Consider the following 228484-nt stretch of genomic DNA (forward strand, 5'->3'; position numbering starts at 1 on the left):
TTCTACCAGGCATCGTTCTGCTCGATCCAGCGTGACCCCACCTCGCGGACCTACTACGACCGGAAGCGGGCCGAAGGCAAACGGCACCACCAGGCTCTCATCGCTCTGGCTCGACGCAAGGCCAACGTCCTCTACGCCATGCTCCGCGACCGACAGCCCTTCCAGCACCGGCCACCCCTGCGTCTCATCGCTTGACAGAAGCATTAGGCAGCCACCTCCGCGCCGTGCAGCAGCCCCGCCGCGATGAGCAGCACCGTGCTGACCCGGTGCACCACGAACCCCTGCCTGCGGGCCCGCATGATGTCGCCCTCCCCGCGGAAGCCCGTCACGTACTGGCGGGCCCGCAGCGCGGTCACCGGCAGCATCAGCACCACGAACCACCAGGGCGCGACGCCCGTCGCGCTCGCGGCCGCGCCGAGCAGGAACTCGGCGGCGGACAGCGCGCCGATGAAGGCGGCGTTGCCCCGCGGGCCCACCAGGCACGCGACGGTGGGGCGGCCCACCGCACGGTCGCCGGGGATGTCGTTGGTGTTGGAGTAGACGCCGAACAGCAGCGGCCCCGCCCCGAACAGCACGCCCGCGACGAGCACGAACCCGGAGAAGTGCCCCGCCACCAGCCCGTAGGGGGCCAGCACCAGAGCGACGCCCAGACCGACCAGGAAGACCTCCTGGAAACCGTGGTAGCTGATCTTGAGCCCGTAGGAGTACTGGAGCGAGACCACGAACAGCACGGGCACGAGCACCAGCGTCCAGCCGGGGCGGTGCGGGGCGAGTGCCACGGTCCCCGTCCACAGCGCGGCGCCCACCGCGGCGGTGGCCCACGCGAAGCCCAGCGCCTCGCGCTGGCTCAGCGTCCCGGCGATCAGCGGCTTGCGCAGCTTCCTGCGCAGGGGGTCGTTCGGCCCGTAGTTGGCCGCGTCGCTGCCGTCCCGGTAGCCGGTCACGTCGTCCAGCGCGACCATCGACATGACGACGAAGACCTCGCCGAGCAGGAACAGCGCCATCGTCCAGCCGGCCGCCGCCTCGAACCGGGCCCAAGGCAGCGCCACCGCGGCCAGGGCCACCAGGATGCTGGGGTAGTAGTCGTAGACGTCGAGTTTGCCGAGCCGCACGAAGCTGCGCGCCTTGGGCTCCACGCGCGGTCCGGTGGCGGTGAGCGGCCCGGAAGGGGCGTGAGTGGTCATGTGCTGGACTTCTCCTCGGTCTCCCGGCTGGGCCGGGTCGGGCGTCCCGGACGGCCGGACGGATCTCCGGGCCTGGGCCGGGGCAGGGGCGTTGGCTGGGCCGGGTCAGGTCACCGGCGGGCCGGGTCGGGTCTCCCGGTCGGGTTGCGCCGGGTCAGGCGCGGCGGCGGTCGGGTCGGGTCAGTGGTGGTGTTCGGGCCTGGCCGGGTCAGCGGGGGTGGTGGCGGTCGGCCGTGGTGCCGCGCCGGACGAAGTCGCACACCGCGTCGGCGACGTACTCGACCTGCGCGTCCGTCAGATGGGGGTATACGGGCAGCGCCAGGATCCGCCTGCTCGCCAGCTCGGCGTGCGGCCAGCGCTCGCCCGGCGAGGCGAAGGGGGCGAACGCCGACTGCCTCGGCAGCGGCAGCGGGTAGTACACGTGGGAGTCGACGCCGCGCTCCGTCAGGTGGGCGCGCAGCGCGTCACGCCGCTCGGCCAGCAGCGAGTAGACGTAGTAGCAGCGGCCCTCCCGCCCCCGCGGGGGCGGGACCACGCCCCTCTCGGCGAGCGGTTCGAACCGTTCGGTGTAGTAGTCGGCGATGGCCGCGCGCCGCTCCAGCCGTCCGGGCAGCCCCGGCAGTCGGCGCAGCTGGAAGGCGGCCTGGATCTCGTCGAACCGGCTGTTGTGTCCGATCATGTGGTGCACGAACCGGTGCGCCCCGTCCTGGCCGTGGTTGCGCAGCATCCGCACGCGCTGCCCGAGGGCCGCGTCGCGGGTGACCACCACGCCGCCTTCGCCCGGCATGCCGAACGACTTGACCTGCACGAAGGAGAAGACACCCGCCTCGCCCCACAGCCCGGCAGGCGTGGAGCGCAGCACCGCGCCCTGTGCGACGGCGGAGTCCTCCAGCAGCCGCACCCCGTACTCCCGCGCCAGCGCCGCGAAGACGGGCATGTCGGCCATCACGGAGAACATGTGTGCGGGCATCAGCGCCTTGGTGCGGGGGGTGATGCGCCGCCGCACGTCGGCCGGATCGGCGACCATCGTCCACGGGTCGATGTCGGCGAAGACGGGCCTGGCGCCCAGCTGCACCACGGAGGCGGCCAGCGGGGCGCAGCCGAACGCCGGCACCACCACTTCGTCCCCCGCGCCCACGTCCATCGCCGTCAGCGCCAGCCCCAGCGCGGAGGTGCCGCTGCCGCAGGCGACGACGTCGGCGGCGCCCAGCGAGCTGGCCAGCGCCTGTTCGAGGGCGCGGGTGTGCTCGCCGAGGATGAACCGCTGCTCGGGCGCGGTGCCGACCTGGCGGATGATGTCGAGCATGGCGGTGCGGTCGTCGTCGAAGACGTCGGGCTGGAAGAAGGAGATGGCACTGGTGCGCTGGGCGGTCACGTCGGTATCCCGGTCGGTCACGTGGGCTTCCCCGTGTAGAACTCACGGATGGTCTCGCTGACCCGGTCGATCTGCTCCACGTCCAGGTCCGGGTAGAGGGGCAGGGCGAGCGCGCGGGCGCTGGCGGCCTCGGCGCGGGGGAAGTCGCCCCGCGAGTGGCCGAGGTGGGCGAAGCACGGCTGGAGGTGCAGCGGCGTCGGGTAGTAGATCTCCGTGCCCACCCCGTGGCGGGCCAGGTGCTCAGCGAGCCGGTCGCGGTCGTCGGCCTCGATCAGGTAGACGTAGTAGACGGGCCGCGACTCCCCGCCGTCCCGCGGGCGTTCGGTGTTGCGCGCGGGGCGCTCGACGACGTGGGGGAGCCGGGTGATGCCGGGGATGTCGCGTAACCGCTCGTGGTAGGCGGCCGCGAGTTCGTCTCGGCGGGCGATGTCGTTGTCCAGGCAGGTGAGTTTCGCGGAGAGGACGGCCGCCTGGATGTCGTCCATCTTGCTGTTGTAGCCGGGCACGTCGGTCTCGGTGGAGATGGTGGCGAAGTCCCCGAGGGTCGGCCCGAGCCGCCCGTGATGGCGCAACGCGCGCACCATCTCGGCGACTTCCGGATCGTCGGTCAACACGGCCCCCGCGTCGCCGAGCGCGCCCAGGGTCTTGCTCGGGAAGAAGGACAGGACACCGCCCTTGCCGTGCAGGCCCGCGTGGCGCCCGTACTGGCGCATCCCGATGCCCTCGGCGCTGTCCTCGACCAGCGTGAGCCCGCAGCGCGAGGCGACGGCGCCCAGAGCCGCCATGTCGGCCATCTGGTGGAACAGGTGCGCGGGCATCACGAAGCGGCTCGCGGGGGTGACGGCGGACTCCAGGGCGGCCGCGTCCATCGCGTAGGTGACCGGGTCGATGTCGACGAACTCCGGGCGGCCGCCGGCCAGGACGACCGACGAGGCCGTGGCGACGAACGAGTACGCCGGCACCAGCACCCCCTCGGAGCGCCTCAGGCCGCACGCGCGCAACAACAGGACGAGGGCGTCCGTGCCGCTGTTCACCCCGACGGCGAAACCGGCTCCCGTGTAGGCGGCGAGCTCCCGCTCCCACTCCGCGACATGCCGGCCGTGTGAAAACTTCCCTGTCGCGAATACTTCGTTGACCCTCTCCTCCACGAGAGGCCACAGCACACCGAAAGTCGTTGCCTGGGAGAAGAACGGAACCTCGTCGGTTCCGGCCCGGGGCCCGGAACGTCGCTCCACCCCTCCGGAGATTCCTCCGAAAGACACTGCCACCTCAATTACTTGACGCGAACGGCGGATTGTCAGCGACCCGAGGCATACCCCCGACCCCTGGGACCAATCGCACGCCCCCGCACGTTCACCCGTGCCGGTACGAGTTCCCGGGTTCTGCTTGACCGCTCTTCATACCGGGGGTCACAGTCGGTCGCTGAACTGACAGAGCCGTCACACTTGCAAGGACACCATGCTGCGACCGCTGATCGTCGGGTTAGGCCGCTCCGGAGCCGGCCTCCACCTGGCCGCCCTGAGGAAACTCCACACGCCCTCCGGCGCGGCCCGCGACGCCGAAGAGGACCCGCTGTTCCACTGGCCGCCGCTGGCCTGGGACCCCCGCCCCACCGCCGCGTCCGGCCTCGACGACGTCACCGTCCTGGGGACCCTGGCAGAGGCCGCCCGCCGCACGCCGCCGGAGGAGACCGTCGTCCACCTGTGCACCCCGCCCGCCGCGCGGGCCGGAGTGCTGGGCCGGCTCGCCGGGCTCGGCTACACCCGCGTCCTGGTGGAGAAACCGCTGGCCTGCGAGCCCGGCCAGCTCCAGAGCGTCACCAGGCTCCGCGACGAGTACCGGCTCGATGTGACCGTCGTCGCCCACTGGCTGGCCGCCGGGCTCACACAGCGGCTCCGCGACCTGATCGCCGACCGTGGCCTCGGCCGGCTGCTGAGCGTCGAGGTGGCCCAGCACAAGCCCCGCTTCGACCGCACCCTGGCCACACACGGCCACCCGACCGCCTTCGACGTGGAGATACCCCACTCGCTCGGCGTCGTCCTCGACCTGGCCGGAGCCGCCGAACTGGAGACGGCCCACTGCACCGACATGCGCCGCGGCACCACCGTCGTCCCGCACATGGGCAGCGCGGCGCTCACCCTGAGGCACGCGGGCGGTGTGCGCACCGACATCGTCTCCGACCTGACGTCACCGGTGCAGCAGCGCAGCTTCACCCTCCGTTTCTCCGACGGCACGGCGACCGCGCACTATCCGATCAGCGAGCGCGACGACCACGCCCAGCTGATGGTCTCCGGCGCCGTACGCGCCCACCACGCCTTCCGCGACGAGGCGCTGAGCCCCTTCCTGCGCCGCACCTACCAGCGCTACGCCCGGGGGCTGACCGACGACTTCGCCCTGCACCAGGCCGTCGCGCGGCTGCTCTGCCAGGCCAAAGCACACTGCGGCGCGGTTGGGGAGTCCACCCCCGACTCCCTGCCCACCCGAGCCGATCCGCTCACCGCTGAAGAGGATGCCCGTGCCCGCTGAACGAGATCACACGCAGGGCCTGTTCGCCGACCGGTGCGCCGGCATCGGCGACGAGGCCGCGCCCGACCTCGCAGGACAGATCGAAGCGGTACGCGCGCTGGGCTGGAGCCGCATCGAACTGCGCACCGTCGAGCGGACCGCACTGGCCGACCTCCCGCCCGAAGCGGTGCGCGACCTCGCGCACCGGCTGCGCGACGCGGACCTCGCGGTGGTGTGCCTCGCCTCCCGGATCGGCAACTGGGCGCGGCCCGTCACCACGCCCTTCGAGACCGACCTGGCCGAACTGGAGACGCTGCTCGACCAGTGCGCCGTACTGGGCTGCCGGTTCGTCCGCGTCATGTCGTACCCGAACGACGGGCTGGGAGCGCGCGAGTGGGCGAGTCAGGCCATCGACCGGCTGGGCCGTCTCGCCCACCGCGCCCGGACAGCCGGCGTCACCCTCTTGCACGAGAACTGCGCCGGGTGGGCGGGTCAGAGCGCCACCCGCATGCTGCGCCTGCTGCGGGAGACCGACAGCCCGGCGCTGCGCCTGCTCTTCGACACCGGCAACGGCGTCCCCCACGGCTACGACGCGGCGGCTCTGCTGCGGCAGATCTTGCCCTACGTGGCACACGTCCACATCAAGGACGCCCGCAGAACCCCGCAGGGCACCACCGAGTACGTACTCCCCGGCGACGGCGACGCACAGGTGGCCGACTGCCTGCGGACCCTGCTGGAGTCCGGATACCGCGGCGCCTTCTCCCTCGAACCCCACCTGTCGGCGCGGCCGCACGCCGGGGTGGACGCCGGCACGGACGCGGCGCGCCCCTTCGTGGCGGCGGGACGACGGCTCGAACAGCTCCTCGCGCCGCACCACGACACCGCCGCCCGTGCAGCGGGAACGCCGTGAAGCGCGGCGGTGACGCGGTGAGGCCCGGCAGCAACGCCGCGAGGCCCGGCAGCGGAGGACCGCCCGCCGCCTTGCTGACCCCAGCCGACCACGCACTGCTCCTCGCCTTGCTGCGCACCCCCACCGTCAGCCCGATGGAGACGGGCGGGCCGGACACGGGGGAGCGGCTGTGGCAGGCCCAGCGCGCGTATGCCGAGGCGGCCGGGGAGGCGGGTCTGGGCGTCGTGCGGCACGCGGCACCCGGTGCGGCCACCCTGTACCGCGACGACGTGCCCGCCGCGGTGCGGGCCGCCGCCCGCAACCCGGCCTTCCTCGCCGGACAACCCAGCCTGGTGCTGCGCCTGGGGCCCGCGCGACCGCGCCGGGAGACCGTCATGTTCAACGTGCACCTCGACACCGTCGCCGGGGGCGAACCGGCCACCTTCGACGGGGAGCGCTTCACCGGCCGCGGCGCCGTCGACGCCAAGGGCCCCGCCGTCGCGCTGCTGGCCGGAGTGCGCGCGGCGGCCGCCGCCGAACCGGCCCTCGGCCGTGAGGTGTCCGTGCTCGTGCAGGCGGTGTGCGGCGAAGAGGGCGGCGCCATGGGCACGTTCGGTACCCGGCCGCTCGTCGAGGCCGGGTACGTCGGCAGGCTGAACGTCTTCTGCGAGCCGACCGGGCTGCGTCACCTGCCCAGGGCGACGGCGTCCATGACGGCACGCCTTCGGGTGGCCGGCGAGGACGCCGTCGACGACCGCCCGGAGGCGGGCCACAACGCGAGCGTGCTCCTGGGCTTCCTCGCCCAGTACCTGGCCGCCGAGTTCGGGTCCCACCCGGCCCGTGCCGGCGCCGCCGGCGCGGCGTGCGTCGCCGGACTGCACACCGGGCACGCGCACAACCGCGTTTACGGCACGGGCAGCCTGCTGGTCAACGTCGCCTACGCCGACGCCGCCGAGGGCGCGGCCGCCGAGCGGGCGCTCAGCGACACCGTCGCCGACGGCCTGCGCGCGTTCACCGCCCGCTTCGCCGGGACCCGGGACTTCGCGCGCACCGCCGCCGAGGCCGCCGCGCTCACCCGGCTGGAGTGGGACAAGCGGGGCCTGCCCGCGCTGCGCGCCGACCTCCTCGGCGACCTGTGGGCCGAGGAGGTGCTGGCTGCCGCCGGGGTGCCCCGGCAGCCCGCCGCCGAGCCCGCCTTCACCTGCGACGCCATCTGGATGCACGGCATCCCGGATACCTACACCACCGTCCTCGGGCCCGGCCGTCTGGACACCAACAACGCACACGCGGCGGGCGAGTTCGTCGCCCTCGCCGATCTGGAGGCGTTCGCCGCGCAGGTGCGGGCGCTTCTTCTCTCCTTCACCGACCGGCTGCGGGCCTGTGCCCGTACGCCACACAGCGAGCCCGGCGAGCACGCCGAGTCCAGTGAGCCCGGCACGTTCGACGAGCCCGGCAAGCCCGGCCAGTCCAGCAAAGGAAACCTCGCATGACACCGCCAGACCAGCGCACCGCGCCCCGGCCCCCCGCCCCCGCCTACAGCGGTGCCGGTACCGTGATCGTCGACCACCGCGAACTGCTGGCGGCCGCGCATGAGGCGTTCACCGCGCGCGGCGTGCCCGAGACCAAGGCGGCCACCGCGGCGGACGCCCTGTGCTACGGCGACCTGGCCGGACTCGGCTCACACGGGCTGTTCAACCTCGCCCGCCTCTACCTCCCGCTGCTGGAGTCGGGGCGCGCCGAGCCCGCCGCCGAGCCCCGCACGGTGACGGACCTGGGCGCCTGCGTCCTGATCGACTCCGAGCGCTCCCTCGGGCTGTGGAGCGCAGCGCAGGCCATGGACCTGGCCGCGGAACGCGCCGGGCGGCACGGGGTCGGCCTGGTGTCCGTACGGAACGCCACGCACTTCGGCTGTGCCGGCTACCACACGGCGCGCGCGGCCCGGCAGGGGATGATCGGTGTCCTGGCGGGCAACTGCGGCGGCCAGCGCATCGCCCGTCCGCCCCACGGGGCGCTCGCCATGCTCGGCACCAACCCGCTCAGCGTCGCCGCGCCCGCCCTGGACGACGACCACCCGTTCGTGCTGGACATGAGCACAACGGCCGTCCCTACAGGCCGGATCCGCACCGCGGCCCGCCGAGAAGAGCCGATCCCCGCCGGCTGGCTGGAGGACGCGGCCGGCGCCCCGGTGACCGACCCGGCCGCCTTCGACCGCGGCGAGGCGTATCTGCGGTGGCTGGGGGGCGAGGTGGAGACCGGCGCGTACAAGGGCTACGGGCTGGGGCTGGCCGTCGAGACGCTGGCGGCGCTGCTGCCCGGCGCCGGCGTCGGGCCCGCCCCCGACGCGCTGGACGGCGACGGGCGTCCGCACGGCCGAGACGACGACATCGGCTTCCTGGCCCTGGCCGTGGCGCCCGGCGCGCTCCGTGCCGAGGAGGACTTCCTCGCCGGGGCCCGCGCCCTCTTCGCCACGCTGACCCAGTGCCCGCCGGCCGACGGGCACACCGGTGTGCGCTACCCGGGCTGGTGGGAGGCCGAACGCGTCCGCGTCCGCCGTGCCGAGGGCGTCCCGCTGCCCGCGCACCTGTACGACGAACTCGTCGGGCTCGGCCTCCTTCCGCGCTCCGCGCGTTCCGGCGTGGGCGCGCGGGGCGGTGTCCGGTGAGTCCCCGCCGTATCGGGATCATCGGCCTCGGCGCCATCTCGCGGTACTACCTCGCCGCGATCGACGCCGCGCCGGGATGGGAACTGGCCGCGCTGTGCGACGTACGGACCCCTGCCCTGCGGCCGCACCACGGGCGCGTGCCCCGCTTCACCGACCACCGCAGGATGCTGGCGGAGTGCGGCCTCGACGCCGTCGTCGTCGCCGTCCCCAACCACGCGCACGCGTCCGTGTGCGGTGACGCGCTGCGCGCCGGCGTGGCTGTGTGCGTGGAGAAGCCGCTCGCCCTGACCGTCGCCGAGGGGCGGGCGCTGGTCGCGCTCGCGGCGGAGACGGACACCCCGCTGTTCACCGCCTTCCACCGCCGCTACAACGACGCCGTGGCCCGCCTGCGCGGGCAGCTGTCCGCGGGTGGCGGGATCGCCTCCGTGCGCGTGCGCTACCTGGAGCGCATCGAGGAGCACATCCAGGGCGACACCTGGTATCTCGACCCGGAGCGCTGCGGCGGCGGCTGCGTCGCCGACAACGGCCCCAACGCCTTCGACCTCGTGCGCCTGTTGATCGGCGAGGTCGCCGTCGAGCGTGCCACCGTCGCACGGGACGCGCACGGAGCCGACCGCCAGGCCGTCGTCGACCTGCGTGGTGCGGGGGGCAGGACGGCACGCGTGGAACTGGACTGGAGCCGGCCGGGCGAGACGAAGGACCTCCAGGTTCGGAGGGCGGACGGCACCGTCCTGCACGCCGACATGCTCGCGCTGCATCCCGGGTTCAAGGCGTCGCTGTGGCACGAGTACGCCGGCATCCTCGACGACTTCGCGCACGCGGTGCACACGGGGACCCGGGCGGACGGCGGACTCGCCGCGCTGCAACTGGTGGCGGACACCTACGACTGCGAGGAGCCGCCTGCCCGCGCGGCGGAAGAGGAGCAGACCCGATGACGGCACGGACACCGGCAGCGACGACAGCAGCGAAGACGGCAGCGAAGACGGCAGCGGCGACCGTGGCACCGGCACCGGAGCGGACACCCGGCCCCCCGCGGGAGAACGGGGCGAAGCGCTCCGTGCACGGCGCGCTCGTCAAAGTGCTGCTGCACCGCAGGAGCGAACGCGGCATGAGCCTGGAACCGTACGCCAGCCGCTGCGTACGCCGCGGCGAGGTGCACGAACTGGTCACCACCGACCACCGGGAGACCGCTCCGGGCACCCGCATCGACCGGGTGGGCTTCCTCGGCTTCGTCGAGCTGTCGTGCGCGGGCGTCCTGGACCGCGGCGACGACGTGTGGATCGGCGGCGTACACGTCGGGGCGGTGCTCGGTTTCGACGCCTGCCACCACCCCAACCACTACAACATCCTGATCGACGCCGGCCGGCTGCTCACGGGCGGGGACCTGAAGTTGTGCCCCGAGCTGTCCGTCTCCTTCACCCAGGCCGTGTGAACCGCGGCCGCGCACCCGGCGGCTGCGGCTGCCCCGGGGGCCGCCTCTCACCCGGCGGCGACAGCGCGAAGGCCGGTGGCCCCGCTCAGCGGGGCCACCGGCTTGCCGTGCGCCGTAGCCGGTCTCAGCCCAGCAGCTCGACGTCGAGCCGGCCGAAGTGGTACTCGCGGACCGCGGCGAGCAGCTCCTCGAGCGAGAGCTGCCCGTCACCGTTGGTGTCCACCTGCTGGAAGGCTTCCTTCGCCTCGGCGCGGTTGACACCGACACCCGCCAGCCACGCCTGGAACTCCTCGGCGTTGATCTGCCCGTCGGCGTCCTTGTCGCAGATGCCGATGATGCCCTTGACCACCGGGCCCAGGACGCGGTTGAAGCTGGCCTCGCCGGCCCGGAAGATCAGGTCCCCGGTCACCTGGAGGAACTGCTCCCTGGTGACGGCTCCGGTGGCGCCGACCCCCGCCTCCCGGGCGAGGTAGTCGAAGAGCCCGTCGAATGCGTCCTTGAGGGCCTCCACCTCCCGGGAGTCCTGGGACTTGCCGAAACCGTGCGCGATCTTGGCGGCCTCCTCGTGGAAGTCCTCCCTCTCCAGGACGCCGTTGGCGTCGGCGTCCCACTTGTCGAAGCGCTTCTGCAGACGGTCGTTCGCGATGGCAGTGGTCATGCCGGTTTCCTTTCGGGTTGTGCGGTGGCAAGACGGCGCCTGGGCGTGCGTGCCCGCGCCGCCCTCGCGTGCTTCTCCCCTGGGGGCACGCAAGTTCGTGGAGGGCCGGGCCCGTGCGGGCCCCGGCCGGGGGAGGGGAGCGGGGGTGTCACAGACGGGTGACGCGTACCCCCGCGGTTCTGCCGCGCGTGTCCAGCACGGTGCACCGCGCCCGTGCCAGCAGCGTCGGGTCGTAGCAGGAGTGGTCCTGCAACAGGAGCGCGAGGTCGCTGCCGGCCAGCGCCTCCGGCAGGTCGGTTCTCCGGCTCAGCGGCGTGCCCTCGCACTCGAAGGAGGGCACGTACGGGTCGTGGTAGGAGACGTGGGCGCCCCTGGCGCGCAACAGCGCGGCCACGGCGAAGGCGGGGGACTCGCGCGTGTCGGCGATGTCCGGTTTGTAGGTGACCCCGAGCAGCAGCACCCGGGCTCCGCGCAACGGTCTGCCCTGCGCCTCCAGCAGCCCCGCCACCCGCTGGACGACGTGCCGGGGCATACGTCCCAGCACATCTCTGGCCGCCGAGAGCATGTGGAAGGAGAAACCCTCGGACTCGGCCTTCACCGCCAGATAGCGCGGATCGACCGGAATGCAGTGCCCGCCGACGCCGGCGCCGGGGCTGAACGCGGTGAAACCGAAGGGTTTTGTGGCGGCGCAGTGGAGCACGTCCCAGATGTCGATGCCCATCTTGTCGCAGAAGAGCGCGACTTCGTCGACCAGCGCGATATTGACGTACCGGTAGGTGTTCTCCAGCAGCTTCGCCATCTCGGCTTCCCGTGTGCCGCGGGCGACCACCACGGTGTCCACCAGCCGACCGTAGAAGGCGACGGCGTGTTTGGCGCACAAAGGAGTGCAGCCGCTCACCACGCGGGGGGTGTTGCTCATCGTGAACGAGGAATTCCCCGGGTCGATGCGTTCCGGTGAATACGCCAGGTGGAAGTCCTCACCCACCGTCAGGCCGCTGCCCCGCTCCAGCAGGGGCCGCACGATCTCCTCGGTGGTGCCCGGGTGGCTGGTGGACTCCACGACCACCAAAGTGCCGGGGCGCAGCTGCGCGGCCACGTCACCGATCGCCGCCCTGAGGGAGTCCAGGTCGGGATCGCCGGCCGGGCTCAGCCCGGTGGGCACGCAGACGACGATCGTGCCGGCTCCCGCGAGCACCGACGGATCGGTGGTGGCGCGGAAGCCCGCGGCCCCCATGGCGGCCACGTCCCCGTCGCTGACGTCGTCGACGTGTGAGCTTCCCGCTTGAAGCCCCTCGACCACCGGCGCACAGACGTCGTAGCCGACCGTGGACAGCCCCACCGCGCAGGCCCGTTGGGCCAGTGGTAATCCGATGTACCCCAGGCCGACGACGGCCAGGTCACATGTCATGCGCACCTCTCTGCCCGTATGCCGTTCCCCCTGCGGATTCCGCAGGCGGGGATGGAGCGGTCTCAGGCGGAGAAGCTGCCGCTGCCCGGGGCGACGTGCGAGCCGTACCCGGGCTGCACCGTCAGGCTGGGCGTCATGCAGAACGGATCGCCGTAGATCTTCACCGGCTTGTCCGTGGTGTTGGTGAGCACATGCGCGCCGAGAGGCAGCTTGTGGCAGCCCTCGGGGTTCTCGTAGCGGGTGAGCGGCTGGAATTCCGTCTCGAACACGGTCACGTCACCGGTCGCCGCGCTGGCGGTTCCACTGCCCAGTGCGAGAGCCGTAAGAGCGGTTGCCGCGGCGACGAGCACAGGACGGAACTTGCGCATTTGAGCTGCCTTTCTCCCTGACAAGGTGGTCACTCACAGCATGTCCCGTCATGGGCCGGTTGAATGACGCAGCTGCCGCATTCCGCCGAAAGGGTGACTGTCTTCCGCAGGGGTGGCGCAACGGTGCCGCGGAGTGCTTTTCCGCCACCCCGCGAGGGCCCCGGGACCGTGCGGGGTACCGCCGCCTGAGCACCCCCGCATCGCCTCGGACCGCTCGGGAGGACAGGTGGACCTGGACGCCGTCACCGACGAGCTGTACGGGCTGCCGCCCGACGACTTCACCGCCACCCGCGAGCAGCGGGCCCAGCAGGCACGGCAGGAGGGGGCGCGGGAGCTGGCCGGGGAGATCCACCGGCTGCGGCGCCCCACTCTGGCGGCCTGGTCGGCCAACCTGCTGGCCCGCGAGCAGCCCGAGCAGGCCCGGCTGCTCCTGGAGCTGGGCGAGGCGCTGCGGCAGGCGCACCGCGACCTGGACGGCGGGCGGCTGCGGGAGCTGTCGGCCCGCCAGCACCAGGCGACCGCCCGGCTCGCGGGCGAGGCTGCCCGTCTTGCCGACCAGCACGGACACCGCATCAGTGAGGCCGTCCGCAGCGAGGTGGCGGGCACGCTGCACGCGGCGCTGGCCGACCCGCAGGCCGGGCGCGACTGGGCTGCGGGCCGCCTTGAGCGCCCCCTCGCCGCGCCGGTCGGCTTCACCCCGGGCGAAGCCGGGACCTCCATCCCCGGTGGGGGTGCCGGAGCGGGCGGCGCGGCTGCCCCGGCGGACGCACGATCCCGGCGCCGTGCGACGAAGAGCGACCGCGGCTCGTCCCAGAGCGACCGGGGCCGTGACCGCGGCCGGGGCCAGGCCCGCGGCCAGGGCCGTGACGCCGGGCCCCAGACCGGGCAGGAGAGGGCCCGCCACCGAAAGCAGCTCGCCCGCGCCCGTGAGCAGGACTGCGAGGCCAGGCGCGCGCTGGAGGCGCGCGAGGGCGAGCACCGCGCCGCGCGCGAAGCGGCTGAGCAGGCCGCGGAGCGGCAGGACGAGGCGGAGCAGCGCGTCACCGCGCTCAGGGAGCAACTGCGCGAGGCGGAGGACGATCACCGGCGGGCCCGCTCCGAGGCCCGCACCGCGCAGGACCGGCTGCGCGGTGCCGAGCGGGAGGAGGCGAAAGCACGCCGCAAGGCCGACGAGGCGACCGCCCGCGCAGACCGGCTCGCCGACGGGTCGTGAGCAGCACGGAGGCCGCGCCGACGGCGCACCGAGGGGACGTCGGACGGCGGAGAGGGGCGTCAGGTGGGAGAGAGGGGGCTGAGCCCGACCGGGCCCGGGGCGGCTGACGCTCCGGCCTGAGGCGGTCGGACGTGGGGCGCGGACCCGGGGCTCCAAGCGGGTGGGCGGCGGTCCGCGCCCCCTCAGCGCCTGCCGGACTCCTCGTCGCGTTCGCCCTCCGCCTGCGAGGGCGTGGTGCGCGGGCAGTCCGGGTGCTGTGTTGCCTTGCGGCGTTCGGCGGGCGCCCCGGAGCGGACCTCCTGGACGTCGTCGTCGCGCTCGCCCTCGGCCTGCGAAGGAGTCTGGTCACTCATCGTGATCTCCCCTCGGAGACGACCTTGCCACGCCTCACGGGTACCCCGTGCCGGGCCCGGTCTCCCGCTCCGCGCGAAGGTTTCCGCTGACGGCGTGGGGGACACGGCCCTGGTGGGCGAGCGGACCGCTCACGCGGTGGCGACCAGCCCGGGAACCGACGCCAGCAGCGACGGCAGCCGCGTGGCGGTCACGCCGCCGCCCTGGGCCAGCCGTGCGGTTCCGCCGCCCCGGCCCTGGAGCAGCTGTGCGACCAGGTGCGCGGCGCTGTGTCCTTGCTCCTCGGCGGCGGCGTTGACGGCGGTCACCAGCGTCGCGGTGCCGTTGGTCACCTGTCCGACGGCGACGACGCCGGGCCGGCGCGCCGGGAGCCGGTCCCGTACGGCGGTGGCGAGCGCGCGGGCTTCACCGGTCTCGTCCGTGGCGGTCGCGACGGCCACCAGGACGCCGCCCGCGTCCACGGCCCCGTCCGCGATCTCGGCGGCCCGCGCGGCGGTGGCCCGCTGCCGCAGCCGCTTGTTCTCCCGCTCGGCGGTCTTGAGGCGGTCGAGCAGGGCGCCGACGCGGTCGGGGATCTCGGCACGCGGCGCCTGGAGCTGCTCGGCGAGGCGGGAGACCAGGTCGCGCTCGCGGGCGAGGTAGCCGAACCCCTCGATGCCGACCGCCGCCTCCAGGCGGCGCAGCCCGGCGCCGACCGACGTCTCCGCGGTGAGCGCGAGGGTGCCGATCTGCGCGGCGTGCTCGACGTGGGTGCCGCCGCACAGCTCGCGGGACCAGGCCCCGCCGATCTCGACGACGCGTACGCGTTCCCCGTACGTCTCGTCGAACAGGGCGAGGGCGCCGAGCTGTTCGGCCTCCGGGAGCGTCATCCACCGTGCGGTCACCGGCAGGTCGCGGCGCAGCGCCCGGTTGGCGGTCTCCTCGATCTCGCTGCGCCGCGCGGGCGAGAGGCCGCCGCGCAGGGGGAAGTCGAGGCGCAGGTAGCCGGGCCGGTTGTAGGAGCCGGATTGCAGGGCTGTGGGCCCGAGGACCTCGCGAAGCGCCGCGTGCAGGACGTGGGTGCCCGAGTGGGCCTGGCGGGCCCCGAGCCGCCACTCAGGGTCGACGGCCGCCTGCACGACGCGGTCGGGGGCGAGTTCGCCCGCGGTGACGCGGACCTGGTGGGTGACCAGCCCCGGCAGCGGGCGCTGCACGTCGACGACCTCGGCCGCCATCGAGGGACCCGTCAGGTGCCCGGCGTCGCTCTCCTGGCCGCCGGACCGGGCGTAGAAGGGGGTGCGGTCGAGGACGACCGTCACGAGGTCTCCCTCGTGCGCCACCGGGAGGGGGCCGCCGGGGCCGAGGAGGGCCAGGACGCGGGAGGTGGTCTGAAGGGTCTCCCAGGCCAGCCACTCGGTCGGACCGTGTGCCTCCAGCACGGGCCGCAGCCCGGAGCTGCCGTGTGTGGTGCCGGATTTCCTGGCGCGTGCGTCCTCGCGGGCGCGTTCGCGCTGGTCGCGCATGAGGGCGGCGAAACCGTCGCGGTCGACCTCGACGCCCTGCTCGGCGGCCATCTCCAGGGTCAGGTCGATGGGGAAGCCGTAGGTGTCGTGCAGCCGGAACGCCTGGGCGCCCGCCAGGGTGCGGCCGCCGTGTGCCTTGAGGTCGGCGACGGCGGTGTCGAGGACGGTGGTCCCCTGTCTGAGGGTGGCCCGGAACGCCTCCTCCTCGCCGTGTGCCTGGTCGGCGATCCGGTCGTAGGTGAGGGCCCGCGCGAGTTCCGGATAGCCGTCGGCCATGCGGTCCCTGGCCACCGGCAGCAGTGCGGGCAGCGCCGGTTCCGCGTACCCGAGCTGCCGCATCGCGCGCACGGCGCGGCGCAGGATACGGCGCAGCACGTAGCCGCGTCCCTCGTTGCCGGGGGTGGTGCCGTCCGCCAGCAGCATCAGCGCGGTCCGTACGTGGTCGGCGACGACGCGCAGCGAGACGTCGGCCTCGCGGTCGGCGCCGTAGCGGACGCCCGCGAGGGCGGCGGCGCGGTCCAGAATCGGCCGCAATTCGTCGGTCTCGTACAGGTTGTCGACGCCCTGGAGGAGGGTCGCCATGCGTTCCAGACCCATGCCGGTGTCGATGTTGGGCCGTGGCAGCTCGCCCAAGATCGGATATCCGGACTTGCCCCCGCCCTCCCCGCGTTCGTGACTCATGAAGACGAGGTTCCAGAACTCCATGTACCGGTCCTCGTCGACCGCGGGGCCGCCGGCGCGGCCCAGGTGCGGGCCGCGGTCGTAGTACAGCTCCGAGCACGGGCCGCACGGCCCCGGCACACCCATGGACCAGAAGTTGTCCTCGTCGCCGCGTGCCACGATCCGCTCGTCGGGCAGCCCCGCGGTCCGCCGCCACAGCTCGCGCGTCTCGGCGTCCGTGCGGTGCACGGTCACCCAGATCCGGTCGGGGTCCAGGCCGAGGCCGCCGTCGGCGACGGGGCTGGTCGCGAGCTCCCAGGCGAGGGCGACGGCTTCCGGCTTGAAGTAGTCGCCGAAGGAGAAGTTGCCGCTCATCTGGAAGAAGGAGCCGTGCCGGGTGGTGCGGCCGACCTCCTCGATGTCCAGTGTGCGCACGCACTTCTGCACGCTCGTCGCCCGCGGCCAGGGCGGGGCGCTTTCGCCGGTCAGGTAGGGCTTGAAGGGCACCATGCCCGCGTTGACGAACAGCAGGGTCGGGTCGGGCGTCGGCAGCGGGGCGCTGGGGACGACGGTGTGGCCGCGCTCGGCGAAGAAGTCGAGGAAGCGGCTGCGGATCTCGGCGGTACGCAAGGGGGGCTCCGAAGTGGTGACGCGGGCCGGGCGCGGCCGGCCGGGCCGGTGGTGGCGCGGGCCGGGCGGATCGGCCGGCCGGGCAGTCGGTCAGGGGGCGAGGGCGGTGCCGGTGACGGGCTGGAGGGCGGCACGCTCCAGCGGCGCGGAGGGATCGATGGCCAGCGTCGGCGGCGCGGGCTCAGCCCCTGCCCGTACGAGCAGATCCCCGACGGCGGCGATCATGGCGCCGTTGTCGGTGCACAGCCCCAGCGGCGGTACGCGCAGCGTGATGCCCGCCGCCGCGCACCGCTCCTCGGCCAGGGCGCGGACCCGGGAGTTGGCGGCGACGCCCCCCACGACCACCAGGGTGCCCACCTGGTGGTCCGCGCAGGCCGCCACGGCTTTGCGGGTCAGCACGTCGGCGACGGCTTCCTGGAGCGCGGCGGCACCGTCGGCCACCGGCAGCGGCGTTGAGGGGGTGTGGCGCCCGGCCCAGCGCGCCGCGGCGGTCTTCAGCCCGGAGAAGGAGAAGGCGTACGGATCGTTCCCCGGCCCGGTCAGCGGCCGGGGGAAGGCGACGGCGTGCGGGTCGCCCTCGCGTGCCGCCCGGTCGATGGCGGGGCCGCCCGGGTAGGGCAGGCCGAAGACGCGTGCGACCTTGTCGAAGCACTCGCCCGCCGCGTCGTCCAGGGTGTCCCCGAGGTGGGCGATCGGCTCGGTGGCCAGGTCCCGCACCAGAACCAGCGAGGTGTGTCCGCCCGAGACGATCAGCACCATGCAGGGGTCGGGTAGCGGCCCGTGCTCCAGGGTGTCGGCGGCGACGTGCCCGGCCAGGTGGTGCACGCCGTGCAGCGGCACGTCCAGCGCGTGGGCGAGGGCCTTGGCGCCGGCCACCCCGAGGTGGAGCGCGCCGGAGAGTCCTGGCCCTGCCGTCACCGCGACGGCTCCGACGTCGGACAGGCGCAGTCCGGCGTCCGCCAGGGCTTGCGCGATCACCGGTTGGAGGGCGTGGAGGTGGGCGCGGGCGGCGATCTCGGGTACGACTCCGCCGTAGCGGGCGTGCTCGGCCATGCTCGACGCGACCGCGTGGCCCAGCAGCCGGCCGTCGCGCACCAGTCCCGCGCCGGTCTCGTCGCAGGACGTCTCGATCCCCAGGACGGTCGGAGAGCTCACCACACACCTTCTTGCGTCACATCTGCTATTGCAACCACTACGCAATAAGCCTACGCCGGGTCTGCGGGCGCGGTCGCGCACCGGCCGCGGAGGGGGAGACGTGGACGACGCGCCCCGAAGGGGCGCGGGGAACCGCGCGACGAGCCACCACCCACCCGCGGCCCCGCACACCGCGAACAGCGGCACCCCCTCGCCGGAACAAGCCCCGCGGAAAAAGCCCTACCGGAGGGTGACGGTGAGGCTGCGCCCGTAGGCGTGGCGGGTGCGGAAGCGTACGAGCGTGCCGCCCCGCGCGTGGCTGACGTGCACGCCCTCACCGGCCTCGGCCGGGCGCAGCCGGCGGCCGCGCAGCAGCAGACTCACCTCGTCCCGGCGCATGGTGGGGTCGGAGGCGGCGACGGTCACCCCGCGCCCCTCGTGCCGCACCAGCACCGAGGCGGGTCCGTCGAGGCGGACACCCGCGACGGTCTGACGGCCCCGCGCGAAGGAGTTGACCGCGAGCAGGCCGAGCCCCCAGTGGTGGACCGCCTGGAGGCGGGTGGTGTTGGCGAGCACCCGCAGAGCACGGCGGTGACCGTGGCGCTCGGCGTACGCGCCCAGCTCCCGCTCCGTGGCGTGCGGGACGAGCGCGTAGGCAAAGGAGCGCGGCTCGGCGCCCGCCTCCTGGCGGAACGCGGCGCTGAAGACCCGGCGCGTGACGGGCGTGTCGGAGTTCGCCGTACGGACCGCGCGGCGGCTGCGGGTCACCGTCTCCAGGCCCACGGTCAGCGGGCGTGGCCGCTCGTCCAGGAAGAGGTAGCCCACCGCGCCGCCGCGGGTCTCGTTGGCGTACCGCAGCCAGCGCAGCCGTGCCGTGCCCTCGCCGGACCAGGTACCGCCCCCGGCCCGCCGGCCGGTGACGACGAGGTTGTCGTCCGGGTCCGCGACACGGGCGTCCACCGTGGTCCGCACCGGGCGGCCGCCACGGTCCCCGACACCGGCCGCGAGGACCACGATCTCCTCGTCCAGCAGAAACCACGACTTGGTCGCCGTCGCGTTCCGGTAGACGGTGAAGTCGTCCGGGAGCCGGTCGTGTTCCGCGTAGGCGACATCGTCCGACTGCACCATGCCCGCCGCCCCGTAGGCGCCGAGCACCGCTCCGCCCGAGTGCCGGTTGGTGCCGCGCGGAAAGTACACGTACGTGTTCTGCGACTCGGAGGAGGGGGTGAAGTGCAGCGGGTGGCCGGGGTTGTCGTAGTACGGCTTCCCGTACAGCTCGGGCACCGTCTCGCGCCGCTCCTCGGGCGCCGTCACCCCCGCGAGTCCGTACGGGGAGACGGCGGTGTAGTAGTCGACGCCGAACGAGCGCGCCTGGTCCTGGCCCGCGAGGTACAGATAGTGGGCGCCGTCGCCCTGGAACCAGGGCGTCAAATTCTCCCCGCTCATGTACTCGTACTTGCTGACGCGGTCCGAACTGCGCGAGAGCGCGAAGGCGAAGCCGGGGCGGCGGTGCACCGTCTTGTCCATGGCGTTGAACGCGGTGCTGCGCGCGGCCGGGTTGAGGTCCTTCGCCGGCACCGACGCGTCGCGCAGGATCTCCGCGTACCGCACCACCGTCAGCGGCGAGGCGAAGCGGGCCGGATCGGGAGCGTCGGCCGAGGAGCCGGCCACGTGTTTGACGTAGCTCTTGAGCGCGGCGGAGCGCTCGCCGTCCGCGTACGCCGACAGCGCGGTGACGGCCTCCACGACGGCGGCGCTGTCCGCGTACCCGCCGCCGGTGCGCGAGACGGCGCGCCCCTTGACGATCTCCATCATCCAGCCCTCGAAGACGAGCGGCGCGAAGCCGTCGGCGACCCAGCGGTGCACGACCGGGACCAGCGCCGCGGTGTCCGCGCAGCCGGTACGGTCGAGGAGCCCCAGCGCCTGCACCGCCCGCGTCAGCAGCCCCTTTCCGTACGACCCGGTGTAGGCGACCGAACCGTGCTGGATGAACGAGCCGTCGGCGTAGTGCCCGTCGGTCACGCCGTGCCGCACGTGGTAGGGGTCGACGGTCGCGTAGACGGTGAGCTGGTCCTCCAGCGCCTTGCGGACGCGTTTCCCGTCGCCGAGGAGGGCGCCTTGCAGGAGGCGGTTGGTGGTGATGTCGGCGAGGTTCGCGCCGGTGTGGAACCGGGAGTCCAGGTCGACGTCGCCGTCCTCGCCGTTGCGCAGGTAGGCGTCCATCGAGGCGATGTAGGTGCGCGTCAGGTCGGGACGCCGCTCGGCGATCTCGTCCGCGAGCAGGACGAGCGTCGCCGTCACGCTGGTGGAGATGCCGATCTCCCAGGTGAACCAGTTGCCGTAGTAGCCGCGCGACTGGTCGCCGTAGTAGTCCTCGTGGAGCCGGACCAGTCCTTCCACGACACGGCGGCGTGCCGCGGCGCCACCGGTACCGACCCCGGGCGCACACGACGCCAGCGCGATCTCGTACAGCATCCGGAAGGACGCGTCCAGATGCGCGTCGCTCGTGCCCAGCGGCAGCCCCTCGAACAGCTCGCCCTCGCCTGCCGCGTCCAGCTTGGCGAGGTGCGCGGTGGCCGTCTCGGCGAGCGCCGCCAGCTTGGCGGACGTCTCCGGGCGTGCGTTGGACTCCCGCGTCCCCGCGAAGAGGGCGACGGCGTTCGCCAGCAGCCGCTCGGTGCCGGCCCCGGCGGCCGCCCCGGCGCCCGTGGCGCCGGAACCCGACGGTGCCGCGGCGGCGTCGGCCGCGGGGATCACCGCCGCCAGCCCGGCGGCGGACAGGAGGGACAGGACATGTCTGCGCGCGATCTCCATGGGTCTCCCCCCGGAAGCCGGACTGACGTGGCGCAGTCAAGCAGCGGGGGAGAGCGGCGACAAGCGGGCGCGCGCACCCGATCGCCGGCCGCCGCGTACCTGCGCACGTCACGCGCGTGCGGCTGCTGCCGGACGTCGATCCTCCGCGCCCGCTTACGCGGCGGGCGAAAGCCGCGACACGGACACGAAGGAGCGGCGAGCATGAGGCCATGCTGGAGCGTGTGGCGGTCCTGTCCGACATCCACGGGGTACTCCCCGCACTGGAAGCGGTCCTCGCCGAGCCCGACGTGCGAACGGCGGACCGCATCGTGCTGACCGGCGACCTCGCGTCCGGGCCGCAGCCCGTCGAGGTCCTCGACCTGCTCACCGGGCTCGGCGACCGTGCCGTCCGGCTCAAGGGGCAACGCCGACCGCGAACTGCTGGAGTACCGCCGCGAGGGGCGCCGTCAGATGCCCGACGCCGTCTCACCGTGGGCCGCCGAACAGCTGCGCCCCGACCACCTGGACCTGTTGGGAAGCCTCCCGCTCACCCGCGAACTGGACGTCGCCGGGGTGGGCCGGGTGCTGTTCTGCCACGCCGTCCCGTCAGACGACGAGGAAGTCGTCCTGGTCGACTCTACCCTCGACCACTGGCAGCAGGCGCTCGGCGGCGTGGCCGACGAGATCCGCACCGTGGTCTGCGGCCACACCCACATGCCGTTCGTCCGCCTCGCCCACGGGCGCCTGGTGGTCAACCCGGGCAGTGTCGGCATGCCCTACGGCATGCCCGGCGCCCACTGGGCGCTCCTCGGACCCGGCGTCACCCTCCGGCGCACGGAGTTCGACATCGAAGCGGCGATTGCGCGGATCGCCGAGAACTCGGCCTTCGACGGGGCCGCCGCCTGGGCCGGCTATTTCCTGCGCGCCCGCGCCACGGACGCGGAGGCACTGGCCGTCTTCGGACACCAGGGGCCGAACCGGTAGGCGCACTGTCGCCCAACCGGCAACCCCGGCTGACTCGTTCCGGTCTCCTTCGCCACCACCCTGTCGCATAGTGTCCGAACACGTGAACGCTCATGTGCCGGTGCGGCGGCGCGCCGGCACGCCGTCGGGGAGGAAACGCGAGTGAAGCCAGCCCGGGAGAGAAGCGGACGCAAGACCGGCCCCGTCGAGAAGGAGACCGGACGGTGCCCGGTGCGGCACGACGCCGACGGGACGTGGCGCACGGCCACCTACGACACCGCAAGGGCCGCACTGCGCGCCGGCGGAACGGTACAGGCGGGGCTCGGCATCGAGACCGTCGAGAAACTGCCCGCCTCCGTACGGCGCCCCGTCCTCTACCGCGACGGACCCGAACACCGAGAACACCGCCGCCAGACCGCCCGGTACTTCACTCCACGCCGCGTCTCAGAGCACTACCGCGACCTGATGATCCGCGTCACCGACCAGCAGCTCACCCGGCTGCGGCAGGCGGGCAGCGCTCACCTGTCCGACCTCTCCTTCGTCCTCGCGGCCGAGGTGACCGCCGGCGTCATCGGCCTGACCGAGAGCAGGCCCGGTCTGCTGCGCCGGCTGGAGCGCTTCTTTCCGGACACGTTCGAAGAGCCCGGCTACACCAGCCTGCGCGGGCTCCGCTTCATGCTGAGGCGCAACAGGGCGTGGCTGGGGCTCTACTTCGGCGACGTCCGTCCCGCCGTACGCGCCCGCCGTCACGCCCGGCGCGACGATCTCCTCTCCCACCTGCTGGACGAGGGCTGCACGACGGGGGAGATCCTCGGCGAGTGCGTCACCTTCGCCGCGGCCGGCATGATCACCACCCGCGAGTTCGTGAACGTCGCCGCCTGGCACCTCTTCGGCGACGACGCGCTCCGCGAGGAGTACCTGACCGCCGACGAGGCGGGACGGCACGCCGTCCTGCACGAGATCCTCCGCCTGGAGCCCGTCGTCTCCGCCCTGCACCGCAGGACGACCGCGCCGCTCGACCTGCCCGACGGTGACGGCGCCACTGTCACCGTTCCCGCGGGCTCACTGGTCGAGATACGGGTCGACTACGCCAACCTCGACACCGACGCGTTCGGAGCCGCGCCCGAACGCGTGTGTCCCGCCCGCGGTGCCGATGGCCACCTCCCCGGTCCCGGCCTCTCCTTCGGTGACGGTCCCCACAAGTGCCCAGGCGCGGCCATCGCCATCCAGGAGACCGATATCTTCCTCACCCGCCTCTTCGCCCTGCCGGGCCTGCGGATGCGCGACGAGCCCACCGTGCGTATCAAGGAGAGCCTCGGCAGCTACGAGGTACGCGGCCTCGTCGTCACCGTGAACCCGGACCAGGGCCCGGGCCCGGACCGGGGCCAGGCCGAGGTCTGAGTCCGGCCTGTGCCGGCTCGGTCGGCACAGGCTTCGGACCGGCGTCACCGCCCCGGTGCGTGCGTGCACCCGCCGGGAGCGGTGCCGGTTCGCCGTACGGCTCACCGGTACATGCTGATCCTTCTGTACCTACTGGTATGTACACTGCTGGCATTGAGTACTTCCGCATGAGCACTGGGGAAAGGTCTTCCATGCGTGTTGCCCGGACACCGCAGCCAACCGCCGTCGCACCATCCGAGTTGGTTCACGGCGCTGCATGGCTCGACGAGATCGCCGGGCCCGAGGGACCGTCACGCTTCCCGGTGAACAGTGTGCACTTCGCGCCGGGCGCCCGTACCGCTTGGCATCGCCATCCCTTCGGCCAGGTCCTGCACGTCACTGAGGGGGCGGGGTTCGTCCAGTGCCGGGACGAGGAGATGCACACCCTCCGCGCCGGCGACAGCGTGCGATCGCGCCGGAGGAGTGGCATTGGCACGGCGCCTCTCCCACCACCTTCATGACACATCTGGCCGTCCAGGAAGTCGCCGAGGACGGTACCGAAGCCGAACGCGGCCCCCACGTCACCGAGGCCGAATACCTCGCCGGCCCGTCGGCTCACTGACCAGTCACAGAGAGAGGCGGCGTCGTTCGTGTATGCCAAGCAGTACGAGATCACCCTGCCCGCCGACTACGACATGGAGACCATCCGCAAGCGGGTGTCCGAGAGCGGTCACCTCCTCGACGACCGGGCCGGACTGGGACTGAAGGCGTACGTCATCCACCATTGGCAGCTGCTGCGGTTCGTGCTGTGGGCGGACTCCTCCGTACCGGACGAGGAAGCGACCGAGCGCTACGAAGTGCTGCACCTGTCCGCTCCCGGACTGGGCGACCTGCCCGAGGGGCGGGACTGGTAACACCTCTGCGCCCGTGCCCGTCACGGCGCGCTGCGCCGTCGAAGTTTCCGCCCTTCGGCGGCCTGCCTGTGATGAGTGCAGGACCGAGAAGAAATGCTCAGCACTCTCACCTCGGACAACTGCTGTCGCGAGCGCGGTGGAAAGGAGGCGGGCGTGAGCTGATCATTTCCCGTAACCGCTCAGACAGGTGACGGTGGCGGCAGTGAGCGGTTGCCACCGGGTACGGGGGCCTCACGTCCGCTAGAGGGCGACCCGAGTCAGCGGTCGTCGGCCTGCTCGTCGTGTACGTGTGAGAGGAAGGCCGTCCACGCTCGATTGCCGAAGAGGAGCACGGGACCGTGGGGGTCTTTGGAGTCCCGGACGGGAAGGCGCGCGCCGGTGTGCCCGTCGGCGACCTCCAGGCAGTTACCGCCGTTGTTGGCGCTATAGCTGCTCTTGCGCCACGTTCGGTTGGCGGGACTGGCTGCGCTCGTCATCGAGATATTCCTTTGCCGTTGCCGCAATCAGGTTGAGAGAGGCCTTGGGAGAGAGGGCGTCGGCCATCAACAGATCATAAGCACGCCGCGCTGCTTTGACATCCGCGAGATCAGCGAACACGTGGCCGCGTACGACTCCGTCGACGTAGACGACATCTGGCCCCTCGTGCATGGTCAGGCCGGCGAAAGCCCCCGGTAGGCCCGCGTGCGCACCGGTGTCGAACGGGAGCACCTGGAGGACGATGCGCGGGTTGTCGGCGCATGCGAGCAGGTGCTCAAGTTGGCGACCCATGACGCCAGGTCCGCCGATGGCCCGTCGCAGGACGCTTTCGTCCAGTACCGCCCAGATCTCCGGCGGGGTTTCCTGTTCCAGAAGGCTCTGACGTGTCATTCGTGCGGCCACGAGCTCGTGGGCGTTCGGCAGGCGTCCGCCACCGAACACCGCCTGCACGTACTCCTCCGTCTGCAACAACCCCGGCACCACCTGGTTCTCGAAGTCCCAGATGCAGGTGGCGTCCTTCTCCAGGTCCACGAAGGGGCGGAACCAGTCCGGGTAGGCGTGCTCGATCACGACGGGCCACAGGCGGGCGAACAGCCCGCCTGTGCACAGCGCGTCGTCACAGCGTTGGGCGAACTCCTCGCTGGGCACGCGGCTTCCGGACTCGATCCGTGACACGTACGAGTGGGTGCAGAAGGTGCGCCGTCCCAGCGTGGTCTGGCTCAGGCCGGCTTCCTCTCTGCGGATGCGTAGCTCGGTGCCGAAGTAGGCGAGGGTCGACACCTTGGGGTCGGCCTTGGGGTTGCCGTCGACATGCTGTTCTGCCGTCATCTCGTTCTCCGCGTCTTGACAAGCGCAGGTGCACAGCTCGTGCTCTCCCAGAATTATGTCCGCAGCGCCACGCTGGGATCACGGAAAGTGAGAATCCCGGAAGAGAGGCGCTGGTGATGCTGGAAGGCAACCGTGGGACGGACGTCGCACTGGTCAGGCTCCGCGAGGCGGAGGAGACGTACGAGCGGCTGCGCCGGGCGCTCGCGGAGGCGGGCGTCGTGCTGCCCTCGCTCCGGGTGGATCTGGCCTCGTGTGCCGACCGGGTGCTGCGGGGGCCGCTGCTGGAGCTGGGCGGCTGCAACCTGGCCACCGCCGAGCGGTTGGCCGGGGCGCTGGCGGGTCAGCCGCGTTGAGCGAGGCGGGGTGGCGGCCGGGTGAGGTCGTCACCGACCTCGCCCGGCGTACGGCGGGGGTCGTGCACTCGGTCGCGGAGGACGGCACCGTGCGGCTCGTACGGCCGGGTGGCCCGGCGTGGTGGGCGGAGTCCGGTGACCTCAGGGCGGCGACGCGTGCGGAGGTCATATCGGTGAAGGTGGCGACGGCCAACCACCGTTGGGGGCGGTAGGAAAGGCCCCTGGCGCGCGCCGCGCGGGGTTCACAGCCGGTCGACGACGCTCGGTGGGGCGAACAGGTGGCGTGCGCGGTGTTCGAGGAGGAAGCGTTCGGGGAGCTGGAACATCTCCGGTGACGTGCACTTGGCGCACGTCGGATCCTCTTCGGGGAGCTGTTCGGGGTGCCGGACGGCGAGGTGTTCGGCGAGCCGGATCTGGGTGGTGACGACCGTGTCGAAGGGGTCGCAGTCCACGGAGGGGCCCAGCTCCTCCAGCGCGGCGCCGAACACCTCGCCGGCCCGTTTCATCGCCCCGTACAGGTCCGCGCACGTCTCGCACCCCCACATCCACGCAGGGGGCAGTGGCCACGTGTCCGCCGGGTCGGTGTCCCAGTCATCGTCCATGCGGCTCACGGTAGTCAGCCGGGAGACGGACCGTCAGCGAGACGGGAGAAATGTGCCCGGCGGGGGACCCACCGGGCCGCGGGCCCGCGGCCCGGTGGCCCGTGCCGCGGCTCAGTCGTGCTTGCGGCCGGGCAGGTTCTCGTACATGTCGGTGAGCTTCTGCCGGAAGCCGCGGGCGGCGATGCCCGTGCGTTCGGGGTCGCGGATGCCCGCCTTGACGGCCTTCTTGGCCTGTTCCTTCATGATGTGCGGCGGGATGGGGGCGATCTCGTTGTCGACGACGAACTCCAGGACGACGGGGCGGTCGCTGGCGAGGGCCTCCTCCCAGGCGGAGGTGACCTTCTCCGGGTCGTCGCAGCGGATGCCCTTGAGGCCGGCGAGTTCCGCGTACTCGGCGTAGGGGAAGTCGGGCAGGTACTGCGATCCCTCGTACTTGGGGTCGCCTCCCATGGCGCGCTGTTCCCAGGTGACCTGGTTGAGGTCCTGGTTGTTGAAGACGCAGAAGATCAGCGGCGGGGACCCGGCCATGCGGTCGGTGTACCGCTTGACGGTGATCATCTCGTTCATGCCGTTCATCTGGAACGCGCCGTCACCGACGAAGGCGATCACCGGGCGGTCGGGGTGGGCGAAGCGTGCGGCGATGGCGTACGGGACGCCGGGGCCCATGGTGGCCAGGGTGCCGGAGAGGCTGGCCTGCATGCCCTTGCGGAGCTTGATGTGGCGGGCCCACCAGTTGGTGGCGGAGCCGGAGTCGGCGGTCAGGAGGGCGTTGTCCGGCAGCAGCGGGGAGACCTCGTGGGCGACGGCCTGCGGGTTGATCTTGCCCTCGAAGGTCTGTCCTGCCCGCTTCTCCAGGACGTCGTCCCAGGTGCGGACGTTCTCCTCGATCTTCTCGCGCCAGGAGCGGTCCTCCTTGCGGTTGAGCAGGGGGAGCAGCTCCTTGAGTGTCTCCTTGGCGTCACCGACGAGGTGGGCGTCCATCGGGTAGCGAATGCCGATCATGCGGCCGTCGATGTCGATCTCGACGCCCTTGCAACTGCCCTCGTCGGGCAGCCACTCGGCGTAGGGGAAGCTGGTGCCGACCATGAGCAACGTGTCGCAGTTCATGATCATCTCGTCGCTGGCCTTGGAGCCGAGCAGCCCGATCGGGCCCGTGACGAACGGCAGGTCGTCCGAGACGACCTGGCGGCCCAGCAGCGCCTTGGCGATGCCGGCGCCGAGCACCTCGGCGGTCTCGACGACCTCCGCCTCGGCGTTCGCCGCGCCCTGTCCGATGAGCATGGCGACCTTCTTGCCCTCGTTGAGGACGTCGGCCGCCTTGCGCAGCTCGTCCTCGTTGGGCAGCACCCGCGGCCGGCTCCAGCCGACGCTGGAGTAGACGGACCCGTGCGACTTGGGCGGCGAGGGTACGGCTTCGGACTCCTGGACGTCCTCGGGGACGATGATGGTGGCGACACCGCGCATCGTCAGTGCCGTCTTGAACGCCCGGTCGATCACGTGCCGCATCTGGCCCGGGTCCATGACGATCTGACAGAACTCCGAGACATCGGCGAAGAGGTGTTCGAGGGCGACTTCCTGCTGGTAATGGGTGCCCTGCGCGAGCCGCTTCTGCTGCCCGACGAGCGCCACGACCGGCTGGTGGTCCAGCTTCGCGTCGTACAGGCCGTTGAGCAGGTGGATGGCGCCGGGACCCGACGTGGCGGCGCAGACACCGACCTCGCCGGTGAACTTGGCGTGTCCGCACGCCATGAACGCCGCCATCTCCTCGTGCCGGCTCTGGATGAACTCCGGATCACCCTTGGCACGGTCGAAGGCGCCGAGCATGCCGTTGATGCCGTCGCCCGGGTAGCCGTAGACCCGGTGGACCCCCCACTCGCGAAAGCGTGCCAGAACGTAGTCGGCTACTTGCTGCGCCATTGGTGCTCCCATTCACGTGGCTGACGCGACGGTCCGGGGCCGGGTCCCACGCCGTGGACGCCCGCAAACCGGTGGCCGCCCCGCCGACGCCTCGGGCCGAGCCGCGTCCGCCCGCCCGGGCCGAGCCGCCGGCCGTGCCGTGTCCGCCCGTGCCGCGGCCACGTGGGTCCCGTCGCCACCGGGCGGGGCGCGTCCGCCCGTACCAGCGCCCGTTTCGCCGCCTCCCCGCGAGGTACCCATGACCGGTCGGCGAAGCGAGACGGTGGCCCCTGTGCGGGCCGCGGTGCGGCCACCGGGCGGTGAGAGGAGACGGCGCGGGGTGACCACGAGGGGCGCGTCGCGGCAGACGCATGAAGCGGATCCCGGGCGGGTGACGGGTCCCACCGGGCCGGTGGGCGGCGCGGACGGGGTGCGCGTCGAGGGCGTGCGGGTCCACGCCTTCTCCGTGCCGACCGACGGCCCCGACGGCGCCGAGGAGGACGGCACACTGCGCTGGGAGGCGACGACCGCCATCGTCGTCGAGGTGCAGGGCGGCGGCCGCACCGGTGTGGGCTACACCTACGGTGACGTCTCGACCGCCGGTTTCGTCGCCTCGCAGCTCGCTCCGCTGGTGACCGGCGGCGACGCGCTGGCGCCCGCCGCCCTGTGGCACCGGATGCGCGCCGCCGTCCGCAACGCGGGACGGCCCGGGGTGGGCGCCATGGCGCTCTCGGCCGTCGACATCGCCCTGTGGGACCTCAAGGCCAGGCTGCTCGGCCTGCCCCTCCACCGCCTGCTGCCCGCTGTGCACGACCAGGTGCCCGTCTACGGCAGCGGCGGTTTCACCAACTACGCGCACGGACTGCTGGCCGACCAGCTCGCCGGCTGGGTCGAGCAGGGCATTCCCCGAGTGAAGATCAAGACGTCCCGGCGCCCCGGGCAGGACGCCGCGCGGCTGTCGGCGGCCCGCGAGGCCATCGGGCCCGACACCGAGCTGTTCGCCGACGCCAACGGTGCCCTGAGCCGCAAGGAGGCGCTCTACTGGGCGCGGCGGATGGCCGGGGAGTGGGACGTGCGGTGGCTGGAGGAGCCGGTCTCCTCGGACGACACCGCGGGGCTCCGGCTGCTGCGCGATCAGGGCCCCGGGCGGCTGGAGATCGCCGCGGGGGAGTACGGCTTCGTCCTGGGAGACTTCGCAGCCCTGCTCCAGGCGGGTGCGGTGGACTGCCTCCAGGCCGACGTGACGCGCTGCGGCGGGATCACCGGGCTGCTCCAGGTCGCCGGGCTGGCGGCGGCACACCGCGTGGACCTGTCGGCGCACTGCGCGCCCGCTGCCTCCGCGCACGCCTTCTGCGCCGTGGAGCGGCTGCGCCATCTGGAGTACTTCCACGATCACGTACGAGTCGAAGAACTCCTGTTCGATGGGGTGCTGCGTCCGGTCGGCGGAGCGCTGCGGCCCGCGCACGACCGCCCCGGGCTTGGCATCCGGGTGCGGTGGGCGGACGCCGAGCCCTACCGGGTCCACGGCCACCGCCCCGGCTGACGGCACCGCCGCGGCCCGTCGCGCCGCAGCGGTGCACCGGGCACACCCCCGTAGCAGTACCGACGAGTTCACGATTGAAGGCGACCCCACATGGCCAAGACCTCCCCAGCCCGCGGCGAGCAGATCCCCGCCAAGACCTCCCCCACGGTCCCGGGGCCGCCGCGTGCCCGGCAGGTGATCGCCGTCGGCAGGCTGGCCAAGGCGCTCAAGGACGCCGTCGAGGGCGAGGTGCGCTTCGACACCGCCTCCAAGGCGCTCTACTCCCACGACGCCTCCAACTTCCGGCAGGTGCCCATCGCAGTCGTCGTGCCCAGGACCCTGGACGACGTGGTCGCCGTCCACCGGATCTGCCACGAGTACGGGGCGCCCGTCCTCAACCGCGGCGGCGGCACCAGCCTGTCAGGGGAGACCGTCAACCACGCCGTCGTCATCGACCACTCCAAGTACCTCACCCACATCGGCGAGGTCGACGGCGACAACCGCCGCGTCACCGTGCAGACCGGCGTCATCAACGAAGAGCTCAACCGCCGCACCGGCGCCTCGCACAACCTCGTCTTCGGCCCCGACCCCTCCACGCACTCCCGCTGCGCCATCGGCGGCAACCTGGGCAACAACTCCTGCGGCACCCACTCCGTGCAGGCCCAGCTGTACGGGCCGGGGCCGCGCACCTCCGACAACGTGCACGCGCTGGAGATCGTCACCAGCGAAGGCCACCGCTTCTGGGTCGGCGTCGACGAGGAGAAGGACCTGGAGTCGATCATCGCCGAGGGCGGCCCGAAGGCAGAGATCTACGCGCGCCTGCGCGACCTGCGCGACCGCTGGGCCGACGCCATCAGGGCCTCCTACCCCTCGGTCACCGAGATGCCGCGCCGCGTGTCCGGCTACAACCTGGACGAACTGCTGCCCGAGAACGGCTTCAACGTCGCCCGCGCCCTCGTGGGCACCGAGTCCACCTGCGCGACCGTCCTCCAGGCACAGGTGCTGCTCACCCCCGCGCTGCTGGAGCGCACACTGGTCGTCGTCGAGTACGACCACCTGGCCGACGCTGCCAGGGACGCCGACATCTGCTGCCGCCAGTTCCGCCCCATCGGCCTGGAGGCCCTGGACGAACAGCTCATCCAGGACCAGAAGCTCCAGCACATGAACCTCGCCTCCATCGAGCAGCTGCCCCGGCAGGGCGGCGCCGCGTGGCTGCTCGTCCAGTTCGGCGCCGACACCAAGGAGGAGGCCAGGGACCAGTCCGAGCGCTTCGCGCAGTGGCTGACCGAGGAACGCGGCTACTCCGGGGACCGCATCACCACCAGCGACCAGGACGCCGAGACGGCGAAGGAACTGTGGACCGTCCGCGAAGGCGGCCTGGGCGCCACCGCCTTCCCGCCCGACGGCGACCACTGGCCCGGCTGGGAGGACTCCGCCGTACCCCCCGACAAGCTGGCCGACTACCTGCCCGCGCTGCGCGAGCTGCTGGACGCACACGGGCTGCGCGGCGCCATGTACGGGCACTTCGCGCAGGGCTGCGTCCACTCGCGCATCAGCTTCGACCTGCGTACCGCCGACGGGCTGGCCACCTACCGCGCCTTCCTGGAGGACGCCGCCGACCTGGTCAGCTCCTTCGGCGGCTGCCTCTCCGGAGAGCACGGCGACGGCCAGCAGCGCGGCGAGCTGCTGGAGCGCCAGTACGGCAGCGAGCTCGTCCAGGCCATGCGCGAGTTCAAACAGATCTGGGACCCCGAGGCCCGCATGAACCCCGGCAAGGTCGTCGACCCCTACCGGCTGGACGAGGACCTGAAACTCGGCGCCGACTTCAACCCGCCCCGCCCCGAGGTCAAGTTCGCCTACGCCGAGGACAACGGCGACTTCGTCCACGCCAGCATGCGCTGCGTGGGCATCGGGGCCTGCCGCGTGCCCGAGCCGGCCCAGACGATGTGCCCCAGCTACCAGGTCACCCGCGAGGAGAAGCACACCACACGCGGCCGCGCGCGGCTGCTGCACGAGATGCTGCGCGGCGAGACCGTCAAGGACGGCTGGCAGTCCAAGGAGGTCGCCGACGCGCTCGACCTCTGCCTGGCCTGCAAGGGCTGCACCAACGACTGCCCCGTCAACGTGGACATGCCCACCTACAAGGCCGAGTTCCTCCACCACCACTACAAGTCGGTCCGCAGGTGGCGCCCCCGCAGCGCGTACGCCTTCGGGTTCATCGACCAGGCGGCCCGCCTCGCCTCCCGCATGCCGGAACTGGCCAACCTCGTCACCCGGACACCGGGACTCGCGCACCTCGCCAAGTTCGCCGCGGGCATCGACCGGCGCAGGCCGCTGCCCGCCTTCGCGCCGATGACGCTCCAGCAGTGGTTCCGCGAGCGCGGCGGCACCGCCAACCCCGGCGGCCGTCCCGTCGTCCTCTTCCCCGACACCTTCAACAACTACTTCGACACCGACGTAGGCGTCGCCTGCGTGGAGGCCATAGAGGCCGCAGGCTGGGCCGTCGTCCTGCCCGAAGCGCACGTGTGCTGCGGGCGGCCGCTCTACGACTTCGGCTTCCTGGACACCGCCGAGCGCTACCTGCGCACCGTACTGGACGTCCTGCGGCCCCACGTGCGCGCCGGCACCCCCGTCGTCGGCATGGAACCCAGCTGCCTGGCCGTCTTCAAGGACGAGCTGACCAAGCTCCTCCCGCACGACGACGACGCCCGGCGCCTGAGGCGCAACGTGCACCACTTCGCCGAGTTCTTCGACACCTACGACATCACCCCGCCCCGGTTGGACGGCGCCGGCGACGCACTGCTGTGGGGCCACTGCCACCAGCGCGCCACCGGCGGCACCGAAGCCGACCAGAAGCTGCTGGAAAAGCTCGGCGTGAGCGCCGAGAACCTGACCGGAGGCTGCTGCGGCCTGGCCGGCTCCTGGGGCTTCGAACAGGGCAGGTACGACATCTCCATGGACTGCGGCGAACAGGCACTGCTGCCCGCCGTCCGCGACGCCGCCCCCGCGACCGACGTCGTCGCCAACGGCTTCTCCTGCAAAACCCAGCTGGAGCACGCGGGCACCGGCAAACGCTCCGTCCACCTGGCCGAACTGGTCCGCCGCGCGTACCGGCACCAGGGCACCGCCGGCGCGGACGGGGACCTCACGCGCAAGCCCGTACCGGCGTGGCACCGGCGCGCCGCACGGCTGGCCGCACCGGCCGCAGCGATCGGTGCAGTGGCCGCCGCGGCCGCGCCGGCGGCACGGCGTGCGGCACGGGCGAACAGGCGCACAGGATTTATGAGCCGCCTGCGGCGCGCAAGCGGCCTCGGACGCTGAGGAAGGGACGACATGGTGCTGCGCTGGCTGACGACCACCGACCACAAAGTGATCGGCAACCTCTACCTCGTCACGTCGTTCTGCTTCTTCCTCGCGGCCGGAGCCCTGGCCATGGTGATGCGGGCCGAACTGGCACACCCCGGGATGCAACTCGTCTCCGAAGAGCAGTACAACCAGCTGTTCACCGTGCACGGCACCATCATGATGCTGCTGTTCGCCACCCCGCTGTTCGCCGGATTCGCCAACGCGATCATGCCGCTGCAGATCGGCGCGCCCGACGTGGCCTTCCCCCGGCTGAACGCCTTCACCTACTGGGTCTACCTGCTGGGCGGACTCATGGTCGTCAGCGGATTCCTCACCCCCGGCGGGGCCGCCGACTTCGGCTGGTTCGCCTACGCGCCGCTCAACGGTCCTGAGCACAGCCCCGGCATGGGCGGCGACCTGTGGACCATGGGACTGTCGGTGGCCGGTCTGAGCACCATCCTCGGCAGCGTCAACTTCATCACCACCATCATCTGCCTGCGTGCCCCGGGCATGACGATGTTCCGGATGCCGCTGTTCACCTGGAACGTGCTGTTCACCTCGATCCTGGCCCTGTTCGCCTTCCCCGTGCTGTCCGCGGCGCTGCTGGCCCTGGAAGCCGACCGCAAGTTCGGGGCGCACGTCTTCGACGCGGCCAACGGCGGAGCCGTCCTGTGGCAGCACCTGTTCTGGTTCTTCGGGCACCCGGAGGTCTACATCGTCGCGCTGCCGTTCTTCGGCATCGTCAGCGAGATCTTCCCCGTCTTCAGCCGCAAACCGCTGTTCGGCTACATCGGACTGGTGGGCGCGACGGCCGCCATCACCATGCTCTCCGCCGTGGTGTGGGCACACCACATGTTCGCCACCGGGGCCGTCCTGCTGCCCTTCTTCTCCCTCATGTCGTTCCTGATCGCGGTACCGACAGGCGTGAAGTTCTTCAACTGGATCGGCACCCTGTGGCGCGGCTCGCTCAGCTTCGAGACACCGATGCTGTGGTCCGTCGGCTTCCTCGTCACCTTCCTCCTCGGCGGCCTCAGCGGCGTCCTGATCGCCTCACCGCCACTGGACTTCCACGTGACGGACAGCTACTTCATCGTCGCCCACCTGCACTACGTCCTCTTCGGCACCGTCGTCTTCGCCATGTTCGGCGGCTTCTACTTCTGGTGGCCCAAGTTCACCGGACGGATGCTGAACGAGGGCCTGGGCAAGGTGCACTTCTGGACGACCCTCGTCGGCTTCCAGACCACCTTCCTGGTGCAGCACTGGCTGGGCGCCGAAGGCATGCCCCGCCGGTACGCCGACTACCTTCCGGCCGACGGCTTCACCGTCCTCAACGGCATCTCCTCGCTCGGCGCCTTCCTCCTCGGCGTCTCCACCCTCGTCTTCGTCTACAACGTGTGGTGGACGACCACGCACGCCCCGAAGACCGACGAGGACGACCCCTGGGGCTTCGGCCGCTCCCTGGAATGGGCGACCTCCAGCCCGCCGCCCCGCCACAACTTCGTCGCCCTGCCGACCATCCGCTCCGACTCGCCCGCCTTCTGGCTCCACCACCCCGAAGCCGCGGAAGGGGCGGCCGTCGTCGAGCCGGGCGCCCCCGAGAGCCCGGGCGTGGTGCCTGTCGGACCAGGGGAGCCGCCCAGCCCCGAGACCCCCGCCATACAGGACCCCGCCTCCCAGCAGCCGCCCACGAAGGGGATGCCCTCGTGAAACTCGAAGCCCTCCTCTTCGCGGGCGTCGCCGGCTTCTTCGCCTGCGTCACCGTGCCCTACGCGATCTGGTCAAGGGACCCCGCGGGAACCGCCGCCGTCCTGATCGCCTGCCTGATGGCGTCGCTGGTCTCGTTCTTCCTGACGGTGCAGTACAAGCGCCGCGGCGAACGCCCCGAGGACCGCAGGGACGGGCAGATCAGCGAACGGGGCGGGCCGCTGGACTTCTTTCCCGCGCGCAGCCCGTGGCCCGCCATGACCGCGCTCGGCGTCGCCCTGCTGGGCGCCGGCACGGTCATCGGGCTGTGGCTCTTCCTGATCGGGGTGGGCGTCACCGGCGCCGCGGTGTGCGGATTCGTTTTCCAGTACGCCCGGACCGACCACTGAGCGCCCGCCGCGCCGCGCCCTGCTGACGGGAGCCGCGGGGCGAGGACTCGTTCCGCCGGGTGCCGCGCGGCTCGGACACGTCCTGGCGGGAGCCGCGCCCGGCGCCCGACACCGCGGCGTGCGCGCGTTCCCTCTGGTGGCCGATGGTCCGCCAGGCAGGGGAGATCGCGTCGCGGTAGTACCAGTGGCTGAGCGCCGCCCGCAACCTGCGCGGCCCGCCCGCCCCCTCGGGCGCTTCTAGAGGCCCCGGGAAACGCTGGGCCACCAGGCGGTAGCGCTCGCTGGGCGAGAGCTGCTCGTGGTCCGCGCTGAAGGTGCCCTCCACCGACTGGCGCACCCAACTGGTCTCGTCGCCGTGCGAGACCCGCTGCGCGTCCCGCTCCTGGAGCGAGAGGCACAGCCGCCTCGTCAGCAGGTAGGCGGCCGGTGGACCCAGCACCAACGCGACCCGGAACGCCCAGGTCAGGCCGTTGAGGGAGACGGTGAAGGTGTCCGCGATGACGTCGTTGCCGCCGGCCAGCAGCAGGACGCCGTAGAAGGTGATCCCGGCGGCACCGAGCGCGGTGCGGACCGGGCGGTTCCGCGGACGGTCGCACACGTGCGGCGTCTCGTCCCCACCGGTGATCCACCGTTCGAAGAACGGATACGCGTACAGCAGGGAGAACATCAGCCCCGGCAGGATCACGGCCGGCACCAGCACGTTCCACATCAGCGTGTGCCCGAACAGCGTCGTCTCGAAGGGCGGCATCAGCCGCAGCGAGCCCTCCAGGAAGCCCACGTACCAGTCGGGCTGGGCCGCCGTGGAGACCTTGCCGGGGTCGTAGGGTCCGTAATCCCACACCGGGTTGATCTGCGCCACCGCGGCGAGGAGACCGATCACCCCGGCCACCATGAAGAACAGCCCCGTCGAACGCGCGGCGAACTGGGGCACCATCGCGTGCCCGACGACGTTCTTGTTGGTACGGCCGGGGCCGCTGAAGTGGGTGTGCTGGAGGTAGACCACCAGGATCAGATGGACGACGACCAGGGCGATCAGCAGGCCGGGGAGCAGCAGGATGTGCAGGGGGTACAGCCGTTCGATGATCTCGTGTCCCGGGAACTGCCCGCCGAAGACGAACAGCGCGAGATACGTCCCCACCACGGGGATCGACAGCATGACGCCCTCGGCGATCCGCAGCCCGGTGCCGGAGAGCAGGTCGTCGGGGAGGGAGTAGCCGGAGAAGCCCTCGGCGAGCGCGACGACGAACAGGGTCATCCCGACCAGCCAGTTGACGTCACGCGGCTTGCGGAAGGCCCCCGTGAAGAAGATCCGCAGCATGTGCAGGCCGATGGATCCCGCGAACAGGAGAGCCGCCCAGTGGTGGATCTGACGGATCAGCAGGCCGCCCCGCACCTCGAAACTGATCTCCAGCGTGGAGGCGTACGCCGTCGACATCAGCTGGCCGCGCAGCGGCTCGTACGGCCCGTGGTAGCGGACCTGTGTCATCTCCGCGTCGAAGAAGAGGGTGAGGTAGACGCCCGTCAGCAGCAGCACGACGAAGCTGTACAGCGCCAACTCGCCCAGCAGGAAAGACCAGTGTTCGGGGAAGGCCTTGCGCAGCAGGGCTCTGCCGCCCGACGCGGCGGGCAGCCTCTCGTCGGCGGCTTCGAAGCCTCGCTGGGCCGCCTTGCGCAGTGCGGCCCGCCGGGCGGCCCTGACCCGGGAGTGTTTCATGCGGTCGCCCTCCCTGTACCAGACCGCATTCCCCAGTGCCCGCGTGCCACGTTCCCAAACGGTTCACGGCGGCGAGTGACCCGAACGCCGGTGCACGGTCCCCGAAACGGCGGGCACCGTGGGGGCCGGTGTCTCGGACCGGGCGCCTCCAGCACCTTCTTGCGGACTGGCGGGTGGGTCCGTGCCGGGTTGCCGACGCGGTGGACGCCGAAACGAGGTGCCCGCCAGAGCTGACGGAGTGGTGCGGGCCCGGGGCCGTTTGTGCCCGGGCAGGCGTGGCAACCGGAGCCGTATGTCGTCTGATGCGCCCTCGTCCGAAGCCGAGAGCTACGAGACTCTCGAACGCCCCCGCGCCGTCCGGGCCGCCGAGCACGGACTGGCGAAGCTGCCGCTCGCCGGGCCGCTCGACAGGCTCGGCACACTGCGCGCCCTCGATACGGCGGTCAGCCCGTTGCAGAACGCGGTGCAGAAGCTCCCCCTCGGGGGTCTGCGCGACGTGCTGCACGGCCGGTGGCTCGGCCACCCCCTCCACCCGGCACTCGTGCAGCTGCCCCTCGGGGCCTGGATGTCCGCCGGCGTGCTGGACATGCTGCCCGGCACCCGGCGGGCCAGCAGGGTGCTGATCGGCACCGGCATCCTGGCCTCGATCCCGGCCGCCGTCAGCGGGTCGGTCGACTGGGCCGAGCTGCACAAGCCGCAGCTGCGCACCGGCCTCGTCCACGGCGCCGCCAACACCGTGGCGCTGGGCCTGTACGCGGCCTCGCTGGCCGCCCGCGCGCGGAGGCGGGAGTACCGGGGGCGGATGCTCGGATTCGCGGGGCTGACGGTCGCCGGGGCCGGCGCGATGATCGGCGGCCACCTGGCCTACCGTCAGGCCGTGGGGCCGAACAAGGCGGAGCCGGTCCAGCACCTGGTCGGCAAGGGCTGGCACCCGGTGGGCAAGGCCGACAGCTTCCCGGTGGGACAGGCCTCCAGCGCGGCGCTGGGCGAGGTGGCGCTGCTGGTCTACCGCGAACCGTCCGGGCAGACGCGGGTGCTGGCCGACCGGTGCAGCCACCAGTCCGGGCCGCTGTCCCAGGGCTCGGTCGCCGACGGGTGCGTGACGTGCCCGTGGCACGGCAGCACCTTCCGGCTGACGGACGGCTGGAACGTCGGCGGTCCGGCGACCGCGCCCCAGCCCTGCTTCGAGTCGCGGGTGCGGGAGGGCTTCTTGGAGGTCCGCCTTCCTGACGCGGCGCCCGACGAGGACTGAGGTCCCCGACGCCGAGGGGCGCGCCCCGCCCGTTCCGGGCCGTTGTCATGAGGCATCAGCGGTTACTTCGCGTACCTCCCGTTTGGGCAAAAGATCCTCCGGTTACCCCTGCGGTGGCCCGTCCACTCGCTCCAGGAGGTCCCCATGCCCGGCCCGACGCACGACGACCAGCACGACGGGGGGCCCTTCATCCCCGGCCGCCCCGGGCCGAAGCCGCCCCCTGTGGAGGAGCCCACCGAGCCGCGTGAGCCGCTGCCGCCCAAGAAGGACCAGTCGGGCCCCGAGGTCTACACCGCCACCGGCGAACACCTGGACGCCGACCCCACGGTGCGGGCGCAGAAGGGCAGCAGGCTCACCAACGCGCAGGGCACCCGGCTCTACGACACCGACCACTCACTCAAGGCGGGGGAGCGGGGCCCCGTCCTGCTCCAGGACCACCACCTGCGGGAGAAGATCACCCACTTCGACCACGAGCGCATCCCCGAACGCGTCGTGCACGCGCGGGGTGCCGCGGCCCACGGTGTCTTCCGCGGCTACGGCACCGCCTCGTCCCTCTCCAAGGCGGCCTTCCTCGGCAAGGACGTCGAGACCCCCGTCTTCGTGCGCTTCTCCACGGTCCTGGGGAACCGGGGCTCGGCCGACACCGTGCGCGACACCCGGGGCTTCGCCACCAAGTTCTACACGTCAGAGGGCGTCTTCGACCTCGTCGGCAACAACATCCCGGTCTTCTTCATCCAGGACGCCATCAAGTTCCCCGACGTCATCCACGCGGGCAAGCCGCACCCCGACCGGGAGATCCCGCAGGCGCAGAGCGCCCACGACACCTTCTGGGACTTCGTCTCCCTGCACACGGAGGCCACCCACCACACCCTGTGGAACATGTCCGATCGGGGCATTCCGCGCTCCTACCGGACGATGGAGGGCTTCGGCATCCACACCTTCCGGCTGGTCGACGCCGAGGGCGGCACCACGCTGGTGAAGTTCCACTGGAAGCCCAAGCTCGGCGTCCACTCGATGATGTGGGAGGAAGCCCAGATCACAAGCGGCGTCGACCCCGACTTCCACCGTCGTGATCTGGCCGACGCCATCGAGGCGGGGGCCTTTCCCGAGTGGGAGCTGGGCATCCAGACCTTCCCCGACACCCCCGAACAGACCTTCGAGGGCATCGACCTGCTCGACCCGACCAAGATCGTGCCGGAAGAGTGGGCGCCGGTGCAGCCGATCGGGCTGATGGCGCTGACCGCCAACCCGTCCAACTACTTCGCGGAGACCGAGCAGGTCGCCTTCCACGTGGGCCACCTCGTGCCGGGGATCGACATCACCGACGATCCGCTGCTGGCCGGGCGGCTCTTCTCCTACATCGACACCCAGATCACCCGGCTGGGCGGCCCCAACTTCGCGCAGCTCCCCATCAACCGGACCCACGCGCCGGTCAACGACATGCTGCGCGACGGCATGCACCAGACCGGCGTGCACAGCGGAGTGGCCCCGTACCAGCCCAATTCCCTCGACGGCGGCTGCCCGTTCTTCGCGGGCGCCGGTGAGGGGGCGTACGTGGAGGCGCCGGTCACGGTGCCCCAGGCATCCAAGGTCAGGGCGGCTCCCGCCTCCTTCGCCGACCACACCAGCCACCCGCGGCGCTTCTACCTCAGCCTCAGCGCGGTGGAACGCGAACACGTCATCGCCGCGTACACGTTCGAGCTGAGCAAGTGCTACGAGGACGCCATCAAGCAACGCAATCTGCGGGTACTGGCCGACATCGACCCCGGGCTGTGCGCCGGCGTCGCCGCCGGGCTCGGCCTTCCCGCGCCCGAGCCCTCGGCACCCCTGGCCGATGTCGAGCCCAGCCCGGCGCTCTCCCAGCTCGGCCACACCTGGCCGACGGACGGCCGGGTCATCGGCATCATCGCCGACGAGAACAGCGACCTGGCGGCCCTGAGCAGCCTCCGCTCCACCGTGCACGACAGCGGCATGGTGCCGCTGGTCATCGCCCCGCACGGCGGTGAACTGACGGGCAACGGCGGCCCGGTCCTCGCGCAGCGGACCTTCGCCAACGCCCGCTCCGTCGAGTTCGACGCGGTGCTGATCGCCGGGGCACCCGGCATGGGCGACGACGCCTACGGCGCGCGGGACGTGAAGGCCGCACAGAGCGCGGGCGGCGGCAACGTCGACCCCCGCGTGCTGCTGCTGGTCTCGGAGGTCTACCGGCACGCCAAGGCGCTCGGCGCCTGGGGCGGCGGCGCGGACGTGCTGGCCGCCGCCGGGTGTCCGCAGGGCGGAGCGGGCATCGTGGTGTCCGACGACCCGCAGGCCGTACTCGCGCAGGTCACCGAGCTGCTGGGGGCGCACCGCGTCTGGGACCGCTTCCCGCCTGGCGAGACCGTGGCCTCCTGACCCGGGGCCCCTCCGGGCCGTCACCGGTCTGGCCGGTGACGGCCCGGCAACGGTCACGCCACCGCCCGCCGCGTGCCGTCACCCACCTGCCGCATCTGGAGGAACACCATGAGCCCCGAGTCCACCGGCAACGAACCGACCGGCGGGCACCCCGCCGACAAGCACCCCAAGCCGGAGTACCCACAGCAGGACCAGCGGCATCCGGGTGACACGGAGGAGATGGAGCCCCGCCCCGACCACGGCGAGCGCACCTACCGGGGCAGCGGACGGCTGGCCGGCCGCTGCGCCCTGATCACCGGTGGCGATTCCGGCATCGGGCGCGCCGTCGCGCTCGCGTTCGCCCGCGAGGGCGCCGACGTGGCCTTCAGCCACCTGCCCGAAGAGGAGAACGAGGCGCGGGAGACCACACGTCTCGTGGAGGACGCGGGCCGCCGCGCGGTCGCCGTCGCCTGCGACATCCGGGAGGAGGCCGAGTGCCGCCGCCTCGTGGAGCGGGCGGCGGCCGGCCTCGGCCGGATCGACGTGCTCGTCAACAACGCGGCCTACCAGATGGCGCAGTCCGACGGCATCGACGGCATCACCACCGAGCAGTTCGACCGGGTGGTGCGCACCAACCTCTACGGGATGTTCTTCGTCACGAAGCCGGCGCTCGCGCACATCCCGCAGGGCGGGTGCATCATCAACACCACCTCGGTCCAGGCCTACCAGCCCAAGCCGCACCTGCTCGACTACGCCATGACCAAGGGCGCCATCGTCACCTTCACCCAGGGCCTGGCCCAGAACCTCGCCGAGCGCGGTATCCGCGTCAACGCCGTCGCGCCAGGGCCCGTATGGACGCCGCTGATCCCCTCGACGCTCCCCGACACCAGCCAGTTCGGCGCCAAGAGCCTGTTCCAGCGGCCCGCCCAGCCGGCCGAGATGGCGCCTGCCTACGTCTACCTCGCCTCCGAGGACGCCACCTACGTGACCGCCGAGATCCTCAACGCCACCGGCGGCACCCCGTTGCCCTGAACCGGCGAGGACCGCGCCGGGCCCGAACCGGGTGGGCTCAGCCTTCCGGTGAGCGACGCCGTCCAGCCGCTTCGCAGTCGGCGGAGGCGTCCGCGTCCGCCGGCGTCCTCTCCGGCCCGGGGCGGGAGCGGCGGCGGTGGCTGGTGTCGCACCAGGGGTAGGTGCGGCTGCGGCGGCAGGTGCACAGCGCCACCATGAAGCGGTCGGAGGTGACCGTGCGCCCGTCGTCGAGGCGTACCTCGAGCGGGCCCTCGACCAGGACGGGGCCGCCGCGTTCGAGGGTCACGCGTCGTACGGGCCGCGCCTCACGGCTGTCGGGAGGCGGACCGCTCTTCGCGCTCGGGGCGTTCTCGTGCGGGGACGAGGTCGGCACGGATGACCACCAGTTCCTCGTGTCGCTGTCCGGGGGAGATCAGTTGCTGCTGTTCCAGCCACCGCGCGCGGGCGCGCAGTACCGGGCCGAAGGGTTGGACGCGGCGCGCGGTCACCGCCGCGTCGAGACCGGAGCCGCGCAGCATCTCCAGCGTCCGGTCGGGGCCGCACAGTCGCGAGTGGACCATCAGCAGGACGCCGTCGTTCGCGAGGAGCCGCGGCGCCGCCTCGCAGAGGCGGTCCACGAACCTGCGTCCGTCGCGCCCCGCGTTCCAGGCGCGCGCACGTCGTCCGGAGTCCTGGCCAGGCCCCGCGTACGGCACGTAGGGCGGGTTCGCCGTCACGATGTCGAAGCGGCCGGTGGCGCGCTCCAGGAAGTCACCGCGGTGCGCGCGGACGGGCAGCCCTCGCAGCCGGGCGTTCCAGGCGGCGGCCAGGGCGGCCCGCGCCGAGATGTCCACGGCGTGCACCTCGCGGGCGCCCAGCCGGGCGCCCGCGAGAGCGACCACGCCTGTGCCTGTGCACACGTCCAGCATCCGCGCGCCCGGGGGGAAGGTCGTCCCCGCGAGGGCTTCGAGCAACAGTTCGGAATCGCCCTGCGGGGCGTACACCCCAGGCGGTCTCAGGAGCCACACGCATCACGAAGTACCAGGAAGAATCCTCTTCAAACGTCGGCCGCCCCCGACGAACCCGCCGCGCCACACCCGTGCCAACAGAGCGCGCAAATCTGACAAAACGGTGCAAATATGGACGCCGGTGTGCGCGGACGCGCACCGATGCGGCGACCGGGAGGCACGGCAGTGGACGGTCCGGCTCGGGCGGAGCCCGGCACGCGGTCGGCGGAAGCGGAGTTCGCGCAGGTCCGCGCGGTCGCGGACGCCATCTGTTACGAGGGCTACCTGCTCTACCCCTACCGCCGCTCCTCGCCCAAGAACCGGGTGCGCTGGCAGTTCGGCATCCTCGCGCCGCGCCCCTGGGTGGAAGCCGACGGACCCGTGCCGCCGAGCGTCGCCGGAGCCGCCGAGTCCTGGCGGCAGCACACCGCGTGCCTGGTGGAGGCCGCCTCCGACGCCCTGCTGCGCGTCCGGGTGCGGTACCTCCAGGTGCAGGGAAAGCGCGTCGAGCGCCGCGTCCCGACGCGGGACGGGGAGGGAATCTGGGAGCCCGTCGAGTCCGCCGACCTCGGCGGCGAGCTCCACCTGTCCTTCGACGAGGCGGTGGAGCACGAGACCGACATCGAGGTGGAACTGGCCGACCTGCTCGCGGGAGAGCGGACCTTCCCCGCCGGCGTCCCCGGCGGCGAGGAGACCACCGCCCTGGCAGGAGCGGACGGTGAAGCACTCCGCGTCGTCAGGTACCGCCGCCCGCTGGCGGCCCGCACCACGCTGTCCGCGCACCCGCTGGCCGACCGCCCCGGCGCGCACCGCCTGAGCGTCCGCACGGAGAACACCGACGACACCGTCCCGCCCGGCACGCCCCGCGACGAGGCGCTGCGGCACGCCCTGATCGCGACCCACACCCTGCTGGGCGGAGAGGGCGTCGAGTTCGTCTCCCTCATCGACCCGCCCGCCTGGGCGGCGCCTCACGCGGACACGTGCCGCAATCTGCACACCTTCCCCGTGCTGGCGGGGGAGGAGGGCACGCGGCGGATGATGCTCTCCTCGCCGATCCTCCTGTCCGACCACCCGCAGGTCGCGCCGGAAAGCCCCGGCGACCTGCACGACGCGGCCGAGATCGACGAGATCCTCTCCCTGCGCACCTTCCTGCTGACCGACGAGGAGAAGCGGGAGGCCAGGGCCACCGACCCGCGCGCGGCCGCGATCCTCGACCAGGTCGAGAACATGCCGCGGGAGGTCTTCGCGCGTCTGCACGGCGCGATCCGCTCGCTGGAGCCCGAGGGGAACTCCGCCGCACGGACGTCGACATCGACGCCGGTGCCGGCCGCCGCCGAGCCCCCGCCCGACGGCGACGACCCGGCGCCGGCGCGCGCGACCACGCCCTGGTGGCAAGAGGGCGGCGACGAGGGGATCTCACCGTCGACGGACAGCGTGCTGGTCGCGGGCGTACCGGTGCGGCGCGGGCACCGGGTGGTGCTGCGGCCGCGGGCCCGGGGCGCGGACGCGCACGACATCTTCCTCGCCGGCCGCACGGCGCAGATCGCGGGCGTCTTCCACGACGTGGACGGCAGCGTGCACCTGGCCGTCACCCTCGACGACGACCCGGCGGCCGAGGTGAACGCCTGGTACGGCCGCTACTTCTACTTCCGCACCGACGAAGTCCACCCCCTGGAAGCAGAAGCAGAAGCAGACGCCGATGCCGACGCAGACACCGGCGCCTCCGCGCCACTCGTCCGCGAACCGTCCCAGCACGCCAAGCAGACCGCCCCCACCAGGCCGCATCCCGGCGCCCCCGACCACCAGCCACCGGGGCTGGCGACGGCGGCTCCGGTCACGGCCGTCCACGACCGACTGCGTGACCGGCTGCAAGGGAGGCCGAAAACATGACGATCGAGAGCGGCACAGCCCGCAAGAGCGAGCACCCGAGCGGGGCCGACCAGCGGCAGGGCATCGAGGAGATCGACATTCTGTGGATCTCCGAGGGCATGAGCTGCGACGGGGACACCGTCTCGATGACGGCCTCGGGGCAGCCCGCCATCGAGGACGTCGTACTCGGCCTCGTCCCCGGCCTGCCGAAGGTGAATCTGTACAACAAGGTGCTCTCGCCCACCGTCGGCGGCGAGGACTTCCTCGCTCCGTTCCGGGCGGCGGCCAAGGGCGAGCAGCCGCACCCGTTCATCCTCGTCATCGAGGGCTCGATCCCCAACCAGAACATCATCGAGGGCGACGGCTACTGGACCTCCTTCGGCAACGATCAGGAGACCGGCGAGCCCCTCACCCTCAACTGGTGGCTCGACCGGCTCGCGCCGCGGGCCTGGGCGGTGGTCGCGGCGGGCACGTGCGCCACGTACGGCGGCATCCACGCGATGGCGGGCAACCCGACCGGATGCATGGGGCTCGCGGACTACCTGGGATGGGACTTCAGGTCAGCGGGTGCGCTGCCGATCGTGCACTTGCCCGGCTGCCCGATCCAGCCGGAGAACTTCATGGAGACCCTCACCTGGGTGCTCCACCACGCGGCCGGTTCGGCGCCGCCCCCGCCGCTGGACCACATGCTGCGGCCGCAGTGGCTGTTCGGGAAGACCGTGCACGAGGGCTGTGACCGCGCCGCTTACTACGAGCAGGGCGACTTCTCCAAGGACTACAACTCGCCCAAGTGCCAGGTGAAGATCGGCTGCTGGGGCCCGGTCGTCAACTGCGACGTGCCCAAGCGCGGCTGGATGTCGGGGGTGGGCGGCTGCCCGAACGTAGGCGGCATCTGCATCGGGTGCACCATGCCGGGCTTCCCCGACGCGTTCATGCCGTTCATGGACGAGCCGACCGGCGGCAGCCTCTCCTCGACCCTCATCAAGCCGTACGGGGCCTTCATCCGCCGGATGCGCGGCCTGACCAACATCGCCGTCAACCGGGAGCCCAAGTGGCACCACAACGGCCCGGAACTGACCAGCGGCTACGACCCGCACTGGCGCGCCTGAGCGACCACCACCGCGTACCCACACCACGAACGACGAGGTAAGGACTGACATGACGGCAACCGCGGCCCGGCCCCAGGCGGAGCGCAAGACACCGCAAGTGGTGGACATGTCCTGGGACCCGATCACCCGGATCATCGGCAATCTCGGGATCTACACGAAGATCGATTTTGCCAACCGGGAGGTGACCGAGTGCCGCAGCACCTCGTCGCTGTTCCGGGGCTACTCGGTCTTCATGAAGGGGAAGGATCCGCGGGACGCCGGCTTCATCACCAGCCGCATCTGCGGCATCTGCGGCGACAACCACACCACCTGCTCCAACTACGCGCAGCAGATGGCGTACGGGGTCAAGCCGCCGCCGCTGGCCGAGCACATCACCAACCTCGGCGAAGCGGCCGAGTACATGTTCGACCACACCATCTTTCAGGACAACATGGTGTTCGTCGACTTCTGCGAGGCGATGGTCAAGATCACCAACCCTGGTGTGCTGGCCAAGGCGGAGCAGACCGCCTCCCCCCGCGGGCACATCCACGGCTACCGCACCATCGCGGACATCATGCGGGCCTTCAACCCCTTCGAGGGCGCCGTCTACAAGGAGGCGCTGCAAGTCAGCCGCGTCACCCGGGAGATGTTCTGCACGATGGAGGGCCGCCACGTCCACCCCTCCACGCTGTATCCGGGCGGTGTGGGCACCATGCCGGAGCCGACGACCTTCACCGACTACCTCTCCCGGCTGATGAAGGTCCTCGACTTCGTCAAGAAGTCCGTCTCCATGAACGACGACGTCTTCGACTTCTTCTACGAGGCGCTGCCCGGCTACGAGGAGGTGGGCAGGCGCCGCACCATGCTCGGGTGCTGGGGCGCCTGGCAGAACTACGAGGCGTGCGACTACCGGTACGAGAACATGAACACCTGGGGCAAGGCGATGTACGTCACCCCGGGCATCATCGTCGACGGCGAACTGGTCACCAACAACCTCGTCGACATCAACCTCGGCATGCGCATCCTGCTCGGCTCCTCGTACTACGAGGACTGGGTCAACGAGGAGCCGTTCGTCACCCACGACCCCCTCGGCAACCCCGTCGACATGCGCCACCCCTGGAACCAGACGACGGTCCCCGCGCCGCAGAAACGCGACTTCGACGACAAGTACAGCTGGGTGATGAGCCCCCGCTGGTTCGACAAGAAGAGCGGCGAGCACCTCGCGCTGGACACCGGCGGCGGCCCACTGGCCAGGCTGTGGTCCACCGCGCTCAACGGCCTGGTGGACACCACCTACGTCAAGGCGACGGGACACAGCGTGAAGATCACGCTGCCCAAGAGCAGCCAACTGCCGGAGATGACGCTGGAGTGGAAGATCCCCAAGTGGTCCAACACGATCGAACGTGACCGGGCCCGCCCCTACTTCGTCGCCTACTCGGCCGCCATGGCCTTCGAGTTCCTCGAGCGGGCCATGGAACTGGTCAGGGGCGGCGACACGAAGATCTTCAACGACTTCGAGCTGCCCGAGGAAGGCATCGGCTGCGGCTTCCACGAGGCGGTCCGCGGTGTGCTCTCCCACCACCTGGTGATCAAGGACAAGAAGATCGCCAACTACCACCCGTACCCGCCCACCCCCTGGAACGCCAGCCCGCGGGACCACTACGGCACACCGGGCCCCTACGAGGACGCCGTCACCGGGCAGCCGATCTTCGAGGAGAACGGCCAGGACGACTTCAAGGGCATCGACATCATGCGCACCGTCCGCAGCTTCGACCCCTGCCTGCCGTGCGGCGTGCACATGTACCTGGGCAAGGGCAAGGAACTGCGGCAGATCCACTCACCGACCTTCGGGGCAGCGGCCACCGGAGCCGGCCATGGCTGAGGACCAGGAGCCGGCCACCGCCGAGGACCGGGCGGCCGTCTCGGCCCACCGGCTGGCGGACGCGGACGTCGAAGCGCGCCTGGCCCGCCTCGACGAGCTGCTCGAACGGGTCGAGGGCGTGGCGGGCCCCACCGCCGAGGCCGCGCTGGAGGCCGTACGGGGACTGACGCAGGTCTACGGCGAGGCCCTGGCCCGCGTCCGCGACCTGGCAGGCCCCCAGCTGACCGGAGCGCTCACCGGCGACCGGCTGCTGCACCACCTGCTGGTGCTGCACCAACTGCACCCGCACCCGGTGGAGCGGCGCGTCGCCGACGCCGTCGAGGGCGTGCGGGCCGTGCTCGCGCAGCGCGGTGCCGACGTCGAACTCGTGGGCGTCGAGGCGGGTGTGGCCTCGGTACGGGTGACGGCCAAGGGGTGCGGATCCTCCGCGTCCGCCGTCGAGGAGGCCGTACGCGAGACGCTGCTGGCCGCCGCCCCGGAACTGACCGCCGTCCAGCGCGTGGCGAGCGCACCGGCACCCGCGTTCGTCCCGCTGACGGACATGCTGCCCACCGCCGCACCGGCCGCGGGGGCGACGTGACCTCCGGCGCGCTCGCCCGCGTGATCCGCACCGCGGCGGAGCGCGGTGGCCCGGCGCCCGACACCGAACGCTGCGACCTGTGCGGCGCCCCGGTCCCGGCCGACCACAGACACCTGCTCGACACCGGGACGGACGGCGGTACGCAGGACCCTCCGGCCGGTGGGCCCGGCGCCGGGGCGCGCACGGGCGGGGTCACGGGTGGGGGCACGGGCGAGGCGGGGCCCGCGGGCGGGCACATGCTGTGCGCCTGCCGCCCGTGCTCGGTGCTGTTCGCCCGGGAGGCGGCCAGTGAGGGCCACTACCGGCTGATCCCGCAGCGGCGCACGCGTCTGGAACCCGTCCCGACGGCCCCGCTGGGTGTTCCGGTCGGCCTCGCCTTCTTCGTCCCGCACGCCGACGGCGGCGTCCACGCCCACTACCCGAGCCCGGCGGGGCCGACGCAGTGGGAGCTGGACCCCGAGGCGTGGCAGGGCGCCGTACGGGAGTGCCCTGCGCTGGCGACACTCGCCGCCGACGTCGAAGCTCTGCTCGTCAACACCGTGCAGGGCCGGCGGCAGCACTGGATCGTCCCGGTCGACGACTGCTTCCGCATGGTCGCCGTCGTCCGCAGGGAGTGGCGCGGACTCACCGGCGGCAGCCGCGTGTGGCCGGAGATCGACAGGTTCTTCGCCGAGTTGACCGAACAGTCGGGGTGAAGCGCACCGACAGCCGGGGCGAGCCGGCGAGGCACGAGGAGACAGACCAGCCAAGGAGGACCCCATGGGCCGGATCAGGGTCGGAAAGCCCCACGTGAAGCCGGACGCCTCGACGCACGTCTTCGGCATCCACCAGGGCAACAAGGGACCGAACAGCCGTCAGACCGGCCACCACGAGGACGGTACGGCGGACGCCCGGCGCTCGACGGGCATCCACTGGAAGAAGCACAACGCCATCATGAAGATCATGCCGAACATCTCGCCCGGCTGAGGAGCAGCACCATGCAGCGACGACCTACGCGAGCTACGCGACCGGCGGACACCGCGGCCACCGCGGCGCCACACCACACGCCCTGCTGGGCACGACGCGTCCTGATCGCCCAGGTCGCGGTGGTCGGGATGCTCGCCGCGGGCATTCTCGTGCGGGAACTGCCCGGGGCGGTACGGGAGGTGCGGATCTGGCGGATGGTCGGATTCCGCGCCGGATCCCGGCACCCGGGCTGACCGGCCCGGCGCCAGTCGCTCGAACCGGCGGAGGACCCGGACGGCGGCGAACCGAATGGGCAAGTGCCGCACGCTCTCCCTCCGTGGCTCACGGCGAGTTCAGCGCGGGTCTTGGAGAGGTCCGTCCTCGGGCGGCCCGCCGTCCTCGGGCGGGTCGTCGGACGGCGGGTCGCCGGGTGGCGGGCGCTGGTCGAACTCGACGGTGACGGTCTCGAAGTCCTTGAAGGTCTCCGTGGTCGCGTACGAGGTGTACGCCCTGCGGTCGGCCCAGTTCAGCCACACCCGGTCCGTGAACGGAGTCAGCAGACTGCGCGGCCACAGCCGGTGCGTGCGCACCACGCTCACCTCCGCCGCCAGGACGAAGATGAGAGCCCCCAGATAGATCCAGCCCAGCAGGCCCAGCACGATCCCGAACATGCCGTACGTCGCGCTGGCCCCCCGCAGCACACTGGTGGCGTAGTAGCCGCCTCCCCACTGGAGCGCCTGCCAGGCGCAGGCCGCCCCCAGGGACTCGGCCCACAGCCGCCGCAGCGGCACCTGATGGTGGGTGAGGAAAATGTAGGTGGCCAGCAGCAACGCCGTATTCACGGCGACGGCCACCGCGGTGATCGCCGTCCGCAGCCCCGTCCCCAGCTCCGTGCCGAACGTCTGCGACTTCGAGGCCGCCACCGACAACAGCAGCGTCACGCACAGTCCGGCCGCGACCGTGGCCAGAAAGAACACGCCCTTCAGCCGCGACCGGAACGGGTTGTGCCGCAGGTGCCGGGGCACCGCCCATATCTTGTTCAGGCTGTACTGCGCTGCCTGCGCCGCGCCCAGGCTGCCGTACAGGCTCCCCATCACACCGATCGCCAGGGCGATCCCGTTGCTGCGGAACGGGTGGATACGCCCCCGCAGCTGGTCCCCGAGCACCGGGAACTCGCCGAGGACCGAGTCGATCAGCCTCCGCTGGAGGTCCGGGTTGTCCTCCAGGAAGGCCCCCAGGCCCGAGACGAACAGCAGCAGCACGGGAAAGATGGACAGGAAGGTGTAGTACGTCAGCAGCGCGACCAGGTAGAGGGCCTGGTCGTCGAAGACCTTGTAGACGACGGCGAGGGGCCCTCCGACCCAGCGGTGCCGCTGCTGGAAGGCGTCGATCCGCTGCGCCGTACCGCTGCCCATGGGGCGTCAGCCGCCTCCTCCCTGACCGTCCGCGGTATCCGGGCTCCACCGCCGACGTCGCTCACTCCAGCCAAGCCCACCCGGCCCGGCCGCGCACGCGCTGCGGCGCCATCCGGCGGTGGGCCGCGAGGGCCTGCGGCGTACGCGACGGGCGGAGCGGTGGGGTACCGCTCCGCCCGTTACGGGTTGCTCAGGGTGGCCGTCACCCCTTCCGTTTCTTTCCCATCGCCAGGCCCATGACCGCGAGGCCGCACAGTGCCGCGACACCACCCGCGATCACGTTGTTCACCACGATCGACGTCGTGTCCGGCGCACCGTTGATCACCCACTGCGAGATGATCACCCAGACTCCGAGCAGCGGCGCCGTCCACCCCAGCAGGTGCGTCCGCTCGTAGGCGGATCCGAAACCGAAGGCGAGCACCGCGAACGCCAAGCCGACGACGAGGTTGCTCACCGCCAGGCTCGTCGAGGTGTTGAATCCGACGACCCACGGTGAGATCGCCATGTAGAGGCCCGCGAGGAAGCTCAGGCCCTCCACGAGCTGTGCGGTCGGAGTGGATCCGGCCTTCTCGTACCGCGCACGCATCTCCACCAGATCCGGGTGGTGCTCGATGCTGCTGCCGGTCGTAGGCACTGCCATGGTTGTCCTCCTCCTTCCGGAGAGTGCCTGTGGTGGGCGAGCGGGACTCACCCACCGGTCACCGGGTGAACAGTGGAGGGGCGACTTTCACGGCCATGCATCCGAATTTATGTGATTTAGGTCACACGGCCGAGTGGTCTCACGGCCGCTCGCACCCTGCCGCTCCGCGCCCGCCCCGCGTCCCTCCGTGCTCCTCAGGACTCCACTCCGCAAGGTGAGGGCACGCGTGCACCATGTGGCTGCCGTGACACCGGTTGGCGTAGGCTCGCTCCCCTCCGTCACCACAGGGCCGCCACGCGTACGGCCGTCATCAGCGGCGGCGCGTCCACGGCGCGGCTGCCCAACAGCGTTGTCATTCAGGGGGAGGGGCGACAGGGGGAATGGAAGCGCTACGTCAGGACGACCCACGACGGCTCGGGCCCTACACCCTCGTCGGCCGGCTCGACGCGGACACGAGTGAGATACGCGCCGCCTCGCGCCGCTTCGTGGGCGTCGCGCCCGGCGGAGAGCGGACCGTCCTCATCAGCACGGTGCCGCTGGAGGCCGTGGAAGACCCCGGCCACGCCCGCCGCTTCCACACGGAAGCCCTGGCAGCACAGCGGGCCGGCCAGGACGGGACGCCGCGCGGCCCCTGGCTGCTGCCGGTCGGCGAAGTCAGCGGCCCCGCCGGTGGGCCCGTCTGGTACGCCTCCCCGTACCGCCCCGCGCTGCCGCTCCCGGCCGCAGTGGAAGCGCACGGTCCCCTGCGGACCCGCACCCTGCTCGCCGTCGGCACGGCGCTCGGCGAGGCCCTCGCCCGCCTCCACGCCGACGGCACCGCGCACGCCGGTGTCCGGGCCGACGCCGTCCTCCTCACCGGCGAAGGGCCCCGGCTGACCGGCTACGGAGCCGCCCGCGTCACCGCCCCGGACGGTACGCCCCGCCCACCCCACCCCTTCCTCGCCCCGGAGCAGATCGCGGGCGGACGCCCCCGCCCCCTCGGCGACATCTACGGCCTCGGAGCCGTCCTCGCCTACGCGGCGACCGGACAGCCCCAAAGCGCCGCCCCCCACCCGGCGGAGCGAGCCGCCCCGACCGGACCGCTCGAAGGGCAGCTCGGCGAACTGCTCGCCTCCTGCCTGGCCGAGGACCCCTCGGCCCGCCCGACGGCGGCGGACTTCCTGGCGGCACTGGAGACCTGCGGCCCGCCTCTGCCTGGGTACGTGCCCTCTGCCCCGCGCGTTCCCCCACCGCCGCCCCGCGCACAGTCGCCGGCGTCCATATCGGCGTCCATACCGTCACCTCCGAAGACATCGCCGGCGGTGCCCCCCACCGGACCGCCCACGACGCCTCCGACCGCACCTCCGGCGACACCACCCACGACGCCTCCGGCGGCATCCGCGACCGTGCCGCCGCCGACGCCGCCCTCGGGGCCGCTGCCGCCCTCGGAGCCGCTGCCGCCCTCTGGGCCGCCGTCGATCGGTCCTGTTGCCACGCTGTGGGACGGTGGGCCGGCGGCCCCGTCGGGCCCTTCCGATCCCCAGGGTGGCGCCATGACGGGTGGCACTGTGCTGGACGGTGCGGGGGGCGGCCGGGCCGCGAGCATGATCGTCCCGGGCTGGCTCCCGCGGCGCGTCAGTGCCTCCCTCGCGGCGCAGGCCGCCGCGGTCCTGGCGGCGGAGGCCGACGAGGAGGCGGCGCCGGCGGCGGAACCGGCCCCGGAGCCGACGGCCCTCGACGGTGCCGCCGCACCGGTGTCCGGCCCGGCGCCCTCCGCGCCCCTGCCCGCCCCTTCCGCCCGCGCCCGGGGCCGCCGCCTCCCCACCCCCTCGCGGCGCTCGCTCCTCACGGCCGTCGGGACCGGCGTCGCCGGGGCCGCCGTGGGCGGTTCCGTGGCCTGGGCCGTGACGTCCGACTCCGCACCGGAGCCCACCCCGGCCGAGAAGCTGGCCGCGCGACGCAAGACCCGCAAACGTCTCAAGGGCGCCCCGCCGACCCCGGCATGGCGCTACGACCTCGCCGATCCGGTGCGGGACTTCGCCCCTCTCCTGTACAAGGACGAGGTCGCCGTCCTCGCGGACGGAAAGGCAGCGGTCGGCGTCGCCGTACGCACCGGCGACGAACTCTGGCGCCGTGCGGAAGCCGAACCCTCGGGCCGCGCATGGCCGTTGAGCAACGGCCTGGTCCTGCTCGCCGGCTCCGACCTGCTCGCACTCGGCGCCCGGGACGGGAAGACCCGATGGCACTCCGAGCGCTACCGCAAAGGGGGCCGCCGGCCGTACACGGCAGTGCTTGCCGCCCACGGCCACGTCGTCTGGCTCGTCGTGGAGAGCGCCCGCTCGTCCTCCACGTCCCGCACCGTCGTCGCGTACGACATCACCGACGACCGCGAACTGTGGAGCAACCCCCTGCCCGCCGGCTACCGGGAAAGTCACCTGCTCGCCGACACCCTCGTGGTGGTCACGGCGAAGAAGGGCGAGCCCCCGCGCCTGACGGCCTACGACCGCGAAACGGGCAGGGAGCGGTGGACACGCACCTACGAGCCGGCCGCGTCGGCCCACCTGACCACGGTCGCCGACCCGGCGACCCTGGTGGCGGCCAAGGGGGCGTCCCTGCGGGCGTACGGGCTGGGGGAGAAGGGCAAGGAGAGGTGGAAGGTCACGGCTGAGGACAAGAACGAGCAGAAACCGGATTTCCTCGGCGTCCCCGTCTCACACAAGCACTCGGTCTACGTGAGCGACAGCACTTATGCGACCCACTGTGTCGACGCGCGGACAGGTAACCTCGCCTGGCGCACCGAGGCCACATTCGACCTGGAGCCGACCACGCGGAATGCCACTCCGGACACTGCCGTCACTCCGGACGGGCGAGTGCTGCTCTCCGCCAACGACGTCGAGGTGGACGCTTTCGAGACCCGCACTGGCTCACTTCTGTGGCGCTTCACCGATCGGCCGTCGGCGTCGGGAACGGTGCTGCGACGGCGCAAAGTCGCGCTGAATGACGAGTACGCCCTGGTCGTCAGTGGGCGCGGTGTCTACGCCCTGCCGCTGGGCTGACCGAAACGAGAAGACATGCCGATACCGAGTGAGCCCGTGCCGGCTACCGAAGAACACCAGGCCACGGCACCTGCCCGAGGGGAGGAAGGCGGCCTGGATGGATATCGCCGCGTCGAGCGGCTCGACACGTCCGCAGACGGTGTGGGGTGGTGGCTCGCGGCCGGTCCCGACGGCGATCGTTGCGTGCTGATGGCGCCCGAAGGCGCGCGTGCCGACGACGCGAGCTACCGCCTGCGCTTCTGGTCGGAGGCCAACAACTCCCGCCGACTCGGTCACCGGTCTGTCGCCAGGGTCAAGAGCACCTCGGCAGCCGGCGCTCGGATTCCGTGGGTGGCTTACGACTGCTTCCCCGCTCTGCCACTGGGAGTCGCTCTGACGGCGCATGGCGAGCCGTTTCCCGGGCAGGTGGTGCGGGGTTGGGGAGTGGCGCTGGCCGAGGCGTTGTGGCATGCGCACAGCCAGGGTCTGGTCCACGCCGGGATATCCTCGCGGTCGGTGCTGCTCACGCCGCACGGTCCACTGCTTACCGGGTACGGGCTCGTGAGGGCTGCTTCGGTGGAGGGCACCGAGCGCCACGCGGTCCCCGGTGTCGCTGAGGTGAGCCTGCCGCCCGAGCAGCGAGCGGGGGGCCGACCTCAGCCGCCGGGAGACGTCTATGCACTGGCCGCTGTCCTCGCCTTCGCCGGAGGGGCGGAAGACGAGCAGGACGGGCCGTCGCACCAATGGGAAGAGGTGGTGGCCCGTTGCCTGTCGGCCGATCCGGCTGATCGGCCGCGGGCCGAGGAGCTGTTGCGCGTCTTGCAGAACTCGACGCCGGTTCCCGACGGCCAACTTCCCGAGCGCCTCGTCGCTGCGATGGACTCGCAGGCCGCACAAACTCCCGAGTCCTTCGAGGGCGCTCCCACATCGCCACCGCCGGTCAATGGGACGGCCGAGGTGGAGACTGCTTCCCCAGCGGGCCCCCCGGCTGCCGCCGCCCCGTCCTCATCTCCGTCCCGCCGTTCCGTACTCACCGCGGTCGCACCGGCTGCGGCCGGCTTGGCGCTCGGCACCGCCGGCGTCACGGCTTGGAGAGTCTTCGGCCCCGAGAAGACCGGCCCCCACGCCCAGCAGATCCGGGGGGCCGCGCCCGCACCGCTGTGGCACTTCGGGCTCCCGGACAGGTCTACGGAGGACTCCTCATTGCTGGCCGAGCGGAGATACCTGCTCATGGGCCACAAGGGGGGCATCGTGGCGTTCGACATCGTCAAGGGGAAGAAGGAGTGGTCCCGCGACGACGTGCTGCCCTCGCAGATTCTGGATGCGGGGCATGGTGATGTCCTGGTCGCATCCGGAGGATCCCAAGGGGAGTTCCTTCTTCTCTCCGCGCGCTCGGGAAAGGTCAAATGGCGCGAGAGGGCGTACATGCAGCCTCCCTCAATGGCTCTCCTCCTGGCGGCCGAGGCCGGGGTGCTGTGGTTCCTCGCTGAGGATTTCAGCGGGGGGGACGAGCTGGAGCAGGCTGTCATCGCGTACAGCCTTCGGCGGCGCAAGAAGCTGTGGCGTGCGCCCATACCCGCCGGGTTCGTCGAGACCTTGACGCCACCCGGCCCCGGGGTGATCGGTCCTGCGCTGCTGAAGTCAGAAATCCTCGTGGCCGGCACGGGGCTGGAGTTTTCGCAGGACAACTTCGCCTTCGTCGCTCTCGACCGACGTGATGGCAGGCGTAAGTGGAAGAAGGAGTACGACGACATCTCCAGCACGTCCGACGGTCTCGTCCTCCCGCTGGAAGGTGACCTGTTGATTGCCGACACCGTCGAGGGGCTGCGCGGGATGAGCCTGAGCAGGGGCAAGGAACGCTGGACTGTCGCGGTCAAAGGGGGAGTGAACGCGCACAGAGCAGTACGGAGGGGAACTGTGTACATCGCCGACAGCGATGTGACGACCTATGCGATTGATTACCGGAGCGGGAGGGTCAAGTGGAAAAGAAAGCACGCCAACCCGCACGAGCAGGGTTACAACCTCTCGTCCATGTCACTCAGTGCGTCGGGACGTGTGCTTCTCCGGGCGGGTATGGCCGAGATCGACGCCCTTGACACTCGCGATGGCTCCCTCGTGTGGCGGCTCGCCATGGCCGGATCCGGAGAGTTCTCGGGGAATCCCGGAACGGTGGTGGCAAGCCGCCCAGGTGTGGTCATCGTTGATGACCGTCGCAACATCTACGCAGTGCCGGTGGACTGATTGCCGTGGCCTTTCCTCTCACGCACGACGATCCCGTACGTCTCGGTGACTACCGGCTCATCGCCAGGCTCGGCAGTGGTGGCATGGGGACCGTCTATCTCGGACGGGCCCCGCGCGGGCGTACCGTCGCGCTGAAGACGATGCACGCGGAGTTCGCCGCGCAGCAGGAATTCCGGACCCGGTTCCAGCTGGAAGTCGACGCGGCCCGGGTGATCGGTGGGCGCCACGGAGCCGAAGTGGTGGACGCGGACGTCCTGGGGGAGACCCCCTGGCTGGCGACCGAATACGTTCTCGGACCTCCGCTGGACGATGCAGTGGCCCTGAGTGGACCGCTGCCCGAGGATGCCACCCGAGCTCTTGGAGCGCGGCTGTGCGACGCCCTCGCACAACTCCATGCTTCCGATGTCGTGCACCGTGACCTGAAGCCTTCCAACATCCTCTTGTCTGCGGCCGGTCCCAAGGTCATCGACTTCGGTATCGCGAGGGCCGCCGGAGATGACCGGCTTACCCGGACGGGCGCCGCGGCGGGCACCCCTGCTTTCATGTCGCCGGAGCAGGCCACCGGCGCAGAGCACACCCCTGCGGGTGACGTCTTCGCCCTGGCCGGGGTGCTGGTCTTCGCGTGCACCGGCAGTGCTCCTTTCGGAGTCGGCCAGGCAGCGGACCTCCTGTACCGAGTTCGATACGGAGAGCCGGACCTCTCCCGGGTGCCGCCCGGGTTGGTGGAAGTTTTCGAACGGTGTCTGTCCAAGGATCCGTCCCAGCGGCCGACGACTCGCGAGCTTGCCGAACAGCTGGGAGGCGGAGTCGAATTCGCTGACCTGCTGCCCGATGGCGTGCACGCGGAGATCCTGCGGCGGTGCCAGGCCGTCTGGGATGCGGTTCCTCCTCGCCTGGCCGCGCCGACGGATGGCCAGGCGGAGAGGACGACCTGTTCGGGCGTCACCGGTTCGACTCGACGACGGGTATTGCTCTGGGGCGGTGCCGGGCTCGTGGCTGCTGCGGCGGGGGCCGGCGCCTGGGCCACGACGCGGCCCGACGGCACCGAGAAGCCGGCAGTGTCACCACCTTCCGACACCGCGGCCGCGGGCGGCCCCGATCCCTCGTGGCAGTCTCCGTTCGACGAAGGGGACCTTCAAGCGGTGATGGCGGGCGATTACGTGGCCGTCGCCTCGGACGTACGCCTCACCGTATTCGACATGGAAGGGAAGCGGAAAGGCACGAACAAGTACATTCAGGGGAACAAGCCCCCTCACGTCGACGGTGACCATCTCTACCAGGTCAGTCACAAGCTCGACTTCTACCGGGTGGATCCGAAGACCGCCGAGTTCGCAGACCGTGTGGCGGACCTGCACAAGGTGGGTCTGCGGGACGGGAACGGCGCGGACGTGCTCGGTGTGCATGAAGGGTTCGTCGTCATCCAGGACGCTTTCGACGGGGAGTTCGAAGAGCCGCAGCGGCGATACGTGGGTCTGGACGCTCGCACGGGGAAGGTGCGTTGGCGTAAGACGAGGAAAACGGCTGGGGTGACGGTCATCGCCGCGTCGGACGGCATGATGGTCATGGTCGATATCGATCAGGTCTTCGCCGTCGACGTCGTTACAGGAAAAACGGTGTGGTCGAGAGAGTTCGACGCAGCGGTGAACAGTGAGCTGTCCACAGCCGGTACGGATCAGGGTGGCCACATCTACTTGGGCCTCGACGAAGTAGTGGCGCTTCGTGTGAAGGACGGCAAGACGGCGTGGCGCTTCGGTAAGGGAAGAAAGCCTCCCGAGCCGAAAAAAGGCGAAAAAGACGGGTATTACGGTACGCCTCTCTATCATGACGGCACTGTCTACGCCTCCGTGCCCGGAAGCGGTGTGGTGGCCCTGGACGCGAAAACCGGAAAGCTCCAATGGGACATGGAAGCGCCATGGGCGACAGAGATCCCGCCCCACGCCGTGCCTGCCGCCGGTGATCGGTATCTGTACTTCGCCTCAAAAGGTGCGCGCCTGATAACCGCAGTCGACCGCGACAAACGCGAGACCAAGTGGGTTGTCCCTGGCAAGGGGGAAGAGGAAGCGTCGTTGATGCCCCATCACGGCTCACGCCAACTCGTCGTCGCCACCGACAAGCGAGTCTTCGGCCTGCCCTTGAAATGATCCGCCGAAGCGGCCCGCCTCCGCCGCACCAGCAGCGCCCGCCCTGCCCCGTTGTCGGAAACCGTCGGAAACCTCGTCGGAAACGTTGTCGGACACCACCTCCAGGAGCCACTTCCCATGAAACCTCTCGGCGTCGGCGACCCGCTGCGACTGGGTCCGTACCGGCTGGTTGGTGTGCTGGGGGCCGGCGGGATGGGGAAGGTGTATCTGGGGCGGGACGGGCGGGGGAGAGCTGCCGCGTTGAAGGTGCTGCGGCCCGAGTTGGCGTACGACCCGGAGATGGCGCGGCGCTTCGTACGGGAGGCCGAGGCCGCCGGCGCGGTGCGCGGCACAGGGGTCGCGCGGGTGCTCGGGGCGCAGACCGAGGGCGGTCGGCCGTGGATCGCCAGCGAGTTTTTGGCGGGCCCCACGTTGCAGGAGGCCGTCGAGCGGCACGGCCGGTTCCAGGACGCGGCGGTGCGCGCGCTCGCCGCGGCGCTGGGCCGAACCCTTGCCGAGATCCACTCCGCGGGCCTCGTGCACCGGGACCTCAAGCCCGCGAACATCGTGCTGACCTCACGGGGCCCGCGCGTCATCGACTTCGGTATCGCCAGGCCCGAGCACGGGCTGACGCTCACCACCACGGGGCAGGTACCCGTCACACCCGGATACGGGCCGCCCGAGCAGGTGCTGGGGGAGCGGGTCGGCCCGGCGGCGGACGTGTTCGCGCTCGGCGCTGTCCTCACGTTCGCGGCGACGGGCGCGCGGGCCTTCACCGGGGAGCACGTGGCGGCGGTGAGCTACGAGGTGGTGCACGGGCAGCCGCGCCTGGAGGGGCTCTCACCCGAACTGCTCCCACTCGTCGCGCCCTGCCTGGACAAGGACGCGGCGCGGCGCCCCACGCCCCAGGACGTGGCGCGGGCCTTCGCGCCGCCCAAGGGCGCCGACCTGGCGTGGCGGCGCGGCCCCCTCGCCGGGGAGATAGCCGAGCGCGAGCAGACCGCCGAGCGGATGACCACACTGCCCGCCGCGGGCGACACCGACGGTGCCGTGCGCCCGTCCCGGCGGCGTCTCCTCGCCGGTCTGGCCGGCGGCGGTGTCGTCGTGGCCGTCGGCGGTGGCGCCGGAGCCTGGTACCTGCTGGGCCGGGACGAGGACGCCCCCCGTGACTGGGACGCCGAACCGCTGGCGAAGCACGAGGCAGGAAAGCCTCCCGCGCCCCTGTGGGGCCCCTTCGAGGTGACCCGCGAAGGGGCCCCGGCGCCGGTACCGCTGCGCGACGTCGTGGTCGTCGCGGCGCAGGGCGGCGGCCTGCACGCGTTCGACGTGCGCAACGGCGGGCGGCGGTGGAAGGCCCGCCTGTCCGTCGGGAGCGGGCCGCTGCTCGTCACCGGCGCCGAGGAACCCGTGCTGCTCGCCGCCGACCGGTCCGGGGAGGTCCTCGGCCTCGGCGCGGACGGCAAGCGCCGCTGGTCCGCGCCCGCCGACGCCGCCGTCCTGCTCGCGGCCGACGCCGAGACGGTGTACCTGGCGACGAAGAGCAACAAGCTGCGCGCCGTCGACCTCACCACGCACAAGCCGCGGTGGACCGCGAAACTGCCCGTCGAGTCCTCGGCCGAACACCCCGCACGGGCGGTGGTGACGAACGGCCGGCTGGTCGTCCACGGGGCCGATGGGAAGGCGGCGTGCGTGGACACCGGGAGCGGCCGGGCCGTCTGGGGCCCCAGGAAGCAGAGCGCCGAGGGCATCGCGCTCACCCCCGCCGCGGGGCGCGGCGCGGACGGCCTGGTCTACCTGGGAGGCCGCCGCCTGACGGCCCTGTCCCTGGCCGACGGCTCGCAGAAGTGGGCGCAACCGGCCGCCGAGGACAGCGGCTGGGGCGCGCCCGCCGTACGCGGAAAGGTGCTGTACGCCGCGAACGCCGCCGACGTGGAGGCGCGCCGCACCGCGGACGGTACGGGCACGTGGACGGTCACACTCCGGACGACCACGCTGCCCCTCGACGCGCCGACGCTCCAGCGGAACACCGCGTGGGTCGCCATGTACGACGACGGCTCGCAGGGTGTGACCGCCGTGGACACCCGCAAGGGCGCCCAGGCGTGGACGTACATCCAGGGTGCGTCGGGGCCCTGGCGCCTCGGCGCCGACGGGAACCGCGTCTTCCTCTGCCAGGGCAACGTGCTGACAGCCATGCCCGTCATCTGAGCCGCCCCTGCTCGCCCGGCGGCGCCGCCCGCTGACTAGGGTTTGAAGCCCAGGCCCGCCCACACGCCGGCCTCGGCCGGGGTGACCATGCCGGGGAGTTGCGGTACGTCGTCGGTGTCGAGGTCGAGTCGCCAGTCGCAGGTGGCCGTCAGGCCCGGCTCGACCAGTTCCAGGCCGTCGAAGAACCCGGCGACCTCCTTGTGGCTGCGCAGCCGCACGCGCATGTTCGCCTGCCGGTACCTGTCGGCGATCAGCCGCATGCCTTCGGGATCGAAGTCCTCGGTGGCGTGCGAGAGGGCGAGTGCGCTGCCCGAGGGGAACTCTTCCAGCAGCCGGCGGACGAGAGCCTGCGGCTCGTGGGTGTCCTCGATGAAGTGGAAGAGGGCGATCACGGTCAGCGCGACCGGCTCGGAGAAGTCCAGGGTCTCGCGGGCGCGTTCCAGGATGGCCTCGGGACTGCGGACGTCCGCCTCCACGTACTCGGTGACCCCCTCGGGGGTGCTGGTCATCAAGGCGCGCGCGTGGGCGAGCACGATCGGGTCGTTGTCGGAGTAGACGACCCGTGCGGTGGGCTGCTCCTGCTGCGCCACCTGGTGCAGGTTGGGGGCCGTGGGGATGCCGGTGCCGATGTCGAGGAACTGCCGGACGCCGCGTTCCCGCGCCAGGTGGCGTACCACGCGGTGCATGAAGGCCCGGTTCTGGCGGGCGGCGATCATCGCGTTGGGGAAGAGCTTCAGTCCTTCGACGGCCACTTCCCGGTCCGGGCTGTAGTTGGTCTTGCCTCCCAGGTAGAAGTCGTACAGCCGCGCGGTGTGCGGCCGTGTCGCGGTGCCCGGGGGGATCTGCTGGCTCATGCGTCACTCCTGTGAAACCTCACGTGGTCAACCACTGTGCCGCACGCCGTTGTTGAGCACCAGATCACCGTCCTGCCCGGCTCGCGCGGCGGGCGGTGACGGTGCTGTGGACGCGCTGTGACACGAACGGTGCCCGGGCCGAGGTGATGTGCGTTACCGTCAAAAAGACGTGTCATAACCGGATAACGGGGAGGGTTCCCGATGGGAATGAACGGTGCCGACCTGGCGCGGCTGCGTGAACTGGCGGGAAAGTTCGACGGTGACGCGAACCAGCTTCAGGGGCTCATCACCAGCCTCCAGAACGCGTGCGACGAGAGCGGGGGCTACTGGACCGGCGGCAAGGCGCAGCAGTTCCGCTCCGAGTGGCAGAGCCTCAAGCCGACCTTCGACCGCTTCGTCGAGACGCTGCGGGACGCCGGCCGGGCCGCGCGGACCAACGCGGACAACATCGACCACGCCACCAACTGACCTACGGCCGCGGCGGGTTACCGGCCAGGGCCCCGGGCCCTGGCCGCCGCCCCGGCTCCGACGGGCCGCAGCCGCCCCGGCTGCGGCCCGCTGTGGTGCCGGGGCGCGCCGTTGTGCGGCGCCCCGCTGTTCTGTGGTGCCTCGCCGCCGGACGGGGCCAGGTGCCTGGTGGAGGCCGGACGTCGTGCGGGGCCGGGCGCCCGACGGAGGTTTTGCCGCCATGGAGGCCGGCCCGCAGTCGTGCGGAGGCCGGGCGCCGCGTCGCCGCGCGGAGGCGCGCGGAGGCGCGCGGGCAAGCGCAGCCCCGACAGCGGCGCGGGGCCAGACGCCTGGTGGGCCGCACTTGCGGTGGAGGCCCGCCGTCCGGCGGCGGTAGTAGCCCCGCCGTCGGGCGGGACGAGACCCCCGGTGGGGACCGTATCGCCAGGCGGAGGTCCGCCGGGCGCCCGAGGCGAGCCCCGTCGCAGAGGGCTCTCGCGACGCCGCCCCGGGAGCGGGACCCCGCGCACGGGCCCGCTCAGGCGTCCGTGACCGCCTGGACCGGCATCATGTCGCCGCTGAGGATCAGCAGCCCGCGGCCCGCCACGCCGGAGGCCGCGGCACGGGGCAGCCGGATGTTGAACAGTTCGCCCTCCGCGATGTTCTGCGGCGACAGCAGCAGCCCGCTGCGCGCCCGCCGTGCCTCCTTGACGAAGCCCCGGTACTGCGAGGTCAGCGAGTCCGTCGTGCCGGCCGCCACGAGCCCGTGCCCGCCGTCGACGCCGCCGCGCACGACCGTCTCCAGGACGGAGTCCACCGGCGTGTCGAACACCAGCTCGGCGTCGTCCACGATCACGGCGTACCGTCCGCGCTCGTGGGCCTGTACCAGCAGCTCCTGCAACCGCGCCGACTCCGCCGTCTCCCGCACCCCGCCGAGCACGCCGGGTTCGCCCTCCAGTTCGCGCAGCGGGGAGCGTTTCGGGGTGACGAGGACGAGGGGCGTCCCGGCGCGCAGCAGCGAGCGGGCCGCCGCGCACACCGACGTGGAGCGCCCCGACTTGGGCGGACCGGCGATGACGAAGCCGGGGCCGTGCTGCGCGAGGTCGGCGCCGACCGGAGCGAGTTCGTCCCCGCCCACGCCCACCAGGGCCCACAGCCCGCCCGGCAGTCCGGACTCCGCCGCCAGCGCCAGCGCCTCGGCCGTCGTGGCGCGGGCCGGGAGCGGGTCCACCCGCATCGGGCGGAGCGCGGGCGAGGTCCTGCCGTACGTGGCGGCGGCCCGCTCGGCGATGCCGCGGACCGCGCCGACCTGGGCCTGCCCGGCGGGGTCGGGGTCCAGCAGCGCGATCTGGCTTTCCAGCACCCCGTCGTCGCCCGGCCGAAGAGCGCGTCCTGGCGGCAGGTGCGAGGGAATGTCCCGCGGTGTCATTCCGGCCGTGCTGTAGTCGTTGGGGTCGGCGAGACGCAGGATGAGCCGGTCGCCGAACGACGAGGAGACGGTGCCGGACAGGCCGCCACGCCCCGCGGTCATCACGACGCGCAGCCCCACGGAGGGGCCCTCGCGGAAGAGCTGCGTCATGGCGTCGATGAGCTTGCCGTAGTCGTACGACTCGTAGGTGGCGGTGTAGCTCTCCCAGCCGTCCAGCAGCAGCACCATCCACGGCAGACGCTCCTCGGGCGAGCCGGCCGCGGCCCGCTGTTCGGCGACGTCGGCCGCGCCTGCCTGTGCCAGCAGCTGCTGGCGGCGCACGATCTCCGCCTGCATTCTGCCCAGCAGCCGGGTGAGCCGGTCGGCCTGGTCCCTGGTGACGACCGCTCCGCAGTGCGGCAGCATCGCCAGCGGAACGAGCGCGTTGGAGCCGCAGTCCACGCCGTAGAGGTGGACGTCGGCGGGGGAGGAGACGTCGGCGAGGGCGGCGGCGACGGTGCGCAGCGCCGTCGACCGTCCCGAGCGCGGCCCGCCGACCAGCAGGAGGTGATCCCCGTCCACCAGGTCGAGCGTCAGTGGCGAGCGGTCCTGGCGTGCCGGTACGTCGGTGACGCCGAAGGCGACGGGCGGCACGTCGCCCTGGCGGCCGCCCGCAGGGCGCGGCACGTCGGCGACCGTCACCAGGTCGGCCAGGGGTTCGAGCCAGGGCCGGTAGGGCGGGTCGAACCGCATGGCCGCGGCGCTCTCACCGAGGGCGGCGACCAGCACCGCCAAGTCGGTCAGCGGGTCGTCGTCCTCCTGCCCTGGCGGCTTCGGACGGGCCGGCGGGGCGTGGCCGAGACCGGCCCACTCCACCGGCGCGGCCCACGGCCCGGACGCTTCGGAGGCCGCCGCCTGCGGCCTGTGCCCTCCGACGCGTCCGGACTGGAACGGCAGGAGGGAGGAGCTGCCCAGCCGCACCAGGGCGCGTCCCGGTGTGGCCCGGGTGATGGCGGCCGAGTCCGGCGCGTCGATCACGTCCTGGCTCTCCGCGCTGTCGGTCGTCCGCAGGGCGATGCGCAGGTTGGTGTTGGCGCGGATCTCCGGGGAGACCACGCCGCTGGGCCGCTGCGTGGCCAGGATCAGGTGGACACCCAGGGAACGGCCGCGCTGGGCGACGTTGACCAGGCCGGTCACGAAGTCCGGCAGCTCCCTGGCCATCGAGGCGAACTCGTCGACGACGATCAGCAGCCGGGGGAGCGGGGCCAGTGACGCGTCCTTGCGGGCGAGCGGCTCGTAGGCCTCGATGTCCTTGGCGTCGACGGACTCCAGGATGCGTTCACGGCGGCGCACTTCGGCGTTGAGCGAGACCAGCGCCCGTTCGACCAGGTGGGAGTCCAGGTCGGTCACCATGCCGACGGTGTGCGGCAGCTGCTCGCACCCCTTGAAGGCCGCGCCGCCTTTGTAGTCGACCAGGACGAAGTTCATCGCGTCCGGCCTGTTGGCCACCGCCAAGGACGCCACGAGCGTCTGGAGCAGCTCCGACTTGCCGGCTCCGGTGGTGCCCGCGACGAGTCCGTGCGGCCCGTCCCGCACCAGGTCGATGGTGAAGGGGCCGTCGAAGGAGACGCCGACCACCGCCTCGGTCGAGCGCCCGCCCACCGCCCAGCGTGCCGCGATGGCCTCGGCCGAAGGCGGCTCGAGACCCAGCAGGTCCAGCAGCCGGCAGGAGTCCGGCAGCGCGCCCGCCTCCCTGTCGCTCACGTCGCGCAGCGGTGCCATGGCGCGGGCGACGGTCTCGCACCAGTCTGGCGGCACGCAGTCGGGGCGCACCGACTGCACCGGACGCTCCCCGAACTGCGAGACCTGCAACAGCCCGAAGTGGTCCTCCTCGACGAGGGCGCGGCACTCCTCGGGCAGCAACCGCCGGTCCGCGTCCAGGCACACCAGGTGGATCCCGCAGTGCGGACCCTCGACCAGCAGCTGCTTGAGCCCCGGCAGGGCCCGCAGCCGGCGGGAACCGTCGAGCACGACGAGGACACGCGGGCCGCTCCACCGGCGGTCGGACCCCGACTGACCTTCGCCTCTCGACTCCTGGCGGGCTCCCAACAAGGCCAGCAGTTCGCTGATCCGCTGGGCGACGCTCGCCGTGTCCGTGCCCATCAGTGCCACTGTGTCGTGCCCCTGGCGGCCCCGCGCGTGCGGCAGCCAGCGCACCCACTCCCACGCCTCGCGGCCCGAGTGGTCCGTCAGCACGTAGACGCTCAGATCCGCCGGGCTGTGCACCACGGCGGCCTGGGCGACCAGCCAGCGTCCGAGGGCGCGGGGCAGCTCGCCGCGGCCCGCGACACCGAGGATGCCGTGCGTGCGCAGCGCCACCCGGACGGGGACGTCGGACAGCACGCGCGGCTCGGCGCGCAGGTGCTCTTGCTGGTTGGGGTCGCTCACCTCCACCTCGGACGGCATCGCCCCGGTGCCGACGCGGAGCACGCCGAAGTCCTCGTCCTCCAGCCGCCGCTCCCACAGCCGCTGCCTCGGCCTCGTGGCGGTCAGGTACAGGGCGGCCGGGTCCGGGCAGGCGAGCCGGCGCGCGGCCGTCTCCTGGGCCATCGCCTTGCGCGCCTGGTACTCGATCGAGATCTTCTGCCGTTCGTACTCGCGGCGCTTGCGGCGGTGCGAACTGCGGCCCTGCCTGCGGTCGTAGAAGTGGTTGGCGACCAGCGTGACCGGGGTGAGCACCGCCATGATCAGGTAGATGGCGCTGCCGAGCAGCACCACCAGGGCGACGGCCGCCAGCATCGGTGCCAGCGCCACCGCCCACGGCATGGGCCGCGTCTCCGACTGCGTGGGCCTGGGCGGCAGCTGGAACTGCGTCGTGCGGGCCGAGGGCTTGATCCGCGGCGGTCGGTTGTAGTCCAGCCCCGTGCCGTCCTGCGAGGGTTTGAGCGCGGTGTCGGGGAAGACCGGCTCGCTCAGCTCGAACAGCGAGTGCCCGGCGGCGACCGTGCCGCGACGGCGCCAGCCGGTGGCCCGCTCCACCTGGTCGCCGTCCATCGTCACGCCGCTGCCGAACGCGGGGCTGACGGTCACCGACCCGTCGACGGCCACGTCGATCTCGAAGGCGGAGCTGGGCAGGGTGCTGTCGGAAAGCCGCACCCACGCCTCCGGCCCGCTGCCCACGACGGCGACACCGGGGCCGAGCCGGTACACCCGCCCGGCGTCCGGGCCGCCCACGACCCGCACCTCGACCGTCCCCTGGGCCTGCGGCGGCGGGCACGCACCGGGCGTGCCGAGGGAGACCGTCGCGCCGTCCCGCACGGGGGAGTCCGCCAGCGGCAGTGCCGGGTCGAGGAGACAGCCGCCCACGTGCAGCGCGGGGGGTGCGCCCCGGCCGCCCCCGTCCTCCCCGCCCACGTGCCGGGCGATCTCCCGTGCGACGGCCCCGACGGCGGTGTCGGGCTCCGCGTCCACGAGCAGGTCGGCGCGGAGCCCACCCGTGGCGTCGACGGCGGTCAGCCGCAGTTCCATATGAGCCCCCGCTCGCTGTACGTGTCCGGTCCCCGGCCCTCGCCTGCGCGCCCTACTTCTCCCCGCCGCCCTTCGGGTCGGACTGCTCGGCCTTGGTGATCAACCGCTGCTGCTCGGCCGGGTAGGAGTCGAAGAGGTAGTTCAGCGACCCCGTGCGGCCGTGGAAGTCACCACCCCACTGGTCGGCGGCGGGCCCCACCCAGGTCTGCGTTCCCATCAGGTCGGTCACGCGCTTCATCGCGGCACGGACGGTGCCGACCGCGGTGTCGATCTTCCCCATGTCCTGCCGGCACAGATCGGCCTCGTGCTGCCCCATGGCTCCCCTTCGTCGGTCTCGTCAGCTGGTCGCGGCCCGGCTGAGGGCCACGCGTCAGTCGGCGCTGTTGCCCAGGGCGAAAGCGGCCCTCATCCCGTCGTCGAAGCGGTCGAGCCGGCCGCCCTGCTGCTTGGCGACCTGCTGCCACCAGCTGTTGAAGTCCGTGAGGTCCTGCGCCGACTTGAGACTGAGCTGCCCGTCCGCCCACTCGGGGTGCCCTTGCGGGGGTGCGATCTTCCCGCCGATGAGCAGGCCGCGCAGCAGTGGCAGCCGCATCGCCGACTGGTCGTCGTAGAACGTGGTCTCGGCGCCCTCCTGGTACTTCTGAGCGTTGTCCGTCGAGAAGCTCTCCTTGATCGCCGGGAGGGCGCCCGCGATCGCCGTCTGCACCCATTCACCCTCGATCGGCAGTCCCGGTATGGCCGTGACGGCGCCTCCGAGGGAGTCCACCCACAGCACCGTCTTCTTGTTCGCCTCGTCCTTGAGCTTCTCCGCGTCCAGACCGACGTGGTGCGCGGCCGTGGTGACTCCGCCCTGGAGCTCCGCCAGGTTCTCCAGGTAGGTGCGGGCCTCGGGGCTGTCCATGCCGCGTGCGGCCGTCAGGGAGATCTGCGCGTTGACGGCGTTGACCACGTTCCCCGCGTCGTCCTTGTTCTGCATGATCATGCTGAGGAAATGCGACGCCGTCTGGTGGCCGACGATCAGCCTGCCCGCGTTGCCTGTGCCGGTCGCGGCGGCCGCGGGCTGGTTCTTCCCCATGCCGTGCGACTCGGCGAAGTCGGGCACGTAGGCCGCGAACACCTGCGAGAGAGCGCGGGTGATACCGGCGGGGACCGGATACTGCGACGTGTCGTAGGCGCTCTTGTTCTTCTCCTCGCCGTACTCGGCCGCCCCCGCGTTGATGATGTTGGCCGCTGCCTCCGCCGACTGCGCCGGATGCCCCGTGCGGTCCGTGGTCGCCGCCGTGATGACCGCCGCGGGCCACTGGGCGTCGTCGAACGACTGCGGGCCCGGCGTGTGCCACCTGTCGTCGACCAGCGCCTCGGCGTGCTTCACGCCGTCAGGGCCGGTGAGCAACTGCCGTGAGGCGGCGGCATTCTCGCTGACACGCCGCATGAGGACGAGTGACGGGTCGTTCGCGGCGATGCCCCCGATACGCGCTGCGGCGTCGTCGGCCCCCACCGAGAGGTAGGAGACGTTCAGCCCCAGGTTCTCGTACCACGGGTGCTCGGACTCGACGTAGCCTCCCGGCACGTAGCCGCCGACGGTCATGGCCGGCGGCGAGTAGTGGGGGCGCATCTGCTGCCGGGACCGCCAGTCGAGCATCGCACCGCCGACGGCCGAGAGCACCTTGGCGTCCCACTTGCCGCCCTTCGGGCCGTACTTGAAGAGCATGCCGACGGACCACATGTCGCCGTCCCCCGGCTTCGTCAGCTTCTCCAGGTACCGGGGCGTCAGCTGGATCTTCCCCTGCCCTGCGAGGCTGGTGGCCGTCTGCACGGCCTGCCCGAAACGCCTGAGGATCTGCTCCGACTCCGGGGACAGCACCGCTTGTCCGTGCGTGCCGTCCTGGGAGTGCAGGAACCGCGCCGCGCGGGCCGCCGCGTCCAGCCCGCCGGCGTTCATGAAGGCCGCGAGGTAGGCGGGATCGTCGGCATGGTCGGCCAGCGACTGGGAGAGCATGCGCACGGTCGTACGCGACTGGGAAACGTCGGGGCTGTCGAGCGCCGCCAGCAGGGTCCGCGCGTCCAGCCCTCCCTGCTTCCCCGGATCGATCTCGCTGATGTCCCAGGGGATGTGCACCCAGCTATGCGGCAGCGGGCCGTTCTCGGCCACGAACCGGGGCTGCGTAAGCAGCGTGAAGGCCCAGTCGGCGCGCAGCGCCATGTTCCGTGCGTCGTCGCCCACCTGGGCGGTCTGCTGTGTCAAAACGGACTGGCCGACCGCCCCCTCCCACTTCGCGAACAGGTCGCGCACCGTCTTGCCCTCCTGCTCCAGCGTGTCCGCCAAGCTCTTGAGCGCGTTGGCCAACTCGCGCAGCCGATACGGGTCGACGCCTGTGAACTCACCCATTCCGCCCGCTCCTCCCCCGATGGCGGTCGCGCGCACCGTGCGCCGCCGCGGCCCACCTGCCCGGCCGCGTCGACGCTCCTCCCCGCCGCGCCCCGCACCAGGAAGGACGCTCGGCGCTCCCGTGGCGTTCCCGCTCACTCGCGCGACTCCCCTCGGTCGCACACCGCCTGAGCCGAGGCCAGCCCCACGCCGCCGTCGGCGGTCTGCACCAGTGACGTCACCACGTAGCAGGAGCCGGGCTCGACCGGCGGGGAGGAGAAGACGACGGACGGCTCGTCCGCGTTCGTGTTCTTCACCTTCACCGTCTTCCCGTCCGAGGACTGGGCCGTGATGGCGAAGCCGTAGACGGGCTGCGGCTTCTTCGGCCTGCCCCAGGCGATCTGGACCTGCTCGCCGACCCTGGTGACCCTGACCTCCTGGGCCTGGAAGTCCGGGACCTGGCCCCTGGGCAGCGGATGGGCCGACTTCGCCGGCTGCTCGGCGGGACGGTCCTTCGCGCTGCCCGCCTCGCCACCCGCGTCCCGCACCAGGAACAGCGCCGCCGCGGCGCCGGCCACCAGCAGCAGGGCGCCGCACGCGGCGACGATCCTGTTGCGCGTCCTGCGCCGTCCGGCCAGGGCCTCGGCCGAGTCCGGGTCGTCGTCGTCGACGACCGGCGGCGGCTCGCTCAGCGCGTCGTCCGCCGGATCCCAGCCCGGCAGCGGAACCTCGGGGTCGGCCTCCGGCTGGAGGTCGGGGACCTGGGCGGCGCGGTCCGCAGGGAGCAGCGACCGCAGCACCCGGTGCACCTCCGTCAGCGGCGGCCGCCCCTCCGCGTGTGGGGCCGTCATCCGGTGCAAGAGCGCGAACAGCGGCTCGGGCACGTCGCCCCGGTGCGGCCGGGGCAGCCCGCCCGCCAGCGCCGCCTCGTAGGCGGCGGGCCCGCCCTCCCGTACGGCACCCGCACGCGGCGGCTCGCCCGTCAGCAGCGCGTACAGCGTCGTCCCCAGCGCGTACACGTCGGCGGCCGGTCCCGGCGCCTCCCAGCCGAACAGCTCCCTGGGCGCGTAGGCCGGGTCCACGTCCGCACCCGCCGAGGGCACGGCACGCTGTACCACCCGGCCCAGCCCGTGCCCGGTCAGCAGGGCCTCACCCGCCGCGCCGTACAGCACGCAGGACGGGCGCACACCCAGGTGCAGCACCCCACGCCGGTGCGAGGAGTGCAGCGCGAGCGCCAGCCGCACGCCGACGACCAGCACGTCCTCGACCGGGTACGGTCCGCGAGCGGTCAGCCTGTCCTGCGCCGAACCCCCCTGGCAGTGCTCCGTCACCACGTACAGCTGCCCCGCGTCCGTGCACCCGGCGTCCCGCACCGTGACCGCGCAGGGGTGCCCGGCCGCGGCGCCCGCCGCCAGGAGTTCGGAGTGCGCCGCCAGCCGGCGCGCCGGATCCTCCAGCACCTGCGGCAGTACCCGCACGGCCACCGCCTGGCCGCTTCCCGCCTCTCTGCACAGCACGACCGTGCCGCGCGGGCCCGTGTGCAGCACACGCTGGGCCTGATAGCCCTCCGGCAGGGCGGGAAGCGGCCCGGTGGCGGGAGGCGCCTTGGGAGGCCCCCAGTCCGGGACGGCGTTCACCGGCGCACCCCCGGCCTGTCGCTGCGCACGGGCGCTCCGGAGCCGCCCGTGCGGACGGGCGTGCCCGGGCCGCCCGTGCGCACGGGCCCTTCCGCGCGGCTCGCGCGAACGGGTGCTCTGGCTCGGCTGTGACGTCTCACCGTTCCCCAGCGGAGCGCCCGTTTGACCCGCTCGCGTCGCGGCACCGTACGCGTGACGACCTCCTCGATCGCGTCGCAGTGCCGCCAGGCGGCGTCCGCGGCGGCCTCGTCGGGCACCCGGCCCCCGTAGTCGACCTCGTTGACCAGCCGTGCCAAAGCCGGCAGCTGTTCACTGCCGCGCCCGCCGACCCGCTCGAGGCCGAACGCCGCCACCTCGGTCGCGGTGTGCGCCGAGGTGGCGGGCAGACCGATCTCGGTGAGCCGGTCGACGATCTGCTGCCAGGCGCCGAGCACCCGCTGCCCCGGATCACGGGCCCCACGCCGCCGTCTGCGCGCCCGGTACGGCGCCCAGACCGCGTAGCCGCCGTAGGCGAGGACCAGCAACAGCACCGACGGCAGAACGTAGGCCCACACGGGCAGTCCGCCACCCCCGGAAGGCGCCGCCCTCCCGTCCTTCCCGCCGCTGTCCTCCGGCTGCTGGGGCGGCACGGACGGGCGCGGCCGCTCCGCGATGTCGCGGTCGGCTTCCTCGCGCTCCTCGGGCTGTCCGGCGGGCGGCACCGAAGCGCCCTCCTCGGAAGCCTGCCCCGGGGTCGGGTAGAACGGCACCCAGCCGACCCCCTCGAACCGCACCTCCGGCCACGCCAACGCGTCCTGACCGGTCACCTGCCTGGTGCCCTTCCCACCCGCACCCGGCCGCTCGTCTCGCTCCGCGCGGAAGCCGACCGCGACCCGCGTCGGCAGCCCCAGCGTCCGCCCCATGACCGCGAAGGAGGCCGCGAACTGCTCCGAGGTGCCGTGCTTGCCCGTGGTGAGGAAGAACTCCAGATTCCGGTAGGCGTGCCCCGGCAGCGCCTTGGGGTCGAAGCCGTAGTGCTCATGCAGCCAGCCGGCCAGCTTGTACGCCTGCTGGTACGGGTAACTGCTGCCCGCCGTGGCCGTCGCCGCCAGCCGGCGGAACGTCTCGACGGCCTCGACCGGCTCGCCCGCCTGGTCGGTACGGGGCAGGGACTTGTAACCGGTCCCCTTCGGCACGGCCGCGTATCGCAGCCGCTCCGGGTCGTACACCGGCGCCTGGGAGACAGCGGTGTAGGACAGGCCGCGGTTGCTCCGCGTACCGGTGGCGCCGCCCTCGCCGACCGCCACCACGCCGCTGTCCGGATCCACGGCGAGCCGTCCGGCCCCGGCGCCGTGGGCACCGCGCTCGCCGGAGATGCCGGTGAGCGTCACCGACGAGGGGCGGTCGGCGGCCGGAAGCCAGATGCCGGGCAGGTTCTGTACCGTGACCCGCTGCTCCACCCGCTCACGGCGCCCTGGATCCGGCCCCCGCCGCTCGGGCACCCTGCCGCCCGAACGGGCCAGATGGGCGCCGGACGTCCACTTCACGCCGTCGTAGCGGTCCAGCACGGCGAGCCGCCAGTTGCGGTCCGCCGTCGTCCTGGCCGTGAACAGCCGCGACTCGGGGTGTTGCGACCAGGCGGCCACCTGGTCCAGCGGACTGGTGGACCGCGGATGGACGGTGGGTGTCCGCACCTCCTGGCGCAGGTCGTAGGGGTCGCGTCCGGACAGCCCCGGGAGCCGCGGGCCGAGCAGCGCGGCGGCCAGCGCCAGCACCGCCACCACGGGCAGCCCGGTGCTCAGCATCCGAACGGTGCCGCGCCCCGCCGCCCGCGACCGCAGCAGCACCAGCACAGCCGCGCACGCCACCAGCCCCGCGGCGACCGGCGTGTTGGAGCCCGGCCCCGCCACGCCCAGCACCAGCGGGAAGCCGAAGGCCAGCACGGGCGGCAGCGCGGGCAGCAGCGGCCCACGGGTGCGCAGCGCCAGTTCCGTGGCGGCGAGCGACGCCAGCCATACCACCGCGTGCGGCAGCACGAGGAAGTCGGCGCCCGAGGGTGCGGGCAGGATCGTGGTGAGGACCGCGTGCGGCGAGTCCAGCAGCGCCGCCCACACCGTCGCCCCCGCCTCGCCCGTCGGCAGCCCGGCGGACGCGTCGCCACGGAACAGTGTCGCGCACACCACCACCAGCCACACCACGACGTTCAGCACCAGCGAAGGCCACAGCGGTGCCACGCGTCCCTTGCGGCGCTGCCCCGCGTACAGGCCGGCCGCGACCACCATGGGGACCGGCACGGCCACCGCCAGCACCGGCATCAGCGCGCCCACGGCGAAGACCCGGTGGAAGCCCAGGCCCGCGCAGACCAGCATCCCGGCGACGGGCAGCAGCGACCACGCGCGGCGTGCCGGGGAGAGCCGGTGCCGCACGCCGGCCCCTGGGCCGTCGGGCCCTTCCGCACCCGGCGGTCGCGGCCGCCGCGGGACGCCGGGCAAGGCCCCGGTGGCCGGGTCGGGAGCGGCCGGGCGTGGCGGCGCCCAGGACGGGCCGTCGTGCGCCGCCGGCCGCGCGCCGGGCGCGGCGAAGCGCGGTGTCGGCGCGGCCCTCATCGCGCCGCCTCCCGACGCCAGGCGGCCAGCAGGGAATCCAGCCCCGTCACCCGCAGTTGCGGGACGTCGCTGCCGAGGCCGCGCGGCTCCGCGTGGGCTCCGTCCCTTCCGGCGCCCGCGCGCAGCACCACCGTCCGGTCGAAGCGGCGGCGCACCCGCTCCAGCGCCCCGAGCCCGGTGGTGTCACCCGTCCCGGTGATGACGACGAGGGAGCCGCGGCGACGAGCCCGCTCCAGGTCGTCGAACGCTCCGGCAGCCGAGGCGTGTTCGCTGCGGCGCACCAGCGCGAGCCGGTCCAGCAGCGCGTCGGCGTCGCCGCCGCCCGCCCCGTCCGTGCGCAGGACGGGGCCGGCCTCACCGAGCACGTCCACGGGGAAGTTGGAGCGGGCCGCGGCGAACGCCACGGACGCGGCGCAGTCCACCGCCAGTTCGAAGTCGTCTTCTGCCGGGTAGGCCACCGCACGCGTGTCCAGCACCACGGTGGTGTGCGGCAGTGAGACGTCGACCAGCTGTTTGACCATCAGCGTCCCGGTGCGGGCGGAGGAGCGCCAGTGCACCCGGCGCAGATCGTCCCCCAGCACGTACTCGCGCAGGGCGTGAAAGGTCAACGACCCCTCGTCCGCGGTGTCCGACGTCGGCCCCTCCACATGGTGCGCCGTTCCCGACGGCAGGATAGGCAGCAGACACACCCGGGGACGCACCAGCAGCGTGTCCGTACCGCCCTCGCGCGGCCCGAACACCCGCACCCGGCGGGCGAGGCCCAGCGGGTCCGTACGCTCCAGCCGCAGCGGCCCCAGCGCGATACGGCCGCGCCGCTCGGTCGGCAGCGGATAGCGCACGGTGTGCTCCGCCCCGGCGGCGAGCGCCGGCACGTGCAGCGTCAGCGGCGACCCGCCGCACCGGTCACTCAGATCGAGCCCACGGCGGCCGCGGCCCCCGGTGTTCGTCAGCGCGACGCACCCCTCGGCCCCGTCGCCCCGCGCCACCTTCCGCGGCGTGACCCGGCGGCGCGCCGACAGCCGCGGTGAGCGCCCCGTCCACACCAGGGCCACCCCCACGGCCAGCAGACACGCCAGTCCGAGGACCGCCGCCTCCGGATAGCCGAACCCGTACCCGGCTCCCAGGAGTGCCGCTCCGCCGACCAGCGCCCCCCAACCCGTCGGCGACAGCATCAAAGAGGGGCTCCCGCCTGCGGGACGGGGACCGTGGCCAGCGCCTCCGCGATGACGTCGGCCCCCCTGCGGCCGCTCAGCTCGGCCTCCGGGGTCAGGATGAGCCGGTGGGCCAGCACGGGCTCCGCCAGCGCCTTCACGTCCTCAGGCAGCGCGTACGTACGCCCCTGCGAGGCGGCCCGCACCCGCACGGCGCGCAGCAGTGCCACGGAGCCGCGCGGGCTCGCTCCCAGCCTCACCTCGGGCAGCTCGCGGGTGGCCGCCACCACCAGCACCAGGTAGTCGTACAGCTGCGGCGCCACCTGGATCTGCCGGGCCACCTGGATGAACTCGGCGATGTGCTTGCCCGTCGCGATGGTGGGCAGCTGTTCGATGGTGGAGCTCGAGGCGGCGCCCGACAGGACGGCGACCTCGGAGGCGTGGTCCGGATAGCCGAGGGTGACCTGCATCAAGAAGCGGTCCAACTGCGCTTCCGGCAGCGGATACGTGCCGCCCATGTCCACCGAGTTCTGCGTCGCGATCACCATGAAGGGGCGCGGCACCGGATGGGTGCGGCCGTCCGCGGTGACCTGCCGCTCCTCCATGACCTCCAGCATCGCCGACTGCGTCTTGGGCGAGGCCCTGTTGACCTCGTCGCCGAGCACGACGTTGGCGAACACCGGGCCGGGCAGGAACTCGAACGCGCCGGTGTTCTGGCGGTAGATCGTCACCCCGGTGATGTCGGAGGGCAGCAGGTCGGGCGTGAACTGCACACGGTGCCAACTGGCCTCCAGCGAGGCCGCCAGACAGCGCGCCAGCGTCGTCTTGCCGGTGCCGGGCACGTCCTCGATCAGCAGATGTCCCTCGGAGAACAGGCACACCAGCGCCAGCTCGACGGTGTCGCGCTTGCCTTTGACGACGCGTTCGACGTTGTCCCCCAGGGCGTGGAAGCACTGGGCGAGCAGCGCGACCGACTCTCGCGACGCGGACGGGGCAGCGGGCTGCTGCGGTTCTAGTCGCACTGCCAGACCTCCGGAGAGAAATCGCCTTCCCTGTGCTTGCTGGTGGCCACCCACAGGTCGCTGACGTAGCCGGTTCGGCCCTCCCACTCGATGCGGTCCCACACGTCGCTCTTCCAGCCGTAGGTGTCGTGGACCTCGGGGGTGCCCCTGACCTGGCAGACGAACGTGAGCGTCGGGGTCGCTCCGGCCGGCACGTAACCGAGCCGGGTGCCCTCCTTGGTGCTCGGCTTGGTGCGGATGCCGACTTCCTCACCGTCGTCGGCGTTGTCGGTGATCTCGATCTTCTTCGGGTTGGAGAGATTCACCGCCACGGCCGTGCTCCCTCCCGAGCCCGCCGCGTTGGCCGCGGCCACCGTCAGGTTGTACGTGCGGTTGTTGGCCAGCCCGGTCAGCCGCGCCTTCGTCGCGTTCGTGGTCTGTGTCCCCTTGCCGCCGGTGACGGTGTACCTGGTGCCGCCATCGGCGTTGGCGGGCGCCTGCCACGTCAGGTTGATCCCCCTGCCGCCCTGCGGGAAGGCGTACTCGACCTTCTGCGGGGCGGCGGGGGCCACACACGGCCGGGTGGGTACGGTGCGGCCCGACTCGGCCGTCTGCCCGCCCGCGAACCCAGCCTCCACCGAGAAGCTGTACTGCCGGGCGCAGGAGCCGCCCTTCACCTCGAACGTGAACGGGCCGTCCGGGCCCACCTTCTCCGGCTTCATCTTGGCGCCGGGCGGTGCCCCCTTGAGCCGGTATCCGGTCGGCTTCACGCCGGGCGACGGGGCGAAGGAGATCCGGATGACGCCGGCGCCGGACTGGGCCTGCGGAGTGCCGGGTGGCCGCGCCTCCGGCTTCTCCCCGCCCCTGTCGGGCTGTTCGGGTTTCCGCGGCCGCTCCGGCTCTTTCCGCTCGGGTTCCTTCGGCTCACCGCCGCCGTCCGGCTTCCGCGCGGGCGCATCGGGGCCGGACGGTGTCTCATCCCGCCCCGGGTTCGAGGGGCCCTGGGGCGCGGCGTCAGGCGCGTCCTGGCCGGGTGCCGGGTCCCGCTTGCCGTCATCACCCGAAGGAGCGTCCTCGCGCGGCTTGCGGCCCGAGGGCACATCCGTGTCGTACTTGTGGACGCGGTTGACGTGCCCCGAGGAGTTGATCACCACGGCCGTCTCGTTGTCCTCGTCGTTGACCCACAACAGGCCGTCGCGCACGAACAGGCTGAGCTTTCCGCGCTTGCCGGTCACCTTCACCGGCTCGGTGATCGCGGCCGCCTCGGTGTCGTACACCTTCAGCGTGCCGTCGGAGTGGTCCGGTACGTACACCTTCGAACCGAGCGCCTGGGGAGTGCCGTACGCGTGGCTTCCCGCGCCCAGAGAGGCGTTCAACAGCGAGCCCGTACGGGTGTCGACCAGCGTCATGCGGCCCGACTCGCGGGCCAGCACCGGCACCACGTCACCGGCTGCCGAGGAGGGGACCAGAACCGATCCCGCCGGCGCCTTGGAAATGGCGGACGGCAGCTGGAAACGCAGCCCGACCCCCGTGCGCTTCAACACCGCCACCGTGCCGCCCTCGGTGTCGGTGACGACCGGGCGGCCGTCGGCCAGGGTCATCACCAGGGTGGACGCCTTGCCCCCCTTGGCGCCCACCTTGATGGCGTCGCCCCTCTTGCCGCGCGGGAACGGTACGACCGTGCCCTCGCCCGGCACCGGGACCCACAGCGTCCCCTTCGGGTCGGCGACCGCTCTGCCCAGCGGCCCCGCGCCGAGATCCATCGGAGCGCCCAGCGGCGTCGTGCGTACCGGATCGATGCGCTGCACCTGCGCCTCGACCGGGTCGACGAGGTACGCGTACGAGCCCCCCGACACCAGCTGGAGCCCCGAGCCGTAGCGCGAGGACTGCTCGGCGGTCAGCTGCGAGGGGTCGATCCGCACCAGCTTCCCCGTCTTCTCGTCCAGCACCAGCACCGCCTTGCCGTCCTGGGAGAGGGAGACCGGGTGATCGCCCATACCGGGCAGCTTCACCTTGCCGTCCACGTCGCCGGTCAACCCGTTGGCGTGCGCGGCCTCGCCGGTGCGCGAACTGGTCAGCCAGGCACCGATGTCGGAGAGATCGGGCACCGCGCCCGCCTTGCCCGAACCGACCACGACGGACGTGCCCACGAGCGCGCCCACCGAACACAGCGCGATGTACCCTGTCGCCCGGCGGCGACTCGGGCGCACGGCCGCCCACGCGGACGCCACCAGCGCCGCCCAGCGAGCCCTGACCGCCGCAGGACCGCGCGGACGGCGTACCGCCTCGCCGCCGCCCTCGTCGACCAGCCGCCGAGGGCGTAACCCCGGCGTCCTGCTTCCTTCGGAGTTCCCCCGGGCCTCCGGCATCGACGTCCCCTCCCCGTCCGTCCACGCACCACGTCACCCGCGATGCGCTGCCTTCGAAGGTTAACCAACCAACCCACGAGCCGGTCAGCGCCGAACGCGGGGCTGTGACAGGAGTATGACGTCCCGCACTGACACGGGACCCCGCCGTCACCGGACCGCTCGCCTTCCGGCTCGCGGAAAGCGCATGCAGCGTCGCCTCCTGCGCCCGCGTCCCCGCTGCTGACAGGATGCCCCGATGAGTCGCCCCCTCCTCTACCTGGACGTCGACGGCCCGCTCAACCCCTGGGCCGCGGACCCCGAGCGGCGGCCCGCCGGGTACGCGGCGCACCGCATGAAACCGGACAGCTGGGTCGCCCTGCACGCCGGTGCGCCGCCGGACGCCGTACCGACGCTGCGCGTGTGGCTCAACCCCGCACACGGCCCCCGGCTCCTCGAACTGAGCGGCCTGTACGACCTGGTGTGGGCCACCACCTGGGGGGAGGACGCCAACGTGCACATCGCGCCCGTCCTCGGGCTTCCCCACCTGCCCGTCGTGGCGTGGCCCGCGCTGTTCGGCGAGGGTGAGGAGGGAACCTACTGGAAGACGAGCCACCTGATCGGCCACGCCGCCGGGCGGCCCTTCGCCTGGGTGGACGACGAGGTCGGTGAGGCGGACCGCGCTTTCGTGGCCAGAGAGCACGACGCCCCGGCACTGCTGCGCCACGTCGACCCCCGGGTCGGCCTGAGGCAGCAGGACTTCACCGCACTCGACGCCTTCGCGCGTGCGCTGGGCCCCGACCACAGCGGGTGAGAACCGCACTGCGATCATGCCGGAATGGGCCCGAACAACAGTCCTTCTCCCGCGCGCCGGCGCGAGCCCGCCGTCATCGAGACGGAACGCTTGCTGCTGCGACCGCTCACCCGCGACGACGTCGACCGCATGGTCACCTTGCACGCCGACCCCGAAGTGACCCGGTTCGTCCCGACGTTCACGCGTGCACAAGCGTACGCGCGGCTGGTTGAGATCGAGGACCAGTGGGCGGAGCGCGGACACGGGCTGTGCGCCGTCGAACTGAAGGAGACCGGCGAGTTCCTCGGGCGCTGCGGCCTCAACTACTGGGACATCTTCGACGAGGTCGAGGCGGGCTGGACCTTCCGGCGTGCCTCCTGGGGCCGCGGCTACGCCACCGAGTCCGCACGAGCCTGCGTCGAGTGGGGATTCCGGCGACTGGACACGCCCTACTTCACCGCGATGATCGACCCGGCCAACACGCCCTCGGCGAGGGTCGCGCAGCGGCTCGGATTCACCCCGCTGCGCGAGGACCACTTCCTCGGCCACGACGTCCTCGTCCACGCCCTGCACCGTCCCGGCCACGAGAAGAGGTGACGCGGGCGCCATGGCGGACTCGGGAAAGGGCGAGGCGGGAACCGGCAGGGAGAGCGGCGCCGTACGTGGCGGAAAACAGCCGCTGTTGAGACTGTCAGGCGTCGGCCGCCGCTTCGGCGAGCGGCAGGCCCTCCACCCCCTCGACCTGGACCTGTCGGCGGGCACGTGCACGGCCCTGTTCGGGCACAACGGATCGGGCAAGTCGACACTGCTGCGCCTGGCGTGCGGCCGGGACGAACCCACGGTGGGCAGGGCACTGTTCGAGGGGAGAACCGTCGACGAGGACGACCCCCAGGTACGGGCACGCGTCGCCGTCGCCGGCGACACCGTGGCGTTCTACCCGGACCTGACGGTCCGCGAACACCTCGAACTCATCACCGTCGCCCACGACGTGGCCGACGCGGACGGCTGGATCGACCAGGTACTGGCGGACCGCCGGCTGAGCGGACACGCGCACCAGCTCCCCTCGGCCCTCTCCTCGGGCCAGACCCAGGCCCTGCAACTGGCCGCCGCCCTCGTCCGACCGCGCGATCTCCTCGTCCTCGACGAGCCCGAACAGCGACTCGACCCGGCGGCCCGCGTTGGGCTCGCCGAACTCCTGCGCCGTGAAAAAGCCGACGGGGTCGCGTTGCTGCTCGCCACCCACCAGGCGGAACTCGTCCACGCGGTGGCCGACCACGTCGTCGTCCTGGAGGACGGCCACGTCCGTGCGGAGGGACCCCCTGACGTGCTGCACGAGTGGGACGGTGGCGGGTGAGCGGGTCTGCTGACCGGTTGTCCGACAAGCCCCGTCGGGAGGACGGCGAGGACTGGCCCCCCGGCCCGGTCGCGGCCCGGGACGACGCGGGGCCGGACCACGGGGCCGACGCCGCTGACGACCCGGCCGCAGACGCCGCCTGGAGCCCCGAGTACGACCGCACCCGCGAGACGCTCAGGTGGCTGCGCGACAAGCGGCGGGCCCACCGCGGCCAACGCAACCGCGATCTCGCCGTCACCGCCTACGCCGTCCTGCTGCTGGGCGTCGGCTACGGAAGCACCCTCGGCTACCGCTTCGCGCAGCGCCTCGGCCACCTCGCCGCGGACGACCACACCTGTGAGGCGATACGCCGCGCCCTGCCGGCCGTCCTGATCCTGCTGGCGTGCGGACTGGCGGTGCTCGCGGCCCGGGACGCGCTGTGGCGCGGGCCCGTCCTGGTCTCGCGCCCCGACCTGTCATGGCCGCTGGCCCAACCGGTGCGGCGGGAGCGGATGCTGCGGCCCGCCTTCCGGCTGACGGCGTCCCTGATGACGCTCGGCGGGGTGCTGTGCGCGGTGGGCGGGGCGGTGCTGCTGCGGCTGACGGGGTCGGCCCCGCTGGGCCCCGCACTGGCACTGTCCCTGCCGGCCGGCGTGTGCCTGCCGCTGCTGGCCGCCGCGCTGGCGCTGCATGTCGAACGCCGCGCGAGATGGGCGCGCCGGGTCCGTAAGCTGACGCCCTACGCGGTCCTGCTGCTGGTCGCGCTCGCCGGACAGGCGGCATGGGCGGCGAGCGCGGACCGACCGGCCGACGGGCAACGAGCCGTGCTGCGCGTACTGGAGGCGGCCGAGCTGTGGTCCGGCCCCTGGGGCTGGGCGGCACAGCCTGTCCTGCACGCGACGGGCGGGCACGCGCCGGGCTGGCCGGTGGCCACCGCGCTGCTGGTGGCGGTCACCGCCGCCGCCGTGTCGCACGCCCACCGGAGCGCAGGAACGATCCCCACCCGGCGGCTGCGGGCCCGCGCCGCGACGGCGGCGACCGTGGCCTCCGTCCTGTGGTCCGTCGAGCTGCGCGCCGCCAAGCTCGCCGTCGCCGAGGCGCTCGCCGACGGCGCTTCCGGCACCCGGCGGCGGCTGCCCGCGCCACGCTCGCGCCGGCTCGTGGTCGTCTGGCGGGACGCCGTCGCGCTGCTGCGCGCCCCAGGGCGCCTCGTCGGCGCCGCCCTGTGGATCGCCGCCGGGGCCGGGACGGCGTCCGTCGCGGTCGCGTCGGAGGGGGCCGCACGCCTGGTCGTCCTGGCCGTGGCGCTGGCGCTCGGCTGGTTCGGGGTGGGCAGGCTGGCCGAGACCGCGCGGCTGGAGGCGGACGACCTGCGGCGCTCCTCCTGGTCCCCGTTCCGCTTTCGCGGTCTCATGTTCCAGCACGCGCTCGTGCCGGCGGCGCTCGGCGCGGTGCTCGCCGCGCTCGCGGCTGTCCCGTTCGCCCTGTACGGCGGGGAGCGTGCCTTGTTGCTGATGCCTCTGTGCGCTCCGCCGTTCGCCGCCGCAGCGGTGCTGGCGGCGGTACGCGGTCCTGTGCGGACGGAGCTGATGTCGCTGGGGCTGGTCACGCCCGCCGGGGACGCCAGCGCCTTCGTCTTCCTCTTCTGGTACGCGGCCCCCTTCCTGACGACCGTGACCTCGCTGACCGCCGGGCTCGCCCGGAGCGGCGCCCTGGACCCCGGCGCGCCGGCCGAGGCCCTCCTGCGCCCCGTGATGACAACACTGACCCTCACGGCCGGACTGCTGTTCGCCACCGCGCGCCGGGTGAAGAAGCTGCTGCACCCGGTCGACTGAGGGCGGTCCTCCCGCTGCTCAGTCGTTCTCCGGAGGTCTGGCCCGTCCGCTGCCGAGCAGCTCCGCGGAGGTCTGCTGGGAGGTCTGGTCCGCCGCTCAGCCGGCCTCAGGCATGGGCAGAATCTGGCGTAGCAGCCCGCGCGGGTGGCCTCTGCGGCGCCACTCCCGCGGGTAGCCGACGGAGACTTCCTCGAAGCGGACGCCGTCGTGGTGGGTGGTGCGCGGGATGTGGAGGTGACCGTAGACGGCGGCGGCCACCGGATACCTCGTGTGCCAGTCCGCCGTCAGCTCCGTACCGCACCACTGGGCGAACTCCGGATACCACATGACGTTCGTCGGCTCGCGCAGCAGCGGCCAGTGGCCGGCCAGGACGAGTGGAGTGTCCGTGCCCAGCGCGTCGAGCCGCTCACGGGTGACGGCCACCCTCTCCCTGCACCAGTCGTCGACCGCCGGATACGGGTCGGGGTGCAGCAGGAACTCGTCGGTGCACACCACTCCCGTCTCGTGCGCGCGGGCGAGGGACTCCTCCTTCGTCCGCGTCCCGGGAGCCGTGAAGGTGTAGTCGTACAGCAGGAACAGCGGCGCGATCACCACCTCGCCCTCCGGCCCCTGCCAACGCGCGTACGGGTCCTCGGGGGACAGCACGCCCAACGACCGGCACAGCTCCACCAGACGCTCATACCGTGCCACACCGCGCAGTTGCACCGGATCGCCCTTCGGGGTCCACAACTCGTGGTTGCCGGGCGTCCAGATGACGCGGGAGAACCGGTCCGCCAGCAGCCGCAGCGCCCATTCGACGTCCGCGAAGACCTCCGCGACGTCCCCGGCGACTATCAGCCAGTCCTCGTCCGTGTGCGGCCGCAGCGACTCGGTGACGGGCTTGTTGTCCGCCATCCCCACGTGCAGGTCGCTGACCGCGAGCAGACGTCCACGGCCCGATGCCATCCGGTACTCCCTTGATCCCCCGCTGTCCCCTGTCGGCACCGACGATAACCGCCGGGACCGACACGGCGCACGGGCTCCCGGAACCGGGCTTCTCCCGCACGGTCCTGTGCCGGAGGGCACGGACGATCTCGTGCGGGAGCGGAGTGACGTCCTCCTGCGCGGAGTACGGACTGTCGTCGACCCGCTGATCGGGGAAGTAGGCGGCGCGCAGCTCCGCAGTCGCCTCCGCGCCGCAGGGGGCACCCGTTTTCGACAACCGGCCCGTTGCCGCCACCGCGATCAGGGGTTCAGAAACCCAGAGGTGGGTTCACTCGCGGCCGTCGCCCGCCGATTCCGCGGCAGGTGCCGACAGTCGCTCCAGAGTGAGAATGGCGAGGTCGTCCTGCTGATGCGGGTGAGTGTAGGCCCGTACGTCTTCTCTGAGGGCCTGCGCCAGCCCCAGAGCGGATCCCTCTGGCCTCCCCGCGGCCTCACCCTTCCCGTCCCTGTTTTGGCCCTCCTCGGTCTCGGAGGGCGTCGAACCGGCAGCCCTCGACTCCTCCACCAGGGCGGCCAGCCGCTCGGCCAGCGGATAGAAGGATCCGTTCCCGTCCCTGGCCTCCGACAGCCCGTCCGTGTACAGCAACAGCGTCGAGTCCGGCGGAAAACTGAAACCGTCCGCAACACGCCCCTCCCTGACCAGCGACGCCAGGCCCAACGGCACACCCGTATCCCGCAGCTCGACCTGGACGGGAGCGCAGGAATCCCGCACCAGGAAGGGCGGCAGGTGACCGCAGTTGACGGCCTGCGCCGTCCCCTGGCCCACCGGGTCCACGCACACCACCAGCGCCGTCACGAACCGTTCCGGTTCACCCGAGTGGCGGGCATAGGCGTTGTGCCGGACGACGGACATCTCCAGCGCGTCCACCAGCCCGGCCGGCCTCGGCTCCCGGTGCGCCGCCTCACGGAAACCCCCCAGCACGGCGAACGCCACCCCCACCGCCGACAGCCCCTTCCCCTGCACGTCACCGATCAGCACCCGGGTGCCGTAGCGCGTGGCGGCCACGTCGTAGATGTCGCCGCCGAAGAGCTTGTCCTCCTGCACCGGCTCGAAGATCCCGTCCACCCGCACCTGCGACGTCAGCTCGGGCAGCGGATGCAGGATGTGCTGCTGCACGACGGCCGCCGTCGAGCGGAGCCGCAGCAGTTCGGTGTCCCGCGCGATACGCCAGCGGCTGCCGTAGATCGCGAGCCCCGCGAAGACGAGCGTCAAAGCCAACGTGATGCCGTCGTCCAAGTGGTAGCCGGGCGACCGCGCGATGGAAGCGGTCACCGCGGCCAGCGCCCACAGGGAGGCCACCTGCGTCTGCCGCACCGTTCCCAGGCTCGCCGCGATCGCCGGCAGAAAGATCAACAAACCGATCAGCCGAACTTCGGACCCGGCCGCCAGGCTCAACCCGAGCACCAGCAGCGTCAAGGCCGCCAGCCACGCGACGAACACGCGCGTCGAGAGGGACTTCGGCCGCTGCTGCTCGACACCGCCCTGCGTGTGCAGCGCGGCCGGCCGAAGCCGGTCCACCCTCTTGTGCTGCTGCTCCAGCTGCTTCATGGCCCGTTCCTAGCGTGCGACGCTCCCGTTGCGAGGTCCGGCCCCCATCCTCACCCGGACCCGGCCCGGCACTCGTCGCGACACCGCGACACTGCGACACCGCGCGGGAGGAACGGACGGCGGCACCTGCGCGGCACCGCGCGAACCGCGCGGGAGGAAGGGGAACGGGGATGAGGGTGGAACAGGGGAGTGGAGTGGTATTGCGGGCGTGCCACGAGGAACGTGACCCGATCGGACACAGCCGAGTCGAGGTGGCCGGGCTCGCGGCTCCTCGGGACGGGATGAACCAAGACGCGTCGGCACGGGACGGGTCGGCACGGGGCCGGGCGGTACGGGACAGGAGCCGCCGGGCTCAGGCTCGGGTGTCCGGGCCCTTGGAGTCCAGGCCCCTCTGGTCCAACGGCAGATGCGGGTTCGCATCCTGCTGCCACGAAGTCTCCAGCGGCTCCGGGCTGTGCAGCGGGATGCCCGGATCGACGCTGCCGACGGGCGGCCATTCCGGGCGCTGATCGGCGGGCAGCGTGCGCAGAGCTTCACTGACACTGGTGAAGACGGGCAGCACCTCGGTGCTGCCCGTGAGGGCGAGCACTGCGGCCAGCCGCCGCCCCACGCAGGCGAGCAGGAGACTGCCCTCTCTCCGGTGCAGCAGCCAGCGCAGAGCGAGAAGGCAGTTGAGCCCTCGCGAATCACAGAAGACCAGGGCGGTCACATCCAGCACCAGATGGCGGTACCCCGAGGTGACCACGGCACCGATGCGGTCCAGATAGAACTCTTCCGATGCCCTGTCCAGTTCACCGCTGAACCGCAGCACCGCGCACTCGTCCTTGACGGTGAGCGGGGTGATGGTCAGACGGTCGTTCTCCCGCGACCTCACTCCGCCTCCGTCCCCCGGCAGAGTGCCGGTGCTCTGTGCGCGCCTGCCCGGTCACAGACCCGCGCTCTCCGAGTATCCCAAACCCGACCATTCGAACGGGCCTCCCCGGAGTGGAGCCCGACAAATCCGGCGGCCAAGCCAGCGCGCATCAGACACCCCCACACTGCCCGCGCACAAGCGAGACCGTCGGTGAGGGAGGGGCCTCAACCCGCCCGTCGCTCTCAGAGCTCGCTTGGTACCACTTCTTGCGGACGTTTCCGTCGTTCCCGTCCACGGAGATCGTACGTCCCGCTCGCCATATGTGACGGCGCGTCGGCCGAGTCACTCTCCTCGGCGCCGCTTCCCCGAAGCCCTCCACTCCCGGCGGACTCGCTCTCCGTCCGGCCTGCGCCCCCTTCGGGCGGAGCCGTGCACGCTGCCCGCCTGCCCGTCTTGCCGTGCGGGCCGGTCAGTTCCGCCATGAACTGCGCACCGGCCAGCAGGGACAAGTTGGACAACCACAGCCAGATCAGGAAGACGACGATCCCAGCCAGTGAACCGTACAGCCTGCTGTACGCGCTCAACGACGCGTACAGGGTGAACCCCGCCGAGGCCACCAGCCACAGCAGTGCGGCCAGGACTCCGCCCGCGAGTCGGTAACGCCGTGCCAGGGGCGTCGCGGGGCCGGTGCGGAAGACCACCACGACCAGCAACGTGACCAGGCACAACAGCACCGGCCACTTGAGCAGCTCCCACACCACGGCGCCCGTGCCGCCCATTCCCAGCCAGCGACCGATCGTCTGCGCCACGGGCCCCGAAAGAGTGAGCACCAACGCGCTGGTCACCAGCAGTCCCAGCGCGGCGAGCGCCGTCAGCACGATCCGGTGCGCCTTGCGCAAGACCGGCCGCTGGTCCTCCACCGCGTGCATCGCGTGCAGCGCCCGCCGGAACACCGCCAGGTAGCTCGACGCCGACCACATCGCGCTGACCCCGCCCACTATGACCACTGTCAGCGCCGCAGACCGCTCATCCGCCATGTTGCGCAGCACCTGGTGCAGCGACTCACCGGCCTGCGCCGGCGCCCACGCCGTGATGTGCTCGATCAACTCGTCGGTGGCGGCCGGGCTGACCAGGCCGATGAGCGAGACCGTCACCAGCAGGGCGGGGAGCAGCGCGAGAATCGCGTAGTAGGTGAGTGCGGCCGCCCAGTCCGACACGTCGTCGTTCCACATCGAGACGGGCGTGCGACGCAGTGCCGTCCGCCAGTCCCGGGGCGGCGGTGGCATGGATCCGCCGGTGGGCGCCTGGGGCCTTGCCATGCTTTCTCTCTCGCCTGTCGATCGGGTTGCGGGTGGTGTGTAGGGGGTGGGGTTGGGGTTGGGGGCGGTGTTGGCGGGGTGCGGTTGCGCCGCACTGATCTCCATACAGGTCTGCCGGTCGGTCGGCCTTCCGTGCGGCACTCTGTGGGCGCTTGCCGATCGGCTGCTGAGGGATGCTGTCGGCGCTGTTCGGTGGTCGGGGTCCGCTGGTGAGTTCGCCGCCGAGGCCGGCCGTCGGATGCCGCGCCGTTCGGTGCGGCTGAGCTCGCTAGGCAGCACGCTGGGAACTGTGTGAACGTACGCTTACCCGGACGTCCGCTCTGACCGGCCGGGGGGCCGCCGTGGAGCGTGCCTGGGCGAGCGGTTCGTCGAACAGTTGGCTGAGTACGGTCTCGGGTCGAGCACCGGGCTCCAGCCGGAGATGGATGTGCGCCCGCACGTCCCGCGCCCTCGCCCGCACCCGCACATGGGCGCCCGCAACCGAAGGCAAGGCGCGCACCTCACGCGTCAGGGCATCCGCCAGGGCATGCGTGCGCACAGAGACCTCCGGGTGGGAAAGCGGAAGCACTCGCAATCCACCTCGTCTGGTCTGGGCCAGAAGCCATAGCAAGAGCACCACGAGCAGCAACGCCGTGCCGGCGATGACCACAGGCGTCCACCATTCGCGCCCTCGCAGCTCGTTAAGCCCCGGCCGATCCAGCAGTACGGAGCCCGGTTCGGCAGCGGGCCACCATGACGGCAGGTGGTGGCCCACCCGGTCGGCAACCCAGGACGACGTGCTCAGCAGCCACAGGCCACCGGCGAGCAGCGCGGCGCCGGTCAGAAGCAGCAGTGTCCTGTTGGCGGCTTTACGTGGACTGCTCATGCCCCGTGTCCTCCTTCCCGTCGTCTCCTTCGCCGTCGGCGCTCCGGGCCGGGTTGGTCTCCGTGTCGGAGCCGGCCGCCACGTGCAGTGTTGTGGTGGTCGTCATGCCCGGGTCTTCACTCGGCGGAGTTTCCTCATCCGTGAGGTCTGGACCTGGGGAGGCTGGAGCGGAGCTGCTGCCTGGTGCGCGGGGTGTCCCGTCCGGGGTGGGGATCTCCCCGGGCGGGCGCCAGTGGGGCTCGGGTCGGACGGTGACCCGGAGCCGTGGGGTGCGGGCCAGACCACAGCCGCGCAGAGCCTCGGCGGCCGCGCCCCGCACCGCCTCCCGCGCGGCGTCCCGCACGCCGAAGCTCACTGCCGCGTGGACCCGGACCCGGCGGCGCCCGCACCGAACCGCGACGCGGGCGACGCCTTCCACCGCGAAGACAGCGTCTCGCACGAGGGTCGCCACGGAGGGACGCTCCAGCGTGACGCGTGCCCCCTGGCCGGGAGGGGAGACCGGCAGGAGTCGCCGCAGCCCAGGGGTGAGAGCCAGCCATGCCAGCCACAAGCCGGCCACGGCGGCCACCGCGCCGCCAACGGCGACGGACGCGTCCCCGGGGCCGTGGCTGGAGAGCCACTCGACAACATTCCTGCGCCAGGGGGACGGGGGGCGGTCGGACGTGTGTACGGACACCACGTCGGCGAGCAGCACGGCGCACGCCAGCAGCCCCAGCAGAATGAGCAGAGCCATGGGCACTCTCCGCTGCGACCACGGTCGCCGCGCCCGGCGCTGCGGCGCGGTGGGCGGTTCTGCGGGCGCGTCGGCCGGCCGACGCGTCAGCCTGTCGGCCGCCGACTGGCTCGCCAGGCTGCCCACCCGGACCTGGGCCTTGGTCACTGTCAGCCCGGTCAACCGCGCGGTGCGGTGCGTCAGATGCTGCTGCACCCGGGTGCCGGTCTCTTCCAGCGCCGTCGGATAGGGCAGTGTGACGTCGACGGCGACGTGGGTGCGCTGCCCCTGCACGGAGGCCGACGTGTCCGTGACCTCGACCTGGCCCTTGGGTAGTGCTTCGGTGGCGGCCCGTTGGGCGATCCGTCGCACCGCGCGGTCGGCGACGGTGGTGGAGCCGCGTCGGCCGGGCTCGATCACCGGCGCCTCCGATCGGGGCCGCGCAGGAACTCCCGCCAGTCGAGGCCGTCGTCCACCATCCGGCCGACCGTGAACCCGATCGCTCCGAGCGCGGCCACCAGCAGGAACGCCCCGAAGCCGCCGAACCACGCGGCGAACGCCAAGGCCATGCCGACCACCAGGCCGATCAACGCTCCGTTCACCTTGTCTCCCCTCAACTCGTCCGTCATCGCCCCACGCGTCCTGCCGACGGCCTCCAGGCCGGGCCACGCCGACCATGGGACCGTGCCGGCCGCCGCGATCGGCAGGAGGCTCTTCGGGTCACTCGACGCGGGTGTCCGAGCCGGTGTCTTCCTCGTCGGGCAGGTGGATGTCGTTGACCGCGACGTTGACCTCGACGACCTCCAGGCCGGTGATGCGCTCCACCGCCGAGATCACGTTCTCCCGCACGTCGCGGGCGACGTCCATGATCGGGACGCCGTACTCCAGAACCAGGTCGAGATCGATCGCGGTCTGCCGCTCACCGACCTCCACCTTGACGCCGCGCCCCACGTTGGGACGGCCGCCGGGCACCCGGTCGCGGACTGCGCCGATGGTGCGGGAGAGGCCGCCACCCATGTCCCAGACGCCGGGGATCTCCCGGGCGGCCATCCCCGAGATCTTGACGACCACGACATCCGCGATCGACGTCTTGCCGCGGGTGGGCGCCGGCTCCGAGGAACCAGGGGCGCCACCGCTCACCGTCGTGGAGCCGGGCGTCCTGGCCTGGTTCAGCTTGCTCTCCGCCGGGGTGAGGGTCTTCTGCGGCGTGGTCATCGTTGCCTCCTCGATGAGTCGGGATCGTGCGTGTCTACTGCTTCCGACACACCCGGCGCCGATCCGTTACGCAGATGGAGGAAGAAGAATTTTTGAAAACCGCCGCCGTGAGCGCGTAACGCGATCGGGAGTCGGCGTGTCCAACCCGCAGAGGCGAGTGAAAGGAGCCGCCGTTGCCGGGGGATGAGAAGACGAGGCCGCCAGTGGACGCGGAGGGCGCGTTGCGCGACGCGCTGCTGGCCGTGCGGGCGGGGCAGGGTGATGAGGAAGCCTTCGAGGCCCTCGTACGCCGCTACGCGCCCGCGCTGTTGCGGCTGGCGACACGGCTGCTCGGCAACCGAGCGGAGGCTGAGGACGCGGTGCAGGAATCATTGGTGAGCGCGTGGCGGAAGCTGCCGGAGTTCCGGCAACAGGCCAGCTTCCAGACGTGGATATACCGCATCGTGAGCAACCGCTGTCTCAATGTGCTGCGCAGTCGCAGGCCCCTCACCGGCCTGGACAGCATTCCCGAGCCCGCCGCGCCCGACCACCTGGTCTCGCCGGAGCGGTCGGCCGAGTCGCAGGCGGCGGCCAAGGCGCTGTTCGAGGCCCTGGCGCGGCTCTCACCCGAGCAGCGCGTGTGCTGGGTGCTCAGGGAGATGGACGGGCTGACCCACGAGGAGATCGCGGAGACGGTCGGTATCCGTCCCGAGGCGGTTCGGGGGCGGGTTTTCCGCGCGCGGCGCTGTCTGACGGAGGCGATGGGCGCATGGCGATAAACGACGAGACCCGTCCGGCGTACGGGACGGACGGAATCCAGGACGAGCTCCTCCCGCAGGAGGGGGGCGCTCCGGCAGGAGCGATCAGTCCGGCAGAAGTTCCCACCAGGGGCGAAGAGGATGCCGCTATGGAGGAGACCGAGGACGAGGGGGTTGATGAGCGGCTGCCGTGCGGCCGGCTGCTCTCGGAGGTGTGGGAAGCGGAGGACCAGGGGACGGGCGACCCGCATCTGTACGAGTGCCCGCACTGTTCCGCAGCGCGTGCGGAGCTCGGTCTGCTCGGTGACACGGTGCGGGACGTGCTCGCCTCGGAGCCGGACGACAGAGACGGGCAGGGGTGGGACACCACGGCGCTGACCGCGCGGGTCATGGACGTGGTGCGGCTGGAGCTGCGCCCCGGGCGCCCCCTCCCGCTGGGGGAGACCTCCGAGGACCTGTGGATCATGGAGGCGGCCGCGGCGAAGACGGTGCGGGCTGCGGCCGAGTCCTTGGCAGGGGTACACGCGGGAGCCTGCCGCATCGGCCCGCCACCGGAGCAGTTCGTCCCCGCCCGGCCGACGGAGGAGCGGCGCCGCCCGACCCACGTGGAGCTGGAGGTGGCCGTCTCCGATCTCGCTCCGTTGTGGGAGGTGGCCGACGGGGTGCGTGAGCGGGTGCGCATGGCGGTGGACCACGAGCTGGGGATGGATGTCGCCGCCATCGACATCCGGATCACCGACATCTACGCCGACGAGGACGACGACGAGGAGATAGGCATGCCGGGCCGGCCGGGTCACGGGAGGAGTGGGTCGGGGCGGGCCCCGGCCGGTGGCTGGGAGGTGACTCTCGATGACCGGTGACGAACGGGAGCAGCGCGTCGCGGCCGCGGCGGCAGCCGCTCTCCAGGTGCAGGGTGTCGCTTTTCTGAAACCTGGCCTGGCAGGCAGGCTGCGGGCCTCCGCCTCGGCTCTCGCCAGAACGGGGAGGGGCCCGGACCGTCGCCGGACCGACCCGGCGGCGGGTGTCCGGGTGCGCCAGGGCACGCCGTGGACGGCGGAGGTGCACATTGTGCTGCAACGTGGTCACCGGGCGTTGGACGTCACGCGGGCGGTGCGGTCCGCGGTGGCGGATTCCTTCGGCGAAACCCCGGTGCGTGTCACCGTCACGGTCTCCGGAATGGTCTGACCTCTCTCAGCCCCGCAGGGGCCGATGCATGAAGACGGAGGCGCCGGGTAACTGACCCTGCATCCGTTCGAGCGTTCACGCGGGGCACCGTTCGACGGGCGGCGTGGTAGCACGCTTTGCGTACTACCACGCCGAGGAGAGGAAAGACCCCCACATTCGCGGGGACCGGCCGTTTCCACGGTGAGCGTCCGCGAAGACGGGAGACAGACATGGATCAGGCAACAGCCCTTCAGGACGAGGAGGAGCGAAATCTTCCGGCGGCCATGGCACAGACCGCTTATGTGAGCAGCAGTTTCGAGGCCCGTCAGCTCACCCGGGATTTCCTCACCACTCTCGTTCCGCGGCCCTCGCAGGAGACCACGGAGACATTCCTGCTGGTGGTATCCGAGCTGGTGACCAACGCACTACGGTACGGGAACGGAGTCACGGACTTCCAATTGGGAGCCACGTGCGACACCCTCACGATCGACGTGGGGGATTCCAATTCCGCGCTCCCGAGGGAGCGAACCCCGGGGAGCCTTGAGGGCGGGGAAAACGGAGGGTTCGGTTGGCCCATCATCCGCCACCTGGCCCACGACATCACCATTCGGCTGCGTCGTAACAATGGGAAGATCATTCACGCGGGTATTCCGATGTGAGGAGACGCTGAGAGCCTGCGGGGATCGCCCGGGGGTGGCGGCACTGGCCACCGTGATGTCCTGCGAAGCCGGATGCGGCTCGGCGAAGCGGCTACGCGGGTGAGGGTGGTACGGGAAATGCATGGTGTACGGGGAATCGACCACGTCGGAGTGACCGTTCCCGATATCGAGGCCGCAACGGAATTCTTCGTTCGGGCGCTCGGGGCCGAGAAGCTGTATGACACGCTGCCGCGGGAGGAAGGGCCCAAGGGAGGCGAGGAGACCGTGCGGCGTCTGGGGGTACCACCAGGCACCGAGCAGGTGGCCATGCGGATGCTGCGGCTGCCGCGCGGTCCGGGTCTGGAGTTGTTCGAGTTCCGGGGTCCCCGCCGGCGGGGAGCGGTGGTTCCGAGTGATCTGGGCTGGCAGCATCTGGCCTGCTACGTCGAGGATCTGCCCGCCGCATGTGAGGCCGTGCGCGGGGCGGGCGGGACCGTGCTGGGCGAGCCTCGTCCGTTGCCGGGCCCGGAGGCCGGTCCGCGCAACCGGTTCCTCTACTGCCGCACTCCGTGGGGGAGCACTCTGGAACTGCTGACCTACCCCGATCCCATGCCTTACGAGGACACCACCGAGTTGCGTCGCTGGCGTCCGTAGAGCTCTCGCGTGGCGGCGCGCGGCTGGGCTCGTGGGGGCACACGCGCTCTCGCGGCGTCGTCATCGATCGCTGGCGTCCCCTTCTACGAATCGGACCGGAGCGTGCCGACGCTCGGCACGGCGGGAGGGAAAACTTGAGGCCGACCCGGGCAGGCTGCGCGTCGGCCTCCGCCTTGACTTCGGCCTGACTTGGCCAGTCGCGTTTTCCGGTCGCGGGCCGGTCAGAGCGGGCGTCTCGTGGTTGTCGGCCGGGCCCGAGTTGGCTTCTGCGGGTTGTGGGCTCGGTCCGGATATGCGGCTCGTGGTCGTGCGGCCGGCTTCGAGTTGGGTTTCTGCGGGTTGCGGGTTGCGGGTTGCGGGTTGCGGGTTGCGGGTTGCGGGTTGCGGGTTGCCGGGTGCGGGTCGCGGGCTCGGATCGGGTACGCGGTTCGTGGTCGTGCGGCTGGTTCGAGCTGGGCTGTGTGGGGTGTGGGCCCGGAACGGACAGGCGACTCGCGGCCGTGCGGCCAGTACGGGCAGGAATCTCCCGGTCGTCGCCCGGTTCGAGCCGGGCTCTGCCGGGAGTCGGCCGGAGCCGGGCACGCGGCTTCTGGTCGTCAGCCTGTACGGGACGGGCGATTCCCGGCTCGGTCCAGGCGCACCAACGCTCGGCCTGTTGGCCTGTTGGCCTGTCGGCCTGTCGGCCTGTCGGCCTGTGCCGGCCAGGGGCCAGGGGTTAGGCAGCCGACCAGTCGGACAGTCGGGTGCCGGTCGGCCCGGTCGGCCCGGTCGGCTGGTCGACCGGGCCGTGGCCGGTTGGTGATCCGGGTCAGGTGGGTTCGGTGGGGGGTGCGTGGTTGTGGTCCGTCGACGGGGTGGCCATGGTGGCCTGGGCGGCCTCGCGGGCGCGGAGTCGTTCCCGCTGCGGTACCACGGTGTATTTCGGATCGGCCAGTGCCGCGCGGCCTGCGTGGAAGACTCCCAGGCGGGTGCAGACCGATCCGGCGAGCAGGGCCGCCCCGCTCATCGCCGCCAGGCCGCGGTTGCGGCCGCCCGCCGCGGCGCCGGCCAGTGCCCCGGCCGCGGTGAGCACCTTCGCGGAGCGCATCAGCCGTCCCGCGAGCCCCTTGCGGTAGGTCTCGGCGACGATGCCCAGCCGGGACTCCAGCCGGTGGGTCGCGGCGGCCTCCAGCCCGGCGCCGAAGAGGGCGGCGTGCCGGGCGGGTCGGTTCTCCCGCAGGGGCGCGGTCAGTAGCGCTGTGCCGGCCGCGGCGGCGGTGGCCGACCCGGCGAAGACGAAGGGCAGTTCGCGGTAGCCGTCGTGCCAGGCGGGCGCCGCCGTGTCGGAGGCCAGTACGGCCGTGTAGGTGGCGACGGCGGGCCCGAGCAGTGCCGCGCCCGCGGTGGCGGCGTGCCCGGCGCGTGGCAGGACGCCTGTCAGGTCCGAGACGGCGGCGGCGCCGGCCAGCGGGCCGTAGGCGGCCAGCAGCCAGGAGCCGACGCTCATGGGGGAGGTCGGTTTGAGGACGCGCAGCATGTTGGCGAATCTGGCGGGTTTGCCGAGGTCGTGGATGAGGGCCGCGGCGGAGCCCGCGATGGCCACCGTGGAGGTGATCTTCATGGAGCGCGCCATCACGGGCCGCTGTGTCGCCGTGGCTCCGGCGGCCAGCAGCGAGCCGGCTCCGGCGAGTCCGCCGAGGAAGAAGTAGCCGCCGATGTTGAGGGGTTTCCACTCGGGGGTGTTGAGGATGGGTTTGCCGTAGTAGGAGGTGAACTCCGCGTCGGGGACGACCGTTTGTTCGCCTCGGCGCTTGCGGCGCCGCTTGCCGCCGTTGAGCGGGGCCGTCGTCATGGCCGCCTCCTTGTGAACGAGCCGCGCGTGGTCTTCGGTTTGCCGCTTGTCGCGAAGGCGGCGGCGAGTCCGCCCAGCAGGGTGAGTGCGGCTGCGCCTGCCTGCTTCCACATGGCGGGCAGGTCACGGGTGGTGACCACCGGATCGGGGGGCAGGCCGTAGACCTCGGGTTCGTCGAGCAGCAGGAAGAACGCGCCGTCGCCACCCACTCCGTCGTCCGGGTCGTGGCCGTAGAGCCGTGCGTCGGGTACGCCCGCGCGGTGCAGTTCCTCGACCCGGTCCGCTGCTCGTTCGCGCAGCTCGTCCAGCGGGCCGTACTGGATCGACTCGGTGGGGCACGCCTTGGCGCAGGCGGGCGTCTGGCCTTCGCCGAGCCGGTCGTAACACAGAGTGCACTTGAAGGCGCGGCCGTCGTCGGGGCGCTGCTCGATGACGCCATAGGGGCAGGCGGGTACGCAGTAGCCGCAGCCGTTGCAGATGTCCTCCTGCACCACCACCGTGCCGAATTCGGTGCGGAAGAGGGAGCCGGTCGGGCAGACGTCGAGGCAGGCGGCGTGGGTGCAGTGCTTGCACACGTCGGAGGACATCAACCAGCGCAGCTCGGAGGAGCCGGAGCCCTGGGCCGCCAGCGCGAAGACGTCGGCGTCGTCCTGTGGCCCTTCGCCTTGGGGGCTTTGAGCGCCGTCCCCTTGGTGCTGGTGCTGGCCGGGGTGCTCCTTGGGCACGACCGGCTTGCTCTGTTCGATGAAGGCGACGTGTCGCCAGGTGGAGGCGCCGAGCCCCTGGGTGTTGTCGTAGCTCATCCCGGTCAGCTCCATGCCGTCTTCCGGGATGGCGTTCCACTCCTTGCAGGCCACCTCGCACGCCTTGCAGCCGATGCACACGGAGGTGTCGGTGAAGAAGCCCATGCGCTCGACGGTGGCCGTCACCTCACGCGTCCCCGTACCGCCGGCAGCAGCGGTCCCTGTGCCGTCGGCCGCGGCCACCCCCGTGCCTCCGCCGCCGCTGGTGCCCCAGCTGCCCCCGGAGCCGCCATGGCCGCCGCCCCCGGCGGCCTCCACGCCACCCGCGGCGGCGCCCACGCCGCCCCCGGCCGCTTCCGCGCCGCCCCCAGCGGGCCCCGCGCCACCCCCAACAGCCCCCACGCCATCGCGACCACCGGCGCGACCGTCGCGGCCACCGTCGCCGTCCGTCATCCCCGTACCTCCGTCCCAGTGTGCTCGGTGATGCCTGCTCGTTCGCGGTAGTCCGCGAGGAGGGTCAAAAGTTCGGGGCCGCGTGGGCGGCGGCCCGGCCTGATGTCGGCGGTGAGGGCCTTTACTTCCTGGATGTGGACGTTCGGGTCCAGCGCGATGGAGGTGAGTTCGTTGGCGGCGTCGCCGCGTGTGTAGCCGTTGCGTCCCCAGTGGTAGGGGAGTCCGATCTGGTGTACGGCGTGGCCGCCCACCCGCAGGGGGCGCATCCGTTCGGTGACCAGGACGCGTGCTTCCACGGCGCCGCGGGCGGTGACCACGGTGGCCCATCCCGTGTGTTCGAGGCCGCGCTCGGCGGCGAGTTGGGGGGAGACCTCGCAGAAGAACTCGGGCTGGAGTTCCGACAGGTACGGCGACCATCGGCTCATCCCGCCCGCGGTGAAGTGTTCGGTCAGCCGGTAGGTCGTCACCACGTAGGGGAAGACGCCGGTGCCCGCCTCGTGGCCGCTGGGATGGTACGCGTTGGCTGGGTGGGAGTGGGTCTCGCGGACCGGGCTGCGCTGCTGGTCGGGGTGGAGCGGGTTGTGGACGGGGGAGTCCTGCGGTTCGTAGTGGGTGGGCAGTGGGCCGTCCATCAGACCGGCCGGCGCGTAGAGCCATCCCTTTCCGTCGCCCTGCATGATGAACGGGTCGATGCCCGAGAGCGCGTCGGGGCCGGTGGCGTCCGGGGCGGGCCGGTGGGAGGGCGGGCGGTCGGCGGGGAAGTCGGGAACGTCGTGACCGCTCCAGGCGGATCGCTCCGCGTCCCACCACACCAGGGCCTTGCCCGGGCTCCAGGGGGCGCCTTCGGGGTCGGCGGAGGCGCGGTTGTAGAGGATGCGCCGGTTGGACGGCCAGGACCAGGCCCACTCGGCGGCGATCCAGTCCTGTTGGGTGTGGGGCTTCTTGCGGGCGGCCTGGTTGACGCCGTCCTTGTAGACGCCGCAGTAGATCCAGCAGCCGCACGAGGTCGAGCCGTCGTCGCGCAGTTCCTGGTAGCGGGACAGCGGACTGCCGTCGGCGTGGCGGCCGTTGATCTCGGCGAGCACCGCGTCGGCGACGGGTTCCTCCAGCGGTCCGTCGACCGGGTAGTCCCAGGTCAGGTCGAGTACCGGCCGGTCGATCGGGTCGGTGGAGCCGCGCAGCTTCTCGCGGATGCGCCGGCCCAGGTGGTACATGAACCACAGGTCGCTGCGGGCTTCGCCGTCCGGTTCCTTGGCCGGGTAGTGCCATTGGAGCATCCGGTTGGTGTTGGTGAAGGAGCCGGCCTTCTCGGTGTGCGAGGCGGCGGGGAAGAAGAAGACCTCGGTGGCGTTCTCCTCCGTTTTCAGCTCGCCGGTCTCCGTCTCCGGGCCGTCCTTCCACCAGGTGGCCGACTCGATGAGGGAGAAGTCGCGCACGACGAGCCAGTCGAGGTTGGCCATGCCCATCCGCTGCATCTTCGCGTTCGCGGAGCCGACCGCCGGGTTCTCGCCCATCAGGAAGTAGCCCTTGCACCGTCCGGCGAGCTGTTCGAGGACCGTGTCGTAGGTGCTGTGCGAGCCGGTCAGCCTGGGCAGATGGTCGAAGCAGTAGTCGTTCTCGGCGGTCGCGGCCTCGCCCCAGTAGGCCTTGAGCAGGCTGACGACGTAGTTGCGCATGTCGCCCCAGTAGCCCTTGTCGGTGCGCATGGCTCCGGTGAAGGTGTCCAGGTCCTCGGCCTTGTGCGCGTGGGGCATCGGGATGTAGCCGGGCAGCAGGTTGAAGAGGGTGGGGATGTCGCTGGAGCCCTGGATGCTGGCGTGTCCGCGCAGTGCCTGGATGCCGCCGCCGGGCCGGCCGATGTTGCCGAGCAGGAGCTGGAGCACGCAGGCGGCCCGGATGTACTGGGCTCCGACGGTGTGCTGTGTCCAGCCGACGGCGTAGGCGAACGCGGAGGTGCGGTCGGGTCCGGAGTTGTCCACGAGGGCGCGGCACACGCCCAGGAACGTCTCGGGCGGGATGCCGCAGGTCTCTTCGACCATCTCGGGCGTGTAGCGCGCGTAGTGGCGCTTGAGGATCTGGAAGACGCAGCGCGGGTGGCGCAGCGTTCGGTCGTGTGTGCGGTTCCCGGAGACGGGTGCGCCGCCGGAGCCGTGTGACTCGGAGCCGCCCGCGGCGGCCACCGAGCGGCCCTGGCGGGTGCGCTCCTCGTACAGCGCGTCGCGTTCCCCGGAGGCGGCCTGCACGACGTCGCCCTCGTACTGCCAGCTGGCGGTGTCGTAGTGTCCGGTCTCCTGGTTGAGCCCGGAGAAGACGCCGTCCAGGTCCTCGGTGTCGCGGAAGTCCTCGCCGACGAGGGTGGAGGCGTTGGTGTAGTCGAGCACGTACTCGCGGAAGTCCGCCTCGTGGGACAGCACGTAGTTGATGATGCCGCCGAGGAAGGCGATGTCGGTGCCGGCCCGGATCGGCACGTGCAGATCGGCCAGGGCACTCGTCCGGGTGAAGCGCGGGTCGACGTGGATGATCGTGGCGCCGCGTGCCTTGGCCTCCATCACCCACTGGAATCCGACCGGGTGCGCCTCGGCGAAGTTGGAGCCCTCGATGACGATGCAGTCGGCGTGCTGGAGGTCCTGGAGGAAGGTGGTGGCGCCGCCCCGCCCGAACGAGGTGCCGAGCCCGGCGACGGTGGAGCTGTGGCAGACCCGCGCCTGGTTCTCGATCTGCACCACGCCGAGGGCCGTGAGCAGCTTCTTGATGAGGTAGTTCTCCTCGTTGTCCAGCGCCGCGCCGCCCAGCGCCGCAAGGCCCATGGTGCGGTTGACGCGGACGCCGTCGCGTTCGTGCTCCCAGCCCTGGCGGCGCGTGCGGATGACCCGGTCGGCCACCATGTCCATGGCCGTCTCCAAGTCGAGCCGCTCCCAGTCGGTGCCGTGGGGCCGCCGGTAGAGCACTTCGTGGCGGCGGGCGTCGCCCGTGGTCAGCTGGAGTGTGGCCGCGCCCTTGGGGCAGAGCCTGCCCCTGCTGACGGGGGAGTCGGGGTCCCCCTCGATCTGGACGACCTGCTCGTTCTTGACGTACACGTCCTGGCCGCAGCCGACGGCGCAGTAGGGACAGATCGACTTGACGACACGGTCGGCGGAGTGGGTGCGCGGCCGCAGGGAGCGGGTGTACGCGGAGGAGGCGGCCGCGCCTCTTCCCGTCGGATCGCCGCCCATGGCCTGCCGGTACACGGGCCAGTCCTTGATCCAGGTTCGTACGCCCATCCCACGTCCTCCCAGCGGGTCGGCCTCATGCAGGGGCTCGGATGTACGGGCTCAGGCGGCCTTGCCGGAGCTGCCGCTGCCGGCAAGTGCTTCGAGTGCTTCGAGCAGTTGTTCGCGGGTCATTTTCGAACGGCCCTTCACTCCCTGGTCGCCGGCGCGCCGGTAGAGCTCGTCCTTGCCCAGGTCCCGGAGCGGCGAAGTGTTCTTCGAGGCACCTGTCCGGCCCTTCGGGGCCCCCGTTCGGCTCTTCGAGGTGCCTGCCCGGCTCTTCCAGGCACCTGTCCCGCTCCTGGACGTGCTCTGCCGCCTCTTCGCAGGATGCGTGCGGTCTCTGGCGGTGGATTTCTGGCGGCCGCCTCCGGTCTTCCGGCCCCCGTCGCCGCCCTTCTTCCCGGAGCGGGCCCGTTCGATACTGCGGTTGAGGGCCTCGCTGAGGTCCACCACGTTGGTGGCCTCCGGGGGGCCCTCCTCGGGGGTGAGTTCCTCACCTTCGGCCTTGGCCTGGACCAGCGCACGCACCCGGGCCTCGTAGCGGTCGCTGTAGTCCTCTGGGTGGAAGGTGGTGCTCATGCTGTCGATGAGCTGCCGCGCGGTCTTCAGCTCCTTGCTGTCCGAGCGCTGACGTCCTGGCAGTTCGGACAGCTCCTCCTCGGGATCGCGGACCTCGTCCGCCCAGTGCAGGGTGTGCAGCGCCAGGACGTTCTCGCCGGCGCGGAGGGCGACCAGGTACTCCTTGCCGTGCATGACGAAGGTGGCGATGCCCGTCTTCGCGGAGGACTCCAGAGCGGCACGGAGCAGTTCGTAGGGCTTGCGGTACTTCTCGTCGCCGGGCGAGAGGTAGTAGGAGCGCACGTAGTAGACCGGATCGACCTCGTCCGCCTCCACGAAGCCGCTCACGTCGATGACCTGGGACTTGCCGGGGGCGATCTCCTCCAGCTCCTCCCGCTCGACGGTGACGTACTGGCCGTCGGCGATCTCGTATCCCTTGACGATGTCGTCGTAGCCGACGCTCTTTCCGGTGCGTTCGTTCACCCGCTTGTTGCGCACCCGGTCGTTGGTGCCGCGCTGCAACTGGTGGAAATGGGTGGTGTGGTCCTCGGTGGCGGCGTACATCCGCACCGGGACCGTCACCAGCCCGAAGGTGATCACTCCGCTCCAGACCGGGCGTGCCATCGCTTCTCCTGCTCCTGAGTGGTCCCGGGCCGCGGGGGACCTCGGGCCCGGGACGAGCGCGCTCCCACTGTCGCCCGAGGTGCGCGCCACCGCATCCCGGGCCGTGCGTTCGTGTGCCCGGGTTTCACGCCCCCGGCGCCTCACACCCCCCACTTCGCACGCACCGCTCCGCCGAGCCGCGCCCCTGCGCCCCGCGTGCTTCGTACGGAATCGGTGCGGCGGGAGTCGCGGGTCCCTCGGTGGGGAAAGCCGATTACTGAGAGCACACCATTCCCGCACGCTTCGCATCCGCCCGGGTGATCCGGATGTCCGGCACGGCCCGGGTGATCCGGATGTCCGGCACGGAGAGATCAGGAGGCGCTCCGGTATGACGACTGAGGAACTCTCCGACACGCACGGTCTGCCCGCCGCCCCGTCCCTGCTGTCCACCGCACACGAGCGGATCGAGCCGCTGCTGCGGGAGGCCGTCGGCGCTCTCCAGCCCGAGCTGCGACGCGTCTGCGGCTACCACTTCGGCTGGAGCCAGCCGGACGGCAGCCCCACCTACGGCGTCACCCCCGAGCCCCCGCTGCGCGCGGCCCTGACGCTGTGCGCGGCGGGCGCGAGCGAGACCGGGCGGGACGGTTCCGCCACGGACCCCACGGCTGCGGCGCTGCCCGGAGCCGCGGCCGTCGAACTGGTGCACAACTGGGCGTCCCTGCACGACGACGTGATGGACGGTGAGGCGCTCCGGCACGGGCGCTCCGCGGTGTGGGCCGTCTACGGCACCGGCTGGGCCGTCCTGGCAGGGGACGCGCTCCTGGGCGCGGCCACCCGCCGCGTGCTGCCCACGGGCGCGGACCCCGAGGCGGAGGGCGCCGTGCTGCGTCTGCTGACCCGCACCACGTCGCGGCTGGTCTCCGGCCGGTCGGCCGAACTCGCGCTGCGGCGCCGCGCGCCCGAGGGCATCAGCGTGGAGGAGTACGCGGTGGTGGCCGGTGCGCGGCGCAGTTCGCTGCTGGAGTGCGCGCTGGCCGGCGGCGCGCTGCTGGCGGGGGCGGACGAGCGGGTGGTCGAGGCGCTGACGCGTGCAGGACACCACCTGGGCGTGGCGGCGCAGGTGGCCCGCGACATCGAGGACCTGTGGTCGGGGACGGCGTTGAGCGGGCGTCCCGTCATGAGCGGGCTGCGGGAGGGCGGGCCCAGCCTTCCGCTGATCGCGGCACTGCGCGCGGGCAACCCCGCGGCGCGGACGCTCGCCCAGTCGCTGGGCGGCGGTCCCGCCTGTCCGCCGCCGCCGGACGAGCTGGCCGCTCTCATCGACCACGCGGGAGGGCGCGCCGCCGCCGACGAGATATCGGCCTGGCAGCTGACCGAAGCGCTCACCCAGTTGGACAAGGCCGCGCTGCCGCCCGCCACCCACGCCGCGCTCACGGCGCTGTTCCGTCACACGGTCGCCCGGGGCTGAGGGGGCCCTTCCGGAGCGTCGTTACGGAGCCCGGGTGCTCCCTGTGGGCCGGTCGGGGGACAGGCGCTGTGTCGCTCCCGGGGAGCGAGGGCGAGTCGTCGTCCAGTGCGTTTATCGCACTTGTATGACTGGCTCGCCCCGCAGGAGCATCCATGCGCACACACGTTCCCCCCGGCCGCGGTCGCCGCTCGGGCCGCCGTCCCGGCCGCCGCCGCGCACCGCGCGACGCCCGCCTGGCCTCGCCGATCCGCCTCTCTTCTCCGATCCGGCCCTTCCTCCCCACGGACCTCGTCGCCCGTGCCCGCCTCTTCCGGCGCGTGCGCCTCCTCCCGCGCATCCATCCCGTGGGGCGCGTCCGTCCCACTCGCGGTCGCCTCCGCGCACGCGGTCTCCTCGCGGCTGTCGCCGTCACCGCACTGCTCGGCGGCGTCGCCGGATGCGGAACGGCCGCGGACGGCGTGCGCAGCGGCTCCGCGGGGACCGGGGCGCGCGCGGAGCGCGGGGAGGGACAGCAGTCCGTGCACGAGCGGGGGCAGGGCGACGCGCAGGGCTTCTCCCTGGTGGCCACCGGCGATCTGCTCGTCCACGACTCGATCATCCGGCAGGCGCGCGCGGACGCGGGCGGCCCGGGCTACGACTTCGGCCGCATGATCGACGCGGCGAAGCCGATGGTGCGGAAGGCCGACCTGGCAATCTGCCACATGGAGACCGTCTACGGGCCCGACGGCGGACCGTTCTCCGGATACCCGCTCTTCAAGACCCCGCCGCAGCTGGCGCGCTCCGTCAAGAACGTGGGCTACGACTCGTGTTCGACGGGTTCCAACCACACGCTGGACGACAGCAGCGACGGCGTGCACCGCACCCTGGAGGCCATGGACTCCGCGGGGCTCCAGCACGTGGGCTCCGCCCGCTCTGCCCGCGAACGCGGGCGGCCCGCCGTGCTGCGGGCGGGCGGCGCCAAGGTCGCACAGCTGGCGTACACCTACGGCACCAACGGCATCTCCGTGCCCGAGAACAAACCCTGGCTCGTCAACCTGATCGAGCCCCAGCGCATCATCCGGGACGCCCGGGCCGCACGGCGGGCGGGCGCCGACGTGGTCGTCGTCAGCATGCACTGGGGTACCGAGTGGCAGCAAAAGCCCGACCAGCTCCAGCGGTCCATGGCCAAGACGCTGACCGCCTCCCGCTCCCACGGCCGCCGGGACGTCGACCTGATCCTCGGCACGCACGCACACGTGCCGCAGGCGTACGAGAAGGTCAACGGCACCTGGGTTGTCTACGGCATGGGCGACCAGATCGCGGGCAAGATGAACGACCCCCGCGGCTCCATGGGCACCGCGGCGCGTTTCCACTTCGTCCCGCCCGGCCGCACCTCCGACCGGGGGCACAAGGGCGCCTGGACGATCGACAAGGCGTCCTTCACCCCCTTCCTGATGCGGTCCTCGCCCCGGTACACGCTCGTCAACCTCGCGTCCGGCAGCAGCAGGTCGGCCGGCGACCCCGCACAGGACAAGGCCTACGAGACCATCCGCGAGGCCGTCTTCAGCCGGGGCGCCAAGAAGGACGGCCTGCGCATGGTGCCGTGACGAGCCGGCCCGGTCCGGCGTGGTCCGGCCCCGCCCCCACTACGCCGGACCGGGGCCGGATACCGCTTCGGGACGCCGTGCCTACGCCGGCCCTGAGCGTCCCGGGCCCGCCGGAGGGGGCGGGTCAGACGTTCTGAAGGGACTCGTCGTGGCCGGCGCTCGGAGGGTTGTGGGAACACTGAGGGCTGCCTCCGGTGGCGTCACCGGAACCCGCACCGGCGTGCTCCTCCTCGGGGACGGAGATGACCCAGTGCGTGGCCCGGCGCGGCCGCAGGTAGCAGGCCCAGTAGAGGGCGGCGGCGGCGACGATGCCTCCGGTGACGGCGAGGCTCTCGGCGCTCTGCTGGTACAGCACCCAGATCAGTGCGGCCATCAGGAGCGCGGGGAGGACGGGCCACAGCGGCATCCGCCAGGCGGCCCGGTGTTTGAACGCCTCCCGCCGGGCGGCCAGCGCACCGAGGGCGACGAAGACGTACAGGCCGGCCACCGCCACGCCGGTGACCTCGTTGAGCACGTCGAGGTTGACGAAGCACAGGACGGCTCCGGGGACGCCGACGACGAGGGTGGCCACCCAGGGCGAGGCGAAGCGCGTGCCCAGCCGGGAGAGGGCGCGGTTGACCGGGCCGGGCCAGGCGGCGTCGCGGGCGGAGGCGAAGACGACGCGCGAGTTCTGGATCACCATGACGATCGCGGCGTTGATGATGGCCAGCGCGATGCACAGGCTGATGAACGTGCCGACGGCGGAGTTGCTCCACTGCTGGACCATGCCCGCGATGTCGCCGCCCGCGAGGGCGTGCAGGTCGGGGGCGCCGAGGGTGAGGGCGACGACGGGGACGATGACGATGGCGAAGCCGATGCTCAGCGTCCACAGCACGGTGCGGGAGACGGTGCGGCGCGGGTTCTCCATCTCCTCCGCCAGGTACACGGCGGTGGTGAAGCCCTGGAGGATGAACAGCGCGGTGGCCAGCCCCGTGACGATCAGTCCGGCCGTGACCGGGCTGGTGTGACCCTGTCCGGAGTCCATGACGGGGTGGAGGAGGACGGAGGCGGGGCGCTGGGCGTGGGTGAAGCCGAGGAAGGCGACGATGGCGGCGCCCACGACCTCCAGGGCCAGGAAGACGCCGGTGATCCAGGCGTTGGCCCGCAGGTCGAGCAGGCCCATGGCGGTGGACAGCAGCATCACGGCGGCGGCCGCGACGCGCGGGTCGAGCTGCACGAGAGGGGCGAGGTAGTCCGCGGTGCCCAGGGCGATGATGGGCGGCACGATCATGACGACGATCAGTGAGAGAACGAAGACCAGCCAGCCCGCCAGCCTGCCCATCAGGGTGCCGACCATGGCGTACTCACCGCCGGACGACGGGACGAGGGTGCCGAGTTCGGAGTAGGTGAAGGCGACGCCGACGCACAGCAGGGCGGCGATGGCGAGGGTGAGGGCCGTTCCCGTGCCGAGCGTGCCGAAGGAGTCCGGCACGATCACGAAGAGCGACGAGGCCGGAGTCAGACAGGACAGGGTGAGCAGGGTGCCGCCCACGACGCCGATGGAGCGCGTGAGCCGGGGCCGGCTGGTGTCTTCGTGGGTGTCGGTCATGCGGTTCCGTTCGTACTGCGTACGGGATACGGCGCGTACTGGGCGGGGAGCGGTGTCGCCTCCGGCGCGGCACCGCGGGCGCGGTGCGGGATGTGCGGTGCCGGAAGCGCGTTCCGGTCAGCGCATACAAGCGGTTGCGGAGAAGTGGAGTCAAGGGCTCCATTCAACGGAATCCGTCATGTGAGGAGGTGTTGACCACTGTTCCGAGGGGGCGCAGCCCCTTATGGAGAGGTTTTTGGCGGTCGAGGAAACCGCAGCGACGATTCCCAGGTTTTCCCGGCCGTCACCGGCTTCTCACATCACGAGACTCACCGTCTGTATCAGTCCCAGCGCGATCACGGACGCGCCGGAGACGGTCAGCGTGACCGTCTTGAGCGTGCCCCGCGTCGTCTGTCCGAGCAGGGTCTGCAACAGCCAGAAGGTGTTGCTCGTGGCGTGGATGGCGAACAGCGAGCCCGCGCCGGCCGCGAGCGCGATCAGTACCGGCTGCACGTCCAGGCTGGGCGCCACGGGGGCGAGGATGCCCGCTGCCGTGATGGCGGAGGTGGTGACCGAACCGATCGCCATGTGCAGGACGGCGGCGATCAGCCACACCAGTGCGAGCGGTGCCCACGTGCCGGCCGAGAACGAGTCCTTGATCAGGTCGCCGAGCCCCACGGCTTCCACCACGGCGGCCAGCGAGCCGCCGACCCCGGTCAGCACCAGGATCTGCCCGCTGGTGCGGAAACCCTGCCCGAACGCCTCTCCGACGGCCCCGGCCGGCAGGCGGCGCCGTGCGACGAGACAGGCGAGGATCAGCCCCGTCAACAGCCCGACGACCGGGTCGCCGAGGAAGCCGACGACGGGTGAGTCCCAGCCGGCGACCTGGGCGAAGGCGCCGGTCGCGATCAGGACGAGGGCCAGCAGCAGCGGTGTGAGCGAGAGCCCCAGGGGCGGCGCGGTGCCGTCGCCGCGCGCGGTACCGGCGTCGCCGTCCGCCGCCACTGCGTCACCGACGCCCGCACCAGCATGCCCTGCACCACCCTCACCTACGGCCGCGTCGCCACTCATCCCGGCGCCTCCGTGCGCCGTCGCGTCTCCGCGCGCTGCCGCGCCGTCGTGGGCGACCGCACCGTCATGAAAGCCCGCGCCGCCCTCGACGGCCGCGCCGCCCTCGACGACCGCCTCGCCCTCAGCGACCGCGCTCTCGTCCCGGTCCGGGTTCCAGAAGCCGCGCTTGACCAGCGCGCTGAACAGCAGCAGGGTCAGCAGGATCGTCACGGCGGCCAGGGGGAAGCCGTACAGGAGCATGATGCCCAGCGGGATGTCCAGCAGGCCCGCGAGGGCCAGCGCGCCGATGCCGGGCACCGACAGCGCGATGCCGACCTCGACGCCCAGCGCCATGGCGGCCGCCATCCGGGCGAGTCCGCCAGGACCGATGCGGGTGCCCAGCGACCGGGCGAGCGGGGCGGTCATCACGAGCAGCACGTCGGCGAAGATGGACTGCAAGACGGTGCCCATCGTGATGGCGAAGGAGTAGGGCAGCCGCTTGGGGCCCAGCGTCCGCAGCAGCAGGGTGACCAGCTTGTCGATGGCGCCGAGCGCGGAGAGCAGGGTGCCCAGCAGCACGCCGAGGACGATGAGGAGCCCCACCTCGGCCATCAGGTCGCCGAAGCCCTTGTTGACCGTCTTCAGGGTGCGTTCGGCGCCCAGGCCGCCGGCGAGGCCGAGGTACACGGCGCCGAGTACGAGCGCCAGCGCGGGGTTGACCTTCGCTTTGAGGATGAGCACGACCACCGCCGCGATGGCGATGGCCGTGTGCACCAAAGGTGCCGGGTTGTCCATCGTTCGTCTCCCGTCCGACCTGCGGAAACCCGATGTTCCGCAGCCGGATCATGGTCAACGCGGCACGCCGTGAGGGGAATGGGGGTCTCACCATGTGGCCCGCGCCTCGGCCGGACGGGGACTCGGCCGAGGCGCGGGCAGGTGTACGCCCGCGCGGCTCAGTCGCCGGCGGTGACCCGCACGTAGTCGACGGTCATCTGCTGCGGGAAGGTCGTCGAGCCGTCCGGGTCGCCGGGCCAGTAGCCTCCCACGGCCAGGTTGAGGATCAGGAAGAACGGTTTGTCGAACACCCACGGGTTGGCGCCGGTATCGGCGGGGGTGCGCGTCTGGTAGACGTTGCCGTCCACCGACCAGCTGATGGCGCCGGGAGACCAGTCGATGGCGAAGACGTGGAAGTCGTCGGCGAAGGCCGCGCCGTCCGGCAGGGAGTAGGCGGCGCCGATGCCGCCCGAGCCGGAGTAGCCGGGGCCGTGCAGCGTGCCGTGCACCGTGTTCGGCTCGAAGCCGACGTTCTCCATCACGTCGATCTCGCCGCAGGCGGGCCATCCGGCGCTGCCGATGTCGTCGCCGAGCATCCAGAAGGCCGGCCACATGCCCTGGCCCCGTGGCACTTTGATGCGCGCTTCGACGTGCCCGTGGGTCTGGGTGAACTTTCCGGCGGTGTTCAGCCGTGCCGAGGTGTACTCGCACGTGCCGTACCAGCACTGGTAGTTGCCGGGGTTCTCTTTGCGTGCGGTGACGACGAGGTTGCCGTTGCCGTCGAGCGCGGCGTTGTCGGTGCCGGGGGTGTAGTACTGCCGTTCGTGGTTGTCGACGTTGTCTCCGGTCTCGGTCTGCCACTTGCCGCTGTCGGCAGGGGAGCCGGCCGGGCCGTCGAAGTCGTCGGAGAAGACGACCGCTTGTGCGCCGCTGCCCGGCCGTCCGCTGTCCGCGGCGCCGGCCGAGCCCGTGGCGGGGAGGAGCGCGGCGGTTGTGCAGCACAGCAGGGTCGCTCCGCACACAGCTGTGCGGAGCCGCCAGGGAAGTCTCATGTCAGCCCGTCCTTTCGTGGGGGTGGACGTAGGGCGTGCTCATGACAAGAAGTGACAAGACATCAACTGAGGCGCGCGTAGCGCTTCCGCTGAGCCCCGGGCTTTCTTGATGACTTGTTGTAAGCCTGCCCGAACGAGCCGTCAAGGCTTTGGTCCAGACCGATGTGTGTTCAAGAGGTGGCGACAGGTGTGAGGGGCTTGCTGCCTGTGCGCCCGTAAGGCCCGCTCGCGCGGCCCTCTTCCAGGACCGCGGGAGACGCGGCGGGGCTCAGTCCGCGGCCCGCCCGCCGAAGGTTTCGACGATCCGTTGGGCGGCGCGTGTGGCCGTCAGGGAGCCCTCGCGGACGCGCTCTTCCAGCAGGGGCGCGAGGCGCCGTACCCCGGGGTGCTGTTCGAGGCGTCCCAGCAGGTCGTCGCGGACCATGGACCACACCCATTCGACCTGCTGGTCGCGGCGTTTCGCGGCCAGTTCCCCGGTGGACTCCTGGACTTCGCGGTGCCGCTCGACGCGCTCCCACACCTCGTCGAGTCCGGTGCCCTCCCGGCCGCTGCACGTGAGCACCGGCGGGGTCCAGGAGGCGTCGGCCGACCGCATCAGCCGCAGCGCGCCCGCCAGTTCGCGGGCGGCGGAGCGGGCGTCGCGCTCGTGCGGGCCGTCGGCCTTGTTGACGGCCAGTACGTCGGCGAGTTCCAGCACGCCCTTCTTGATGCCCTGAAGCTGGTCGCCCGTGCGGGCGAGGGTGAGCAGCAGGAAGGAGTCCACCATCTGGGCCACGGTCGCCTCGGACTGGCCGACGCCGACGGTCTCGACGAGGACGGCGTCGTAGCCCGCGGCCTCCATCACGATCATCGTCTCGCGGGTGGCCTTGGCGACGCCGCCGAGCGTGCCCGCCGTGGGGGAGGGGCGCACGAACGCGTCCGGGTTGACGGCGAGCCGCTCCATCCTGGTCTTGTCGCCCAGGATGGAGCCGCCGGTACGGGTGGAGGAGGGGTCGACGGCGAGGACGGCCACCCGGTGGCCGCGCTCGGTCAGCAGGGTGCCCAGCGCGTCGATGAAGGTCGACTTGCCGACACCGGGTACTCCGCTGATGCCGACGCGCCGGGAGCCGCCCGCGTGCGGCAGCAGCGCCGTCAGCAACTGCTGCGCCAGCTCCCGGTGGTCGGCCCTGCGGGACTCCACCAGCGTGATGGCCCGCGCGATGGAGGCGCGGGATCCTGCCAGTACGCCCTTGGCGTAGTCGTCGGGGTCGATGGTCCGGGGCACGTTTTCAGCCCTCACCCTCCGCCGGGCCCTCGGAGCCCGTCGCGCCTTCGCTCGGCTCGGCGGACTCCGCCGGCTCGGCCAACTCGTCGTGGCCGAGCGAGGCGGCCAGCTCGCGCAGCAGGTCGTACGCCGCCTCGGGGATGACCGTGCCGGGCGGGAAGACCGCCGTCGCGCCCGCCTCGTGCAGCGGTTCCACGTCGGCGGGCGGAATCACACCGCCGACGACGATCATGATGTCCTCGCGTCCGGCCGCCGCAAGTTCCTCCCGCAGCGCCGGTACGAGGGTGAGGTGTCCGGCCGCCAGTGAGGAGACGCCCACGATGTGCGCGTCCGCCTCGACGGCCTGCCGTGCCACTTCGGCCGGGGTCTGGAAGAGGGGACCGACGTCCACGTCGAAGCCCAGGTCGGCGAACGCGGTGGCGATCACCTTCTGGCCCCGGTCGTGCCCGTCCTGGCCCATCTTGGCCACCAGCAGCCGCGGCCTGCGGCCCTCCGCCTCCTCGAAGGCGTCCACCAGCTCCCGGGTACGGGCCAGGGACGACGACACTCCTGCCTCCTCGCGGTACACACCGGAGATCGTACGGATCTGTCCCGAGTGCCGCCCGTAGACCTTCTCCAGCGCCTCGGAGATCTCCCCGACGGTGGCCATGGCGCGCGCCGCGTCCACGGCCAGGGCCAGCAGGTTGTTCTCCAGGCCCGGTCCTGAGGCCGCCCCGGCGGCCCGGGTGAGGGCCTCCAGCGCGGCGCGGCAGGCGCCCTCGTCGCGCTCCTCGCGCAGCCGCCGCAGCTTGGCCACCTGCTGGGCGCGGACGGAGGAGTTGTCGACCTTGAGGACGTCGATCTGCTCGTCGCTCGCCGCCCGGTACTTGTTGACGCCGATGACCGGCTGCCGCCCCGAGTCGATCCGGGCCTGGGTGCGGGCCGCGGCCTCCTCCACGCGCAGCTTGGGAATGCCCGCGTCGATGGCCTTGGCCATGCCGCCGGCGGCCTCGACCTCCTCGATGTGCTGCCAGGCCCGTGCCGCCAGGTCGTGGGTGAGCCGCTCCACGTAGGCGCTGCCGCCCCACGGGTCGATCACCCGGCAGGTGCCCGACTCCTGCTGGAGCAGCAGCTGGGTGTTGCGGGCGATGCGCGCCGAGAAGTCGGTGGGCAGCGCCAGGGCCTCGTCCAGCGCGTTGGTGTGCAACGACTGCGTGTGGCCCTGGGTGGCGGCCATCGCCTCGACACACGTGCGGGTGACGTTGTTGAAGACGTCCTGCGCCGTCAGCGACCAGCCCGAGGTCTGCGAGTGGGTGCGCAGCGACAGCGACTTGGGGTTCTTCGGCTCGAACCCGTTCACGAGCTTCGCCCACAGCAGCCGCGCCGCGCGCAGCTTGGCGACCTCCATGAAGAAGTTCATCCCGATCGCCCAGAAGAACGACAGCCGGGGGGCGAAAGCGTCGACGTCCATGCCCGCGTCCAGTCCGGCGCGCAGGTACTCCACGCCGTCCGCCAGCGTGTACGCCAGCTCCAGATCGGCCGTCGCGCCGGCCTCCTGGATGTGGTAGCCGGAGATGGAGATGGAGTTGTAGCGCGGCATCTTCTGCGAGGTGTAGGCGAAGATGTCGGAGATGATCCGCATGGAGGGCTGCGGCGGATAGATGTAGGTGTTGCGGACCATGAACTCCTTGAGGATGTCGTTCTGTATGGTCCCGGCCAGTTTCTCGGGCGGTACGCCCTGTTCCTCGGCCGCGACGATGTAGAGCGCCAGCACCGGCAGGACGGCGCCGTTCATCGTCATCGAGACGGTCATCCGGTCCAGGGGGATGCCGTCGAAGAGCTGCCGCATGTCATAGAGCGAGTCGATCGCCACGCCCGCCATGCCGACATCGCCCGTCACGCGCGGGTGGTCGCTGTCGTAGCCGCGGTGGGTGGGCAGGTCGAAGGCGACCGAGAGGCCCTTCTGTCCGGCCGCCAGGTTGCGGCGGTAGAAGGCGTTGGACTCCTCGGCCGTGGAGAAGCCCGCGTACTGGCGAATGGTCCACGGCTGGTTGACGTACATCGTCGGGTACGGGCCGCGCAGGTAGGGGGCGATGCCCGGGTACGTCCCCAGGAAGTCGAGGCCGTGCAGGTCCTCTTCGGTGTAGAGGGGCTTGACCGCGATGCCCTCAGGGGTGTGCCAGGCCAGGTCCTCGACGGAGCGCCCGGTGCGCTCTTTGACGGTCTCCCGCCACCGCTCGCCGTCGGACCCACGGCCGCCCTCGGCTCCGCGCTCGGCCCCGGGGTCGGATTCGAGGCCGACGGTGGTGAAGTCGGGGATCGCGGCGGAGTCCTCCGCGCCTGTCGTCTGCCGGCTCATGCGTCGACCCCCATGCGGTCGAGGAGGGAGGTGAGGGCGGCGACGGCGTCACCGCCCGCGTGGACGAACGCGTCGACACCGGCGGCCCGGTACGCCTCGCGCCGCTCCGCGTCGGGTTTCCCCGCGAGGAGCACGCGCGCCGCGCCCGCCCGCTTGAGCGCGGTGGCGACCTGTGCCGCCTCCTCGGTGTACAGCGCGTCGCTGGAGCACAGGCACGCCACCGTGGCGCCGCTGGCGGTGAACGCGGCGGCCGCGGTGGCGGCGTCCACCGTCACCGGATCGTGTACCGGCTGGATGCCGCCCGCCTGGGCGAGGTTGGAGACGAAGGAGACGCGTGCCGTGTGCGCCGCGGCGGGACCGAGCGCGGCCAGGAAGAGCTTCGGGCGCGCTCCGGTGGTCTCCAGATGGCGGTCCGAGCGGACGCGCAGCGCCTCGTACGCGTCGTCCCTGCGCACGCGCGGCAGTCCGCCACCGGCAGGCTGCGGTGCCGGCTCGCGTGCGAGGGGCCGCTCGTCCAGCAGCGGGAACTCGCTGACGCCGGTGACCGGTTCGCGGCGCCGGGCCAGCGCGGTGGTGCGCAGCTCCCAGCTCTCGCGCAGCCGCCGCTCGACCAGCCCGTCGCGCAGCGCGGCGGCCATGCCGCCCGCACCCTCGATCTCCCGGAAGTGCGCCCACGCGGTGTGCGCCAGCTCGTCGGTGAGTGCTTCGACGTACCAGGAGCCGCCCGCCGGGTCGATGACCCCGGCCAGGTGGGACTCCTCCAGCAGGATGGCGGAGGTGTTGCGGGCGATGCGCCGGGCGAAGGCGTCGGGCAGCCCCAGCGCGTCGTCGAACGGCAGCACGGTGACCGCGTCGGCGCCGCCGACTCCGGCGGCCAGCGTGGCGACGGTCGTGCGCAGCATGTTCACCCACGGGTCGCGGCGGGTCATCATCACCGGAGAGGTCACCGCGTGCTGCCGCTGCGCCCCGGCGGCCGCCGGGGCGCCGCACGCCTGCGCCACGCGCGCCCACAGCCTGCGGGCGGCCCGCAGCGTGGCGATGGTGGTGAACTGGTCGGCGGTGGCCGCGTAGCGAAACTCCAGCTGCTCGCACGCCTGTGCCACCTGGAGTCCGGCCCGCGTCATGTCGCGCAGGTAGGCCACGCCGGTGGCCAGCGCGCACGCCAGCTCCCGCGCGGGGGAGCCGCCGGCCTCGTGGTAGGGCAGCGTGTCCACCACGTACGTGCGCAGTCCGGGTTCGTCCCCTGCGCACCCCGCCGCGAGTTCGGCGGCCTCCTGGCGCAGTTCGGGCACCGTGTCGTGGGCGCCCGTGCGGGCGGCGTGCCCCAGCGGGTCGGCGCCCAGCACGCTGCCGGGCGCGGGCTCGGCCCCACCGGTCAGCTGTCCGCGCAGCCGCAGCAGTTCGGCGGCCGCGGGCCCGAACGCGGCACCCGGTTCCAGCACGACGGGTGCCAGGTCGAGGTAGACGCCCTCCAGGGCCCGCGCGAGCCCGGCGACGGGCAGTCCGGCGGCGCCCACGGTCAGCCACAGCGAGGTGACACCGCTCTCCAGGTCGTCGAGCACGGCACTGCGGGTGCCCTCGATGTCGGCGCGGGTGTGCCGCTGCCGTACGTCCCACCCCCGGGCCGTGTTCCCCTCGGCGCGGGCGCCACGAGTGAAGGGGGCGAACCCCGGCAGCCCGGTCGGTCCTCCCGCGTCGCTTCGGGTGTAGAGGGGGCGCACCCTGATGTCGTCGGCGAGCGTCGTGGTGAGGGCGGAGTCGGGCGCGGCGTCGTCGAAGGCCGTCGCTCCCGTCTTGCGCAGAACCCCGGCGACGAGCTGCTGCCACTGCTCGTGCGTCGCGTCCGGGAAGTCCTGAGCGAGGGAGAGCCCTTCTTCAGGCGGGACCGTCATGGCCGCAGATTAGGTGAGCCGACTCGCTGGTAGCAGGGGGCACGGGTGTGACCTTGCACTCTCCCGTCCAACGGAGCACGCCCCTGGTCACCCCTGGCGGTCACTTCTGGCCGGAGGCCGCCAGGTGGCGGCCCGCGAGGTGGTCGGCTCTGCGGGTGGTTTCCGGCTGGCGGTAGGTGGGGGCCAGCCGGAGGGTGAGCGCGGTGGCGTGTTCCAGGCCGATGCCGCTGCCGACGGAGACGAAGACGGGTTTCACGCCGTCCTGCGTGCGTAGCGCGCGCCCCACCTCCTCGCCCTCGATGGTGAGCGGGGAGAAGGAGCCGCGCTCGTGGCCGGGTTGCTCGAAGTCGAAGAGGAAGGGCGTCTTGGCGACCCCGAAGCAGGGGATGCCGGTCAGCACGCCCAGGTGGACGGCGAGTCCCGCGCGGCGCGGGTGTGCGAGGCCGTAGCCGTCGCAGACGATGACGTCGGGTCGGTGGGCCAGGCCGTCAAGCGCCGCGGTCACCGACGGCAGTTCGCGGAAGGCCAACAGGCCCGGCACGTAGGGGAAGTCCGTGCGCCCCGCGTGCACGGACTCCTCCACGACGTCGAGAGTGGCCGCGTCCAGGGTGACGGCGGCGGCCACCAGGCCGCCGCCGTCCGCGTAGGCCACGTCCACGCCCGCGACGGTGCGCACCTGGTCGGGGGCCGGCCCCTCAGCCGTCAGGTCGGCGGCCTCGCGCAGCCGCTCCTGGAGGGCCACCGCTTCCGCCTCCGTGGTGGGCCACTGCGGCCGGCCACGTTCTCGGCGGTCCCGGTCTTCCCCCGCTCGTATCCCCATGGGGCTGCTCCGTCTCTCCGTCTCACTCGGCGCACACGACGTCGTGCAACTCGATCGGGTTGGAGTCTAGGGCGACGTAGGCGGTGGAGGTGCTGGTGGTGCCGTCGGCCCAGTAGGCGGTGACCGTGGCCCAGCCGAAGCCGGCCGACTGCGCGACGGTCACGGGGCCGACCTCGATGTTCCGCGGCGCGTTCTGGGCGCACAGGATGACGTCGTGGCCGGGGTTTTGCTGTTGCTTGGTCTTGAGGAGATCCGAGACCCACTTCTCGCGCTGCTGGTCGGTCGGCCCGTGCTCCCCGTAGAACCAGCCCAGGAAACGGCGGATCTCCGGGCCTGTGTGCCGGTCCTGTGCCTGGGGCGAGTCCTGCGCCTGGGGCGACGAGGCGGGCGGCGCGTAGATCTGGGGCGTGGGCTCGGACGGCGCGTGGACCCGGTGCGTGGGCTCGGACGGGGCCGCCTGCACGGCGGGCGCGGCGAGGGCGAGTGCGGCGGCCGTGGCGGCGCAGGCCGCGAGGACGGCCCTGCGGATGCCGCGGCGGGTGGCGGTACGAGGCATCGAACATCTCTTTCGCTCGGAAATGACCCAGAACGGGAATGTCGGCGGTATCGTCCGCCTTTTCGGCGCGCGGAGGAACGACAGTGCAGCGATGCGCCCCCATGAATCCCTCGTCCGGGTGTCGCCGGGCTTCCGGAACACCGACTCGCCGTATCCCGTAGCGTTCGCACTCCCGCGGGCACGAGGGGGTGCGGGCGGGCGAGAGGGAAAGGGCGCACGGGACATGGAAGCCGACGGCACACGGCGCGGCACCCTGCGGTCCGTGGACCTGGCGCGGGCGGTGGGGATCTCGACGCAGCAGGTGCGCAACTACGAGGAGGCCGGCGTCCTCCCGCCGGCGACGCGTACGCCCTCCGACTACCGTGCCTTCACCGAGCGCCACCGCGCCGCCCTGCTCACCTTCCGCGCGCTGGCCGGCGGCTACGGCGTCGTCAGGGCCCGGCACATCATGGTCGCCGTCCACGCGGGCGAGGTCCCCGAAGCGCTCGCGCTCGTCGACGCGGTCCACGCCGAACTGCACGAGCAGCGGCTCTCCCTGAGGGCGGCGGGTGAGGCCCTCGCCGAGGTCGTGCGGCAGGGCCCCGGCGAGGCGCCGTCGCCGCCGCGCGCCGCGTCACCGCCGGGAGCCGGGTCCTCGCCGCACGCCCTCCGACGGGCTTCGCCGCCCGCCTCCTCGCTGCGCGTCGGAGAGCTCGCGCACCAGTTGGGCGTCCGTCCCTCCACGCTGCGCGTGTGGGAGTCCGCCGGACTGCTGCGGCCGCACCGCGACGCGGCCACCGGCTACCGGCTGTTCGGCCCCGCCCAGGCGCGAGAGGCCCGCCTCGTCGCCCTGCTGAGGCAGAGCCGCTACCCGCTGCCGCAGATCCGCCCCGTGCTCGACGGTCTGCGCGAGGCCGGCAGCACCGAGGAGCTGCGCGCCGCCCTCGACCGCCGTGCGACGGAGCTCACGGCTCGTACGACGGCCATGCTGGAGGGCTCGGGACTGCTGCACGCCTATCTGCGGGACCACGGGACGCGCACGGAGCCCTCGGAGACCGGGCCGCGCGGGGATCGCGCGACCTGAGACGATCGCACGCGTGTCCGACATCCACGCCGCACATGCGCCCGTCTTCTCGGGCGAGTTCGAGGTCCACCTGACCGTCGACGCCGCCTGCCCTGGGGTGGCGTCCGGGGCGCTGGCCGCGCACGCGGCGGAGAGGGCGTGGAAGTACGCCCGCATCGTCCTCGACCGCGGGCGCACCCCGGACCAGCCCATGGTCACGCTCACCGCGGAGGGAGGCTTCGACGCGGTCCGCGAGGCGGCGCGGGCGGCGGCGCGGGAGCTGGCCGCCGAGGGCGCTCCCGTGGTCCGGACCAAGATCGAGGCGGCACCGTGGGCCTCCGGAGTCCCGCGCACCGACGACGAGGGCGCCGCACTCGGCCCGGCGTACTACTTCGAGCACCACGTCAAGCTGCTGCTGCCACCGGAGACCGGCACCGGCACTCCGGACGCCGACCCCGATGGGGAGCTCGTCCGGCTGGCCCGGCTGGCCGTACGGCACGACGCGCACCTCTCCCGCAACGCCCGCCGGACCCGCGCGGACGGGCGACGGGAGTACTTCGTCACCCAGCGCTGCCGCGAGGTCGGCGACGAGACGGCCGGGCGCCGGCTGAACGACCTGCTCGCGAGCCTGTCCTCCCTCAGGCACCCGATCCTCGCCGTCGAACGGGAGTTCGTCGTCCACGACAGTGCGGAGGCGCTGGACGAGGGCTGGATAGCCGAAGGGGGAGCGGCGGTCACCAGGCCGCGCGCGTACGCGGCGGCGGGCTGGCGGAAGTTCGGTCCCGGGCCGTGGGCGGCTCAGGAGACGGTGCCGCAGCGGGAGCTGGACGAGGACACGCGGGCCGCGCTCGAACTCCCGTCCACGCTGCGGCCCGTCCTCGGCGGTCAGGACGTGGTGCAGCGCCCGGTGTTCGATCCCTCGGCGGTGCACCACGCCAAGGCGATGCGGCTGGGGGACCCGGAGTTCGCTGACGCGGAGCGGGGGGAGCGCTGGTATGCGGCGCGGCGCAGGGCACTGGACCTGGCGCTGGCCGCCGTCGCCTCCTCCGGATGGGCCAAGCACCTGGTGCTGCGCGGCAGTGTGCTGCTGCGCGCCTGGTACGGGCAGGCGGCCCGCGACCCCGGTGACCTCGACTTCGTCGTGGAGCCGCCGGACTGGCAGGTGACCGACGAGCGCACCGGTCACATGCTGGACGAGCTCGCCCACGCCGCCGAGGCGGCCTCCCACGCGGCGGCCGCACCTGCGGCGGCCTTCCCCGAGTCGTACGGTCCCGTCAGGCTGGACGCGGACAACGCCGCCCGCGACGAGATCTGGACCTACGACCGGGTGCCGGGCCGCCGCCTCGTCATCCCGTGGACTGCCGAGGGCCTGCCCGGCGGCACCGTCCAGCTCGACTTCGTCTTCAACGAGACCCTTCCCGCGCCCGCCGTCCGCACGCGGGTCCCGCGCCCGGCGGGCGTGGCGGAAGAGCCGTCGACCGTCCGCGCGGCCTCCCGCGGACTGTCGCTGGCCTGGAAGCTGCTCTGGCTGGTCAGCGACGCCTACCCGGAGGGCAAGGATCTCTACGACGCGGTACTGCTCGCCGAGGACCCGTCGGTCGCGCTGTCGTTCGAGACGTTCCGCGCGGTCTTCCGGGACGTCGAGTACGGACAGTACGACCGCGATCCGGTCCTCCCCGGCGACCTCGCGCACGCGGCGCGGTGCGTGGAGTGGTTCGAGTTCGCCAAGGAGCACCCGCACCTCGCGGGACCGCCCGGCTTCGCGCACGACGCGCCCGCCGCGGTCTGGGCGGACCGGCTCACCGCCGCGCTGGCCCCCACGTTCGCGGCCGACGACGGCAGCGGCGCGGCCGCCTCCCGCTACGAGCTGTCCGCCCGCTGGCTCGCCCCGCTCGTCGCGCAGTGCCGTACCGCCTTCGCCGACGGCGGCCTCCCGGCGGTGCTGGAGCGGTTGTTCGCCACGCGTGTGCCGCCGCACTCCGCGCTCGTGGTCGTGCGGGAAGTCCTCGGGAGCGCCCGGCACACCGTGGACGGAGTGCTGCCACTGCTGGCCGCCTTCCGACCGCCGCCCGACCCCGACCGTCCGTGGCGCCGTGACGGCTGGGACGAGGAGCGGCTGCGGGAGGCGGCGGACGCGCTGCGGGAGCGGACGCAGCCACCGAGCGAAAGCTGAGTGGTACGGAGCGGAGCCGCGAGGCCCCTCACCCGAACGTGGCACCACCGTCGGCATGCCAGGCTTCCTGACCCCTGACCAGCTCGCCGCCCGGACGTCCCGTGCGCGCGACGCGGCCGTCGCGGCGGGGCGCGCTCTCGGACTCACGGTGACCGACGCGCGGGTGCTGCACGACGTGTTCTCCGTCGTCGTGCACCTCGCTCCCTCGCCCGTGGTGGTCCGGGTGCCCACCGTGCTGCCCTCGTACGCCGACCCGGACACCCAGGCGGAGCGGCAGCGCCGGGAACTCGACGTGGTCGGCCGGCTCGCTCGGGAGGGCACCCCGGTGATCCCGCCGAGCCCGCTCGTACCGGCCGAACCCGTACGGCGCGACGGCTTCTCGATGACGTTGTGGCAGTACGTCGAGCAGGACAGCGGCGCCGAGCCCGACTACGTGCGCAACTGCGGCCTCGTCGCCGGTCTGCACGCCGCGCTGCGCGCGTACCCGGGGCAGCTGCCGTTCCTGTCGGCGGCCGAACCGGAGTTCGTCACCGACTCGTTCGCCGTCCTCGCGGACCGCCCCGACCTCCTCCCCGCGGCCGACCTGGACCGAGCCCGGCGGGAGTGGGAGATCCTGGAACCCGTCGTCCGCTCCCGCGCGGGGTTCGAGGCGGCGTTCCCCGGCATCGACCTCCAGCCGATCCACGGAGACGCCCCGGCGGCCAACATCGTCACCACCGAGGACGGCGAGCTGTACTCCGACTTCGAGCTGGTCACCTACGGGCCCGCCGAGTGGGACCTGGCCGGCCTCGGCCCCGAGGGCGAGGCCGCCTACAACGCCGCGGCGCGCCGCGCCGGAACGCGGGAGCTGGACGAGCGCGTGCTGCGCCTGGTCAACGCCGTGGGCGCGTGCCGCGCGGTGGCCTGCCTCGCGCTCGCCCCGCAGCTTCCGCTGCTGGTGGAAGCGGTGGAGCCCGCCCTCGACAGCTGGCGGGCCGCGCCGTTCGCCGGTGGCCTGAGCGACCTGTCAGCCGGCGGCTGACGGCGCCGAGCCGTCGGCTGACGGCGGCGCTTCGCCGGCTGAAGCCGGCGGACCCCCGGCTGCGGGCGGCGGCCCCCACGGGGCCTCCAGCGCCGCCCGCAGCGCGGCGACGGCCTGGGCACCGATCCGCTCCGCGAGGCGTGCCTCCAGCTCGTCCAGGATCCGCTCCGCCTGCCCGTGGACCCGCTCGCCCTCCCCGCTACGCCGGATGAGCCGTTGCCGCGCCGAAGCGGGGTCGGGCGCCCGCTCCAGCAGACCGGCGGCGACCAGCCCGTGCACGGCCTGGTGCGCCGTCTGCCGGGTGACGCCCATCCGCCGGGCCAGCGCGGCGACCGTGGTGCCCTCCTCGTCCAGCGCCGCGAACAACTGCGCCTGGGTCGGCGACACCGGCTCGGCGCCGGCCGCCGCCAACGCCGCCAGCAGCGCCTCGTCGAACCAGCGCCTCGCCTCGCCGAGCAGCTGGGGCAGGTGACGGCGGCGGCTGTCGTGCATCGGTTCCTCGCGGTGCGGTCCGGCGGGGGCGGGTCGCCCCCGCCGGTCAGGTTACCGATCGTGGGGAGGCGGGGTGTCACCTCCAGAAGAACATCCGCCCGGTTCCCGGCGGGCACCCGCAGTGCGCCCACACCGTCTTGCCGGGAGCCGCGGGTGTACGGGGCCGTACGCCCCAGTCCTTCGCGAGCGCGGAGACCAGCACCAGCCCGCGCCCCGACTCCGCGTCGGAATCCGGCGGCTCCGGCGCGGACGTCGGCAGCGCCTCGCCCCTCGTGTCGGTCACCTCGATGAGGAGCGTGCCCGGCTGGGGGAGGTCCAGGGCGACTTCGAAGTCCCGTCCGGGAACGCGGCCGTGGAGCACCGCGTTCGCGGCCAGTTCCGCGAGGACGGCCGCCGCGTCCTGGGCGTACCTGCTGGTGTACGGCACACCCCAGCTGTCCCATTCGTGCAGCGCGAGCAATCGCGCCAGGCGCGCGCCGCGCGGGGTGGCGGAGAAGCGCTGGACGAACATACGCTCGGTAGCGGGCGTGGGTACGGGAGTTGGTGAGCGACGCTGCTGCATGCGCGTCACGGTCGCGGCTCCACGGCCCCTGAGCCAGGTCACCAACCCCTACGCTGCGCAAGCGTAGGGGTGCGGAGTGTGGACAGCGCACCCGATGAGCCGTAACCCTGGGTGAGTTCAGGGAGGTGGCGCGAAATGACCGACGAAGACCCCGGCCCCCAGGGCTGCGGCAAGGAACCCGAACGCTCCGACAGCTTGCAGACGTTCGGCGCCGTTGTGAAGGCCTTCCGCGAGCGCGCGGGGTACACGCAGGAGGCGTGGGCGGAGGAGTCGGGCTACTCCTTGAGCACCTGCGCGGGTGTGGAACAGGGGCGCCGGTTCCCGCCGCCCGGCTTCATCGACCGCGCGGAGGACAAGTTCGACGCCTTCGGCGCGCTGCGGAAGGCGTCCAAGTTCCTGTCGCGGGGCCACGGGCTGGCGGCCTGGTTCCGCCAGTGGGCCAAGATGGAGCTGACGGCACTGAGTTTGTACACGTACGAGTGCCGGGCGGTGCCGGGGTTGTTGCAGACGGAGGCATACGCGCGGGCACTGATCGAGGATGTGCCGCCCTCTATGGCCGAGGAGCGGGTCGAGGCGCACATCGCTGACCGACTCGGACGGCAACAGGTTCTGTTCGGACGGCATGTGCCGATCACGTTCAGCTTCGTCATCGAGCAGGCTGTCCTTGAGCGTTGCACGGGTGGTGAGGGAGTCACCGGAGAGTTGCTGGACCACCTGGTCGAGTGCGCTGGCCGCCGTAATTTGGAGCTCCAGATCATGCCGCTGGTGCAGCCTCAACATGCGGGACTGGACGGAACGATCATGCTCATGGAGACGGCGGAGATGCGGTGGTACGGCTATTCGGAAGGGCAGGAAACTGGCCAGTTGATCTCCGACGAGAGGACTCTCAGTAGGTTGCACATGCGGTATGCAAAACTTCGCTCACAGGCTTTGACCCCGGCTGACTCCCTGAGCCTGCTGAAGCGAATGCGAGGAGCGTTATGAGCAATCCGGCCGAGCTCAACTGGTTCAAGAGCAGTTACAGCGGCTCGCAGGGCGACAGTTGCGTCGAGGTTGCTCTCGACTGGTTCAAGAGCAGTTACAGCGGCTCCCAGAACGACGCCTGCGTGGAGGTCGCCACCACCCCCGCCGCCGTCCATGTGCGCGACTCCAAGGACGTCACCGTTCCCGCCCTCGTGGTCTCCCCGTCCGCGTGGACGGAGTTCCTCGCGGACACCGCACGCGGCTGAGCGTTCGGGCAGGTACCGGCACTGCGAGGCCCGCACCGCACGGTGCGGGCCTCGGTGCGTATGTCTTGACAGCCGGCGTGCGCCACTGCGTTACTGACCGCACCGAATGATCGGTCGGCGCGAAAGCGGGAGGTCAGACGTGGGGAGTGGCCCCGTGGAGGCGATGCTGGAGGCCGACAGGGCCTCGGCCGCGCTCGGGATCGAACTGGTCGACAAGGGTGCCGGGACGGCCACCTGCCGCATGACGGTGACCGGCGGGATGGTCAACGGGCACGGCACCGCGCACGGCGGCTACGTCTTCCTGTTGGCGGACACGGCGTTCGCCTGCGCCTGCAACAGCCACGGTCCGGTCACCGTCGCCGCGGGGGCGGACATCTCGTTCGTGTCGCCCGCGTGGGAGGGCGACGAGTTGCGGGCGGTCGCCCAGGAGCGCACGCGGTACGGCCGCAGCGGCCTCTACGACGTGACGGTGCTGCGCGGAGAGCGCGAGGTCGTCGCGGAGTTCCGGGGCCGCAGCCGTACGGCGACGCCCGTCAAACGGGGGGAGGCCCCCGCGTGACGGACCGTCTTCCCGACCCGGGCGAGCACCTGACCCGCACCGAGCTGGAGGCCCTCCAGCTCGAACGGCTCCAGGCGACACTGCGGCACGCGTACGAGGATGTCGAGCTGTACCGCAAGAAGTTCGACGCCGCTGGGGTCCGCCCCGAGGACTGCCGTTCGCTCGCCGATCTGGCGCAGTTCCCGTTCACCACGAAGGCGGACCTGCGCGAGTCGTACCCCTTCGGCATGTTCGGCGTGCCGATGGAGGACGTGCGGCGGCTGCACGCCTCCAGTGGCTCGACGGGGCGCCCGACGGTCGTCGGCTACACGCAGCGGGACCTCGACACATGGGCGGACCTGGTGGCGCGGTGCATCCGTGCGGCGGGCGGGCGCCCGGGGGACAAGGTGCACGTCTCCTACGGGTACGGGCTGTTCACCGGAGGGCTGGGGGCGCACTACGGGGCAGAGCGCGCCGGATGCACGGTGATCCCCGCGTCCGGCGGGATGACGGCACGGCAGGTGCAGCTCATCCAGGACTTCCGCCCTGACATCATCATGGTGACGCCGACGTACATGCTCACGCTGCTGGACGAGTTCGAGCGCCAGGGCATCGACCCGCGTACGACGTCGCTGCGGGTGGGCATCTTCGGCGCGGAGCCGTGGACGGAGGCGATGCGCCGGGAGATCGAGGAGCGGTTCGCGCTGGATGCCGTGGACATCTACGGGCTGTCGGAGGTGATGGGTCCCGGCGTCGCCCAGGAGTGCGTCGAGACCAAGGACGGGCTGCACCTGTGGGAGGACCACGTCTACCCGGAGCTCGTCGACCCGCTGGGGGAGGAGCCGTGCGGCGGTGACGGCGAGCGCGGCGAACTGGTGCTGACGACGCTCACCAAGGAGGCGCTGCCCGTCATCCGGTACCGGACCAGGGACCTGACGCGGCTGCTGCCGGGCACGGCGCGGCCCGCCTTCCGGCGGATGGAGAAGGTCACAGGGCGCAGCGACGACATGATCATCCTGCGCGGTGTCAACGTCTTCCCCAGCCAGATCGAGGAGATCGTGCTGGGGCTGCCCGCGCTGGCCCCGCACTTCCAGCTCCTGCTCACCAGGCAGGAGCGGATGGACCACCTCAGCGTGCTGGTCGAGGCGCGGGCGGACGCGACGGGTCCCGAACGCGAGGCGGCCCGCGCAGCGCTCGTACGGGGCGTCAAGGACGGGGTCGGAGTGAGCGTCGAGGCGCGGGTGGTGGACCCGGAGACGGTCGAGCGCTCGGTCGGCAAGTTCCGCCGCGTCCGCGACCTGCGTCCCCAGGGGGCGGGCGTCCCGGTGTAGCGGCCGCCGGCCTGCGCAGCACCGCCGACCCGTTCGCCATCCTGGGAGCGCGGCAGGAGAGAAGTGCCGGTTTACTGCCGGTATGAGCGTCCTTCCCGGCCATGCCCGTCCCAAGCGACGGTTCGTCCTGCCCACACGTGCCCGCAGACACCGGGTGGGGGCGCGGTCCTTCCATCAGGTGGAGGACACCCTCACCCGGGACTCGGCCACCGGCGGCGTGCCGGAGGACAACGAGGCGGGCGTCATCGGCTGGGGCACCTCCTGGCGGATGCAGGGCTACCTGCTGATGGCCGAGCGGACGGGCAACCCCGTCTACGCCACCCGTCTCGCCGAGCTCATCGACCACGTGCTGGCCGCGCGCGACGAGGTGCGCGGGGTCGCCGACCACGGTGGGGTCTCCGCCCCCGTGTGGAGTACGGCGACCAAGTTCACCGCCGCCACCGCGAGCGTGCCCGACGAGGCGGGCGAGATCGCGCTGGAGGTGACCGTCTGCCCTCCGCGCGCGCTGGACGCACGGGTGACGGTGCGGCCCGAGGGGGACGAGGGCCGCTTCACCCTCACGGTGGCCGGGCAGGGACGGCAGACGTTCACGGTCGAGGGCCTGAGCCTCGACCCGGCCGACGAGCGCCGCGCGGACCGCGTGCTCTACGCGGCCTACGAGCAGCGCAGCGCGGTCACCGGGCGGCTCGTCGCCGAGGGCGAGCGGTCCGGAGGGCGGCTGCGGACCGGGCTGCGCCCCGATGCCGCCCCGCCACGACGGGTGCAGCCCGGCACCTACCCCGTCCGGCCCGCACGGGTCGCCCTCGCGGCACAGACGGGCATGATCACCTACCCCATCGCCGGACTCGTCAGGCTGGCCCGCCAGGACCCCTCCCACAAGGCTGTACCGCCGTCCGTACGGGCACGTCTCGACGGCTATCTCGACGCCGTTCTGCGGGCCGTGCAGGCGCACGACCACCAGTGGCAGTCCGCGTCCGGACGGCGCGGCTGCTACCGGTGGCTGCCCGAGGAGCCGGTCTCCTTCGCGGGCGCGGAACTCCCGACGAACGAGTTCCTGGCGATGGGCCGGACTTTCGTGCACCTCGCCGCGCTCACGGGCGACGAGGAGCACGCGGAACGGGCCGCCGCCATGGCCCACTCCCTCCGCGCCGACCTGGTACGGCGCGAAGGGCGGCAGGAGGGTGCCGCGACGTGGCCCTACTGGCCCGCCTTCGGGCGGGTGCACTGCGGCTGGACGGCCACCGGCAGCCCGGAAACGGACGGTTCCGCCTACCGCCCCGCCTACGCGCCCGTCACCGCTCCGGAGGACGTCACCCACGCCCTCATCGACCTGGACTTCCTGCACCTCTACCACAGCCAGCCGGCAGGGCTGCTGCCGCCGGTCTTCGACGACGGCGACCTGCGGTCCGTGGCGGCGACCTTCACCCGCCACGTCGTGGAGCGGGAAGGCGGCACGGACGGCGGCTCCGGGCGCCCCCGCGTGCGCCCGCGCATGCGGCACGACGTCAGCGGCGGCGGCAAGCCCGGCACCGATCGCGAACAGGCCCACGTCGCCGCGTGGCTGCCGCTGCGGGGCTGGTCGGACGAGGTGGCCGATCTTGTTCACGCCATCCATCCGCCGACCCCACCGCCGCCGGTGATGGGGGTCGACACGTACTGCGCGGCGTTGTTGGCCCGCTGGGCGTGAGCCTCGCGGGGACTTGCCGATAACCCGATAACGGGGTGCCACTGGTCGCCGTGTGCGGCCTGCGGGTCGGCTGTGGCTCGTCGCGCAGTTCCCCGCGCCCCTGCGGAGCGCCTAGGCAGCGGACGGTTTGAGTACCGTCTTGACCATGCCGTCCTCCTTGCGCTGGAAGGTGCCGTAGGCTTCGGGCGCCTTCTCCAGCGGCAGGGTGTGGGTGGCGAAGGTGTCCACACCCAGCGGGTCCTCGTCGGTGAGGAGCGGCAGGATGTCGTCCACCCAGTGGTGCACGTTCGCCTGTCCCATGCGCAGCTGGATCTGCTTGTCGAACAGCTTGAGCATCGGCAGCGGGTCGGCCGCGCCCCCGTAGACGCCCGAGAGGGACACCGTGCCGCCACGGCGCACCACGTCGAAGGCCGCGTTGAGCGCCGCCAGCCGGTCCACACCGACGCGCTGCATCATCTTCTGGCCCAGCGCCTCCGGCAGCAGCCCCACCGCCTGGTGCGCCGCCTTGGCGACCGGAGCGCCGTGCGCCTCCATGCCGACCGCGTCGATCGCGGCGTCCGTGCCCCGGCCGTCCGTCAGCTCCCGTACGGCGGCCCCGATGTCGTCGTGTTCCCGCAGGTCGAGCGTGTGCACGCCGCGCAGCCGCGCCCGCTTCAGACGCTCGGGCACCAGGTCGACGCCGATGACCTGGCCCGCGCCCTGGTGCAGCGCGATCCGGCACGCCATGTCACCGATCGGGCCGAGGCCCAGCACGGTCACGCTGCCGCCGGCGGGGATGTCCGCGTAGGCCACGGCCTGCCAGGCGGTCGGCAGCACGTCGGACAGGTACACGTAGCGCTCGTCCGGCGGCCCGTCGGGCACCTTGATGGGCAGGTGGTTGCCGAACGGCACCCGCAGGAACTCCGCCTGCCCGCCCGGCACCTGGCCGTAGAGCTTGCTGTACCCGAACAGGGAAGCGCCCGTGCCGTACTCGCGCACCTGCGTGGTCTCGCACTGGGACTGGAGCCCCTGCTCGCACATCCAGCAGGTGCCGCAGTTGACGTTGAACGGCATGACGACCCGGTCGCCGGGGGACAGCGCCGCGACCTCCGGGCCGACCTCCTCGACCACGCCCATGGTCTCGTGCCCGAGCACGTCACCCTGGTCCAGGAACGGTCCCAGCACCTCGTACAGGTGCAGGTCGGAACCGCAGATCCCACTCGTCGTGACGCGGACGAGGACGTCGTCCGGCTGGGTGATCTCCGGATCGGGGACGGTCTCCACGCTGACGTTGCGCTTGCCTTGGTAGGTGAGGGCCCTCATCACGTCTCCTCGGATCGCGGGCGGTACCGCTTCGGCCGCGGCCCGGCCCGACGGGTGGCTTTCAGGTCTGGTTGAGGCGGCGCGCCGCCCGGTCGTTGAGTGCGCTGACGGTGGACTGCCAGCGGGAGCGCCCCTTCCGTCCGGAGGGCTGCGGCCCCGGCATCAGCCGGGCCACCAGCTCGTTGGTGCGGGTCACCAGCGTCGGAGCCACGCCGTACGCCTTCGCGCCGAGCTGCGCCGCAGGGGTGAGCACCACCCGGGTCCGCCGCTGTTCGACGGCGTGCACGATGCGCTCGGCGGCGCGCAGCGCGTCCATGGACAGCCCCGGCAGGCCCGCGAGCGTGGCGAACCAGGCGTACTCCTTGCCCTTGTCACCGGCGAGCTCCACCTGGTCGTGGGATCCCGTCCGCATCAGACCCGGGTGGACGCCGGTGACGCTGACGCCGTCCTCGGCCACTTCGGCCCGCAGCCCCTCGGCGAGCGCGGCGACCGCCGACTTCGCACACGAGTACGGCAGCAGATGCGGAACCGGCAGCAGCCCGCCCACCGAGCCGATCAGCCCAAGACGGCCGCCCGCCGGGCTCTCCCGCAGCTGCGGCAGCGCCTCCATGGAGGTGTGCAGCGCACCGAAGAACATCGTGTCCATGGCGCTGCGGAACGCCTCGGTGCCCGCCTCCTGAGCGGGCCCCACCTGGATGGTCCCGGCGTTCGCCAGGACCACGTCGAGGCCCCGCTGGTTTTCGGCGGTCCGCTCCACCAGCGTGCGGACGGCTTCCCGGTCGGTGACGTCGCACACCCGTCCGGTCACCGTGTTGTCGCGTGTTCTGCGGCGCAGCAGGCCGACCGCGTGGTCGAGCTCCTCCTGGTCGCGGGCCGCGACGGTGACGTCGCAGCGCCGCTCGACGCACTGCCGGGCCAGCAGCAGCCCCAGCCCCCTGGAGCCGCCTGTCACCAGCACCGACAGATCCGAGAGTGCGTCCATCGACTGCCTCCTCAACGACGGGGGGCTCAGGTGAGCCGTCGGTATCCGGCGGTTCCCCTCATCGGCCGAGTCACACCCGCGTCCACCCGCGTCCACCCGCAGGACAGTGCGCATGCGCGTCAGGCCCAGGAGGTACCCGTGAGACGAGAGCGACCAAGGAGCAGCACACATGCAGATCGGTTACAAGCTCGCGACCGAGCAGTACGGGCCCCAGGAACTGATCCGACAGGCCATCGCCGCCGAGGCCGCCGGATTCGACTTCGTCGAGATGAGCGACCACTACCACCCGTGGCTGAACGAACAGGGCCACTCCGCCTTCACCTGGAGCGTGCTCGGCGCCATCGCGGCCAAGACCGAGCGCATCGGCCTGGTCACCGGCGTGACCTGCCCCAGCATGCGCTACCACCCCGCGATCGTCGCCCAGGCCGCCGCCACCATGGCGCTCATCTCCGAGGGCCGCTTCGTCCTCGGCGTCGGCTCCGGCGAGCGCCTCAACGAACACGTCACAGGACGCGGCTGGCCCGCGGTCTCCGAACGGCACACCATGTTCCGCGAGGCTCTGGAGATCATCCGGCTGCTGTGGCAGGGCGGCTACCGCTCCTACGAGGGCACCTACCTGCGGCTTGAGGACGCCCGCGTCTTCGACCTGCCGCCCGAGCAGCCGATGATCGCCGTCGCCGCCAGCGGTGCCGCCTCCTCCAGGATCGCCGCCGAACTCGGCGACGCCCTCTTCGCCACCGAGGAGAAACCCGAGATCGTCCGCCACTACCGCGAGGCCGGCGGCACGGGGCCGGGCTACGCCGAGGTGCCGGTGGCGTTCGCCGGGAACGAGAGCGAGGGCGCCCAGTCGGCCCTCACCTACTTCCGCTGGGCGCTCAGCGGCTGGAAGGTGATGAGCGAGCTGCCCAACCCGGTCAACTTCGAGGCCGCCACCGCGCAGGTCCGCGAGGAGGACATCCGCGAGCGCTTCGCCTGCGGCAACGACCCGTCGCGCTACCTGGAGGTCGCGAAGCCCTTCGCGGACGCCGGGTTCGACCGCCTGGTCCTGATGAACGCGGGCCCCGACCCGCGGGCCTTCCTCGACTTCTGCGACGCCGAACTGATCAGCCGCCTCAGGGAGCTGAAGCCCGCGAAGAGCTGACGCCCGTGCGGAGCCGCCCCTGTGGGGGAGCCGACCCCTGCGGGGGGGGCTGACGCCCGTGTGGAGGTGCCGGCCGTGAAATTCCGTTGCGGCCACGGCGGCCATGGACTGAGCTGTGCGCGCATCCCTGTCGAGCCCCTGTACGAGGAGCACCATGCCGCGCGCCGTCAGCCTCATCCGCTCCAGCACCCTGTCCGACGTGGCCGAGTACGCCTACGCGGCGACGGCACCCGCCAAGGCCCGCCTCGTCTTCCTCGCCGGTGCCTGCCCGCTGGACGCAGAAGGGGCCGTCACCCCGCTCGGCGACCATGCGGGCCAGGCCGCCACGGCGGTGGGCAACCTGCGCACCGCGCTGCGGGCGGCAGGCGCGGGGCTGGAGGACCTGATCAGCACCCGGGTCCTGGTGGCCTCAAGCCGCCAGGAGGATTTGGTGGCCGCCTGGGAGGTCTACCGGGACGCCATGGGCGCGCACGACGTCCCCTCCACGCTGATGGGCGTCACCGTCCTCGGCTACACCGGCCAACTGGTCGAGATCGAGGCGGTGGCGGCCGTCCTCGACTGACGGGCAGCCGCTGACGGGGCGCGCCGCGCGCCTGACCGGCAGTCGCCTGACCGGCAGTCGTCTCAACTCGTCGGCAACTGGAAGGGCACCGTGTTCCACGGGCTGCGCGGCGCCCGCGTCAGAGCATGGTGGGCCTCCAGGACGGAGGTGTACCAGTCGCCGAAGTGCTCGTCGTCGAAGTGCAGGCAGCGCCCCATCACATACGCGGCGGAGAACTCGGCCCACGACGTGTACGTGCCGCGCACGCCCGCGCTCACCCGCTGGAGCGCGTCGTACATCTCCGCGCGCGTCGCGTAGCGGGCGCCGCGGCCCCAGCGGGCCATCTTCGAGCCCCGCCCCAGATCCCACGCGGCGATGGTGCGGACGGTCTCGTCGGGTCCGAGCAGCCCGTCGGCGCGGAAGCGCGCCTCGTAGCGGAGGATCTTGCCGACCATCTCCCGCATGTCGGCGATGAACGTCTCGAACTCCGCCCCCTCGGGCGCCTCGACGACGCGCCGCAACGTGCTCTCCACGCAGTCCCGCCACAGCCCCGCGTCCACCGGACCGCGGTCCCCGTGCTCCTTGCGCAGCGCCAGCCGCGCCCCCAGCACGAAGTCCCAGTACCAGGGGCTGACCTCGCACTCCAGCAACCGCTGCTGGATCTCCAGCCAGTCCTCGCGGTCACCGACATCCCAGAAGTCTTCCAGGCGTTCGACCTCGCTGCTGTAGCCGGCGCCGTGCCAGTCCAGGGTGTTCCACGGATCACCGTTGTAGTAGCACAGGTGCGCACCGCAGGCCAGGCCGTGCAGCAGCGGCCCGGACCCGGGCGCACCGGTGAAGCGCGTGACGACACGGTTGAGCAGGCCCTCCGGATCGAACAGCTCCTCGTGCAGGTCCGACCACACCTCCCGCTCCTCGTCGTCCACCTGGAACATCACCTGGCAGGGTGTCGCCGCGTTGACCACCAGCACGTCCACCTCGGGCGGCACGACGTCCGCCAGGGTGCCCAGGGTGATGAACTCGTAGACCACGTAGGGGTGCGGAGGGGGTAGCACCCCGTCGGTGTAGACCTGCGTCATCGTGCGCACCACCCCGTCGGAGCCGGTGACCTCGCTGGTCCACAGCCGCCGCTCGCCGGGCGCGCGGGTGGTCTGCTCGATCGGCATCGGGTGGTACACACCGTGGTGCGCGAGGGCACGCAGATAGGTGTAACTCTCGTCGACCGCGGTCAGCTTGTAGAGCCGCCGCTCCAGATCGGCCGGTGCCTGCCAGTGACCGCCGCCCTCGTTCTCGACGACGGGGAAGATGTCCTCGTGATCGTCCTGCTCGCCTACCGCGTACACCCCTCGCCCCGTTCCGGCCCCGCGCCCTCGCCCCGTTCCGGCCCCGCGCCGTGCCGAGGCCCCGTGCATGATCCAGTCGATCACGCTACCGCCCGTGCGGGGCCCGGTGGAGACGGGGTGGAGACGACCGGTGGACCGCCACGCGACCGTGGCGGCGCGTCCGGGTGACGGCGTCAACCGCCCCTCACGGCCACACCCGTCGGGTGCCCGGCACCTGCGCACCGGGGCATCGCCCGGGCCGCGCCCCGGCGAAGGCGCCGGGGGCGCAGCCGTGAGAGCCGTGCCCGGCGTGTGGTGACGGGAGCGGCGTGCGGGGGCGCCGGACGCGCGGACGGGGGCGAGCAGCGCGTCGGGCGCCGATGCGGCCGGCTACGTCCTCCCGGTGTCCGACCCGGGCCCGGAGCCGGACCGCGGGCGGGGACGTGGGCGGCGGCCCTTCGCGGCCCCGGAAGGCGTCGGTGCGCCGGTCTCGTGCGGGTTCCGTGCCGCGGCCGGCGGGGGCGTGGCCGGCGGTGTCGTCGGCGGCAGCGGCACCGAGGCGGGCGCACCACCGGGCTGCGCGGGCGGACCCTGCGGCGGCGGAGGCACCCGGGGGCCTTCCTCCGCCGAACCGGGCGCGCCCGCGGGCGGCTTTGTGGCGGAGGGCTCCGTCGAGGGGGATTCCGTGGCGGAGGGCTCCGTCGAGGGGGATTCCGCGGCGGAAGACTCCGGGTCGCACGACTCCGCGGCGGGAGGCTCCGCCGCCGTCGCTCCCGCGCTGCCGGGCACCGCGCTGTCGGGCACCGTGCTGTCGGGTACCGCGCTGTCGGGCACCGTGCTGTCGGGTACCGCGCCGTCGGGCGATGGCACGTGCGCCACGCCCGCAGGGCTGGCGTCCGGCGCCGTGGCCGTGCCCTGGCCCGATCCCGCGGGTGCGGCGCCGAGAGCGGCCGCACCCGGGCGGGCGCGCGTCCCGCCCCGTGCCGCGTTGCGCAACGCCAGCGCGCACGCCGCCAGCAGCGCCGTGACGACCAGGGCGGCCGCCCAGCCGGGCATCACCGACGCCAGCAGCAGTCCGATCGCCACCGCCAGTGCCGCACCCGCGTAGAGGGCGAGGACACCGGCGCCCGTGTTGAGTTTCAGGGCGCGGGTTCCCAGCCTGGCGCGGAACTCGGCGCGCAGGTCGTTCTCCACGGACTCCACCTGCTCGCGTACCAGGCGCGCCACAGAATCGGACAGGTCGCCCGTCGAGGCGGGGCCCGGGACCGCGCCGCTTCTCGGAATCGTCGACTTGGCACTCATGAGGCGGCGGGTACCCCGCACCGAAGGGCTATGCCGCCCGCCTCCCGTCCGCCCGCTTCGGGCGCAAACTCTCCTGAGCCGACCGGCGTTGACGTGGCAAGATGGAACCACCACACGGATCGGCGTACGGCCGCGCGAGGAAGCGGGACGAGGAGGGGTGCACGGTGAGCAGTCTCAACAAGGGCCTCGAAAAGGTGGAGGTCACCCTCAAATGGGACCCCAGTCCCCTGGGGGAGCCGGACCACGACCTGGACATAGTGGCCGGCACCTACACCGCCGATGCCCCGTTCGGTGACCCCGACTACCTAGTCCACTTCGACAGCCGCTCGCCGGACGGCACCATCACGCTGAACCGCGACAGCAAGACCGGGCAGGGCTTCGGATCGGACGAGGTGATGACCCTCGAACTCGACCGGCTCGCGGAGACGTACGTCCGTGTCGTGATCGGCGTCGCCATCCAGCAGGGCGAGGGCCGCAAGACGTTCGGGCAGATCGAGAACACCGCGGTGCAGATCCGCGAGGGGTACGAGGAGCTGTCCGAGAGCGACCTGGCGGGCGTCGAGGGCTCCACCGCCGCCACCGTCGCGGAGTTCGTCCGGGGCGAGTCGGGGGAGTGGCACCACAAGGTCGTGCTGCGCGGCTACGACGGCACTCCGGAGGAGTTCACCGCCCACATGGGCCTCCCGGAGCAGCGCCGGGCATGACGTCCCCCCGGGCGCTGCCCGGGCGCCGCGGGAACGCCCCGGCGGGGCGGAGCACGAAGGGCGGTGGCGGTCGGGTGACCGCCACCGCCCTTCTCGCGCTGTCGGGCTACAGCTCCTTGACGCGGATGTTGCGGTAGGAGATCACATCGGTGGTGCTGTGGACCTGGAGGCCCACGTACCCCGAGGCGTAGCGACGCCCGTCGGTGCCCGGGTCGTCGTCGCGCGGCGGATTGAAGACCTGGCCGCGGTCGTTCTCGAACTCGTTGATCAGCGTGCCGTTGCGGTAGAGCTGGTAGTGCTGGCCGATCACCCGGATCTCGTAGTCGTTCCAGGTGCCCTTCGGCGTCACACCGGCGCCGGCGAGGCCGACGCGGTCGAAGCCGTAGACGGACCCGGTCTTGTACATGTCCCCGTCGGGGCGGTCGAGGATCTGCATCTCGTGCCCGTACTTGATGGCCACCCACTCGGGCCGGGACTCCTCCGGGTGGTCGTGGACGTCGGGGAAGCGGACGAAGACGCCGCCGTTGGCCCGGCCCTCACCCGGCGCGTCGTCGCGGAACTGGAGCTTGAGCGAGAAGTCCCCGTACCGGCGCGTGGGATACCAGAGCATGCCCATGCCCTCGACACTGTCGTCGCTGGTCATGGAGCCGTCCTCGTTCAGCCCGAACTTGCCGCCGCCGACCTGCTCCCAGGCGGCGAACGACTCCTCGCTGCCGTCGAACAGGTCGCGGTAGCCGGTGTTCTGACCCGGCGTGCCGATACCGGAACGCTTGGCGGCCTGGTTGATCAGCTTCCGCTCGCGGGGCACGAGGACGCCCTCGCCGACCAGGTCCTCGGTGACGCCGCGCACGTGCTTGAGGAAGAGGGCCTGGGAGGTCCACTCCTTCTCGTCCTCGATCAGCTCGTTGACGGTGCAGCGGCGCTGCGTCATCCGGTTGGGCACCCCGGTGTCGACGGTGCCGGTGAAGACCGTCTCGCGCTCGTCGTACTCGGGGCAGTTCGGCGCGGGTACGCCGCCGCCCGCCACGACACGGAAGGAGAGCGTGCGCGGCTTTGAGGTGTTGCCCGCCTTGTCGGTGGCCCGGTAGGCGACCGAGTGGTGCCCGGCCCGGTCGACGACCAGCGGATCGCCGTAGGCCAGGTAGGGGGCGCCGTCGAGCGCGTACTCGATCTTCTCGACGCCGGACTTGTCGTCCGTCGCCGACAGCGTCACCGTCGACTTGCCGAGGAAGTCGCCGTCCGAGTTCTTCTTGCCCTCGGCCTTGCCCTCGGTCGTCGGCGGGGTGGTGTCCACGTTCGGAGGCTCGACGACGGTGAAGTCCGCCGTCTTCTCCTCAGCCGCGTTGCCCGCCTTGTCCTCGGCGCGGTAGCGGATCGTGTGTTCGCCCACGTCCGTGACGGTCACCGGCTCGGTGTAGGTCTGGAACTCGCCCTCGTCGAGCGCGTACTCGATGGTGTCGACACCCGAGTCGGCGTCCGAGGCGGTCACGGTGACCGTCGCGGTGCCCAGGTAGTTGCCGTCGGCGTCCTTGTCGCCCTCGACGGTGGCCGAGGTCTGAGGCGGCGTGGTGTCCTCACCCGGCTCCCCGCCGGTCACCACGAGGGTGCCCTGCATCTGCTGATGCCCCGGAATCGTGCAGTGGTACTTGTAGGTGCCCGGGGTGAGGGTGACCTGAGCCGTGTGCTTGCCGCCCTCGGCGTCCGCGGGCGAGGCCAGGATGTTCAGGCTGACGTCCTGGTTGTAGTCGGGATCCGAGGTGACGAACGTGAGCGTGTGCGACATGCCGGTGGTGTTGCCGGTGGCCGCGCTGTTCTCGAACACGATCGTCGCCTCGCCCGCCACGGCCGTCGCCGGAGCCGAGGCGTACTTGGTCATGTCGTCGTCGGCCGTCCAGGTCAGCACCTGGTCCGCCGCCTTCGGGGTGTCGTCGGCGCGTGCCGCCGCGGGCGACGCCTGCCCTTGGCCCCACGCCGTCGCGGAGGTCAGGCCGAGCACCATCAGCAGCGCCGCCAGCACGGCGGTCAGCAGCCTGGCACGCTCCCGTCTATCCCGTCGTCTTCCCAGGGGCCTCGCGCTCATCGGCCCGCTCCCTTCCGCAGCGCAGGTTCGGCCATGTCACCGGGCGCCGGCGTCGGCTCGCCGCCCTTGTAGGTGATCCGCCACAGCGCCGACTTGTCGTCGGAGGTGAAGAAGCCGCGCCCGTAGTCGAGGACGTAGAGCGCGCCGTCCGGGCCGAACTTCCAGCCCATGAGGTTGCGGATGCCGCCCTCGCCGACGGGCACGATCTGATCCAGGCTCTCCGCGTGGGCGGGCAGGGCGCCGGTCTCGCCGCCCTCGGGCATCAGCAGCGCGTGCCGCGGCTGGTCACCGTCGTACAGGTCGCCCACGAACCACTTGCCGTTCCAGTAGGAGGGCCACTTGACCTTCGAGTCGCTGTCGGCGTCGTAGCGGTAGAGCGGGCCGTTCATCGCGGCCTGCCCGCCGCCCTTGAGCCAGTCCAGCCTCAGCTCCTGCTCGTCGAGCTTGTAGCTGGGCACGCCGTTCTCGTCGCGCGGGAAGTCCGGGCCACCGCCCTGGGGCGAGTACCAGATGTTGTTCGGCCTCGCGGGCGGGATGTCGACCAGGCCGTCGTTGTTGGGCGACTCGTTCTTGAGATGGTCGCAGTCGTACCAGCCCAGCGGCTTGCTCGGGTCGGGCAGGTTGCGGTCGCGGTAGGGCTGCTTGTTGCCCATGCAGTACGGCCAGCCCTGGTTGCCCGCCTCGGTGATCTTGGCGAACGTGTCGTACTTGGCCGGGCCCCACGTCTCGCTCGGCTCGGTCGCGTCCGGGCCGACCCACCCCGCGTACAGCGTGTCGGTCTCCTTGTCGACGGAGATCCGCGAGGGGTTGCGCACCCCCATCACATAGATCTCGCCCCGCGTCTTGCCACCGCCCTCGTCCGGCTCCTCGCCGGTGAACAGGTTGCCCTTCGGCAGGGTGTAGGTGCCGTCGTCCTCGGGGTGGATGCGCAGGATCTTGCCGTTGAGGTTGTTGGTGTTGCCGGCGGTGCGGCGCGCGTCCGAGAAGGAGACGCCCTTGAAGTTCGGCTCCGGGTTGTTGCCCGAGTACCCGTCGCTGAACTGCGAGGAGTTGTTGTCGCCCGTGGCGATGTAGAGATTGTCCTTGGAGTCCCACGCCATGCCGCCGCCCGCGTGGCAGCAGCTGTGGATCTGCACCGGCCACTTGAGCAGGACCTTCTCCGAGCCGAGGTCCAGCTTGTCGGTCTCCTGGTCCAGGGTGAAGCGGGAGACGCGGCGCTCGGCCATGTGCGTGTCCCGGTTGATCTCGCTGTGCGGCGTGTAGTGCAGGTAGATCCAGCCGTTCTTCGCGAAGTCCGGGTCCAGCTCGATGCCGAGCAGCCCCTCCTCGTTCTTGACCAGCTCCTCGCCGCCGCCCTTGTTGCCGAAGACCGTCAGCTCGCCCGCGAGGGTGACCTTCTCCGTCTCCGGGTCCCAGACGTGGACCGTGCCCTTCCCCTTGCCGACGTCCGGGTCGTCCCAGTCGGTGACCACGGGCTGCGAGGCGTCCTCGCCGCCACGGCCGATGTAGAAGACCCGTCCGTCCTTCGCCGTGACCAGCCCGTGCGGCTCACCGATCTGATCGTGCTTGCCGGGCTGGTTGGGCTCGGTCACGCGGGTCGCCTCGTAGTTGTCGGAGATCGCCGCCTGGCAGTCGGCGCGGGCCAGCCGCGTCGTCCACATCAGGGCGCCGCGCAGGTGGCTGCGGAAGTCGGTCTCCTGGTAGCTGGAGGCCGTGCCGCCCATGGCGGTGTAGAAGGACCGGCCGCCGTCGTAGTCACGGCACCAGGAGACGGGGTGGTCCCAGCCGCCGCCGTCCTCGCCCGGGTCGTAGCTGTTGGCGCGGACGCGGGCGACCGTGTGGACCTTGCCCGAGGGGTTCTCCTTCCAGTTGAGCCACTTGTCCAGCCGCTTCCACTCGACGGGCAGTCCCTTGGTCGCCGGGTTCTCGCGGTCGCCGATCTCGACCACGGCCCGCTGCGCCGTGGCGGGGCTGTGCTCGGCCGGCCGGGCACCGATCAGCCCGGTGAACCAGTCCGAGTACGGCTCGGCGCGGGCCGCGTCGTGGATGCCGAGGAACCCGCCGCCCGCCTCCATGAAGCTCTCCAGGCCGGCCTCCTGCTCGGGATCGAGCACGTCGCCGTCGCCGGTGAGGAAGACGACGGCGTTGAAGCGGCCCAGCCGCTTGGCGTTGGTGAAGACCGCCGGGTTGTCGGTCGCCGAGATCGTGAAGTGCTCCTGGGCGGGGCCCTGCCCGCCGATCTTCTCGATCGCCTCGATCGCGGCGTTGACGGTGGGCGACTCCTCGCCCGTGGCGCCGTGGAAGACCAGCACGCGGACGTCCTCGCCGCCCGGCGGGCTCGGCAGGGCCAGCTTCTGCGCGGGCGTGTCCGGCGGCGGCCCGGCGAGTGCGGGGCCACTGAGCAGCCCGGCGGCGAGTGTTCCGGCCAGCAGCGCGGCGATCCTTCTGCGCCGGGGTCTGGCCCGCTTTGTATGCGGTTGGTGCCGCATAGGTGATCCACCCCTCTTCTGTCACAGAAACGTGGCAGAAGCTAGACCTCTTTCGGTGGTTCGCCAAGAGCTATGACCACAACTCGACGAACTTTGTCCAGGGTGTGGATAAACTCCCGGCTCGGCGCTACGGTCCCAGACTGATCCGTCAACTCGCCTCACTCGCACTTCCGTTGGCTCCACGCCGGCGCACCAATGGCCTCACGCCCCGGGGAGAACGAGAACGATGACCGGAAACGCGCACACCCACACCCGCCGCACCTTCAGCAGACGCCTCCTGGCGGGCGGCGCCGTCGCAGCCGTCGGCAGCACCGCGCTGACGGCCGGTACGAGCCCCGCACAGGCGGCCCCCGCGGCCTCAGGGCAACTGCGCCGCGCGGGCAAGGGGGGCGAGACCCGCCGGATCAAGATGTACGCGGAGAAGCTGCCCGACGGGCAGATGGGCTACGGCCTGGAGAAGGGCAAGGCGACCGTCCCGGGACCGCTGATCGAGCTGGTCGAGGGCGACACCCTGCACATCGAGTTCGAGAACACCATGGACGTCGCCGCCAGCCTCCACCCGCACGGCGTCGACTACGACATCGACAACGACGGCACCAAGATGAACGACAGCCACGTCGAGCCGGGCGGCAAGCGCACCTACACCTGGCGCACCCACGCCCCGGGGCGCCGCAAGGACGGCACGTGGCGCCCCGGCACCGCCGGGTACTGGCACTACCACGACCACGTCGTCGGCACCGAGCACGGCACAGGGGGCATCAGGGCCGGCCTCTACGGGCCCCTCATCGTGCGCCGCGAGGGCGACATCCTGCCCGACCCCGACCGGCAGTTCACCATCGTCTTCAACGACATGACCACCAACAACCTCACCAAGGGGCCCGACTTCAAGGCCACGGTCGGCGACCGCATCGAGATCATCATGATCACGCACGGCGAGTACTACCACACGTTCCATGTGCACGGGCACCGCTGGGCCGACAACCGCACCGGCCTGCTGGAGGGCCCCGAGGACACCTGCCGGGTCATCGACAACAAGATCACCGGGCCGGCCGACTCCTTCGGACTCCAGCTCATCGCGGGCGAGGGCGTAGGAGCCGGTGCGTGGATGTACCACTGCCACGTCCAGAGCCACTCCGACATGGGCATGGCAGGGCTGCTGCTGATCGCCAAACCGGACGGCACGGTGCCGGGGCATGGGGAGCACCACTAGGGAGTGTCTTCAAAGTAGCGGCGTCCGCCCGGAGGGCGGGCCTGGCGGTGTCTGGTGCGTGCGCTCGCAAGGCGGAGGAGGGAGTCCCTGCGTGGGGGCACCTCCCGGGGCGAGCGAAGCCGAGCCCTGGGGGAAGCGGCGACCGACGACAACGCCGCGAGCGTGCGTGCCAGGCGCCCGCCAGGCAGGCGGGACTTTGAAGACACGACCTAGGGCCACGCGAGGCGTGTCCGCTCACGCGGTCGTCCGGTCAGCGGTCCGCCCAGCCCGGCACCCACACGTCGCACGGCGTGCGCGGGCCCGTGGTGCGCAGATGGTCGCGTAGCGCGGTCAGCACCGGGTGCTGCTCCTGGCTGCGGAACAGCAGCACGTGCGGGTAGACCGGGGTCGGGTCGTGCAACGGGATACGCCGCAGGTCGTGGGTTCGAGGCCACAGGTACCGGTCCCCGCTGCCGACGAGCGTGGCCAGCGAGGCCGAATCCGCCAGCGCGTCCATCAGAGCCTCGTCACCGAAGTGGGGGCCGAGCGCGTCGATGCTCAGCCCGAACGCATCGGCCAGCTCCTGGTAGAACGCCGCCCACTCCGTGTCCGACCTGATCCCGGGGATCCAGATGCGGTGGCCGGCCAGGGCCGCGGGGCTGACCCAGGGCACGTCAGCCAGCGGGTGGCCGGGGCCGAGCAGGAGCTCCAAGGGCGCGTCCAGGAGCCGCTCGGCGCTGATCCCGGCCGGGACCTGGTCTGCCGGCAGGGCGCGGAAGGAGGCGTCGATGGTCCCTTCGACTACCGCTTGGGCGGCCTGGGCGGCGTTCTCCATGCTGAGCGTGACCGCGTCCAGGTCCGTCCCGGGGTGGGAGCGGTAGAACCGGTAGACGGCCTGGGCAGGAGCGATGCGCCGGTTGAGGACATCGACACGCAGGGGCCGGCTGCCGGGGCGCACAGCCTGCTCGGCCAGCTCGATGGCCCTCAGGACCTTCTTGGCGTGCGGCAGGAAGACCTGCCCGTCCGGGCTCAGCCGGGAGCCGCGCGAGGTGCGCACCAGGAGCCGGACCTCGGTACGCCTCTCCAGGGCCGCGATCCGTTTGGAGACCGCCTGCTGACTGATCCCCAACTCGTCGGCCGCAGCCTGGAACTGGCCGGTCTCGGCGACGGTCACGAACGTCCGCAGTGCCTCCACATCCACGCTCCCACCCTACGGAAACAACCGCCGGTTGTGTCCGGCGTGGTGCGGGTTGTTTGAGCGAGTGTTCCGCGCGGTGGTGGGATCGGCGCATGTCCACCCGCACAGAGCAGACCATGTATGTCCACACGCCTGAGTTCGCGCGCCATGCGGAGCGGATCGTGGAGGTGACCGATGCGACGTCCCGACTGAACGTGCTTCCGTTCAGCGACGGCCAAGGCCGCGCAGCACTACTTTCGGTTGTGTTCGGCGGCCTGCTGCCGGAGTCGGTGACGATCTACCCGCCGTTCTTCACCGAGCATGGGCTGAACACGACGTTCGGGGAGAACGTCTTCGTCAATCAGGGGTGCACCTTCATGGACAAGGGAGGCATCCGGATCGGCAACGGAGTCATGATCGCTCCGAAGGTCAGCCTCATCACCGGAGGCCATCCACTGCCCCTGGCCGAGCGCCGCGAGTACCTCTCCTTCGCCCCGATCGCCCTCGAAGACGACGTCTGGATCGGGACGGCTGCCGTGGTCACACAAGGGGTGACCATCGGCGCCGGTGCGGTGGTCGCCGCGGGCGCGGTGGTCACTCGTGACGTTCCTGCCGGCACTGTGGTCGCGGGAGTCCCCGCCCGGGTGCTCAAGACGACCGACTGAGCCCGGCCGGGGCCGCCGACCCCGGGTGCGCGGCACCTCCGCGCTCTGCTGAGCCCTCGTCACCCGCGGCGGCCGCCCTGCGGCGTGAACCACATCCGACTGCGCCGCCCTCCGGTACCGGTCGTCGTCTCCGGCCGCGGGCCGATCACCGTCGCCTTGTGGGGGCCCCGGGTCCCGGCGGTCCTGCGGTCTTCCGGCGCCGGCCTATCCCGCGGCTGTCGCCGCGCCGGCGGTCCCGGAGGCGTCCGGTTCGCAGGCGGGTGGTGCGGGAGCCGGCGTGCGGTAAGCACGCAGGGCCGTGTTGGCCGTGGCTACGAGGGCGATCGCCAAGCCGGCGGACAGGCCCCCGGCCACCAGGGAGAAGGGGGCGGAGGTGGCGGTGGCCAGCCCGATGGCGCCGGTGCCCACCGGAGTGCCGGTCACGTCCCAGACCTGGGCAAGCACCGCCACCGTGGCGACCTGACCACCGAGCTGGGAGGCCGAGGAGCCGATCCACAGGGCGCGGAACGGCCGACTGCCGCGGAGCGGGCGGACGTCGAGTAACCGGAGGGGGGTCCTCATCGTGGCGGCTCGACGAGGTGTTCGAGGACGCGCTGCCGCATCGACCGGCGCTCCAACGCCCGCCGCAGCTCCTCGACCACGGTGGTCAGCGGGTGCGGGAGCTCGGCGTCCAGCTCGGCGACCGTCGCGTGGGTCGCGCGCCACTCGGCTTCTATGAACGGCACCAGCGACCGGCCGCGTTCTGTCAGATCGACGCGCCGGGTACGGGCGTCGGGCCCCGGCTCGGAGGTGACGAGACCCTCCCTGCGCATGGCGGCGACGGTCTGGCTGATCGCGGAGTGCGAGCGGCCGAGGGACTCCGCGAGCTCGCGGATGGTCAGCGGCCCGGTGTGGGCGAGCCGTACCAGCGGATAGGCGAACCGGGGGCGCACGCCCTTGATGCCGCGCGCGAGGTAGACCTGTTCGATTTCGGCATCCATGGCGGCCAGCAGCTCGTTCAGCGCCTGCCAGGGATCGGGCACCGTCGTGGGATCCGGGGAGTCCGAGGATGACACGGGGCTAATATAACAACGCTGTTGTAATGTGCTCGGTCATCTTTCGCCGTCCGCCCGCCTTCGGACCGTGTTAGGCTGACGGTGTTGCGGTTTTGGTACCCATGAACGTGTGCGCGCCTGAGCTCAGTGGCTCGGGCGCGTTCTGTTTTTCCGGAGTCACTCTGGAGGGGGTCATTGCGGCGACGCGGAGCCGTGCGAGGTGTGCGGCTTCCAGCCACCCTGAAGGAGAAGAAGATGGCATCCGGCACCGTGAAGTGGTTCAACTCGGAAAAGGGCTTCGGGTTCATCGAGCAGGACGGCGGCGGCGCCGACGTCTTCGCCCACTACTCGAACATCGCGGCCACGGGCTTCCGTGAGCTCCACGAGGGCCAGAAGGTCAACTTCGACGTCACGCAGGGCCAGAAGGGCCCGCAGGCGGAGAACATCACTCCTGCCTGACGCGCGACGCGTCGTACCACCGCTGGGGCCCGCACCGTCAGGTGCGGGCCCCAGCGCCGTTCTCACGGCAGCATCCACGCCAGCACGTGCGACTGGAGCAGGACCAGCAGGCAGATGGCGAGGAGCAGCAGCAGGCTCCAGGCGACGGCCTTGCGGAAGAGCACCGCCTCCTTGCCGAGCAGGCCGACGGCCGTCGCCGCGATGGTCAGGTTCTGCGGGCTGACCATCTTGCCGACCACGCCGCCCGAGGTGTTGGCGGCGACCAGCAGTGTCGGATCCAGGCCCGCCTTGCCCGCGGCCGTCTGCTGGAGGGTGGCGAACAGGGCGTTGGCCGAGGTGTCCGAGCCGGTCACGGCCGTGCCCAGCCAGCCGAGGAGCGGGGAGAAGAAGGCGAAGGCCGCTCCCGCGCCTGCGATCCAGGTCCCGATGGTGATGGTCTGGCCCGACAGGTTCATCACGTACGCGAGCGCCAGCACCGAGCCAACCGTCAGCAGCGCCCAGCGCAGCGTCAGCACCGTGCGTCCGAACTCCCGCACGGCGTCCGGCGCCCGCACGCGGTAGACGGCTGTCACCAGCACCCCGCACAGCACCAGCAGCGAGCCGGGGGAGGAGAGCCAGGGGAAGACGTAGACGGTGGTGGACGAGCGCTCGCCGGCGGCCGTGAGTACCTCGCCGTCGAGCCCCGGCCACCGTAGGGACACGTCGCTGTCGGCTAGGAACTCCGTGACGGGGTCCAGCAGTTTCGCGACGGAGAAGACGGCGATGACGACGATGTAGGGGACGAACGCCATCAGGACGCGGGCACCGGTCATCGCGCCCCCGCTCTCCGGCTGCGCCGTCCGCGCCGCCTCGGGAGCCGGGCCGCTGTCACCCCCGTCCTGGCGCTCGCGCTCGGCCGCCTCCCGCAGGTCCCGGCGCACGCGCTCCCCGTCGCCCGGCTGCCACACGCGCAGGAAGACGACGACGGCGGCCAGTGCCACGAGGGAGGCGATGATGTCGGTCAACTCGACCGATATGTAGTTGGAGCTGACGAACTGCGCCACCGCGAAGGCCCCGCCGCACACCAGGGCCGCGGGCCAGGTCTGCCGCATGCCCCGCACCCCGTCCACGAGCGCCACCAGCAGCAACGGCACGAACAGCGCCAGCAGCGGGGTCTGCCGTCCGACGTAGGCGCCGATGTCCTCGTAGCTGATCTTGGTGAGGCTGCCCGCGGTGATGATCGGCGTCGCGATGGCGCCGAACGCGACCGGCGCGGTGTTGGCCACCAGCACGGTGACGGCGGCCCGCACCGGGGAGAAGCCCAGCGCCATCAGCATCACGCCGGTGATCGCCACCGGTGCCCCGAACCCGGCCAGCGCCTCCAGCAGCGCGCCGAAGCAGAAGGCGATGATCAGCGCCTGGATGCGGGGGTCGTCGCTGACGAGGTTGAAGGCGCGGCGCAGGTCGTCGAACCGTCCGCTGGAGACGGTCAGCTGGTGCACCCACAGGGCGGCCACCACGATCCACATGATCGGGAAGAGGCCGAAGGCGGCACCTTCCGTGCCCGCGAGCAGCGTCAGGTCCACCGGCATGCCGTAGGCGCCCACCGCCACCACGACGGAGACGCCCAGCGCCGCGAGCCCCGCCCAGTGCGCCTTGAGCCGCAGGCCGCCCAGCAGGACGAAAAGGGTGAGCAGCGGCAGCGCGCCCACCAGCGCGGACAGCGCGAGGGAGTCGGCCACGGGGGACAGGTCGGGACGGTACATGGTCACCCTTCGCCCTCGGACAGCGCTCATGGCGGGGCAGGCTCGCACCCCGGTTCGAACTGATCGTTTTGCAAGGTTGGTTCCGGATCGGCGCGCTGTCCAGGGGTCCGGCATGATGAGCTCATGTCCCGTCGCAAGGGCGCCTCCAAGGGCCGCCGCCCCGCCGCCACCTCCCGCCCCGCCGCCCCAGGGCCCGCGCCGCTCGCTCCCGGGGCCCCCTGCCCCTGCGGGCTCGCCCGCTACGAGGACTGCTGCGGGCGCTTCCACCGCGGTGCGGCGGCTCCCGCCTCCGCCGAGGAGCTGATGCGCTCCCGCTACGCGGCCTTCGCGGTGCGCGACGCCGCCTATCTGCGGCGCACCTGGCACCCCGGGACCCGCCCCGCGCGGCTGGACCTGGCGGGACCGTCCCGGTGGACGGGGCTGGAGATCCTCGCCACCACGGGCGGGAGTGCCTTCCACAGCGAGGGCACGGTGACCTTCCGGGCCCACTGGACGGACGGCGACGGCAGGTTCGGGACCCAGGAGGAGCGCAGTCGGTTCGTGCGGGTGGACGGGGCGTGGGTCTATCTGGACGGCGCCGTGGCCTGACGGGGTGTCATGCCACTGCGTCGGGGGGTGACTGCTTAGGTGTCGTATACACCTGATATACCGGTGGTATGACCGAGCACGCATCAGCCGAGCTCGTCATCCGGGACGCCCGCCACGGGGCTCCTGCCACGACCACGCGCCGCGACAGCAGCCACAGCGGGTCCCCTCGGATGAGGGCTCTCACTTCTCACGTAGACCTCTCAGGCCACGCGGGCCTCCTGAGGTGCGTAGACCTCTTGGGGCACGTAGACCTCTCCGGGCCGGACGGCCGGACCTAGCGTCTCCCTCCGCCGGCGGCCCGAGTGCGCCGCCGGTCCCCGCCACCCCTCGCGTCCTCTCGTCCGCCGCCCCGGCGGAGCGTGTCCGTATACGGGGCGGCGGCGCGCCCACCGGTACGTCCGGATGTCGCCCCCCCCCGCCGCTCGTGGGCCGGCCGGCGTGCCCGATGCCGTCGCCGGCGCCCGGCGTTACTCCGTGAGGTTGTCGGTCCACGGGTTCGACGGCACGGCTCCGCGCGGACCGCGAGGCCGGTCGTCAGGATCGTCGCGGCGGAAATCCGCCCCAAATGTCGCAGACGTCTGAAAAGTACCGATCTTCATCCGCCCTAGGCACGCCTGCCGTGCCGTGACAGACGGGTATGGGAAGCGCACCATATGCACCTTCTTGTGAAAGGGACACGTCAGCCGCTGGCCGGCGAGGTCCTGGTCCCCAACTCCAAGTACCACGCGCACCGCGCCCTGATCCTCGCCTCCCTCGCGGAGGGCACCAGCGTCATCCGCGGCCTCTCGGACGCCCGGCACGTCCAGTACACCGTGCAGCTCCTGCGCGGCCTCGGCGTCCGCGTCGACGTCGACGGCGACTCCTTCGTCGTCCACGGCGGGCCCTACCGGGCGCGCCGCGCCTCGGTCTCGGCCGGCAGCTCCGGCACCACGCTCTACTTCATGATCGGACTCGCTTCCCTCACCGACCGGCCGGTCGCCGTCACCGGGCAGAAGTACTTCAAGCGCCGCCCCGTCTCCCCCCTGCTGGACGCGCTGCGCACCCTGGGAGTCGAACTGGAGTCGGCCGACGGATGCCCTCCCGTACACGTGCGCAACAAGCGGCCCACGGGCGGTCACGTACGCGTCGCGGGCACGCTGTCCCAGTGGATCTCCGGCCTCCTCCTGCTCGCCCCCTTCGCCACCGGACCCAGCGTCGTCGAGGTCGAGGGCGAGCTGAACGAGCAGCCGTACCTGGAGCTGACGGTCGCCATGATGCGGCAGTTCGGCCTCGCGGTGACCGTCTCCGAGGACTGGCGGCGCTTCGAGATCGAGGGCGGCCAGCACGCCACCCCCTGCGACCTCACCCTCCCGCCGGACATCGGCTCCGCCGCCTTCGGTCTCGCCGCCGCCGCGCTCCACCCCTGCGACGTACTGCTGCGCGGCATGCACAAGCTGCACGGCGGCCCCGCCGACCACCCCGAGGCCCACTTCCTCGACCTCGCCAGGGCCATGGGCATCCCCATGGAGCTGGACGAGGCAGGGCGCGGGGTCCGCGTCCGGCACGAGGGCATCGACCTCAAGGGCGTCGAGGTCGACTGCCGCGAGGTCCCCGACATGCTGCCGGTCCTGGCCACCCTCGGCACCTTCGCGCAGGGCGAGTCCGTCTTCCGCAACGTGGCCCACACCCGGCTCAAGGAGTCCGACAGGGCCGCCGCCATGCTCCAGCTCAACGCCATGGGCGGCGAACTCGAACTCCGGGGCGAGACCCTGCGGGTGGGCGGCGGCACCAGGCGCCTGGTGGGCACCGGGCTCTCCTCCTTCAACGACCACCGGGTGCTGATGTCCCTGGCGGTCGCCGCCTCCCGGGCCTCCGGGCGCACCACCCTCACCTACCCGAACGCCTACCGGATCTCCTACCCGGCCTTCCTGGAGTCGATGAACACGCTCGGCATCCCCATGACCGTCGAAGGCGGCACCAGTCCTTTTGTCCAGAGCGGCAGACGCCCCGCCGCCGACCGCCGCCCGCACGACCCCCTCACCCCACAGGCCCCCCGCACCACGACGGACGTCTCGCACCCCGACGAGGCGGCCCAACACACCCTCCCCGAACTCGTCGCCGACCGCGCCGCCCGCGACCCCGACGGCACCGCCCTCGTCGACGTACGGGCGAGCGGCGCCACCACCCTCACCTGGCGGCAACTGCACGAGCGCGGCGAGCACATCGCCGCGCTGCTGCTGCGGCTGGGCGTGCAGCCCGGCGAGGCCGTCGCCTTCCAGCTGCCCAACCGCTGGGAGTTCACCGCCATCGCACTCGCCTGCCTGCGCGTCCGCGCGCTGTGCTGCCCCATCATGCCGATCTTCCGCGAGCGGGAGGCCGCCTTCACCCTGCGCCGCTCCTCGGCCCGGGTGCTGCTGCTGCCCGACCACTTCAGGGGCCGGCGGCACGCCGCCGAGATCGCCGCGCTCGTGGCCGAGGGCAGCACCGACGTCGGCAGGCTCGCGCACGTCGTCGTCCTGCCCTCGGGGGAAGGCCCCGCCGACCTCCCCGCCGCGGCCCGCGAGGGCGGAAGCGTCCACTGGCACGAGTGGAGTGCCGCGCTCGACTCCACACCCGTCGACCCCGCGGCGCTCGCCGCCCGCGTGCCCACCTCCGGCGACCTCACCCAGCTCCTGTTCACCTCCGGCACCACCGGCGAGCCCAAGGGCGTCCTCCAGCGCTCCGCCTCCCTCAGCCGCGCCGTCTCCATGGAGATCCGGCACCTCGGGCTGACCGGAGCTGACACCATCTGGATCCCCTCGCCGCTCGCCCATCAGACCGGCTTCCTCTACGGCATGTGGCTGGCGCTCGTCCTCGGCGTCCCGCAGATCGTGCAGGCCGAGTGGAACGCGCCCCTGGCGCTGCGGTCGCTGCGCGAGCACCGCGCCACCTTCGTACAGGCCGCGACACCCTTTCTGATGGACCTCGTCCGCGCCGTCGAGGACGGCGAACGCGCCCCCCAGGACCTGCGGATCTTCGTCGCCACCGGCGCCACCGTCCCCCGCGGCCTGGCCGAACGCGCGAGCCGGGTGCTGTCCACCACCGTGCTGGGCGCCTTCGGCTCCACCGAGACCTGCCTGGCCGCCCTCGCGGCCCCCGGCGACGAGCCGGCACAGCGCTGGGGCACCGACGGGCGCGCCCTCACCGGCGTCCGCATCAGGGTGACCGACGAGAGCGGAGCCGAGATGCCCCCCGGCACGGAGGGCCACTTCGAGATCCTCACGCCCACCCTCTTCGACGGTTACCTGGAGCGGCCCGACCTGACCGCCGAAGCGCTCACGGCCGACGGCTGGTACCGCACCGGTGACCTCGCCACCATCGACGCCTCCGGATTCCTGCGGATCACCGGCCGGGTCAAGGACGTCATCAACAGGGGCGGCGAGAAGATCCCCGTCGCCGAGGTCGAACAACTGCTGCACGACCACCCCGCGGTGGCCGACGTGGCCGTCGTCGCGATGCCCGACGAACGCCTCGGGGAGCGCGCCTGCGCCTTCGTCGTCCCCGAGCCCGGCGGCGCGCCCCTCGGATTCGAGCAGTTGCAGAAGTACCTCGACTCCCACCAGGTCGCCAAGCAGTACTGGCCCGAGCGGCTGGAGACCGTCGCGGACGCGTTGCCCCGCAACGAGGTCGGAAAGATCCAGAAGTTCGTGCTCAGGGAGCGGGCCCGCGGCCTGCGTCCCCAGCGCGGAGAAGGAGCGGAATGATGAGTGAGCAGCACGGCACCCGGCCGGCACAGCAGGGCGTGGGGCCCGCGCAGTACGAGCGGCTGCGCCAGAAGGTCACCGCGTGGGTGACGGGCCCTGGCGAGGAGTGGGCCGCGCGCATCGAGGCCACAGGCCAGGTGCCCGAACAGCTCTGGGCCGAACTGCGCGAGGAGGGGTTCCTGCGCATGGCCGCGCCCCGCTCCTACGGCGGCCACGGGCTCTCCTTCACCCAGTGGATGGGCCTCATGGAGATTTTCTCCCGCTCGCACGGCTCCCTGCGGATGATCGTCCACGTCGTCAACGGCATCTGGCGCGCCATGGACCCCTTCGCCACCGACGAGCAGCGCAAGAAGTTCGTCCTGCCCGCCATCGAGGGCGACCTCAAGATCGCCTTCACCCTCACCGAGCCGGGCAACGGCACCGGAGCCGACATCACCACCTCCGTCGAACGCGATGGCGACACCTACCACCTCACCGGCGACAAACACCTGATCACCTTCGGGGTGCGCTGCGACTACTATCTGCTCGCCGCGCGCGTGGCAGGCTCCACGGGACACGAGGGCACCGTCTGCCTGCTGGTGCCCCGCGACGCGCAGGGCGTCCACGTCGAGGACACCTCCCAGACCATGGGCGTGACCGGCACCGACCACGCCACCCTCCGCTTCGAGCGCACCCCCGTGCCGGTCGCCAACCGGCTCGGCAAGGAAGGCGAAGGGCTCGACGTCGCACTCGGCGGCTTTCTGACGCCCTCGCGGATCTCGGTCGGCATGAGCTGCGTCGGACTGGCCCAGCGCGCTCAGGAACTCGCCCTCGACTACGCGCGCAGCCGCCACACCTTCGGCAAGAAGCTCACCGGGCGGCAGGCCGTCCAGTTCATGCTCGCCGAGAACGCCGCCGACATCGAGGCGGCCAAACAGCTGGTGATGCACGCCGCGCGCACCTTCGAGGAGGGTGGCGAGGACGCCTCCATGCTCTCCTCCATGGCCAAGATGACCGCCGTATCCATGCTCACCCGCGTCACCGACAACGCGCTCCAGGTGCACGGCGGCCTCGGCTACTGGAAGACCAGCCCCATCGAACGCGTCTACCGCGACGCGCGCGCCCAGCGCTTCGAAGAGGGCACCAACGAGATCCAGAAGACCGTCGTCTTCCGCGAACTGCTGCGCGCACACACCCAGGGAGGGAACCCGTGACCGACACCGAGAGCCCGAAGGTCGCACTCATCACCGGAGCCTCGCGAGGCATCGGCCGCGAGCTGGCGCTGACCCTCGCCCGGCGCGAGGGCGCCACCATCGCCGTCAACTACAAGAAGAACGCCGACCTCGCCGAGAAGACCGTCGCCGACATCGCCTCCCTCGGCGGCAGCGGCTTCGCCGTCCAGGCCGACGTGGAGACCCCCGAAGGCGTCACCGCGCTCTTCGACGAGGTCGCCAGGCGCTGCGGGCGGCTCGACTGGTTCGTCTCCAACGCGGCGGCCAGCGCGTTCAAGAACATCGTCGACCTCAAGCCCCACCACCTCGACCGCTCCTACGCCATGAACCTGCGCCCCTTCGTGCTCGGCGCCCAGGAGGCGGTCAAGCTGATGGACGACGGCGGCCGCATCGTGACGCTGTCCTCCTACGGCTCCCTGCGCGCCTACCCGACCTACGCCACCCTCGGCGGGATGAAGGCCGCCATCGAGGCATGGGTCCGCTACATGGCGCTGGAATTCGCCCCCTACGGCATCAACGTCAACGCGGTCAACGGCGGGCTGATCGACTCCGACTCGCTGGAGTTCTTCTACGACGTCCCCGGCATGCCCGAGATGAGCACCGTCCTCGACCGCATCCCCAAGGGCCGCCCCGGCACCGTGGCCGAGGTCGCCGACGTGCTGGCCTTCCTGCTGGCGCCGGAATCGGAGTACATCACGGGGCAGACGCTCGTCGTCGACGGCGGACTCAGCGCCGTCGCACCGCCGTTCTTCGCCGACGCGGGGCCCGAACTGAGCCTCCCACCGCGCCCGCAGCGCCCCGCATGACCGACCGCGCGCCGCGGCGGCACGGCACGACCGACCGCGCCCGGCAGCGGTCCGCATGACGGCCCGCCGGGCGCCCGCCCACCCCTCCGGCGGGCGCCCGGCGCGGCCCCGCACGCACCACACCGAGGAGTAGTCCCGCGTGTTCACCCACGTCACTCGGCCCGGCGCCATCGGCTCGCTCCAGGTCGCGAACCGCCTGGTCATGGGGGCGATGCACCTCAACCTGGAGACCCTGGACGACGGGGGCGCCGCACTGGCCGCCTTCTACGCGGCACGGGCCCGCGGCGGCGCCGGACTCATCATCACCGGCGGCTCGGCCGTCAGCCCCGTCGCCGCGGGCGGCCCCGGCTACAGCCACGTCAACGACCCCGCGCACCACCCCGCGCTGCGCCGCACCGCCGACGCCGTGCACGAGGCCGGCGGAAAGATCGCCCTCCAGCTCTTCCACGCGGGACGCTACGCCCTCACGGACGGAAGCGGCCTCACCCCCGTCGCGCCGTCCGCCGTGTACAGCCGCTTCTCACGCACCACGCCCCGCGCGCTGACCGAAGCGGACATCCGCGCAACCGTCGCCGACTTCGCCCGCGGCGCGGCCACGGCACGCGCACTCGGCTACGACGCCGTGGAGGTGATGGCCTCCGAGGGCTACCTGATCAACCAGTTCCTCTCGCCCCTCACCAACCTGCGTGACGACGCGTGGGGCGGCGACGCCGCACGCCGCCGCCGCTTCCCGCTCGCGGTGCTGCGCGCCGTACGCGAGGCGGCCGGCGACGACTTCCCCGTGCTCTTCCGCATCTCCGGCGCCGACCTCGTCCCCGGCAGCAGCACCCAGGAGGAGACCGACGCGCTCGCCGTCGCCCTCGCCCGGGAAGGCGTTCACGCCCTCGACATCGGCGTCGGCTGGCACGAGTCGCGCGTGCCCACCGTGCAGTCCGCCGTGCCGCCCGGCGCCTGGGCCTCCTACGCCGAGGCCGTGAAGAAGGCGCTGTGCGCGGCCGGACACGCCGACGTGCCCGTCATCGCCTCCAACCGGGTGGTCGGGCTCGACCAGGCCGAGAGCCTGCTGCGCGGCGGCGGCATCGACCACGTCTCCATGGCCAGGCCCCTCCTGGCCGACCCCGACCTGCCGGCCAAGTGGACCCGAGGACGCAGCGCGCTCGTCAACGTCTGCCTCGCCTGCAACGAAGCCTGCATCGACCGCTCGTTCGGCACCGAACGCGTCTCCTGCCTGGTCAACCCGCGCGCCGGACACGAACTCGCCTTCCCCGAGCAGGCCGCGGCCGACCCGCCCCGCTCCTTCGCCGTCATCGGCGGCGGCCCCGCGGGTCTGGAGGCCGCACGCGCGCTCGCCGCGCTCGGCCACCGCGTCACCCTCTTCGAAGCGGACGAGGAACTCGGCGGGCAGTTCCGCCTCGCCCGGCAGGTACCCGGCAAGGAGGACTTCGGCGCCACGGCCCGCTACTTCGCCGCCGAACTCGCCCGGCTCGGCGTCGACATCCGCCTCGGGCGGCGCCTCGGCCTGGGCGACGCGGGACTCCTGCGCCACTTCGACGGGGCCGTCCTGGCCACCGGTGTCCAGCCCCGGATCCCCGACATTCCCGGCTGGCCCCTGCTGCACACCCTCACCTACCCGGAGGTCTTCGCCCGCCCCGAAACCCTGGGCGAACGCGTCGTCCTCCTGGGCGGCGGCGGCATCGCGACGGACCTCGCGCACCTGCTCACCGGAGAGCGGACGCCCGCCACCCCGCAGGCGTTCCTCGCCGCGTACGGCCTCGGGGACGGCCCCGTCACCGGCCCCCCGACGGCGCGGCACCGGCTGACGCTGGTCAGGCGCGGCCCGCGGATCGGCGCGGGAACCGGGCCCAGCACCCGCTGGGTCGTCCTGTCCGCGCTGCGGGCCCACGGGGTCGAGATGGTGACCGGCGTCCGATACCGCGAGATCACCACAGAAGGCGTGGTCGTCCAGGGCGCCGACGGGGCCGAGCGGCTGCTCCCCGCCGACTCGGTGGTGTTCGCCACCGGGCAGGAGCCGGAGCGCGCGGCGGTGCCCGCGCTGCGGGCCGCCGGTGTCCCCTTCGAGGCCGTCGGCGGCGCGCGCGACGCGGCCGGGGTCAACGCGGTGCGCGCCACCGCCGAAGGCTTGCGAGCCGCCCACCGACTGGGTACCTCAACCGTGTGAGAGTCCCGCCCGTCCCCTCCCGTCCTCGGGGGCTTCGCCCCGAGCCCCCTCGACCTCCCCTTGCAACCGCGACGAAAGCAGCAGCGTGACCGTGTCCCACACCCCCGCAGAACCCGCCGTCGTCGTCACCGGCATCGGCGCCCTCACCCCTGTAGGCAACGACAGGGAGACCAGCTGGGCGGCGCTGCTGGCCGGAAGATCAGGCGTGGCCGAGATCTCCCGCTTCGACGCGCGTGACCTCCCCACCCGCATCGCCGCCGAGGTCAAGAACTTCCGCCCCGAAGAGCACTTCGACCGCAAGCGCCTCCGCCGCTCGGAGCGCTTCTCGCAGTACGCCGTCGTCGCGGCGCGGGAAGCCGCACGGGACGCCTCGCTGGCCGTGGACGGCGACCCTGACGCCCGCGTCGGCGTCCAGATCAACAACGCGGTGGCCGGCTTCCCCGGCATCGAAGCGGCGACCGACCAGCGGCACGAGGACCCGCGCAAGGTCAGCCCCTACTTCGTCTCCTCCGTGATCCCGAACATGCCCGCCTGCGAGGTCGCCATCGACCTGGGCGCCCACGGCCCCGTCAACGCCTCGGCCCTCGCCTGCGCCAGCGGCATCCACGCGCTGCTGGAGGCGCGCCGCACCATCCTGGCGGGCGAGGCCGACGTCGTGGTGGCCGGCGGCACCGACTCGGCCATCACCCCGGTCATGTTCACCGGGCTGAGCACCATGGGCGCGCTCTCGACCCGCAACGACGCGCCCCAGCGGGCGAGCCGGCCGTTCGACGCGGAGCGCGACGGGTTCGTCTTCGGCGAGGGCGCCGTCGTCTTCGTCGTCGAGTCCGCCGCACACGCGGCGGCCCGGGGCGCACGGCCCTACATGGAGATCAGCGGCGGCGCCCTCACCTCCGACGCCTTCCACGTCAGCGCACCGCACCCCTCGGGCGAGCACGCGGCCACGGCGATGCGGCGCGCGCTGGCCACGGCGCACACCGCGCCCGGCGAGGTGGACTACATCTGCGCGCACGGCACCGCGACGCGGATCAACGACCGGCTGGAGACGCGAGCCGTGCGGTCCGTCTTCGGCGAGGCGGCGGACGGGCTGCTGATCAGCTCGCCCAAGTCCATGGTCGGACACATGATCGGAGCCGCCGGAGCGCTCTCCGCGATGGTCGCGGCGCTGGCCATGCGGGACGGCGCGGTGCCGCCGACCCTCAATCTGGACACCCCCGACCCCGAGTGCGACCTCGACCACGTCCCGCACACCGCGCGCAAGACCGACGTGAGCACCGCCGTCGTCAACGCCTTCGGGTTCGGCGGCCAGAACGTCGTGGCCGTGCTCCGCGCGCCGCGGGGGCGGGCCGCCCGGCACCTCACTCCGGCGAGTCCTCCAGCACGCGGAACTCGAGGCCCGCACGGACCAGCCGTGCGGTGAGCGCCTCGCCCATGGCGACCGCCGTCGTCACCTGGCCCGCCGTGGGCGGCAGGTCGTCGTGGGCCAGGCACAGGGCCGCCTCGGCGAGCATCTTGGCCGTCTCGTCGTAACCGGGATCGCCGCCCGCGACCTCGGTGACGACCCGGCGGCCGCCGCCCCGGCCCACGAACCGCGCCGAGAACCAGCTGCGGGCCCTGCGCGCCTCGTCGGGGCCCTCACCGGGAGCCAGCCGCGCGGACAGGAAGCGCCGCAGCGCGGGCAGCTGGGCGGCGGCGAAGAGCCCGCCCGCGCACGCGAGGCCGCCCGCGACCACGGGCAGCCGCTTGACGGCGGCGTGGTGGCGGTAGGTGAAGACGGGCCCGTACCTCTCCAGCGCGGCGGCCGAACGGCCGACGATCTGCGGGTCGAGGGTGGGCAGCGGCACCGCCCACACGCCCAGCTCATCGTCGTGCCGCACGGTGCCCGTCGGCGTGCGGATGACGCGGTGTGCCGGGTGCGGGTCGGCGGCGCGGCGGGCCTTGGCGGTGCGGGCCATCCGGTCGGCGCGCGCGAAGGCGAGCAGGGTGCTCGCCAACGTGCCGCCGGAGATCATGGCGTTGGAGCGCACGAACCCGTCAACGCTGAGCGGTACGTTCTCGGGCAGCTGTTCGACGGTGAAGCGCACCCCCAGGTCGTGGGGGACGGAGTCGAAGCCGCAGGCGTGCACGAGCCGCGCCCCGGTCTCCTTGGCGCGGGAGTGGTGCCGCAGGTACATCAGATCCACGAACTCCGGCTCGCCCGACAGGTCCAGGTAGTCGGTGCCGGCCTCGGCGCAGGCGGCGACCAGCCGGGTGCCGTAGCGGATGTAGGGGCCCACGGTGCTGGCGACCACGCGCGAGCGCGCGGCGAGCTTGGCCAGGGAACCCGCGTCGGCGGCGTCGGCGGTGACCAGGGGGACGTCCGCGGCGGCGGGATGGTCGGCGGCCAGCCGGGCGCGCAGGGCCGCGAGCTTGTCGCGGCCGCGTCCCGCCAGCGCCCAGCGGCACCCGTCGGGCGCGTGCGCGGCCAGGTGGCGTGCCGTCAGCTCTCCCACGAACCCGGTGGCCCCGAACAGGACGACGTCGAACTCCCGCGCCCCGCGCTCAGCTGTCCCAGTCTCCACGGCGATCTCCTCCACACGAGCGGCTCTTACCGATCAGTAGGGCGTCGCCTCTCATTTCAGCAGACGCGACATCCGACGGTCGGCGAGGGGCCTGCCCCCGGTCTGACAGGTCGGGCAGTACTCCAGCGCCGAATCCCGGAAGGAGACCGAGCGGATGGTGTCCCCGCACACCGGACAGGTCTCGCCCGCGCGGCCGTGCACCCGCAACCCGAGCCGCTTGCCCGCCTTCAGCCCGGCGGCCGGCACCCCGCGCGCCCGCTCGACGGCATCGGCGAGCGTGTCCCGCAGCGCCGCGTACAGCGTGTCGACCTCCTCCTCGGACAGGTCGGCAGCCAGTTTGAACGGCGACATCCGCGCCGCGTGCAGAATCTCGTCCGAGTAGGCGTTGCCGATGCCGGAGACGACCGACTGGTCCCGCAGCAGGCCCTTGATCCGCTGGCGCCGGCCGCCCAGCAGCGCCGCCAGCGCCTCGCGGTCGAACTCCGGTGCCAGGGGATCGGGGCCGAGCCTGGCGACGCCCGGCACCTGCCGCGGGTCGCGCACCACGTGGACGGCCAGCCGCTTCTGCGTACCCGCCTCGGTCAGATCGAAGCCCTCACCCGAGGCGGCGCCGCCGGAGGCGTCGGCCAGTTCGAGCCGCAGCGCGAGCGGCCCCTTGCCGGGGCGCGGCGGCGCGGCGGGCAGCGCGTCCTGCCACCGCAGCCACCCCGCCCTGGCCAGGTGGACCACAAGGTGCAGACCGCCCGCGGGCCCGCCGTCCGCCGCCATGTCGAGGAACTTGCCCGCACGCCGCACCCCCGTGAAGGTGCACCCTTCAAGCGCCTGTACGGGCGGGTCGTACGTCTTGAGCACACTCACGGCGACCGGCAGCACGCGCCACACGGAACGTCCGCTCAGCCGCTCGTCCAGAAAACCGGACAGCGCCTCGACCTCGGGAAGCTCCGGCACGGTGTCTCCTTCCGGGAGAAGCGGAACGGCGGGGCGGCCTCACCGCGAGGCCGCCCCGGCCCTCCGGGTCCGCCCTCAGACCAGCTTGGCCTCGTGCGTGATCGTGGTGCCCTTGAGCGCCTGGCTGACCGGGCAGTTGCGCGCCGCGTCCGCGGCGGCCGAGGCGAAGGCGGCCTGGTCGATGCCGGGAACCTCGCCCTGGACGGTCAGATGGATGCCCGTGATGCCGGTACCCGGCTGGAAGTCCACGGCGGCCTTGGTGGTCAGCCTGGACGGCGGGGTCCCCGCACCGGTCAGCCCGTTCGAGAGCGCCATCGAGAAGCAGCTGGAGTGCGCGGCCGCGATCAGTTCCTCCGGGCTGGTCCTGCCACCGGGCTCCTCGGCGCGCGCCGCCCAGGAGACGGGGTATTCGCCGATGCCCGAGGAGTCGAAGGTGACGGCCCCCGCCCCCTCCTGCAAGGCGCCGTTCCAGACGGTGTGGGCGGTACGGGTGGTGGCCATGGTGATCACTCTTTCCTCACATCGGTGTCAACAGGCACGGGGCGCGCCGAGCCGTGTCCTGCCCCGGCGCGGGACACCCCGTGCCAGTCTCGCAGTACCCGATCCTGCGCCTTCGCCACGCCCAGGACAGCCCCCGACGCGCCGAGGGGGGAGGGCGCTCACCCTCCCCCTCGGCGTCGCCGTGGCCCCCGCCGCCGTCGCCGGCCTCAGGCGAAGACGGGCATGATCTCGCCGTGGATCGCCCTCAGCTGGGTCGCGGCGTCCGCCACCCCTTCCAGATCGCGCCCGGTGAAGGCCCGCACCAGGGCCCGGTCGGTGACGGCGCAGATCACGTGGTTGACACCGGCCGGTGCGATCTCGTCCCGGATCCTGGCCGCGCACTCCTGGGGCGTGCCGGACACCGAGAGCCGCTCGGTCAGCGAGTCGGTGGTCAACTCGATGCCGCGGGCCAGGTCGCCCGCGCCGATGGCGTCGATCACCGGCTTCAGCTCGGCCGGGTCGACGCCGTTGCGCACCAGCTGCTCGGCCGGCATCGAGGACGCGTAGATGCCCACCATGCTGCGGGCCGCGTCTTTCGCGGCGGCCGAGTCGGGGCCCGTCGCGAAGACCACCCAGGCGCCGATGTCCAGCGCGCGCCAGTCCTTGCCCGCCCGCTCCGCCCCCGCCCTGATGTGCCGGACGGCGTACTCGTACGCGTCACGGGTGTAGCTGAGCGCGTGGTGGCAGCCGTCCGACAGCTCACCGGCCGCCTCGAAGGACCGGGGCCCGCGCATGGCTCCGAGCTTGAGCGGCACTCGCTGCTGCACAGGGCGGGCGAAGGTGAACAGCCCCTCGTAGGAGTAGAACTCGCCCTGCCGGGTGATCGCTCCCTCGTCGAGCAGCGTGCGCACGACGGCGAGCGCCTCCTTGGTGCGGGACAGCGGCCTGGTGTGCTGCCAGTCGATGCCGTACTGGGCGAGGAGCCCGAAGTTGCCGCTGGAGAGCACCGCTTCGGCGCGCCCTTCGGACAACTCGTCCAGCGTGGCGACGGCCTGCGCGATCAGGGAGGGCTCCCGCAGCGTCACGGGGGAGACGCTGGGCCCGAGACGGATGCGCGTGGTCGATCCCGCCGCCGCGGCGAACAGCAGCCACATGTCCTTGTGCCAGGTCTCGTCGGCCGCGTAACACGCGTGGAACCCCAGCTCGTCGGCGAGGCGTACCGCCTCGAGCGACTCGGTGAGGGGGTAGTCAGGAAGCATCGCGTAACTGAACTTCATGGGCCACCTTTCCTGCCGCCGGCACCGGGCGGGGCCTCAGCCCGTGCCGGAAGGCGCGAGGAGTGGTGTGCGGACCGGGCAGATTGTGCCAAGGGGGCGCGCGCCCCGCGAGAGTTGTGTGCGACGACGCGCCGGACGACTGGGTACCCCGTACAACAACTTCCGTACGTCCCGCGGCTTCCGTGGCGGTACGGTGTGACGCCCAGCGGGTATCAAAGAGTAACCAGCCTCATTCGGAGAGTGAGAAGGAAGTGGGTGGCCCACAGTCATGATCAAGGGAATCGACGTCTCCTCCTACCAGCCGGAGGACTACAGCACGCGGGGCATGGAGTTCGTCTTCATCAAGATCACCGAGGGGAAGTCGTACACCAACCCCAAGTGGGTCGCGCAGCGCAAGACGGGCCGCGACGCGGGACTGGTCACCGGCTTCTACCACTTCGTCAGGCCGGGCAGCATGAAGGAACAGGCCGACTACTTCCTCTCGAAGATCAACCTCGTCGCGGGCGACATGCTGGCACTCGACTGGGAGGACGCCGGGGTCGGCAACGACGAGAAGGACGAGTGGATCAAGTACGTGCAGGACAAGGCCCCCAAGCACAAGGTCATGCTCTACTGCAACGTCGACTTCTGGCTGAACCGCGACAAGACCTCGTTCGCGGGGGACGGTCTGTGGATCGCCCACTACAACGGCAAGCCCGGCGAGCCGGGGGTCAAGCACCGTTGGCGCTTCCACCAGTACACCAGCGACCCCCTCGACACGAACCTGGGCGAGTTCGACAGCCGGGACGCCCTGCGCAGCTGGGCGGGCGGCAAGAAGTAGCCGCGCGGCGCCCCCGCACCACGCGCGAGGGCCCGCAGGCGACCCCACGCCGCCGGGGCGAACGCCGCCGACGGCGGCCGAGGGTCCCACCCGACGCCGGCTGCCGATACGCTCCCGTTCATGCCGGAAGCCAACTCGCCCTCGTCCACGTCCCCCCACGCCCCCACGGAGGTCCCCGCCGACGAACGGATACGCACCCAGGAGCGGACCCCCACGGCGGAACGCACACCCCCCAAGGGCCGCGCCTCCACGGAGGACGCCCCCACCGAAGGGCGCACCTCCGTGGACCGGCGCACCTCCGTGGAGGGGCACACCGGCGCCGAGGCGAGGGGCCCGGAGACCGGCCCAGCGGGTGAGAGGGGACCGGAGCGTGAGAGCGGCCCCGCCCGTGAGGTCGGACCGGAGCCTGAGGCCGGCCTTGCCCGTGAGGCGCCTAAGCACCCGGAGCACCATGAGGCCGAGGCGGACCAGGGCCCGGCAGCCGAGGGCGACGGCCCGGCCGAGGAGGAACGCCCGTCGCTGACACCGCGTCAGGCGCGGCGCATACGCATCGTCCTGTCCACCGTCGTTATGCTGGCGGTCGCCGTCGCCCTCGCCGTCCGCCTGGGCGCGGCCCCCTCGGTGCTGACCGTCGGCTTCTACGGGCTGGCGCTGATCCTCTCCGGAACCGCCATCGCCCTCAGCCGCAGGGGCCGCACCCGGGTCGCCACCGCGGTGCTGGTGCTCGGTTTCGTCCTCGTGGTGTTCGGCGAATGGCTGGTGTGACCGGCACGGCCCCGCGGGACCGCCGGCGCCACGACCCCGGCGCTCAGATCCACTCGATGGTGTCGCCGCCCACCAGACCCGGCACGCGCGCCCAGTCGCGGGGGCTGCACGCGGCATCCGGCGTACCGTCCGCCTCCCTGGGACCGCCCGCCCCCGTGGCCGCCCCGAAACCGACCGCGGGCAGCGCGTACCGCAGCCGGCCCAGCGGGCTGTCGGCCTCCGTCAGCCACGGCGCGTGGTCGAGCGGCGGCTCGGCGGCCGCCTGACCGTCACGCGCCGCCCGCCCCCCTCCGGTCGCGGCCCCGCCTGCGCCCTGCCCGGCGGCGTCCGGAAGAGGCGCCGCGGGCAGCTCGTGCAGCAGCCAGTGGGCGGTACGCGCCAGCGAGAGCCGTACCAGCCGTGAACCCGCCGTACCGGTGCGCTGCTCGGTGAGCGCCCTCAGCAGCCCGGCCGCCAGCAGATAGCCGGAGCCGTGGTCGAGCGCCTGCACGGGCAGCGCCCCGGGGACCAGATCAGGCGAACCGGCCTCCCCGCCCGCGCCCCGCGCCGCCTCCACGGCGGCGATGCCCGTCGCCGCCTGCACCAGGCTGTCGAAGCCCCGCCGACGCTGCCAGGGCCCCGCCTGGCCCCAGGCGCTGAGCTGGCCCACCACCAGGCCGGGGCGTCGGTCCATCAGCGACTCGGGCGCCAGCCCGAACCGGTCCAGCGCGCCGGGCCGGTACCCGGTGACGACCACGTGCGCCGACGCCAGCAACTCCTCGAACGTCGCCTGCCCCGCGCGGCTGGACAGGTCCAGCAGCGCGGAGCGCTTGCCCAGGCCCGTGTCCGCGTGCGTGCCGGGCAACTCGGGCCGCTCCGGCGCGTCGACGCGCAGCACGTCGGCGCCCAGCAGCGCCAGCGTGCGGGTCGCGACCGGGCCCGCGAGCACACGGGTGAGGTCCAAAACGCGCAGCCCCCGCAGCCCGCCAGCTCCCGGCGGGCCCTCCAGGGCCGGCGTCGGCGCCGTGTCCAGACCGCTCACCCCCACCAGCGGGGCGGCCGCGACCGCCTCCCGCTGCGGATGCGCCACCCACTCCTCGGGGGTGCGGACGGCCACCGCCAGACCGCCCTCCCGGAACACCACCTCCTCGACCTCCCGCGCCCGGCGGCTCGCCAGCTCGGTGGCCACCCGGCCCGCCGCGGCCTCGTCGTCGGCCGGGCCGTGGTCCGGCATGCCCAGCGCGGACAGCAGGCGGGCGCGGTGGTGCGGGTAGTTGGCGTGGGTGCGGACCCAGCCGTCAGCCGTACGCCAGAAGCGCGACAGCGGCGCGAACGCGGCCGGGCCGTGCCCGTCGATACGGACCAGCCGGTCGCTGTGGAAGGCCGTCGCCACCGCGCCGTCGTCGACCCGGACCGGCGGCAGCAGTGCGCTCCGCGCCCGTACGCAGGAGAACTCGGCCGCGGCCAGCGAGCAGGCGGCGACCGCAGCGGAGGCCAGTTCCCGCACGGGCAGCGCGGACGGGAGGACCCCGGGGCGGCGCTCGTACGAGACGCGCCCCAAAAGAGCGGGGTCACCGCCCAGCGCGGCCCACGCCTGAGCCGCCCCGGACGGGGTCCCGTCCCCTCGCCCCTCCACGGAGTCCCGCTCGGACGCAGGGTCCGAGACCCCGGAGGCCGCACCGGACACCCGGCCGGAGGCGCCGGCGGCGGACGCCGGTCCGCCCGGTTCGAACTCGGTGTCGAACGGTCCGGCGCTCGCGGAGCCGCGCGCGGAGAGGTCCCCCGGCGACGCGGGCTTCCCGGCCGCAGCAGAAAACTGATCCATGCGACGCATTTTCACACCCGGAGGCACGGAAGGCCGGGACGGCGGGGCGGTGAGGGGGCCCAGGTCGCCGGCCGCCGGTCGCCGCCCGGGCCCGGGCGGCGGGCCCGGAAGGAGAACTGCGGTGCAGCACACGGCGGCGGGTACCGGACCGCCCTCTCGGGGTGGCCACCCCGACAGGGCGGCCCGCGAGAGGGCCGCGGTCCTCGCGGACGACTACTCCGAGCGGGTGCCGCGCCGTGCCGTACGCCCTCGGGGTGCCCTCGGGCACGGCCCCGGCCGGACCGGTGCCGGGCGGCGGCCCTGGCCGGGCCGGGACGGGCGCGGCTGTGGGGTGGGGCGGCTGTGCGGCAGGGTGGCCTGGTGGCCTGGTGGCCGTATGAGGGCCCGGGCGAGACCCCGGCCCGTGCCCGGGGGCGGGCAAGCCATTGGCCGGGCTCGCTTCGCCGTGTGCCCCCGCCCGGAGAGGTGCCTGCCAGACGTGGCACGGCTCGGCTCCGCGGTAGCGCTTGCGGTAGCGGCCGCTACGGAGCTGTCGCGCTACCGCGCTGTGGCGCCACCGCGCTCCACCGCGCTATGGGGTCTGCTGTGCCGTGGTGCCTGCCGCGTCGGGGGTCTGCCGCGCCGTGGGGGCTGCGAGGTTCCGCTGACCCCGGAAGAGGACTCGGAGGTCGTGGCGCTGATCCCGCTGGAGGGCACCGACGCGGGGACGAGCTCGCACTGCTGCGCGTCATCGCACCGCAGCACGGTCGCTCTTCGGCCCGATGCCGTTGAGCTCGGTCCGAGTGCCGTCCGGGGCGAACGCGTGGTGGAAGGTGAAGGCGTGCGGCGCGGGACCGTGGTCGTGGAGGTGTTCCAGCCGGGAAACGCCGTCCTGCCAGGTGGGTGTCGCGCCCTTTGCAACCCACCAGAAGACGTGACCCGGGTGTTCCGTCCTCTCGAACCAGTCGTAACGCCTGTTCAGCGCCTCACGGTGCAGACCGGTGTAGACGGCGTCGAAGGCGGGGCGCAGGTCGGCCCAGAGCGAGAGGGTCGTGGCCAGCGCCGTGGTTTCCGCCGTACGGCCCTTGCCGTACCAGCCCGGTACGGCGAACTCTCCCCATGCGCCCCAGTCCGCCTCGAAGAACACGCCCTGGTCGCCGTCTGCCGCTTCAGCACGAGCGAGGTACCCGGGGTGCCGGCTCATGTTCCGGTAGACGGCCTCACCTATGTCGTAGAACTCGCGTGTGAGAGGTGCCGGATCGGCCAGAGGTGTCTTCAGGACGCCGAAGGTGTACAGCGCAAGATGGGACATGCGTTTCTCCCTGGTGGTGACGGTGCGGACCTGGTGGGACGGCGCGGAGGGGTGCGGAGGTGCGGGCGGTGCTCCGAGGGGAGCCGGATGGGTGGCTTACGCAGGGGGTGAGGAGTCGTGGGGCGTGGCCCCCTCACCCCGTCGCGGGCCGCTCACCCCGAAGGAACTCCCGTGCGACCGTGGGCGATCGTCGAGGACAGGGTGAAGGTAGCCGCCTGTGCGGGCCCTGTCGAAGTTGCGTTTTCCCTGCCCAAGTGGCCTCCTGCCGGCAGCGTGAAGGCCCCCGGGAAAACCATGGCGCCCACCACCGAGGTCCACGGCGCGGACCACTGAGCATGCCGCTCACCGCTCGCCGGTCTCGGCGACTCTCAGCGACGCGCCCGCCGCAGGACTCCCTTGGCGAGCTTTCCCGTGGGGGTACGAGGCAGGCGGTCGGTGAACTCCACCGAGCGGGGCACCTTGTACCCGGCGAGGTGCTCGCGCAGATACGCCAGCAACTCCTCTTCCAGCCCCGGGCCTTCCGAACCTCCCCGAACCTGAGAACCCTCCGGACGCGCGGGTGCCGTCGGCTCGGCTTCGACCACGGCGTGCACCGACTCGCCCATCTCAGCGTCCGGCACGCCGATCACCGCCACGTCGGCGACCTTGGGATGCAGAGCGAGACAGTCCTCGATCTCCCGCGGGTAGATGTTCACGCCGCCGGAGATGATCGTGAACGCCGCCCGGTCCGTGAGGAAGAGGTAACCGTCCTCGTCGACATGGCCGATGTCCCCCGTCGTCGTCCATGCCGGATGCAGCGGATGCCGGGCCTCGGCCGTGCGGTCCGGAGCGTTGTGGTAGGTGAACGGCAGCTCCTCGCGGGCGAAGTAGACGGTCCCCGTCGTTCCCGCCTCCACCTCCGTGCCGTCGTCCGCGCAGACCCTCACCTCACCCAGCAGCCCCGACCTGCCGACCGAGCCCGGCTTGCGCAGCCACTCCTCGGGGGTGATGACGGTCAGTCCGTTGCCCTCCGTCGCGGCGTAGTACTCGTACAGGACCGGGCCCCACCACTCCATCATGCGGCGCTTCACCTCGGCGGGGCACGGAGCGGCGGCGTGGATCGCCACCCGCAGCGACGACACGTCGTAGCGCGCCCGCTCCGCCTCGGGCAGCTTCAGCATGCGGACGAACATCGTCGGCACCCACTGGCCGTGAGTGACGCGGTACCGCTCGATCGCCTCCAGCGTCCCGGCGGCATCGAACGCGTCCATCAGCACCACCGTCCCGCCCGCCGCGGTGACCACCGCGCAGAACCGCAGCGGCGCCGCGTGGTAGAGCGGAGCGGGGGAGAGGTAGACGGTGTCGGTGTCGAAGCCGTACAGCTCGGAGAAGAGCACGGCCAGCGGATTGGGCGAGTCGGTGATGTCGTCACCCGACAGCGGCGGCCGAACCCCCTTGGGACGGCCCGTGGTTCCCGACGAGTAGAGCATGTCGGCACCCCGCGGCTGGCGTGCCGGCGGCTCGGACGAGGCCGCCGCCAGCGCTCGCTCGTAGTCGTCGTAGGCGGCCGCCTCGCCCGGCAGATCCTCCAGGGGGGACCGTACGCCAGCCGCTCCCGCACCTGCGGCGTGCGTGGCACCAGTTCGGCCGCCAGCCCGGGCAGGCCCGCCGAGACGATCATGACCCGTGCCCCGCAGTCCCGCACGATGTAGGCGGCCTCGTCAGCCGTCAGATGACTGTTGACAGCGGTGACGTAGAGGCCGGAGCGCAGCGCCGCCCAGTAGACCTCCAGGCAGTGCGGGTCGTTGTCGGACACCAGCGCGAGGTGATCGCCGGGTACCAGACCCGCCGCGCGCACGTGGTTCGCGAGCCGGAGGGAACGCTCCTCCAACTCCTGGTAGGTGACCACCCGGCCCGTGCGGGCGACGATGACGGCGGGCTTGTCGGGTTGTGCGGACGCGTGGACTCCCGGGTACATGGGCGGTGTCCCTCCAACGGTCCTGGCAGGGCATCAGCCCAGTGTCGCGCCGTGCCGCCCCCGGGTCACTACCGCCGACATCCCGCCGACACACCCTGCTCGGGGCCGCGCCCGCGCTGCGCCCGCTGACCGTGCCGGCTTTCGGCCCCTGCCGTGCTCGCCCCCGCACGCTGCCCGTGCCCGCAGGCGCAACGCTGCCCGTGCCCGCAGGCCCACTCCGCCCGAGCCGTGGAACGACCGCACCCTCCCGCCACGGGGGCGAGCGGCCCGTCCCCGCCAGGGGGGTGAGCGGCCCCCTTCAGCACCGCTCGGACACGTGGCCCTCCTGGCCCTCGGGCAGTACATCCAGGTCGCGGCGGACGATCGAGACCTGGTCGCCCCACGTACGGCACGCCGCCGCCAGCCCCTTGGCGCCGTACTCGACATCCAGCACCCGGTCGTCGTACGCCGCCGCGTACTGCTCGCACTCGTCGTACTGCCCGCACTCCTCCGTCACCGCGAAGTCGAAGCCCATCCGGGCGCGCCGCGGCAGCAGCTCCGCCGCGTTCTTCTGCCCCGCCGCCAGCCCGGACCGGTGCGCGCGCCGGGTCAGCAGCGCGGCGAACGCGGCGTTGTCGGCGTGGCCGAGCCGGCCGCCCGAGCGCTCGTAGGAGTCGAGGTTGTCCAGCTCGACCGCTTGGAAGCCGCTGTCCGCGCAGCCGTCGATCCACCGGCCGACGATGCGCGCCAGCGCCTCGCGCCGCTCGGACGTCGAGAGGTCGAACAGCGCCTCGTCCCACTCGCGGTCCAGCACCGGCTCGCCGCTCTCGGTGCGCAGAAGAAGGCGGGGATGGTGCTCCTGCCACCAGTCGAGCGCGTCGGGCTGCGCCTGGAAGGCGTTGACGTAACAGACGTTGTACTGCCCGGACTGTGGCCTGTCGCCCCGGTCCCGGGAGACGACGCGCACGCCGGCAGCGGGTCGGTAGCCGCCGCCGATCTGGTAGTCGAACCCGGCGCGGACCGGCGGCCGTCGCACCTCCTTGGCCGCCTCCCGCGTGCCCTCGCCGCGGGGCGCCGCGCCCCGCGCGTCGGAGCAACCGGCGAGGGCCACGGCCGTGAGAACGGCGGCGAGAGCGACCGCCGCCGGCCGCCGGCTCCGCCGGGCGGTGGAAGGGAGCGTGGTACGCATTTCGGCTACCTGCCCCCGTCCTCGTCGGGGTCGGGCTCCGCCAGCACCGTCGGCAGACCCTGCTCCTCGAACTTCCGGCGCATCGGCCCGGGAAGACCGCTGTCGGTGAGGAACGTGTCGAAGAGCTCAGGCCCGCCGATCCGGGCGAAGCACCGGACACCGGCCTTGGAGGAGTCCGTCACCACGACGGCCCGCTCGGCATGCCGGGCCATCAGCCCGTTGATCCGGCCCTCCGCCTCGTCGTGCACGGTGGCGCCCGTCCTGGGATCCATGCCGTTGGCCCCGATGAAGGCGATGTCCACGGTGATCTCACCGAGCATCAACTCGCTGTAGGGGCCGGTCAGCTCGAAGGTGCGGGAATGTGCCACCCCACCCGTCAGCACCGTCTTGACCTGGGGCCTGACCGCCAGCTCGTAGGCGATGTTCAGCGCGTTCGTCACGATCGTCAGATGCGGCTGCGGACTTGGCTCGGCCAGGTCGGCGCGCGTCACCAGGGCGCGGGCGATCTCCGTCGTCGTCGTACCCCCGCTGAGGCCCACCACGCTGCCGCGCTCCACCATCGCGGCCGCCGCCCTGGCCAGCGACTGCTTCGCCCCCACGTGGTGCCCGCGCTTGTAGCGGATGGGCAGGTCGTAGGTCACCGCGCTGAGGACCGCACCACCCCGGGTGCGGGTGAGCAGCTGCTGCTCGGCGAGCGCGTCCATGTCGCGCCGCGTCGTGGCCGCGGAGACCTCCAGAGCCGTGGCGGCCTCCTCGACCTCCATGCTGCCGCGCTCACCGAGCAGCTCCAGCAGAGCGTTCATCCGCTCATGGCGCTTCACCTGACGTCTTCTCCTTCCCCCGCCCCTCCGCCCCCCAGCACATGGAGCAGGCGCGCCGCCTCGCTCCGGACCGCGTCCCGCGCCGGGGCAACGTACTTGCGCGAGTCGATGAGCGCGGGATCGGCCTCCAGTACCTTACGCACCCCCCGGGTGAAGACCGACACGAGATGCGTCGAAATGTTGATCTTGGTCATCCCCGCGGCGACGGCCGCGCGCAGTTCCTCGTCAGGAACCCCCGAGGACCCGTGCAGCACCAGCGGGACCGGCAGCTTCTCCCGCAGCCTCCCGATCAGCTCCAGGTCCAGCTTCGCCGTGCGCTCCCGCATCGCGTGCGAAGAGCCGACCGCGACCGCCAGGGCATCCACCCCCGTGGCCGCCACGAACGCCAGCGCCTCCTCGGGGTCGGTCCGCACGCCCGGCGCGTGCACCCCGTCCTTGCCGCCCACCTCGCCCAGCTCCGCCTCCACGAACACGTCACGGTCGTGGCACCACGCCGTCAGCCGCGCCGTCGTCTCGACGTTCCGCGCGTACGGCAGCGTGGAGGCGTCGATCATCACGGAGCCGACGCCCGCCGCGACGCCCTGGTGGACCAGCTCCGCGTCGGTGATGTGGTCCAGGTGCACCGAGACGTTCGTCCGCGCGGCCTCCGCCAGCGCGAGCGTGGCCCGGGTGATCGGCAGCAGGCTGCCGTGGTACCGGACGCAGTTCTCGCTGATCTGGAGGATCAGCGGTATACCGGTGGTGTCGGCGGCGGCGACCAGCGCTTCCGCCGTCTCCAGGTGGATGACGTTGAAGGCGGCGGCACCGGTGCCCGCCGCGCGGGCGTCGGCGAGGATCGAGCCGGTGGAGACGAGGGGCATCGGGGGACTCCTTGGGCGGGTGGGACGGGCTGGGGGGGGAGAGAGACGCGGAGTGGGCGAGGCCCGGAGCGGGGTGCGGCCCTCGGGCGGGACAGGCTCCGAGTGGGAGAGGCCCGGAGCGTGGTGAGGCCCCGGGCGGAAGAGGTGCTCTCCGGCCCGGCTCAGCCGTCCAGCATCACCGAGCGCGTCAGGCTCCGCGGGTTGTCCGGGTCGAGCCCCCGGGCGCGCGCCCGCTCCAGCGCGACGCGGTGCACCAGGACCAGATCGGCCAGCGGGTCACGGCTGCCGTGGTGCACGAACCGGGCGCCCGTCGCCGTGACGTCACCCTCCAGCCCCTCGGGTGCCTGGCCGAAGAGCCAGGTGACCCGCCCGGGCGCGGCGATGGCTATCGGCCCGTGCCGGTACTCCATGGCGGGGTAGGACTCCGTCCAGCTCTGGGACGCCTCCCGCATCTTGAGCGCCGCCTCGTTGGCCAGCCCGAACGTCCAGCCCGTGCCGAGGAAGCTGAACTGCTCGGCGTCCAGCCACTCCTGCTCCAGCGGCGCGGTCAGTGCCGCCTCCGCGTCGCCGACCGCGCCGCCCAGGTCCTCACCCAGGTGGGCACGGAGCAGAGCGAGGGCCGAGGTGGCGAACCGCGTCTGCACCACGGACTTCTCGTCGGCGAACGGGAGCGTGACCGTCGCGTCCGAGAGGGAGGTGGCGGGGGTGTCCTCGTCTCCCAGCACCGTCACGGTGGGGGTGGCGCCGCGCAGCTCCTCCAGCACCCGCAGCACCTCGGTCGTGGTACCGGAACGGGTGATGGCGACCACCGCGTCGTAACCGCGCGCCTTGCCGAGGAAGGCCTCCGAAGCGGCGAAGGCGTCCGTCACGCCCTGCCCGGAGCCCTCCCGCAGGGCTGCGTACGCCTGGGCCATGAACCAGGATGTGCCGCAGCCGACGACGGCCACGCGCGCACCCGCCGCGGGCAGCGGGTTGTCCCCGGCGCCGATCCGCGCCGCGGCCCGCCACGTCTCCGGCTGGCTGCGCAGCTCCTGCTCCATGTACGACGTCTCGCCCATGCGCGAGCACCCCCTCCTGGGACCGGACCCTTGCAGGCCCTTTGCGTGAAGATGCATGAAACAACTGACTTTCACGCAACTTTACGCAAAGAGCGCTGCGCTGTCCATCCCACGCGCGAGTGAACGCCGCCCCGTCGCCCCGTCGCCCGTAGGTGAGGGGGCGACGACCGTCCGGACTCACCGCATCGCCGACCGCCGTGTCTCGACGTGGAAGCAGCCGTACTCGACGGCGCGTACATGGACCGCCGCCACGAGGGGATCGGCGTACAGCCGGGTCAGGGATTCCTCGATGGCGGGGGCGTCCTCTCGTCCCTCTTCCACCAGGAGGCCGCCCAGGATGCGGCCTTCGGTGGAGTAGGCGCGCAGTGCCCTGCGGGCGCCCCGCATGGCGTCGGGGTACGCGCCGTTCGGGCTGGCCGTCCAGCCGCCGCAGTCCGTCGGGTGGATGAAGACCGGGCCCACCTCGTCGTAGGGGCCGGGGTCCGCGCCGGTCTCGCGGGCCCAGCGGCGCAGTGGCGCGTAGGAGACGAGGGCGAGCGTCTCCTCCGGTTCGCTCCGCCGCAGGCAGCACCGGAGAGGGGTGCCGCCTTCGGTGTCGGTCACGGCGCGGGGCGGGGCGCCGGCGTCGTCACGCATCCGCAGTTCCGCGAGGGTTCCGGGAGCGAGGGCAAGGATCGTGTAGTGCGTCGTCATAAAGCGAGCCTGCCTCCGCGGGGCCGCCCCCTGCCGGCGTCATCCGGACGTGGCGTTCGCCGCGCGTCAGGCCCGTGGGGGCGCGTGGCGAACCTGTGGGGCGAGGGCTTGTGGAATGGGAACGGTGTCCATAGCATCCTTGGTGTTACATCAGTTGTGTCACAGTGCTGGGGGCTCGATGGCGGCAGCGCGAGAAGCGGCGGAGCGCGAACCGGTCCGTGGCCCGCTGAGCGGGGTGCGCGTGGTGGAGCTGGCCGGGATCGGGCCAGGGCCTTTCGCCGCGATGACGCTCGCCGACCTGGGGGCCGACGTCGTCCGTGTCGACCGTCCCGGTGGCGGCTCGCTGGCCATCCCGGCGCAGTACGACGTCACGAACCGCAACAAGAGGTCCGTCCTGCTCGACCTCAAGGACGAGGAGGGCCGTGAGACCGCCCTCGCGCTGACCGACCGGGCGGACGTGCTGATCGAGGGGTTCCGCCCCGGAGTGGCCGAACGGCTCGGCGTCGGCCCGGACGACTGCCTCGCCCGCAACCCGCGCCTGGTGTACGCCAGGATGACCGGCTGGGGGCAGGAAGGTCCGCTCGCGGAGCGCGCCGGGCACGACATCGGCTACATCGCCGTCACCGGCGCCCTCGGTATGACGGGGCCCGCCGAGGGCCCGCCCGTCGCCCCGGCCAATCTGCTGGGCGACTACGCGGGCGGCTCCCTCTACCTCGTCATCGGCATCCTGTCCGCCCTGCACCACGCGCGCGGGCCGCGCGGTGAGGGGCAGGTCGTGGACGCGGCCATCGTGGACGGCACCAGCCACCTGACCGCGATGATCCAGGGGATGCTCGCCGCGGGCGGCTGGCAGGACCGCCGGGCGGCCAACCTGCTGGACGGCGGCTGCCCGTTCTACGGCACCTACGCGACGTCCGACGGCGGCTTCATGGCCGTGGGCGCGCTGGAGCCGCGGTTCTACGCGCGGTTCGCCGGACTCCTCGGCATCGCCGACGAGGCGCCGCCCCGCGAGGACCTGGCGGCCTGGGGGGAGTTGCGCGAGCTGATCGCCGCCCGGTTCGCCTCCCGTACGCGCGCGGAGTGGACCGAGGTCTTCCAGGGCTCCGACGCCTGTGTGGCCCCGGTGCTCTCCCTCACCGAGGCGCCCGCCCATCCGCATCTGGCGGCTCGCGGTACCTATCTGGAGCACGACGGCATCACCCAGCCCGCCCCGGCCCCCCGGTTCTCCGCGACACCCACGGGCGTGTACGCGGGTCCGGCCAGGCCCGGCGCGCACACCGCCCAGGTCGCCCACGACTGGGATGTCCCCTCCCTGGCCCCCTCGGCCGCATCCGCCGCCTGTGCCCCCTCCGCCGGAGACGCCCGGCCGACGTCCGGCACCTCCGAAGTGCCGGGCGACGCGCCCCGGGCTCAGGGCGGCCCGTCCGAGGCCCTGGCCGACACGCAGGACGCCCCGGCCGACCCGTTCGAAGGAGAGCACCCCACGTCATGAAGCGCCAGATCTTCACCGAGGACCACGAGGCGTTCCGGCGGACCGTCCGCACCTTCCTGGCCAAGGAGGTCGAGCCGCACTACGCCCGGTGGGAGCAGGACGGCGTCGTCTCGCGCGAGGTGTGGCGGGCGGCCGGACGGCAGGGGCTGCTGGGCCCTGCCGTGCCCGAGGAGTACGGCGGCGGGGGAGAGGCCGATTTCCGCTACGCGGCGGTGCTGGCCGAGGAGTTCACCCGCGCGGGCGCGCCAGGTCTGGCCATCGGGCTGCACAACGACATCGTCGGCCCCTACCTCACCTCGCTGGCCACCGACGAGCAGAAGCGGCGCTGGCTGCCGGGCTTCTGCTCGGGCGAGATCATCACCGCCCTCGCCATGACGGAGCCCGGCGCGGGCTCCGATCTGCAGGGCATACGCACCGCGGCCGAGGACAAGGGCGACCACTGGCTGCTGAACGGATCCAAGACGTTCATCTCCAACGGGATCCTGGCCGACCTCGTGGTCGTCGCGGCCAGGACGACGCCGGAGGGCGGCGCGCACGGGCTGAGCCTGCTGGTGGTCGAGCGCGGGATGGACGGTTTCGCACGGGGCCGCAACCTCGACAAGATCGGTCAGAAGGCGCAGGACACGGCCGAGCTGTTCTTCACCGACGTGCGCGTTCCCAAGGAGAACCTGCTGGGGGAGCTCAACGGCGCCTTCGTCCATCTGATGACCAACCTCGCCCAGGAGCGCATGGCGATCGCCGTGGCGGGGATCGCCGCGGCCGAGCACCTGTTGGAGATCACCACCGCGTACGTCAAGGAGCGCACCGCGTTCGGCCGTCCGCTCGGCAAGCTCCAGCACGTCCGTTTCGAGATCGCCGAGCTGGCCACCGAGTGCGCCGTCACCCGTGCGTTCCTCGACCGCTGCATCGAGGACCACGCCAAGGGCGAGCTGGACGCGGTGCACGCCTCCATGGCGAAGTGGTGGGCGACCGAGTTGCAGAAGCGGGCGGCGGACCGCTGTCTGCAACTGCACGGCGGATACGGATACATGAACGAGTATCCGGTCGCCAAGGCGTTCACGGACGGCCGCATCCAGACCATCTACGGCGGGACCACCGAGATCATGAAGGAGATCATCGGCAGGTCGCTGCTCAGCTGACGACGGCCACCGGCTCCCCACCGCCTGATCCCGTACTCCCACGAAAGGCACCCCTCGTGAGCTCAGAAGCGTACGTGTACGAGGCCCTCCGCACCCCGCGCGGGCGCGGCAAGGCCAACGGAGCCCTGCACGGCACCAAGCCCGTGGACCTGGTCGTCGGTCTCATCGACGAGCTGCGCCGCCGGATGCCGGATCTGGACCCGCAGGCCATCGACGACATCGTGCTCGGCGTCGTCGGCCCCGTCGGCGACCAGGGCTCGGACATCGCCAAGATCGCCGCGCTGGCCGCCGGGCTGCCGGACACGGTCGCGGGCGTCCAGGAGAACCGCTTCTGCGCCTCGGGCCTGGAGGCGGTCAACATGGCCGCGGCCAAGGTCCGCTCGGGCTGGGAGGACCTGGTGCTGGCGGGCGGTGTGGAGTCCATGTCCCGGGTGCCGATGGCCAGCGACGGCGGCGCCTGGTTCAACGACCCGATGACCAACTGGGACACCGGCTTCGTGCCCCAGGGCATCGGCGCCGACCTCATCGCCACCGTCGAGGGCTTCAGCCGCCGCGATGTGGACGAGTACGCGGCCCGCTCCCAGGAACTGGCCGCCCACGCCTGGAAGGACGGCCGCTTTCAGCGCTCCGTCGTGCCCGTGCGCGACCGCAACGGGCTGACCGTCCTCGACCACGACGAGCACATCCGCCCCGGCACCACGGCCGACACGCTCGCCGGCCTCAAGCCGTCGTTCGCGGCGATCGGCGACATGGGCGGCTTCGACGCCGTCGCGTTGCAGAAGTACCACTGGGTCGAGAGGATCGACCACGTGCACCACGCGGGCAACTCCTCGGGCATCGTGGACGGTTCCGCGCTGGTCGCGATCGGCAACGAGGAGGTCGGCAAGCGGTACGGGCTCCGCCCGCGCGCCCGGATCGTCTCGGTGGCCGTCTCCGGAGCCGACCCGACGATCATGCTGACCGGCCCGGCGCCGGCCTGCCGCAAGGCCCTCGCCAAGGCAGGGCTGACGGCGGACGACATCGCCGTCGCGGAGATGAACGAGGCGTTCGCCGCCGTCGTCCTGCGGTTCCAGCGGGACCTGGGGATCCCGCTGGAGAAGATCAACGTCAACGGCGGAGCCATCGCGATGGGCCACCCGCTGGGCGCCACAGGGGCGATGCTGCTCGGCACCTGCGTGGACGAGCTGGAGCGGACCGACCAGCGGTACGGGCTGGTCACGCTGTGCGTGGGGGGTGGCATGGGGGTCGCCACCGTCGTCGAGCGGCTGTAGTCGCGCGCCCCGCCGGGCACGCGCGCTCCCTCACCCGACCCCACCGGCTCGCACCTTGGAGACCATCCATGTCTGAAACCACCGCATCGACCATCCGCTGGGACCAGGACGGCGACGGCGTCGTCACGCTGACCTTCGACGACCCCGACCAGTCGGCCAATACCATGAACGCCGCCTTCCAGGCGTCGCTGACCGCGACCGCCGACCGGCTGGAGGCCGAACGCGAGAGCGTACGGGGCGTCATCATGACCTCCGCGAAGAAGACGTTCTTCGCCGGCGGCGACCTGCGCCTGCTCATCCAGGCGCGGCCAGAGAACGCCCAGGAGGTCTTCGACAACGGCATGCGCATCAAGCGCGACCTGCGCCGTATCGAGACCCTCGGCGTGCCCGTCGTGGCCGCCGTCAACGGGGCCGCGCTCGGCGGCGGCCTGGAGATCGCGCTCGCCTGCCACCACCGGGTGGCGCTCGACGCGCAGGGCTCCAAGATCGGCTGCCCCGAGGCCACGCTGGGCCTGCTGCCTGCGGGCGGCGGCGTCACCCGTACGGTGCGGCTGCTCGGCGTCACGGACGCGCTGCTGAACGTGCTGCTGCAAGGCCAGCAGTACCACCCGGGCAAGGCCAAGGAGGTCGGGCTCGTCCACGAGGTCGTGCAGACGCGCGAGGAGATGCTGGCCGCGGCGCGCGCCTTCATCGAGGCCAACCCCGAGGCGCGGCAGCCCTGGGACGAGAAGGGCTACCGGATCCCCGGCGGGACGCCCGCGCACCCGAAGTTCGCCGAGAACCTGCCCGCCTTCCCCGCCAACCTCAAGAAGCAGACCGGCGGCGCCCCCTACCCGGCGCAGCGCAACATCATGGCGGCGGCCGTCGAGGGCTCCCAGGTGGACTTCGAGACCGCCCAGGTGATCGAGGCGCGCTACTTCGTGGAGCTGGCCTGCGGGCAGATCTCCACCAACATGATCCAGGCGTTCTTCTTCGACCTCCAGGCCGTCAACGCGGGCCGCAGCAGGCCGGACGGCGTCCAGGAGCGGAAGGTGGAGAAGGTCGCCGTACTCGGCGCCGGCATGATGGGAGCCGGCATCGCCTATTCGTGCGCCAAGGCGGGCATCGAGGTGGTCCTCAAGGACGTCTCGCGGGAGGCGGCCGACAAGGGCAAGGCCCACTCGGCGGCACTGCTGGACAAGGCGCTCAAGCGGGGCAGGACCACCGAGGCCAAGCGCGACGCGCTGCTGGGCCGCATCACGCCCACCGCCGACCCGCAGGACGTGGCGGGCTGCGACGCGGTGATCGAGGCGGTGTTCGAGGACCCGGCGCTCAAGCACAAGGTGTTCCAGGAGATCCAGGACATCGTCGCACCCGAAGCGCTGCTGTGCTCCAACACCTCCACCCTGCCCATCACCGGCCTGGCCGAAGGTGTCGAGCGGCAGCGGGACTTCATCGGACTGCACTTCTTCTCGCCCGTCGACAAGATGCCGCTCGTCGAGATCATCAAGGGCCGCCGGACCGGCGACGAGGCGCTGGCCCGCGCCTTCGACCTCGTACAGCAGATCCGCAAGACCCCGATCGTCGTGGGCGACTCGCGCGGCTTCTTCACCTCCCGCGTCATCGGGCACTTCATCAACGAGGGCGTCGCGCTGCTCGCCGAAGGCGTCGATCCGGCCACCGTGGAGCAGGCCGCCGCGCAGGCCGGCTACCCGGCCAAGGTGCTCTCCTTGATGGACGAGCTCACCCTGACGCTGCCGCGCAAGATCCGCGACGAGACGCGCCAGGCCCTGCGCGCCGAGGGCAAGGACCTGCCCGCGCACCCGGCGGACGCCGTACTGGACCGCATGGTCGACGAGTTCGGCCGCACCGGGCGCAGCGGCGGCGCCGGGTTCTACGACTACGACGAGAGCGGCAAGCGCGTCGGGCTCTGGCCGGGGCTGCGCGAGCACTTCGGGAAGGGCGGCGCGAGCTCCCGCGCAGGCGGCGCCGACATCCCCTTCGCCGACATGCAGGAGCGGATGCTCTTCGCCGAGGCGCTGGACAGCGTACGGCTCTTCGAGGAGGGCGTGCTCACCACGGTCGCCGACGCCAACATCGGCTCCATCATGGGCATCGGCTTCCCCGCCTGGACGGGCGGCGTCATCCAGTACATCAACGGCTACGAGGGCGGCCCCGCGGGGTTCGTCGCCCGTGCCCGCGAGTTGGGCGCACGCTACGGGGAGCGGTTCGCGGTGCCCGCGCTGCTGGAGGAGAAGGCGGCGAAGGGCGAGACCTTCACCGACTGACGGCCGCCACGGCCCCGGGCCGGTCCGCCGGACCGCCCGGGCCGGTCCGTCAGGCGCGCGGGCCCCGTACCGATCACGCCGCGGGGCAGCCGGACAGCGCCCGCCCGCGCGTCACCGCGGCGCGGGGCCGCGGCCCGGAGCCGCGGGCTCGGGCTCCGCGTCCGGCTGCGGGGCGCTCTCCTGCGGGAACGCCTCCCGCAACTCCTCCTTCATCGAGCGCTGGAAGGTGGTCACCAGGGCCTGCACCACCATCGGCTGCATGTGCGCGGACAGCGACTTCATCCGCTCCAGCCGCTCCGGATCCGACTCCTGCTCCCGGTAGGGGTCCCACACCTCCCTCTTGAACAGGCGGCTCAGCTCACGCGCCGCCGAACGGGTGTGCTCCAGCATCACCTCGCGGGCGGCCAGGATCGCCTCCTGGGAGATCGGCACGTCCAGCAGCCGCACCCCGAGCTGGAGCATCGCCGGATCGACCCGGAAGACGTCGGGGTCGTCGGTGCCGGCGAGCACGCTCATCGCCTCCAGCCGGTCCAGGTCGTCGTCCGTCAGCTCCCGTCCGACGCGCGACTGAAGCTGGCCGCGTGTCGTCTCGTCCACCGTATCGGGTGTCCAGGAGGCGACCACGGCCCGGTGGATGGCCAGGTCGTGTGCGCTGATGTCGTCCGGGAGCCGCTGGAGGTAGCGCTCGATGGCGGCCAGCGTCATGCCCTGGTTCTGCAGCTCCTCTATGAGCGCCAGCCGGGAGAGGTGTTCGGGCCCATACCTGCCGACGCGGCGGGGACCGATCGTGGGCGGTGGCAGCAGGCCGCGCGTGCTGTAGAAACGGATGGTGCGAACGGTCACCCCCGCGCGGGCCGCGAGCTGGTCGACGGTGAGCTGGTCGGTGAGCGCCTCCGTCGTCCCGTCCTGTCGCTCCATGTGCCGCGCCTTCCTCACCGCCGCGTCAGCGGCGTGCCGTCCGTACCGATCACGTTCAACAGTATTGCTGTCGCACCACTCGTGTGAAACCTTCGCAGGCGTCTTTCGGCTTCCGGAGGTGCCATGACCACGCTCCTGCGACTCCCCGGCGACACCCCCTCCGCACTGACCCTCTGCGACCTGCTGCTGCGCGACGTGGAGGACCACGGCGACCTCCCCGCCCTGTCCTGGTACGCCGACGACGGCACGCGCACCACCCTGACCTGGGCCCAGGCCCGCCACCGGATCGCCGAGGTGGCCGCCGGGCTCACCGCGCTGGGCGTCGCCCCCGGCGACCACGTGCTGCTCATGATGGGCAACCGGCCCGAGCACTGGCTCACCGACCTCGCCCTCGTCCACCTGGGCGCCGTCCCCGTCTCCGTGTACCAGACGGCCGCGCCCGAGCAGATCGCCCACATCGTGCGCCACTCACGGGCACGGCTCGCCGTCATCGGCGGAGCCGGTGAGCGGGAGCGCTGGGAGCGGCTGCCGGCCTGCCCGGGCCTCCGGCGGCTCGTGGTGGCCGACGAGGACGCTGTGGGCCCGCACACCGCGTGGGACACGCTGCCGCGCCCCTACGATCCTTCCGTCTTCGAGGAGACCTGGCGCCGGGTGCGCTCCCGGGATCCGGTGACCGTCGTCTACACCTCGGGCACCACGGGCGACCCCAAGGGCGTGGTGATCAGCCACCGCAACGTCGTCCTCAACGCCCTCGCGCTCGATCAGGTGGCCGAACTGCCCGACCACGCCGACCACCTGTGCTACCTGCCCTTCGCCCACATCGCCGAGCGGATGCTGGGCATCTACCTGCCCGTCTTCCGCGCCTCACACGTCCACCTGTGCGCGGACCCGGCGCTGCTGGCCCCGCTGGCCCGCAGGCTGCACCCCGCCGAGCTCTTCGGCGTACCCAGGATCTGGGAGAAGCTCGCCGCCTCGCTGCGCGCCGGGGTGGAGGCACTGGGGCCGGAGCGGCGCGCCGCCGTCGCGGCCGCCGGTGAGGTGGCGCGCGCCCACGTGCGCTGCCGGGAGCGCGGGCAGCCGCCCGAGCCCGAGCTGGCGGCGGCCTACGCGAAGGCCAGGGGCGAGGTGATCGAGCCGCTGCTGGCCCGGGCGGGCTTCGAGTCGCTGGTGTGGACGGCCAGCGCCTCGGCGCCGATGCCGCCGGACGTGCTCGACTTCTGGGCGGGCTTCGGCATCGCGATCATGGACGCGTGGGGGCTGACGGAGACGACCGGAGCGCTCACCCTCAACGGGCCCCGGGCCTTCAGGATCGGCTCCGTCGGCCGGCCCCTGGAAGGCACTGAGGTCCGTACGGCCGCGGACGGCGAGATCGAGGTGCGCGGCACCACCGTCTTCGAGGGCTACCTGCGCCCCGACGGCTCCGTCGAGCCCGCCACCGACGCGGACGGCTGGTTCGCCACCGGCGACATCGGCCGCGTCGACGACGACGGCTTCCTGTGGCTGACCGACCGCAAGAAGGACATGATCGTCACCTCCTCGGGCAAGAACGTCTCGCCCGCGCTGGTGGAGAACGCGCTCAAGGAGCACCCCCTCGTCGGGCAGGCCCTGGTGTACGGGGACGGCCGCTCCTACCTGGTGGCGCTGCTGGTGCTGGACGCCGAGGCGGCCGGCGCCTGGGCGGCCCGCCACGGCATCGACGCCACCGGCGGCGCCCTCAGCGGGCATCCGGCCGTACGCGCCGAGGCCGAGCGGGCCGTCGCCGCCGCCAACGCGCGGCTCAACCGCACGGAACAGGTAAAGCGCTTCCGCCTCCTGGACGGCGAGTGGAGCCCCGAGACGGGCGAGCTGACCCCCTCGCTCAAACTCCGCCGCCGCGTGATCACGGACGCCTACCGGCGCGAGATCGACGCGCTCTATGGAGATCACGTGTGAGATGTTCCCCGGTGTGACCTGCATCACCGCATAGTTGCCCTATGCAGGGAAAGGTGACGCCTTGGTCCGCAGCCGTGATCGCGGCGGCCGGCCCGGCAACGCCCGAACCTCAAGTGAGTTGGAACGATCGTGAGCAACGACGTCGTCCAGGACGCCATCCCGCCGCGACCCGGCGGGGGTGACCGGGCCGGAGCGCAGACCCCCCACGGACCGGCACAGGACGCCGGTGACACCGGCTACAGCAAAGACCTCAAGGCGCGCCACATCAACATGATCGCCATCGGCGGGGCGATCGGCACCGGTCTCTTCCTGGGCGCGGGCGGCCGCCTCGCCTCCGCAGGGCCCGCCCTGGCGATCGCCTACGCGGTCTGCGGCCTCTTCGCCTTCTTCGTCGTCAAGGCGCTCGGCGAGATGGTGCTGCACCGCCCCTCCTCGGGCTCCTTCGTCTCCTACTCGCGCGAGTTCCTGGGAGAGAAGGGCGCCTACGTCGCCGGCTGGATGTACTTCCTCAACTGGTCGACCACCGGCATCGCGGACATCACCGCCATCGCCCTCTACACGCACTACTGGAGCTTCTTCACCGACATCCCGCAGTGGGTGCTCGCGCTGATCGCCCTCGCCGTGGTGCTCGCCGTCAACATGATCTCCGTGAAGATCTTCGGTGAGCTGGAGTTCTGGTTCGCGGTGATCAAGGTGGCGGCCCTGGTGGTCTTCATGGGCATCGGCATCGTCTTGCTGGCCACCCAGCACGAGGTCGGCGGCACCACCCCGGGGCTCAGCCAGATCACCGACCACGGCGGCATCTTCCCCAACGGCCTGATGCCCGTCGTCATCGTCATGCAGGGCGTCGTCTTCGCCTACTCCTGCGTCGAGCTGGTCGGCGTGACCGCGGGCGAGACCGCCGAGCCGCACAAGGTCGTCCCCAAGGCCGTGAACGCGATCATGTGGCGCGTCGGCTTCTTCTACGTCGGCTCCGTGCTGCTGCTCGCGCTGCTGCTGCCCTGGGACCAGTTCGCCGACGGGGAGAGCCCGTTCGTGACCGTGCTGTCCAAGCTCGGGGTGCCCGGCGCCGGCGACGTGATGAACCTCGTCGTCCTGACCGCCGCCATGTCCAGCCTCAACTCCGGGCTCTACTCCACCGGGCGCATCCTGCGCTCCATGGCCATGTCGGGGTCCGCGCCCAAGTTCACCGCCCGGATGAACCGCAGCCAGGTGCCCTACGGCGGCATCCTGCTGACCTCCGCCGTGTGCGTCGTCGGCGTCGGGCTCAACTACGTGGTGCCCGGCAAGGCGTTCGAGATCGTGCTGAACATCGCCGCGCTCGGCATCATCAGCACCTGGTGCACCATCATGCTGTGCCACTGGGTGTTCGTACGGCGCGCCAAGGCCGGGCTGATCGAGCGCCCGTCCTTCCGGCTGCCCTTCTCGCCCGTCACCGAGTGGGTCACGATCGCCTTCCTGGTCGGCGTCGTCGTGCTGATGTGGAAGGACCCCGACGTGGGCCGGCGCACCGTGATGCTCGTGCCGGTGATCGCCGCCGCGCTGGTCGCGGGGTGGTTCGGCGTGCGCGGACGGGTGCGGGCCGCCGCGGCCGAGCGCGAGGTGAAGTAGCACGGGGCCTCCCGGACGGGCCGCGCACAGCCTGCCCGGGAGGTCACCCGCGCGCCTCCAGGCCCCGGCGGGAACCTCAGAGCCAGGGCCAGGAGGTTGTCGGCCATGATCTGGTCCCGCAGGCCCGGCAGCCGCGTCATGCGGGCCTTCGAGGTGTCGGCCATCCGGTAGTGGTAGCGCAGCAGGCCGACGGCGGTGCGTCCGTACAGGCGTGCCCGCTCCCCGTCCTCCCGTGCGGCCGCCGCGGTGAGGTGCGGCGTCCGCGCGTCGAGCAGCGCCACCAGTTCGTCGGCGAGCAGCCGCAGCCGCTGGGCCTCGGCCGAGCGCCCCACGGACCTGTCCGGGTTCCTCATCGCGGCAGGTTCGGTCCACAGCTCGTCGGCGCGAGCGGCACCCGGCCCCGGCACGGGCGCGGCACCGGCTGCACCGTCCGGCCGCGGCGGGACGTTCATCGGGCCGCTCGCGGGGAGGCTCGGTATCAGGACCGCGACGCTGCGCAAGTGGCAGCGCGCCGGGCTGGTGCGCCCGCGCCGCGACCCGCGGACCGCGTACCGCGTCTTCGACGAGGCCGCCGCGCGGGACGCGATGCTGACCCACCAACTCCGGCGCGGCGGCTACCTGCTGGAGGAGATCGCCCCGCTGATCGCCCAGGTCAGGACAGCCGGCGGGGTGGAGCCGCTGGAAGGGGCGCTGAACGACTGGCACGCTCGGCTGGCGGCGCGCGGACGGGCGATGCCGACCGGCGCCGCCGCGCTGGACGCCTGTTTGGGCGAGCCCCTCAGCTCAGCCGTACCGGCAGCTCGTACAGCTCGTTCTGGGTGACCGCCGGCTTGTTGCGCAGCCGGGCCGGGTCGACCGCGAGGGAGAGCCCGGGGAAGCGCTCGAAGAGGGCGGGGAGCGCGACCAGGGCCTCCAGGCGCGAGAGCGGAGCCCCGGGGCACACGTGGGGGCCGTGCCCGAAGGAGAGGTGCCGTATCGGGGCCCGGGTGACGTCGAAACGCTCCGCGTCGGGCCCGTGCTGGCGCTCGTCCCTCCCGATGGCGCCGTAGGCGATGATCACCGCGTCGCCCTGCCCGAGGAGGGTGCCGCCGACCTCCATGTCCTCGGTGGCGAACCGGATCAGCACGTGCGTGGTGGGCGCGTCCCACCGCAGCGTCTCCTCGATGGCCGCCTCCCAGCTCACCTCGCCCGACAGGACGAGAGCGAGCTGGTCCGGGTGGGTCAGCAGGGCGCGTACGGCGCTCACGATCAGGCTGATGGTGGTCTCGTGCCCCGCCGTGATCAGCACCTGGACGGTGGCGATGATCTCCTCGTCGCTGAGCGAGTCGCCCCCCTCGGCGGCGGCCAGCAGCGCGCTCGTCAGGTCCTCGCCCGGGGACCGGCGCTTCTCGGCCACGACCGCGCCGAAGAGCGCGCCGAGTTCGGCGATGACGGCCTGCACGTCCTCGCCCGGTGTGACGCTGCTGAAGAAGCCGTCGAAGAGGGTGCGCAGCCGGGGGATCCGGTCGGTGTCGACACCCACCAGGTCCCCGATGACCGCCATCGGCAGCGGGTAGGCGAACGCGGACTTCAGATCGACCCGGCCCTCCGCGTCGGCCGCGGCCCGCAGGCCGTCCAGGAGCCCGCGGGTGATCTCCTCGATGCGGGGCCGCATCGCGGCCACCCGGCGGGGGGTGAGAGCCTGCGCGGTCAGTGTGCGCAGCCGGCGGTGCTCGGGACCGTCGAAGGTGAGCATGCTGGGGCCCGGGTCCGCCAGTCCGATCAGCGGCCAGGTGTCGGGGATCTCCCCGCGCTTCCAGGCGGCCCAGTGGTCGATGTTCTTCACCAGCCTGCTGTCGGTCAGCAGCCGCCGCGCCTGAGCGTGGTGGGTGACCGCCCACACCCGTACCCCGCCGGGGAGTTCGACGGGGGCCAGGGGCCCCGCGGCGCGCAACGCCGCGCCCTCGCCCGCCAGGTCGCCGACGAGCGGGTCGAGCGCGATCACGCCGCCCTGCGCGCCGGGCGCGTCAGGACCGGTGAAGGGACACGAGGCGGGCCCGGTCATCGCGGGCCTCCCTGGGCGCTCGTGGGGGTGGGGGTGAAGCGGACGGGGAGCGACGCCAGCCCCCGCAGGAAGGGCGAGGGCCGCCACACGAGGGCCTGGCGGCTGACGGCCAGGTCGACGTCCGGCAGGCGGTCGAGCAGGACCTCGATGCCGGTACGGGCGATGCCCTCGGCGATGTCCTGCGCGGGGTAGGGACAGCGGTGGTCCCCGTGCCCGAAGGAGAGGAAGGCGTTGTTGCCGCCGGTGAGGACGGTGCGGTCGGGCCGCACCTGCGGATCGCCGTTGGCGGCGGCGAAGCTGAGCATCAGCAGGTCGCCGGCCGCCACGTGCCGCCCGGCGAGCTGGGTGTCACGGGTGGTCCAGCGGCCCGCGATGTTCTGGGTGGGCGTGTCCTCCCACAGCACCTCGTTCATCGCCTCGGCGACACTGTGCCGGCCGCCGGTCAGAGAGGCGGCGAAGCGCTCGTCGGTGAGCATCAGCCGCAGCGAGTTGCCGATCCAGTCTGCGGTCGGCTGGTGGCCCGCGATGATGTTGACCATCATGTCCTCGACGATCTCCTCGAAGGAGAAGCCCTCGGCGAAGTCGTGGTGGAGCATCCGCGAGGCGACTCCGGCGGCGGGGGCGCGGCGCCGGGAGGCCAGCAGCGCCTCCATCGCCCCCTTCACCCGGTCGCGTCCGGCCAGTGCGCCCTCGCCGCCGTCCACGAGGTCGTTGATGCTGGGCACCAGCGCGGCGCCCTCCTCGTCGGTGAAGCCGTAGAGCCGGGCGAGCACCAGCGCGGGCAGCACCTTGGCGTACTCGGCGATCAGGTCGGCAGAGCCGCGCCCGCACAGCTCGTCGATCAGCCGGTCGGCGAACCGCTCGGCGTGGTCGCGCAACTCGAACGGGTCCACGGCGGCGAGCGCGTCGCTGACCAGGGCGGAGCGGCGCTGGTGCCGTTCCCCCACGGTGTAGAGGATCGACGGCTGCTTGCCGACCATCGGCAGCAGCGGCCAGTCCGCGGGGATGTTCGGCCACTGGTTCCACAGGCCCGAGTCGCGGCTGTAGAGCACCGGATCGGAGGTGATCTGGTGCAGTTCCCGGTAGCCGAGGACCAGCCAGCAGGGGATGTCGCCCGGCAGCGTCACCGGGGCGAGCGGCCCGTGCTGCTCGTACATGTCGCGGTAGAGCCTGGCGCGGTCGTCGTTCTGGAAGCGCGGCCCCAGCAGGGGAACGGACTGGGAGCTGGGGTGCGCGGGGCAGCCGGGCGGCGGCGCGGAGACGGTGCTGTGGTGCTGAGCGGGTGTCACGGGGTGTTCTCCCGGCGCGCGGTGGAGAGGGCGTACAGGTGGTGGACGAGGGCGAGCAGCACGTCCTTGCTGGAGGCACGGGAGCGCGCGTCGCACTCGACCAGCGGGACGTCGTCGGGCAGGTCGAGCGCCTCGCGCACCTGGTCGGGGGTGTGCCGGGAGCCGCCGAAGTCGTTGCTCGCGACGATGAACGGGGTGCCGTGCGCCTCGAGTCGGTCGATGGCGTACCACGACTCCTCCAGCCTGCGGGTGTCCACCAGCACGACGGCGCCCAGCGTGCCGGAGAAGAGCCGGTCCCACAGGAACCAGAACCGCTCCTGGCCCGGCGCGCCGAACAGGTAGAGCACCGTCTCGTCGTCCAGGCTGATGCGCCCGAAGTCGAAGGCGATGGTGGTGGTCGTCTTGTCCTGGACGCCGGAGAGGTCGTCGACCCCCTCACCGGCCCGGGTCATCGTCTCCTCGGTGTTCAGCGGGCGGATGTCGCTGACCGCCCTGACCATGGTCGTCTTGCCGACCCCGAACCCACCGACGATCACGATCTTCAGCCCCTGCGCCGCCGTGCTGAGCAGCGGGGGACGGACCGGCGCGTCAGCGGTGGCCACCGGGTTCGCTTCAGATGTTGCGGAGTCCAACGAGCACCTGCTTCAGGATGTCGGGATCGGGCAGTGCGTCAGCGGTCTGGGCACGCCGCGGATGACGGGCGGTGATCTTCCCCTGCGCGAGCAGGTCGCCCAGCAGGATGCGGACGACGCTCACCGGCAGTCCCAGATCGGAGGCCAGCTCCACGACCGCCGTGGGGAAGCGGCAGATGCGGAGGATCGCGGCGTGCTCCGACTGCATGCCGCGCACGGGGGCGCTCTCGCTGACCACGAGCGTCACCAGATCGAAGGTGTCGGCTCCGGCCACCGAACGGCTGCGCCCGCCGGTCACGGTGTACAGCCGGTCCGGGTCCTCGTCCCGGCCCGGCCGCGTCATGCCTGCCCGCCCCCGCGCCCGTCACTCGCCGCCTGCTGGCGCGGCGGGGCGCTGAGGTACTCGCTGAGCTGCTCGATCAGCTCGTTCATGTTGTGGCCGATCAGACCCACGTCCGACTCCTCGTCGGCGACGACCGCCAGGTGGGCGCCGTCACCCGCCTCCACGACGAACAGGATGCCGCCGTAGAACTCCGCCATGGCCTGCCGTACGCCGCCGTCACCGTTGCCGAACTCCACGGAAGCGCCGTGCGACAGGCTCTGGATACCGGCCGAGATGGCCGCGAGCTGGTCGGCCTGGTCCACGGAGAGCTCCGGGGTGCGGCACAGCTTGAGGCCGTCCCGGGACAGCACGAGTGCGTGCCGGGCGCCGGGGGTGCGCTCCAGCAGACTCTCCAGCAGCCAGTCGAGCTTGCTGTCAGTGATCATTCGGTGTCGTCCTCCGAGAAGGGAGAGGAGCGGGCGGGGGAGGGGGCGCCAGGGGCCGTGGCGTGTCGGCCCGTCGCGCCGGATGCGGGGGTCTCTTCGCCGGACTCGGTGGCGTTCTCGTCCGACGGGGCGGCGCCCTGCACGGCCCGGCGGAAGTCGCCGAAGCGCGTGCCCGAGGGCCGCTTGGTACGGGCGGCGGCCGGGTCGCGGTCGCGGTCGAGCGCGGCGGACTGTCCGGTCGCGTCGGGCGAGGAGCCCGTGGCCGAGGGACGGGAGGCGGAAGCGCGGGCGACCGCGGCCAGAGTCTGGCCCCGGCGCCGTTTGGGCAGGCCGCTGGCCCCGAACTCCTGGGGCGGAGGCGCCGCGGTCGCGTACTCGCCGGTCCGCGCGGCCTCGTGCTCGCCGGTCCGCGCGGCCTCGTGCTCGCCGGTGCGTGCGCTCTCGTGCTCGCCCGTGCGCGCGCTCTCGTTCCCGTCGTGGCCCGGTGCGGGACCGCCGGAGGTGGAGGGCTCCGGCTGCCGGGTGTGCGTGCCGGCCGGGGGAGTGCCGGGTGCGGCGCTCAGCAGCCCGCGGCTCGTGGCGGGCGCGGCGGCGGCCGGCGCGGGCGCGCCGCTCTCCGGACGGCGCGGCTCGGTCACCAACTCGCGCGGGACACGGACGAGGACGCCCGTACCGCCGTGCGCGGAGGGGCGGAAGGAGACGGACAGGCCGTGCTTGCGGGCCAGGCGCCCGACGACGGCCAGCCCGAGCCGGGTGCCCGACAGCGTGGACAGGTCGTTGTGCTCGGCGGAGACGGCCTGCTGGGCGCGGCGCAGCGCCACCTCACCCATCACCAGGCCGCCGTCCTCGATGGTGATGACCACCCCTGCGGCCACCTCTTCGACGTACACGTGGACTTCGGAGGTGGGCGGGGAGAAGTTCGCCGCGTTGTCCATCAGCTCGGCCAGCGCGTGCATGACGCCCTCGGCTGCGTGGCCCGCGATGGCCACCTCGCTCGCCGAGTGCAGCCGCACCCGCTGGTAGCCGCTGATGCGGCCCATCGCGCCGCGCAGAATCGACTCCATGACGATGGGCTTGGCCCACCGGCGCCCCGAACGGGCGCCCGTCAGGACCGCGATGGAGTCCGCGATGCGGCCGGCCTGCGCGGTGCGGTGGTCCAGGTGCAACAGGTCGGCCAGCACGTCCTCGTCGGCGTGCCGGTGCTCCATCTCCCGCAGGTCGGCGGCCATGCCGGTGGCCAGCGCCTGGACCCGCCCGGCCGCGTTGGCGCACGCCGACATCGCGGCAGCCCGCATGTTCTCGCCCTTGTGCACCTCGCGCGCCAGGGTGACCAGCACCCGGCGCTGCGTCTCGCTGGCCGCGGCGGGCGCCTCGGCCAGCGCGGTCTCCGCCGAGCCGCCGCGGCGCAGCCGGTCGACGACGGCGGGCACCACCGCGTCGGCGAAGTAGGTCTCGGCCCGCTCCCGTTCGGCCGCGCGCGCGTTGCCGGCCGCCAGGGCGGCCCGCAGCCGACGCCCCGTCAGCACGGCGCGTGCCGCGACGGTGACGGCCACGCACAGCACGACCCCGGCCGCGCCGCCGCCCCAGGCGACGGCGGTACGTGCCGACTCGTCGGCCGCGTACACGGCCGCCAGGCAGGCGGCTGCGGCGAGCGCGGCGGAGACCAGCAGCGCCAGTGCGGTTCCCGTGCCGGTGCCGGTGCCGGTGCCGGTTCCGGTGCCCGGGGCTGCGGTCGCGGTCCCGGGCCCCGCGGCCGTTCTGCCGGTGCCTGCGGCCGGTCGGCCCGCGCCTGCGGCCGGTGGCGGTGATATCTCGGGGGAGGTCATCAATCAGGTCCTAGGGGACGGAACCGGGCAGAGGCGAGAGCTGATGCCGCAGCCCTCCGAGCAACGTCGCACCAATATAAGTCAGTTAGTGATCACGAAATGACGGAGGGGCGTTCCGGTTCGAAAGATGGCGTAATGCCGCCCCTCGGGGTCCCGGTCCCCGGCCCCGGACCGCACCGCGCGTGCCACCGCTCGGGAAGGCATCATGAGGAGTGTGAAGGCACGCGAGAGGCATCCAGCACGCACCGATCCGGCGCCGCCACCGTCCGACGGCATCCTGTGGGACGTGGCCGGAGACCTCCGCATCCTGTGCACGCTGCCCGGCGCGCTGACCATGCAGGTCGCCCACCCCGCCGTCGGCGCCGGAGTGGACCAGCACTCCGTCTTCCGCACCGATCCGTGGGGCCGGGGCGAGCGCTCGGTGCGCAGCGTGCTGCTGTGGGTGTACGGAGGCGAGGAAGCCGCCGCCGAAGGCCGCAGACTGCGGGAGCTGCACAAGACGATCCAGGGTGTCGACGCGCACGGCCACCGCTACCACGCGCTGATGCCCGCCTACTACGCGTGGGTGCACGCCACCGGCTTCCCCTCCTTCCAGCACGGACAGCGCTACCTCGCCCGCCGCCCCTTCACCGAGGCGGAGGAGCGTCAGCTGTACGCCGAGTGGGTGCAGGTCGGCCGCGTGCTGGGTCTCCACGAGCGGGACATGCCGCAGACGCTGGAGGAGTTCTGGCCCTACTGGCGGCGCATGCTGGCCGAGGAGGTCGAGCCCACGGGCGTCGTGCGTGAACTCGTCGCCCTCGACATGAGGATCCCGCCGCCGCCCTACGGTCCACGGCCCGTGCGCGGGGCGCTGCGCGCGGCCTGGCCGCTGCTGGCGCCCGGACTCGCCCGGTTGCGGCGGTTCCTGATCATCGGCCTGATGCCCCCGGACGCGCGGCGCGCGCTGCGGCTGCCCTGGAGCCCCCGCCAGGAGCGGCGGCTGCGGCGGCTGGGACGCGTCGTCGCCTCCGTCGTGCCCCGGCTGCCGGAACGCCTGCGCTACCTGCCGTACGCGTACCGGGCCCGCGCGGCCCGCTGACATCGCGCTCGAGACCGTCCCGGGCAGCGGCGGCCCGCTGCCCTCGCGCGTGAGGCGGCATCAGGCGGGGCGGTCCGCCGAACGCGCCCCGTGAGGCCGTGCGCCGGGCCCGGCGGTCCGCCGGACTCGCGCCGGGCGGGGCCGGGCCAACGCACCGGGCCGGCACCGACCGGGGCCGGGGCCGGCCCCGGCGCCGTCAGTGGTGCGGGTGGTCGGCTGTGTGGATCTTCTTCCACGACTCGGGCTGCTCGGGAGCGGCCTTCGCCTTGAGGCCCGCCGCGGAGGCGGGCGGCTTGGAGGGCTGGAACAGCCAGGTGTCGAAGAGCTCGGCCAGCGGCTCGCCCGACACCTTCTCCGCGTAGGCGACGAAGTCGCCCACGTCCGCGTTGCCGCCCTCGTGCTGCCGGGGCCAGCCCTTGAGGAGGGCGAAGAAGTCCTTGTCCCCGATCTTCTCGCGCAGCGCCTGGAGAGCCATCGCGCCCCGGTCGTAGACCGCCGAGTGGAACTGGTTGTCCGGGCCCGGGTCGCCCGGCTTCACCTTCCAGAAGTCGTCGTCGGCCGGGCGGGAGGCGTAGGCGTAGTCGGCCAGTTCGCGCGCCGTGCCCTCGCCCTGGTCCTCGGACCACAGCCACTGCGCGTAGGCCGCGAAGCCCTCGTTGATCCAGATGTCCTTCCAGCCCTTGAGCGAGACGCTGTCCCCATACCACTGGTGGGCCATCTCGTGGACGACGACGGAGGTGTTGGAGCCGTCGGCGAAGTCGTCGGGGCTGTAGAACGGGCGGGTCTGGGTCTCCAGCGCGTAGGTGGTGTCCGTGTTCGGGACGTACCCGCCCATCGCGTCGAAGGGGTAGGCGCCGAAGTAGCCCTGGAGCCACTCGGTGATCTCGGCGGTCCGCTCGACGCTCGCCCGCGCAGCGCCCGCGTGTTCGCCCAGGTCCTTGCTGTAGGCGTTGATGACGGGCAGTCCCGAGTCCGTCTTCGAGGTGGTGATGTCGAACCTGCCGATGGCCAGCGTGGCCAGGTAGGTGGCCTGCGGGGCGCGGGAGCGCCAGTTCCAGCGCGTCCAGCCGGCCTCGGAGCGCTTCGACTGGAGGGTGCCGTTGCTGAGGGCCTGGGTGCCGTCGGGCACGGCGACGCTCACGTCGTAGCTCGCCTTGTCCGAGGGGTGGTCGTTGCTGGGGAACCACCACCAGGCGGCTTCCGGCTCGTTGGCGGCCACGCCGCCGTCCTCGGTGCGCAGCCACGAGGTGAAGCCGTTCACCTCGACCTTCGAGGGGGTGCCGGAGTAGCGGACCACGACGGTGGCCTTCTCCCCCTTGGCCAGCGGCTCGGCGGGGGTGATCCGCAGTTCGTGCGCGCCCGAGGTGGCGAAGCGCGCCTTCTTTCCGTCCACCCGCACCTCGCTGACGTCCAGCGCGAAGTCCAGGTTGAAGCGCGACAGGTCCTGCTCGGCGGTGGCCAGCAGGGTCGCCGTGCCGTTCAGCTCGTCCGTCTTCGGCTGGTACGTGAGCCGAAGGTCGTAGTGGGAGACGTCGTAGCCGCCGTTCCCGTAGTCCGGGTAGTAGGGGTCGCCCACGCCCGGGGCTCCCGGGGACGGTTCGGCCGCCGAGGCCGGGACCGCGAGCAGCAGCGAGGCCGCCACCATGGCACCCGGGACGATCAGTCTGTGACGCACGAGTCCTCCAGCTCTTCCGTCAACCTTGCGGCGCCACCATCGGGTTCACATCCCGCCCCTGTGGCGCGCGGGGTGTCGCTTCGTCCGAAGGGTATGTACTCACGTGGCACACCGCATGTCCACAGCAACTACCGTCATGTGAGCGTCATCCGGCCGACACACGCCCCCTTCTGCACACGCGTGGACCCGGTTACCTTCCCGGCATGGTGATTCGTGCGCGGCTCGGCCGCTCCCGGTGGAAGACCGCCGCCCTGACCTCGGCGGCGCTCCTCGTCCCCCTGCTCGCCACCACCGCACAGGCCGCCGGCCGAGACGGCTCCGCCGCACCCCGTACCGGCTTCGAACGCACCCACGGCCAGCGCTGGACGACGCAGCCCGAGGAGGAGAAGTTCCTGCGCGCCGTCGACGCCGCGGGCCGCCGCGTCAGCCTCGACACCATCGGCCGCACCGAGCAGGGAAGGCCGCTGCGGCTGGCCCGCATCGGCGCCCCCTCGCCCGAGGGCCCCGCGAAGGTCAGGCGCGGCAACTCCCTGCTGCTGATCTGCTCCCAGCACGGGAACGAGCCGGCGGGCCGCGAGGCGTGTCTGAGCACCATCCGCGACCTCGCCTTCGCCAAGGACCGCGCCACCCGGCGTTTCCTGTCCCGTACGACGGTGCTGGTCGTGCCCACCGCCAACCCGGACGGGCGGGCCGCCGACACGCGCGGCAACTCCGACGGCGTGGACATCAACCGCGACCACCTCGCGCTGGAGACCGCGGAGGCCCGCGCGATGGCCGCCGTGATGCGCGACTACCGGCCCGACACCGTCTACGACCTGCACGAGTACGGCGCCCACGAGCCGTACTACGTGAAGGATTTGCTCGCACTGTGGCCCCGCAACCTGAACACCGCGAAGGGCGTGCACAAGGAGTCCGTGACGCTTTCGGAGAAGTACGCGCGCCCGTCGGCCGAGGACAGCGGCCACAGCACCGGCATCTACGGCATCTGGACGGACCCGGAGACGGGTGACCCCGTCGAACAGGTCGCGGGCGACGGGCAAGAACGCATCCTGCGCAACACCGTCGGCGTCAAGGGCGCGGTCGGGCTGCTCGCCGAGACCCGCATCGAACCGCTCACCGACGCCGACAAGGGCGACGAGGCGCGCAACAACCGGCGCCGTGTCGGCTCGCACCTGGCCGCTCTCCAGGGCGCGTTCGACTTCGCCGGCGAGCGCCGCGCCCGCATCGAGAAGGCGACCGGGGCCGCGCGCGAGGCGGGCTGGGCCGACCGCGGCCCGGTGTACCTCGGCGGCGCCGACAACGAGCAGCCCACCGACGAGCAGGTGCTGGACGATCCGCCCTGCGGCTACCGGCTGACCGCCGCGCAGTTCAAGGACGTCGAACCGGTGCTCGACCTGCACGGGGTGCGCGCCGAGCCCCGCGCGGGCGGCGTCCTCGTGCCGCTGCGCCAGTCGCAGCGCGCCCTGGTCCCGCTGCTGCTGGACGCGCGTGCCGAGTACGCGCTGACGGCGGGGGCGCCGGTACGCGGCTGCCGCTGAGTACGGACGGCCGGCCGGCGTGGGCCCGGCTCACCCTCCGGTGGCCGGGCCCACCAGCCGCGCCGCGTCCACGGCGCAGCCCCACGAGACGGTGACGCCCGCCCCGCCGTGCCCGTAGTTGTGCACACACAGCGACTCCCCGCCCCGCCCGTCGCTCAGCAGCTCGCTCTCCAGCCGGACGCCGGGCCGGGAAGGGCGCAGTCCGACCCGGTGCGCGCGCACCTTCGCGTCGGCCACCTCGGGCCGTACCGCGGCGCAGCGCCGCACGATCGCCTCGGCGGTCGCCATGTCAGGGTCCCGCTCCTCGGCGTCCTCGTGCGCCGTGCCGCCGAGGATCAGCCCGTAGGGCTGGGGCAGCAGGTAGGTGGTCTCGCTCGCCCCGCTGCCGGCGTCCACGTACCACTCCTCGACGCCCGGGTTCTCCACGACGAGGATCTGTCCCCGCACGGCACGCATCGCGGGGTCTGGCACGAGTTCGCGGGCGCCGAGCCCGCTGCAGTTCACGACGACGGGTGCCGCGGCCGCCGCCTCGTGCAGGGAGCGCGCGGCGCGCCGCTCGACCCGTCCGTGCGCGGCCTCGAACCGGCCCGCCAGGTACGGGAGATAGGTCTCCATGTCGACAAGTGGGGCGCGTGGTGGAGTCCCGGTGAGCGCCGTCCACGCGGCGGGCGGCGCGCTGCCCGCCATCCGCCCCCGCAGCAGCCGCACCCCGGTGCTCCGCGGCTGCTCGGCAAGCCACGAGAAGTGCCGGAACGAGCGCACCGACCAGTCCAGCGCCTGGGCCGCGGGCTCGATCCGGTAGGGCCACACCAGGCCCCCGGCGACCGCCGAGGTCGTCTCCGCCTGATCCTCGGGGCTCCACAGCCGCACGTCCATCCCGCGCTCGGCCAGCACCACGGCCGTCGTCAGCCCGATGACCCCGCCGCCTATGACGACGGCGTCCGGCCTGCCGCGACCGCCGTCGCCCGCTGTCACATCGACCATGTCCGGACACTACGGCACCCCGCCGCCCTCCGGCACGTCAGCCGAAGGAGCGGCGGTAGGTCCGGGGGCTGACGCCTGTGGTGCGTTTGAAGCGGTCGCGGAACGCGGTGGCCGAGCCGAAGCCGACCTGTGCCGCGATGCGCTCCACGGAGTGCGCCGTGGCCTCCAGCAGGTGCTGGGCCTGGCGGATGCGGGCGCGGTGGAGCCACTGGAGCGGGGTGGTGCCGGTCTGTTCGCGGAAGCGGCGGATCAGGGTGCGGGTGCTGGTCCCGGCCTGTGCGGCGATGTCGGCGAGCGTGAGCGCGCGCCCCAGGTCGGCCCGCAACCAGGCGAGCAGGGGTTCGAGCGTGGAGCCCTGGGGTGCGGGGTCGTGGTCGTGGACGATGAACTGGGACTGGCCGCCCTCGCGTTCGAGCGGCATCACCGACAGCCGGGCCGCGTCGGCGGCGACGGCCGAGCCGTAGTCGCGGCGGATCATGTGCAGGCACAGGTCCAGGCCCGCGGCGGCCCCCGCGGAGGTGAGGAACTGGCCGTTGTCCACGTACAGGACGTCCGGGTCGACCTCGACGCGCGGGTAGGTCGCGGCCAGCAGGCCGGCCGCCCTCCAGTGGGTGGTGGCCCGCAGGCCGTCGAGCAGCCCCGTGGCGGCCAGGTGGAAGGTGCCCGCGCAGATGGAGGCGAGGCGCGTGCCGTCCGCGGCCGCCGCCCGCAGGGCGTCGCGCACCTCGGGTGCGAGCGGCGCGGGCGCGGCGGTGCCGGGCACGATGACCGTGTCCGCGTCCGCGAGCGCCTCCAGTCCCCAGGGCGCGCGCAGCGCGAAGGCCCCGGCGTCGACCTCCCGACGCGCGGCGCACACCCGGACCCGGTAGCCGGGGCGCCCGTCCGGGAGGCGGGTGCGGGTGAAGACCTCGATCGGGGTGGACAGGTCGAACGGGATCACCTGGTCCAGCGCGAGAACGGCGACGGTGTGCATGGCGGGAACATACCGCCCCGCGGGACACCGGCACCGGGCTCGGTCCGCGGTGCTCACCCCGGCACACCGGCCATGGAGCGCCGCTCGGGGCCTTGGCACCATCCCGTTGGAAGGTGTCACTCGTGCCACTGGGAGAGCGGGGGACCGCCGCTTAGGTTCGAGGCGCGTCCCGGCACAGGCCGGACGTCCCCGTATCCGTGCCGGAGGGCCTCCCCTCCCGCACACGTCATGCCCGCACCGCACCCCGAGAGGGCCGCACAGTGATGAGCTACCTCGCGCCGATCGTCGTCGGCGTCCTCTACGTCCTGGCGATGTCGCTGATCCGCGCACCGCACCGCCGCCCGTTCAACGCGATCATGGTGGCCGGAGCGGGAGCCGCCTACATCAGCGGCGGGGGATTCGGCGTCTGGGAGTTCCCCGCCGTCGCCGCCCTCACCTACGTCGCCTACCGCGGGCTGGAGTCCTGGACCTGGATCGGCGTCGCCTGGCTGATGCACACCGCCTGGGACCTGCTCCACCACGTCAAGGGGAACCCGATCATCCCCTTCTCCCACGACTCCTCCCTCGGCTGCGCCCTCTGCGACCCCGTCATCGCCCTGTGGTGCCTGCGCGGCGGCCCCTCGCTGATCACCCTCGTCCGCGAGCGCGCGGCACGCGGCGGCACGGCCGGCGAGGCGGCGCCGCGCACGTGAGCGAGCCGGCTCAGCACCGCGCCGGGTCGCCGTCCAGCGCGGTCAGCAGGGCCAGCGGGGTGGCGGCCGCCCAGGCCTGGGGGGAGCAGGCGTGCGGGTACGGCACCGGGCCCTGAGGGTCGGCGCGGGGGTAGCCGGCGAGCACCTCGGGCAGCCGGTAGCCGTGCCGGGCGGCCGCGTCCAGCAGGCCGCCGGTGAGTCGGCGGAGCTCCTCGCGCAGTCCGTAGCGGGCCAGGCCCAGGGCGATCAGGGCGTTGTCCTGGGGCCAGACGCTGCCGCGGTGGTAGGAGAGCGGATGGTAGGGCGTCTGTCCCGCCGCGAGCGTACGGACGCCCCAGCCGGAGAAGAAGTCCGGCTCCATCAGCCTGCGCCCCACCGTCCGTCCCCGCCCCTGTTCGAGGATGCCGGACCACAGCAACCGCCGCGCCGTACCTGAGCCCCCACCGGTCGCGTCGGCCCCGTCTGTCCCGTCCGGCCCGTGCACCGTGAGAGGGGCGGGATCCGCCGTCACGACCGTGCGTGCGTGCCAGTCCGCGCCACGCAGGTAGCGGAACTCGACGCCGTCGGTGCGGCGGTCGCTGCCGGGCGCGGCTCCCGGCTTGGTGAACACGCGGTGCTGTGCGCGCAGTTCCATCTGGTCGGCGAAGTCGGCGTCGGCCGTCAGCGTGAGGCGTACGGTCGCCGCCGCACCCTCGTTGCCGACGACGCGCAGCAGCTCCGTCAGCGCGCCGTCGGCGACGGCCTGTTCGCGGAAGACGGTGCAGGCCGGGGGCGCCTCACGGGTACCGCGCGGGGTCAGCACGGCGCAGCCGCCACCGTCGCCCGCGTCCCCGGGCACCAGCACGACGGGTGCCGCACCGTCCAGCGTCAGCTCCCAGCGGCTCAGATGGCGGGCGTCGCGGCGGAACAGCCCGTGCGGCACGGTGGCCGCCGGCGCTTCGGCGATGTCGCCTGAGGGGGTCAGCACCGCGAACGTGCCGTCGTGCACGAGCATCCGGTGCTCGGTCGCCGTCATCGGGTCACGAGTCCTTCCTCGGAGCGGGCACGGGCGCCGGATCCTGGCGGGCCCGCCGTGCGAGCAGGTCGAGAGCGAGCGCTGCCGTCCAGCTGAAGTCACGGGTGCCGCGGCCCGCACCGGTGTAGGGGTCGACGTACTCGGCGAAGTGGCTGTCCTCCGCCGCCCGCAGAATCTCCCCCGCCAACGCGTCGGCCCGCTCACCGGCACCGTGGAGCCGGAGCCCGCGCTCCAGCAGCCAGTTGACGTTGAACCAGGCGGGCCCGCGCCAGTAGCGGTGCGGGTCGAAGGCCGCGCCCCGCAGGTCGTAGCTGGGCAGCAGCCGCACCGTCGTGCCCAGGCCGAAGTGGGCGCCCCGTACGGTCTCCAGCAGCGCCCCGGCCACCGCCGGCGGCAGGTCGGGTGCGAGCAGGGGGAGCAGCCCGGCCGCGCTCCTGGCCCGCACCAGCCGCCCGGTGACCGGCCCCGCGCCGTCCGCGCGAAGGTCCCGGCTGAGGAACTGTCCCGCCTCGCGCGACCAGAGCCGCGCCACGAGGGCGTCCGTCAGCGCGGCGGCCCGCTCCCGGTGGACGTCCGGCTCACCGCCGAGCGCCTGGGTGATCCGGGCGAGGGCGTGCTCGGAGGCGGCGAACAGCGCGTTGAACCCCGGGTCCTCGACGGCGAACGGGTGCGCGGCGGCGGCGTCGCGGTAGCCGTGGTCGCGGTACTCGGCGGCCAGCCGCACGTACCGTCCGTAGTCCAGGTCGGTGGGCCGGTCGGCGGCCGCCCCGTGCACCAGGTCGGCACGGCGGAAGGAGTCCGCCGCCGCGGGCTCGATCCGGGCCAGCGGACCGTCCCAGCACGGGCTGTTGTCCATGCCCGGCTCCCACGGGTGCACCACGGCCGCCAGACCGCCGCCGCCCAGGTCGCGCCGGTCGGCCAGATACCGGTGCCAGGCCACCAGGCGCGGGTGGACCCGGGCGAGGAAGCCGCGCCGGGCCGACGCCTCGGGGTCGGCCCTGTGTACCAGCCACGCCGCCAGCGCGTGCACCGGCGGCTGCACGATCCCGGACGTCTCCAGCGCCCGGGGCGCACCGGCCGCCGCTCCCGCCGTCGAGGAGCGCCAGAAGTCCGGGCTGGGGAAGTAGGCGCCCAGCGGCACCGCACGGTTGAAGACGATGTGCGGGATCCGCCCGTCTCCCCACTGCGCGCCCAGCAGCGTCTCCAGCTCGCGCTGCGCCCGCAGCGGCGAGAGGTGACGCAGTCCGATCGCGATGAACGCCGAATTCCAGCTCCACTGGTGCGGATACAGCCCGTGGGAGGGCACCGTCGAGTGGCCCGTCCAGTTGCCGATCAGTACCCGGCAGGCGCTGCGCCGCAGCGGCGGGGCCGCCTGCCCGAACGCCCGCGCGGGAGCGGGCGGCGGCGCCGGAGCCGGATCCCGGTCCACCGCCACGGCCGGAGACGTCATCGGCCGGCCCCGCTCGGTGCGGCGCCGCTCATCCGGGCCAGGAACGGCGGTACGGAGCGCACGGCCTCCGCCGGGTCGAGGTGCGGGGTCAGCCGGCACTCGAGCGCCAGGTGCCCCCGGTAACCCGCGCTCTCCAGCGCGCCGAGCCACGCCGCCCAGTCCAGATGCCCCGCGCCCGGCTGGAACCTGTTGGAGTCGCTGACCTGGGCGTGCCCGATGTAGGGGGCCGCCGCCAGGATCGCGGCCGGCGGGTCGGCCTCCTCAATGTTCATGTGGTAGCTGTCGATACCGACGCGCACCGAGTCGAGCCCCACGGCACCGATCAACTCGACGGCCTGCTCCAGCCTGTTGACCATGTGGTCCTCGTACCGGTTCAGCGGCTCCAGGAAGAGCGTGACCCCCTCGGCGCGGGCGTGCTCGCCCAGCTCCGTCAGCCCGGACAGCAGGACCTCGCGCTCCTCCTCCTCGCCGCGCGGCGGGGTGAACGGCGGCAGCCTGCGGGAGAACATGCCGTAGGAGGCCGGGGTCTGCGCCCCCGCGCCGCCGAGTTCGGCGATGACGGACAGCTGCGACTTCATCTGGGCGAGGGCGTCCCGGCGCCGGTCTCGGTCGAAGGCGGCGAAGAAGTGCGGCATGTCGACGCAGACCGTCGGCATGGGAACGCCGTCCGCCTGGGCCTTGCGCAGCGCGGGCAGGCGCTCGCGGAAGTGGAAGTCGCCCTTTCCCCGGAGTTCGATGCCGTCGTAGCCGGCCGCTGCGGCGAACTCCCACTTCTCCTGGAGGGTTGCGCCGGGGAGAAGCTGCTCCTGGCAGGCGGTGCGGAACATCTGTGGCCTTTCGTGGTGGGTGGCGGGCGGGGTCAGAACGCGAGCACCATCTGCAACGCTTCGCCGGGCCGTTCGTCCAGCAGCTCGTACGCCTGTGCCGCGTCCGCGACCGGCAGCACGTGGCTGACCAGCGAGGCCACGTCCACCCTGCCTTCCTTGACCAGGCGCAGGAAGGTGCGCTGCAACCGCTCGACACTCCAGCGGCCGTCGAGCGCCTGCGGGACGCCTCCGATCTGCGAGCACACCAGTTGGGCCCGGTTGTGGTGGAACTCGTCCCCGAGCCGCAGCACGCCCGGCTGGCCGCCTCCGCCACGGCCGCCGGGTGACCTATTCCCGCCCCGTACACAGGAGAACAGCACCGTGAATCCAGTCTGGCCCCACCCGCCGATACGCGTCGGCCTCGTCGGCGCCGGACCCTGGGCCCGCACCATGCACGCCCGGATGCTCGCCGCCGGGCCCGAGACCGAGCTGGCGGCCGTCTGGGCCCGCAGGGACGAGGCGGCCACCGCCCTCGCCGCCGAGTACGGGACGAAGGCCGCGGCCTCCTTCGCGGAACTCCTCGACGCGTGCGAGGCGGTGGCCTTCGCGGTGCCGCCCGCCGTCCAGGCCGAACTGGCCCCGCGAGCCGCCCGCGCCGGCCGGGCCCTGCTGCTGGAGAAGCCGCTCGGCCCCGACCTGGCGGCCGCCCGCGCCGTCGCCGACGCGGTGGCGGACAGCGGCGTCGTCTCCCAACTGGTCCTCACCAAGCGGTACCACCCCGCCACCCGCCGCTTCCTGGAACGGGCCCGCGCGACGACCGTCACCGGCGCCCGCTCCTGCTACCTGCACGGCGCCTTCCTCGGCGGCGACCAGGCCACCACCTGGCGCCTGGAGCACGGCGCCCTCCTCGACCTCGGCCCGCACCTGCTGGACCTGCTCGACCTGGCCGTCGGCCCGGTCACCACCGTGCGCTCCACCGGCGACCCGCGCCGCTGGATTGAGCTGACCTGCGCACACGAGAACGGCGCCGTCAGCCAGGCGTCCCTGTCCGGTGCCGTGGCACTGCCCCGGGCCCGCACCCGCATCGAGCTGTACGGGCCCGAGGACGCGGACGAACTCGTCCACGACACCGCCGGTCTCGACCACGAGGAATGCTGGCCGGTACTGCGCCGCGACTTCGCGACCGCGGCGCGCGGCGGCCGCGCCGGCGACCTCGATGCCCGACGCGGGCTGCGGCTCCAGGAACTGCTCGCCCAAGCACTGCGCTGAACGCCTCACAGCTCCACCGGGTCCACCTCCCGCAGCTCCCCGTCCACCAGGCCCAGCCACCGGGTGATGCCCACCTCGTGCAGGAACGGGACGTCGTGGCCGGCCACCACCAAGGCGCCCTCGTAGGCCGCCAGGGCCTGCCGCAGCTGGCGGACGCTCGCCATGTCCAGGTTGTTGGTGGGCTCGTCCAGCATCAGCAGCTGGGGACCAGGCTCGGCGAGCATCACGGCGGCGAGCGTGCCGCGGAAGCGCTCGCCGCCCGAGAGGGTGCCCACCTGCTGGTCGGCCCGCGCGCCCCGGAAGAGGAACCGCGCCAACTGGGCCCTGATCCGCTGGTTGGTGGCCTGCGGCGCCAGCTTCGCCACGTTCTCCACCAGGGACAGCGCGTCGTCGAGGACGTCGAGCCGCTGGGGCAGATACCGCAGCGGCACGTGCGTGCGGACCTCGCCCGACACCGGCTCCAGTTGCCCGGCGAGGGTACGCAGCAACGTCGTCTTGCCCGCGCCGTTCGACCCGACCAGCGCGATCCGGTCGGGGCCGTTGACCCGCAGCGTCGCCCGCGCGCCGTTCCGCAGCTCCGCGTCCTGAAGGCTGAGGACCTGCCGCCCGCGCGGCACCGCGGTGAACGGCAGCTCGACGCGGATCTCCGCGTCGTCCCGCACGCGTTCCTCGGCCTCCTCCAGCCGCTCCTTGGCCTCCTCCAGCCGCTGCTCGTGCATGATGCGGTGCTTGCCCGCCGACTCCTGCGCCGCCCGTTTGCGCAGCTTCATCACGGCCCTGGGCTCCCGCTTGTTCGCGTACGCCTTGTTGGCGAACCGTTCCCGCCTGGCCAGCTTCGTATGGGCCTCGGCAAGCTCCCGCTTCTGGCGTTTCAGGTCGGTCTCGGCCACGCGCACCATGCGCTCGGCCGCCTCCTGTTCGGCCTCGACCGCCGCCTCGTACGCCTCCAGATTGCCGCCGTACCAGGTCACCCCGCCGTCGTGCAGCTCGGCGATCCGGTCGACGAGAGCGAGGAGTTCGCGATCGTGGCTGACCAGCACGAGCACGCCGGGGAAGGACGCGACCGCGTGGTGCAGCCGCCGCCGCGCCACCCGGTCGAGATTGTTCGTGGGCTCGTCCAGCAGCAGCACGTCAGGCCGGGCCAGCAGCAGCGCCGCCAGCCGCAGCAGCACCGACTCGCCGCCCGAGACCTCGCCGATGGAGCGGTCGAGACCGACGTGCGCGAGACCGAGCTCGTCCAGCGTCGCCCGTGCGCGCTCCTCCACGTCCCAGTCGTCGCCGACGGCGGTGAAGTGCTCCTCGGCGACGTCGCCCGCCTCGATGGCGTGCAGCGCCGCGCGGGCGCGGGCGATCCCCAGCGCCTGATCGACGCGCAGCGACGTGTCCAGGGTCAGGTCCTGCGGCAGATAGCCGACCTCCCCGGCGACCTTGACGCTGCCCACCTCGGGCCGCAGTACGCCGGCGATCAGTTTCAGCACGGTGGACTTTCCGGTGCCGTTGAGCCCGATCAGCCCCGTGCGCCCGGGGCCGAAGGACAGGTCGAGATCGGTGAGGACGGGCGTACCGTCCGGCCAGGAAAAGGCCAGCCGGGTACAGGTCACAGCGGGGGAATGGGTATTCACGGGGGCCTCCTGGTCGCCTCGCGAAGGGCGGTGGACAACGCGGGAGACACCGGACCCCGAAGACGGGATACACGGGGGCGGAAACCAGCAGGAGAGCGGCTCCGACACGGGGTCGGCTCACTTCCGAGGTCACACACGTGGCACACAGAGCGGGGCACACGGCGTCTCAGACCTCAGACGAGCAAGACCTCTCCGATCAACGACAACAGAGCCGCCCGAAACCATACGGGCCGCCCGCCCGCCGTGCAAGACTTTTCGGGCACGCGGCGGTGTGCTGTGCTGCCGGTATGGTCCATACCACGCAGTCCGATCCGGGGCCTGCCCGGCACCCGACCGTGCCGCTGCGCCCGATGCGGGTCACCGCCCAGCAGGCCGAAGAGCGCGCCGAGGCGTTCCACGCCCTCATGGAGCGGCGCCGCACCGTCCGCGACTTCGACCACCGGCCCCTGCCCGAAGGGGTGCTGGAGTGGGCCGTGCGCACCGCTTCCACCGCACCCAGCGGGGCCCACGTCCAGCCGTGGCGCTTCGTCGTGCTCACCGACCCCGAGCGCAAACGGCGGCTGCGCGAGGCGGCGGAGGCAGAGGAGCGCGAGTTCTACGGACGCAGGGCCTCCGACGAGTGGCTGACGGCCCTCGCTCCGCTGGGCACCGACGCGCACAAGCCGTTCCTGGAGACGGCGCCCGCCGTCATCGTCGTCTTCGAGGTCCACAAGGGCCCGCACACGCCGCGCCCCTACTACACGAAGGAGTCCGTCGGTATCGCCGTCGGCTTCCTCCTCGCCACGCTCCACCAGGCGGGCCTGGCCACCCTCACCCACACGCCCAGCCCCATGCGCTTCCTCAACGAGGTCTGCGAACGGCCCGCGGAGGAGCGCGGCGCCTACGTCATCCCCGTCGGCTACCCGGCCCCCGACGCACGGGTGCCCGACCTGCGGCGCAAGCCACTGGAAGAAGTGATGATCGTGTTGTGACCATCCTGCCGTCCCGCCCGTGCCCGGCACCGTGCATACTCCTGCTCACCACAGTGACGAAGGGGAACACACATGCACAGTTGGGCACGGGGGACAGCAGGTCTCGCCTGCGCGGGCAGCCTCGTCCTCGCGGCGGCCGGGTGCGGCGGCTCGGACAGCGCGCGGGACGCGGCAGGCGGCGGAGCCAAGGCCGCGGACGCCGAGGACCGGCCCGCGAGAGGGGTCGTCACCCGCGCGCAGGCCGGCAAGATCTTCGACCGCTACGAGCGCATCAACAACCGGGCCAACAAGCACTCGGACGCGAAAGTGATCTCCCAGGCCGAGGCCGGTCCCCTCTACCAGGAGAGCAAGGCCACCTTCCGGCTCCAGAAGAACTGGAAGAAGAAGCGGATCGAGGAGTACAAGGAGCCCTTCAACTACATCGACCGGAAGTTCTACATACCGCGCAAGGGCACCGCCGACTGGTTCGTGATGGTGGCCCACTCCAAGAGCCCCGGCCAGAAGAAGAACACGTACCCGGGCATCTTCGTCATGCAGAAGAAGAGCCAGGGCTGGCGGCTCGTCGCCGCCAGCTACAGCGACACCACCAAGATCCCGCGCATCGCCCAGGACAAGGACGGCTTCGCGCAGCCCGTGACCGACCCGGACAAGAAGCGCGGCGCACTCGCCCCCTCCGGCCTCTCCGACGCCCTGTTCGACCTCTACAGCGAGGAAGGGGCGACCGAGTCCACCGGGTTCGCCTCCTCCAAGGCCACCCGCTGGATCCGCAAGGTGCCCAAGACCCAGAACAAGCTGCTCAGCCCCTACGCCGAGGCCGTCTTCAGCCGCGGCGAGTCCGGCGACGAGCAGCTGCACGCGCTGCGCACCAGCGACGGCGGCGCGCTCGCCCTCTTCAGCACGCAGGTGCGCGAGCACGACCGGGGCACACAGGCGACCGCCACCATCCACCCCTCCGGCGAGATGAAGGTCTACGTCGGTGAGACGGGACGGCCCTCCTTCTTCGTCGACTGGCTGCACCAGTCCAGCGCCCACCTGCCGCCCCACGGCAAGGCCCGGCTGCTGTCCTCCGAATACATCATGACGGGCGCGGCGCCCGGCACCGATTCCGAGGGCCGCATGCCGGGCGTCACCAGCTGAGGCGCGCTCCGGTGGTGTCCGCGTCCCGCCAGGGCACGGACACCACCGGAGCGGTACGGAACCTCAGGCCAGGCCGGCCCGGCGCAGCGCCTCCGCCATCTCGCTGTTCGCCGGCGCGGACGCGGCGGACCCGCGACGCTGGCCTCCGCCGCCGCCCTTGCCGCCCCCACCGCCCTTGCCGCCGCCGTTCCTGCCGCCCTCGCGGGGCGAGCCCTGGCGCTGGCGCGGGGCGCCGCCCCGCTGCTGCTGCCGGTCGCGGGAGCCGCCACGGCGGCCCTCGCCGCCCTGCGCGCCCGGCTCGTCGTCGAGGCGCAGCGTCAGCGAGATCCGCTTGCGCGCCTCGTCCACGTCCAGTACGCGGACCTTGACGATGTCGCCCGGCTTGACGACGTCGCGCGGGTCCTTCACGAACGTCTTGGACATGGCCGAGACGTGGACGAGTCCGTCCTGGTGGACGCCGACGTCGACGAAGGCGCCGAACGCCGCGACGTTCGTCACCACCCCCTCCAGCACCATGCCGGAGGCCAGGTCGCCCAGCTTCTCGACGCCCTCCTTGAAGCTCGCCGTACGGAAGGCGGGTCGCGGGTCGCGGCCCGGCTTCTCCAGCTCGCCCAGGATGTCGGTGACCGTCGGCAGACCGAACGAACCGTCCACGAACTGCTGCGGATCCAGGGCCCGCAGCACCTTCGTGTTGCCGATCAGCGACGCCACGTCGGTACCCGAGGTGGCGACGATCCCGCGCACCACCGGATACGCCTCCGGGTGCACCGCCGAGGCGTCCAGCGGGTCCTCGCCGCCGCGGATGCGCAGGAAGCCGGCGCACTGCTCGAACGCCTTGGGCCCGAGCCGCGAGACGTCCTTGAGCTCCGTACGGCTCTTGAACGGCCCGTTGGCGTCCCGGTGGGCGACGATGTTCTCCGCGAGGCCCGAGCCGATGCCCGAGACCCGGGAGAGCAACGGCGCCGAGGCGGTGTTGACGTCCACACCGACGCCGTTCACACAGTCCTCCACCACCGCGTCCAGCGAGCGCGACAGCTTCACCTCGGACAGGTCGTGCTGGTACTGGCCGACGCCGATGGACTTCGGGTCGATCTTGACCAGCTCGGCCAGCGGGTCCTGGAGGCGGCGGGCGATGGAGACGGCGCCGCGCAAGGACACGTCGAGGCCGGGCAGCTCCTGGGAGGCGTAGGCGGACGCGGAGTACACCGAGGCGCCCGCCTCGGAGACCATCACCTTCGTCAGCTTCAGTTCGGGTTTGGCGGCGAGGAGTTCACCGGCGAGCTTGTCCGTCTCCCGGGAGGCCGTGCCGTTGCCGATGGCGACCAGCTCGACCTCGTACGTCTCGGCGAGCGCCGCGAGCCTGGCCAGGGCCTCGTCCCACTGCTTCTGCGGCGCGTGCGGGTAGACCGTGTCGGTGGCGGCGACCTTGCCCGTCGCGTCGATCACCGCCACCTTCACGCCCGTACGCAGCCCCGGGTCGAGGCCGAGGGTGGCACGGGTGCCGGCGGGCGCGGCGAGCAGCAGGTCACGCAGGTTGGTGGCGAAGACCCGCACCGCCTCGTCCTCGGCGACCGTCCGCAGCCGTGTGCGCACATCGATGCCCAGGTGGACCAGGACACGCGTACGCCACGCCCAGCGCACCGTCTCGGCCAGCCACGCGTCGGCCGGACGCCCCTCGTCGCGCACGCCGAAACGCTGCGCGATGGAGCGCTCGTAGGACGTGGGGCCCTCGCTCTGATCACCCGCGGGCTCCGGGGCGAGGGTCAGGTCGAGGACCTCCTCCTTCTCGCCGCGCAGCATGGCCAGGATCCGGTGCGAGGGCAGCTCGGTGAACGCCTCGGAGAAGTCGAAGTAGTCGGCGAACTTCGCGCCCTGCGCCTCCTTGCCCTCGCGCACCGTGGCGGCCAGCCGGCCGCGCTCCCACATGCGCTCGCGCAGCTCGCCGATCAGGTCGGCGTCCTCGCCGAAGCGCTCGGTGAGGATGGCGCGGGCGCCCTCCAGCGCCGCTGAGGCGTCCGCGACGCCCTTGTCGGCGTCGACGAAGGCGGCGGCGGCCACGGCCGGTTCCACCGTCGGGTCCGCCAGCAGCCCCTCGGCCAGCGGCTCCAGACCGGCCTCGCGGGCGATCTGCGCCTTGGTGCGCCGCTTGGGCTTGAACGGCAGGTAGATGTCCTCGAGCCGCGCCTTGGACTCGGCGGCACGGATGCGCGTCTCCAGCTCCTCGGTGAGCTTGTCCTGCGAGCGCACGGACTCCAGGATCGCCTCGCGCCGCTCCTCCAGCTCCCGCAGATAGCGCAGCCGCTCCTCCAGTGAGCGCAGCTGCGCGTCGTCGAGCATCTCGGTCGCTTCCTTGCGGTAGCGCGCGATGAAGGGCACGGTCGACCCGCCGTCGAGCAGCTCGACAGCGGCACGGACCTGCCGCTCGCGTACGCCGAGCTCCTCGGCGATCCTGCCTTCGATGGTCGTCGTCACGATGGTTGGTTCCGCCTTCTCGGTGCTGTGGTCCCCCGGTAGGCATGCATTGTGGCAGGCCGGTCCGACACCCGGGCGCAGGCGGGCGCCGTCGGAGCCGTTACGCGCGGGCGCGGGACGGCTCCGCACGCGGCGCTCGGCGGGCTCCGCTCAGTCCTTGCCGAACGCGTCAGCGGGGAAGGCGCCGGCCTCGGCCGCGGTGCGCGCGAAGTCCGACGCCAGCTCGGTCAGCCGGGCCACGTCCGCGGCGCCCAGCAGCTCGTAGGGGCGGCGGTCGAGCCGGTCGGTCTCCTCCTCCAGGTGCTTGCGCAGCGCGGTGCCCTGCTCGGTCAGCTCCCCGTCGTCGCCCAGCAGCCCGCGCTCGGTCAGCCTGCGCTGCGCGGCCGCCCAGTCCTGCGCGTTGTAACCGCGGGTGCTCATGGCCCACTTCGGGCTCATACCGCGCCCGCTGGCCGTGTGGCTGACCACGGCCTCCAGCGCGTCGAGCTCGGCGTGCTGGAGCGCGGCGATGTGGCCGTCCCCGCGGTGCTCGCGCAGCAGCGTCGCGGCGTGCCACAGCGCCAGGTGCGGGGCCGTCTCGAGCGGTGGGGTGGGCAGGTCGGCGTTGGCGGAGTGGAGCGGACGTCCGGAGCGGGTGCAGCCCTCGGCGGCGCGCAGGGCCAGCCGGGCGGCCTCGGCCATCTGCGGGGAGGCGACGGTCTCCTCGCCCAGCAGGTGCCGCAGCGTCGCGTCGACGGCCCGCAGCCGAGCGGCCAGCACGGTCTCGGGGGAGGCCGCGTCCCACACCTCGGGGACGAAGCGGGCGACCAGGGAGTGGCTGTAGTTGTAGAACGTGGCCGTCACCGTGCCGGCGCCCACGGCACCCAGCGGCGCGGAGCGCGTGGCCAGGTTGATGGCGTGCGGGTCGTCGATGCCGTAGGGCGCCAGTTCCCTGCCCAGCGCGGGTGAGAAGTACAGCGCGGAGTGCAGGACGTTGAGGGCGTTGTGACAGCGCCGCCCGGCGCGTTCGGGAAGTGACGTCATGCCCGTACGCTACCGGGCGGTACGGTCGACCAGAAGGGCAGGGGAACCGGCTGTTCCGCTCGGCCGGGGCCCCGTGTCACAGCCGCCAGTCGAAGCGTGCCTCCCTGCGCTCCAGGAAGGCCGCCACCCCCTCGGCTGCCTCGTTGCTCCCCGCCGCCTCGCGCTGCCAGTGCGCGAGGCGGTCGGGCCCCGTGTGGCCGTCGGCGAACTCCTTGGCGGCGGCCTGGGTCAGTGCGGAGCGCGCCGTCAGCGCGTGCGCGAACGCGGTGACCCGTTCGTCCAGCGCGCCGGCCGGGTGCACCTCGTCGACCAGTCCGGTGCGCAGCGCGCGTGCGGCGCCGACGAGTTCCCCGGAGAAGAGCAGGAACTTGGCGGTCGCCGGTCCTGTCAGGCGTACCAGGCGCTCGGTGGAGGAGGCCGGGTAGACGATGCCCAGCCTGGCCGGGGTGATGCCGAAGAGCGCGTCGTGAGAGGCGAAGCGCAGGTCGCAGGCGGCGGCGAGCTGACAGCCGCCGCCCACGCAGTGTCCGCGTACGGCCGCGAGCGTCGGCTTGGGGAAGGCCGCCAGTGCCTCCTCGGCCGCCACGGCGAGCGTCTGCTGCTCCCGCGCCGCGCCGCCTGCCGTGTGGCCGTCCGCCGCGTGACCGTGCGCGGCGTCGCGGAGTGCGCCGATGTCCGCGCCCGCGCAGAAGGTGCCCTCCGCGCCGGTCAGTACCAGCACCCGTACCCGGGGCTCGGCGGCCAGTTCGGCCAGCAGCACGGGGAGCCGGCGCCACATGCCGGGGGTCATCGCGTTGCGCTTGGCCGGATGGTGGACGGTGACCGTGGCGACGCCCGCGTCGTCGCACGCCATGAGCAGGGTGGGCTCCATGGTGCGTGATCGTATCCGCAGCCCGCCAGGTTTCTGTCAGCGCGGCGACCGGGGCGGTAAGTCTTCTGTCAAATGCCATCGATAAGTGCCCAGTTGCGGTCAGCCGCACAGACGGGCCCCGTGCGGTACCACCATTCAGCGCAAGTGCATCTGCAAGTACAGACCAGATGTGTGGCCCACGAGTCCGACCGAGAGAGCGGGGTACTCAGATGGAGAGCCGCGGTGCACAGCGTTCCGCCGTCATCGACGAAGCCCCCACGGCCACCGGGAGAACACCGTCCCCGGCCGCGGGGAGCACCGGGCAGACGGGCACGGCGAACCGGGCCGCGACGGCCGCGCCGCTGCCCGAGCGCGGCGAGCGGTCCGTGCACCGCACCGTCGGATGCGCGCGCGACGGCGGGCCCGAGTACGCGCGCACCCGCACGCAGGCGCCCGTTCAGGAGGGCGCCTGGCGGCCCGCCCAGGAAGGCGCCTGGCAGGAGGGCAGCTGGCGGTTCACCGCGCCCGCCGCCGACGCCTCGGTGCCCCGGCTCCGCCACGCCGTGCGCGACCTGCTGGCGCGGCAGCCCACACACGTCCCCGACGAGACGCTCCAGGGCGTGCTGCTGATCCTCTCGGAGCTGGTCACCAACGCGGTGCGGCACGCCGCGCTGCTCTCACCGACGATCGCGGTCGAGGTCTCGCTGGGCGGCGGCCGGCTGCGGGTGGCCGTCGAGGACGGCCACCCCTACCGGCCCAAGGCGCTGGCCGCCGAGCCGACCGGGGAGCACACGGGCGGCCGCGGGCTGCTGCTGGTCAAGGCGCTCACCGCGGAGGCGGGCGGCGTCTGCGACGTGGAGCAGACCGGCGCGGGCGGCAAGGTCGTCTGGGCGGCACTGCCGTTGGCTGCCGCCTAGGGCTTCCTGCGGCTCTTTTGTCGGCCGGCTCCCAGCCGACCAGCCCCAGCCGACCACGGGGTGCCACTGGCCGTGGGGTGCGGTCCGCGGGTGGGGTGTGGTCGGCCGCGCAGTTCCCCGCGCCCCCTTCGGGGCGCGTCCAGTTCCTCGCTGCCGTGCTGAGGGCAGCTGTCCCGTCAGGTCACCAGTCGCCGGCGCCGGCTGTGACCTCGCGGGCCGCGGGGCGTGCGGCGTCCAGCACGGTCATGAACCAGGTCGAGAAGGTGTCCGTCGCGTGCCGCTTCTCCAGTTCCCCCGCGGTCACGAACGCGACCTCGGCGATCTCCTCCGGGTCCGGCCGCAGTTCCTCGCGCAGCAGCCCCACGAACAGGTGGTTGAACTCCTGCTCCACCAGGCCGGAGGCCGGGTCCGGGTGGTTGTAGCGGACGGTGCCCGCCTCCCGCAGCAGCGCGGGCTCGACGCCCAGTTCCTCGCCGACGCGCCGGGTGGCGGCGGCGAACGGCGCCTCGCCGGGGTACGGATGCCCGCAGCAGGTGTTCGACCAGACGCCCGGCGAGTGGTACTTGCCCAGCGCGCGGCGCTGGAGCAGCAGCCTTCCCTCGTCGTCGAAGAGGAAGACGGAGAAGGCGCGGTGCAGTCGGCCGGGCGCCACATGGGCGGAGAGCTTCTCCGCGGTGCCGATCGTCGTCCCGTCCTCGTCGACCAGTTCGAGCATGATCGGGGCCGCTGAGCTGTTCGCCATGGTCATCCTTCTCGTGGGCCTGGGCCGGTGGGCAGCGCGACCCAGTGTGCCGCAGGTTGCGCCGCAACTGAGCATTCTGCGCGAATCTGTCGCTTTCGCGCACGAGCGTGCCGCTGTCCGATCGCGCGAGCCCTCTTCGTGTCCGCCGCGTCGCCGTGCGTGCCGTTCAGAGGCCCTCACCCGGCAGCCGGCACGGCGCGGTCGGCACGGTGCCGTGCGGCCGGCACGGCGCCGACCGCACCGTGCGGCTCAGCCGGCCGCGGTGCGCGCCTCGGGGTGCCGCAGCAGCCAGCCCTCCCACGCCGTGGCGACCATCTCGCGCACCCCGAACCGCGGCTGCCAGCCCAGCTCCTCGCGGATGCGCCGCGCCGAGGCGACCACCCGCGCCGGGTCGCCCGGGCGGCGTGGCCCCACTTCGGGCGCGGGCTCGTGCCGCCCTGTGACCTCGGCCACCAGCTCGGCCATCTCCCGCACGGAGACGCCCTCGCCCGTGCCCACGTCGAGCGTCAGGTCGCGGCCGTCCGCGGCGCCGCCGCCCGCGGCCATCGCGCTCGCGGCGGCGGCGTGCGCGTCGGCCAGGTCCTGGACGTGGATGTAGTCGCGGACACACGTGCCGTCCTCGGTGGGGTAGTCGTCCCCGAAGATCCTGGGCGCCTCGCCGCGCGTGAGGGCGTCGAAGAACATCGGCACGATGTTGAAGACCCCCACGTCGGCCAGTTCGGGCGCGGCGGCGCCCGCGACGTTGAAGTAGCGCAGACAGGCGGTGTTGAGCCCGTGGGCGCGGCCCGCGGCCCGCACGAGCCACTCTCCGGCCAGCTTCGTCTCCCCGTAGGGGTTCATCGGCACCGTCGGCGTCCGCTCGGTGACCAGGTCCACGTCGGGCATCCCGTAGACGGCGGCGGAGGAGGAGAAGACGAACCGGCGTACGCCCGCGTCCACCACGGCCCGCAGCAGGCACGCCAGGCCGTGCACGTTCTCCTCGTAGTAGCGCAGCGGCTGCTCGACCGACTCGCCCACCTGTTTTCTGGCCGCGAGATGGATCACACCCGTCACCCGGTGCTCGGCGAGCGTGCGGGACAGCAGCCCCGCGTCCGTCACCGAGCCGCGCACCAGCGGCACCTCGGCGGGCAGCCGCTCGGACAGGCCCGTGGAGAGGTCGTCCAGCGCCACGGCCCCCTCGCCCGAGGCGGTCATGGCCCGCGCGACGTGCGCGCCGATGTACCCGGCGCCACCTGTGATCAACCACGTCATGTCCCGCACCCTATCGGCCCCGGTTGTGAGCCGTGCCGGTGATCGACCATGCTGGTGCGCGCGGGTGCGCCACCGGCAACAGCGGGCCGATGAACGCTCGGTGAAGGCTCGTTCCGACGATCGGATACTCTCTGCCGACGTGCTGCCGGCCCCGAGGGGCGACGGCGCACGCTGCCCGCTGCCTTCGTTGTCCCCTTCCTCGCGCGGGCATGCCAGCTTCCAAGGAGTGAGTTCGTTCTGTCGACCGCCATCCTCACCGGTCCGCCGGTCGCCGGGTCGTCGCTGGAGTCCGACCTGCGCTCCCTCGGCTTCGACGTGCGCGTGGCCGACGACGCGACCGCTGTGGGCGCCCACCTGGCAGCGACGGCGGCCGGCGAACGGCTCGCCCTGGTCGACCCCCGCTTCGTGGGGCACACCCACGCGCTGCGGCTCGCGCTGAAGGACCCCCGCTTCGCGGCGGGCGCGCTGCCCGGCGTGCTCGGCCTCACACCGGAGGCGCGCGCCGCGCTGGCGCCGCGGCTGGCGGGCGACCCCGACGAGGCCGCCCGTGCGCTGGAGGCCGCCGGGGTCGAGGTGCACCGTCCCGAGCTGGGCGTGCTGGTCGCGGACGTGCCCGCGAACGAGACGGCGCGCCGGGAGCGCGAGCAGGCCGTCGCCGCCGTCGACGACGAGCAGGTGCGGCTGCGCTCCGCGGTCAAGTCCCGCGACGGCTTCTTCACCACCTTCTGCATCAGCCCCTACTCGCGCTACGTCGCCCGCTGGTGCGCCCGCCGGGGGCTGACCCCCAACCAGGTCACCACCGCCTCGCTCGTCACCGCGCTGATCGCCGCCGCCTGCGCGGCCACCGGGGAGCGCTGGGGCTTCGTGGCGGCCGGCGTGCTGCTGATCGCCTCGTTCGTCCTGGACGCCGCCGACGGCCAGCTCGCCCGCTACGACCTCCAGTACTCCACGCTCGGCGCCTGGCTGGACGCCACCTTCGACCGCGCCAAGGAGTACTCCTACTACGCGGGCCTGGCGCTGGGCGCCACCCGCGGCGGCGGTGACGACGGCGTGTGGGCGCTCGCGCTCGGCGCCATGCTGCTGATGACCGCGCGGCACACCGTCGACTTCTCCTTCAACGAGGCCAGCCACGACGACTCGGCCAACAGCAGCCCCACCGCCGTGCTCTCCCAGCGGCTGGACTCCGCCGGGTGGACGGTGTGGGTGCGCCGGATGATAGTGCTGCCCATCGGCGAGCGCTGGGCCCTCATCGCCGTCCTGACGGCCGCCACCACGCCGCGCGTCACCTTCGTGGTGCTGCTGATCGCGGGCGCCTTCGCCGCCTGCTACACCACCGCTGGGCGGCTGCTGCGCTCGGTGCGCCGCAGGGCGCGTACGGACCGCGCCGCCGAGGGGGTGCGCGCGCTCACCGACAGCGGCCCGCTCGCCGAGCTCGCCGCCCGTCTGCTGCGCCCGGTCGCTCTGCCGGGCCTCGGCGTGCCCGCGCTCGCCCTGCTGGGCGGCGCCGTGATCCTGGCCACCGCGTGGGCCACGCCGCTGGGCAGCTACTGGCCGGTTGTGGCGGCCGCCTTTTACGCGCTGTGCTCCGGGGTGGCGCTCGCCCGGCCGCTCAAGGGCCCGCTCGACTGGCTGCTGCCCCCGATCTTCCGCATCGCGGAATACGGCACGATCCTGGTGCTGGCCGCACGCTCCGGGGCCGACGGCGCGCTTCCCGCGGCCTTCGGGCTGGTCGCGGCTCTCGCCTACCATCACTACGACACGGTGTACCGCATCCGCGGTGGCACCGGAGCGCCTCCGCACTGGCTGGTGCGGGCGGTCGGGGGGCACGAAGGACGGACCCTGGTGGTCGCTGCCGTCGCCGCCCTCTGGCTGGGCGGCGGGCACCCCGAGGGCTTCATCTTCGCGCTGACCGCGCTCGCCGTGGTCATCGCGGTCCTGGTGCTCGTCGAGAGCATCCGTTTCTGGGTGTCCTCGCAAGCACCCGCAGTACACGACGAAACAGGAGAACCCGCATGATCGGCCTCGTGCTGGCCGCCGGCGCCGGACGGCGTCTGCGCCCCTACACCGACACCCTGCCCAAGGCCCTGGTGCCCGTCGATGGCGAGACCACCGTCCTCGACATCGCCCTGGCCAACTTCGCCGAGGTCGGTCTCACCGACGTCGCGGTCGTCGTGGGCTACCGCAAGGAGGCCGTCTACGAGCGGCAGGCCGAGCTGGAGGCCAAGCACGGCGTCAAGCTCACCCTGATCGACAACGACAAGGCCGAGGAGTGGAACAACGCCTACTCCCTCTACTGCGCCCGTGAGGTCTTCAAGGAGGGCGTGCTGCTGGCCAACGGCGACACCGTGCACCCCGTCTCCGTCGAGAAGACGCTGCTGGACGCGCGCGGCAACGGCCAGAAGATCATCCTGGCGCTGGACACCGTCAAGGACCTGGCCGACGAGGAGATGAAGGTCGTCGTCGACCCCGAGAAGGGCGTCCAGAAGATCACCAAGCTGATGGACCCGGCCGAGGCCACCGGCGAGTACATCGGGCTGACCCTCATCGAGGCCGAGGCGGGCGCCGAGCTGGCCGACGCGCTCAAGGCCACCTTCGAGAAGGACCCGCAGCTCTACTACGAGGACGGCTACCAGGAGCTGGTGGGCCGCGGCTTCAAGGTCGACATCGCCCCGATCGGCGACGTCAAGTGGGTCGAGATCGACAACCACGACGACCTCGCCAAGGGCCGGGAGATCGCATGCCAGTACTGACCCGCCTCATTCCGTCGCCGGTCGTCGTGGACATCTCCCGCGGCGCCCTGGACGACCTGGCGGGCCTGTTGGCCGATCAGCGGATCTCCACCAACGGCAAGCTCGCCTTCGCGATCAGCGGCGGCTCGGGCGCGGCGCTGCGCGACCGTTTCGCGCCGCTGCTGCCCAACGCCTCCTGGTACGAGGTCGGCGGCGGCACCCTGGACGACGCGATCAAGCTCGCCGACGCCATGAAGTCCGGCCGCTACGACGCGGTGGTCGGGCTCGGCGGCGGCAAGATCATCGACTGTGCGAAGTACGCCGCTGCCCGCATCGGACTGCCGCTGGTCGCCGTCGCCACGAACCTGTCGCACGACGGCCTGTGCTCGCCCGTCGCCACCCTCGACAACGACGCGGGCCGCGGCTCCTACGGGGTGCCCAACCCGATCGCCGTCGTCATCGACCTCGACGTCATCCGCGAGGCGCCCGAGCGCTACATCCGCTCCGGCATCGGCGACGTGATCTCCAACATCTCCGCGGTCAAGGACTGGGAGCTGGGCCACGAGCAGCGCGGCGAGGCCATCGACGGGCTCGCCGCCGCCATGGCCCGCCAGGCGGGAGAAGCGATCCTGCACCACCCGGGCGACGTGTCCGACGACGGCTTCCTCCAGGTGCTGGCCGAGGGCCTGGTGCTCACCGGCATCTCGATGTCGGTCGCGGGTGACAGCCGCCCGGCGTCGGGCGCCTGCCACGAGATCAACCACGCCTTCGACCTGCTCTACCCCAAGCGGGCCGCGCCCCACGGCGAGCAGTGCGGACTCGGCGCCGCCTTCGCCACCTACCTGCGCGGGGACAAGGACACGGCCAAGCTGATGGTCGAGGTGCTGCGCCGGCACAAGCTGCCGGTGCTGCCCGCGGACATCGGCTTCGACCGCGACGAGTTCGTCGAGGCCGTCGCGTACGCACCGCAGACCCGCCCAGGGCGGTACACGATCCTCGAACACCTCGACCTGTCCACCGACCAGATCAGGGACGCGTACGCGGACTATGCACAAACCATCGGTAGCTGAGCTGCGGCCGGTCGTTCACCCCGCCGGGGTGAAGGACCGGCGCAGCGGTGAGCACTGGGCCGGCCGGCTCTACATGCGCGAGATCTCGCTGCGGGTGGACCGGCACCTGGTGAACACCCGGGTCACGCCCAACCAGCTGACGTACGTGATGACGCTCGCCGGCGTCCTGGCGCTGCCCGCGCTGCTGTTGCCCGGGATCGCCGGGGCCGTGCTCGGCGTGCTGATGGTCCAGCTGTACCTGCTGCTCGACTGCGTCGACGGCGAGGTGGCCCGCTGGAAGAAGCAGTTCTCGCTGGGCGGGGTCTACCTGGACCGGGTCGGCGCCTACCTGTGCGACGCGGCGGTGCTGGCCGGCTTCGGCCTGCGCGCCGCCGACCTGTGGGGGAGCGGGCGCATCGACTGGCTGTGGGCCTTCCTGGGCACTCTGGCCGCGCTCGGCGCCATCCTGATCAAGGCCGAGTCCGACCTGGTCGGCGTCGCCCGGCACCAAGGTGGGCTGCCGCCGGTCAAGGAGTCGGCGTCCGAGCCGCGCTCCTCCGGGATGGCGCTGGCCCGCAGGGCCGCGGCGGCGCTGAAGTTCCACCGGCTGGTCCTCGGCATCGAGGCGTCGCTGCTGATCCTGGTGCTGGCAGTCGTGGACCAGATCCGCGGGGACCTGTTCTTCTCCCGGCTGGGCGTCGCCGTCCTGGCGGGCATCGCGGTCCTCCAGACGCTGCTGCACCTGGTGTCCATCCTCGCCTCCAGCAGGCTGAAGTGACAGGGGGCGACGTGAACCAGGACAGCCGGGACAGTCAGGACGCAGCGACGATGCGACTGGGGGCTGTCGTGCTGACCATGGGCAACCGCCCCGAGGAGTTGCGCGCGCTGCTCGACTCGGTGGCCGGGCAGAAGGGCGAGCGGATCGAGGTCGTGGTCGTCGGCAACGGCGCGCCGCTGCCCGACCTGCCCGACGGTGTCCGCACGGTCGAGCTGGAGGAGAACCTCGGGATCCCCGGGGGCCGCAATGTCGGCATCGAGGCGTTCGGGCCCTCGGGCCGCGAGGTGGACGCGCTGCTCTTCCTGGACGACGACGGGCTGCTGCCCTCGCCCGACACGGCCGAACTGGTGCGCGAGGCGTTCGCGGCCGATCCCGGCCTCGGCATCATCAGCTTCCGCATCGCCGACCCGGACACCGGCGTGACCCAGCGGCGCCACGTCCCCCGGCTCCGCGCCTCAGACCCGATGCGCTCCTCGAAGGTGACCACCTTCCTCGGCGGCGCCAACGCCGCACGCACCAGAGTGCTGGCCCAAGTCGGCGGTCTCCCCGACGAGTTCTTCTACGCCCACGAGGAGACCGACCTCGCCTGGCGTGCGCTGGACGCGGGCTGGTCCATCGAGTACCGCGCCGACATGGTGCTGCACCACCCCACCACGGCGCCCAGCAGGCACGCGGTCTACCACCGCATGGTGGCCCGCAACCGGGTCTGGCTGGCCCGCCGCAACCTCCCGGCCCCTCTCGTCCCGGTCTACCTGGGCGTCTGGCTGCTGCTGACCCTGGCGCGCCGCCCCTCCATGCCGGCGTTGAAGGCGTGGCTGGGCGGCTTCAAGGAGGGCTGGGCCACACCCGCGGGCCCCCGCCGCCCCATGCGGTGGCGTACGGTATGGCGTCTGACGCGGCTCGGACGCCCGCCCGTGATCTGACAAGCTCTCCCTTTGAGAGCATCGGCTCCCAAACACCTGCGCAGTGTGAGGACGAAAGTTTCCATCGTGAGCGAGACAACCCACGACAGTGCCGTTGGTGTGACGCCCCCGCCGTCACCGGACGACGGTCTGACCCCGGCCGAACTCGCGGCCAAGTACGGCCTGTCGGTGAGCGGGGCGCGCCCTACGCTGCCCGACTACGTGCGGCAGCTGTGGGCGCGGCGGCACTTCATCCTCGCCTTCTCCCGGGCGAAGCTGACGGCGCAGTACAGCCAGGCCAAGCTGGGCCAGCTGTGGCAGGTCGCCACCCCGCTGCTGAACGCGGCGGTCTACTTCCTCATCTTCGGCATCATCATGGGCGGTCGAGAGGGGATCCCCGGCGGGCAGGGCCGCTACATCCCGTTCCTGGTCACCGGCGTGTTCGTGTTCACCTTCACCCAGACCTCGGTGCTCAACGGCGTGCGGGCGATCTCCTCGAACCTGGGGCTGGTGCGGGCGCTGCACTTCCCGCGGGCCTCGCTGCCCATCTCGATCTCGCTCCAGCAGCTCCAGCAGCTGCTGTTCTCGATGATCGTCCTGGTCGTCATCCTGCTCGGCTTCCGTGAGCTGCCCGGCTTCTCGTGGCTGCTGGTCGTCCCGGTCCTGGCCTGCCAGTTCGTCTTCAACACCGGGCTCGCGCTGATCATGGCGCGGCTGGGCAGCAAGACTCCCGACCTGGCGCAGCTGATGCCGTTCATCACCCGCACCTGGCTGTACGCCTCGGGCGTGATGTTCTCCCTGCCGTACATGCTCACCAAGCACAACGCGCCCGACTGGCTGGTCGACGTGATGCAGGGCAACCCCGCCACGGTCTACATGGACCTGATGCGGTACGCGCTGATCGACGAGTACGGGGTTTCGGACATGTCGCCGCTGGCCTGGCCGCTCGCCGTCGTCTGGGCGGTCGTCTTCGGCATCGGCGGATTTGTTTTCTTCTGGAAGGCGGAGGAGCGTTATGGCCGTGGCTGAGCAAACCGAGCGCAGCGGAGCGAGGGCCCAGTCCGGTACGAAGACCGAGGCCCAGGCCGAGCGGACCCCGGCCCCGTGGGTGCCGACCGTCGTCGCGGAGGACCTGCACATCGTCTACCGCGTCTACGGCGGCGCCAAGGGCAAGGGCAGCGCGACCGCGGCGCTCAACCGGATCATCCGCCGCAAGCCGGGCGGCGGCATGCGCGAGGTGCACGCGGTGCGGGGCGTCAGCTTCACCGCCTACCGCGGCCAGGCCATCGGCCTGATCGGCTCCAACGGCTCCGGCAAGTCCACGCTGCTGAAGGCCGTCGCGGGGCTGCTGCCGGCCGAGCGGGGCCGCGTCTACACCGACGGCCAGCCCTCGCTGCTGGGCGTGAACGCGGCGATGATGAACGACCTGACGGGCGAGCGGAACGTCATCCTCGGCGGCCTGGCCATGGGCATGTCCCGCGAGGAGGTCGCCCGCCGCTACCAGGGCATCGTCGACTTCTCCGGCATCAACGAGAAGGGCGACTTCATCACCCTGCCGATGCGCACCTACTCCTCGGGCATGGCGGCCAGGCTGCGCTTCTCGATCGCCGCGGCCAAGAACCACGACGTCCTCATGATCGACGAGGCGCTGGCCACCGGTGACAAGAAGTTCCAGAAGCGCTCCGAGGCCCGCATCCGCGAGCTGCGCAAGGAGGCCGGGACGGTCTTCCTCGTCAGCCACAACAACAAGTCCATCCGCGACACCTGCGAGCGGGTGCTGTGGCTGGAGAAGGGCGAGCTCCTCCTCGACGGGCCCACCGACGAGGTCCTCAAGGAGTACGAGAAGTTCACCAGCAAGTAGCCCGCTCCTCAGCGGCGTCTCGAACGGCGAGTGGCCCGCGCCCCCACGGGGGGCGCGGGCCACTCGCCGTTCGGCGGAGCCGGTTCACACCCCCGAGTGCACCGGCTCCTGGTCCGTGTCGGCGGTCTGCGACGCGTCCTTCGCCGCACTGCCGGGATCCGACTCGCTCAGCCCGGCCCTGGCGTGCAGCCGCCGCAGCGGCCCCGGCGCGTACCAGGCGGTGCGGCCCAGCAGCCGCATGGCGGCCGGTACGAGCACGCCGCGCACGGCGACCGCGTCGATCAGGATGGCGAGCCCGCTGCCGAGTCCGAACATCTGCAAGAAGGAGATCTGGCTGGTGGCGAAGGCGAAGAAGCTGACCGCCAGCAGCCCCGCCGCCATCGTGACGAGGCGTCCGGTGCGCGAGAGACCGCCGGCGACGGCCTCACGGTCGTCGGTGCCGGCGTCGTGCAGTTCCTTGATGCGGCTGGTCACGAAGACCTCGTAGTCCATGGACAGCCCGAAGACGATGCAGAACATCAGCACCGTCATCGAGGTGTCCATCGGCATCGCGGTGAAGCCCAGCACCGAGGACAGGTGCCCGTCCTGGAAGATCCAGACCATGGCGCCGATGGCCGCAGTCAGGCTGATCGCGTTCAGCACCAGGGCCCGCAGCGGCTGGACGACGCTGCCGGTGAAGAGGAACAGCAGCACGAACGTCGAGCCGAGGACCCACAGCACGGCCGCGGGCAGTTTGCCGGCGATGGCGGCCTTGGAGTCGATGAGCGCCGCGTCCTGGCCGCCGACGAGCACGCGGGCACCGTCGGGCCCCGGCATGGCGCGGAGGTCGCGGACGAGTTCTGCGGCCGCGTCCGAGGCGGGGGTGGTCTTCGTGGTGACGGTCAGCCGGTGGATGCCGTCGTGCTCGAAGGCGGCGGCCGCGGCGTCCGGCTTCCGTACGGCGTGCCCCGCGGCCCAGGTACCGCTGGCGGACCTGACGCGCACGACGCCCTCCAGCCGCGAGACGCCGGCGGCGTACCGGGCGACGGCCCGTTTTCCGGCGCTCTTTTCGGTGACCAGGGCGATGCTCGCGGCGTCGTTGCCCGCGAAGTCCTGCTGGAGCACCGCGGCGACCTGGCGGCTCTCGGCGGACTCGGGCAGCACCCGCTCGTCGGGTGAGCCGAACGTGGCGCCCAGCAGCGGGCTCGCGGCCAGCAGCAGGACGGCCAGCACCGGCAGGCCCGTCAGCGCAGGGCGCCGCATGACGGTGGCCGCCATCTTCCGCCACAGCGGGGCCTCGGGGCGGCGCACCGCGTCGGCCCAGGGCAGCCGCCCCTTGTTGACCCGCTCTCCGAGCACCGCCAGCAGGGCGGGCACGATCAGCAGCGCGGCCAGTGCGGCGATGGCCACCACGCCGATGCCCGCGTACGCGAAGGAGCGCAGGAAGAACGGCGGGAACAGCAGCAGCGCGGCCAGCGCGGCGACCACGGTGGCGGCCGAGAAGAGGATGGTGCGCCCCGCTGTGCGCACGGTCGTACGCAGCGCCCCCGCCGTCCCGTCGCCCGCGCCGAGCCGCTCGCGGAAGCGGCTGACCAGCAGCAGTCCGTAGTCGATGCCCAGTCCCAGACCGAGCGCCGTGGTGAGGTTGACGGCGAAGACGGAGACGTCCGTGAGGCTGCCGAGGACGTACAGCTCGGCGAAGGTGCCCAGGATGGCCACGAGCCCGATGGCCAGGGGCAGCAGGGCCGCGACGACGCTGCCGAAGGCGATGATCAGCAGCACGAGTGTCACGGGGACGGCGATGGCCTCGGCCAGTGCGAGGTCACCGGAGACCTGCGCGGTGATGTCGCCGTTCAGCGCGGCCGGGCCACCCGCCTGGACGCCGACCGCGCCCCTCTCGCCGGTCCACTCGTCGGTCACCTCGGTGATCCGCTCGGTGTCGGCGTCGTCCATGTGGGCCAGCACGAGGGCGCGGTCGCCGTCGCGTGAGGTGAGGCCCGAGCCTCCCGGCGACCAGTAGGAGGTCACCTGGGAGACGCCCGGCTCGGCGCGCAGGCCGCGGGTCAGCTCCTCCCCGGCCTGTTCGACGGCGGGAGCTCGCAGGTCGCCCTCCTTGGCGGAGACGAGCAGGACGAGGTTGTTCTCTCCCCCGAACTCCTCCTCGATCAGTGCGGCGGCCCGTGAGGAGGGCGAGGCGGGATCGTCGAATCCGCCGCCCTTCAGCTTGCCGAAGGCGCCGAAGCCGACGGCGGCGAGTGCCACCACCGCCAGCAGGGCGAGCAGGAGCACGGTGCGTGCCCTGCGGTAGGTGAAGTCGGCTGTGCGGTCGAGCACGTGGTTCCCCCCGGTGGATGTGGCCGTGCGAGGGCGGGCGGCGACCCCGCGGATGTTTACGCCGTCAACATGATGATGGCGGTGAATGTTATGCCCGTCAACATCGGGCAGGATGGACGCCATGGAGGCGAACAGTGCAGCGACAGGGCGGGCGGCCGCGGGCGAAACCAGGGCGAGCGGCGGCAAAGAGGGCCGCTACCACCACGGCGACCTGCGCAACGCGTTGATCCGAGCCGCCATCGAACTGGCTGCCGAAGGCGGTCCCGACGCCGTGGTGCTGCGCGCCGCCGCCCGCAAGGTCGGCGTCTCGGCCACGGCCGCCTACCGCCACTTCGAGGGCCAGAGCGATCTGCTGGGCGCCGTCAAGGAGTACGGCCAGCAGCGCCTCGTCGCCTGCATGGAGGCGGTGGGCCGCGCGAGCGAGGGCGTGGGGCCACAGGCCGCCAGGGACCGGATGATGGAGCTCGGTCGCGGCTACGTGCGCTTCGCCCGTGAGGAGCCCGGCCTCTACCGCACGGCCTTCTGCCGCAAGGCCCTCGGCGCCGTCGGCATCACCGAGGAGGGGGGTCTGGCCGACGCGGAGGGGGAGCAGCCCGGCTGGGAGACCCGCTCCTTCGAACTGCTCACCGAGACGCTGGACGACGCCGTCACGGCCGGTCTGATCACGCCGGAGCGCCGTCCCGGGGCCGAGCTGAGCGCCTGGGCCATGGTGCACGGAGTGGCCATGCTCTTCCTCGACGGGCCGCTCGACACCCTGACGGACGAGGAGTCCTCCTACGTCATCGACCGCGTCCTGACCGACGTCCTCGCCGGACTGATGTCCCCCTGACGGGCGATCACGCATGTCGGACCCGGGATGGTGACCCACCGCACGGGGGATTGATGTACGGCGTAAGCTGTTTCGGTGCTGATGCGCGGTAAGTCGGGCGAGTCGGTCCTGGGCGAGCTGTGCCACGGGCTGCTTCCGCAGGCCAGCGCGTGCGGCGTGTCCGAAATAGGATGTTCTGGCGCGGCGGTGTAGAAACGGAGATGTGACGGCAATGGCCATGGGCAGTACGTGGTGACCGCGGAGGAGGACGCGCACGCGAGCGCGGTGCTCTCCAAGGCCAGGGCGGAGAACTTCCCGGTGGCGCCGCGCTTCCTCCCTCGCGAGTGGCGGGACGACCTGATGGCCGTCTACGGATTCGCCCGCCTGGTCGACGACATCGGCGACAGCGACCTGACCTTCGGGGCCGAGCACGCCGTCGCCCTCGGCCTGGCACCCGAACAGGCGAGCGATCCGCTCGCCATGCTCGACGCGTTCGAATCGGACCTGCACCGCGTCTTCGGGGGTCCCGCAGGCTCCACCGGCCGTACGGGTTCCGCCGGTCCTACGCGCGCCGCCGCCGCGCGCGAGCCCGGTCATCCGCTGCTGCGCGCCCTGGTTCCCACGGTGCGCCGCCGTGGCCTGACCCCCGAGCCGTTCCTCGCCCTGATCGAGGCCAACCGGCAGGACCAGAAGGTCCGGCGCTACGCCACCTACGCCGAACTGCTGGCCTACTGCGAACTGTCGGCCAACCCCGTCGGACACCTCGTCCTGGCGATCACCGGCACCTCGACGCCCGAGCGGGTACGCCACTCCGACGCGGTCTGCACCGGCCTGCAGATCGTCGAACACCTCCAGGACGTCGCCGAAGACCTGGCCCGCGACCGGATCTACCTGCCGGCCGAGGACATGGACCGCTTCCGCGTCGGCGAGTCGGACCTGGCGGCCCCCACCGCGAACGCCTCCGTCCGCGCCCTGGTCGCCTTCGAGACCGACCGGGCGCTCGGCCTGCTGGACGAGGGCACACCGCTGGTGCGCAGCGTCCGCGGCAGGCTGAGGCTGCTGCTCGCCGGATTCACCGGCGGCGGCCGGGCGGCGGCCGGGGCGCTGCGGGCCGCGCGGTACGACGTACTGGCAGGGGCTCCCCGGGCGGGCGCCGCGAGCGTACTGCGCGAGTCCTGGGCGAGTCTGCGAGGAGAGGGGTGACCGGGACGGTGGGCAAGACAGCGAAGACCGCCAGAGCGGGCCGGGCCACGGCGGCCGGGTCCGCGCAGCAGCTCCCGGGCCCCGTGAGCGCCGCCTACCGCTACTGCGAGGCCGTCACGGGGCAGCAGGCCCGCAACTTCGCCTACGGCATCCGGCTGCTGCCCGGGCCCAAGCGGCAGGCCATGTCCGCGCTGTACGCCTTCTCCCGGCGCGTGGACGACATCGGCGACGGCGATCTGCCCGCCGAGGCCAAGCGCGAGCGCCTGGAGCGCACCAGGGACCTGCTCGCCCTGGTCAAGGACCGGCAGGTCCGCGACGACGACACCGACCCGGTCGCCGTCGCGCTCAGCCACGCCGCCGACCGCTTCCCCCTCCCGCTCGACGCGCTGGACGAGCTGATCGACGGCGTCCTGATGGACGTCACCGGCGCCACGTACGAGACGTGGGACGAGCTGAAGGTCTACTGCCGCTGCGTGGCAGGGGCCATCGGACGGCTCTCGCTGGGTGTCTTCGGCACGGTGTCGGGCGCGCCGGACACCGCCCGCGCCCCCGAATACGCCGACACCCTGGGGCTGGCGCTCCAACTCACCAATATTCTGCGGGACGTTCGGGAAGACGCGGAGGGCGGGCGTACGTACCTTCCCTCGGAGGACCTCGAGAAATTTGGCTGTGCCGCGGGATTCGAGAGCACTACGGTGCCGGACGGCGCCGACTTCACCGGACTGGTGCACTTCGAGGTGCGTCGCGCACGGGCACTGTTCACCGAGGGATACCGGCTGCTGCCGATGCTCGACCGGCGCTCCGGCGCCTGCGTCGCCGCCATGGCGGGGATCTACCACCGCCTGCTGGACCGCATCGCGGCCGACCCCGCGGCCGTCCTGCGCGGCCGCGTCTCCCTGCCGGGACGGGAGAAGGCCTACGTGGCGGTCCGCGGCCTTGCGGGGCTCGACGCCCGGCAGGCCTCCCGGCGGAGCGCCTGATGGCCGCCACCCCGCGGCGCGGCGCAACCCGCCGCCCGGATGCGGCGTCCCAGCGGGCGCGGACGGCGGCACCCGGCAGCCGGCCCGAGGGGAGGAGCGCTCATGACAGCGGACGACGCACCGTCCGGTGACCGCCGCGCCGGCTCCCGGCGTGCCGTGGTGCTCGGCGGCGGCATCGCCGGGACGACGGCTGCGCTGAGACTCGCCGAAGCGGGCCTGGAGACCACCTTGGTGGAGACCAGGCCCCGGCTCGGCGGGCTCGTCTTCTCCTTCCGCCGCGACTCCGCCGCGGGGCCGCTGGACGTCGACAACGGCCAGCACGTCTACCTGCGCTGCTGCACCGCCTATACCTGGTTCCTGGAGCGCGTCGGCGCCGCCGGGCTCGCACCGCTCCAAGACCGGCTCGACGTCCCCGTGCTGGACGTCGGCCGCAGGCGGCCCCGGCTCGGCCGCCTGCGGCGCACCGGGCTGCCCGTACCGCTGCACCTGGCGGCGAGCCTGAGCACCTACCCGCACCTGTCCGCGGTCGAACGCGCCTCGGTCGCCCGCGCCGCGCTCGCCCTGAAGAACCTCGACCCGGCCGACCCCGCGCTCGACGCCGTCGACTTCGGCACCTGGCTGCACCGGCACGGCCAGTCGCCGCGCGCCATCGAGGCGCTCTGGGACCTGGTGGGCACCGCCACCCTCAACGCCCGCGCCCCGCACGCCTCCATGGGGCTGGCAGCCAAGGTCTTCCGCACCGGACTGCTCAGCGACCCCGGTGCCGCCGACATCGGCTGGGCCCACGTGCCGCTCGGCGACATCCACGACGTCCTCGCCCGCGCCGCCCTCGACAAGGCGGGGGCCCGCACCCTGCTGCGCACCCGGGCACGCGCCGTCACCCGGACGGACGAGGGGGACTGGCGGGTGACGGTCGACCAGGGAGCCGACGGGGCGGCGGAGCTGACGGCCGACACCGTGGTCTTCGCCGTACCGCAGCGGGAGGCACACAGGCTGCTGCCCCCCGGCGCCCTCGCCGACCCGGGCAGGCTGCTGGACATCGGCACAGCGCCCATCCTCAACGTGCACGTCGTCTACGACCGCAAGGTGCTGCGCCGCCCCTTCTTCACCGCGCTCGGCACCCCGGTCCAGTGGGTCTTCGACCGCTCCGGCGCCTCCGGGCTCACCGGCGGCGGGCAGTACCTGGCGCTGTCCCAGTCCGTCGCGCACGAGGAGATCGACCTGCCGGTCGCCACCCTGCGCGAGCGCTACCTGCCCGAGCTGGAGCGGCTGCTGCCCGCGGCGCGCGGCGCCGGAGTGCGCGACTTCTTCGTCACCAGGGAACGCACCGCCACGTTCGCGCCGTCGCCCGGGGTCGGGCGTCTGCGCCCCGGCGCGCGCACCGCGTCCCCGGGGCTCTACCTCGCCGGCGCGTGGACCGCGACCGGCTGGCCCGCGACCATGGAAGGCGCCGTCCGCAGCGGGGCGCAAGCCGCGCGTGAGGCTCTCGTCGCGCTGGGCCGCCCGTACGGGAGGGAACCGGTCCCCGGCATCGAAGGAAGAGCGCATGAGCACCACTGACGCAGCAAGCACCGCCAGCCAGGACCGGCCGGCCGGCCCGACAGCACCGCACCAAGGAGACCCTGTGATCCCGGCGAAGCCGCATCTCGCAAACGCCGAGAACGACGACGGCGAGGGCACCACGAGCGAGGAGACCGGCAGCAGGGCGGTGACCGCGCTGCTGGAGCGCGGACGGACGCTCAGCACGCCCGTGCTGCGGGCGGCCATCGAACGTCTTGCCCCGCCGATGGACACCGTCGCCGCCTACCACTTCGGCTGGATCGACGCCGCGGGCCGCCCCTCCGAGTCGGCCGGCGGCAAGGCCGTGCGGCCCGCGCTCGCGCTGCTGTCCGCCGAGGCCGCCTCGGCGGCGCCCGAGGTGGGCATCCCGGGCGCCGTCGCCGTGGAGCTGGTGCACAACTTCTCCCTGCTGCACGACGACCTGATGGACGGTGACGAACAGCGCCGCCACCGCGACACGGTCTGGAAGGTGCACGGACCCGCCCAGGCCATCCTCGTCGGCGACGCGCTGTTCGCGCTGGCCGGCGAGATACTGCTCGAGCTGGGCACGGTCGAGGCCGGACGGGCCACCCGCAGGCTGACCACGGCCTCCCGCAAGCTCATCGACGGGCAGGCGCAGGACATCTCCTACGAGCACCGCGACCTCGTCACGGTGGAGGAGTGCCTGGACATGGAGGGCAACAAGACCGGCGCGCTGCTGGCCTGCGCCGCCTCCGTCGGCGCGGTGCTGGGCGGCGCCGACGACCGCACCGCCGACGCGCTGGAGGCGTACGGCCACCACCTGGGCCTCGCCTTCCAGGCCGTCGACGACCTGCTCGGCATCTGGGGCGACCCCCAGGCCACGGGCAAGCAGGCCTGGAGCGACCTGCGGCAGCGCAAGAAGTCGCTGCCGGTGGCCGCCGCACTCGGCTCCCGGGGCCCGGCCGCAGCCCGGCTCGCCACGCTGCTGTCGGCCGACGCGGCCAAGAGCCAGGCCGAGTTCGAGGACTTCCACGAGGCGGAGTTCGCCGAGCGGGCCGCCCTCATCGAGGAGGCCGGAGGCCGCGAGTGGACCTCCCAGGAGGCCCAGCGCCAGCACACCACGGCCATTCAGGCGCTCGACTCCATCGAGATGCCGGGTCGGGTGCGCGAGCAGTTCGTCGCGCTGGCCGACTTCGTCGTCGTACGGCAGAGGTGAGTGCCCCGGCACCACATGGCTCCGAGCGATCGGACACTTCGGAAGGAGAAAGGGATGACCGCAACGACGGACGGACCCGCCGGCCCAGGCGTCTCCGGAACGAAGAACACCGCGCGCGTCGCGCCCCCCGCCGCCCCCGCGGCGCAGGAGAGCGTGACCGCGCTGGCGGAGCGGACCGCGGCCCGCGCCGTCGACCACCTGCTCGCCCGCCAGGACGAGGCCGGCTGGTGGAAGGGGGACCTGGACACCAACGTCACCATGGACGCCGAGGACCTGCTGCTGCGCGAGTTCCTCGGCATCCGCGACGAGACGACCTACGCGGCCGCCGCCCGCTGGATCCGCTCCCAGCAGCGCGAGGACGGCACCTGGGCCACCTTCCACGGCGGCCCGGGCGACCTGTCCACCACCATCGAGGCCTACGTCGCCCTCAAGCTGGCCGGTGACGCGACCGAGGCGCCCCACATGACGCGCGCGGCGGCCTGGGTGCGCGAGAAGGGGGGAGTGGCCCGCAGCAGGGTCTTCACCCGCATCTGGCTCGCCCTCTTCGGCTGGTGGAGGTGGGAGGACCTCCCGGAGATGCCGCCGGAGATCATCTACTTCCCGAAGTGGTTCCCGCTCAACATCTACGACTTCGGCTGCTGGGCCCGCCAGACCATCGTGCCGCTCACCGTCGTGTGCGCCTTCCGCCCCGTCCACCCGGCGCCCTTCGCCCTGGACGAGCTCCACCGCGACCCGGCACACCCCCGGCCCGACGCGAAGATGGCGCCCGCCACCACCTGGGACGGCGCCTTCCAGCGCATCGACCGCGCCCTGCACGCCTACCGCAAGGTGGCCTCGCGCCGGCTGCGCCGCGCAGCGCTGCGGGAGGCCTCACGCTGGATCATCGAGCGGCAGGAGAACGACGGCTGCTGGGGCGGTATCCAGCCGCCCGCCGTCTACTCGGTCATCGCGCTGCGCCTGCTCGGCTACGACCTCGACCACCCCGTGCTGAAGGCGGGCCTCGAGTCCCTCGACAGGTTCGCCGTCTGGCCCGACGCGGACACCAGGATGGTCGAGGCCTGCCAGTCCCCGGTCTGGGACACCTGCCTGGCCTCCATCGCGCTCGCCGACGCGGGGCTGCCGCGCGACCACCCGGCGCTGGTCAGGGCCGCCGACTGGATGCTGGGCGAGCAGGTCGTGCGGCCCGGTGACTGGTCGGTGCGACGGCCGGGTCTGACACCGGGCGGCTGGGCGTTCGAGTTCCACAACGACACCTACCCGGACACCGACGACACCGCCGAGGTCGCCCTGGCCCTGCGCCGCATCCAGCACCCCGACCCCGAGCGGGTCGAGCGGGCCCTCGCGCGTGCGGTGCGCTGGAATCTGGGCATGCAGTCCCGCGACGGTGCCTGGGGCGCCTTCGACGTCGACAACACCAGCAAGTTCCCCAACCGCCTGCCCTTCTGCGACTTCGGCGAGGTCATCGACCCGCCGTCCGCCGACGTGACGGCTCACGTGGTGGAGATGCTGGCCGCCGAGGGCAAGCAGCACGACCCGCGCACCCGCAAGGCCCTCGCCTGGCTGCTGTCCGAACAGGAGGCCGACGGCTGCTGGTTCGGACGCTGGGGTGTCAACTACCTCTACGGCACGGGCTCCGTGGTCCCCGCTCTCGTCGCCGCCGGGCTGCCCGCCTCACACCCGGCGATCCGGCGCGCGGTGCGCTGGCTGGAGAAGGTCCAGAACGAGGACGGCGGCTGGGGCGAGGACCTGCGCTCCTACATCGACTCCGAATGGGTCGCCAACGGCACCTCCACCGCCTCCCAGACGGGATGGGCCCTGATGGCGCTGCTGGCGGCGGGCGAGAAGGACAGCAAGGCCGTCGAGCGCGGCGTCGGCTGGCTGGCCGAGACCCAGCGCGAGGACGGCTACTGGGACGAGCCGTACTTCACCGGCACCGGCTTCCCGTGGGACTTCTCGATCAACTACCACCTCTACCGGATGGTCTTCCCGCTCACCGCGCTGGGCCGCTACCTGCACGGCGACGGCCTGGAACGCCTCGCGCGGCGGGTCGCGTGATGGCCAGCCCGGACGCCCCTCAGCCGCTGCTGGTCGCGTGCGCGCTCGGCATCGAGCACCTCGCACTCCGCCGCGGCCTGGGGCGCCCGGGCGACGGCCACCGAGACGGCGGGCCGGGCGCCGCCGACGTGACGCTGCTGCGCAGCGGGATGGGCGCGCAGGCCGCGCGCCGCGCCGTGACCAGGGCGCTCGCCCAGGAGAAGGTGCCCGGCGCCACGCCCGTGCTGGCCACCGGCTTCTGCGCGGGCCTGGTCCCCGGCATGCGCCCCGGCGACCTGGTCCTCGCCGAGGAGACCCGCGACCAGGTGGGGCGCACCCGCTGCGCCGGAACCGAACTGCTGGCCGCCGCGCTGGCCCGGCACGCCACGGGGCGCACCGTCCACGTGGGCGCCCTCGCGGGTACCGACCGCGTGGTGCGGGGCCAGGCGCGGGCCGCGCTGCACACCGCCGGAGCGATCGCCGCCGACATGGAGTCGGCCGCCACCCTGGACGCCGCCGCCGCGGGCACGGCCCGGCGCCCGGTTGCGGCTGTACGGGTGGTCGTGGACGCTCCCGGACATGAACTGATCCGCATCGGGACACTGCGGGGTGGAATATCGGCATTCCGCGTCCTTCGCGGTGTCCTGCCCGCATTCCTCGAATGGCACCGATCCCTGCTGCTCCCCTGGAGGTGAGCCAGAAATGGCCATGCCGCTCCGCCAGACGTTCCGTATCGGGACGTACCTGTTTCAGCAGAAGCTGCGCAAGCGTGAGAAGTTCCCCCTCATCGTGGAACTCGAACCGCTCTTCGCGTGCAATCTCAAGTGTGAGGGCTGCGGAAAGATCCAGCACCCGGCCGGGGTGCTCAAGCAGCGCATGCCGGTGGCACAGGCCGTGGGGGCCGTGCTGGAGTCCGGGGCCCCGATGGTCTCCATCGCGGGCGGCGAGCCGCTGATGCACCCCCAGATCGGGGAGATCGTGCGGCAGCTGGTGGCCAAGCGCAAATACGTCTTCCTTTGCACCAATGCCATGCTGCTGCGCAAGAAGATGGACGAGTTCAAGCCGTCGCCGTATTTCGCGTTCGCCGTGCACATCGACGGGCTGCGTGAGCGGCACGACGAATCCGTCGCCAAGGAGGGCGTCTTCGACGAGGCGGTCGAGGCGATGAAGGAGGCCAAGCGGCGCGGCTTCCGCGTCACCACGAACTCCACCTTCTTCAACACGGACACGCCGCAGACCATCATCGACGTCCTGAACTTCCTCAACGACGAGATCGAGGTGGACGAGATGATGATCTCGCCCGCCTACGCCTACGAGAAGGCGCCCGACCAGGAGCACTTCCTGGGCGTGGAACAGACCAGGGAGCTGTTCAAGAAGGCGTTCGCCGGAGGGAACCGGGCCCGCTGGCGGCTCAACCACAGCCCGCTCTTCCTCGACTTCCTGGAGGGCAAGGCCGACTTCGACTGCACCGCCTGGGCCATCCCCAACTACTCCCTCTTCGGCTGGCAGCGCCCCTGCTACCTGATGAGCGACGGCTACGTACCCACCTACCGTGAGCTGGTCGAGGAGACCGACTGGGACAAGTACGGCCGCGGCAAGGACCCGCGCTGCGCCAACTGCATGGCGCACTGCGGCTACGAACCGACCGCCGTGCTGGCCACCATGGGCTCTCTCAAGGAGTCGCTGCGCGCGGCCCGTGAGACGGCCGCGCCGAGCGGCTCGCGCTAGCGCCGGGCCGCCGCCGCACGCCACCACGGATCCACCGGAGTACTGTCTCGTTCGAGCAGGGGGGCCCACCATGTCCTTGCTGGAGTCCATCGACGGCGCCGCGCGCACGGGTGAGGGGAGGGTGGTGTGAGCGACTTCGACCTGGCGAAGCTGCTGGCCCGGCGCGGAGCCGAGCGCTACGACCTGCACGCGCGCCACCTCAACCACCAGTTGCCGCGCATGCTGCACACCCTCGGCTTCGACAAGGTCTACGAGCGGGCCGAGGGCGCCTACTTCTACGACGCCGAGGGCAACGACTACCTCGACATGCTCGCCGGGTTCGGCGTCATGGGGCTGGGCCGCCACCACCCCGTCGTACGGCAGGCGCTGCACGACGTGCTCGACGCGCAGCTCGCCGACCTCACCAGGTTCGACTGCCAGCCGCTGCCCGGGCTGCTGGCCGAGAAGCTGCTGTCGTACGCCCCGGGGCTCGACCGGGTCTTCTTCGGCAACAGCGGCACCGAGGCCGTCGAGACCGCGCTCAAGTTCGCCCGCTACGCCACCGGCAGGCCCAGGGTGCTGTACTGCGCGCACGCCTTCCACGGCCTGACGACCGGCTCGCTGTCGGTCAACGGCGAGGACGGCTTCCGCGACGGCTTCGCGCCGCTGCTGCCGGACACCCCGGTCCCGCTGGGCGACCTGGAGGCGCTGGAGCGCGAGCTGCGCGTCAAGGACGTGGCAGCGCTGGTGGTCGAGCCCGTCCAGGGCAAGGGCGTGCACGCGGCACCGCCGGGATACCTGCGCGCCGCCCGCGAGCTGCTCCACAAGCACGGGGCGCTGCTCATCGCGGACGAGGTGCAGACCGGGCTCGGCCGCACCGGCGACTTCTTCGCCTACCAGCACGAGGACGGTGTCGACCCGGACCTGGTGTGCGTGGCCAAGTCGCTGTCCGGCGGCTACGTGCCCGTCGGGGCGACGCTCGGCAAGGAGTGGATCTTCAAGAAGGTCTACTCGTCCATGGACCGGGTGCTGGTCCACTCCGCCAGCTTCGGGTCCAACGCCCAGGCCATGGCGGCCGGACTCGCCACCCTGGCCGTCATGGACGACGAGCGGCTCACCGAGAACGCCCGTCGCACCGGCGAGGAGCTGCGCACCCGCCTCGCCGCGCTCGTCGACCGGTACGAACTGCTGCACGAGGTGCGCGGCCGCGGGCTGATGATCGGCATCGAGTTCGGCAAGCCGAGGTCGATGGGGCTGCGCAGCCGCTGGACGATGCTCCAGACCGCGCGCAAGGGCCTGTTCGCCCAGATGGTCGTGGCCCCGCTGCTGCACAGGCACCGGATCCTCACCCAGGTCTCCGGCGATCATCTGGAGGTCATCAAGCTGATTCCGCCGCTGGTGGTGGGCGAGGCCGAGGTGGACCGCTTCGTGACCGCCTTCACGCAGGTCATGGACGACGCGCACAGCGGCGGCGGCTTCATGTGGGACTTCGGGCGCACCCTGATCAAACAGGCACTGGCGACCCGGTGACCCCGCCGGCCCGCGGGCCGTGCCGCCACCGCGCGGTGACCCCGCCGGCCCGCGGACGCCGCCGCTCACGCCCTTCCGGGCAGCTGCCCGCGTACCGTTCGCGGCGCCGCGGTGAGGTTTCCCAGCGAGGCGCGCACCTCGGGCCGGCTCCGCGTCGTGAGCCCGCAGTCGGGGTTGACCCACAGCGGGTCCGCCGGCAGCGCCGTCAGCCCCTTGCGCAGCAGCGCGGCGGCCTGACCCGGCCCCGCCAGTAGCCCTCGACGGCCTTCTTCAGCTCACGCCCGGAGCCTTGGCGCGGGTAGCCGTGCACGGTGGCGTGGGCCGTGGAGGCCCGGGGTGGGGTGTCGTCCGTGGTGTCGGCGGCGTCCTGGGGCCGTGGCCGGGCCGCAGCGCGGACGAGGTCACGGGATATGTACGCAGTGACGAGAACCAGGTGCCGCCGGTCCCGGACACTCTGTTGCGGCTTCTGCTGGCGAACTGTCTGTACTTGCTGGAGACGATCGGCCCGCTGCTGGCGGCCGAGGCGACCGCGGCCCGCGCTGCCGACCAGCACGAGGCCGCCTCGCGGCGGAGCCTGCTGGTCACTGAGGTCGATGGCCTGCGGGAGGTCATCGAGCGACGGCGAGAGACCGGGCTTCCCGCTGCACGGGTCGCTGAAGCGACCGTCACTCAGCGCTTGAAGCGTGGATGGGACCGGGGTGACCCGCTC

186 protein-coding genes and 8 pseudogenes (1 of these 194 cut by a window edge) are annotated in these 228484 nt (G+C 72.4%); 97 read left to right on the top strand and 97 right to left on the bottom strand.

Annotation, left to right across the window (positions count from 1 at the left end):
• A pseudogene (locus DQ392_RS34575) lies at nt 1-195 on the top strand (IS110 family transposase); the annotation flags it as partial.
• Nucleotides 196-203: 8 nt separating this feature from the next.
• Here DQ392_RS34575 and DQ392_RS23890 read toward each other — a convergent pair.
• The 3 genes from DQ392_RS23890 to DQ392_RS23900 all read right to left on the bottom strand — a co-directional run bounded on the left by DQ392_RS23890 (nt 204) and on the right by DQ392_RS23900 (nt 3794).
• On the bottom strand, nt 204-1184 hold the full coding sequence (locus DQ392_RS23890) for a UbiA family prenyltransferase (RefSeq protein WP_114017769.1): 981 nt from the start codon (nt 1182-1184) through the stop codon (nt 204-206).
• A gap of 208 nt (nt 1185-1392) precedes the next feature.
• Nucleotides 1393-2490, bottom strand: coding sequence for a DegT/DnrJ/EryC1/StrS family aminotransferase (locus DQ392_RS23895; protein WP_114018009.1), 1098 nt, complete (start codon nt 2488-2490; stop codon nt 1393-1395).
• 86 nt (nt 2491-2576) lie between these two features.
• Nucleotides 2577-3794, bottom strand: a complete 1218-nt coding sequence (locus DQ392_RS23900) for a DegT/DnrJ/EryC1/StrS family aminotransferase (RefSeq protein WP_245981853.1) — start codon at nt 3792-3794, stop codon at nt 2577-2579.
• A 223-nt stretch (nt 3795-4017) separates the two neighbouring features.
• On the opposite strand from DQ392_RS23900, the gene DQ392_RS23905 reads away from it, so the two are divergent.
• The 6 genes from DQ392_RS23905 to DQ392_RS23930 all read left to right on the top strand — a co-directional run bounded on the left by DQ392_RS23905 (nt 4018) and on the right by DQ392_RS23930 (nt 10047).
• Complete coding sequence (locus DQ392_RS23905) at nt 4018-5085, top strand: Gfo/Idh/MocA family oxidoreductase (RefSeq protein ID WP_114017770.1); 1068 nt, start codon at nt 4018-4020, stop codon at nt 5083-5085.
• Nucleotides 5069-5974: a sugar phosphate isomerase/epimerase family protein gene (locus DQ392_RS23910; RefSeq protein WP_114017771.1), complete on the top strand. Its 906-nt coding sequence runs from the start codon at nt 5069-5071 to the stop codon at nt 5972-5974. Before DQ392_RS23905 ends, DQ392_RS23910 begins: the two co-directional genes overlap by 17 nt.
• A gap of 71 nt (nt 5975-6045) precedes the next feature.
• On the top strand, nt 6046-7443 hold the full coding sequence (locus DQ392_RS23915) for a M20/M25/M40 family metallo-hydrolase (RefSeq protein WP_245981856.1): 1398 nt from the start codon (nt 6046-6048) through the stop codon (nt 7441-7443).
• The gene (locus DQ392_RS23920; RefSeq protein ID WP_114017772.1) at nt 7440-8615 is read left to right on the top strand and encodes an Ldh family oxidoreductase; all 1176 of its coding nucleotides are present in this window, start codon (nt 7440-7442) and stop codon (nt 8613-8615) included. The genes DQ392_RS23915 and DQ392_RS23920 overlap by 4 nt, the downstream gene beginning before the upstream one ends.
• On the top strand, nt 8612-9550 hold the full coding sequence (locus DQ392_RS23925) for a Gfo/Idh/MocA family protein (protein ID WP_114017773.1): 939 nt from the start codon (nt 8612-8614) through the stop codon (nt 9548-9550). The genes DQ392_RS23920 and DQ392_RS23925 overlap by 4 nt, the downstream gene beginning before the upstream one ends.
• On the top strand, nt 9547-10047 hold the full coding sequence (locus tag DQ392_RS23930) for a DUF6917 domain-containing protein (protein WP_245981859.1): 501 nt from the start codon (nt 9547-9549) through the stop codon (nt 10045-10047). Before DQ392_RS23925 ends, DQ392_RS23930 begins: the two co-directional genes overlap by 4 nt.
• Before the next feature lie 124 nt (nt 10048-10171).
• On the opposite strand, the gene DQ392_RS23935 is transcribed toward DQ392_RS23930, so the two are convergent.
• The 3 genes from DQ392_RS23935 to DQ392_RS23945 form a co-directional block, all read right to left on the bottom strand.
• Complete coding sequence (locus DQ392_RS23935; protein WP_114017774.1) at nt 10172-10705, bottom strand: EF-hand domain-containing protein; 534 nt, start codon at nt 10703-10705, stop codon at nt 10172-10174.
• 148 nt (nt 10706-10853) lie between these two features.
• The gene (locus DQ392_RS23940) at nt 10854-12113 is read right to left on the bottom strand and encodes a nucleotide sugar dehydrogenase (RefSeq protein WP_114017775.1); all 1260 of its coding nucleotides are present in this window, start codon (nt 12111-12113) and stop codon (nt 10854-10856) included.
• 62 nt (nt 12114-12175) lie between these two features.
• Nucleotides 12176-12481, bottom strand: a complete 306-nt coding sequence (locus DQ392_RS23945; RefSeq protein WP_114017776.1) for a hypothetical protein — start codon at nt 12479-12481, stop codon at nt 12176-12178.
• A 226-nt stretch (nt 12482-12707) separates the two neighbouring features.
• Between DQ392_RS23945 and DQ392_RS23950 the strand changes: the two genes are divergently transcribed.
• On the top strand, nt 12708-13694 hold the full coding sequence (locus DQ392_RS23950) for a hypothetical protein (RefSeq protein WP_114017777.1): 987 nt from the start codon (nt 12708-12710) through the stop codon (nt 13692-13694).
• A 182-nt stretch (nt 13695-13876) separates the two neighbouring features.
• Here DQ392_RS23950 and DQ392_RS23955 read toward each other — a convergent pair whose 3' ends face one another.
• The 4 genes from DQ392_RS23955 to DQ392_RS23970 all read right to left on the bottom strand — a co-directional run bounded on the left by DQ392_RS23955 (nt 13877) and on the right by DQ392_RS23970 (nt 20785).
• Entirely contained in the window at nt 13877-14047 is a 171-nt protein-coding gene (locus DQ392_RS23955; protein WP_181856568.1) for a hypothetical protein, read from the bottom strand.
• Nucleotides 14048-14176: 129 nt separating this feature from the next.
• Nucleotides 14177-16837 (bottom strand): alanine--tRNA ligase, encoded by a 2661-nt coding sequence (gene alaS / locus DQ392_RS23960; RefSeq protein ID WP_114017778.1) that lies wholly within the window; start codon nt 16835-16837, stop codon nt 14177-14179.
• Nucleotides 16838-16927: 90 nt separating this feature from the next.
• Nucleotides 16928-17992 (bottom strand): tRNA (adenosine(37)-N6)-threonylcarbamoyltransferase complex transferase subunit TsaD, encoded by a 1065-nt coding sequence (gene tsaD, locus DQ392_RS23965; RefSeq protein ID WP_114017779.1) that lies wholly within the window; start codon nt 17990-17992, stop codon nt 16928-16930.
• A gap of 219 nt (nt 17993-18211) precedes the next feature.
• Nucleotides 18212-20785, bottom strand: a complete 2574-nt coding sequence (locus DQ392_RS23970; RefSeq protein ID WP_114017780.1) for a polysaccharide lyase family 8 super-sandwich domain-containing protein — start codon at nt 20783-20785, stop codon at nt 18212-18214.
• A 209-nt stretch (nt 20786-20994) separates the two neighbouring features.
• On the opposite strand from DQ392_RS23970, the pseudogene DQ392_RS23975 reads away from it, so the two are divergent.
• The 4 genes and pseudogenes from DQ392_RS23975 (at nt 20995) to DQ392_RS23990 (ending at nt 24021) form a co-directional block, all read left to right on the top strand.
• Nucleotides 20995-21748 (top strand): annotated as a pseudogene (locus DQ392_RS23975) (metallophosphoesterase family protein).
• A 141-nt stretch (nt 21749-21889) separates the two neighbouring features.
• The gene (locus tag DQ392_RS23980; RefSeq protein ID WP_220182658.1) at nt 21890-23128 is read left to right on the top strand and encodes a cytochrome P450; all 1239 of its coding nucleotides are present in this window, start codon (nt 21890-21892) and stop codon (nt 23126-23128) included.
• A gap of 191 nt (nt 23129-23319) precedes the next feature.
• Complete coding sequence (locus DQ392_RS23985; RefSeq protein ID WP_425470603.1) at nt 23320-23628, top strand: cupin domain-containing protein; 309 nt, start codon at nt 23320-23322, stop codon at nt 23626-23628.
• Between the two features lie 129 nt (nt 23629-23757).
• Nucleotides 23758-24021 (top strand): DUF4865 family protein, encoded by a 264-nt coding sequence (locus DQ392_RS23990; RefSeq protein ID WP_114017781.1) that lies wholly within the window; start codon nt 23758-23760, stop codon nt 24019-24021.
• A gap of 257 nt (nt 24022-24278) precedes the next feature.
• On the opposite strand, the gene DQ392_RS23995 is transcribed toward DQ392_RS23990, so the two are convergent.
• Both DQ392_RS23995 and DQ392_RS24000 read right to left on the bottom strand, forming a co-directional pair.
• A complete protein-coding gene (locus DQ392_RS23995) occupies nt 24279-24497 on the bottom strand; it encodes a DUF397 domain-containing protein (protein WP_114017782.1) in 219 nt (72 codons plus the stop codon).
• Entirely contained in the window at nt 24445-25326 is an 882-nt protein-coding gene (locus DQ392_RS24000) for a helix-turn-helix domain-containing protein (protein ID WP_114017783.1), read from the bottom strand. Before DQ392_RS24000 ends, DQ392_RS23995 begins: the two co-directional genes overlap by 53 nt.
• Nucleotides 25327-25442: 116 nt before the next feature.
• Between DQ392_RS24000 and DQ392_RS24005 the strand changes: the two genes are divergently transcribed.
• Together DQ392_RS24005 and DQ392_RS24010 are read left to right on the top strand one after the other, a co-directional pair.
• The gene (locus tag DQ392_RS24005; protein WP_114017784.1) at nt 25443-25679 is read left to right on the top strand and encodes a hypothetical protein; all 237 of its coding nucleotides are present in this window, start codon (nt 25443-25445) and stop codon (nt 25677-25679) included.
• Nucleotides 25676-25891: a hypothetical protein gene (locus tag DQ392_RS24010; protein WP_114017785.1), complete on the top strand. Its 216-nt coding sequence runs from the start codon at nt 25676-25678 to the stop codon at nt 25889-25891. Before DQ392_RS24005 ends, DQ392_RS24010 begins: the two co-directional genes overlap by 4 nt.
• Nucleotides 25892-25921: 30 nt before the next feature.
• Here the strand turns inward: DQ392_RS24010 and DQ392_RS24015 are convergent, their stop codons facing one another.
• Together DQ392_RS24015 and DQ392_RS24020 are read right to left on the bottom strand one after the other, a co-directional pair.
• On the bottom strand, nt 25922-26281 hold the full coding sequence (locus DQ392_RS24015) for a hypothetical protein (protein ID WP_114017786.1): 360 nt from the start codon (nt 26279-26281) through the stop codon (nt 25922-25924).
• Between the two features lie 111 nt (nt 26282-26392).
• Nucleotides 26393-28198: a thiamine pyrophosphate-requiring protein gene (locus DQ392_RS24020; RefSeq protein ID WP_114017787.1), complete on the bottom strand. Its 1806-nt coding sequence runs from the start codon at nt 28196-28198 to the stop codon at nt 26393-26395.
• 370 nt (nt 28199-28568) lie between these two features.
• On the opposite strand from DQ392_RS24020, the gene DQ392_RS24025 reads away from it, so the two are divergent.
• The 4 genes from DQ392_RS24025 to ctaF all read left to right on the top strand — a co-directional run bounded on the left by DQ392_RS24025 (nt 28569) and on the right by ctaF (nt 35137).
• Nucleotides 28569-29720, top strand: a complete 1152-nt coding sequence (locus DQ392_RS24025; RefSeq protein WP_245981862.1) for an enolase C-terminal domain-like protein — start codon at nt 28569-28571, stop codon at nt 29718-29720.
• Between the two features lie 90 nt (nt 29721-29810).
• On the top strand, nt 29811-33020 hold the full coding sequence (locus DQ392_RS24030) for an FAD-binding and (Fe-S)-binding domain-containing protein (RefSeq protein WP_114017789.1): 3210 nt from the start codon (nt 29811-29813) through the stop codon (nt 33018-33020).
• Nucleotides 33021-33032: 12 nt separating this feature from the next.
• The gene (gene ctaD / locus DQ392_RS24035) at nt 33033-34751 is read left to right on the top strand and encodes an aa3-type cytochrome oxidase subunit I (protein WP_114017790.1); all 1719 of its coding nucleotides are present in this window, start codon (nt 33033-33035) and stop codon (nt 34749-34751) included.
• The gene (gene ctaF / locus DQ392_RS24040) at nt 34748-35137 is read left to right on the top strand and encodes an aa3-type cytochrome oxidase subunit IV (protein WP_114017791.1); all 390 of its coding nucleotides are present in this window, start codon (nt 34748-34750) and stop codon (nt 35135-35137) included. The genes ctaD and ctaF overlap by 4 nt, the downstream gene beginning before the upstream one ends.
• Here ctaF and qcrB read toward each other — a convergent pair.
• Nucleotides 35082-36851 carry a cytochrome bc1 complex cytochrome b subunit gene (qcrB, locus tag DQ392_RS24045; RefSeq protein WP_114017792.1) on the bottom strand — a complete coding sequence of 590 codons (1770 nt, stop codon included), beginning with the start codon at nt 36849-36851 and terminating at the stop codon, nt 35082-35084. The two genes, ctaF and qcrB, sit on opposite strands and share 56 nt — an antisense overlap.
• A 292-nt stretch (nt 36852-37143) precedes the next feature.
• Here qcrB and DQ392_RS24050 point away from each other — a divergent pair, with 292 nt between their 5' ends.
• The 3 genes from DQ392_RS24050 (at nt 37144) to DQ392_RS24060 (ending at nt 41508) form a co-directional block, all read left to right on the top strand.
• Nucleotides 37144-38103, top strand: coding sequence for a Rieske (2Fe-2S) protein (locus DQ392_RS24050; RefSeq protein ID WP_114017793.1), 960 nt, complete (start codon nt 37144-37146; stop codon nt 38101-38103).
• Between the two features lie 144 nt (nt 38104-38247).
• On the top strand, nt 38248-40497 hold the full coding sequence (locus tag DQ392_RS24055; RefSeq protein WP_114017794.1) for a catalase: 2250 nt from the start codon (nt 38248-38250) through the stop codon (nt 40495-40497).
• 108 nt (nt 40498-40605) lie between these two features.
• Complete coding sequence (locus DQ392_RS24060) at nt 40606-41508, top strand: SDR family oxidoreductase (RefSeq protein ID WP_114017795.1); 903 nt, start codon at nt 40606-40608, stop codon at nt 41506-41508.
• A 37-nt stretch (nt 41509-41545) separates the two neighbouring features.
• Here the strand turns inward: DQ392_RS24060 and DQ392_RS24065 are convergent, their stop codons facing one another.
• Together DQ392_RS24065 and DQ392_RS24070 are read right to left on the bottom strand one after the other, a co-directional pair.
• Nucleotides 41546-41881, bottom strand: a complete 336-nt coding sequence (locus DQ392_RS24065; RefSeq protein WP_425470592.1) for a CDGSH iron-sulfur domain-containing protein — start codon at nt 41879-41881, stop codon at nt 41546-41548.
• Nucleotides 41814-42491 carry a HemK2/MTQ2 family protein methyltransferase gene (locus DQ392_RS24070; RefSeq protein WP_245981865.1) on the bottom strand — a complete coding sequence of 226 codons (678 nt, stop codon included), beginning with the start codon at nt 42489-42491 and terminating at the stop codon, nt 41814-41816. The genes DQ392_RS24065 and DQ392_RS24070 overlap by 68 nt, the downstream gene beginning before the upstream one ends.
• Nucleotides 42492-42656: 165 nt before the next feature.
• Between DQ392_RS24070 and DQ392_RS24075 the strand changes: the two genes are divergently transcribed.
• From DQ392_RS24075 to DQ392_RS34120, 7 genes are all read left to right on the top strand, one after another.
• On the top strand, nt 42657-44384 hold the full coding sequence (locus DQ392_RS24075; RefSeq protein ID WP_425470593.1) for a hypothetical protein: 1728 nt from the start codon (nt 42657-42659) through the stop codon (nt 44382-44384).
• The gene (locus tag DQ392_RS24080; protein ID WP_114017798.1) at nt 44381-45472 is read left to right on the top strand and encodes an NADH-quinone oxidoreductase subunit B family protein; all 1092 of its coding nucleotides are present in this window, start codon (nt 44381-44383) and stop codon (nt 45470-45472) included. Before DQ392_RS24075 ends, DQ392_RS24080 begins: the two co-directional genes overlap by 4 nt.
• Before the next feature lie 49 nt (nt 45473-45521).
• Nucleotides 45522-47333 (top strand): nickel-dependent hydrogenase large subunit, encoded by a 1812-nt coding sequence (locus DQ392_RS24085; protein ID WP_114017799.1) that lies wholly within the window; start codon nt 45522-45524, stop codon nt 47331-47333.
• Entirely contained in the window at nt 47326-47913 is a 588-nt protein-coding gene (locus DQ392_RS24090) for a NifU family protein (RefSeq protein ID WP_114017800.1), read from the top strand. The genes DQ392_RS24085 and DQ392_RS24090 overlap by 8 nt, the downstream gene beginning before the upstream one ends.
• Nucleotides 47910-48608, top strand: coding sequence for a DUF5947 family protein (locus DQ392_RS24095; RefSeq protein ID WP_114017801.1), 699 nt, complete (start codon nt 47910-47912; stop codon nt 48606-48608). Before DQ392_RS24090 ends, DQ392_RS24095 begins: the two co-directional genes overlap by 4 nt.
• A 64-nt stretch (nt 48609-48672) precedes the next feature.
• Complete coding sequence (locus tag DQ392_RS24100) at nt 48673-48879, top strand: hypothetical protein (protein WP_114017802.1); 207 nt, start codon at nt 48673-48675, stop codon at nt 48877-48879.
• Nucleotides 48880-48890: 11 nt separating this feature from the next.
• The gene (locus DQ392_RS34120) at nt 48891-49112 is read left to right on the top strand and encodes a hypothetical protein (RefSeq protein WP_147266562.1); all 222 of its coding nucleotides are present in this window, start codon (nt 48891-48893) and stop codon (nt 49110-49112) included.
• A 99-nt stretch (nt 49113-49211) separates the two neighbouring features.
• Here the strand turns inward: DQ392_RS34120 and DQ392_RS24105 are convergent, their stop codons facing one another.
• Together DQ392_RS24105 and DQ392_RS24110 are read right to left on the bottom strand one after the other, a co-directional pair.
• Nucleotides 49212-50273: a YihY/virulence factor BrkB family protein gene (locus DQ392_RS24105; RefSeq protein WP_114017803.1), complete on the bottom strand. Its 1062-nt coding sequence runs from the start codon at nt 50271-50273 to the stop codon at nt 49212-49214.
• Between the two features lie 202 nt (nt 50274-50475).
• Nucleotides 50476-50913 (bottom strand): SPW repeat protein, encoded by a 438-nt coding sequence (locus tag DQ392_RS24110; protein ID WP_114017804.1) that lies wholly within the window; start codon nt 50911-50913, stop codon nt 50476-50478.
• A 380-nt stretch (nt 50914-51293) separates the two neighbouring features.
• On the opposite strand from DQ392_RS24110, the gene DQ392_RS24115 reads away from it, so the two are divergent.
• The 4 genes from DQ392_RS24115 to DQ392_RS24130 all read left to right on the top strand — a co-directional run bounded on the left by DQ392_RS24115 (nt 51294) and on the right by DQ392_RS24130 (nt 60493).
• Nucleotides 51294-53948: an outer membrane protein assembly factor BamB family protein gene (locus tag DQ392_RS24115; protein WP_114017805.1), complete on the top strand. Its 2655-nt coding sequence runs from the start codon at nt 51294-51296 to the stop codon at nt 53946-53948.
• Between the two features lie 15 nt (nt 53949-53963).
• Complete coding sequence (locus DQ392_RS24120; RefSeq protein WP_114017806.1) at nt 53964-56168, top strand: outer membrane protein assembly factor BamB family protein; 2205 nt, start codon at nt 53964-53966, stop codon at nt 56166-56168.
• A 5-nt stretch (nt 56169-56173) separates the two neighbouring features.
• Nucleotides 56174-58309 carry a serine/threonine-protein kinase gene (locus DQ392_RS24125; protein ID WP_114017807.1) on the top strand — a complete coding sequence of 712 codons (2136 nt, stop codon included), beginning with the start codon at nt 56174-56176 and terminating at the stop codon, nt 58307-58309.
• Between the two features lie 117 nt (nt 58310-58426).
• A complete protein-coding gene (locus DQ392_RS24130) occupies nt 58427-60493 on the top strand; it encodes a serine/threonine-protein kinase (protein ID WP_114017808.1) in 2067 nt (688 codons plus the stop codon).
• Between the two features lie 35 nt (nt 60494-60528).
• Here DQ392_RS24130 and DQ392_RS24135 read toward each other — a convergent pair whose 3' ends face one another.
• Nucleotides 60529-61347 (bottom strand): SAM-dependent methyltransferase, encoded by an 819-nt coding sequence (locus DQ392_RS24135; protein ID WP_114017809.1) that lies wholly within the window; start codon nt 61345-61347, stop codon nt 60529-60531.
• Between the two features lie 201 nt (nt 61348-61548).
• Here DQ392_RS24135 and DQ392_RS24140 point away from each other — a divergent pair, with 201 nt between their 5' ends.
• On the top strand, nt 61549-61815 hold the full coding sequence (locus DQ392_RS24140; RefSeq protein ID WP_114017810.1) for a WXG100 family type VII secretion target: 267 nt from the start codon (nt 61549-61551) through the stop codon (nt 61813-61815).
• Between the two features lie 517 nt (nt 61816-62332).
• Here DQ392_RS24140 and DQ392_RS24145 read toward each other — a convergent pair.
• The 8 genes from DQ392_RS24145 to DQ392_RS24180 all read right to left on the bottom strand — a co-directional run bounded on the left by DQ392_RS24145 (nt 62333) and on the right by DQ392_RS24180 (nt 77841).
• The gene (locus DQ392_RS24145; RefSeq protein WP_114017811.1) at nt 62333-66730 is read right to left on the bottom strand and encodes an FtsK/SpoIIIE domain-containing protein; all 4398 of its coding nucleotides are present in this window, start codon (nt 66728-66730) and stop codon (nt 62333-62335) included.
• Between the two features lie 52 nt (nt 66731-66782).
• Nucleotides 66783-67046: a hypothetical protein gene (locus DQ392_RS24150; RefSeq protein ID WP_114017812.1), complete on the bottom strand. Its 264-nt coding sequence runs from the start codon at nt 67044-67046 to the stop codon at nt 66783-66785.
• A gap of 54 nt (nt 67047-67100) precedes the next feature.
• A complete protein-coding gene (locus DQ392_RS24155; RefSeq protein ID WP_114017813.1) occupies nt 67101-69119 on the bottom strand; it encodes a hypothetical protein in 2019 nt (672 codons plus the stop codon).
• A gap of 134 nt (nt 69120-69253) precedes the next feature.
• Nucleotides 69254-70735, bottom strand: coding sequence for a protein kinase domain-containing protein (locus tag DQ392_RS24160; RefSeq protein ID WP_181856569.1), 1482 nt, complete (start codon nt 70733-70735; stop codon nt 69254-69256).
• Complete coding sequence (locus DQ392_RS24165; protein ID WP_114017815.1) at nt 70732-73320, bottom strand: transglutaminaseTgpA domain-containing protein; 2589 nt, start codon at nt 73318-73320, stop codon at nt 70732-70734. The genes DQ392_RS24160 and DQ392_RS24165 overlap by 4 nt, the downstream gene beginning before the upstream one ends.
• On the bottom strand, nt 73317-74492 hold the full coding sequence (locus DQ392_RS24170; RefSeq protein ID WP_114017816.1) for a DUF58 domain-containing protein: 1176 nt from the start codon (nt 74490-74492) through the stop codon (nt 73317-73319). The genes DQ392_RS24165 and DQ392_RS24170 overlap by 4 nt, the downstream gene beginning before the upstream one ends.
• Nucleotides 74492-75493 carry an AAA family ATPase gene (locus tag DQ392_RS24175; protein ID WP_114017817.1) on the bottom strand — a complete coding sequence of 334 codons (1002 nt, stop codon included), beginning with the start codon at nt 75491-75493 and terminating at the stop codon, nt 74492-74494. The genes DQ392_RS24170 and DQ392_RS24175 overlap by 1 nt, the downstream gene beginning before the upstream one ends.
• Nucleotides 75484-77841, bottom strand: a complete 2358-nt coding sequence (locus DQ392_RS24180; protein ID WP_147266564.1) for a fibronectin type III domain-containing protein — start codon at nt 77839-77841, stop codon at nt 75484-75486. The genes DQ392_RS24175 and DQ392_RS24180 overlap by 10 nt, the downstream gene beginning before the upstream one ends.
• A 235-nt stretch (nt 77842-78076) precedes the next feature.
• Here DQ392_RS24180 and DQ392_RS24185 point away from each other — a divergent pair, with 235 nt between their 5' ends.
• The 4 genes from DQ392_RS24185 to DQ392_RS24200 are packed head-to-tail and all read left to right on the top strand — an operon-like array spanning nt 78077 to nt 81778.
• Complete coding sequence (locus DQ392_RS24185; protein ID WP_114017819.1) at nt 78077-78631, top strand: HAD domain-containing protein; 555 nt, start codon at nt 78077-78079, stop codon at nt 78629-78631.
• Between the two features lie 24 nt (nt 78632-78655).
• Nucleotides 78656-79207, top strand: coding sequence for a GNAT family N-acetyltransferase (locus DQ392_RS24190; protein ID WP_114017820.1), 552 nt, complete (start codon nt 78656-78658; stop codon nt 79205-79207).
• A 10-nt stretch (nt 79208-79217) separates the two neighbouring features.
• Complete coding sequence (locus DQ392_RS24195) at nt 79218-79964, top strand: ABC transporter ATP-binding protein (protein WP_114017821.1); 747 nt, start codon at nt 79218-79220, stop codon at nt 79962-79964.
• 17 nt (nt 79965-79981) lie between these two features.
• Nucleotides 79982-81778, top strand: coding sequence for a DUF6297 family protein (locus DQ392_RS24200; RefSeq protein WP_220182659.1), 1797 nt, complete (start codon nt 79982-79984; stop codon nt 81776-81778).
• Between the two features lie 96 nt (nt 81779-81874).
• Here DQ392_RS24200 and DQ392_RS24205 read toward each other — a convergent pair whose 3' ends face one another.
• The 8 genes from DQ392_RS24205 to DQ392_RS24235 form a co-directional block, all read right to left on the bottom strand.
• Nucleotides 81875-82723 carry a metallophosphoesterase family protein gene (locus DQ392_RS24205; protein WP_114017822.1) on the bottom strand — a complete coding sequence of 283 codons (849 nt, stop codon included), beginning with the start codon at nt 82721-82723 and terminating at the stop codon, nt 81875-81877.
• 307 nt (nt 82724-83030) lie between these two features.
• On the bottom strand, nt 83031-84311 hold the full coding sequence (locus DQ392_RS24210; RefSeq protein WP_114017823.1) for a PP2C family protein-serine/threonine phosphatase: 1281 nt from the start codon (nt 84309-84311) through the stop codon (nt 83031-83033).
• 352 nt (nt 84312-84663) lie between these two features.
• The gene (locus DQ392_RS24215; protein ID WP_114017824.1) at nt 84664-85185 is read right to left on the bottom strand and encodes an STAS domain-containing protein; all 522 of its coding nucleotides are present in this window, start codon (nt 85183-85185) and stop codon (nt 84664-84666) included.
• Between the two features lie 221 nt (nt 85186-85406).
• Nucleotides 85407-86483 carry a YihY/virulence factor BrkB family protein gene (locus DQ392_RS24220; protein ID WP_425470594.1) on the bottom strand — a complete coding sequence of 359 codons (1077 nt, stop codon included), beginning with the start codon at nt 86481-86483 and terminating at the stop codon, nt 85407-85409.
• A 268-nt stretch (nt 86484-86751) separates the two neighbouring features.
• Entirely contained in the window at nt 86752-87348 is a 597-nt protein-coding gene (locus tag DQ392_RS34125; protein WP_147266565.1) for a hypothetical protein, read from the bottom strand.
• The gene (locus DQ392_RS24225) at nt 87332-88480 is read right to left on the bottom strand and encodes a DUF6286 domain-containing Asp23/Gls24 family envelope stress response protein (protein ID WP_114017826.1); all 1149 of its coding nucleotides are present in this window, start codon (nt 88478-88480) and stop codon (nt 87332-87334) included. Before DQ392_RS24225 ends, DQ392_RS34125 begins: the two co-directional genes overlap by 17 nt.
• Nucleotides 88477-88689 carry a hypothetical protein gene (locus tag DQ392_RS24230; protein ID WP_425470595.1) on the bottom strand — a complete coding sequence of 71 codons (213 nt, stop codon included), beginning with the start codon at nt 88687-88689 and terminating at the stop codon, nt 88477-88479. The genes DQ392_RS24225 and DQ392_RS24230 overlap by 4 nt, the downstream gene beginning before the upstream one ends.
• A 91-nt stretch (nt 88690-88780) precedes the next feature.
• Entirely contained in the window at nt 88781-89275 is a 495-nt protein-coding gene (locus tag DQ392_RS24235) for an Asp23/Gls24 family envelope stress response protein (protein WP_114017827.1), read from the bottom strand.
• Nucleotides 89276-89448: 173 nt separating this feature from the next.
• On the opposite strand from DQ392_RS24235, the gene DQ392_RS24240 reads away from it, so the two are divergent.
• From DQ392_RS24240 to DQ392_RS24260, 5 genes are all read left to right on the top strand, one after another.
• Nucleotides 89449-90033, top strand: coding sequence for an RNA polymerase sigma factor (locus tag DQ392_RS24240; protein WP_181856570.1), 585 nt, complete (start codon nt 89449-89451; stop codon nt 90031-90033).
• 128 nt (nt 90034-90161) lie between these two features.
• On the top strand, nt 90162-90872 hold the full coding sequence (locus tag DQ392_RS24245) for an Asp23/Gls24 family envelope stress response protein (RefSeq protein WP_181856571.1): 711 nt from the start codon (nt 90162-90164) through the stop codon (nt 90870-90872).
• Nucleotides 90862-91197, top strand: coding sequence for an Asp23/Gls24 family envelope stress response protein (locus DQ392_RS24250; protein WP_114017828.1), 336 nt, complete (start codon nt 90862-90864; stop codon nt 91195-91197). The genes DQ392_RS24245 and DQ392_RS24250 overlap by 11 nt, the downstream gene beginning before the upstream one ends.
• A 209-nt stretch (nt 91198-91406) precedes the next feature.
• Nucleotides 91407-91835, top strand: a complete 429-nt coding sequence (locus DQ392_RS24255; RefSeq protein ID WP_114017829.1) for an ATP-binding protein — start codon at nt 91407-91409, stop codon at nt 91833-91835.
• A 117-nt stretch (nt 91836-91952) separates the two neighbouring features.
• Nucleotides 91953-92468 carry a VOC family protein gene (locus DQ392_RS24260; protein ID WP_114017830.1) on the top strand — a complete coding sequence of 172 codons (516 nt, stop codon included), beginning with the start codon at nt 91953-91955 and terminating at the stop codon, nt 92466-92468.
• 808 nt (nt 92469-93276) lie between these two features.
• Here the strand turns inward: DQ392_RS24260 and nrfD are convergent.
• The 4 genes from nrfD to ku form a co-directional block, all read right to left on the bottom strand.
• A complete protein-coding gene (gene nrfD, locus DQ392_RS24265; protein WP_114017831.1) occupies nt 93277-94299 on the bottom strand; it encodes an NrfD/PsrC family molybdoenzyme membrane anchor subunit in 1023 nt (340 codons plus the stop codon).
• The gene (locus DQ392_RS24270) at nt 94296-95207 is read right to left on the bottom strand and encodes a 4Fe-4S dicluster domain-containing protein (RefSeq protein ID WP_114018017.1); all 912 of its coding nucleotides are present in this window, start codon (nt 95205-95207) and stop codon (nt 94296-94298) included. Before DQ392_RS24270 ends, nrfD begins: the two co-directional genes overlap by 4 nt.
• Before the next feature lie 284 nt (nt 95208-95491).
• The gene (gene fdh / locus DQ392_RS24275; RefSeq protein WP_114017832.1) at nt 95492-98755 is read right to left on the bottom strand and encodes a formate dehydrogenase; all 3264 of its coding nucleotides are present in this window, start codon (nt 98753-98755) and stop codon (nt 95492-95494) included.
• 51 nt (nt 98756-98806) lie between these two features.
• The gene (gene ku / locus DQ392_RS24280) at nt 98807-99928 is read right to left on the bottom strand and encodes a non-homologous end joining protein Ku (RefSeq protein ID WP_114017833.1); all 1122 of its coding nucleotides are present in this window, start codon (nt 99926-99928) and stop codon (nt 98807-98809) included.
• Nucleotides 99929-100295: 367 nt separating this feature from the next.
• Between ku and DQ392_RS24285 the strand changes: the two genes are divergently transcribed.
• Together DQ392_RS24285 and DQ392_RS24290 are read left to right on the top strand one after the other, a co-directional pair.
• Nucleotides 100296-101375 carry a polyprenyl synthetase family protein gene (locus DQ392_RS24285; protein WP_114017834.1) on the top strand — a complete coding sequence of 360 codons (1080 nt, stop codon included), beginning with the start codon at nt 100296-100298 and terminating at the stop codon, nt 101373-101375.
• 152 nt (nt 101376-101527) lie between these two features.
• Nucleotides 101528-102961, top strand: a complete 1434-nt coding sequence (locus DQ392_RS24290) for a CapA family protein (protein ID WP_245981873.1) — start codon at nt 101528-101530, stop codon at nt 102959-102961.
• Between the two features lie 124 nt (nt 102962-103085).
• Here DQ392_RS24290 and DQ392_RS24295 read toward each other — a convergent pair whose 3' ends face one another.
• The 8 genes from DQ392_RS24295 to DQ392_RS24330 all read right to left on the bottom strand — a co-directional run bounded on the left by DQ392_RS24295 (nt 103086) and on the right by DQ392_RS24330 (nt 114274).
• Nucleotides 103086-104549: an APC family permease gene (locus DQ392_RS24295; protein WP_245981876.1), complete on the bottom strand. Its 1464-nt coding sequence runs from the start codon at nt 104547-104549 to the stop codon at nt 103086-103088.
• A gap of 294 nt (nt 104550-104843) precedes the next feature.
• Nucleotides 104844-106373 carry a GntP family permease gene (locus tag DQ392_RS24300; protein WP_114017835.1) on the bottom strand — a complete coding sequence of 510 codons (1530 nt, stop codon included), beginning with the start codon at nt 106371-106373 and terminating at the stop codon, nt 104844-104846.
• Nucleotides 106374-106531: 158 nt separating this feature from the next.
• A complete protein-coding gene (locus DQ392_RS24305) occupies nt 106532-107404 on the bottom strand; it encodes a glycoside hydrolase family 16 protein (protein ID WP_114017836.1) in 873 nt (290 codons plus the stop codon).
• Between the two features lie 268 nt (nt 107405-107672).
• A complete protein-coding gene (gene meaB / locus DQ392_RS24310) occupies nt 107673-108668 on the bottom strand; it encodes a methylmalonyl Co-A mutase-associated GTPase MeaB (protein WP_114017837.1) in 996 nt (331 codons plus the stop codon).
• Nucleotides 108669-108672: 4 nt separating this feature from the next.
• On the bottom strand, nt 108673-111006 hold the full coding sequence (gene scpA, locus DQ392_RS24315; protein ID WP_245981879.1) for a methylmalonyl-CoA mutase: 2334 nt from the start codon (nt 111004-111006) through the stop codon (nt 108673-108675).
• Nucleotides 111003-112898, bottom strand: coding sequence for a methylmalonyl-CoA mutase family protein (locus DQ392_RS24320; protein ID WP_114017838.1), 1896 nt, complete (start codon nt 112896-112898; stop codon nt 111003-111005). The genes scpA and DQ392_RS24320 overlap by 4 nt, the downstream gene beginning before the upstream one ends.
• 100 nt (nt 112899-112998) lie before the next feature.
• Nucleotides 112999-113718: an endonuclease V gene (locus DQ392_RS24325; protein WP_114017839.1), complete on the bottom strand. Its 720-nt coding sequence runs from the start codon at nt 113716-113718 to the stop codon at nt 112999-113001.
• A 22-nt stretch (nt 113719-113740) separates the two neighbouring features.
• Nucleotides 113741-114274 (bottom strand): hypothetical protein, encoded by a 534-nt coding sequence (locus DQ392_RS24330; RefSeq protein WP_181856572.1) that lies wholly within the window; start codon nt 114272-114274, stop codon nt 113741-113743.
• 223 nt (nt 114275-114497) lie between these two features.
• Between DQ392_RS24330 and DQ392_RS24335 the strand changes: the two genes are divergently transcribed.
• Genes DQ392_RS24335 through DQ392_RS24345 form a run of 3 tightly spaced genes read left to right on the top strand, consistent with a single transcriptional unit; the run spans nt 114498 to nt 118510 of the window.
• Nucleotides 114498-115337, top strand: a complete 840-nt coding sequence (locus DQ392_RS24335) for a MerR family transcriptional regulator (protein ID WP_114017840.1) — start codon at nt 114498-114500, stop codon at nt 115335-115337.
• Nucleotides 115338-115350: 13 nt separating this feature from the next.
• Nucleotides 115351-117489, top strand: a complete 2139-nt coding sequence (locus DQ392_RS24340) for a nucleotidyl transferase AbiEii/AbiGii toxin family protein (protein WP_245981882.1) — start codon at nt 115351-115353, stop codon at nt 117487-117489.
• 55 nt (nt 117490-117544) lie between these two features.
• Complete coding sequence (locus DQ392_RS24345) at nt 117545-118510, top strand: phosphotransferase (RefSeq protein WP_114017841.1); 966 nt, start codon at nt 117545-117547, stop codon at nt 118508-118510.
• On the opposite strand, the gene DQ392_RS24350 is transcribed toward DQ392_RS24345, so the two are convergent.
• The gene (locus DQ392_RS24350) at nt 118496-119002 is read right to left on the bottom strand and encodes a MarR family winged helix-turn-helix transcriptional regulator (RefSeq protein ID WP_114017842.1); all 507 of its coding nucleotides are present in this window, start codon (nt 119000-119002) and stop codon (nt 118496-118498) included. The genes DQ392_RS24345 and DQ392_RS24350 overlap by 15 nt on opposite strands.
• Nucleotides 119003-119078: 76 nt before the next feature.
• Nucleotides 119079-119513 (bottom strand): ATP-binding protein, encoded by a 435-nt coding sequence (locus DQ392_RS24355; RefSeq protein ID WP_114017843.1) that lies wholly within the window; start codon nt 119511-119513, stop codon nt 119079-119081.
• Between the two features lie 186 nt (nt 119514-119699).
• On the opposite strand from DQ392_RS24355, the gene DQ392_RS24360 reads away from it, so the two are divergent.
• The 5 genes from DQ392_RS24360 (at nt 119700) to DQ392_RS24380 (ending at nt 124349) form a co-directional block, all read left to right on the top strand.
• Nucleotides 119700-120548, top strand: a complete 849-nt coding sequence (locus DQ392_RS24360) for a helix-turn-helix domain-containing protein (protein WP_114017844.1) — start codon at nt 119700-119702, stop codon at nt 120546-120548.
• Nucleotides 120545-120793, top strand: coding sequence for a DUF397 domain-containing protein (locus tag DQ392_RS24365; protein WP_114017845.1), 249 nt, complete (start codon nt 120545-120547; stop codon nt 120791-120793). Before DQ392_RS24360 ends, DQ392_RS24365 begins: the two co-directional genes overlap by 4 nt.
• 106 nt (nt 120794-120899) lie before the next feature.
• Nucleotides 120900-121352 (top strand): hydroxyphenylacetyl-CoA thioesterase PaaI, encoded by a 453-nt coding sequence (gene paaI / locus DQ392_RS24370; RefSeq protein WP_114017846.1) that lies wholly within the window; start codon nt 120900-120902, stop codon nt 121350-121352.
• Nucleotides 121349-122662: a phenylacetate--CoA ligase PaaK gene (gene paaK / locus DQ392_RS24375; RefSeq protein ID WP_114017847.1), complete on the top strand. Its 1314-nt coding sequence runs from the start codon at nt 121349-121351 to the stop codon at nt 122660-122662. The genes paaI and paaK overlap by 4 nt, the downstream gene beginning before the upstream one ends.
• Before the next feature lie 82 nt (nt 122663-122744).
• Entirely contained in the window at nt 122745-124349 is a 1605-nt protein-coding gene (locus DQ392_RS24380) for a hypothetical protein (protein WP_147266566.1), read from the top strand.
• Nucleotides 124350-124460: 111 nt separating this feature from the next.
• On the opposite strand, the gene DQ392_RS24385 is transcribed toward DQ392_RS24380, so the two are convergent.
• Both DQ392_RS24385 and DQ392_RS24390 read right to left on the bottom strand, forming a co-directional pair.
• Nucleotides 124461-125651, bottom strand: coding sequence for a zinc-dependent alcohol dehydrogenase (locus tag DQ392_RS24385; RefSeq protein WP_114017849.1), 1191 nt, complete (start codon nt 125649-125651; stop codon nt 124461-124463).
• A 61-nt stretch (nt 125652-125712) separates the two neighbouring features.
• The gene (locus DQ392_RS24390) at nt 125713-126633 is read right to left on the bottom strand and encodes an SDR family NAD(P)-dependent oxidoreductase (protein WP_114017850.1); all 921 of its coding nucleotides are present in this window, start codon (nt 126631-126633) and stop codon (nt 125713-125715) included.
• Nucleotides 126634-126802: 169 nt separating this feature from the next.
• Between DQ392_RS24390 and DQ392_RS24395 the strand changes: the two genes are divergently transcribed.
• Nucleotides 126803-127774 (top strand): TIGR03557 family F420-dependent LLM class oxidoreductase, encoded by a 972-nt coding sequence (locus tag DQ392_RS24395; RefSeq protein WP_114017851.1) that lies wholly within the window; start codon nt 126803-126805, stop codon nt 127772-127774.
• 154 nt (nt 127775-127928) lie between these two features.
• Entirely contained in the window at nt 127929-128336 is a 408-nt protein-coding gene (locus tag DQ392_RS24400; RefSeq protein ID WP_114017852.1) for a RidA family protein, read from the top strand.
• A 62-nt stretch (nt 128337-128398) separates the two neighbouring features.
• On the opposite strand, the gene DQ392_RS24405 is transcribed toward DQ392_RS24400, so the two are convergent.
• Together DQ392_RS24405 and DQ392_RS24410 are read right to left on the bottom strand one after the other, a co-directional pair.
• Nucleotides 128399-129658, bottom strand: coding sequence for a DUF1266 domain-containing protein (locus DQ392_RS24405; protein ID WP_114017853.1), 1260 nt, complete (start codon nt 129656-129658; stop codon nt 128399-128401).
• A 369-nt stretch (nt 129659-130027) separates the two neighbouring features.
• A complete protein-coding gene (locus DQ392_RS24410) occupies nt 130028-130939 on the bottom strand; it encodes a phage holin family protein (protein WP_114017854.1) in 912 nt (303 codons plus the stop codon).
• A 164-nt stretch (nt 130940-131103) separates the two neighbouring features.
• Here DQ392_RS24410 and DQ392_RS24415 point away from each other — a divergent pair, with 164 nt between their 5' ends.
• Nucleotides 131104-131643, top strand: a complete 540-nt coding sequence (locus tag DQ392_RS24415) for a TerD family protein (RefSeq protein ID WP_114017855.1) — start codon at nt 131104-131106, stop codon at nt 131641-131643.
• A 106-nt stretch (nt 131644-131749) separates the two neighbouring features.
• On the opposite strand, the gene DQ392_RS24420 is transcribed toward DQ392_RS24415, so the two are convergent.
• Together DQ392_RS24420 and DQ392_RS24425 are read right to left on the bottom strand one after the other, a co-directional pair.
• Entirely contained in the window at nt 131750-133723 is a 1974-nt protein-coding gene (locus DQ392_RS24420) for an OmpL47-type beta-barrel domain-containing protein (protein ID WP_114017856.1), read from the bottom strand.
• Nucleotides 133720-136212 carry a ThuA domain-containing protein gene (locus DQ392_RS24425; protein WP_114017857.1) on the bottom strand — a complete coding sequence of 831 codons (2493 nt, stop codon included), beginning with the start codon at nt 136210-136212 and terminating at the stop codon, nt 133720-133722. The genes DQ392_RS24420 and DQ392_RS24425 overlap by 4 nt, the downstream gene beginning before the upstream one ends.
• 226 nt (nt 136213-136438) lie before the next feature.
• Here DQ392_RS24425 and DQ392_RS24430 point away from each other — a divergent pair, with 226 nt between their 5' ends.
• Nucleotides 136439-137422: a multicopper oxidase domain-containing protein gene (locus tag DQ392_RS24430; RefSeq protein ID WP_114017858.1), complete on the top strand. Its 984-nt coding sequence runs from the start codon at nt 136439-136441 to the stop codon at nt 137420-137422.
• Between the two features lie 250 nt (nt 137423-137672).
• Here DQ392_RS24430 and DQ392_RS24440 read toward each other — a convergent pair whose 3' ends face one another.
• Complete coding sequence (locus DQ392_RS24440) at nt 137673-138602, bottom strand: LysR family transcriptional regulator (RefSeq protein WP_114017860.1); 930 nt, start codon at nt 138600-138602, stop codon at nt 137673-137675.
• A 113-nt stretch (nt 138603-138715) separates the two neighbouring features.
• On the opposite strand from DQ392_RS24440, the gene DQ392_RS24445 reads away from it, so the two are divergent.
• On the top strand, nt 138716-139243 hold the full coding sequence (locus DQ392_RS24445; protein ID WP_114018021.1) for a DapH/DapD/GlmU-related protein: 528 nt from the start codon (nt 138716-138718) through the stop codon (nt 139241-139243).
• A 204-nt stretch (nt 139244-139447) separates the two neighbouring features.
• Here the strand turns inward: DQ392_RS24445 and DQ392_RS35405 are convergent, their stop codons facing one another.
• Both DQ392_RS35405 and DQ392_RS24455 read right to left on the bottom strand, forming a co-directional pair.
• A complete protein-coding gene (locus tag DQ392_RS35405) occupies nt 139448-139804 on the bottom strand; it encodes a hypothetical protein (RefSeq protein ID WP_245981886.1) in 357 nt (118 codons plus the stop codon).
• Nucleotides 139801-140298 carry a MarR family winged helix-turn-helix transcriptional regulator gene (locus DQ392_RS24455; RefSeq protein ID WP_245981889.1) on the bottom strand — a complete coding sequence of 166 codons (498 nt, stop codon included), beginning with the start codon at nt 140296-140298 and terminating at the stop codon, nt 139801-139803. Before DQ392_RS24455 ends, DQ392_RS35405 begins: the two co-directional genes overlap by 4 nt.
• A 234-nt stretch (nt 140299-140532) precedes the next feature.
• Here DQ392_RS24455 and DQ392_RS24460 point away from each other — a divergent pair, with 234 nt between their 5' ends.
• Nucleotides 140533-140736, top strand: a complete 204-nt coding sequence (locus tag DQ392_RS24460; protein WP_027740277.1) for a cold-shock protein — start codon at nt 140533-140535, stop codon at nt 140734-140736.
• 62 nt (nt 140737-140798) lie between these two features.
• On the opposite strand, the gene DQ392_RS24465 is transcribed toward DQ392_RS24460, so the two are convergent.
• On the bottom strand, nt 140799-142481 hold the full coding sequence (locus DQ392_RS24465; protein ID WP_114017861.1) for an L-lactate permease: 1683 nt from the start codon (nt 142479-142481) through the stop codon (nt 140799-140801).
• A gap of 123 nt (nt 142482-142604) precedes the next feature.
• On the opposite strand from DQ392_RS24465, the gene DQ392_RS24470 reads away from it, so the two are divergent.
• From DQ392_RS24470 to fabF, 6 genes are all read left to right on the top strand, one after another.
• Nucleotides 142605-143069, top strand: a complete 465-nt coding sequence (locus DQ392_RS24470; RefSeq protein WP_114017862.1) for a YchJ family protein — start codon at nt 142605-142607, stop codon at nt 143067-143069.
• Between the two features lie 653 nt (nt 143070-143722).
• Nucleotides 143723-146791, top strand: coding sequence for a 3-phosphoshikimate 1-carboxyvinyltransferase (gene aroA, locus DQ392_RS24480; RefSeq protein ID WP_114017864.1), 3069 nt, complete (start codon nt 143723-143725; stop codon nt 146789-146791).
• Nucleotides 146791-147984 (top strand): acyl-CoA dehydrogenase family protein, encoded by a 1194-nt coding sequence (locus DQ392_RS24485; RefSeq protein WP_114017865.1) that lies wholly within the window; start codon nt 146791-146793, stop codon nt 147982-147984. Before aroA ends, DQ392_RS24485 begins: the two co-directional genes overlap by 1 nt.
• Nucleotides 147981-148808 carry a 1-cyclohexenylcarbonyl-CoA reductase gene (gene chcA / locus DQ392_RS24490; RefSeq protein ID WP_114017866.1) on the top strand — a complete coding sequence of 276 codons (828 nt, stop codon included), beginning with the start codon at nt 147981-147983 and terminating at the stop codon, nt 148806-148808. The genes DQ392_RS24485 and chcA overlap by 4 nt, the downstream gene beginning before the upstream one ends.
• Before the next feature lie 139 nt (nt 148809-148947).
• Nucleotides 148948-150987, top strand: coding sequence for an oxidoreductase (locus DQ392_RS24495; protein WP_114017867.1), 2040 nt, complete (start codon nt 148948-148950; stop codon nt 150985-150987).
• 85 nt (nt 150988-151072) lie between these two features.
• Nucleotides 151073-152407, top strand: coding sequence for a beta-ketoacyl-ACP synthase II (gene fabF, locus DQ392_RS24500; protein ID WP_245981891.1), 1335 nt, complete (start codon nt 151073-151075; stop codon nt 152405-152407).
• Here fabF and DQ392_RS24505 read toward each other — a convergent pair.
• The 4 genes from DQ392_RS24505 to DQ392_RS24520 form a co-directional block, all read right to left on the bottom strand.
• Nucleotides 152346-153548 (bottom strand): saccharopine dehydrogenase family protein, encoded by a 1203-nt coding sequence (locus DQ392_RS24505; protein ID WP_114018024.1) that lies wholly within the window; start codon nt 153546-153548, stop codon nt 152346-152348. The genes fabF and DQ392_RS24505 overlap by 62 nt on opposite strands.
• 51 nt (nt 153549-153599) lie before the next feature.
• The gene (locus DQ392_RS24510) at nt 153600-154496 is read right to left on the bottom strand and encodes an Fpg/Nei family DNA glycosylase (RefSeq protein WP_114017868.1); all 897 of its coding nucleotides are present in this window, start codon (nt 154494-154496) and stop codon (nt 153600-153602) included.
• A 75-nt stretch (nt 154497-154571) separates the two neighbouring features.
• Nucleotides 154572-154997: an OsmC family peroxiredoxin gene (locus DQ392_RS24515; protein WP_114018025.1), complete on the bottom strand. Its 426-nt coding sequence runs from the start codon at nt 154995-154997 to the stop codon at nt 154572-154574.
• Nucleotides 154998-155203: 206 nt separating this feature from the next.
• Complete coding sequence (locus tag DQ392_RS24520; RefSeq protein ID WP_114017869.1) at nt 155204-156253, bottom strand: LLM class flavin-dependent oxidoreductase; 1050 nt, start codon at nt 156251-156253, stop codon at nt 155204-155206.
• 268 nt (nt 156254-156521) lie between these two features.
• Here DQ392_RS24520 and DQ392_RS24525 point away from each other — a divergent pair, with 268 nt between their 5' ends.
• Nucleotides 156522-157073, top strand: a complete 552-nt coding sequence (locus tag DQ392_RS24525; RefSeq protein WP_114017870.1) for a glycoside hydrolase family 25 protein — start codon at nt 156522-156524, stop codon at nt 157071-157073.
• Nucleotides 157074-157193: 120 nt separating this feature from the next.
• On the top strand, nt 157194-157838 hold the full coding sequence (locus DQ392_RS35410) for a hypothetical protein (RefSeq protein ID WP_245981894.1): 645 nt from the start codon (nt 157194-157196) through the stop codon (nt 157836-157838).
• Nucleotides 157839-157881: 43 nt separating this feature from the next.
• Here the strand turns inward: DQ392_RS35410 and DQ392_RS24535 are convergent, their stop codons facing one another.
• From DQ392_RS24535 to DQ392_RS24570, 9 genes and pseudogenes are all read right to left on the bottom strand, one after another.
• Nucleotides 157882-159651, bottom strand: coding sequence for a CoA transferase (locus DQ392_RS24535; RefSeq protein ID WP_245981896.1), 1770 nt, complete (start codon nt 159649-159651; stop codon nt 157882-157884).
• A 718-nt stretch (nt 159652-160369) separates the two neighbouring features.
• The gene (locus DQ392_RS24540; RefSeq protein WP_114017871.1) at nt 160370-160933 is read right to left on the bottom strand and encodes a DUF3291 domain-containing protein; all 564 of its coding nucleotides are present in this window, start codon (nt 160931-160933) and stop codon (nt 160370-160372) included.
• A gap of 368 nt (nt 160934-161301) precedes the next feature.
• A complete protein-coding gene (locus DQ392_RS24545) occupies nt 161302-162402 on the bottom strand; it encodes an AMP-binding protein (RefSeq protein WP_245981899.1) in 1101 nt (366 codons plus the stop codon).
• A 218-nt stretch (nt 162403-162620) separates the two neighbouring features.
• Nucleotides 162621-162890, bottom strand: a pseudogene (locus DQ392_RS35415) (AMP-binding protein); the annotation flags it as partial.
• A gap of 298 nt (nt 162891-163188) precedes the next feature.
• On the bottom strand, nt 163189-164058 hold the full coding sequence (locus tag DQ392_RS24550; RefSeq protein WP_114017872.1) for an endo alpha-1,4 polygalactosaminidase: 870 nt from the start codon (nt 164056-164058) through the stop codon (nt 163189-163191).
• A gap of 5 nt (nt 164059-164063) precedes the next feature.
• The gene (locus tag DQ392_RS24555; protein ID WP_114017873.1) at nt 164064-164879 is read right to left on the bottom strand and encodes a DeoR/GlpR family DNA-binding transcription regulator; all 816 of its coding nucleotides are present in this window, start codon (nt 164877-164879) and stop codon (nt 164064-164066) included.
• Nucleotides 164876-165739, bottom strand: a complete 864-nt coding sequence (locus tag DQ392_RS24560) for a class II fructose-bisphosphate aldolase (protein WP_114017874.1) — start codon at nt 165737-165739, stop codon at nt 164876-164878. Before DQ392_RS24560 ends, DQ392_RS24555 begins: the two co-directional genes overlap by 4 nt.
• Nucleotides 165740-165900: 161 nt before the next feature.
• On the bottom strand, nt 165901-166797 hold the full coding sequence (locus DQ392_RS24565) for an SIS domain-containing protein (RefSeq protein WP_114017875.1): 897 nt from the start codon (nt 166795-166797) through the stop codon (nt 165901-165903).
• A gap of 177 nt (nt 166798-166974) precedes the next feature.
• Nucleotides 166975-167490, bottom strand: a complete 516-nt coding sequence (locus DQ392_RS24570) for a DUF1203 domain-containing protein (protein ID WP_114017876.1) — start codon at nt 167488-167490, stop codon at nt 166975-166977.
• 178 nt (nt 167491-167668) lie between these two features.
• On the opposite strand from DQ392_RS24570, the gene DQ392_RS24575 reads away from it, so the two are divergent.
• The 4 genes from DQ392_RS24575 to DQ392_RS24590 all read left to right on the top strand — a co-directional run bounded on the left by DQ392_RS24575 (nt 167669) and on the right by DQ392_RS24590 (nt 173659).
• Complete coding sequence (locus DQ392_RS24575) at nt 167669-168982, top strand: CaiB/BaiF CoA transferase family protein (protein ID WP_114017877.1); 1314 nt, start codon at nt 167669-167671, stop codon at nt 168980-168982.
• Entirely contained in the window at nt 168979-170121 is a 1143-nt protein-coding gene (locus tag DQ392_RS24580; RefSeq protein ID WP_114017878.1) for an acyl-CoA dehydrogenase family protein, read from the top strand. Before DQ392_RS24575 ends, DQ392_RS24580 begins: the two co-directional genes overlap by 4 nt.
• 56 nt (nt 170122-170177) lie before the next feature.
• On the top strand, nt 170178-171392 hold the full coding sequence (locus DQ392_RS24585; RefSeq protein ID WP_114017879.1) for an acetyl-CoA C-acetyltransferase: 1215 nt from the start codon (nt 170178-170180) through the stop codon (nt 171390-171392).
• 68 nt (nt 171393-171460) lie between these two features.
• The gene (locus tag DQ392_RS24590; protein ID WP_114017880.1) at nt 171461-173659 is read left to right on the top strand and encodes a 3-hydroxyacyl-CoA dehydrogenase NAD-binding domain-containing protein; all 2199 of its coding nucleotides are present in this window, start codon (nt 171461-171463) and stop codon (nt 173657-173659) included.
• A gap of 111 nt (nt 173660-173770) precedes the next feature.
• Here the strand turns inward: DQ392_RS24590 and DQ392_RS24595 are convergent, their stop codons facing one another.
• Nucleotides 173771-174577, bottom strand: coding sequence for a MerR family transcriptional regulator (locus DQ392_RS24595; protein WP_114017881.1), 807 nt, complete (start codon nt 174575-174577; stop codon nt 173771-173773).
• Nucleotides 174578-174700: 123 nt separating this feature from the next.
• On the opposite strand from DQ392_RS24595, the gene DQ392_RS24600 reads away from it, so the two are divergent.
• Both DQ392_RS24600 and DQ392_RS24605 read left to right on the top strand, forming a co-directional pair.
• Nucleotides 174701-176509 carry an AMP-dependent synthetase/ligase gene (locus tag DQ392_RS24600; protein ID WP_114017882.1) on the top strand — a complete coding sequence of 603 codons (1809 nt, stop codon included), beginning with the start codon at nt 174701-174703 and terminating at the stop codon, nt 176507-176509.
• A gap of 129 nt (nt 176510-176638) precedes the next feature.
• Nucleotides 176639-178120 carry an amino acid permease gene (locus tag DQ392_RS24605; protein WP_245981901.1) on the top strand — a complete coding sequence of 494 codons (1482 nt, stop codon included), beginning with the start codon at nt 176639-176641 and terminating at the stop codon, nt 178118-178120.
• 140 nt (nt 178121-178260) lie between these two features.
• Here the strand turns inward: DQ392_RS24605 and DQ392_RS35420 are convergent.
• Nucleotides 178261-178458 (bottom strand): annotated as a pseudogene (locus DQ392_RS35420) (erythromycin esterase family protein); the annotation flags it as partial.
• Between DQ392_RS35420 and DQ392_RS24610 the strand changes: the two are divergent.
• Nucleotides 178367-178942 carry a MerR family transcriptional regulator gene (locus DQ392_RS24610; RefSeq protein WP_245981904.1) on the top strand — a complete coding sequence of 192 codons (576 nt, stop codon included), beginning with the start codon at nt 178367-178369 and terminating at the stop codon, nt 178940-178942. The pseudogene DQ392_RS35420 and the gene DQ392_RS24610 sit on opposite strands and share 92 nt — an antisense overlap.
• Here the strand turns inward: DQ392_RS24610 and DQ392_RS24615 are convergent.
• From DQ392_RS24615 to DQ392_RS24640, 6 genes are read right to left on the bottom strand one after another with little or no spacing between them, the layout of a single operon-like run.
• A complete protein-coding gene (locus DQ392_RS24615; RefSeq protein ID WP_114017884.1) occupies nt 178899-180164 on the bottom strand; it encodes a cytochrome P450 family protein in 1266 nt (421 codons plus the stop codon). The two genes, DQ392_RS24610 and DQ392_RS24615, sit on opposite strands and share 44 nt — an antisense overlap.
• Nucleotides 180161-181453, bottom strand: coding sequence for a cytochrome P450 (locus DQ392_RS24620; protein WP_114017885.1), 1293 nt, complete (start codon nt 181451-181453; stop codon nt 180161-180163). Before DQ392_RS24620 ends, DQ392_RS24615 begins: the two co-directional genes overlap by 4 nt.
• Complete coding sequence (locus DQ392_RS24625; RefSeq protein ID WP_425470599.1) at nt 181450-182085, bottom strand: GTP-binding protein; 636 nt, start codon at nt 182083-182085, stop codon at nt 181450-181452. Before DQ392_RS24625 ends, DQ392_RS24620 begins: the two co-directional genes overlap by 4 nt.
• The gene (locus tag DQ392_RS24630) at nt 182066-182428 is read right to left on the bottom strand and encodes a DUF742 domain-containing protein (RefSeq protein WP_114017887.1); all 363 of its coding nucleotides are present in this window, start codon (nt 182426-182428) and stop codon (nt 182066-182068) included. The genes DQ392_RS24625 and DQ392_RS24630 overlap by 20 nt, the downstream gene beginning before the upstream one ends.
• Nucleotides 182425-182853 carry a roadblock/LC7 domain-containing protein gene (locus DQ392_RS24635; protein ID WP_114017888.1) on the bottom strand — a complete coding sequence of 143 codons (429 nt, stop codon included), beginning with the start codon at nt 182851-182853 and terminating at the stop codon, nt 182425-182427. The genes DQ392_RS24630 and DQ392_RS24635 overlap by 4 nt, the downstream gene beginning before the upstream one ends.
• The gene (locus DQ392_RS24640; RefSeq protein ID WP_114017889.1) at nt 182850-184679 is read right to left on the bottom strand and encodes an ATP-binding protein; all 1830 of its coding nucleotides are present in this window, start codon (nt 184677-184679) and stop codon (nt 182850-182852) included. The genes DQ392_RS24635 and DQ392_RS24640 overlap by 4 nt, the downstream gene beginning before the upstream one ends.
• Nucleotides 184680-184884: 205 nt before the next feature.
• Between DQ392_RS24640 and DQ392_RS24645 the strand changes: the two genes are divergently transcribed.
• Nucleotides 184885-185757 carry an oxygenase MpaB family protein gene (locus DQ392_RS24645; protein WP_114017890.1) on the top strand — a complete coding sequence of 291 codons (873 nt, stop codon included), beginning with the start codon at nt 184885-184887 and terminating at the stop codon, nt 185755-185757.
• 196 nt (nt 185758-185953) lie between these two features.
• Here the strand turns inward: DQ392_RS24645 and DQ392_RS24650 are convergent, their stop codons facing one another.
• Nucleotides 185954-187432 (bottom strand): M1 family metallopeptidase, encoded by a 1479-nt coding sequence (locus DQ392_RS24650; protein ID WP_114017891.1) that lies wholly within the window; start codon nt 187430-187432, stop codon nt 185954-185956.
• 203 nt (nt 187433-187635) lie between these two features.
• On the opposite strand from DQ392_RS24650, the gene DQ392_RS24655 reads away from it, so the two are divergent.
• Entirely contained in the window at nt 187636-188970 is a 1335-nt protein-coding gene (locus DQ392_RS24655; protein WP_114017892.1) for a M14 family metallopeptidase, read from the top strand.
• Nucleotides 188971-189000: 30 nt separating this feature from the next.
• Here DQ392_RS24655 and DQ392_RS24660 read toward each other — a convergent pair whose 3' ends face one another.
• Nucleotides 189001-189954, bottom strand: coding sequence for an FAD-dependent oxidoreductase (locus tag DQ392_RS24660; protein ID WP_114017893.1), 954 nt, complete (start codon nt 189952-189954; stop codon nt 189001-189003).
• 37 nt (nt 189955-189991) lie between these two features.
• Entirely contained in the window at nt 189992-190927 is a 936-nt protein-coding gene (locus DQ392_RS24665) for a GlxA family transcriptional regulator (protein ID WP_114017894.1), read from the bottom strand.
• 263 nt (nt 190928-191190) lie between these two features.
• Here DQ392_RS24665 and DQ392_RS24670 point away from each other — a divergent pair, with 263 nt between their 5' ends.
• On the top strand, nt 191191-191619 hold the full coding sequence (locus tag DQ392_RS24670) for a DUF6010 family protein (protein WP_114017895.1): 429 nt from the start codon (nt 191191-191193) through the stop codon (nt 191617-191619).
• Between the two features lie 10 nt (nt 191620-191629).
• On the opposite strand, the pseudogene DQ392_RS36265 reads toward DQ392_RS24670, so the two are convergent.
• The 5 genes and pseudogenes from DQ392_RS36265 to DQ392_RS24690 form a co-directional block, all read right to left on the bottom strand.
• A pseudogene (locus DQ392_RS36265) lies at nt 191630-192046 on the bottom strand (amylo-alpha-1,6-glucosidase); the annotation flags it as partial.
• A 117-nt stretch (nt 192047-192163) separates the two neighbouring features.
• Nucleotides 192164-192634: pseudogene (locus DQ392_RS36270) on the bottom strand (glycogen debranching N-terminal domain-containing protein); the annotation flags it as partial.
• Nucleotides 192635-192638: 4 nt separating this feature from the next.
• A complete protein-coding gene (locus DQ392_RS24680; RefSeq protein WP_245981906.1) occupies nt 192639-194084 on the bottom strand; it encodes an MGH1-like glycoside hydrolase domain-containing protein in 1446 nt (481 codons plus the stop codon).
• Entirely contained in the window at nt 194081-194911 is an 831-nt protein-coding gene (locus tag DQ392_RS24685) for a sugar phosphate isomerase/epimerase family protein (RefSeq protein WP_114017897.1), read from the bottom strand. Before DQ392_RS24685 ends, DQ392_RS24680 begins: the two co-directional genes overlap by 4 nt.
• A 32-nt stretch (nt 194912-194943) precedes the next feature.
• Nucleotides 194944-195198: pseudogene (locus DQ392_RS24690) on the bottom strand (oxidoreductase); the annotation flags it as partial.
• Nucleotides 195199-195271: 73 nt separating this feature from the next.
• On the opposite strand from DQ392_RS24690, the gene DQ392_RS24695 reads away from it, so the two are divergent.
• Nucleotides 195272-196159, top strand: a complete 888-nt coding sequence (locus DQ392_RS24695; RefSeq protein ID WP_114017898.1) for a Gfo/Idh/MocA family protein — start codon at nt 195272-195274, stop codon at nt 196157-196159.
• A 5-nt stretch (nt 196160-196164) separates the two neighbouring features.
• Here DQ392_RS24695 and DQ392_RS24700 read toward each other — a convergent pair whose 3' ends face one another.
• The gene (locus DQ392_RS24700) at nt 196165-197781 is read right to left on the bottom strand and encodes an ABC-F family ATP-binding cassette domain-containing protein (RefSeq protein WP_114017899.1); all 1617 of its coding nucleotides are present in this window, start codon (nt 197779-197781) and stop codon (nt 196165-196167) included.
• A 287-nt stretch (nt 197782-198068) separates the two neighbouring features.
• Between DQ392_RS24700 and DQ392_RS24705 the strand changes: the two genes are divergently transcribed.
• Both DQ392_RS24705 and DQ392_RS24710 read left to right on the top strand, forming a co-directional pair.
• Nucleotides 198069-198752, top strand: a complete 684-nt coding sequence (locus DQ392_RS24705; RefSeq protein ID WP_114017900.1) for a nitroreductase family protein — start codon at nt 198069-198071, stop codon at nt 198750-198752.
• A gap of 72 nt (nt 198753-198824) precedes the next feature.
• Entirely contained in the window at nt 198825-199889 is a 1065-nt protein-coding gene (locus DQ392_RS24710) for a DUF8094 domain-containing protein (protein WP_114017901.1), read from the top strand.
• Between the two features lie 63 nt (nt 199890-199952).
• On the opposite strand, the gene DQ392_RS24715 is transcribed toward DQ392_RS24710, so the two are convergent.
• The 3 genes from DQ392_RS24715 to DQ392_RS24725 all read right to left on the bottom strand — a co-directional run bounded on the left by DQ392_RS24715 (nt 199953) and on the right by DQ392_RS24725 (nt 204255).
• Nucleotides 199953-202361, bottom strand: coding sequence for a Tex family protein (locus DQ392_RS24715; protein ID WP_114017902.1), 2409 nt, complete (start codon nt 202359-202361; stop codon nt 199953-199955).
• A 150-nt stretch (nt 202362-202511) separates the two neighbouring features.
• A complete protein-coding gene (locus DQ392_RS24720; protein WP_114017903.1) occupies nt 202512-203384 on the bottom strand; it encodes an SCO6745 family protein in 873 nt (290 codons plus the stop codon).
• A 76-nt stretch (nt 203385-203460) separates the two neighbouring features.
• Nucleotides 203461-204255 (bottom strand): enoyl-CoA hydratase/isomerase family protein, encoded by a 795-nt coding sequence (locus DQ392_RS24725; RefSeq protein WP_114017904.1) that lies wholly within the window; start codon nt 204253-204255, stop codon nt 203461-203463.
• A 365-nt stretch (nt 204256-204620) separates the two neighbouring features.
• Between DQ392_RS24725 and DQ392_RS35425 the strand changes: the two genes are divergently transcribed.
• Nucleotides 204621-205151: an ATP-binding protein gene (locus DQ392_RS35425; RefSeq protein WP_425470604.1), complete on the top strand. Its 531-nt coding sequence runs from the start codon at nt 204621-204623 to the stop codon at nt 205149-205151.
• A 181-nt stretch (nt 205152-205332) separates the two neighbouring features.
• On the opposite strand, the gene idi is transcribed toward DQ392_RS35425, so the two are convergent.
• A complete protein-coding gene (gene idi, locus DQ392_RS24735) occupies nt 205333-205893 on the bottom strand; it encodes an isopentenyl-diphosphate Delta-isomerase (protein WP_114018030.1) in 561 nt (186 codons plus the stop codon).
• A gap of 249 nt (nt 205894-206142) precedes the next feature.
• A complete protein-coding gene (gene galE / locus DQ392_RS24740) occupies nt 206143-207144 on the bottom strand; it encodes a UDP-glucose 4-epimerase GalE (protein ID WP_114017906.1) in 1002 nt (333 codons plus the stop codon).
• 237 nt (nt 207145-207381) lie between these two features.
• Between galE and DQ392_RS24745 the strand changes: the two genes are divergently transcribed.
• The 7 genes from DQ392_RS24745 to DQ392_RS24775 all read left to right on the top strand — a co-directional run bounded on the left by DQ392_RS24745 (nt 207382) and on the right by DQ392_RS24775 (nt 214463).
• Nucleotides 207382-209160, top strand: coding sequence for a DUF5941 domain-containing protein (locus tag DQ392_RS24745; RefSeq protein WP_114017907.1), 1779 nt, complete (start codon nt 207382-207384; stop codon nt 209158-209160).
• Nucleotides 209157-209894: a phosphocholine cytidylyltransferase family protein gene (locus DQ392_RS24750; RefSeq protein ID WP_114017908.1), complete on the top strand. Its 738-nt coding sequence runs from the start codon at nt 209157-209159 to the stop codon at nt 209892-209894. Before DQ392_RS24745 ends, DQ392_RS24750 begins: the two co-directional genes overlap by 4 nt.
• A complete protein-coding gene (locus tag DQ392_RS24755) occupies nt 209882-210943 on the top strand; it encodes an iron-containing alcohol dehydrogenase family protein (RefSeq protein WP_114017909.1) in 1062 nt (353 codons plus the stop codon). Before DQ392_RS24750 ends, DQ392_RS24755 begins: the two co-directional genes overlap by 13 nt.
• On the top strand, nt 210921-211700 hold the full coding sequence (locus tag DQ392_RS24760; protein WP_114018031.1) for a CDP-alcohol phosphatidyltransferase family protein: 780 nt from the start codon (nt 210921-210923) through the stop codon (nt 211698-211700). The genes DQ392_RS24755 and DQ392_RS24760 overlap by 23 nt, the downstream gene beginning before the upstream one ends.
• Before the next feature lie 50 nt (nt 211701-211750).
• Nucleotides 211751-212623, top strand: coding sequence for a glycosyltransferase family 2 protein (locus DQ392_RS24765; RefSeq protein ID WP_114017910.1), 873 nt, complete (start codon nt 211751-211753; stop codon nt 212621-212623).
• Between the two features lie 66 nt (nt 212624-212689).
• A complete protein-coding gene (locus DQ392_RS24770) occupies nt 212690-213631 on the top strand; it encodes an ABC transporter permease (RefSeq protein ID WP_114017911.1) in 942 nt (313 codons plus the stop codon).
• Nucleotides 213618-214463: an ABC transporter ATP-binding protein gene (locus tag DQ392_RS24775; RefSeq protein ID WP_114017912.1), complete on the top strand. Its 846-nt coding sequence runs from the start codon at nt 213618-213620 to the stop codon at nt 214461-214463. Before DQ392_RS24770 ends, DQ392_RS24775 begins: the two co-directional genes overlap by 14 nt.
• 84 nt (nt 214464-214547) lie before the next feature.
• Here the strand turns inward: DQ392_RS24775 and DQ392_RS24780 are convergent, their stop codons facing one another.
• On the bottom strand, nt 214548-216776 hold the full coding sequence (locus DQ392_RS24780) for an MMPL family transporter (RefSeq protein WP_114017913.1): 2229 nt from the start codon (nt 216774-216776) through the stop codon (nt 214548-214550).
• A 121-nt stretch (nt 216777-216897) separates the two neighbouring features.
• Here DQ392_RS24780 and DQ392_RS24785 point away from each other — a divergent pair, with 121 nt between their 5' ends.
• From DQ392_RS24785 to DQ392_RS24825, 9 genes are all read left to right on the top strand, one after another.
• Nucleotides 216898-217605, top strand: a complete 708-nt coding sequence (locus DQ392_RS24785; protein ID WP_114017914.1) for a TetR/AcrR family transcriptional regulator — start codon at nt 216898-216900, stop codon at nt 217603-217605.
• A gap of 228 nt (nt 217606-217833) precedes the next feature.
• Entirely contained in the window at nt 217834-218787 is a 954-nt protein-coding gene (gene hpnC / locus DQ392_RS24790; protein ID WP_114017915.1) for a squalene synthase HpnC, read from the top strand.
• An 83-nt stretch (nt 218788-218870) separates the two neighbouring features.
• A complete protein-coding gene (gene hpnD / locus DQ392_RS24795) occupies nt 218871-219767 on the top strand; it encodes a presqualene diphosphate synthase HpnD (protein ID WP_245981942.1) in 897 nt (298 codons plus the stop codon).
• 102 nt (nt 219768-219869) lie between these two features.
• Nucleotides 219870-221327, top strand: a complete 1458-nt coding sequence (gene hpnE, locus DQ392_RS24800) for a hydroxysqualene dehydroxylase HpnE (RefSeq protein ID WP_114017917.1) — start codon at nt 219870-219872, stop codon at nt 221325-221327.
• 64 nt (nt 221328-221391) lie between these two features.
• Entirely contained in the window at nt 221392-222504 is a 1113-nt protein-coding gene (locus DQ392_RS24805) for a polyprenyl synthetase family protein (RefSeq protein WP_245981943.1), read from the top strand.
• Nucleotides 222505-222558: 54 nt separating this feature from the next.
• Entirely contained in the window at nt 222559-224559 is a 2001-nt protein-coding gene (gene shc, locus DQ392_RS24810) for a squalene--hopene cyclase (RefSeq protein ID WP_114017919.1), read from the top strand.
• Nucleotides 224559-225233: a phosphorylase family protein gene (locus tag DQ392_RS24815; RefSeq protein ID WP_114017920.1), complete on the top strand. Its 675-nt coding sequence runs from the start codon at nt 224559-224561 to the stop codon at nt 225231-225233. The genes shc and DQ392_RS24815 overlap by 1 nt, the downstream gene beginning before the upstream one ends.
• 7 nt (nt 225234-225240) lie before the next feature.
• Nucleotides 225241-226266, top strand: a complete 1026-nt coding sequence (gene hpnH, locus DQ392_RS24820; RefSeq protein ID WP_114017921.1) for an adenosyl-hopene transferase HpnH — start codon at nt 225241-225243, stop codon at nt 226264-226266.
• Nucleotides 226267-226392: 126 nt separating this feature from the next.
• The gene (locus DQ392_RS24825; protein ID WP_114017922.1) at nt 226393-227775 is read left to right on the top strand and encodes an aspartate aminotransferase family protein; all 1383 of its coding nucleotides are present in this window, start codon (nt 226393-226395) and stop codon (nt 227773-227775) included.
• A 65-nt stretch (nt 227776-227840) separates the two neighbouring features.
• Here DQ392_RS24825 and DQ392_RS24830 read toward each other — a convergent pair.
• A pseudogene (locus DQ392_RS24830) lies at nt 227841-228011 on the bottom strand (hypothetical protein); the annotation flags it as partial.
• A gap of 53 nt (nt 228012-228064) precedes the next feature.
• Between DQ392_RS24830 and DQ392_RS34585 the strand changes: the two are divergent.
• Nucleotides 228065-228484: the 5' portion of a hypothetical protein gene (locus DQ392_RS34585; protein ID WP_181856584.1), read on the top strand. It continues 105 nt past the right edge of the window; only the first 420 of its 525 coding nucleotides appear in the window; its start codon is at nt 228065-228067; the stop codon falls past the right edge of the window.

It is taken from the genome of Streptomyces reniochalinae, from assembly GCF_003323735.1.
Lineage (GTDB): Bacteria > Actinomycetota > Actinomycetes > Streptomycetales > Streptomycetaceae > Streptomyces > Streptomyces reniochalinae.

Excerpts from the sequence above, each read along its gene's own strand:
- DQ392_RS24705 (WP_114017900.1), top strand. The coding sequence starts at position 198,069 with ATGGTCCATACCACGCAGTCCGATCCGGGGCCTGCCCGGCACCCGACC.
- DQ392_RS24520 (WP_114017869.1), bottom strand. The coding sequence starts at position 156,253 with ATGAAGTTCAGTTACGCGATGCTTCCTGACTACCCCCTCACCGAGTCG.
- DQ392_RS23905 (WP_114017770.1), top strand. The coding sequence starts at position 4,018 with ATGCTGCGACCGCTGATCGTCGGGTTAGGCCGCTCCGGAGCCGGCCTC.
- DQ392_RS24130 (WP_114017808.1), top strand. The coding sequence starts at position 58,427 with ATGAAACCTCTCGGCGTCGGCGACCCGCTGCGACTGGGTCCGTACCGG.
- DQ392_RS24105 (WP_114017803.1), bottom strand. The coding sequence starts at position 50,273 with ATGGGCAGCGGTACGGCGCAGCGGATCGACGCCTTCCAGCAGCGGCAC.
- DQ392_RS24235 (WP_114017827.1), bottom strand. The coding sequence starts at position 89,275 with ATGACCACGCCGCAGAAGACCCTCACCCCGGCGGAGAGCAAGCTGAAC.
- qcrB (WP_114017792.1), bottom strand. The coding sequence starts at position 36,851 with ATGAAACACTCCCGGGTCAGGGCCGCCCGGCGGGCCGCACTGCGCAAG.
- DQ392_RS24665 (WP_114017894.1), bottom strand. The coding sequence starts at position 190,927 with ATGCACACCGTCGCCGTTCTCGCGCTGGACCAGGTGATCCCGTTCGAC.
- DQ392_RS24155 (WP_114017813.1), bottom strand. The coding sequence starts at position 69,119 with ATGGGTGAGTTCACAGGCGTCGACCCGTATCGGCTGCGCGAGTTGGCC.
- DQ392_RS24465 (WP_114017861.1), bottom strand. The coding sequence starts at position 142,481 with ATGTACCGTCCCGACCTGTCCCCCGTGGCCGACTCCCTCGCGCTGTCC.
- DQ392_RS24110 (WP_114017804.1), bottom strand. The coding sequence starts at position 50,913 with ATGGCAGTGCCTACGACCGGCAGCAGCATCGAGCACCACCCGGATCTG.
- DQ392_RS24685 (WP_114017897.1), bottom strand. The coding sequence starts at position 194,911 with ATGTTCCGCACCGCCTGCCAGGAGCAGCTTCTCCCCGGCGCAACCCTC.
- DQ392_RS24250 (WP_114017828.1), top strand. The coding sequence starts at position 90,862 with ATGACCGGTGACGAACGGGAGCAGCGCGTCGCGGCCGCGGCGGCAGCC.
- DQ392_RS24570 (WP_114017876.1), bottom strand. The coding sequence starts at position 167,490 with ATGACGACGCACTACACGATCCTTGCCCTCGCTCCCGGAACCCTCGCG.
- DQ392_RS24655 (WP_114017892.1), top strand. The coding sequence starts at position 187,636 with ATGGTGATTCGTGCGCGGCTCGGCCGCTCCCGGTGGAAGACCGCCGCC.
- DQ392_RS24550 (WP_114017872.1), bottom strand. The coding sequence starts at position 164,058 with ATGCGTACCACGCTCCCTTCCACCGCCCGGCGGAGCCGGCGGCCGGCG.
- DQ392_RS24360 (WP_114017844.1), top strand. The coding sequence starts at position 119,700 with ATGACCGACGAAGACCCCGGCCCCCAGGGCTGCGGCAAGGAACCCGAA.
- DQ392_RS24660 (WP_114017893.1), bottom strand. The coding sequence starts at position 189,954 with ATGGTCGATGTGACAGCGGGCGACGGCGGTCGCGGCAGGCCGGACGCC.
- DQ392_RS34125 (WP_147266565.1), bottom strand. The coding sequence starts at position 87,348 with ATGAGCAGTCCACGTAAAGCCGCCAACAGGACACTGCTGCTTCTGACC.
- aroA (WP_114017864.1), top strand. The coding sequence starts at position 143,723 with ATGCACCTTCTTGTGAAAGGGACACGTCAGCCGCTGGCCGGCGAGGTC.
- DQ392_RS24135 (WP_114017809.1), bottom strand. The coding sequence starts at position 61,347 with ATGAGCCAGCAGATCCCCCCGGGCACCGCGACACGGCCGCACACCGCG.
- DQ392_RS24345 (WP_114017841.1), top strand. The coding sequence starts at position 117,545 with ATGCCAGGCTTCCTGACCCCTGACCAGCTCGCCGCCCGGACGTCCCGT.
- DQ392_RS23920 (WP_114017772.1), top strand. The coding sequence starts at position 7,440 with ATGACACCGCCAGACCAGCGCACCGCGCCCCGGCCCCCCGCCCCCGCC.
- DQ392_RS24115 (WP_114017805.1), top strand. The coding sequence starts at position 51,294 with ATGGAAGCGCTACGTCAGGACGACCCACGACGGCTCGGGCCCTACACC.
- DQ392_RS24205 (WP_114017822.1), bottom strand. The coding sequence starts at position 82,723 with ATGGCATCGGGCCGTGGACGTCTGCTCGCGGTCAGCGACCTGCACGTG.
- DQ392_RS24335 (WP_114017840.1), top strand. The coding sequence starts at position 114,498 with ATGGAAGCCGACGGCACACGGCGCGGCACCCTGCGGTCCGTGGACCTG.
- DQ392_RS24785 (WP_114017914.1), top strand. The coding sequence starts at position 216,898 with ATGGAGGCGAACAGTGCAGCGACAGGGCGGGCGGCCGCGGGCGAAACC.
- DQ392_RS24285 (WP_114017834.1), top strand. The coding sequence starts at position 100,296 with ATGACGACTGAGGAACTCTCCGACACGCACGGTCTGCCCGCCGCCCCG.
- DQ392_RS23910 (WP_114017771.1), top strand. The coding sequence starts at position 5,069 with ATGCCCGTGCCCGCTGAACGAGATCACACGCAGGGCCTGTTCGCCGAC.
- DQ392_RS24645 (WP_114017890.1), top strand. The coding sequence starts at position 184,885 with ATGAGGAGTGTGAAGGCACGCGAGAGGCATCCAGCACGCACCGATCCG.
- DQ392_RS24330 (WP_181856572.1), bottom strand. The coding sequence starts at position 114,274 with ATGCCTCGTACCGCCACCCGCCGCGGCATCCGCAGGGCCGTCCTCGCG.
- DQ392_RS24400 (WP_114017852.1), top strand. The coding sequence starts at position 127,929 with ATGCCGCGCGCCGTCAGCCTCATCCGCTCCAGCACCCTGTCCGACGTG.
- DQ392_RS24060 (WP_114017795.1), top strand. The coding sequence starts at position 40,606 with ATGAGCCCCGAGTCCACCGGCAACGAACCGACCGGCGGGCACCCCGCC.
- idi (WP_114018030.1), bottom strand. The coding sequence starts at position 205,893 with ATGGCGAACAGCTCAGCGGCCCCGATCATGCTCGAACTGGTCGACGAG.
- scpA (WP_245981879.1), bottom strand. The coding sequence starts at position 111,006 with ATGAGCCGGCAGACGACAGGCGCGGAGGACTCCGCCGCGATCCCCGAC.
- DQ392_RS24765 (WP_114017910.1), top strand. The coding sequence starts at position 211,751 with ATGCGACTGGGGGCTGTCGTGCTGACCATGGGCAACCGCCCCGAGGAG.
- DQ392_RS24190 (WP_114017820.1), top strand. The coding sequence starts at position 78,656 with ATGGGCCCGAACAACAGTCCTTCTCCCGCGCGCCGGCGCGAGCCCGCC.
- DQ392_RS24595 (WP_114017881.1), bottom strand. The coding sequence starts at position 174,577 with ATGGAGCGACAGGACGGGACGACGGAGGCGCTCACCGACCAGCTCACC.
- ku (WP_114017833.1), bottom strand. The coding sequence starts at position 99,928 with ATGGCACGCCCGGTCTGGAGCGGAGTGATCACCTTCGGGCTGGTGACG.
- DQ392_RS23955 (WP_181856568.1), bottom strand. The coding sequence starts at position 14,047 with ATGAGTGACCAGACTCCTTCGCAGGCCGAGGGCGAGCGCGACGACGAC.
- DQ392_RS24395 (WP_114017851.1), top strand. The coding sequence starts at position 126,803 with ATGCAGATCGGTTACAAGCTCGCGACCGAGCAGTACGGGCCCCAGGAA.
- ctaD (WP_114017790.1), top strand. The coding sequence starts at position 33,033 with ATGGTGCTGCGCTGGCTGACGACCACCGACCACAAAGTGATCGGCAAC.
- DQ392_RS24640 (WP_114017889.1), bottom strand. The coding sequence starts at position 184,679 with ATGACCTCCCCCGAGATATCACCGCCACCGGCCGCAGGCGCGGGCCGA.
- DQ392_RS24430 (WP_114017858.1), top strand. The coding sequence starts at position 136,439 with ATGACCGGAAACGCGCACACCCACACCCGCCGCACCTTCAGCAGACGC.
- DQ392_RS35405 (WP_245981886.1), bottom strand. The coding sequence starts at position 139,804 with ATGAGGACCCCCCTCCGGTTACTCGACGTCCGCCCGCTCCGCGGCAGT.
- DQ392_RS24015 (WP_114017786.1), bottom strand. The coding sequence starts at position 26,281 with ATGGACGATGACTGGGACACCGACCCGGCGGACACGTGGCCACTGCCC.
- DQ392_RS23970 (WP_114017780.1), bottom strand. The coding sequence starts at position 20,785 with ATGGAGATCGCGCGCAGACATGTCCTGTCCCTCCTGTCCGCCGCCGGG.
- DQ392_RS24470 (WP_114017862.1), top strand. The coding sequence starts at position 142,605 with ATGTCCCGTCGCAAGGGCGCCTCCAAGGGCCGCCGCCCCGCCGCCACC.
- DQ392_RS24350 (WP_114017842.1), bottom strand. The coding sequence starts at position 119,002 with ATGCACGACAGCCGCCGCCGTCACCTGCCCCAGCTGCTCGGCGAGGCG.
- DQ392_RS24630 (WP_114017887.1), bottom strand. The coding sequence starts at position 182,428 with ATGACGCGGCCGGGCCGGGACGAGGACCCGGACCGGCTGTACACCGTG.
- DQ392_RS24560 (WP_114017874.1), bottom strand. The coding sequence starts at position 165,739 with ATGCCCCTCGTCTCCACCGGCTCGATCCTCGCCGACGCCCGCGCGGCG.
- DQ392_RS24030 (WP_114017789.1), top strand. The coding sequence starts at position 29,811 with ATGGCCAAGACCTCCCCAGCCCGCGGCGAGCAGATCCCCGCCAAGACC.
- DQ392_RS24000 (WP_114017783.1), bottom strand. The coding sequence starts at position 25,326 with ATGACGGCAGAACAGCATGTCGACGGCAACCCCAAGGCCGACCCCAAG.
- paaI (WP_114017846.1), top strand. The coding sequence starts at position 120,900 with ATGATCGGTCGGCGCGAAAGCGGGAGGTCAGACGTGGGGAGTGGCCCC.
- DQ392_RS24210 (WP_114017823.1), bottom strand. The coding sequence starts at position 84,311 with ATGAAGCAGCTGGAGCAGCAGCACAAGAGGGTGGACCGGCTTCGGCCG.
- DQ392_RS24090 (WP_114017800.1), top strand. The coding sequence starts at position 47,326 with ATGGCTGAGGACCAGGAGCCGGCCACCGCCGAGGACCGGGCGGCCGTC.
- fdh (WP_114017832.1), bottom strand. The coding sequence starts at position 98,755 with ATGGGCGTACGAACCTGGATCAAGGACTGGCCCGTGTACCGGCAGGCC.
- hpnH (WP_114017921.1), top strand. The coding sequence starts at position 225,241 with ATGGCCATGCCGCTCCGCCAGACGTTCCGTATCGGGACGTACCTGTTT.
- DQ392_RS24365 (WP_114017845.1), top strand. The coding sequence starts at position 120,545 with ATGAGCAATCCGGCCGAGCTCAACTGGTTCAAGAGCAGTTACAGCGGC.
- DQ392_RS24085 (WP_114017799.1), top strand. The coding sequence starts at position 45,522 with ATGACGGCAACCGCGGCCCGGCCCCAGGCGGAGCGCAAGACACCGCAA.
- DQ392_RS24760 (WP_114018031.1), top strand. The coding sequence starts at position 210,921 with ATGCACAAACCATCGGTAGCTGAGCTGCGGCCGGTCGTTCACCCCGCC.
- DQ392_RS24325 (WP_114017839.1), bottom strand. The coding sequence starts at position 113,718 with ATGGGGATACGAGCGGGGGAAGACCGGGACCGCCGAGAACGTGGCCGG.
- DQ392_RS24635 (WP_114017888.1), bottom strand. The coding sequence starts at position 182,853 with ATGATCACTGACAGCAAGCTCGACTGGCTGCTGGAGAGTCTGCTGGAG.
- DQ392_RS23985 (WP_425470603.1), top strand. The coding sequence starts at position 23,320 with ATGCGTGTTGCCCGGACACCGCAGCCAACCGCCGTCGCACCATCCGAG.
- DQ392_RS23995 (WP_114017782.1), bottom strand. The coding sequence starts at position 24,497 with ATGACGAGCGCAGCCAGTCCCGCCAACCGAACGTGGCGCAAGAGCAGC.
- DQ392_RS24080 (WP_114017798.1), top strand. The coding sequence starts at position 44,381 with ATGACGATCGAGAGCGGCACAGCCCGCAAGAGCGAGCACCCGAGCGGG.
- DQ392_RS24180 (WP_147266564.1), bottom strand. The coding sequence starts at position 77,841 with ATGCCGGAGGCCCGGGGGAACTCCGAAGGAAGCAGGACGCCGGGGTTA.
- DQ392_RS24390 (WP_114017850.1), bottom strand. The coding sequence starts at position 126,633 with ATGGACGCACTCTCGGATCTGTCGGTGCTGGTGACAGGCGGCTCCAGG.
- DQ392_RS24410 (WP_114017854.1), bottom strand. The coding sequence starts at position 130,939 with ATGAGTGCCAAGTCGACGATTCCGAGAAGCGGCGCGGTCCCGGGCCCC.
- DQ392_RS24260 (WP_114017830.1), top strand. The coding sequence starts at position 91,953 with ATGCATGGTGTACGGGGAATCGACCACGTCGGAGTGACCGTTCCCGAT.
- DQ392_RS24600 (WP_114017882.1), top strand. The coding sequence starts at position 174,701 with ATGACCACGCTCCTGCGACTCCCCGGCGACACCCCCTCCGCACTGACC.
- DQ392_RS24575 (WP_114017877.1), top strand. The coding sequence starts at position 167,669 with ATGGCGGCAGCGCGAGAAGCGGCGGAGCGCGAACCGGTCCGTGGCCCG.
- DQ392_RS24165 (WP_114017815.1), bottom strand. The coding sequence starts at position 73,320 with ATGAGGGCCGCGCCGACACCGCGCTTCGCCGCGCCCGGCGCGCGGCCG.
- DQ392_RS24750 (WP_114017908.1), top strand. The coding sequence starts at position 209,157 with ATGATCGGCCTCGTGCTGGCCGCCGGCGCCGGACGGCGTCTGCGCCCC.
- DQ392_RS24710 (WP_114017901.1), top strand. The coding sequence starts at position 198,825 with ATGCACAGTTGGGCACGGGGGACAGCAGGTCTCGCCTGCGCGGGCAGC.
- DQ392_RS24670 (WP_114017895.1), top strand. The coding sequence starts at position 191,191 with ATGAGCTACCTCGCGCCGATCGTCGTCGGCGTCCTCTACGTCCTGGCG.
- DQ392_RS24540 (WP_114017871.1), bottom strand. The coding sequence starts at position 160,933 with ATGTCCCATCTTGCGCTGTACACCTTCGGCGTCCTGAAGACACCTCTG.
- DQ392_RS24150 (WP_114017812.1), bottom strand. The coding sequence starts at position 67,046 with ATGGGGCAGCACGAGGCCGATCTGTGCCGGCAGGACATGGGGAAGATC.
- DQ392_RS24005 (WP_114017784.1), top strand. The coding sequence starts at position 25,443 with ATGCTGGAAGGCAACCGTGGGACGGACGTCGCACTGGTCAGGCTCCGC.
- DQ392_RS23935 (WP_114017774.1), bottom strand. The coding sequence starts at position 10,705 with ATGACCACTGCCATCGCGAACGACCGTCTGCAGAAGCGCTTCGACAAG.
- DQ392_RS34120 (WP_147266562.1), top strand. The coding sequence starts at position 48,891 with ATGCAGCGACGACCTACGCGAGCTACGCGACCGGCGGACACCGCGGCC.
- DQ392_RS24050 (WP_114017793.1), top strand. The coding sequence starts at position 37,144 with ATGTCGTCTGATGCGCCCTCGTCCGAAGCCGAGAGCTACGAGACTCTC.
- DQ392_RS24525 (WP_114017870.1), top strand. The coding sequence starts at position 156,522 with ATGATCAAGGGAATCGACGTCTCCTCCTACCAGCCGGAGGACTACAGC.
- DQ392_RS24380 (WP_147266566.1), top strand. The coding sequence starts at position 122,745 with ATGAGCGTCCTTCCCGGCCATGCCCGTCCCAAGCGACGGTTCGTCCTG.
- DQ392_RS24725 (WP_114017904.1), bottom strand. The coding sequence starts at position 204,255 with ATGGAGCCCACCCTGCTCATGGCGTGCGACGACGCGGGCGTCGCCACG.
- DQ392_RS24425 (WP_114017857.1), bottom strand. The coding sequence starts at position 136,212 with ATGCGGCACCAACCGCATACAAAGCGGGCCAGACCCCGGCGCAGAAGG.
- DQ392_RS24775 (WP_114017912.1), top strand. The coding sequence starts at position 213,618 with ATGGCCGTGGCTGAGCAAACCGAGCGCAGCGGAGCGAGGGCCCAGTCC.
- DQ392_RS24255 (WP_114017829.1), top strand. The coding sequence starts at position 91,407 with ATGGATCAGGCAACAGCCCTTCAGGACGAGGAGGAGCGAAATCTTCCG.
- DQ392_RS24170 (WP_114017816.1), bottom strand. The coding sequence starts at position 74,492 with ATGCTGTCGCCGACGGGTTGGGGGGCGCTGGTCGGCGGAGCGGCACTC.
- DQ392_RS24220 (WP_425470594.1), bottom strand. The coding sequence starts at position 86,483 with ATGGCAAGGCCCCAGGCGCCCACCGGCGGATCCATGCCACCGCCGCCC.
- DQ392_RS24815 (WP_114017920.1), top strand. The coding sequence starts at position 224,559 with ATGGCCAGCCCGGACGCCCCTCAGCCGCTGCTGGTCGCGTGCGCGCTC.
- DQ392_RS24290 (WP_245981873.1), top strand. The coding sequence starts at position 101,528 with ATGCGCACACACGTTCCCCCCGGCCGCGGTCGCCGCTCGGGCCGCCGT.
- DQ392_RS24300 (WP_114017835.1), bottom strand. The coding sequence starts at position 106,373 with ATGGACAACCCGGCACCTTTGGTGCACACGGCCATCGCCATCGCGGCG.
- DQ392_RS24195 (WP_114017821.1), top strand. The coding sequence starts at position 79,218 with ATGGCGGACTCGGGAAAGGGCGAGGCGGGAACCGGCAGGGAGAGCGGC.
- DQ392_RS24305 (WP_114017836.1), bottom strand. The coding sequence starts at position 107,404 with ATGAGACTTCCCTGGCGGCTCCGCACAGCTGTGTGCGGAGCGACCCTG.
- DQ392_RS24075 (WP_425470593.1), top strand. The coding sequence starts at position 42,657 with ATGCGGCGACCGGGAGGCACGGCAGTGGACGGTCCGGCTCGGGCGGAG.
- DQ392_RS24680 (WP_245981906.1), bottom strand. The coding sequence starts at position 194,084 with ATGACGTCTCCGGCCGTGGCGGTGGACCGGGATCCGGCTCCGGCGCCG.
- DQ392_RS24580 (WP_114017878.1), top strand. The coding sequence starts at position 168,979 with ATGAAGCGCCAGATCTTCACCGAGGACCACGAGGCGTTCCGGCGGACC.
- DQ392_RS24535 (WP_245981896.1), bottom strand. The coding sequence starts at position 159,651 with ATGCGTCGCATGGATCAGTTTTCTGCTGCGGCCGGGAAGCCCGCGTCG.
- DQ392_RS24100 (WP_114017802.1), top strand. The coding sequence starts at position 48,673 with ATGGGCCGGATCAGGGTCGGAAAGCCCCACGTGAAGCCGGACGCCTCG.
- DQ392_RS24140 (WP_114017810.1), top strand. The coding sequence starts at position 61,549 with ATGGGAATGAACGGTGCCGACCTGGCGCGGCTGCGTGAACTGGCGGGA.
- DQ392_RS24020 (WP_114017787.1), bottom strand. The coding sequence starts at position 28,198 with ATGGCGCAGCAAGTAGCCGACTACGTTCTGGCACGCTTTCGCGAGTGG.
- DQ392_RS24615 (WP_114017884.1), bottom strand. The coding sequence starts at position 180,164 with ATGACCGGGCCCGCCTCGTGTCCCTTCACCGGTCCTGACGCGCCCGGC.
- DQ392_RS24720 (WP_114017903.1), bottom strand. The coding sequence starts at position 203,384 with ATGACGTCACTTCCCGAACGCGCCGGGCGGCGCTGTCACAACGCCCTC.
- DQ392_RS24565 (WP_114017875.1), bottom strand. The coding sequence starts at position 166,797 with ATGGGCGAGACGTCGTACATGGAGCAGGAGCTGCGCAGCCAGCCGGAG.
- DQ392_RS23930 (WP_245981859.1), top strand. The coding sequence starts at position 9,547 with ATGACGGCACGGACACCGGCAGCGACGACAGCAGCGAAGACGGCAGCG.
- DQ392_RS24055 (WP_114017794.1), top strand. The coding sequence starts at position 38,248 with ATGCCCGGCCCGACGCACGACGACCAGCACGACGGGGGGCCCTTCATC.
- DQ392_RS24120 (WP_114017806.1), top strand. The coding sequence starts at position 53,964 with ATGCCGATACCGAGTGAGCCCGTGCCGGCTACCGAAGAACACCAGGCC.
- DQ392_RS24485 (WP_114017865.1), top strand. The coding sequence starts at position 146,791 with ATGAGTGAGCAGCACGGCACCCGGCCGGCACAGCAGGGCGTGGGGCCC.
- hpnE (WP_114017917.1), top strand. The coding sequence starts at position 219,870 with ATGACAGCGGACGACGCACCGTCCGGTGACCGCCGCGCCGGCTCCCGG.
- DQ392_RS23895 (WP_114018009.1), bottom strand. The coding sequence starts at position 2,490 with ATGCTCGACATCATCCGCCAGGTCGGCACCGCGCCCGAGCAGCGGTTC.
- DQ392_RS24385 (WP_114017849.1), bottom strand. The coding sequence starts at position 125,651 with ATGAGGGCCCTCACCTACCAAGGCAAGCGCAACGTCAGCGTGGAGACC.
- DQ392_RS24185 (WP_114017819.1), top strand. The coding sequence starts at position 78,077 with ATGAGTCGCCCCCTCCTCTACCTGGACGTCGACGGCCCGCTCAACCCC.
- DQ392_RS35410 (WP_245981894.1), top strand. The coding sequence starts at position 157,194 with ATGCCGGAAGCCAACTCGCCCTCGTCCACGTCCCCCCACGCCCCCACG.
- DQ392_RS24145 (WP_114017811.1), bottom strand. The coding sequence starts at position 66,730 with ATGGAACTGCGGCTGACCGCCGTCGACGCCACGGGTGGGCTCCGCGCC.
- DQ392_RS24270 (WP_114018017.1), bottom strand. The coding sequence starts at position 95,207 with ATGGGCTTCTTCACCGACACCTCCGTGTGCATCGGCTGCAAGGCGTGC.
- DQ392_RS24295 (WP_245981876.1), bottom strand. The coding sequence starts at position 104,549 with ATGACCGACACCCACGAAGACACCAGCCGGCCCCGGCTCACGCGCTCC.
- DQ392_RS24545 (WP_245981899.1), bottom strand. The coding sequence starts at position 162,402 with ATGCTCTACTCGTCGGGAACCACGGGCCGTCCCAAGGGGGTTCGGCCG.
- DQ392_RS24230 (WP_425470595.1), bottom strand. The coding sequence starts at position 88,689 with ATGACGGACGAGTTGAGGGGAGACAAGGTGAACGGAGCGTTGATCGGC.
- DQ392_RS23940 (WP_114017775.1), bottom strand. The coding sequence starts at position 12,113 with ATGACATGTGACCTGGCCGTCGTCGGCCTGGGGTACATCGGATTACCA.
- galE (WP_114017906.1), bottom strand. The coding sequence starts at position 207,144 with ATGACGTGGTTGATCACAGGTGGCGCCGGGTACATCGGCGCGCACGTC.
- nrfD (WP_114017831.1), bottom strand. The coding sequence starts at position 94,299 with ATGACGACGGCCCCGCTCAACGGCGGCAAGCGGCGCCGCAAGCGCCGA.
- DQ392_RS24355 (WP_114017843.1), bottom strand. The coding sequence starts at position 119,513 with ATGTTCGTCCAGCGCTTCTCCGCCACCCCGCGCGGCGCGCGCCTGGCG.
- shc (WP_114017919.1), top strand. The coding sequence starts at position 222,559 with ATGACCGCAACGACGGACGGACCCGCCGGCCCAGGCGTCTCCGGAACG.
- DQ392_RS24515 (WP_114018025.1), bottom strand. The coding sequence starts at position 154,997 with ATGGCCACCACCCGTACCGCCCACACCGTCTGGAACGGCGCCTTGCAG.
- DQ392_RS24245 (WP_181856571.1), top strand. The coding sequence starts at position 90,162 with ATGGAGGAGACCGAGGACGAGGGGGTTGATGAGCGGCTGCCGTGCGGC.
- DQ392_RS24420 (WP_114017856.1), bottom strand. The coding sequence starts at position 133,723 with ATGAGCGCGAGGCCCCTGGGAAGACGACGGGATAGACGGGAGCGTGCC.
- DQ392_RS23890 (WP_114017769.1), bottom strand. The coding sequence starts at position 1,184 with ATGACCACTCACGCCCCTTCCGGGCCGCTCACCGCCACCGGACCGCGC.
- DQ392_RS24320 (WP_114017838.1), bottom strand. The coding sequence starts at position 112,898 with ATGACGGTCCCGCCTGAAGAAGGGCTCTCCCTCGCTCAGGACTTCCCG.
- DQ392_RS24590 (WP_114017880.1), top strand. The coding sequence starts at position 171,461 with ATGTCTGAAACCACCGCATCGACCATCCGCTGGGACCAGGACGGCGAC.
- DQ392_RS24445 (WP_114018021.1), top strand. The coding sequence starts at position 138,716 with ATGTATGTCCACACGCCTGAGTTCGCGCGCCATGCGGAGCGGATCGTG.
- DQ392_RS24755 (WP_114017909.1), top strand. The coding sequence starts at position 209,882 with ATGCCAGTACTGACCCGCCTCATTCCGTCGCCGGTCGTCGTGGACATC.
- DQ392_RS23945 (WP_114017776.1), bottom strand. The coding sequence starts at position 12,481 with ATGCGCAAGTTCCGTCCTGTGCTCGTCGCCGCGGCAACCGCTCTTACG.
- DQ392_RS24460 (WP_027740277.1), top strand. The coding sequence starts at position 140,533 with ATGGCATCCGGCACCGTGAAGTGGTTCAACTCGGAAAAGGGCTTCGGG.